The sequence below is a fragment of the Flavobacterium sp. FG139 genome (assembly GCF_057809695.1).
The window spans coordinates 1-230,686 of sequence record NZ_JBMDKL010000003.1 but is presented as its reverse complement, the minus strand read 5'-3'; the positions used below and the strand labels follow the sequence as shown (position 1 = coordinate 230,686).

Genomic DNA, 230,686 nt, shown 5'->3' with positions numbered 1-230,686 from the left:
TAAATTGCTTAGCAATCATTACCAAACGTGTTTTATTATCTTTTCTTTCAAGCATTTTTTTGATGCGAATCACTTGAGTGGAAGTTAGCTTTCGACCGTCTGCTTTCTTGTTAAATTCGATGGTTTTCAATTTGCCAGCAATTACGGCCGGATTTTTACATTGAAACTCGACTTGCTCTTTGCGTGTGGCCCATCTCAGGTTTTCTACTACATCATTGGTTTTGTTGTAATCTAAATGCAAAACCATAGTGCGCTCTGGGTTATCATTTGGTATAAAGAGTTCGGCTACTAATTTGTAAATCAAAAGCGACTTGCTTTTTCTGACACCATTTACCATCATGATGTAACTAAAAACTCTAAAGCCTTCAACCATGCCTCCTTTAAGCTCCGTTCCATCTAGGAAATCTTCAGTATAACTGATAATTCTTCCTTGATTAGAAACAGCATATTTAAATTTTAAAGGATAATCAATCTTAATTTGTCTAAACTCCTCTCCTCTATATAATTTTATCATCTGGGGTTATTTTTAAACTGTCTTTCAAAAGTAATGTTTTTGTCAAAAAATGAAAACGAATATACAAAAAAATTGCAGCAGCGGTTAATCCGGCTAACAATCCAATCCATACACCAACTGCTTTTAAATCAGTATATTTACCTAAGTAATACGATATTGGAAAACCAATTATCCAATAGGCCACAAAAGTAATATACATAGGAATTTTCACATCTTGAAGTCCGCGTAAGGCTCCTAAAACGACCACTTGAATTCCGTCAGAAATTTGAAATACAGCTGCTACTATAAGTAATTTGGCCGCAATAACTACAACTTCTTGATTGTCGATCAACTGATTCGCATCGCCCATATCTAAAAACAACGGTGGCACAATTTGATGAAAAATCACAAACAATAAGGCAAATACAATTTCAATCAGTATGGCTAATAAAAAAATAGAGCGAGCAATAACAACCAACTTCTTATAATCTTGCAAACCCTTTTGATTACTCACTCGAATCATCGAAACAACGCTCAATCCCATGGCAAACATAAACGTCATAGAAGCCAAACTCAGTGCTATTTGATTGGCGGCTTGGCTGGTTTTTCCGATGTTACCGCAAAGCCAAATTCCGGCAGTAAACAAAACCACTTCAAACAACATTTGCAATGCCGAAGGTACGCCTAAATTGACAATTTTAGCAATAGTTTCTTTTTTTATTTCGTCAAAACTAAAATTGTGAAAATACTGTTTCAACTGTTCTTGTTTTGATAAAATAACATGCATAAAAACCACCATGGCAATTCTAGAAATAACGGTTCCTAATGCCGCGCCGAGAATTCCCATTTTAGGAAAAATCCAAACGCCATAAATCAAACAATAATTGATGATTACGTGAACAATATTCGCCATAACAATAGCATACATAGAGTATTTAGTCATAGAAAGACCGTCGGCAAATTGCTTATATCCTTGATAAATTATCAACGGAACCAACGAAAATCCAACCCAATCCAAATAGGGTTTGGCTAAAACAATAACTTCCTCGGGTTGGTGTAGCAATTCCATTAATGGTTTTCCCAAAACAATCAACCCAAAAAGTGTAAATCCGAGAATCACACACAAAAACAATCCGTTATGAAATGCCAATCGAATTTTGCTAGTATCTTTCTCCGCATCGGCTTCACCTACAATGGGTGTTATGGCTGTAGAAAATCCAATTCCAAGTGACAACGCAATAAAGATCATACTGTTACCCAACGAAACTGCGGCTAATTCGGTAGAACCTAATTTACCCACCATAATATTATCTACAATTCCAATCAAGGTGTGACCAAGCATACCCAAAATTACTGGATAAGCCAATTGCATATTGTATCGAAATTCTTTGGTGTATTGGGATAAATTCACGTTACTTTTTTGAATGGGCAAAAATAGGGAATTCAATGGCAAAATTCAATATCAATTGCAAAACTCCATAAATTAAAAGATAATCTCATTTAATTTTTGCTATTGTTATTGCAATTGATTTTTGTAAGTTTCAATATTTGCTTTCACTTTCGGATCCAACTCGGGTTCTTTTATATCGGTTAGTTTTTGCATTGCTTCCCAAATAATTTTGGCAACAATATAACGTGACATTTCTTTATCGTCGGCCGGAATAACATACCAAGGTGCATGAGCTTTAGACGTTTTATTAATAGCCTCTTCATAATACTTCATGTATTCGTCCCAATGCTCGCGCTCTTTCAAATCACCTAACGAAAATTTCCAGTTGTCTTCTGCATTTTCCAATCGGTTCAGCAAGCGTTTTCTTTGCTCCTCTTTGCTTAAATGCATGTAAAATTTCAAGACTATGGTTCCGTTTTGTGCTATATGTTTTTCAAAATGATTGATACTTTCAAATCGATCTTCCCAAAACGCTTCGGTGATGTCTTCTACTTTGTTAATGCCTGGTAAATTTTCAAACAAAATGTATTCGGGATGCACTCTCGTAACCAATACGTTTTCATAATGCGTTCGATTGAATACCGAAAATTTCCCTTTTTCGGGCAACGCCACATAATGACGCCACAAAAAATCGTGTTCCAACTCGTGTGCTGATGGTGTTTTAAAACTTTCAACCACAACGCCTCGCGGATTGAATTCTTTAAAAACTTCCCGAATCAAACTGTCTTTTCCACTGGTATCCATGCCTTGCAAACAAATTAAAAAAGCATATTTGTTGTGGGCATACATCGCGTCTTGCTTTTTGCTCAACTTGCGTTGCACCTTTAATAATTTTTCTTTTTTGGTCTCATCATCAACGTTCAACGCTAATTGAGTAGGAATTTTAGACAATTCGATGCCTTCAACAACTTTAAAATCATCCGGATTAATTGATTTCATAACAAATTCATTTATATGAGTAAAAATAGTATTTTTGAGGAGCTAATCCAGCTATTCGTTGCAATCTTTTCTTTTTTAAAGAAAAAAAGAAAAGGATTTCCACTGCTATCTGGGCTAATACTATAATCTTGACACGCCTTTTCATGGAAAAAATTCAACTTTCACTACTTTTTAAAATTATCGGACTGGGTTCGGCTTCTGGTTTGGTATACCACAACAATACCATTTTAGCCATTGGTGATAACAGTACCTATTTATATGAATACCACATGGACGCTAAGCAATTGGACCGACATCCTTTGACTGAAAATCCGCAAGAAAATGTGGCTAAAATCAGCAAACCCGATTTTGAAGCCCTAACGCAATTCAAAGATAGTATTTACATTTTTGGTTCTGGTTCTACCGAAAAAAGAAACACCATGCTACAAGTAAATGCCACTTCAAAAAAAGTCATTTCTAAAAATGATTTATCCGATTTGTACCTTTCTATGCAATCTTTTGGCGAAATAAAACCCGAAGACTTCAATTTGGAAGGCGCTATTTATAATGGCGAAAGCTGGTTCTTTTTCAATCGTGGCAACGGTAAATCCAACAAAAATGTAATTTTTACTGTAGATGCAAAAAATTTAACTACCGAATTCCGAATCTTATCCAACATCTACAAACTACCTAAAATTAAAGGAATTCGCACCAGTTTTACGGATGGTATTTTGGTTAATGACAAAATCTATTTCTTAGCCACTGCCGAAAATACCGAGTCTACTTATGATGACGGAGAAGTTTTGGGAAGCGTTATTGGCCGAATCGACTTAAAAACCATGAAACTCGATTTTACAGAGAAAATAAGTGATTCACATAAATTTGAAGGACTGACCGTTTTTGAAGAAACAACCGACTCCATCACATTTTTACTCTGTGAAGATGCGGATACCGAAATTTTAGAATCTACTATTTACAAATTAATTTTAAAAAAATAGCTTTAAAATCAATGGGTTACAATAAAAAATAAAAACTTTTTTAAAAACGTCCCAACCTTTTTGATCTAAATGCGCTCTTTACAATAAAGACCTTACTTGTGATAAACGAACAAATACTAATAGCGTGTAGAAAGATGCAGCGAGATGCGCAAAGGCAAGTGTATGAATACATGGCGCCAAAGTTGTATCGCACCTGCAAACGCTATCTAAAAAAAGAAGAAGAAATAGAAGAAGTATTGGCCGATGCATTTTATACCATTTTCACCAAAATGGAACAATTAAAAGAACTTGGTGCTTTTGAAGCTTGGGCTAGAAAAATTACGGTAAATCAATGCCTTCATCAATTGAAACGCAATGTCAATTTCAATATTTATTTGGAAGATACCAAATTACAACTGCAACCTGAGAGTTTGCCAGAAACCCATTTGGAAGAAGAAGATTTACTGAATTTGCTCAATTTTATTCCGGAAGGGTGCAAAACAATTTTTAATCTTTTTGTGATTGAAGGATATGGCCATAAAGAAATAGCCAGCATGCTTCAAATATCAGAAGGAACCTCTAAATCACAGTTGAATGTGGCTAAAACCAAATTGAAAGAATTAGTCAACAATCATTATTATCAAAAAGTACAATAAGTCATGGACAATCAAGATACTTTATTTAACAAAATCAAATCTGCCGCAGAAAACGCAGAAACCAAGGAATTTCCGGGAATGGAAAAAGTTTGGTCGCGCCTCGATGCTAAATTGGATACTAAAATTGAAAACAAGAACAATGCTAAATGGAAAGTATTGTTGGCAGCCGCTGCTGTTGTAGTTGTGCTTTCTATTGGATATCAGTTTTTAAAAACAAATGAAAAAGTTGAAAATCAGCCAAACAACGTAGTAAATTCAAGTCCTGAGAAACAATTAATCACGCCAAAACTTCTTCAAGACACTACCGCAATTGTGAATGCTAATCCGATTATTAAAAAAGACGTCGACAGCATATTATCTAAAACAATAACCAATAATACTGCTGTTGGAGCAACAGACCGTGACGCAGAAATCGTTTATGACAAATTAGAAGAAAACACACCAAGTATTATATCCAACAAGAGTTATAACAATACAGCTTCCGCTAGTAATTCAGGTGCTCTACTAACGGGTAGAAAATTTAATTCCAGAGGTGTTGTACAAGAAGATGCCAATAGAATTGGATATTCGGTAACGGTAAAAGACTTTAAAGAAGCCGATAAAAAACTAGAACCCTTAACGGTAGTTGACGGTGAAGTATACAAAAAAGAACTTTCTAATCTTGATAACGAAGAAGTTGATTCTATCTTAGAACTGCCAAATCCGTTGTACATTATCAACGGCGCATATTACACCGAACAAGAATTATTTGGTCCTAATCCTACCAGTCCGTATTCGCCTTTAAACAAACAAAAAATTGAAACCATTTCCATTATTCAACCCGAAAAAGCAGCAACTATCTATGGCGAAAAAGGCAAGAATGGCGTTGTAATTATTGCGACCAAAGACGGAAAGCCTTTCGAGAAAAAATAATAATTTCTTTACTAACAAATTAAAAAAAAAACATCACAATGAAAAGTATCCAACTTATTTCATTAGCCCTAACTATGCTTATAGGTTACGTGTCATTTGGCCAAGAGAAAACCATCTCGGGTATCGTGAGTGAAGGTCAACAACCTTTGCCAGGAGCTTCAGTTTTAATAAAGAATTCTAAAAAAGGAATTCAAACAGATCTTGATGGCAAGTACCTTCTAAAAGTAAATGCGAAAGACACACTTGTTATTAGTTATGTAGGAATGAAAACACAAGAGATTGTGGTAGGAAACCAAACCACAATTGATGTAAAATTACTTGAAGATATAAAACTCGAAGAAACACTTCCATATACTCCACATCCCAGAAAAAATATAGAACGCGGCACTGTAATCACTAAAGAACAGTTAGAAAAACCGTAGTTACAACAGCATTTCACATTTCGTTTAACCTTAATTTTTAAATTATGAAAAGTATCAAACTTATTTCATCAGCCCTTACTATGCTTATATGTTTCGTAACATTTGGGCAAGAAAAAACCATCACTGGGTTAGTCTCTGATGGTACACTACCGCTTCCTGCTGTTAATGTAGTGATCAAAGGAACTACTAAAAGTACCTTAACCGATATAAACGGAAAATACACCATCCATGCGCAAGTTGGTGCTGTTTTAGTCTTCCAATATGTGGGCTATACTACCAAAATGGAAACCGTCGGAAGTGCTTCTGTAATCGATGTTATTCTACTTCCTGTAGCCAATGTAAAACAAGAATTAGTTACAGTTGGTTCTAGCAAAAAAGAGAACTATATTGTTGATGCAAATTTCAAAAAACGTCCCACATCAGCTCCAACGACGCAAATGGGTTATGTAGCCGATAAGAATACCAACATGCTTGACGAAGTTGTTGTGGTAAGTGCTATGGGAATTAAACGTACCAAAAACTCGGTTACTTCTTCCCAAAAAATAATTAGTAATAAAGAGTTGACTCAATCCGCTAATCCAAGTGTAGTGGGCTCGTTAACCGGAAAAGTTTCTGGTTTACAAATAAATACGGTTAGCAATGGTGTCAATGCTGAAAATCGTATTGTTTTGAGAGGCAACCGATCTATTACAGGTAACAATCAAGCCTTAATTGTAATTGATAATGTAATTTCAGATGCCACTACGCTAGACCAATTACCACCAAATATAGTAGATAATGTAAATGTAATCAAAGGCGCCCAAGGTGCAGCTCTTTATGGCGCTCAAGGCGTAAATGGGGTTATTATTGTTACTACAAAAAAAGGGTATAACAACAAGAGTCAGGTTGAGGAAGAAGAAGAGGAAGTTCAAAATGAAGCAGATGATACAGAGGAAGACAATAACGCTGTAACGGTTCAACCCGTTGCTGAACCAAAAAAAATTGAACCTATAGCACCACAATCAACAAAAATTGAAATTGATCAAGACGAGTATGAAAGTTTTGTAGAAAATCAATTCGAAAGTCCGAAAAGTGCTCCACTTTCAACCTTCTCTATTGATGTTGACAATGCCTCTTATACCAATGTGAGACGCTTCATCAACAACGGGCAAACGGTTCCAAAAGATGCTGTACGGGTTGAAGAAATGGTAAATTTCTTTAAATATACTTACCCACAACCTCAAAACGAACATCCGTTTGGAATCACAACCGAATACAGTAGCTGTCCATGGAATGCTAATCACAAAATGGTTCGCATTGGTTTGCAAGGTAAAAACATTGAGACAAAAGATTTACCGGCTTCCAATTTGGTTTTTTTAATAGATGTTTCAGGCTCAATGAGCGATGCCAATAAATTGCCACTTTTAAAACAATCATTAAAAATATTGGTGGAACAATTTAGAAAAGAAGATAAAATTTCAATGGTGGTATATGCTGGTGCAGCTGGAGTAGTATTGCCATCTACAACTGGCGATAATAAAGAAAAAATCATCAAAGCGCTAGACAAACTAGAGGCTGGTGGCAGCACCGCTGGTGGAGCCGGAATTGAACTGGCATACAAAATAGCTCAAGAAAATTTTATTCAAGGTGGTAATAACCGTGTGATTTTAGCTACTGACGGCGATTTTAATGTGGGTGCTTCCTCGAATACTGATATGCAAACGTTAATTGAAGAGAAAAGAAAATCAGGTGTATTTTTAACCTGTTTGGGTTACGGAATGGGCAATTACAAAGACAGCAAAATGGAAGTTTTAGCCGATAAAGGAAATGGAAATTATGCGTATATCGACAACATGCAAGAAGCCAATCGCTTTTTGGGAAAAGAATTCAAAGGTTCGATGTTTGCCATTGCTAAAGATGTAAAAATTCAAATTGAATTCAATCCAAATCAAGTGCAAGCCTACCGTTTAATTGGGTATGAAAACCGAAAATTACGTCCAGAAGATTTTAAAAATGACGCTATTGATGCTGGTGAATTGGGTAGCGGACACACCGTAACAGCGTTATATGAAATCATTCCTACTGGCGTGAAAACCGATTTATACACCGCGCCATCCGATTTGAAATATACTAAAACGGAACCTTCTCAAACCGTTTTTAAAGACGAATTAGCTACCGTTAAATTCCGTTATAAAAAACCAGACGGCGAAAAAAGTATCGAAATGGTGCAGGTAATTAACAATACCGCAGTAGAGTTTACTGGGGCATCATCTGATTTCAAATTTTGTGCTGCAGTAGCGTGGTTCGGATTGAAATTAAGAGACTCTAAATTAGTGACTAACAAATCATCATTGGATATCATTGCTCTTGCCAAAGAAGGGTTGGCTAATGATTCAGAAGGCTATAGAGCCGAATTCATTCGATTAGTGGAAAACGTAAAATAAATAGTTAGATTAAATTGGTTAATTAAAAAAACCCGATACGTTCTTAGAATGTGTCGGGTTTGGTTGTATTTGCAAAAAAATTATTTCTCTATTTCTCGTAGCGATTCCATTTTTTTATGAGCTAAGAATCCTTTGATGTCTTCAAAATGTTCTTTCACGCGTTTGTTTCCAAACTCAAAAACTTTGGTTGCCAATCCATCCAAGAAATCACGGTCGTGAGACACTAAGATTAAGGTTCCGTCAAAATCGCGCAAGGCATCTTTGATAATGTCTTTGGTTTTCATGTCCAAATGGTTGGAAGGCTCATCTAGAATTAGCAAGTTTACGGGTTCCAACAATAATTTTATCATGGCTAGACGCGTCTTTTCACCACCCGAAAGCACTTTCACTTTCTTTTGGATATCGTCACCTTGGAACATAAAAGCACCCAAAATATTTTTAATTTGTGTACGAACATCGCCAACCGCAATTCTGTCAATAGTTTCAAAAATCGTAGCATTCTCATCCAATTGCGCTGCTTGATTTTGAGCAAAATAACCAATTTGAGCATTGTGACCAACCTCTACAGAACCGCCATTAATTTCGATTTCTTTCATAATGGCTTTAATCATGGTCGATTTTCCTTCTCCATTTTTACCCACAAAGGCTACTTTATCGCCGCGTTCGATTACAATATTAGCCTCTTTAAAAATCAATTTATCACCATACGATTTCTCTAAATCTTTAACAATTACTGGGTATTGTCCCGAACGAACAGATGGTGGGAATTTTAACTTCAAAGCCGAATTATCAATTTCATCCACCTCAATTGGAACAATTTTTTCCAACATTCTAACACGCGATTGTACTTGTTCTGTTTTTGAAAAAGTCCCTCTAAAACGTTCGATAAACGCTTGATTATCGGCTATAAATTTTTGTTGTTCTTCATAGGCTTTTTGCTGATGAATTCTTCGATCTTTTCGCAATTCTAAATAATGAGAATATTTAGCTTTGTAATCGTAAATTCTTCCCATGGTTACTTCAATAGTTCTGTTGGTAATATTGTCTACAAAAGCTCTGTCGTGAGAAATCACCATAACCGCTTTGGCTTGGTTAATCAAGAAATCCTCTAACCATTCAATACTATCCATATCCAAGTGATTGGTTGGCTCATCCAAAAGAATCAAGTCGGGTTTGGTTAAAAGAATTTTGGCTAATTCGATTCGCATTCTCCATCCACCTGAAAATTCTTTGGTTGGTCGATTAAAATCTTCACGATCAAATCCTAATCCTTTCAAAATTTTTTCAACTTCGGCTTCATAATTTACTTCTTCGATCGAATAATATTTTTCAGATAATTCCGAAACTTTTTCAATCAATTTCATGTAATCGTCACTTTCATAATCGGTACGAATAGTCAATTGTTCATTGATGTCGTCGATTTCTTTTTTCATATTCAAAACACCTGCAAAAGCTTTAGAGGTTTCTTCCATTACCGTACAGTTATCTTCTGTCAATAGGTGTTGCGGTAAATAAGCAATTACTGCATCCCCAGGAGCCGAAATCGTACCTCGAGTTGGTTTATTCGCTCCAGCAACTATTTTTAATAATGTAGATTTTCCTGCACCATTTTTACCCATCAAGGCAATTTTATCAGTATCATTAATAGCAAATGTTACTTCACTAAAAAGAGTTGTACCGCCAAACTCTACGGCAATGTCGTTAACTGTAATCATTTATTTATTTTTTGAAAGGTGCAAATATAGCGCAATTGTGGTATTTATCCATTTGAATATTAAGAAAAAAGCCTGTGTTTTTTTATCGATTTATTTACAGGATTACTAATTTTTTAAAGGATGAATAAATCGATACATTTTATACTAAAATTACTTTTCTAAACGTAAAATTAAAGTAATTTCGTAGTATCAAATACTTGATTATGCCATTAATAGACTATAGTTTTTTGAGTAAAATACTACCCAAAGTAAAGTATAAAAAAAGTTATAAGCATGCCAAACTAACGTATATGAATCGCATTCGTTGGGCGGTTTCCTTACTGTATTTCGGAATGGGATTGTGTTTTGCAACATGGGCAAGTAGGATTCCGGCCATAAAAACCGCCTTACAACTTAGTGAGGGACAACTCGGAAGCATTCTTTTTGCAGTTCCTGTGGGGCAATTATTGGCGATGCCGTTTTCGGGCAAACTTGTCACAAAATTTGGCAGCCATAAAGTCTTAGCCATTGCCTTATTTTTTTATGTTTTGGGATTAATTAGTCTTGGTATAGCTACTGAAGGTTGGCAACTCGCTTTAGGATTATTTGCCTATGGTTTGTTCGGAAATTTTTGCAACATTGCCGTCAACACGCAAGGAGTTTATACCGAAGGTTTGTTTAAAAAAACCTTGATGGGATCGTTTCACGGTTCGTGGAGTTTAGCCGGATTTGTGGGTGCTTTGGTAGGATTGATTATGCTTTCCTTCAACATTTCAACCCTGCATCATTTTATCATTATGGCAGTGGTAATTATGGTAATTTTATTCTTAAATTATAAGTTTTTGATTCGTGTAAAATCGAAAAAAGAAGTCACAGAAGAAAAGAAAGGCTTTTCTAAACCCGATTCGGCATTAATTTGGTTAGGCGTTATTGGCTTTTGCTGTATGGCCAGCGAAGGTGTTATGTTTGATTGGAGCGGCGTTTATTTTAAAGAAATTGTAAAAGCACCCGGAGCATTGGTCATTTTAGGATATACTTCTTTTATGGTCATGATGGCTAGCGGTCGATTTGTAGGCGATAAATTGGTACACCGTTATGGCGCTCAAAAAATTCTACAAATTAGTGGTTGCGTGATCTCTATCGGATTGTTTCTGGCAGTAGCTTTTCCTTATATTATTCCGTGTACCCTAGCTTTTATGATGGTTGGAATTGGGGTTTCTAGTGTGGTTCCAACGGTGTATAGTTTGGCAGGAAAAAACACCACTGTACCAACGAGTGTTGCTTTAACCATCGTTTCCAGCGTTAGTTTCCTTGGATTTTTAATGGGGCCGCCTTTGATTGGTTACATTGCTGAATTGACCAACTTGAAATATTCATTCGGACTGATTGGGTTGTTCGGATTCTTTATCTCCATTTTGGTCAGTCGATTGAAGATTGTATAATTTACAACTAAATCTCGACTACTTTTTATCTCTTTTGAAGCTTACAAACTCAATCGAAAAGCTTCAATTACAGGATTTGCTTTTCCAAAATCGACTTCTTGGATGAACAGTTCAACCGCTTTAGCCGTTTGAATACTTGGCAACACATTGGCCTGATTGTTATTGCGAATTACTACCTCTATAGCAACTTCTTCAAGTCTTTCTTTTAAGGTTACGGCTAGGATTTCTTCTCCTGAAAATATTTTTATTAAACCCATTTTTTAGTTGTATTAAATTGTGTGATGAAAAATGTTCCTTTGATTCCTATTCTTCTTCCATTTCGAAGAAAAGTGGCTCAATCATGATTTTATCGGCTAAGACTTCAACTCTTTCTGTAATTTCAGAGGTGAAAAAGATTCGTTGTGTTTTTTCTATACTAGCAGAAAGACGCATGATGGTGGCATCAAATCGGTTTCTAAAAAGCATATCGGCATCATCTACAACAAACATTTTTATGGTATTCATATTGAAACCTGCCGACGAAAACAAAGCGTTTATTCGATTAGGTGTCCCAATTAAAATGTCTAATCCCATTGAAATGACATTTTTATCATAATCAATATCGCCTTTATCATGAACGCCTAAAATACTCAAATCGGTATAAGTTCCGTACTTTAAAAAAAGCTCTTCCATTTGGAGTACTTTTTCTTTACTTTCTACAATAATTAAAGCACGCGTACTTTCACCTACGGTTTTTTCTAAACGTTGAATCACATTTAGGACAATTGTAGTGGTTTTTCCAGTTCCTTTTGGCGATTGAATCACCACATCAGCGCCACTTTTTACAGTAGAAAACGTTTCCTGTTGCATTTCATTGGCTTCGATTAATTCGTTCTCAATGAGTGCTTGTTGCAGGTTAGGGTTTATTTTTTTTAATTGCATTATTTATAGCTGTAAGCTCTAAGCTCTAAGCCCTAAGCGAAATAAGTAAAACAACGTTACTCATGCCTATGACTTAATGCTTAAAGCATTTATTTATTTACTAGCAAACAGTTTTACATCCGTTTCTGAAATTTCGCTTCCACCCAATATAATCAAGCGTTCCACGACGTTTCTTAACTCCCGAATATTTCCAGTCCAATCGTATTCTTGTAATAATTTGATGGCTTCTTTAGAAAAAGATTTTGGTGCATTTCCTTGTTCTTCGGCTATTTTGGATGCAAAATATTCAATGAGCAAAGGTATGTCATCTCTACGGTCATTCAAAGCTGGAACCTTAATTAATATTACTGCCAATCGATGGTACAAATCTTCACGAAAACGTCCTTCTTCTATTTCTTTTTTCAAATCTTTGTTAGTAGCCGCAACCACACGCACATTGACTTTAATATCCTTGTCTGCTCCTACTCTTTGTATCAAATTTTCTTGTAAAGCTCGTAATACTTTTGCTTGAGCGGCCAAACTCATGTCGCCAATTTCATCCAAGAAAATGGTTCCGCCATCGGCTGCTTCAAACTTACCTGCTCGATCTTTAACCGCCGAAGTAAAAGCACCTTTTACGTGACCAAACAATTCACTTTCAATCAATTCGGATGGAATAGCAGCACAGTTCACCTCAATAATTGGGGCATTGGCGCGTTCGCTTTTTTCGTGCAATTGGTGTGCTACTAGTTCTTTTCCAGTTCCGTTCGGACCTGTAATTAAAACGCGTGCATCGGTTTGAGCTACCTTTTCAATCATTTGTTTGATGTGATTGATAGGCTCAGAATTACCAATCATTTCATAATTTTTACTGACTTTTTTCTTCAGAATTTTATTCTCAACTACGAGTTGTTTTTTGTCTAAAGCATTGCGTACCGTGTTTAATAATCGGTTTAAATCGGGTGGTTTTGAAATGTAATCAAAAGCTCCAAGGCGCATAGTGTTTATGGCCGTTTCCATATCACCGTGACCCGATATCATGACAATTGGAATTTCGGGTTTGATTTTTTTAACGGCTTCCAATAGTTCTTCACCGTCCATTTTGGGCATTTTGATGTCGCACAATACCAAATCGTAATCGGTATTTTTGATTTTTTCAAGGCCTTGAGCACCATCTTCCGCTTCTTCTACTTTATAGGTATCATTTTCTTCAGAAAGTATTTTATTCAATACCCTTCTGATGGAAGCTTCGTCTTCTATGATTAATATTTTTGACATTACGTTAATTCGTTATTTGGTTCTTTGGTTATTTGTGATATCGATTAACCGAATACACAAATAACCAAATTAACATTAATATTTAAGCCATTTGTATAATTCTTTCCAAGTTGGTTTCTTACCATACATCAGAATTCCGACACGGTAAATTTTGGACGCGAACCACACTACTCCAAGAAATGTACCAAAAAGAATCAACATGGAAATTACAATTTGCCACCAAGGCACACCAAACGGAATTCGCATCATCATTACAATAGGCGAGGTTAATGGCACCATAGAAAATACGGTAGCTATGGTTCCGTGAGGGTCGTTTATTACGGTAAAAAATCCGATGTAAACACCTAAAATTAAAGGCATAATTATCGGTAATAAAAATTGTTGTGAATCGGTTTCGTTATCAACTGCAGCTCCAATTGAAGCATAAAACGAACTGTATAAAAAGTAGCCTCCAATAAAATAAAAAATAAAGGAAATTAAAATGGTTGCTATAGGCAATTCGTGCAATTCTTTGAGAATGATAGGAATATTTTCGGCAAGTCCGCTTTGTGCAACATTTGCCATTTGCGATTGTGCTCCAGAGGTTGCTCCAACTTGAACCCCAAAAACAGCCGACAAGATAAACATAGCCGATAATCCGAGAATGGACCAAATAAGAAATTGCAATACTCCAGCAAGTGAGGTGCCAATTATTTTCCCCATCATCAGTTGAAAAGGTTTCACAGACGAGATAATCACTTCTATAATGCGTGAGGTTTTTTCTTCAATGACACTTCGCATCACCATATTTCCATACAACACGATAAACATCATGATTAAATAGCCAAATATTCCACCTACAATAGTTTTAACCAAATTCAAACCTTCTAAGGTGGTTTCGCCATTCGGTTTTTTAATTTTTATGGAAACCTTTGCTTTGGCATTATTAATTTTTAAAGTGTCCAAGCCTTTTTGATCAAAATTCTCTTGCGTCATTTTTTTTGCAATCGCATTTTCAACATCACTGATAAACGTAATATTAGGGCTATTCGCAGAAATGTACTGTATCTTCTTTTGCAAGGATGAATTATTGGTGTCTTTAGGAATCACTAAAAGTCCTTCGTAGCTTTCTTTTAGAATACTGTCTTTCAATATTTTCAAATCAACTTTCGAATAATCAACATATTTGTATTCTTCGTCACTTTTGAATTGATTGACAAATCGACCCGTTTCATCGTGAACAGCAATGGTTTTTAAATCGGCTTTCATCGTACTTAAATAGCCTACAAAACAGCCAATTCCGACAAAAAGTAACGGACTCAAAAACGTCATTACAATGAACGACTTATTGCGAACTTTAGCAATAAACTCTCTTTTTATGATTAGTACTAATTTACTCATTATTCGGTTACTGTTTTAATAAAAATATCATTTACACTCGGAATTTTTTCTACAAAATGCGTCACTTGACCACGTTGCAACAGTATATTTAACAATTCGTTTGGAGTAGCTGTTCCGAGATTAATTTCGAGTTTTAATTCGTCGTTTAGCGATTTGAAATCGGTTTGCGTTAATGTAAATTTTTGTGTCAAATCATACATCAAGCCTTCGATGTTATTACTTAAAATTCCAACTTCGTAGCTGTTGGTTCTGAATTGTTTTTTGACATCAATCAACTTTCCTTCAATCAATTTATTCGATTTGTGAATCAATGCAATGTAATCGCACATTTCTTCTACACTTTCCATCCGGTGTGTAGAGAAAATGACAGAAGTCCCTTGACGGTTCAATTCGATGATTTCGTCTTTAATCAAATTGGCATTTACTGGATCAAAACCCGAAAAAGGTTCGTCTAAAATTAGCAATTTAGGTTTATGTAAAACGGTTACCACAAATTGAATTTTCTGTGCCATACCTTTAGAGAGCTCCTGAATTTTTTTATTCCACCACCCTTTAATTTCCAATCGTTCAAACCAATAATCGAGTTGTGCTTTGGCTTCTTGTTTAGACAAACCTTTGAGTTGTGCGAGATACAAACATTGTTCTCCCACTTTCATGGTTTTATACAAGCCGCGCTCTTCAGGCATATATCCAATATAGGCAACATGTTCTGGCTTTAATGGTTCGCCATCCAAGAGGATTTCGCCACTATCGGGCATCGTAATTTGATTGATGATTCGGATTAAAGAGGTTTTTCCAGCACCATTCGGACCTAATAATCCATAAATACTGCCTTGTGGAACTGAAAGAGAAACTTCGTTAAGCGCAGTGTAATCGCCATATTGCTTAACAACTTTGTTTACTTCGAGAATAGTACTCATACATTTTAATAAATTTCAACTTCAAAAATCGACTTCAACTTCAAAAAACAAACTCAATTTCAAAAAAAAATTAATAGTTATTGATTTTTGAAGTTGATTTTTAAGATTGCTATTGAATTGGTAAAAGTACTCAATTAGTCCCAATTAGAAAGGTTTTGTTACAAAAAACCCACCCTTATTTTGACACAAGGATGGGAAAAATTGCTATGAAAAAGAAATTACCTGTTTCCAAGTAATATTCAAATGTAGAAATAATTTTATAATTACGAAAACATATCTTTAACTTTTTCAAAAAAAGATTTATCACTCTTTTCTGGATGCGGAATAAAGTTCTCGTCTGTGAGTGATTTTTCAAAGAATTGTCTTTGTTCTTTCGTCAATGTCTTAGGAGTCCAAACGTTTACATGTACTAGTAAATCGCCACTTCCATAACTATTCAAGCTAGGAATTCCCTTACCTTTTAGACGTAAAATCTTACCCGATTGAATCCCTTCTTCTAATTTGATACGTACTTTTCCATTAACCGCTTCAATTTCTTTAGAAGCTCCTAAAGCCGCTTCGGCAACACTGATGTACAAATCGTAATGGAGGTTTTCTCCTTCGCGTTTAAGAAATTCATGTTCTTGTTCTTCAATAGCTACAATTAAATCACCAGCTATTCCGTTGCCAGGTGCGTCATTTCCTTTTCCAGAAACCTTCAACTGCATACCGTCTACTACTCCTGCTGGAATTTTGATCGATACCGTTTCATCTTCCATAATCATTCCGTAGGCGTCGGCATTGGTCGGTTTGCTTTCAATGGTTTGCCCAGAACCGCCACACACATGACATGTTGCAGCCGTTTGCATTCTACCCAAAATAGTGTTGGTTACTTTCAAAACTTGGCCTTGACCATTACAGGTTGCACATGTTTTGTATTTAACGCCAGGCGCTTGTATTTTGCGTTTAACTTTTACTTTTTTCTCCACACCATTAGCAATTTCTTCTAATGTCAATTTGACTTTGATGCGCAAATTACTTCCTTTTACTCGACGTTGACCGCCGCCATTTCCGCTAAAACCGCCGAAACCGCCACCGCCGCCAAAAGCACTTCCAAAAATATCCCCAAACTGACTGAAGATATCATCCATATTCATGTGTTGGCCACCACCAAAACCACCAGCACCATCAAATGCTTGATGTCCGTATTGATCATATTTGGCTTTCTTATTAGGATCACTTAGTACTTCATACGCTTCGGCACAAGCTTTAAAATTTTCTTCTGCCGCAGCATCACCAGGATTTTTGTCAGGATGAAACTCGATTGCTTTTTTGCGGTAAGCTTTCTTAATTTCTTCTGGTGTAGCATTTTTTGTAATGCCTAATATTTCGTAAAAATCTTTTTTCATTTTATATACGTTACAAATGATTGAATCATTTTGTTGCAGCAAACTATTTCAATGTCGCTACAGCTGATTATTGCCCTATTACCACTTTTGGAAAACGAATGATTTTGTCACCCAATTTGTATCCTTTTTCGATAACATCTACAATTTTTCCTTTCAAATCTTTGGATGGTGCTGGAATTTGTGTGATGGCTTCTGCAAAATCGGCATTAAACGCATCACCACTTCTCACTTCAACTTCTTCTAATCCTTTAGATACCAATGTCGATTTAAGTTTTTCGTGAATTAACTCTACACCTTTTAACAGTACCTCATCTTCTGATTTAGAAATTTGAACCATGGCTCTGTCAAAATCATCCAAAACTGGCAACATGGCTTGTAGCACTTCTTGGTTGGCAGTTCTAAATAATTCGATTCGCTCTTTAGATGTACGTTTTTTATAATTTTCAAATTCAGCAAAAAGACGTAAAAATTTGTCTTTTTCTTTGGCTAAATCTTCTTCTAATTTTTGTTCAACACTTAATTCTTCTGCTGTTTCAACACCTATAGCTGACTCATCAGTATGATTTTCTACTGTTGCCTTTTCATTATCTAGAATTTCTTTATCAGTATTTTCAGTACTCATTGTGTTTTTATTTTTAAATATATTTTTGAGGTTCATTTCGAATTTTATTCGCCATAACGGGTTGCAAAAGTACTGCCATTTCTTTAAAAATGTCAAATTGTCACTTCTTTTTTATGGTAAATGTGCTATGAAATTGAGAATTTAGAATCCCTAAGACTGTATTTAGCCCCGATAGCAGCGGCATCCTTTTTCTTTTTTCTTTAAAAAGAAAAAGATACAGCGAATAGCGGGAAAAAGGTTTAAAAAAATTCTACTGTGATGCTGCTTCTTAAAAATTTAGTATAATTTTAAGACTATAACGATTTAGTTTGTATATATTTGAAATATAAAAGGTTTACAATTGTCCGAAAGGCAAAAAGATATTAATTCATTTATGAAAAAAGCTCCAGCGATAACTGGAGCTTTTTTTATTTTATGAGGTTTTTCAGAGCTTTATCTAAGGTTGGAAATTCGAATTTGAATCCGAGTTCGAGTGCTCTTTTAGGTACAATATTTTTATTATTAAATAACAAAATATGCATTTCGCCTAAAATTAATTTCATTACAAACTGCGGTACATTGGGCAACCACAACGGACGTTTGAGGTATTTTGCAATAGCTTTCGTTTGCTCTTGATTAGTGACCGGATTGGGTGATACGGCATTTACTACACCTTCAATTTGGTTTTGCAACACAAAATAATACAACTGCGCTATATCGGTTAAATGAATCCACGATTGCATTTGTTTTCCAGAGCCAAAGCCAGAACCAACATACATTTTAATAGGTTTTATCATTTCTAAAAGGGCACCACCTTTATTGGAAAAAACGACTCCTGTTCGGAGTTTGGTTACTTTTAGATTCAACAAATGAAATTGGTTGGCACTTTCTTCCCATTTTACTACAACGTGTCCTAAAAAAGAAGTATCGATTTCTTTGGATGCTTCGTTATAAATGGCAGTATCGCTATCGGGATAAATGGCCGTTCCGGATGCCGAAATAAAATGGTGCACTTGATGCGGTGCTTTTTTTAGCAAACTGAATAACAAATTGGCTGATAGCACGCGACTTTCGATTAGCTCCTGTTTATAAGAATTGGTCCAACGTTTAGAAATAGAAGCGCCTGCCAAATGTACAATGGCATCAACACCATCAAGGCAATTTTCGTCGATTTTGCCTTCTTGCGGATTCCAGTAGAAGCCATAATAGTTGGCTTTATTTTGAATTTTTAATGGCGAAGTGGTTAAATAATGAACGGTATGATTGTTTTGCAAAAGCAAATGGGTCAATTCTTGTCCTATTAGTCCGGTTGCGCCTGTAATCAGAACTTTCATCTTCTTTTTTTATTCAAATTTACGAGGAAAAAGTAAAAACGTAACGTTAATTGGTATTGGTTTAACTTTTGTTGAAGATTTTGATTACAAAAAAAATCCCAAGATTACTTGGGACTTTAATACAACTAAAAAAATAAATTATTCTAATTACTGGAAACGCTTCCGCCGGAAGTTTCTTCTTTAGAAATATTTTTGGGAGTTCCAGAGTAATCAATAGAAGACCCGCTACTCGATTTGGCAACTAAATTTACTAAAGGACGAACCTCTGTAGAACTGCCACTAGTAGCTTCAGCAGTTACTTCGTTGGCTAATAGACTTTGGGCGTCAATATGTGAACCACTTGAAGTGGCTGTTCTTAATTTTAATGATTTCCCTGATAAAGTAATGGTACTTCCGCTAGTTGATTCGGCGTTAATACTATCAAATTCTAAGGCTGCTTCTATTTCGCTTCCGCTTGAAGATGAAACTCTAATTTCGGTTGCTGTTGCAGCACTTTTCAGCGTTCCTTTGGTTTTGATATTGGAACCACTTGTGCTTTCTAATCCTTCCACAACTGGCATTGTTACACGCACTGTTTCAGAATCGGCACTATAAATATTTTCATCCGAAGAAATTACTAAGGTTCCGTTTTCCACTTTAGTGGTGATGTGGCTTAACAAATTTTGATCGGCTTCTACTTCTACCGCTACTGTTTCAGATTGTTCGATAACAACTTCGATACCGCGGTTTACCGAAATCTTTGTGAACTTTTCGGTAATGGTTCTCTTTTCGGTTTGTACATTTCCGTTGCCTTTAATTCCGTTGAAAACGTTACTACCGCAGGAAGCAAATAACAATGCTACCATTACTGTTACAATAATTTTTGTACAAAAAACAATTACTTTTACCATGACTATTTTGTTTTAACGATTATACCTTGTTTATTAATAATTAAACTGCCGGGTTTTTCTTTTCCATTGGTCGTTTGGATGACTTCTTTTCCATTTATTTTGACTGAAACCGAATTAATCGAATCATTATCTGGAGTGGCTTGAACATCTTCTAATTGTATTTCTACATCATTGTGTTCGTTTTCATCAGCTGGGCAATTCAAACATTTTACTTGAGTATCACCTACTCTGTAAATATAATCTCCAGAACTGTAATGCAAGTTGAAAAATTCGTCGTTAGAGTCATCAAAATCTCGAACATTTTCATCCATTTTTAACAGGGTTCCTTTTGGCAAATAAAGAAACAATTCTACACGTTGATCTCTAAATTTATTAGCTACTTCAGTCAATAAATAATTATCCAAAATTAATTGATTTCCAACGATTTTGTATCCATATTTAATTTTTTCAGCACGTTTTTTAGCTTCGTCAGCCGATTTTCCAACGGCTAATTTTTCAATTTGTAAATAGGGTTGTTTCGCATCGGTTTTCATAACTTCAATACTCACATTATTAGAGTAAATAATTTCACGATTTTGCTCGTCTTGAGTCAGTCTGAAGTCGTCGTGACGGTAATAATCTTTGGAATAAAAATCGTTGTTTTGAAATTTAACACACAACGTATCTGTTGGTATAATGTTGATGATTTCTTTCTTCACATCTTTAGCTTCAGATGAAATTTGAGTAAACTCATTAATTCCCATAGCGATTAATATTCCAACTGCAATCACCCAAATAGCTAGTAAGGTGTACTTTGCAATAGCTCCAATAGATCTTAAGTTGGTTACCAGCAATTTTAATCCTAAAATTAATAAAAAGAAAAAAGGAATTCCGAAAGCCAACAAGAATAAAATTCCTTGAGCCCAAAGTGGTGTTTCTAACCCTAAAGGCGTTCTAAAATGATTGATCAACGTATTTTGTGGTAAAGAAGAAGAAAATATCGCTACGATAGAAGCTACACAAATTCCAAAAAGTGAAACCGAAGAAAACACTACTATTATAGCTCCAAGAACTTTGGCAAAAGCTCCGAAAATACTGGTAAAAACATCTCCTAAACGGCTTCCAACCGACTCAGCACCCGATTTTACTTTATTTCCTAATTCGTCGTAATTTACGTTTTTGAATTTATCGGATACATTTTCAAATTCTTCACGTACTTTTTTTTCAATATTAGAAATGGTCACTGGTTCGCCTCTCATTTCTAATTTCTCAGAAGTGGTAAGCGCTTCTGGAGTTGCAATCCAAAGGATTAAATACACCACCACTCCAAAACCAAATCCGGCAAAAGCTGTGGCTAAAAAGGCGATTTTAATCCAAGTGGAATCAATTCCGAAATAATATCCTAAACCAGTACAAACTCCAGCAATTGATCCGCGTTCTTTATCGCGATATAACTTTTTTAGTTTTTGTTTAGTATTAAAGTTTGAAGATGTCGATTCTGATGCATCGTCGTCAATTCTATAATCTTCTGGTTGTCCCATTACTGCAACTACTTCGTCAACATCTTTAGTATTGATTACGTGTTTATCGCTTTTTTGTCTTTCTGTAAAAAGTTCGGCAACACGCATTTCAATGTCTTTCATGATTTCGTCTTTTCCAGATGAATTAGAAAGTGAACGTTTTATGGCATCAAAATATCTTGATAACTTTTGGTATGCATCTTCATCTATATGAAAAAATAAACCACCTATATTAATATTTACTGTTTTGTTCATGATTGTTATTTTTGATTAGTTATGATGTTTACAGCGTCAGACAATTCGGTCCATGTGCCGTTTAATTCGTTTAAAAATGTTTTTCCCAGTTCGGTTAACTCATAATATTTTCTTGGCGGACCCGAAGTAGATTCTTCCCAACGGTAATTCAGCAAACCGTCATTTTTTAGTCTTGTCAATAGCGGATAAACGGTTCCTTCTACTACAAGCAATTTAGCGTTTTTTAAGGTGTCTAATATTTCAGAGGTGTAGGCTTCTTTTTCTTTTAAAACAGATAAGATACAGAATTCTAAAACACCTTTACGCATTTGAGCTTTTGTGTTTTCAATGTTCATAATTCGATTTTGATTTTTTAATTAAACTGTTCATTTTTTGATTGTTTTACAGCATTTCAAACAATTTGACTGTGCTGCGATTGTGATTGATGATTATTTTGATGATTGAAACTATTATTTAAAAAAGGGTATAGCTAATGGGTATTTATATGGCTCTCCGTTGGATGCTTTCACTGCGCCGTTAACTATAAGTATGAATTCAAATACTTTTAAAAATCCAAAAATGATGGCAGCAAAAATTGCAATTCCAGCAATTCCTGTTATATCGCCAAGATTAAAATGATGGATGGTAAAATCACCATCGTTAAAGGCGGTTCTAAAAGCTACATTTTTTAAAACTAAATAAATGATTATAGGCACAGCAATAATGCAAAGGATTAAAGAGTACAAAAAAATACTCAACTGAAAATTCAATACTTGTTTGCCATTATAGTCTATAAATTCAGAATCTTTTCTTTTGGAACTCCAAATAACAATTGGAAAAATAAAATTCCCAAATGGAAAAAAGTATTGAGTCAACGCGCTCAAGTGGGTTATTGATGAAATGGTTCTTTCGTTGGATGTGCTCATTGTTTTGATTTTTGATGATTGATAAAATGAAAACTAACAATACTATAGATAGCTTATTAATTTCTTATACAAAGATACAACTAAAAAAAGGTATTATGCATTACAAAGTACTTAAATTTAACTTTATATTAACATTTAGTGTTTTATTAAAATAGCGGCTGTTTTTTGTATATTTACAACAAAATCAATACTTCATGGAATTTACACCTGCCAAATTGAACACTTTTTTATTCTTCAAACTTCCCTCCGCTTTTTGGTGTGGTGTTCGTACAAAATCAATTTCACCCGATAAATGCGAAGCAACCGTAAAGCACCGTTGGTTCAATCAGAATCCTTTTAACTCGATGTATTTTGCGGTTCAAGCGATGGCTGCCGAACTGACCACTGGTGCCTTGGTGATGTATCAAATTAAAAAAAGTAGCAAAAAAATTTCGATGTTAGTAGCCAACAACAAAGGAAATTTTACCAAAAAGGCCAAAGGCAGAATCATTTTTACCTGCAATGATGGACATTTAATAGAACAAGCCATCCAAAAAACAATAGCAACTGGCGAAGGAGAAACGATTTGGTTAAAATCCATTGGTATCGATGAAAAAGGCGACCAAGTTGCTGAAATGGACTTCGAATGGAGCGTTCGATTAAAACAATAATACGATTTATAAATAGGGAACCAAGTTTTTTATAAATTTGGCACACAAATCAAAACACTCATGAAAAAATCAATAATTATAATCGCTTTAGTATTTGTTACTTCTTTATCCTTTTCACAAAAAAAAGAAAAAGTAAAAGGTTCTAAAATTGTGACTACAGAAATAAAAAAAATAGAATCTTTCGAATCCTTAGAAGTGGCTGATAATTTAGAAGTTTTCTTAATCAAAGGCACGCAATGCGGATTAGAAATTGAAGCCGACGATAACCTTCACGATGCTATTGATGCCGTAATTACAGGTTCTACACTAAGACTTTCAACCTTAAAAAGTGCTTTTGGATATAAAAAATTAAGCATTAGAGTTACATATACCGATGATTTTAAATTGGTTGTTACCCGAAATGAAGCTTCTGTTACGGCATTGGCTGAAATAGAATTGGACAACATCACGTTTAAGAGTTATGATTCGTCCAAATTGTTTCTGAACTCAAAATCAAAAAATATTACGCTTTTAATGGATGATAAATCGAAAGCCGAATTGAATTCGAAAGCCGAAAACACTACCATTAGTTTAGTAAAAAACACAACCCTAAAAGCATTGATTACTGCTACAAATCTAACTTTTGATATGTATCAAAAAAGTGAAGCAACTGTAAATGGCGATGTTGAAACTGCCAAATTTCGTTTGGACAACAATGCCAATCTGGCTGCTAAAAGTTTATCGGTTAAAAATGCCGAATTAATTTGTGAAGCTTATACCAATATAAGTATTAATGTAAAAAGTAATTTATCAATTGAAGCTTCTGGTAAATCTGAAATTCAATTGTATGGTGATCAAAAAATTGACTTGAAACGTTTTGTAGACAGTGCTGTTTTAATGAAAAAACCAACAAAATAAAAATATGAACCGAGTTATTCTCGGTTTTTTTATGTGAAAAAAGTATTAAAAAGAAAAAAGCCTCTCAAATAAATGAAAAGACTTTTGTCGGGGTGGCAGGATTCGAACCTGCGGCCTCCTGCTCCCAAAGCAGGCGCGATAACCGGGCTACGCTACACCCCGAAAGCGAGTGCAAATATAAAACTAAAAATTAGTTCTCAAAATCTTTTCTAAGAATAATTCTCATTTATTTGAAAATAGTTTTTTTCTAATTAGTTTCTATATTTTTATTTTAATAAAAACCTACATTTGCACTACTTAAAATAAACAAACAATGTCCGACACAATAGAAAAAGTAAAATGCCTAATAATAGGTTCTGGACCTGCGGGTTATACTGCTGCGATATATGCCTCTAGAGCCAATATGTTCCCAGTTTTATACCAAGGAACGCAACCTGGTGGTCAATTGACAACAACTAATGAAGTAGAAAATTTCCCAGGAAATCCAGAAGGAATTACAGGTCCGCAAATGATGGTAAACCTACAAGAACAAGCCCAACGATTTGGAACGGATGTTCGCGATGGATGGGTAACCAAAGTTGACTTTTCCGGACCAATTCACAAAGTATGGGTTAATGATACTAAAGAAATTCACTGCGAAACGATTATCATTTCTACTGGTGCTTCTGCCAAATATTTAGGATTACCTTCTGAACAACATTATCTAAATATGGGCGGTGGTGTTTCGGCTTGTGCGGTTTGCGACGGATTTTTCTACAGAAATCAAGAAGTGGTTATTGTAGGTGCTGGAGATTCGGCTTGTGAAGAAGCACATTATCTTTCTAAACTGTGTAAAAAAGTAACCATGTTGGTTCGAAGCGAACAATTTAGAGCTTCAAAAATCATGGCAGAACGCGTTCGCAAAACCGAAAACATTGAAATACTATTGAATACCGAAACCGATGAAGTATTGGGAGATGGTCAAGTAGTAACTGCAGTTCGTGTTAAAAATAGAATAAGTGGTGAAACGAAAGAAATTCCGGCCACAGGATTTTTCGTAGCAATTGGTCACAAACCCAACACCGACATTTTTAAAGACTATTTAACACTAGACGAAACAGGCTATATTGTAAATGTTCCTGGAACTTCTAAGACTAATGTTGCAGGAGTTTTTGTAGGTGGTGATGCAGCTGATCATGTATACAGACAAGCGGTAACTGCTGCTGGTACAGGTTGTATGGCGGCTTTGGATGCAGAACGTTATTTAGCTTCTAAAGAGTAAATTGTCATAAAGATTCTAAGCTATAAGTCTTAAACACAGATTTCACAAATTATCACAGAATAGATAAGCTGTTCCGTTTTGGAATGGCTTTTTTTTAATTGAAAAAGCTTGATGAAAAGCTAAACTAGTGTTTATAGTTTATCAAATAGCCCTGATTGAAGCGGTATCTTTTATACCTGTCTGGTTTTTGAAACCTGACAGGTATAAAAATATAGCGTAAAGCAGGAACACGGAAACCAAAAACATCCAAACCATTCGCTCCAAAAACAAAAAACCGAACATTACTGCTCGGTTTTTTCTATATTCAATTTTTGATTAATCATTCATAGAAATCAAAAACTCTTCGTTATTTCTAGTCTTTTTAATTTTATCGTTAATCGTATCCATGGCTTCAACCGGATTCATATCGGCTAGGAATTTACGTAAAATCCACATGCGTTTTAACGTGTTTTCGTCCAACAATAAATCGTCACGACGCGTACTCGACGACGTTAAATCGATAGCAGGGAAAATTCTACGGTTGGCAATTTTACGATCCAACTGCAACTCCATATTACCTGTTCCTTTGAATTCTTCAAAGATTACTTCGTCCATTTTAGAACCAGTTTCGGTTAATGCTGTTGCGATAATACTCAACGAGCCACCGTTCTCTACGTTACGAGCAGCACCGAAGAAACGTTTTGGTTTTTGTAAGGCATTGGCATCTACTCCTCCACTCAATACTTTACCAGACGCTGGTTGAACGGTATTGTAAGCACGAGCCAAACGCGTAATTGAATCTAATAAAATCACCACATCGTGACCACATTCTACCAAACGCTTTGATTTTTCAAGAACGATATTGGCAATTTTAACGTGTTCCATTGGTTCACGGTCAAAAGTGGAAGCAATCACTTCGCCACGCACACTGCGTTGCATATCGGTAACCTCTTCTGGACGCTCGTCAATTAATAAAACAATCAAATACACTTCAGGGTGATTGGCGGCAATGGCATTAGCAATGTCTTTTAACAACATGGTTTTACCTGTTTTGGGTTGCGCCACAATCATACCGCGTTGTCCTTTTCCGATGGGAGAAAACAAATCGATAATTCGTGTAGAAGTACTGGCCTGTTTACCTGCAATATTGAATTTTTCTTGCGGAAAGATTGGAGTCAAATGATCGAAAGATACTCTATCGCGAACCACTTGTGGGTCGTGACCGTTAATTTTCAAGACTTTTACTAATGGAAAAAATTTCTCTCCTTCTTTTGGCGGACGCACGACTCCTTTTACGGTATCACCTGTTTTTAATCCGAACAAACGAATTTGAGATGTCGACAAATAAATATCGTCTGGTGAAGCCAAGTAATTATAATCAGACGAACGCAAAAATCCGTATCCATCGGGCATCATTTCTAAAACACCTTCACTTTCAATGATTCCGTCAAATTCATAATCGGCGTCGCGAAAGTTGGGATTTTTCTTCGCTTTAAAATTGGGATTTTGATTGGGATTTCCGTTTCCATTACCGTTTTGATTCGGATTCTGGTTTTGATTCGGATTTTGATTCTTATGCTTTTGGTTGGGATTCTGATTGTGCTGTTTTACTGTAGCAGTTGCAGCATCATCACTGGAAATCTCAGCAGTTGAATTTACTTCTTTTGGCACTTCATTTTGATTTACCTCTTGTGTTGCTTCTGTTTCTTCTGAAGTTCGTTTTGCCGGCTTAATGAACTTTGGTTTCTTTTGAAACTTCTCATTTTTTTGAGGCGCTTCTTTTATTTCATCTACCGTCGTAATTTCTGCTACCGGTTGTGGTTGCTCCACTGGCGCTTCCGAAAATAAATCTTTAGAATCTTTATTTTTTTTGATTTTTGTTTCAGGTGCAATTCGAGCTCTTTTTATCTTTTCTTCTTTGGGAGCTGTTGTCGATGCTGAACTTTCATTGGAAGTGGCCGCTTGATGCGCCAAAATCTGTTCAATTAAGACTTCTTTTTTTACACCGTTAAATTTTATGGTTTTTGCTAACTTAGCAATTTCCTGAAGCTCAGGCAGCTTCATGCCTTTTAATGCAGAACTATCAAACATAAATGTTTATATATAATTTAATGGATGGAATAACAATACAAAATGTGTAGTGATTTTTTCTTATGGAATCTCCGTGTTTTTGAAGTACTTACGGATTTGTTATGCAATAATACAAATAAATTTCGTTCAAGCAATAGTTTTTTAAAAAAAGAAAATATATTTTTGCTATTCAAAATAACAAAAATGTTACAAAGAATTCAAACCGTTTACTTAACCTTAGTCTTTATTGCAGTAGCAGTGCTTCCTTACCTATTCCCTTTGTGGAAATTGGACGGAAAAGACTTTATGTTTAATCGTGAGATTTTGTATGTTATTTTGTTTGGCTTGAGCACGGCGCTGACCGTGATGAGCATCATTTCATTCAAAAAAAGACAACACCAATTTGTTTTAAACAGATTGAATATGATATTAAATTTAATTTTATTAGGATTATTTGTATATCGTTCGCTAAATCTATCCGGAGGAACTCCTGCAGTTTCTGAGAAGGGTATTGGGATGTTTCTTCCTATCATTTCTATCGTTTTCTTAGTTTTGGCCAACAAAGCTATCAAGAAGGACGAAGATCTCGTAAAATCTGTGGACCGATTGAGGTAAACCTATAAACTTAGTTTATTAGTGCGAAGAAAATCCTGAACGAAAGTTTGGGATTTTTTTGTTAGCAGCTTTTCCAGCTTTTCATTGCAAGTTTTTCACAATACAGCAGGTTTTCTAATGCTTTTACAAAGCTTCCGTGGGTCGCTTTCTAAAACCAAGAAAAACCAAGCAGTTTTGATGAAAAAGCTTTCCATTGCAATCTGGGCTAGAACCCGTATACTGCAATAAAAACTACTTTTTCCCGATTTCGACAATTTCTAAATTCTGAATTTTATCGCCTTCAATTTCAAACCGAAGCATCGTACGCACTTGATGAAAACCATATATTCCGCAAGCACCCGGATTCATGTGCAACAAATTCAAACTTTTATCAAACTGCACCTTTAATATATGGGAATGCCCACAAATGAACAATTTAGGCGGATTTATTCTGATTTCTTCCCGAATTACTTGGTTGTATTTTCCAGGATAACCCCCAATATGGGTAATCCACACGTCAACGCCTTCGCACATAAATCGGTTGTGTAACGGAAACTCCATTCGTGCTTTGTCATCGTCAATATTGCCATAAACCCCTCGAAGTGGTTTTAGTTTTTTTAAAGTATCAGTCACCTTCAAATCACCAATATCACCAGCATGCCAAACTTCATCGGCTTGCTGTACATATTTCAAAATAGTATCGTCAATATGGCTGTGGGTATCGGAAAGGAGGAGGATTTTTTTCAATGTAAAAAGTGACTAAGGTTCTAAGATTCTGAGCAGGTAAAGATAACAAATGAAATTATGAAAACTTTAAACATCCAATTTAAAAACCTTTGTACCTTTGCACCTTTGAATCATAGCACCAAAAAATTGAGATATTTCATCGAATTTGCATACAGAGGAACCCACTATCACGGATGGCAATACCAGCCCAACGCTAGTTCTGTTCAGGAAACCTTGACTAAAGCACTTACAACAATTTTGAAAACCGAAATTGAATTAGTAGGTGCCGGACGAACCGATGCTGGGGTGCATGCCAAGCAAATGTTTGCCCACTTCGATTTGGAAACGTCCATTGATATTCCGTTTTACATTCATAAACTGAATTCATTTTTACCAAAAGATATTGTCATCATTAACATTCATCCAGTTCATGACGAAGCCCATGCCCGATTTGATGCGACCAAACGAACGTACGAATACCATATTCATACTCAAAAAAATGCTTTTAAAAGTGACGATTCGTGGTACTATCACAATACTTTGAATGTGGCGTTGATGAATGAAGCCTGTAACCTCTTATTCAATCACACGGATTTCGAATGTTTCTCTAAAGTAAATACCGATGTAAACACCTTCAATTGCAGTATTTTTGAAGCACATTGGAATCAAAAAAACGACAAATTGGTTTTTACCATTGCTGCCGATCGTTTTTTACGAAATATGGTTCGTGCCATTGTAGGAACGATGATTAATATTGGCTTAGAAAAAATAACGTTAGAAGATTTTACCAAAATTATAGAAAGTAAAGACCGTGGCAAAGCTGGTTTTTCAGTACCTGCACACGGATTGTATTTAACCAAAGTGGAATATTCTTATTTAGAAAATAGATAATAGAACCTAGAAATTAGACCTCTCTTTTATATTTAAAATCTGATATCTAAAATCTAATAGTAGTAAATGAAAGCAAAAGCATTCGACATACGATTATTCAAACGTATATTAAAGTATACCAAACCCTACAAGTTATTATTCTACGGAGTAATTGCTACGGCGGTATTGTTGTCTATTTTTGCTGCACTTCGTCCTTTTTTATTGAAGCAAACGGTAGATAGTTATATCAAACCTAAAGATGAAAACGGATTATTGCTCTATGTTTCTTTAATGGGTATGGTGTTATTGATGGAAGGAATCTCACAATTTTTCTTTGTGTTCTGGGCCAATTTATTAGGGCAAGAGATTATCAAAGACATTCGAACAAAGCTTTTTCAACACATGCTTTCGTTCCGAATGAAGTACTTCGACATTGCTCCAGTTGGTCAATTAGTGACACGTTCGGTTTCGGATATCGAACAAATTGCACGCATCTTCAGTCAAGGATTATTTATGATTATTAGCGATTTGATGAAAATGCTGGTCGTACTCCTTTTTATGTTTTACATGAACTGGAAATTGACTTGGATTGTGGTCGCAGCCATGCCTATATTGGTGTACATTACTCGAATTTTCCAACGCAAAATGCAAGTGGCTTTCGAAGAAGTTCGAACTCAAGTCGCCAATTTAAATACGTTTGTTCAAGAACGTGTAACCGGAATGAAAATCGTACAATTGTTCAACCGTGAAGCTATTGAATACGAAAAGTTTAAAGACATCAATCAGAAGCACAATGTGGCTTGGATCAAAACGATATTATACAACTCGATTTTCTTTCCAATTGCCGATATCATTTCATCGCTTACACTAGGATTTGTGGTGCTTTATGGAGGTTTTCATATTGTTGATGGAGATAAATTTACCACCTTTGGTGATTTGTTTTCCTATACCATGTTCATCGGAATGTTATTCAATCCATTGCGTCAAATTGCCGATAAATTCAACGAAATGCAAATGGGAATGATTGCTGCCAATCGAGTTTTTGATATTATCGATACCGAAGAAGAAGTACAACAAAATGGTACTGTTGTAGCCCAACATTTTGCAGGAAATATTCGTTTTGAAAAGGTTCGTTTCAGTTATATTGCCAATGAAGAAGTACTGAAAGGCATTTCACTGGAAGTAAAATCGGGAGAAACCATAGCTATAGTAGGTTCAACTGGAGCAGGAAAATCAACCATTATCAATTTGCTGAATCGTTTTTATGAGATAGATTCGGGTGCCATTTATATTGACAATCAAAATATAGATGATTTTACTTTAGAAAGTTTGCGAACCCAAATTGCAGTAGTGCTTCAAGATGTGTTTCTTTTTGCTGATACTATTTTAAACAACATCACTTTAAATAATGAAGCTATTTCTCGGGAAGAAGTCATTGCAGCCGCTAAGAAAATTGGCGTTCACAATTTCATCATGAGTTTACCTGAAAACTATGATTATAATGTAAAAGAACGTGGCGTCATGCTATCGTCTGGACAAAGACAATTGATTGCTTTTTTACGTGCCTATGTAAGCAATCCAAGTATTTTAATTTTAGATGAAGCTACTTCTTCTATTGATACCTATTCGGAAGAATTGATTCAACGTGCTACCGAAACCATTACGAAAGATAGAACTTCTATTGTAATTGCCCACCGACTGGCAACCATTGTTACTGCTGACAAAATCATTGTAATGGATAAAGGTCAGATTGTTGAAATGGGTACCCACCAAGAATTGGTTAGCAAAGAAAAAGGTTACTACAAAAATCTTTACGATTCTCAATTTTCAACTGAAATATAATTTTGCTAATTATACAAATTTTTAATAAAAAAATGTCATTTCTTTATCGATTTAAGAATTATTTAAGAATTTATTAAACTTCCTTTAAGCAACAATTAAGTATACCTTAAGCATACCTCGTTTTAACACAACTACATTAGCGACATATCTAATCATGGTTTATGTCATTAAAATCCTTTTCTTTTCTAGTTGCCTTTACCGCTTTTTTTCAAATTACTTTTGCTCAAAAAAAAGACAGTTTAAACCTTGAATTACAATACGTTAAATTCAAAGACAGCTCCAATATTGGCTTTAAAAAACCTCGTACTTGGGACATGTTTAGGTACGTTCCAAACGACATTGCTAGTTTAGGAAAATTTGCCATTCAAAAAGAGAACTTAAAATGGGACGCTCTAGCAGTAGGTTCTACCTTGGCTATTATTCCTTTTGATCAACGAATTACCGAAGAAGCCGATGATTTAGGAGCTGCAGTTGGCATTTGGAATGAAGATGCACACTACAAAAAAATGTTTGGATTGTTATCTATTGTACCGCAAAATATACCTTCTGGAGTTTATTACATTGGAAATGGCGGAACCACTTTACTTTTAAGTGGAATGTTTTGGGGAATCGGAAAAATAGGCAAAAACGATTATAGGGCTTTAAATACTTCTAATGAATTAATCGAAGCACTATTTTCTGTCGGTGTTGTAGACCAAACCATCAAAAGGATATCTGGAAGAGAAAGCCCCAACATGGCCACCAAAGAAAATGGCGCTTGGAATCCATTCCCAAGTTTTAGTGCATTTCAATCGCATACTCCTAATTATGATGCCATGCCATCGGGTCATATGGCGACTTATATAGCAACGGTTACTATTATTGCTACTAATTATCCCGAACTAAAATGGATTAAACCAGTTGGATATTCTATTGGAAGCATCTTAGCCTTTAACATGGTAAGCGGAAAAGTGCATTGGACTTCTGATTATCCAGTAGCCATTTTTATGGGATATGTAATGGGAAAAACCATTGCCAATCGAAGAATCATCAAACAAGACAAAACAGTTGATTTGGGTATTAAAAAGACAACTTTCAAAACCAACTATACCTTCAACCGATTAAACAATATGAACTTAGTTGGTGCAACTATAACTTTTTAAATTATGAAAAAACTAATTTTTCTTTCGACACTTATTTTGTGTTTAACCAATGTAAAAGCACAAAATAAAGCAATCACAACTAGTGGTAACATTTTACAGCTTGCAATTCCAGCGGTGGCATTTGGGTCGACTTTCATTTGGAATGATGACCATACCAAACCAACTTGGCAGTTCATCAAAGCATATGGTACAAGTTTGGTACTCGAACAAACTTTAAAGCACATTGTACTCAAACCCAGACCTGATGGTTCCGATAATTTTTCTTTTCCGTCTGGGCATACCACTAGTGCTTTTACTGGTGCCGCTTTTATTCAAAGACGTTACGGATGGAAATATGGAATTCCTTCATATCTATTGGCTTCCTATGTTGGCTACACCCGAATTCAAGCTAAAAAACACGACGGTTGGGATGTATTGGCTGGTGCTACTATTGGGATTGGCTCCTCTTATTTATTTACCAAACCGTATGCTAAAAAAAACATCGATGTTTCTTTAAACAAAGTTCAAGGCGGTTATATGATTGGTTTTAATTATACTTTTTAGCAAAAAATGCCTCTTTCAATATTCGTAAACTTTTAAAGTGTAAACCTGAAAACTTATAAAGTTTTTTCTAAATTTGCAACTCATTTAATTTAAAAAATTATATGAAAATGACACGAGCCAAAGCGACTGCATTTTTTACAAATAATAAATAAACACGCAAAAAATGAAATACGATATTATTGTTTTAGGAAGTGGTCCAGGCGGTTATGTTACGGCAATCCGTGCTTCACAATTGGGCTTTAAAGTAGCTGTTATTGAAAAAGAAAACTTAGGTGGTATCTGCCTTAACTGGGGATGTATTCCAACGAAAGCACTTTTAAAATCGGCTCAAGTTTTTGATTACCTAAAGCATGCTTCCGATTATGGATTGACGATTAAAGAATACGATAAAGATTTTAACGCTGTTGTAGCACGTTCACGTTCGGTTGCCGACGGAATGAGCAAAGGTGTTCAATTTTTGATGAAGAAAAACAAAATTGACGTTATTGATGGTTTTGGTAAAATAAAACCAGGCAAAAAAGTCGATGTTACTGCAGCAGATGGAAAAGTAACTGAATATTCGGCAGACCATATTATCATTGCTACTGGTGCGCGTTCAAGAGAATTACCGAATCTTCCTCAAGATGGTGTTAAAGTAATCGGATACCGTCAAGCGATGACGTTGCCAACACAACCTAAGAAAATGATTGTAGTAGGTTCGGGAGCTATCGGTGTTGAGTTTGCTCATTTTTATAATGCTATGGGAACTGAAGTTACTATAGTAGAATTCATGCCAAATATTGTCCCTGTTGAAGACGAAGATATCTCTAAACAAATGGAGCGTTCTATGAAAAAAGCAGGTGTTAACATTATGACTAATGCTTCTGTTGAACGAATCGATACTACTGGTGCTGGTGTGAAAGCCTATGTAAAAACAGCAAAAGGTGAAGAAGTTCTTGAAGCTGATATTTTATTATCGGCAGTTGGGATTAAAACCAACATTGAAAATATTGGATTAGAAGAAGTAGGTATTGCTACTGATAGAGATAAAATTTTAGTAAATGCCTTCAACCAAACCAACGTTCCGGGTTATTATGCTATTGGAGATGTAACTCCGGGTCAAGCCTTAGCACACGTAGCTTCTGCAGAAGGAATTAACTGTGTAGAGAAAATTGCTGGATTGCATGTAGAACCAATTGATTACGGTAACGTTCCAGGTTGTACGTATGCTACCCCAGAAATTGCTTCGGTTGGTTTGACTGAAAAACAAGCTAAAGAAAAAGGATACGAATTGAAAATTGGTAAATTTCCATTTTCAGCTTCTGGAAAGGCGAAAGCGGCAGGTGCAGCTGATGGATTTGTAAAAGTAATTTTTGATGCTAAATACGGCGAATGGTTAGGCTGTCATATGATTGGCGCTGGTGTTACTGATATGATTGCTGAAGCAGTTGTAGCGCGTAAACTAGAAACTACAGGGCACGAAATTCTAAAAGCCATTCATCCACACCCAACAATGAGTGAAGCGGTGATGGAAGCTGTTGCGGATGCTTATGGTGAAGTAATTCACTTATAAGTGCGAAGTTAAAAATACAACGTACGAAGTTTATATAGAAAATCCGTTTTGTGAAAGCAAGACGGATTTTTTTATAAATTAAAATTAATCACTTCTTCTTTTTATTAGCCTTTATTAAAATAGGCACCAGATGTTTTTTAATGGCAATGGTATCAGCTCCTTTTAATCCACATTTATATCCAAATTTTTGAAGCATCTCTTTGGCTTCTTTATAGTCGGCACGCGATAAATGTTTGTGCTCAAACATTAAAAATTCGATATTAAAATCGGCAAAAGGTATCATTTTAAGAATTTCATAATCATACCCTTCTGTATCAATATGAACCACGTTTAAATCTTGAATAGCATATTTTTGGATAAGATCATAAAAAGTAATGGCGTTAACTGTATCCTCTATAAATAAATCATTAAAATGAGGTAGACTATGTTGATGCTTCATAACTACTTCTTTATTAAAAGACCCTAGTTGATCATACCAAACTGGAAGATCTGCCAAATCACTTTTTTGAAGTCTGTAGAATGTAAGCTTCCCATTTTCAGTAGCTATAGCACTATTTTCAAAAAACAAATTGTCTTTAAACTCTTTATAGTTAGCTTCCAATGCATCAAAAATATAAGGAACAGGCTCCACTAAAACACCATGCCATCTGTGTTTTTTAATGTAATTATGAATTGGATCACCGCTGATACCGTCGTTAGCTCCTATTTGAACAAATTTTATGTCATTTTTATAAGTAACATAATTGTCTAATATATCAAAATCCCAATAGTATATTCCTTTTATGTAATTATTTAAGCCCATAATCAGCTTATAAAAAAATTTATTTTTAGAAAGAATATGTTTTATTTTTTTTTTCATCTAATTTAAGATTAATTCAATATTGTATTATTTAATATACTAGCATTTTAAGTTTCACTTAAAAACTTCAATAAACATTGCGCGTAATGAATAAGATTTCTAGTTTCCAAACATAATTAAAAAATTAATGCTCTACTAGCTATCTTTCAATTCATTTATACTAATAAACAATTATTTAAAAAAAACAAGTAAAGAAAAAAACTAAAGCCTCTAAAAAGTAACATTTGGTTTAGATTAAGCAATTCAAAATGGATTGCAATTGCCATTTTTATACTAACTATTTGAAAAACCCGTTAGTTATGAGATCAAAAACTAAAACCAATGAAAAACTACTTATTTTTACTTTGCTGTTTCGTCGGAAACATTCTTTTCGCACAGAACAACACCAATACCTCAATTATTGATGACAATACCATTAGTGTGATTGGCGTTGGAACAAAATCTACTTTTCCAAATGCTGCGCACATCACAATTTCAGTTCGTTTTGTTAAACCTGCTCTAAGAGATGCTATGAACGAAACCCAAAAAACATCCAAAGAAGTATTGACTATAATAAAAAAATATGTGGCAGATACTACCGATATTAAAGTTAGTTTAATCTACACCGACAAAGAATCCAAATACGACAATAGTCAAAAGAAAGAGGTATTTGTTGGTTTTGAATCCAATCAAAAAATTATTTTCACGCTCAAAGACATCAAAAGAATGCAAGATTTTACAGAAGAAATTCTGAAAACTAAAATTTATGAAATAGAAAAAGTTTCTTACTTCCATACTGATGCAGCTAATTTTATGAAAGAAGCGCAAGAATTGGCTGTAGCCGATGCTATTCAAACCACCGATCGTTTGGCCAAAGCTGCTCACTTAAAATTAGGGAAAATAACCTATTTAAAATCGACCAACAGTCCGGTAAATGCCATTAATATGTCGGTCAACTCTGGCAACCTACAAACCTTCAATAAAAGCATGGGAGGCGAAGGCGTTTCTGCTAGTGGTCAACTGCTCAATTACACCGCAAACGTCTCTATGAACACAAAAATCGATTAATTGCAACTTCCTCAATCAAAACCGATTGGGGATTTTTTTTATATTTGCTTGTATCGATATAATTAAAATAGAAATGAACAAACCAACCAATGTAAATGAATATATTGCAAACGTACCCAAAGAAGTGCAATTGTTAGTGGAACAAATTCGTAAAACAATACTAGAAAATGCTCTGGAAGCTGAAGAAAGCATCAGTTATGGAATGCCTGCTTACAAGTTGTATAAAAAACCTTTAGTGTATTTTGCAGCTTACGAGAATCATATAGGATTTTACGCTACACCTTCGGGACATGATGCGTTTAGCACCGAACTTTCTCAATACAAACAAGGAAAAGGTTCGGTACAATTTCCTGTAAATGAACCATTACCCATAGAGTTGATAAAAAGAATAGTACTATTCAGAGTAGAAGAAAACAAGAATAAATACGCAAATAAATCCTAATTTAAATCCCTTTCAGCCCATCAATTAAAGCATCAATATCTTCTTTGGTGTTGTAATGGCTGAATGAAATTCTTAGACTTGGCTTTTTCAAATCTTCATCTGCTAGAATTTCTGCTAATACATGCGAAGGTTTTACACTGCCGCTTTGACAAGCACTGCCGCGAGAAACGGCGATACCTTTCATATCCAAATTGAACAAAATCATCGCCGTTTTTTCTTCTGAAAAAGGCAATAATACATTCAATATGTTGTAAAAAGTATCAGCACCATTGACTTTTATTTCTGGGAACTGCTTTTTGAGTTCTGCATCGCAATATTCTTTTAATGCCGAAATCTCGTTTTTCTCAGCATCCAAATGCTCATACGATAGTTCCAATGCCTTAGCCATTCCGGCTACTTGATGTACCGCTTCGGTACCTGCACGAAGTCCTTTTTCTTGTTCACCTCCAAAAACAAATGGCTGCAATACGATTCCTTTTTTGACATAAGCGAAACCAACGCCTTTCGGACCGTGAAACTTGTGCGCACTGGCTACCACAAAATCAACGGGTAGCTCATGCAAATTAAATTGAGTTTTACCAATAGATTGCACCGTATCACAATGAAACAAAGCATGGTGTTGGTGGCAAATTCTACCTGTTTTTTCAATATCCAAAACGGTCCCTATTTCGTTATTAACATGCATTAATGTCACTAAAGTTTTGCTTTCTTTAGAAAGTAAATCTACTAAATGGGTTAAGTCTACAGCGCCCGAAGGAAGGATATTCACAAAATCAACTTCAATCCCGAATTGCTTTTGTAAATGTTTTACGGTATATAAAGTCGCATGATGCTCTACTTTGCTTGTAATAATGCGTTGCACTTGTAAGTCGGTTACAGCACTTTTAAGAATCCAATTGGTCGCTTCAGTGGCATTTGATGTAAAAATAAGTTCTTGCGCAGCACAGCCCAATAACTTGGCAATCATTTTTCGAGAAGTTTCTAAAATGGTTTTTGAACTTCTGCCAAAACTATGCGTTGAAGATGGATTACCAAAATCGTTCTGAAGTACGTGCATCATTTCTGCAATTACTTCTTGGCGAAGAGGAGTAGTAGCTGCGTTATCGAGGTATATTTTTTTCATGTAATTGGAACTTGTTTCAGCTGTTTTTAATGCTGAATTCTAAAATTAGTAGTTATAGAATTGTGGTGCAAAAATACTGAAATATTATTTTACATTTTGTTTAAAATAAACTTCGGTAGCACCCAAACCATATTTTTGATAATTGGCATCTTGGAACGAAATGTTCTCATACCGTTTCAACATAAAATCCAGTTCCGCTTTCAAAACACCTTCACCAACACCATGTATAAAAACAATTTTCGGAATGCGATTTCTGATGGCAAATTCGATGTGCCTTTTGGCCGTTTCTGTTTGAATCGTGAGGATGTCAAAATTGTTCATGCCACGCCAATTTTTGACTAATTTTTCAATGTGCAAATCAAATTCTGGAATGCCTTTTTCAACTTTATCCGACTTAAATTTCGGAATATTCTGTTTTTTCTGAGGTTGAATATCAATACTTTTATGAAGTAAAGTTTCACTTTTTATAATTGACTTTAAATCATTGGTATTGTTTATCTTAATCAATTCGTTGACAAAATATGTCATCACAAATTTATCGGTTGTTTCGATAGTAATTTCATTATTTTTAATCGAAAGCACTACACCATCAACCGCTTCATCAAGCACCGATACCTTATCCCCTATTTCAAATTTTTTCGTTGTCATCTTGGTCGTCTTTTGGTGGAATTTTTGCCGATAATTTCATCATGCCTAACATAAAAATCACGACACAAATTACGGTAACATATACATTTTGTTGCGGCAATTTTTGCTGATAAAAAGCTACAAAAATGGCGATAATCATTATTGGAATTATAAACTTCTTCATTGGTGATATTTTAAAAATCAAAAATAGAAAACTTAAATTAGTTAAACGGATTTTAATTTTTTATTTGTAAAATTGTAGTTCAAAATGCAAAGGAAATGGAAGACTACATGTTGCCTTGTATGTTCAAAAAAATGTTCGGAATTGATTGCGTTGGATGCGGCATGCAACGCTCTTTCAATTTCATACTTCACGGCGAATTCGCGAAAGCCTTTCACATGTTTCCAGCCATATATACTTCTATTCTTTTTGCAGTGTCTTTAGCGCTTTTTATCTTTGACAAAAAACGAAGCCATCACAAATTAGTAATTGTTTTAGCTTTGATTAATGTAACAATTATGCTGGTTTCATATACTTATAAAATGCGATTTATTTTTTAACCCTAAAAAACAACAAATGGAAAATCAAAAATTACCTAATGCAACAGCCGTATTGGTACTCGGAATTTTATCAATCTTAACTTGTATCTGCTATGGAGGCGGATTAATATTTGGTATAATTGCACTGGTATTAGCGGCAAAGGATGTAAAAATATATCGTTTAACACCCGAAAATTTCACCAATTATCAAAGTCTTAATGTTGGCAGGATTTTAGCCATCATCGGACTTGTTTTAAGTATCTTAATGATTGTAATGATAGTTTGGGTCGTAAGCATTGTAGGCATGGATGCTCTTGGAAACGAAGACCTTGCTAGAGAACGTATGCAAGACTATTTCGGTCAATAATCAAGTGCAATAAATTTAAAAAACCGTCTTAAAGTACATTAAGACGGTTTTTTTTATTAGTTATAATTCTTGAAAATTACTTTTCAAATTGTTTTAAAGTGGTTATGATTATCGAAACACAATCCAGCAACTGCTCTTCGTTCATCACCAAAGGCGGTGCAAAACGAATGATATTACCATGAGTCGGTTTAGCCAACAAGCCATTATCTCGCAAAGCCATACAGATGTTCCAAGCGGTATCACTTTCTTCAGTATCATTGATTACAATGGCGTTTAACAGCCCTTTTCCGCGAACTAAAGTAGCAATACTAGAAGTTTTAATATACTCACCGATTTTTTCTCTGAAAATGTTACCCAAACGACGTGCATTTTGAGATAAACTTTCTTCATCAACCACATCTAAGGCCGCAATAGCTACCGCACCAGCAATAGGGTTTCCACCAAAAGTAGAACCATGTTGTCCTGGCTTAATCACATTCATAATATGATCGTTTGCCAAAACTGCCGATACTGGATAAGCACCACCAGACAAGGCTTTCCCTAAAATTAAAATATCTGGAGTCACATAAGACGCTTGTTTTTCACAGGCTTTTTCACAGGTACAATTACCACAAACTGCTAAAATAGAACCCGTTCTTGCAATACCCGTTTGCACCTCATCGGCAATAAACAATACGTTGTTAGCTTCACAAAGGGCTTTTGCTTTCGCTAAATAATCTTCAGCTGGCACATACACGCCTGCTTCACCTTGAATAGGTTCTACAAGAAAACCAGCAATGTTATTAGACGATTTAAGCGCGTTTTCTAAAGCTTCGATGTCGTTGTAAGGAATTTTAATAAATCCTGCCGTATACGGTCCGAAATTCTTTCTGGCGTTTTCATCATTAGAAAACGAAATGATGGTGGTGGTTCTTCCATGGAAATTTCCATCACAAACAATAATTTGTGCTTCATTTTCGTGGATTCCTTTTTTCTCGTAAGCCCATTTTCTACACAATTTCAGAGCCGTTTCTACCGCTTCGGCACCTGTGTTCATAGGCAGTACCTTGTCAAAACCAAAATAATTGGTTACATATTCTTCATAAACACCCAATTTGTCATTGTAAAAAGCACGTGACGTTAACGTAAGTGTTTGGGCTTGTTCGATCATGGCACCTACAATTTTCGGATGACAATGCCCTTGATTTACTGCCGAATATGCCGAAAGAAAATCGTAGTATTTCTTACCTTCAACATCCCAAACATAAACCCCTTCTCCTCTACTCAACACTACCGGTAGTGGATGATAATTGTGAGCTCCATATTTATCTTCTAAAGCGATTGCTTCAGCGGTCCCGACGCTTCGGGACAATTTTTCTAAAACTGACATAATTTTTCTTTTTTACCCAAACTCGTTATGGGCCATTCTAAAATATCAATTCCTTCTTGTGGAGAGAAATCATCCATTATTTTTACAAATGTAAAATTTTAGTTTAAATGTTATGCTTTTTAGATAATTATATTAATTGCCCGATAATTGAAAATACAACAACACGGCTGCCGCAATTGTCATGATGACCAAAGCGGCAAACCCCAATACATTAGAAGTTTTACTGTTGGTAAACTCGCCCATCACACTCTTATTGTTAGAAATATGGAGAATAATTGCAATCAAAACTGGCGCTGTCATTCCGTATAAAATAGCCGTGTAAATCAGTGCTTTTACAGGTGAAATTCCGATGTAGTTTAACGACAATCCTAAAATTAATGAGATGGCCATCACGATATAAAACGCTTTGGCTTCATGAAATTTCTTATCCAAACCTTGTTCCCAACCAAAAGTTTCGGTGATGATGTAAGACAATGAACCACTCAAAACTGGAATCGCTAACAAACCCGTACCAATCACGCCAATAGCAAACAACAAATAAGCAAAATTTCCAGCTAACGGTTTTAAAGCGGCAGCGGCTTGTTCGACAGTATCAATTTGATGGATACCACTTTTGTACAAAACTGTTCCAGTTGTTAAAATGATGAAAAACATCACCACACCCGAAAAAGACATCCCAAAATCAACATCTTGTTTCATATCGTGAATGATTTTCTTGTTCACTATCAGGTGTTTTTTCTTATGACTCATTTCTTCCACTTCCATCGAAGCTTGCCAAAAAAACAAATAAGGCGAAATGGTAGTTCCTAAAATTCCAACCAGTACACTGATAAAGCTTTTATTGAATTCAATGGTTGGAACCACCATGTTTTTAGCAATATCCAACCAATCTTGATGGTACAAAAAAGGCACAATAAGATACACCAAAAGCACGATGCATAGGTATTTTAAAGTTGCTGCAATCTTTTGATACGGCAAATAAACAATTAGAAATAATAATACAATTGTAAACACAACACTAAAATAAGTCGCTTCAATTTTAGGAAAAAGCAAATTACCCACAGCGCCCATACCCGCAATATCGGCACCAATATTCATAACGATAGCTGGAAAACTAAACAACAACATTAGATACAAAACCGGTTTTGGATAATGTTTTTTTAACGCACCTGTTAACCCTTGCGAAGTCACCAAGCCAATTTTAGCACACATTTGTTGAATAACAGCCATTAAAGGAAACGCCACAATTGAAGTCCACAATGTCGATAATCCAAAAGCAGCACCTGCTTGAGAATAAGTTGCAATTCCCGAAGGATCATCGTCACTAGCACCAGTTATCAATCCGGGACCGAGTATTTTCCAAAAACGCACTAGTTTGTTTGGCTTTTTCACTTTTGTATATTTCAGACTAAGTTACAATTAAATTTCAATCGTTATACAGTTAAAATACGCTTCTTTTATCTTTTTTCTTTTCTCTTTTTCTCAAAATCACTCAAACATTTCCAACAACTTATTCACCGTATTCCAATTGCGCATCGTTGCTGTAACGTTCAACTTTTTTTCAATATATTTTTGATCCAAACGCGTTTTGCCGGCACCAACATCGTATTTAATAAAAATTCTGTTGCCATCAATCACCGCTTCGTCTGGTTTGAATTGACTAATTTTCAAATCATTTATCGCAGTGCTTTGTAATTCTTTAGAAATGAAAGCTACATACAATTTCTTTGTATCAACTTCTTTATCCTTTAAAAACGGATTGTTCTGCAAACACAACTCCAAATCGCGTTTGGTAATCACAATCACAGGCACTTCATGTCCGAACGTCTTATAAATCTCCTGTTTGATTTTGAAACCCACACTAAAACCGCTTTCTTCTTCAGTTTCCACAAACACATTACCACTTTGGATATACGTTACCACATTAGTAAACCCTATGGCTTCCAATGTAGTTTTGAGCGCTTCCATTTTAATCATGTTGTGTCCCGAGACGTTGATGCCGCGGAGAAGGGCTAGGTATTTCATACAAATAATTTCTTCAAATATACTAATTTATAACAGACCTGTAAGATTTTAAAAACCATACAGGTCTATGTACTTCATCATTAGTTCTACTAAGTAATAAACCAGTTCAACTTTTTAGTTAACTAGTTGACCTTTTCAATAAACTAGTTTATCAAATCGCTTAACTAGTTCATCATATTAATAATGTAGTTTACCAAATCGCTTAACTAGTTTATCTTTTCAATTAACTAGTTCGTCAAATTAATAAAGTAGTATATCAAATCACTTAACCAGTTCATCATTTCAATTAACTAGTTCATCATTTCAATTAACTTTCGGACAAATAAGTTGTTTGGTTACGTCTGTTCGAGTGTTTTTTATGTAGTGCAACGGAATAAAAAATGTATCGAGAACCGTTTCTAAAGCGACTTTTTCGGTTCTCGATACTATTATCCATCGAAAATCACTCGAACGGTCGAAGAATCACTCTTATAAAAACATTTACCCGATCAATAGATTGAAAACACAAAATCAATAAATTTTTCCTAAACCCAATCCAAAAAACAATTCAATAGTTTATTTTTGCCCCATGGGAAAAAAGAAGACAGACAAAGTTATTTTTGAAAACGTGACCGTGCTTGATGCTGGTGCTAAAGGCGTTTCGGTGGCTAAAGCACCCGAAGGCCAAGTAATATTCATCCCCAATGTGGTTCCGGGTGATGTGGTAGATGTGCAAACGTTAAAAAAGCGCAAATCCTATTACGAAGGAAAAGCCATTACATTTCACTCCTATTCTGAAAACAGAACAACGCCAGAGTGCGAACATTTTGGTGCTTGTGGTGGGTGCAAATGGCAAAACATGAAGTATGAACAACAGTTGTTTTATAAAAATAATGAAGTTTTAAATAACCTAAAACGCATTGGTAAAATCGAATTACCCGAGTTTGAACCCATCTTAGGTTCGGAGAAACAATTCTTTTACCGCAACAAAATGGAATTTGGGTTTTCCGACACACGTTGGTTAACCGACACCCAAATCCAATCGGACGATCAAACTTTAAGCAAAAAACCGGCACTTGGATTCCATATTCCGAGAATGTGGGATAAAATTCTAGACATTGAAAAATGTCATTTGCAAGAAGATCCTTCTAACGCTATTAGAAATAGCATCAAAGAATTCGCTACCGAAAAAGGAATGACCTTCTTCAATGCCCGAAATCACGAAGGGTTGTTACGCACGTTAATGATTCGTACCGCATCGACTGGTGAAATTATGGTGTTGATTCAATTCTTTGAAAACGACAAAGCCAACCGCGAATTGTTGTTGGATTATATTTACGGAAAATTTCCACAAATCACCTCGTTGCAATATGTCATCAACAGCAAAGCCAACGACACCTTATACGACCAAGACATTAAATTATACAAAGGACGTGATTACATTTTGGAAGAAATGGAAGGCTTGCATTTTAGCATCAATGCCAAATCGTTTTACCAAACCAATTCCGATCAAGCATATGAATTGTACAAAATTACTCGTGATTTTGCTGGATTAACAGGTAACGAAGTAGTGTATGATTTGTATACTGGCACCGGAACTATTGCCCAATTCGTTTCTAAAAAAGCTAAAAAAGTCATAGGTGTAGAAGCCGTTCCGGAAGCGATTGCCGATGCGAAAGAAAACGCCAAACGCAATGAAGTTACCAATTGTGAGTTTTATGTTGGTGATATGAAAAACGTGTTCAACGACGAATTCATCAACCAACACGGCAAACCTGATGTCATTATCACCGATCCACCACGCGACGGCATGCACAAAGATGTGGTGGAAATGTTATTAAAAACTGGTGCTCCAAAAATTGTGTACGTAAGTTGTAACTCGGCTACACAAGCACGTGATTTAGCTTTAATGGACGAAAAATACAAAGTGACTCGTGTGCGACCAGTAGATATGTTTCCGCAAACGCATCATGTTGAAAATGTAGTACTTTTGGAATTGAGATAATTGGGAATTATGAAAAAAATACTTTTATTATTGGTGCTTGCCTTCTCATTCTCAGGTTGTGAGAAAGATGATATTTGTGATGCCAGTACACCTACTACGCCACGATTGGTTATTGAATGTTACGACAATGCCAATGCAACGCTTACCTTGAAAAACCTAACCTCATTAAAAGCGATTGCTACTGGAATGGGTACAGAGGGGGTTGCTTTTAATCCTTCACTACCCATTACCGATCCTTCGCGTTATTTATATACTGGAAGTAAGTTGTATTTACCGTTGCGCACCGATGCTACAACCACACAATATGCTTTGACTTTAAATTCGGGTGTAGCAGGAAGTGAAAACACCGACATCATAACCATCAATTACACGCATCACGAAGTTTATGTATCGCGTGCTTGTGGTTTCAAAACCTTATTTGACTTAGATGCTACCACTCCTATCGTTCAAACGGAGCCAGCAACTCCAGATGGCGCTTGGATACAAAACATTACTGTTATAAAACCTAATTTAGAATCTGAAAATGAAGTCCATGTACAAATACGCTTTTAGTCTATTATTGGTCTTGGGTTCGTTTTTAGGACACGCTCAAACTACCAAATCAAAAGATTCTATTGGCACTGCAGTAGCCACGGCAAGTACTGTAAAAAAAGACAGTGTAAAGCCCAAAACAGAACGTTATGGATTGCGATTGGGAATTGATGCCTTTAAATTGAGTCGTACATTCTTTGAAAAAGACTACCGTGGTTTAGAATTAGTAGGCGATTTCAAACTTACTCGAAAACACTATCTAGCAGCCGAACTGGGCAATGAAAACAAAACGGTTCAAGACGACCATTTAAACTTTACTACTAAGGGAACCTATTTAAAAGCAGGTTTTGATTACAATATGTATGAAAATTGGTTGGGGATGCACAACATGCTGTATGTTGGTATGCGTTATGGTATTAGTTCATTCAGTCAGACCTTGAACAGCTACACCGTTTACAATGCACATCCGTATTTTGGAGAAGCAGCCGTAACACCCGAAGGCACTAAATATGAAGGCTTATCAGCACAATGGATTGAGGTTGTAGCCGGAATCAAAGCCGAAGTGCTTAATAATTTGTATGTGGGATTTAGCTTCCGAATTAACAATATAATTTCTAACAAAGTCCCAGATAACTTTGACAACCTCTACATTCCGGGATTTGGAAGAACCTATGGCGGCAATGTAGGCGCTGGATTTAATTATACGATATCGTATTTCTTGCCTTTATATAAATCGACTATCAAACCGAAAGAGAAGAAAAAGAATTAGGAATTACAAATTGAGAATTACGAATTATTTTAAAAAATGAAAGAAAATATCATACAAATTAAGAGTTATGCTTTTGCAGTTAGAATTGTAAAAGTTTATCAGAATTTGTGTGATGAAAAAAAGAGTATATTTTAAGCAAACAGTTACTCCGTTCAGGAACATCAATAGGAGCTAATATTGAAGAAGCTATAGGTGGCCAATCTGAAAAAGATTTTTATGCTAAACCTACCATAGCATACAAAGAAGCCAGAGAAACTCATTATTGGATTAGACTTTTAACCGATACCAATTACTTATCCAAAGAAGAAAACAAAAGTCTTATAAATGATGTAGACGAATTATTAAAAATTATTGGTTCCATTCAAAAAACCTTACGTTCCAAAAATTCATAGTTTATCATTAATAATTATCAATTCGTAATTGTTAATTCTCTATTACTTCACTTCTTTTACGCCTTTTACAAAAAGCCATTTCATAAACAGTTTTTCGCCCTCTCTGGTTCTAACAGCCTGAAATTTTGGTGCTAAAATAGTTCCCACTACAAAAGCCGTCATCGGAATCCAAATGCCTTGCAAATTGGTAAAATAAGACACTGCTACTTGAAGAGGTAAAAAGAAAGCAGCAAAACTTAATAAGTTATAAACGAATGATTTTGTTTTAATTGACATAATTAATTGTATTAAAAATAAAACTGTGACTGCGACTGAAAACTACTCTTCTCTATCGACTTGAAATTTAGTGCGCTTACTGCCTTCATACATTTCGTATTTGACCAAACGCGCCTCCAAACTTCCATTAAATAATTTAATTTTTCGAGAAGGTTTTAGTCCCACAAACTTTAAAGCTTCCAAATTGGCGGTAATAAACCACGCATGAGTTCCGGGGTAATTTTGTTTCATGGTATCGCCCATTTCTCTGTAAAAACGTTCCAAGTCAATATCCAAACGTTCGCCATAAGGCGGATTGAATACCATTTGCAAAGGTCCGTCGGTTTCTTTTTTGGTATCAAAGAAATTTTGTTGCGTTATGGTAATGTATTCGTCAACATTGGCATTCTTTGCATTGTCTTTGGCTTTACTCACAGCACTTGGCGCTTTATCATAGCCTTTTATGGTATAATGAAATTCGCGAGTTCGCTTTAATAAGGCATCAATAATTTGATCAAACAAATCGTTGTCCCAGTCGTTCCATTTTTCGAAAGCAAATTCTTTTCGGTTGATGTTGGCCGGAATGTTGCACGCAATCATAGCCGCTTCAATCAATAAGGTTCCCGAACCACACATTGGGTCTAGAAAGTCTGATTTTCCTTCCCAACCTGAAAGCAATAACATCCCAGCGGCAAGCACTTCATTAATTGGAGCAATATTGGTTGCGGTACGATACCCTCTTTGGTGCAACGAAGCTCCCGAAGTATCTAACGCTACCGAAACTTGGTCGCGGTCAATATGAATGTTGATGCGTAAATCGGGAAATTCTTTATCAATGCTCGGACGAACGCCTGTTTTCTCACGAAATTGATCTACAATCGCATCTTTAGCTTTTTGCGAAACAAATTGGGAATGCTTGAAGTTTTCGGAATGAATAGTAGTATCAATAACAAAAGTTTGATTGGCATTTAAATACGTACTCCAATCGATTCCTTGTATGCCTTTGTAGAGTAAAGCGTCGGTTTTAGCTCGGAAATAGTAAATGGGTTTTAAAATTTTTAAAGCCGTTCGCAACGACAAATTGGCTTTGTACATAAATCCTTTATCGCCTTTAAAACTAACGGCTCTAGTACCTATTTCAACCTCTTGAGCGCCTAATTGTTGGAGTTCTTTGGCTAGTATTTCTTCAAAACCAAAAAAGGTTTTGGCAATCATTTTAAAATTTTCCATTTTTTACTTTCTATCGTAACAATTCCGTCTTGTTACCTTTTAAATTATATAAAACCAGCTTACTCATTAGCCCCGATTGAAGCGGCATCTTGTATGCCTGACAGGTTTCAAAAACCTGTTAGGTATGCAAATAGAGCGAAAAGCGGGAATAGGCATTACTGAAAAAGCCCGAGCCATTCGCTTCTAATTTTGAGAAACATTGGTTTTATCGTGCAAAAATACACTAAATTTGCACGTTACGAATTCATTTGAAAAGATAAATGTCAAAAATTGAAAATTCAAAAACCGAAAACTGGTTTGCCTCTTGGTTTGATACGCCTTATTATCACATTTTATACAAAGACCGAAACTATCGTGAAGCCCAGATTTTTATGGACAATCTGACGCATTATTTGAACTTGCCTGAAAAAGCAAAAGTATTGGATTTGGCTTGTGGCAAAGGCCGTCATTCGATTTATTTGAACCAATTGGGATTTGATGTGATTGGTGCCGATTTATCGGAAAACAGTATTGAAATTGCTTCTAAAAACGCGAATGACACCTTGCATTTTCAAGTGCACGACATGCGCGACTCCTTTGAAGAGAAATTTGACGCCATTTTTAATTTGTTTACCAGTTTTGGGTATTTTGAAAATGATGAAGACAATTTGAAAACGTTAATTGCCATTAAAGAAAGCCTTTCGGATTACGGATTTGCAGTGATTGATTTTATGAATGTGCATCACGTGATTCCGAATTTAGTGCCTGAAGAAACCAAGTCGGTTGACGGCATTGATTTTCATATTAAGCGTTATGTTGCCGACAATCATATCATCAAAGAAATTGATTTTGACGATCAAGACGAACATTTTCATTTTACTGAAAAAGTGCAAGCGCTTACTTTGGAAGATTTTCAAAGCATGATGGAAGAAGCTGGTATTTATTTACTGGATACTTTTGGCGATTATAAATTGAAAAAGTTTCACAAAAATACCAGTGAACGCTTGATTATGATTTTTAAATAAAATGGATTTGGTTATGCGTTAATTTGGTTATTCAACCATTTTACAAATAACCAAATAACCAAATAACCAAATACCCAATTAAATGAACTACATATTACCTTTAGTATCAGTATTACTTGGATTTTCAATTGCTCTTTTTTTTAAACCAAAAGACAAGAAGAATTTAAAGTTATTATTGGCGTTTAGCGGTTCGTTTTTGCTGTCGCTAACTGTGATGCATTTGCTACCCGACGTTTATGAAAGTGGCAATGCCAAAGTTGGGATTTTTATCATGGTTGGGATTTTGTTTCAAATTATCTTGGAATTTTTCTCTAAAGGCGCCGAACACGGTCATGTGCACGGTCACGATAAAATGACACAAATGCCATGGTTGTTGTTCATCAGTTTGTGTGTTCATGCATTATTAGAAGGTTTTCCTGTTGGACATCACCACGATTTAGCCCTCGGAATTGCCATTCACCACTTGCCTATCGCCATTATTTTAACTACTTTTTTCCTTCATGCCGAATTGAATAAAACAGCGTTATTTTTATTCATGCTCACGTTTGCAGTAATGACGCCGTTAGGCACATTGGTCTCGGATAATTTTCCACTATTAAACGACTATTACACCGAAATTACCGCCGTGGTAATTGGTATTTTATTCCACATTTCCTCTACTATTATCTTTGAAAGTAGCGAAGGTCATAAGTTCAATATCGCTAAAATTTCTGTGATTATTTTAGGAATTGTATTGGCTTGTTTTGTCTGAAACATTCAGCTGTAAACAAAAAACTTTGTACCTTAGTGCCTCAGAATTTTAGCACCTAAAAATGAACTTCACCAAAACCACCGAACAGTCGTCCAAATACGAACATTTAGAACAAATGTCGGTTGCCGATTTGTTATTCAACATTAATAAAGAAGACAAAACCGTTCCGCTAGCGGTGGAAAAAGCAGTACCACAAATTGAAGCTCTAGTTTCTAAAGTGGTTGAAAAAATGAAACTGGGCGGACGCCTTTTTTATATTGGCGCTGGTACTTCGGGACGTTTGGGAATTGTAGATGCATCGGAATGTCCGCCAACTTTTGGTGTACCATTTGACATGGTCAACGGAATTATTGCCGGTGGTGACAAAGCCATTCGCAGAGCCGTTGAAAATGCCGAAGACAATACCACTCAAGCGTGGATGGATTTGCAAGAGCAAAACATTGAAGCAAATGATGTGGTAATTGGAATTGCAGCTTCAGGAACGACTCCATATGTCATTTCGGGATTGGAACGATGTAAAGAAAATAATATTGTTACTGGTTGCATTACTTGTAATGATGGAAGTCCGTTAGCCTTAACAGCCGATTATCCAGTAGTAGTAGTCGTTGGACCCGAATTTGTAACTGGAAGCTCAAGAATGAAAGCCGGTACCGCACAGAAATTGGTTTTGAATATGATTTCTACGGCAACCATGATTCAACTTGGAAAAGTGAAAGGCAACAAAATGGTGGACATGCAATTGAGCAACGACAAATTGGTAGATCGTGGTGTAAAAATGATTATGGGAGAAATTCCAGTAGACTATGAAACCGCAAGCGCTTTATTAAAAGAATTTGGCAGTGTTCGAAAAGCTGTAGATAATTGGAAATAACACAAATAAAAAATACTATGAAAAAACTACTTTTACCTTTCATTCTATTGTTTTCAATAGCAGCAACGGCACAAGAAATCACCTTAGAACGCGGAAAATATTATGTAAACGGAAGCCAGATTTCGACTAGAGAAACCAAAAAATTATTGGAAACCAATTACAAAGCCTTGCGCACATTCCAATCGGGATTGAGTAAAGAATCGACTGGTGGGTTTTTAATTGGGTTTGGTGGTGCCTTGGTAATAACCGATTTGGTGGTGGGTTTAGTTTCTGATGTGCATTATCCTACAGTAGCCACTTATGTGGGTGTTGGTTCTTTAATTGCAGCCATTCCTATTATGTCTGGAAAAAATAAAAAAATTAAAGAAGGAATTGATTTATACAACAACGGATTGAAAAATGTGGGAACAAACGACTCCGATTTTGAAGTCAATTTTATTGCCAACCAAAGAGGCTACGGCATCCAAATACGTTTTTAATATGGCAACGAATAAAGAAGTTTTAGCAAAAGGTGTAAAATATTTGTTTGGTGCACTTCCAATGATGTTTATTGGTCCAGTGATTTTTTACAATTCGTTAATGAACAAGCATACCGATTGGCATTATCTTGTTTTGGTGATTGCCTGTCTTATTTGTATCGCTTCGGTTATTCTAGCCTTTATAGGGTTGAATTTAATGGTAAAAGCATTGTTTGATGGAGATAAATAATTCTTATTTAGAAAGTGTAAAAAAGCAATTTCTCTATTATAAAACACTTGGAGAAAAAGCCATCGATCAATTGGAACCCGAACAGTTATTTATAGCTGTTAATGAAGACACCAATTCGATTGCTACCATTATCCAACACATTTCGGGCAACATGTTGTCGCGTTGGACTGATTTTCTAACTTCCGATGGCGAAAAAGAATGGCGCAACCGCGATGGCGAATTCGAAACCACTATCCAAACTAAAGAAGAAGTTCTTGAAAGTTGGAGCAAAGGTTGGGATTGCTTTTTTAATGCCTTAAACTCATTAACACCCGACCAACTCACCACTATTATCTACATTAGAAACGAAGGCCATACGGTGGTAGAAGCCATCAACCGCCAATTGTCACATTATCCTTATCATATTGGGCAAATAGTTTTTTATGCCAAAATGCTCAAAAAAAGTGAATGGAACAGTTTGTCTATTCCTAAAAACAAATCCAATTCGTATAATGCCGATAAATTTGCCAAAGAAAAAAGCATCAAAAATTTTACCGATGACGAATTAAACAAATTGCAATAACAAAAATCAAGCTCAAAAATCAAGCTCAAAAATCAATATCAAATTCAATGTCAAACTATAAATTTCTGTCATTATTCTCAATATTTATAATACTTTCCTCTTGCCAAAAACAAGTAGAATGCCATCCGAAAGAGTTTAAAACCGGAACCTTTGAATTTGTAAAAGAAATTAAAGGCAAAAAACAAACGACCACATTCATTCGTACCGATAAATTGCAAATCGAAACCTATCAAGGTAGAACTGATACCGCTTCGGTGCGTTGGGTTAACGATTACGAATTCATTCTGCAAAAATTACATCCTAGAAATATGGCCGAAGAAAAAGCCATTTCGATGCGTATCATTTCCACTAAAGATAAAACCTACACCTTCGAATATTCGATAGTAGGCGACTCCAAAAAACAAATCGGAACTGTAACAAAAATCAAATAATCTCGTAAAACAACTTTACCAATTATAAATTCATACAAACCATGATGGAATTAATCACCAATCCAAATGCTTGGATAGCCCTTTTAACACTGACGTTTTTAGAAATTATTTTAGGAATCGACAACATCGTTTTCTTATCAATTGTTTCGGGAAAACTTCCTGCAGCAGAACAACCCAAAGCACGCCGCATAGGGTTAACCCTTGCTATGGTATTCCGAATCATCTTGCTTTTCGGAATCACTTGGGTATTGAGCTTGCAAGAAACATTAGTAAGTGTCGATTGGGGATTTTTTGAAGCGCACATCACTGGTCAAAGTTTGATTATTTTTGGTGGTGGTTTGTTTTTGTTGTACAAATCCGTTTCCGAAATTCACCACAAAATGGAAGGTGAAGAAGAAGGAACCAAAGGAAAATCGGCTTCTGGATTGTCTGCAGCTGTAATCCAAATTGCCTTATTGAACATCGTCTTTTCGTTTGATAGTATTTTAACTGCCATTGGAATGATCAGCATGAAAAGTCCGGCCGAAGGTGGTTTTGGTCCCGATGGTGCCATCGCTATTATGATTTTATCCATCGTAATTTCTATCGGAATCATGATGATTTTTGCCGGACCCGTTTCTAAATTCGTTAACGATCACCCAACCATCCAAATATTAGGATTGTCGTTCTTAATTTTAATTGGTGTGATGTTAATTGCCGAAGGTTCGCACTTGGCACACTTCCGTTTTGGCAACGATGTAGAAGTAACCAGCATCCCAAAAGGTTACTTGTATTTCTCCATTTTCTTTTCGCTATTTGTGGAGTTTTTAAACATCAAAATGCGCAAAAACAACAAAGCCGTCAAACTTCATAACAACGAAATAATCGACAAAAAATTAAAAGACGACGACATTACCAATTAGAAGCGAGCGGCTTGGGATCTATCAGTGAAGGTACCCGAGCCCTTTGGGCGAACGGAGCGTAGCTAATTCCTGCTGTACGTTACAATAAAAAATGCCTCAAACAACGAGGCATTTTTTATTTTCGCTCCCATCAGGGCTAGATAGTAAAGGTATTGAATACCGTTTATTGCTATGATAATCCTATTATCTTACCATCGTTATCAATATCAATGCGCTCGGCATTTGGAACAGCAGGTAAACCTGGCATACGCATTACATCACCGAGCAACGGAACGATAAATCCGGCACCACTAGCAATTTCAAACTCACGAACGGTAATATTAAAATTCGTAGGTCTTCCAATTATCTTTTCATTATCCGAAAAACTGGCTGGAGTTTTGGCCATACAAATCTGAAATTCATGAAACCTTAACTCGTTAATCATTTTCAACTGCGACTTCGATTTGGGAGAAAACTCCACGGAATGGGCACCATAAATTTCTTTGGCAATAGTATTTATTTTCTGTTCAATCGAATCTTCCTTTTTATACAAAGGTTTATAATTTGCTTCACCTTTATTGATTTCAGCAACTACTTTTTCAGCCAATTCCGCCGAACCTTTTCCGCCATCTACAAAAGCCGTACTCACAATTGCGGTAACACCTTTTGCCAAACACAAGGCTTTTAGTGTATCATATTCTGCTTGAGTATCCTCTGGAAAAGCATTGATACTCACCACCGGATTGATCCCAAATTTCTGAATGTTTTCAATGTGCTTTTCTAAGTTGCAAAATCCTTTTTCAATGGCAGCAACATTTTCGGTTTTAAAATCTTCTGGACCCAAACCAGCATGATGTTTGATAGCACGAATTGTTGCAACTAAAACTACAGCGTCAGGCTTTAACCCAGATTGTCCACATTTGATGTGAAAGAATTTTTCAGCTCCCAAATCGGCACCAAATCCTGCTTCAGTAACTACATAATCACCAAGTGAAAGTCCCATTTTGGTGGCAATTACGGTATTAGTACCTTGTGCAATACTCGCAAACGGACCGCCGTGTAAAATTGCTGGATTTCCTTCTAACGTTTGGACTAAATTGGGTTTTAAAGCGTCTTTTAATAAAACAGCCATGGCACCTACTACTTTCAAATCGCGTGCAAAAATGGCTTTACCGTCCAACGTTTTTCCAATATAAATATTGCCCAAACGGAATTTCAAATCTTCTAAATCTTTAGACAAACACAAAATCGCCATCACTTCGGAAGCTGGCGTAATATTAAATCCGTCTTCTCTCATTGTTCCATTAGTCTTAGCGCCTACTCCAATGATAATATGACGTAACGAACGGTCGTTCATGTCCATCACACGTTTCCATGCGATAGATTTTGGATCTAAATTCAACGAGTATTTCGGATTTTGAAGATTGTTATCAATCACCGCAGAAAGTAAATTATTCGCTTTTTCAATTGCCGAAAAATCACCAGTAAAATGCAAGTTTATATCTTCCATTGGAACTACTTGTGCATAGCCACCGCCGGCAGCACCACCTTTCAACCCAAAAACAGGTCCGAGTGACGGTTCGCGTAACACACCAATCGCTTTTTTACCAATGTAATTCAGTCCATCGGTTAAGCCAATTGACATGGTAGTTTTACCTTCACCATATTTGGTAGGCGACATGGCCGAAACCAAAATGAGTTTCCCTTTTGGGTTTTCAGATTGTAACGAAAGTGGCAATTTGGCTTTATATTTTCCGTAGTATTCTAAATCGTCTTCTGGAATGTTTATTTTTTCGGCTATTTTACGAATGTGTTGCAAGGTTGCACTTTGAGCAATTTCAATATCGGATGGAAATGTTGACATTTGTATTTTAGTAAAATTTGAAGTAAAATGAGTTGCGTTGTTTGAAAATCAAATAAAAAAAACCTACAAGATTATAAAACCTTGTAGGTTGAAAAATTTATTCTAATGACAAGGTAATTTGTCCGTCGTCATCTAATTCTGTTTGAATGCTATCCGTGACATTATCATCACCCGAAACCTCCATTTCTTCTGGAGCTTCTTCTTCAGGTTCTTCAAAAGGCAACGGCTCTAGAAGATTAACTTGTTTTAATTTATCGGTTGTCAATTGATTTCCAAGGGCTTTAATTCCTTTTATGGTTATGAATTGCTCCATATCAATGGTTTGGCTGTCTTTTTGAACGCCTTTCACTTTGGCAAAAACAATTTCTGCCACAGGACGCCAATCGGTAGAAACAATTTCCAATTGCGATTTATCGTGTTCGGTGATGAAAACTTCTTCTTTATTTTCGTTTTCAACTAAAAAACGTTTGATAAAATAGCGTTCTTTTTCACCATCATAATAAATACACGAAATAGGTTTCTTCGGATTCCATTTTTCCAACACAATCATGTCTTCGTCAAAATGCGTCGTCAATTCGGGTATAATGGTTTTCAATTTCCCAGCTTGATTGATGATTAGTAAACGGTCATTTGGACGGAATTCTCCGAGCAACTCACCTCTTCCATCTACATTCAAACGCTGAACCGTATCATCAAACCAAACTTTTCTTGGGCGCAACGTTGAAATTCCTTTCTCTTTCAATTCGATTTTCTTAATCGGATATTTGGTCACTGTATTGCCACGAGACGCACGACCTTTAATAGCAATATCTGAAAAATCAACATCCCATTTTAGTTTTTTTACACTGCCCACTTGTCGCAACAAAATGGTCACTACTTCGGCTTCTCCATTGGGATTCGCCGAAAAATAAGAGACTTGAGATCCTGGTTTTTCTTGAGTTAAATCGTAAAATTTATCACGTGTCACACCCGAAACATTGAAACGTTTGATGAAAGTGGAACCATTTTTACCATCACGATACATCATATTGTAAATGGTACGCTTGTCATTTTTATCAAAAACCGCAATGTGAATGATGTCTTTGCCTACGAATTTCTTGTCATCGACTTTGGAAATCATCATTTTTCCATCGCGAAGGAAGACAATTACATCATCAATATCAGAACAATCGGCTACGTATTCGTCTTTTTTCAAACCCGTTCCAAAGAAACCTTCTTCTTTGTTTACGTATAATTTTGTATTTCTTAAAACTACTTTGGTAGCTTCAATGTTTTCAAAACTTCTCAATTCCGTTTGACGCTCGCGACCTTTTCCGTATTTTTCTTTTAATTTGGCAAAATAATCAATGGCAAAATCAATCAGATTGTCTAAATGATGTTGCACTTCTTTCATTTCGTCTTCCAATTTGGCAATAAAATCATCTGCTTTATCGGAGTCGAAACGTGTGATACGAATCATCGGAATTTGCGTTAATTTTTGCAAATCGTCGTCTTCAATATCACGAACAAATGATTTTTTGAATGGCTCAAATCGTTTGTACATGTACTCGTAAAGCGATTCTCTATCCGAATACAATTTGAAGTCAATATACATTTCTTCACGAATGAAAATCTTTTCTAATGTCGAGAAATGCCATTTATTTTTGAGTTCTTCCAACTGAATTTCAAGCTCTTGACGCAGCAAATCAACGGTTCTATTGGTTGAAATTTTCAACATATCAGAAACACCGATGAACAGTGGTTTATTATCTTCAATTACACAACCTAAAGGTGCCACAGACGTTTCACAAGCCGTGAAAGCATACAAAGCATCAATAGTTTTATCGGGTGAAACTCCTGGGAATAAATGAATTAGAATCTCAACTTCTGCCGCAGTATTGTCCTCAATTTTCTTGATTTTGATTTTTCCTTTTTCGTTGGCTTTCAAAATACTATCAATCAAAGTCGAAGTATTCGTTGAAAACGGAATTTGAGTAATCACCAAAGTTTGTTTATCCAATTGTGATATTTTGGCACGAACACGAACACGTCCGCCACGCAAACCATCGTTGTAATTGGAAACATCGGCAATTCCAGCTGTTTGAAAATCTGGGTATAAGGTAAACGGTTTTCCTTTTAAAATTTTAATCGAAGCATCGATAAGCTCATTGAAATTGTGAGGCAACACTTTGGTTGATAATCCAACGGCAATTCCTTCAGCACCTTGGGCCAAAAGCAATGGAAACTTTACAGGAAGATTGTTTGGTTCGGCACGACGACCGTCATACGACATTCCCCAATCGGTGATTTTTGGCGAATACAACACTTCCAAAGCAAACTTTGACAAACGTGCTTCAATATATCTCGAAGCCGCAGCGCTATCACCTGTTAGGATATTTCCCCAGTTTCCTTGACAGTCAATCAACAATTCTTTCTGACCAATTTGCACCATGGCATCACCAATACTCGCATCTCCGTGAGGATGATACTGCATCGTGTGTCCCACTACATTGGCCACTTTATTGTAACGACCATCATCCAACTCTTTCAATGAGTGCATGATACGACGTTGCACAGGCTTGAAACCGTCTTCAATAGCAGGCACGGCACGCTCGAGAATTACATACGAAGCATAATCCAAAAACCAATCTTTGTACATTCCTGTAACTTTGGTGATGGTATCTTCTGGATTCTCGTCGTTTTCGTAGAAATGATTCCCAGTAGAAACGATGTCTTCAAAACCTTCATCTACATTTTCATCATTGACGGAATTGTCTAACGCATCGTTCGTTTCTTCTTCGTTAATATTATCTTCTTCGTCTTTCATATTAAAAGTCAAAAGTCAAAAGTCGAAAGTCAAAAGACTTTAATATTGACTATTTATTATTATTCTTTTTGCTCAATAAATACTAGTAGTTTGTGCTATTTTTCTACTAATTCTTTATCCAATTCTACTTTCAAATTGTTGATGATGAACGTTTGTCTGTCGGGTGTATTTTTACCCATATAAAACTCCAATAACGTTTCAATTGATGTCGCTTTATCTAACATTACGGGATCCAATCGAATGCTTTCTCCAATAAAATTCTTGAATTCATCAGGCGAAATCTCTCCCAAACCTTTAAATCGGGTAATTTCTGGTTTTGGTTTTAATTTTTCGATGGCATTGATACGTTCTTCATCGCTGTAGCAATAAATGGTTTCCTTTTTATTTCGTACCCGGAACAAAGGCGTTTGTAAAATATACAAATGTCCTTCTTTAATCATTTCTGGAAAAAATTGGAGGAAAAACGTGATTAATAACAAACGAATGTGCATTCCATCGACATCGGCATCGGTAGCAATTACGATATTATTGTAGCGCAAATCTTCGATGCTTTCTTCAATATCTAAAGCTGCTTGAAGCAAATTGAATTCTTCATTTTCATACACAATTTTTTTGGTCATGCCATACGAATTTAATGGCTTACCACGCAAACTAAAAACCGCTTGTGTATTTACATCACGACTTTTGGTAATGGATCCCGAAGCCGAATCACCCTCGGTTATAAAAAGCGTACTCTCTAAACTTCGAGGATTTTTAGCATCCGTTAAATGCACACGACAATCGCGTAGTTTTTTATTGTGCAAACTTGATTTCTTAGCGCGATCTTTAGCTAGTTTACGAATTCCTGAAAGTTCTTTACGTTCGCGTTCGGCTTGCAAAATCTTGCGCAAAAGCAAATCAGCCACTTCTGGATTTTTATGTAGAAAATTATCTAACTTGGTTGTAATAAAATCATGAATGAATGTACGCACGGTTGGACCATTCGGACCCACATCATTAGAACCTAATTTGGTTTTGGTTTGCGATTCGAAAACAGGTTCTTCCACCTTAATCGAAACCGCAGAAACAATCGATTTACGAATATCGGATGCTTCAAATCCTTTGTTGTAATATTCACGAATGGTTTTTACAACGGCTTCACGAAAGGCATTTAAGTGCGTTCCTCCTTGTGTCGTATTTTGTCCATTTACAAACGAATGGTATTCTTCGGAATATTGCGATTTACTGTGCGTTAACGCAATTTCAATATCATCACCTTCTAGATGAATGATCGGATACTGCATATCTTCCTCCGAAATGGTTTCTTCGAGCAAATCTTTTAATCCGTGCTCCGACAAGTATTTTTCCCCATTGTAATAAATCGTTAAGCCACGATTCAAATAACAATAGTTTTTGAGCATCTTGATGATGTACTCGTTTCGGTATTTGTAATTTTTAAAAATGGCTTCATCTGCAATAAAAGCCACTTTGGTACCTTTACGCTTAGTAGTTTCTTGAACTTCTTCTTCGATTTTCAAGTTTCCTTCCGAGAATTCGGCAGCTTTTTGTTGGTTATCACGAACCGATTCCACACGAAAATAGTTCGACAACGCATTCACCGCTTTGGTACCCACTCCGTTCAAACCCACCGATTTTTTGAATGCTTTGGAATCGTATTTTCCACCCGTATTCATTTTGGAAACTACATCTACAACTTTCCCTAGTGGAATACCACGACCATAATCGCGAACAGTAACGAGTTTGTCTTTAATGGTTACTTCGATTACTTTTCCAGCACCCATTACAAATTCGTCGATACAGTTATCGATTACCTCTTTGAGAAGAATGTAAATTCCATCATCTGGAGAAGAACCGTCACCAAGTTTCCCGATGTACATACCGGGACGCATACGGATATGTTCTTTCCAATCGAGCGAGCGAATATTATCTTCGTTATATTGTGTTTCTTGAGCCATTTTAAAATGTATCGAATTTGCGCTAATATAGTGCATTTAGAGGCATTTTAAAAATGATATTTATCAAAGTTATTAAGAATGTTTTTGACAATTTTAATCAAGAAAATAGAGCATAGAAACTAAAAAAAAGACTTTAAAATCTACTGATAATGACAAAAAATTCCTGAATCAGTAACCGTCCAAAAAGCAGCTTTTTGATTGGCTTTTTTTAGCGCTTCGTTTGCCCAAGAATTGCAGGTGTGAAACAAACTGTATTTGCCTTTAGCTTCATAAAAACTATCATTTTTGCCGTAGGTTGTTGCCGGAATAAACATTGGATTATCATGAACATCATACTGAAAACTATCTTCAATATAAGTGATCAACTTTTGATAATTTTCTTTAGAAATGGCGATTTTAACACAATTCTTATTTTCTGTAATAACACTATAAAATGTAGTATGAATGGCTGTACTTCCTAAGGCAAATGCGGCATTAAAAGCGGTACTAGCTTTCAAATCAGACCATTCGGGCGTGTCGAGATAAAAGCCTTTGTCGCCCCAACCCAAAGCGACAAATTTTGCGGTGGTATCTTTAGCTTGCGTGTGTTCAATTTTGATTTGAGCACTCCAATCTTTGATTTCGTTTTTATATGGCACCACAATATCCGTATGCACCCCATTGGTTTTTATGTAAATGACAACATCTTCAGTCTGATTTTCAGCAGCTGCATTTACCGTTATTCTTGACAACAAAAAAGCAGATACAACATAAACTATTAGAAATGACAAAATACCTAAAACTAGTTTTTTGATGATTCTGAGAGATTTTTTGAGAATTTTCATTTATTGTTCACTATTTTTTTATCGGATACGCTGCTTGATACTCCATACCTTCTAAATGAAGTAATTTTCTAAAATCGGCACGTGTTGGTGATAAGACTATATGTGTGGTATCGCCATCTTGAATCACAACATCACGATGAATTTTTAGTTTATTTTGAATTAAAACCGCATCCCTTTTTGTGCCCAATTGAACCAAATTAACCCCTGAATTATGGAATGTAAGACAACTTACTTTATACGAATTGGATTCTTTTCTATTGAGAATTAGACTTGATTTAAACTCTTTGGCAACCTCATTTTCTGCAAAAGAAAAAAGCGTATCTTGACTTTTAACTTGCCAATAAATGGTATCTTTTTTCACCCAAGCTTTTGATGTTTTACCCGTTTGTTTATCAACAACTTGGTTGTTTTTAAATGAAATTTCTGGAATTGAATCCAAATCTTTTTGAGCCACTTCCATCGTATCAATTTGATTCAAATAGATTGATTTAGGATTGATGGTAATTTGATGAGATTCATCCATTGCAAATGTTCCTAGGTACTTATTTGGAAATGAATTAATGGATGTAACATTTAACGGTTGTGGTTGGTCAAATTGAATAAAACTGTCGGACAAAACGGATTGTTTACAAGAAACCAACAAAACAGCAGTAACAAAAACGAAGATTACTTTTTTCATGGGAAGATTTTTTTTTGGAACAATCCAAATGTTGTGCCAAAAAAAAACCGCAAAATCTCTTTTGCGGCTCATCTGTTTTCTATATTCTTTTCTCTATTTTTCTGAAAACTATACATTAAAACGGAAATGCATCACATCACCATCTTTCACGATATATTCTTTTCCTTCTACACGTAGTTTTCCAGCCTCTTTACATTTAGCTTCTGAACCAAAAGAAGAATAATCCTCAAATGCGATAACCTCAGCACGGATAAAACCTTTTTCAAAATCGGTGTGGATTACGCCAGCTGCTTTAGGAGCCGTATCACCAACGTTAATGGTCCAAGCACGTACTTCTTTTACACCAGCAGTGAAATAGGTTTGCAATTTCAATAATTTGTAGGCGGCACGAATCAAGACTGCCGAACCTGGCTCGGTCAACCCCATATCTTCTAGAAAAACTTGACGTTCTTCATAGCTTTCTAATTCGGTGATATCGGCCTCTGCTCCTACTGAAAGTATGATTACTTCAGCATCTTCATCTTTTACTAATTCGCGTACTTGATCCACATATTTGTTTCCGTTTACTGCCGAACTTTCGTCTACATTACACACATACAAAACTGGTTTGTTGGTAATTAATTGAAAATCTTCTAACAATTCAACTTCGTCTTGATTTTGTGGTTCAACCGTTCTAGCTGATTTGGCTTGCAACAACGTTTCGCGAATTCTATCTAAAAGTGCTTTTTCAACTTGAGCTTCTTTATTCCCAGTTTTGGCAGCACGATTTACTTTTTCTAGGCGTTTTTCAACGGTTTCTAAATCTTTTAATTGCAATTCGATATCAATCGTTTCTTTATCACGAATCGGATTTACATTGCCATCAACGTGTACAATATTATCGTTATCAAAACAACGCAATACATGAATAATAGCATTACATTCTCTGATGTTTGCCAAGAATTGATTCCCTAAACCTTCACCTTTACTGGCACCTTTCACCAAACCTGCAATATCAACAATATCAACGGTTGCCATTTGCACACGCTCTGGCTTCACCAATTCTTCTAGACGAACAATTCGTGGATCAGGCACATTAACTACACCAATATTAGGCTCAATAGTACAAAACGGAAAGTTAGCACTTTGCGCTTTAGCATTGGATAAACAATTAAATAAAGTCGATTTTCCTACGTTTGGTAATCCTACAATTCCTGCTTTCATATCTATTTGATATTTTTTTTATTTTGTGATATGTAACGCAAAAAGCGTTTCATTATACGTTATATTTTTTAAAAGTGTGCAAATATAGTCTAATAAAATCAAGTTACAAAGGCATTAATGTATGAGAAACCTTTTAATGCTCTTCTTCAATAGCATTGATAATTCCTTGCTCTTCGTCGGTGGCAGTTAAACCTGAAATATTCCAATAATCTGAAAGTATGACATTTTTTTTATTGAAAAGTGTTTTGTCTTTAAAAACATCACTTTCACTAAAACTATACTTTTGTTCACTAAAATTAGTGGTTACAAAATAATTTCGAACTTCAATAGTACTCGTTCCTTTTTTATTGATTTTTTCAAAACCGATTTCTTCTTTGGAACTCATTAAATAATAACTTGACCCATCGTTTCGGTAGATGTTTTTAAATAATGATTTATAGATATTCTTAGATCCTACAGCTGTTTTATCTTTTGCATTAGCCACTTTAGAAGGTGAAACCGACGAACTTGCTTCAATAATTATTTTCTTTTTTTTATCGTATAGTATTGTATAATCATCCAATAACCCTTTGGCCTTATCTAAAGGTGTTACAAACATAATATAATAGTCATTGTTAGCAGAATACGATTTAACCACAAAATCATAATCTTTTTTTGCCCGAGATTCCAGAATTGGATTTAAGTATTTAAAATTATAATAATTCTCCATAATATCGTTCAAATTATACCCTAATAAATCATTACTCACATCGGTATCTAACAAACCATAAGAACGATTTTGTTCCACAAGAATATCTGTTTTAAAATTTTTCTCTTTTCCCGAAATCTGAAAATTAATCAATCCGTCATTATAATAAGAATAATTACCGTTGAGTTTAAAAAATTCACGAGCATAGATTTTTAATCGAGCTGGTGTAGAAAGTTTCTTAATAGAATTTTCTACAATACTTTTCAAAATTTTTTGTGGATGCTGTTTGGTGATGATAATTTCATCGAGATTCTGAACATTGCTTTTCAAAACCACCACAGTCACTTTATCTTTGAGCGTTGTGGATCTAATAGTAACGGTTGTATAGGAAGTATGCGTAATCTGAATATTGGAAGTACCACTCAAAACAAAAGTCACAACACCTTGAGCATTACTCAAAAATGATTGCTTTGATTTAAGGATAAAAACAGTAGCATCTTCGATAGGAAGATTGGTTTCTGCATCTTTTAAAACAATAGAAATCTCGGTATTTTGAGCATAACCATTTGATAGTAAAATCAAAAAAAGTAGGGCAAGGACTTTTTTCATACCAATTCAGGTTTTTAACAAAAATATTAAAAAATTGTTAAATAACTACATTTTAATCTACTTTATAAGAAAAAAATAAATCATATATTTGTTAAACTAACGAAACCAATACCAAATTATGAAAAAAATTACACTATTATTATTTTTAATTTCGATTACAACGGCATTTGCTCAAAAGCAAATTTCTGGTAAAGTAAAAGACAATACTGGCGCTCCTTTAATTGGGGTTAATATTGTTGAAAAAGGCACCAACAATGGCGTTTCGACAGATGCAGACGGAAGTTTCAAAATCAAAGTAAAACAAGGTGCTACATTAGTTTTTACTTATGTTGGCTACCAATCGGTCGAAAAAAGCACCGATAATACTACGGTTGATGTAACACTTTCGGATGCGCAATTATTGGATGAAGTTCAAGTTGTTGTGGGCTCTAGAAGTTCCAAACGAACCGTTATCAATTCTACTGTTCCTATTGATGTGATTAATGTGAAGGACGTCACAACTCAAAGTGGAAAAGTTGAAATTAATGAACTGTTGCAGTATGTAGCACCGTCGTTTAATGCGAACAAACAATCAGGTTCTGATGGTGCCGATCACATAGACCCAGCTTCATTAAGAGGAATGGGACCCGATCAAACACTGGTTTTAATCAACGGAAAAAGAAGACATCAATCGTCTTTAATTAACCTTTTTGGAACTAGAGGAAGAGGAAATACAGGTACCGATTTGAATGCAATTCCAGCTTCATCCATCAAAAGAATTGAAATTTTAAGAGACGGTGCTGCAGCACAATATGGTTCTGATGCGATTGCTGGCGTTATCAATATTGTTCTAAATGACAATGTAAATGAGCTAACAGGCGCCGTGAGTTATGGAGCTTATGATACGCATGCTAAGGGTGATTTTTTACCAGGAACTCCGAACACACCTGGCTTCAGATTGGATCAAAATGGCAATGGAAATAGTTATGGAAAAGACAAACGATTTGATGGAAATTCATTGAAAGTAGCAGCAAATTATGGCGTAAAACTTGGAAAAGAAGGCGGATTCATTAATGTAACCACCGAATATTTTTCAAAAGATAAAACGTTACGTCCTGGTTTTGATTTTCGAAAAGGTTTTGGAGAAGCTGAAATTAAAAGCATGAATGTGATGGCCAATATGATGGTTCCTGTGACTAAAAATATCGAATTTTATGCTTTTGGAGGTCGAAACGATCGCAATACCGATGCTTATGCCTTCACTAGAAATGATGGTGAACGAGTAGTTGAATCTATATATCCAGGCGGATATACACCTCGAATCACTTCTAAAATCACAGACAATTCGATTGCTGGTGGTTTTAGAACAAAAACAGACAGCGGTTGGAAAATCGATTTGAGTAACGCTTACGGAATAAACAATTTTGATTACCGTATTAAAGGAACGTTAAACGCCAGTTTGGAAGGTGCATCACCAAGAGAATTTAATGCTGGTGGTTTCAGTTTGAGTCAGAATACAACCAATCTTGATTTTTCAAAAAATTTCAAATCGGTTTTAAATGGATTTAACTTAGCTTTTGGTGCTGAATATCGTATGGAGAAATACAAAATTGGTGCTGGAGAAGTTGGTTCTTATGCTACCTACGATACTAATGGTGTTCCCATTACAGATCCAACAACACAATCGGCTCCTATCGACCCTATTTCTGGCAACCCAAGACCAGGTGGCTCTCAGGGATTTCCAGGTTTTAGTCCTAAAAATGTGGTTAACGAAGGTAGATCGAGTAAATCCTTATATGTGGATACCGAACTGGATGTATCTAAAGAATTTTTAATGAGTGCGGCACTTCGCTATGAGAATTACAGTGATTTTGGAAATACGTTAAATCTAAAATACGCGTATCGTTTGAAACTTACCAATCAAATAAGTTTGAGAGGTTCGATGAGTACCGGATTTAGAGCGCCTTCATTGGCACAAATTTATTTCAATACCAATTTCACGAACTTCAATTCAAGTGGGGCTACCGAAGTCTTGCTTTCTGCAAATGACAGTCCGGTTACCAAAGGATTTGGAATCGACAAATTGAAAGAAGAAAAATCTAACAATGGTTCGGTGGGTATCACTGGAAATTTCAAAAACTTCACGGCTACTATTGATGGATACTTAATTAACGTAAAAGACCGTATCGTACTTACTGGTTATTTTGACGCCACGGCTTTGAATCTAAATGTTGATGCGGCGCAATTCTTCGTAAATGGCGTAAACACCAAAACTATGGGACTTGATTTTGTTTTGGCTTGGAAAAAATCATTTGGCGATAACAAATTCGGAGCTACTTTAGTAGGAAATACCAATCACATGAAAGTTACTAAAGTTAAAAATGGTAATCTAGACCAAGAAACCTTCTTCGGAGCTCGTGAAATTGCCTTTTTAAGAGCATCGGCGCCGAATAGTAAATTTGGTTTAAACCTGAATTACTCTAGAAGCTTTTTTGATGCTGGAATGGCTTTTACCCGATTTAGCAAAGTAGTTTTAGTAGACTATGCAGGAATGGACAACGTATACAACGCAAAAGTTGTAACTGATTTAACCCTTGGATTCAAATTATCCAAACAATTCAAATTGAGTATCGGAAGCAACAATTTGTTTAACATATATCCAACCAAACAAGACGAATCGGGTAATACTGAGGCTGGTGGTTATTGGGACTCTGTTCAAATGGGATTCAGCGGTGCTTATTACTACACCCGATTAGGATTCAAATTCTAAATAAAAAACATTTCATTCTTAAAATCCTGAACGTAATTGTTCAGGATTTTTTGTTAGAATTATGTAAATCATACCCTTTATTATATAACACGCACACCTTATTGTAATTGTAATTTTGACTTATATAAATTTAAATCTAAAAATTATGAAAGCAATTCCAATGACTATAGCATTATTTATAATACCTTTTATAATGCATTCGCAAAATGAAAATGTATTGAAGACTGTTGAAGTTAAAACTACGACCATTAAAGATTCTGAAGGAGAAAAGAAAATTGTAAAAACCGTAGAAACAAAAGAGGTTCAAAAAGTAGCGTTAGGTGAAGAAAAAGCCAACACATTGAACATTCCACTTGTGGATAGTCCTGTAACCGTAGAAACCAAAACCAAAGTAAGTGTTGATGGCGTTGTTCAATCTATCGATGTAGACCGTTCTGCTATTTATACCTTAGAAGGAAAAGAATACAAAGTTGCATTAGGCAAAACCGGATATACTATCAGCAACCCCAAAAGTAAAGATGTAGCGTACTTAAAACGAACTTCCAACAATAATTATATTTATAAAACTAAGAATAAAACCGCTGTCGGCTATTTTGATGCGAATGGGAATCTCATTTTAGAGACGTATGATGAAAAAACAGACCAAGTTATTCTTGAAAAATATAATTTGGTGAAGCCCTAATATATTTTAATTAAAAATCCCGAGCTACTAACTCGGGATTTTTTTTATTCATTATGTAAAAATGATTGTCTATTTAAAAGTGTTTCTTCACTTTCTACGTGGTTATCATCCGGAATACAACAATCTACAGGACATACCGCAGCACATTGTGGTTCTTCGTGAAACCCTTTACATTCCGTACATTTTCCGGGAACTATGTAGTACACATCGTCTGAAATAGGAGTTTGCGCTGCCTCAGCATCAATTTCGGTTCCGTCAGGTAATATTATTTTACCTTTGAGTTTAGTTCCGTCTTTGTACCTCCAATCGTCAGCTCCTTCATAAATTGCAGTGTTCGGACATTCTGGTTCACATGCGCCACAATTAATACATTCGTCGGTGATTATAATTGCCATTGTATCGTATTTTATTAAAAATAAAAAAGAAAAGTTTTCTTCTGATTAAAATTCTATCTTTTCTCTTTATTCTATTTTCTATTATCTTATTTTTGTGCAAAATTACAATCAAAACTATTCATAAACAAGCTACCAATGTTACAAATCGAGAAAAAAAAGTGTTTTATTGAATTAGGTCGTTTTTTGAACCAATTTTCTTCAGAAAAATCGGTTCGGAATGATGCCGTTTTAAACAACGATTTGTACTACGATGATTTTATTCGCTTGATCGAATTGTCACAATCACACAACGGTTGGTTTACACCCGAACAAGTATATCATTCCATTCAATCGTGGGCCAAAGCCCTAACCGAAGAAAATTTAAATCATTGGCTTTCTAAGTATGATTTTTCAAAAGTACATTCCAAAACCGTTGGTTTAATTTTAGCAGGAAACATCCCACTTGTAGGGTTTCACGATTTTTTATCGGTATTAATTTCGGGTCATAAGGCACTGGTTAAAACGTCTTCAAACGACCAACATTTAATCAAATTTTTAGCCAATTATTTGATTTCCATTGATCCAAAAATTAAAAATTATATTTCTTTTACCGATGGAAAATTAGAAAATTTTGACGCCGTAATTGCCACTGGAAGCAACAATACGTCTCGCTATTTTGAATACTATTTCAAGGACAAACCCAGCATCATTCGTAAAAACAGAAACTCAGTTGCTGTTTTAGATGGTACCGAAACCCACGAAGACCTGGTGTTATTAGGAGAAGATATTTTCAGGTATTTCGGATTGGGTTGTCGCAATGTCTCTAAATTTTTTGTTCCAAAAGAATACGATTTTCAACCTTTTTTTAAAGCCATTTACGAATATAAAGACGTTATTTTCTACGAAAAATATTCCAACAATTACGATTACAATAAGGCCGTTTTCCTAATGAGCAATTTTAAATTGTTAGACAACGAATTCTTAACTTTAAAAGAAGATGCAAGCTATGCCTCTCCTATTTCTTCAGTTTTTTACGAATATTATGATCATCTGGAGGATCTTAGAAAGCAGTTGGAAAACGATGCCGAACAAATTCAATGTGTGGTTTCTAAAAATTTAGTGGAACACAGTATTCCGTTTGGAAAAACACAACAACCCGAACTTTGGGATTATGCCGATAACGTTGATACTTTAGAATTTCTATTGTCAATTTGATTGAATTATTCTCTAAAATTATTATAAACTATTACGTTTTCGTTAATAACATAGCCTTATTATTGCCATATTATAATCACTTTTTCAATAGCTATTTCCGAAATTTGCATCTTTAATTTTTGGAAATTAACCATGAAAAAACACAACTACAGCGCAGGTCCTTGCATCTTACCGCAAGAAGTATTCGAAAAATCAGCACAAGCTATTTTAAATTTTAATAATTCCGATTTATCGATTTTAGAAATTTCTCACAGAAGTAAAGATTTCGTTGCCGTTATGGACGAAGCTCGAGCTTTGGTTTTAGAACTTTTAGGCTTAGAGGGAAAAGGGTATCAGGCATTATTTTTAGCTGGTGGTGCGAGTTTAGAATTTCTAATGGTGCCTTATAATTTAATGAAAGTTGACGGTAAAGCTGCCTATCTTGACACTGGAACTTGGGCTAATAATGCCATTAAAGAAGCCAAATCATTCGGTGAAACTACTGTTGTCGCTTCTTCAAAAGAGCAAAATTACAATCACATTCCGAAAGATTATACTATTCCAGCTGAAGCCTCTTATTTTCATTGCACCAGCAACAATACTATTTTTGGAACGCAAATGAAATCATTTCCAAACACTAATATTCCTGTGGTTTGCGACATGAGTTCCGATATCTTTTCCAGAACATTAGATTTTTCAAAATTTGATTTAATCTACGCTGGCGCTCAAAAAAATATGGGTCCGGCCGGTACTACTTTAGTGGTAGTTAAAGAAGAAATTTTAGGAAAATCGGGCCGATCGATTCCGAGTATGTTGGATTATGAAAAACACATCAAGGCAGAAAGTATGTACAATACACCGCCGGTTTTTCCCATTTACGCCTCTCTTTTAACTTTACAATGGTTAAAAAATTTGGGTGGAATTGCAGCAATTGAAAAAATCAACGAAGCCAAAGCTACTTTACTTTACAACGAAATTGACAGAAATCCATTATTCAAAGGAACTGCAGCGGTTGAAGATAGAAGTACAATGAATGCAACATTCTTATTAAACGACGAAAGCCATGCTCCTATTTTTGATAAAATGTGGAAAGAGGCTGGAATTTCTGGATTACCTGGTCATCGTTCTGTAGGTGGTTACCGTGCGTCTATGTACAACGCCCTTCCATTAGAAAGTGTTCAAGTGTTAGTAGAGGTCATGAAAAAATTGGAAGAAGTAGTAAGCTCCCAAAAAGTAGCCACTGTTTAAATAAAATATAATTAAAAAATGAAAGTATTAGCCAACGACGGTATCTCTAAAAGCGGTATTAAAGCTTTAGAAAAAGGTGGTTTTGAAGTAATCACAACAAAAGTTGCTCAAGAACAAGTTGCCAATTTTATAAATTCAAATGATGTTTCGGTACTTTTAGTACGAAGTGCCACTAAAGTTAGAAAAGACATTATCGATGCGTGTCCCGGACTCAAAGTAATTGGTCGTGGCGGTGTTGGAATGGACAATATCGATGTGGAATATGCGCGTGCCAATGGAAAACACGTTATCAATACACCGGCATCTTCTTCAGAAAGTGTGGCCGAATTGGTTTTTGCACACCTATTTACAGGCGTTCGATTTTTACACGATTCCAATAGAAATATGCCGCTTGAAGGCGATACTAATTTTGAAGGTTTGAAAAAAGCCTACGCTAATGGTATCGAACTTCGTGGTAAAACCATCGGAATTATCGGTTTTGGTAGAATTGGTCAAGCAGTCGCTAAAATGGCACTTGGACTTGGAATGAAAGTCATTGCTGCCGATAAATTTGTCAATAATGCAGAAGTAAGAGTGGATTTTTACAACGGACAATTCATCAATGTTGACATCGTTACCGAATCATTGGAAGATGTATTCAAACATTCGGATTTTATTACACTACACGTTCCTGCTCAAAATGGTTACGTAATCGGTAGAGAAGAATTTGCTCAACTGAAAGACGGTGTTGGAATTGTAAACTGTGCTCGTGGTGGCGTAATCGATGAAGTTGCCCTAATTGAAGCTTTGGATAATGACAAAGTATTGTTTGCTGGTTTAGATGTTTTTGAAAACGAACCCACTCCTGAAATTCAAATTTTGATGCACCCAAAAATTTCGTTAACACCACATATTGGTGCAGCAACTTTGGAAGCTCAAGACCGAATCGGAACCGAACTTGCCGAACAGATTATCGGAATTTTGAAAAAATAAAATCTCCATTTTTATAAAAAAAAGTCCAAATCTAACGTGTTTAGGTTTGGACTTTCTCTTTTGTAGAATTACTATGACATTTGATTAGAAACTATTCAAACTTTCCTATCTTTGATAAAACTAAAACTAAAAAACTATGTTTGAACAACTTACACAATTAATAAACCAATTTGGTGGCGATGCTGTAATTAACAATCCAGCAGTACCTAACGAACATAACGATGCTGTTATGGAGCACGCAAGTGGTTCTATTTTAGACAGCTTGAAAAACATTGCTTCACAAGAAGGTGGCATGAGTCAATTAACAAACATGTTGCAAGGAAACGGAAGTATCGACAGTTCCAATCCTGCTGTACAACAAATTACCAATCAATTAACGGGTAGTTTAGGTGAAAAATTCGGATTAAGTGCTGATGCCGCATCAAGTGTCGCAAGTGGATTAATTCCGAATGTATTGGGATCACTTCTCAATGGATCTAATTCTAACGGAACTGGAGGTGGTATTATGGATATGCTTTCAAAATATGGCGGTCAATTGGGTCTCGATCAAAATCAAGATGGCAAAGTTGATGTAAGTGATGCTGTTGCTGCAGTTTCTAGTAAAGGTGGTGGTTTCTTAAGCGGAATTTTTGGAAAATTATTTGGAAAGTAATTTTTGTTAAACACCACCCATAAACAATTCATTTTTAGTAACTTTATGTCCAAATTATAAGATTATGAAAAATTTACTTTTCATCACATTATTTTTGGTACTATTGATGGGTTGTAAGGCACCTAAATCTGGTTCTTTAGCAAATAATACAAGTGTCGCTAAACCATCGGATACCATTAGAATTGCCAATGATTCTCTGGAATATGAAGTCATCATCATTGATGCCGGTTTCAATACATGGCTGAATGCTCAAGCCAAACCTAGAGGATTTTACACGGAAGATTATCTTGAAGGCCGCAATCGAATTTATGTGGCCGAATGGAATAATCGCGCCATGCAACCACAGCGATTCAATCCGAATCTCTATGAAATGCAAATCAATTACAATTATAACATTCACTACGGATATGAAGTGAATTACCTCATTTACAATTATTTCATGTATTTTCAAATGGCCCACAAACAACAACTCTCCGGATTTGTTCCCAGACCTTAATTTGAGTAAATTTGTACCACTTTTGTAATCATGGAAAATTTTAAAGAGCGTTGGAACATTACTTCAAATTGGCAGGTTTTTGTCATTATTTTGGTATTTGCCATTACAGGTTCTACGGCAGCCATGATTTCTAAACCCATATTGCACGCTTTAGGAATCTCCAAAGAAACCCACCACATAGCATTATATGTATTATTATATATTTTAATAATCTTTCCAATCTATCAAATTCTTTTGGTGGGATTTGGCTTCCTTTTTGGCCAATTCAAATTCTTTTGGAAATTTGAAAAAAAAATGCTTCGTGCCCTAAAACTAGGATTCATTGCTGATTTTTTTGAAAAATAAAAAAGGAACAAATACTGCTCCTTTAATTTTATCCGACAAAAAGTATCCTTTATTTAGGCTGATTGATCAAATTGAAGAAATCATTTCGATTTTCTTTTTCATTAAATACACCACCATATTGAATGGTTGAAGTATAACTCGATTCGTCTTTAATACCTCGACTTGATACACACAAATGGGTCGCTTCCATCACAACAATCACATTATCGGTGTCTAAAACGGTTTTCAATTCGTTGAAAATTTGCATAATCAAACGCTCTTGCACTTGCGGACGACGTGAATAATAATCCACAATTCGATTCAATTTAGACAACCCAATCACTTTTCCACTGGAAACATAACCAATATGGGCTTTTCCAACAATGGGCAAAAAATGATGTTCACAGGTTGAGTTGAAACTAATATTGGCTTCAACCAACATTTTGTCGTAGTTGTAACTGTTGTCAAAAACTGATATTTTAGGTTTATTTGCAGGATTTAATCCCGAAAATATTTCTTGAATAAACATTTTTGCCACGCGGTGTGGTGTTCCTTGCAAACTATCATCGGTCATGTCCATACCCATTTCTTCCATAATACTATGAAAATGTTTTTCAATGTTCGCCATTTTTTCCGCATCCGATTTATCAAAAGCGTCGGGTCTCAAAGGGGTTTCGGCAGAGGTCATTTGATGATTATCGCCAATCAATTCGTAAATCTCTTTTTCTACTGTGGTGTTCATGGCTGTTTTTTTTTTAATTATTTTGTTTAACAAAAGTAATTATTAATTAAACAAAAATACTATTTTAACGTATATTTATAATTTACTTACGAATAAATAAAAGCTATAGTTCATTTTTTAATCGATGATTTCTTTGTTTCTTTGTAAAAACGTTTACTATGATTCGAGCTAAAGACATTCATAAATATTACGACCAACTTCACGTATTAAAGGGTGTTGATTTACATATTGAAAAAGGCGAAATTGTGGCTATTGTTGGGGCTTCAGGTGCTGGAAAAACAACGTTATTACAGATATTAGGAACGTTAGATCAACCGTCACAATCTGCAGCTTCGTCACTCTATATTAATGGGGAAGATATTTTAAAAATGAACGACAAAAATCTATCTCGATTTAGAAACTTACACCTCGGATTTATTTTTCAATTTCATCAATTATTACCCGAATTTACTGCTTTAGAAAACGTTTGTATTCCGGCTTTCATCGCAGGAAAAGAAAAAGCAGCAACCGAAGTAGAAGCCAAAAAATTATTAGATTATCTAGGATTATCACACCGAATTGACCACAAACCTAACGAACTTTCGGGCGGCGAACAGCAACGTGTAGCGGTAGCACGTGCCTTAATCAACAAGCCGGCTGTACTATTTGCCGATGAACCTTCGGGAAATTTAGATACGGCTTCTGCAGATAACTTGCACAAATTATTCTTTCAACTTCGAGCAGAATTTGGACAAACTTTTGTAATTGTCACGCACAACGAAGAATTGGCCAACATGGCCGATCGCAAATTAATTATGGTTGACGGATTGATTTCTAAATAATTCCATATGCTACTGATTATTTTATCCTGGATGTACATTCTTTTTACCACAATTAATCTTGGTTTTGGTCTAGATAAAATGATTGGTTTGCACAACAAAAACTTCGCCATTACCTCAATTCTAGGACTCTTTTCTGCAACCGTATTGTGCAGTATTTGGGCTATTTTTGGAAGAATTAATATCGAATTTCATCTTGTACTATTACTTCTAAATGGAGTGCTTTTTTTAAAGTTTAAGTCGGAAATTATTGAAATATACCAATCATTCACACAACAATTCAGGCAATTATCGGTGGGTTTACAGTTGTATTTGTATCTGATTACAATTTTAATTATAGCCCAATGTGCCGCAGTTCCTTATGTCATTGACAACGAAAGCTATTACATTCAAACCATCAAATGGATTAACGAATACGGCTTTGTGAAAGGCTTGGCCAATTTACACATTTTCTTCGGACAAACCAGCGGTTGGCACATTGCACAAAGTGTTTTTAGCTTTTCATTCCTCTACAAAAACTTTAATGACTTAAGCGGATTTTGCTTGTTACTCGCTACAATTTTCTCCATTTTCAAACTCAATTCCTATTTTGATAACGAAAACAAATCCTATTTAATGGTTGGTATGTTGCCGCTATCCAGTGTACTTCTATTTCAATTCATCAGTGCACCATCACCCGATTTACCCGTGTATGTTATGTCGTTTATAGTGTTTTTCTATTTTTTAGAACACTTCAAAGAGGCACCATCGGAAAAGTTCAACACCATTGTTACACTATCACTTTTCATCTTATACATCAAGCCAACGGCCATTGCTTTATTGATCGTGCCAGTGGTATTTCTGATTCAAAATTTCAAAACCTTAAAACCAAAACTATTCCCGAGTTTTGTTTTTTGCCTACTAATTTTAGCCTTATTCATCACCAAAAACTTAATAATCTCAGGCTATCCCTTCTATCCTACTCAATTTTTGAGTTTTAGAACGTATGATTTTGCCGTACCCAAAGAACTTGTGTCGTTCTTTTTTGATGAAACGAAATTGTACGGTTTTTTTCTAACCAAAGCCGAATTTCATTCGTTATCCTATTTTCAAATACTGGTAAAATGGCTAACTATCAATAAAATAAATTCGCTTTTCAACATCGTCAGTGTGCTACTCGTTATAGTATGCCCTTTTTTTATTCGCAAATACTATTCTAAAAAAGCCCTTTGGTATTTGTATGCCATCATGGTCTTTCAATTGTTTATCTTATTGATCACGTCGCCACAATTCCGTTTTTTTATTCATTTCATATTATTTTTCAGTTTTTTCATAATGGCGTGTATTATAAAAAACAAACGCTTATTAACTATTTTACTTTTTGGAAGTTCCTCATTGGTGATTGTGTTGTTGTTTTTTCCTGTAAAATTTTCCATGCTTACGCACAACAAACTCATTATGAATAACAGCCGTTTTACAGCCAATGAAATCATATTTCCTTACCAAAATTCGAAATTAAAAACCAATTTTTACAAAATGAAAATTGGAAATTTAGAATACTATTCGCCCGATGAAAATGCCTATTTTTGGACCAATGGCGATGGCAAGTTACCTTGTGTAAACGCACAACAAATTGAGTATTTTAAAACCTATTTTTACTACGTTCCGCAACTGCGAACCCACAACATTAAAGACGGATTTTATTCTAAAAAGCTTACCTCAAATGACTAATTCCGAACTAAGATCGTTCTTAGATGAAAAAGTAGATTTGTACAACAATCCTAATTTCATCGACAGTGATCCCATCCAAATTCCGCATCAATTTTCAAATAAAGAAGATATTGAAATTGCAGCATTTCTCTCGGCCACAATCGCTTGGGGAAACCGCAAAATGATCATCAACAACGCTCAAAAAATGATGGTCTTGATGGGAAACTCGCCTTACGATTTTGTCATGAATCATCAAGAATACCATTTAGAAAAATTAGAAAATTTTGTCCATCGAACCTTCAACAGCCAAGATTTCACCACTTTTATAAAAGGATTACAAAACATTTACGCCAATCACAACGGATTAGAATCGGTATTTTCCAAAAACATCGAAGAAAACTCCATGCAGAAAAGCATCTCCGAATTCAAAAAAATCTTCTTCGAAATTGACCACCAAAACCGAACTCAAAAACACATTTCCGACCCAATAAACAATTCGGCTGCCAAACGCATCAACATGTTTCTCCGTTGGATGGTGCGCAACGACAACAAAGGCGTAGACTTTGGCCTTTGGAAAAGCATTCCTATGGCAGCACTTTCGTGTCCACTTGACGTGCATTCGGGAAATGTAGCGCGTAAATTAAATTTGCTCACACGAAAACAAAACGATGCCAAAGCCTTATTCGAACTCGATTCCAACCTCAGAAATCTCGATTCAAAAGATCCTGTGAAATATGATTTTGCCCTATTCGGTTTAGGCGTTTTTGAAAAGTTTTAAAAATAACCACAAAGGCACAACGTTTTATTTCTATTAAATTTGATTTTTGAAATTGATTTTTGAAATTGATTTTTGAAATTGATTTTTGAAATTGCAATTGATATTGATTTTTTATGCTATTTTTGTCCAAATCATAACACAACAAAATACACATGCTTATCATTGGAATTGCTGGTGGAACTGGCTCAGGAAAAACTACTGTGGTTCACCAAATTATGAACGAACTTCCCGAAACAGAGGTTGGAATTATCTCGCAAGATTCTTACTACAAACAAAATGTAGGAATGAGTTATGAAGAGAGAAGTAACATCAATTTTGATCATCCACGTGCCATTGACTTCGAACTTTTAGTGCAACATCTGAAAGAGTTGAAAGACGGCAAAACCATCAACCAACCGGTATATTCTTTCGTAACACACAACAGAACCGATGATACCATTTCTACCCATCCAAGAAAAGTAATGATTGTAGAAGGGATTTTAATTCTAACCAATCCCGAACTTCGCGAAATGTTTGATGTAAAAGTATTCGTTCACGCCGACTCCGACGAACGCTTGATTCGACGTTTAAAACGTGACATCGCCGAACGTGGTCGTGACATGGAAGAAGTGTTAAACCGCTACCAAAATACCCTTAAACCAATGCACCAACAGTTCATCGAACCTACCAAAGCATTTGCCGACATCATCATTCCAAACGATAAATACAACACCGTAGCCATCGATGTAGTTCGTGCCGTAATCAACCAACGTATCGCTTAATTCAAGTCTATGAAAAAATGGTATCAAAACCTTACAAACAACTATCCATTTCTTAAATTTTTAGGAAATCGATACACCTTGGTTTTGATATTTTTTGTAGTGTGGATGCTTTTCTTAGACAATCAATCCTTGTGGGATCAACGCTCGTTAAACAAGCAAATTGACGAATTGGAAGACAACAAAGCCTATTATCAAGAAGAAATTGCCAAAGACGAACAAAGCATCAAAAACCTGAAAAATCCGGGACAAACCGAACGATATGCTCGCGAAAAGTATTACATGAAAAAAGACAGCGAGGATATTTACATCATTGATATTGAAGAAGATCGGATTAAAGATAGTTTAGCAGCAGCGAAACAGTAGGCTTCAAGAGTTACGCAATTCCTGCTATCCGCACTACACGGTAGTCGCTTCTATCAGGGCTATTAAGCTAACGCTAAACTAGAATAAAGCAATCCAAAAGAAACTTTTCCTGAAGAATAACAACTGTCTCAGAAATCTCATTTTATATATAGCTAATTTGCAAAAAATCAGCCTATTTTTCGTTTAAACTATTTTTTTAGACTAACTTTGAACTACTAAAAAGCATTAGAATTGTGAGTACAAATAACACCCTATTTTCAGATTTTGAAGCCGTGAGTTCCAAACAATGGAAACAACAAATTCAATACGAACTTAAAGGCGCCGACTATAACGAAACCTTGGTTTGGGAAAGTCCCGAAGGCATTAAAGTAAAGCCATTTTACCACAGCGACGAAACTTCCAATAATGCAGCTCTAAACAGCAATGCATCCAAAAACGCGTTTTCTATTTTGCAAAACATTTTTGTTCACGACATAAAAAAATCGAACGAACGTGCTTTAGATTCCCTTAATCGTGGTGCCGAAAGCATCCGATTTACCCTAGAAAAGGATAGCATTTCGATAGACGATTTAATGCAAAATCTTCCGTTGAAAGAGACGACGTATTATTTTCATTTGCCATTCCTCTCAATCGATTGCGCTACTAAAATAAGTGCCTTTGCTGCCAAACATAAAGCCAAATTCATCTTGCTTATTGACCCAATCGGACAATTAACTAAAGAGGGTAATTGGTTTGAAAGCTTAGAAAAAGATATTGAAAAACTAAATACCATAGCCACAGCATCGGCTATAAATTTTCTCAATATTTCTAGTGGAATTTACCAAAATGCTGGCGCTAACATCGTGCAACAATTAGCCTATACGTTAGCGCATGTAAACGAATATTTCAACCGAATTCCAGCTGTAAAACACCCAATTACTATTGAAGTTGCCGTTGGAACCAACTATTTCTTTGAAATGGCCAAACTGCGTGCCCTGCGCATTTTGTTCCACACTTTGGCTAAAGAATACAACCACAACTTCGATTGCAACATCATTGCAACACCTACTCGAAGAAACAAAACCATCTACGATTATAACGTAAACATGTTGCGCACCACCACCGAATGCATGAGTGCTATTTTGGGTGGCGCTAATGCCGTTGCCAATTTGCCGTATGATGCGTTGTACCATAAAGACAACGAATTTGGAGACCGAATTGCCCGAAACCAGTTGTTAGTTTTAAAACACGAAAGTTATTTTGACAAGGTTAACAACCCAGCCGATGGTGCCTACTACATCGAATCCTTAACCGAACAATTGGCCGAAAAAGCACTGTTGTTATTCAAAGATATTGAGGCAAATGGCGGATTAATCACCCAATTAATTGAAGGAACCATTCAAAGAAAAATAAGCGAAAGCGCTAAAAAAGAACAAGAGTTGTTCGATAACGGAAAAGAAATTTTACTCGGAACCAATAAATATCCAAACAAAAACGACCGTATGAAAAACGATTTGGAATTGTATCCGTTCGTGAAACAAAATCCGCGCAAAACCTTGATTACCCCAATTATTGAAAAACGATTGGCTGAAAAATTAGAACAAGAACGATTAGCAAGTGAATAATAGTTAATTATGAAAAAAATTATTTTACTAATACTTTTATCGGTCACAATTCAATTAAATGCTCAAACCCCATCATGGTCTTGGGCGAAAGCTAGTAATGGAATATACCAAAACTACCCTATTACCTCAACACAAGATAACGATGGTAATAATTATACTTTAGGTATTTTCAATGTTGATGTAACTATTGATAATTCAACTATCAGTGGTCCATATAATAGAGGTTATTTTTTATGTAAACAAGATTCACTAGGAAATTTAATTTGGATAAAAAGTTTTTATGCGAATTTTGGTGGAGTTTTAAATGATCTTAATATAGCATTAGACCCTAACAATAATATTTTTATAGGAGGACAAGCCTCAGGATTTTTAGGTTCAAATTCGGGTATACCTAACAACACATTAATAGTTTTTGACTCAGGTTCGTACAATCTTAGTATTACTAATTATAGTTTATTTTTTGCTAAATTTGATTCAAATGGTGATATACAATGGGCAAAAAGCAATAATTCAACAAGTTCCTCTGTAAAATCAATAAGCTTTGATATAAACAACAATATATACATAGCAGGTGAATTTAAAGGACTTAGCCTTATTTTTGATACTACTGCCTTATCAAATAATGGAGCAACACCGGAATTTGTCGATAATTTTATAGCTAAATACGATTCTTCAGGAAATTTTATTTGGGCTAAAAAATTTGGTGGCACTTCTAATGAATTTCTTGATAATATAAATATAGATACTGATGGGAATTTTATTTTAACAGGTGTTGGTGGCTCTAACTTTTCTGTAACACCTTCAATTAACTTCACTAATAATTCTGGAGAATATGAAATATTTAAAGTTAAAATAAATTCAGATGGAGATTTTTTGTCAATTGATAATTTCGGAACCATACTTAACTACAATATAGAGGGTTTTATAAAAACTACAAAGGAATTAAGTACACTTCAATATGGTTATTTTTCATCTCCAACTAAGAGCTTTGATGATGGAACCATATTAAATAAAATTGGGGAACAAGATGTGTATTTAGTAAAGTATAATTCAAATGGCACTGTAGATTGGGCAAAAAATTTTGGCTTTATGAACTCATATTTTACTATGGACGATATTACAACTGATTCATTGAACAATGTGTACATAGCTGCAGACTTTAGTGGGAGTTATATTCAATTAAACAATTCTTTATATACAAACCATGGATATCTTACCAGTATAATTATAAAATTAGATTCTTATGGTAATATAATTTGGATCAAAAATGCTGATGGAACAGGAACAAATAAACTAAATTTTCCTTCAACGATAAATGCAAACTTAAATGGTGTTTTCATTTCAGGAGTATTTAATAATGAAAATATTTCTTACGACAATTTTAATTTATTCAACATACCAAATACTAATACCTCCTACAATTCATTTTTCGCTTACATTGATCAAAATAATTTAAGTAATAATGAATTTCAAAAAAACAACCTATCAATTTACCCAAACCCTGTAAAAGACCATTTCAACCTTAGTGGGATTGAAAATTTAAATGGTTCTAGTTACACAATAACCGATGCTTCTGGAAGAATAATTAATAACGGCACTATTACAGGCAATTCTAATTTTTCATTTGAAGTAAGCAACTTAAAAACAGGAATCTATTTCTTTACAACAAATAGCGGTTTCTGTCAAAAATTCATAAAAGAATAAGTCTCAAACAGTATGAGAAAAAACATCCAAAATATAACGTTAGAACCTTTAGCTAATACCCAAAAGCCGTCATCATCAGCTAATAGCTTTATGACTGCCGAAAACATCGAACTAAAACCAATTTATTCCAAAGATGACATTCAAGGAATGGAGCATTTAGGATTCGGAGCCGGTTTTGCACCCAACCTTCGCGGTCCTTATGCTACGATGTACGTGCGCCGTCCGTGGACTATTCGCCAATATGCCGGATTTTCAACGGCCGAAGAAAGTAATGCTTTTTACAGAAGAAACCTAGCAGCCGGACAAAAAGGGCTATCCGTGGCATTCGATTTAGCGACACACAGAGGCTACGATTCCGATCACGAACGTGTGGTAGGCGACGTTGGTAAAGCTGGTGTTGCCATCGACTCGGTAGAAGACATGAAAGTCTTATTCGACCAAATTCCACTCGGAGAAATGTCGGTTTCCATGACCATGAACGGTGCAGTATTGCCTATTATGGCATTCTACATCGTAGCTGCCGAAGAACAAGGTGTAGCTCCCGAATTACTTTCTGGAACCATCCAAAACGATATTTTGAAGGAGTTTATGGTACGCAACACCTACATCTACCCACCAACGCCTTCAATGAAAATCATTGCCGATATATTTGAATATACCAGCAAATACATGCCTAAATTCAACTCCATTTCAATTTCAGGCTACCACATGCAAGAAGCAGGTGCCACTGCCGATATCGAATTGGCTTATACCTTAGCCGACGGTTTAGAATACATCCGTACGGGTTTGGCAACCGGAATGAAAATCGATGAGTTTGCGCCTCGACTATCGTTCTTTTGGGCCATTGGTATGAACCATTTTATGGAAATTGCCAAAATGCGTGCAGGACGAATGCTGTGGGCCAAATTACTCAAACAATTCAACCCTAAAGATGAAAAATCGTTAGCCTTGCGTACGCATTGTCAAACCTCAGGTTGGAGTTTAACCGAGCAAGATCCGTTTAATAATGTGGCACGCACTTGTGTAGAAGCTGCCGCGGCTGCCTTTGGCGGAACCCAATCGTTACACACCAATGCCTTAGACGAAGCCATTGCGTTACCCACCGACTTCTCGGCGCGTATTGCCAGAAACACTCAAATCTTTTTACAAGAAGAAACCAAAATCTGCAAAACCGTCGACCCGTGGGCAGGTAGCTATTATGTAGAAACCTTAACCAAAGAAATCGCCGACAAAGCTTGGGCGTTGATTGAAGAAGTCGAATCGTTGGGTGGCATGACCAAAGCTATCGAATCGGGAATCCCGAAATTGCGTATCGAAGAAGCTTCAGCGCGTAAACAAGCGCGTATCGACAGCAGTCAAGATATCATTGTGGGCGTAAACAAATACCGTTTGGAAAAAGAAGATCCCTTACACATTTTAGATGTAGATAACCAAATGGTACGCAAGCAACAGATTGAGCAATTACAACACATCAAAGTCACTCGTGACACCGAAAAAGTAAAAGCGAGTTTGGCAAAATTGACCGATGCGGCTAAAAAAGCTAATGATAATTTACTATCTTTAGCCGTAGAAGCAGCCAGAAACAGAGCTACATTAGGAGAAATTAGTGATGCTCTAGAAGCAGTTTTCGGAAGATATAAAGCACAAATCAGATCCTTCAGCGGCGTGTATAGTAAAGAAATTAAAAACGACGAGAGCTTTGAAAAAGCCAAACAATTAGCCGATACCTTCGCTAAAAAAGAAGGCCGTCGACCACGAATCATGATTGCCAAAATGGGACAAGACGGTCACGACCGTGGTGCCAAAGTAGTCGCCACAGGGTATGCCGACGTAGGGTTTGACGTAGACATTGGTCCGTTGTTCCAAACGCCTGCCGAAGCCGCCAAACAAGCGGTAGAAAATGACGTGCATATTTTGGGTGTTTCCTCGCTAGCTGCCGGACACAAAACCTTAGTACCACAAGTAATCGAAGAACTAAAAAAATACGGTCGCGAAGACATCATGGTCATTGTAGGTGGGGTCATCCCAGCACAAGACTACCAATTCCTTTTTGATGCCGGTGCCGTTGCCGTTTTTGGTCCAGGTACTAAAATTAGTGATGCCGCGATTAGTATTTTGGAGGTTTTGATGGAGGAGTAATAGCATTCTTGTCATTCTAATCTAGTCTTGAAACGAGAGAAGAATCTCACATAGTATTATTAAAACACCAATGGAAATGTTGGTGTTTTTTTATTACATTTGCATAAATCAGATTTTTTATGCCTAATAATCTTAATTTTATAGATTTATTTGCTGGAGCTTCCGGAATGTCTGAAGGGTTTATTAATGCAGGATTTAAACCTATTGCTCACATCGAAATGAATCCCGAAGCGTGTCAAACGATTAAAACACGTTCTGCCTATCATTATTTAAAATCTAAAAACAATCTCGATTTATATTATCAATATATTAAAGGAGAAATTACTCAAAAAGTTTTCTTTAACGAAATTCCAAAAAAAATTATTGACTCAGTTTTAAATATTGAGATTAATGATGATTCCATTTCTGGAATTTTCAAAACCATTAGAAAATCTGAAAATCAAGTAGATTTAATTATTGGCGGACCTCCGTGCCAAGCATACTCATTACTGGGAAGACACCAAGAAAACATTGAAAATGACCCAAGAAATAAATTATACATTCAATACGGTCGTTTCTTAACAGAATTTAAACCAAAAGCTTTTGTCTTTGAAAATGTACCAGGTTTATTGAGTGCTAACAAAGGGCAACACTTTAAAAACCTAAAAGCCTATTTTAGACGCATTGGCTATGAAGTTTATCATGATACTTTAAATGCATCTGATTATGGTGTTGTACAAGCACGAAAACGCATAATTATAGTAGGTTGGAAAAAAGACCAAGACTTTGGTTTTCCAGAATTTGAAAAAATAATTAAAAAATATACTGTTAATGATGCTTTTGCTGATTTACCTGTTTTAAAACCAGGAGAAGGATATAAAAAAGTAAATTACACCCAAAGCAAAAACGACTATTTACAACATTTTGAACTGCGAAATGGGGTTGATTTTGTTACCCAACATATTTCAAGACCGCATAATGATAGAGATTTAGCCATTTATAAAACCGCTATTGATAAATGGGATAAAGGAAAAGAACGCTTAAAATATCCCGACTTACCTGAAGAGCTAAAGTCACACAAAAACCAAAGTTCTTTTATAGACCGATATAAAGTAATCGATGGCACGGGTGTAGCGCACACAGTGGTAGCACACATAGCCAAAGACGGTCACCATTACATACACCCCGACAGCAAACAATGTCGCTCCATATCGGTACGAGAAGCCGCAAGATTACAATCATTTCCCGATGATTTCTATTTTGAAGGTTCACGCTCGGCAGCATTTAAACAAATAGGGAATGCAGTGCCTCCACTAATGGCAAATGCTATTGCTAAAAAAATAAAAACATTACTTAATGGATGATATTTCTACAGTAAAAAAATATTCCTTCGAACCTGGAGCAATGTCGATTATACAGATGGGTGAAGAACTCATCGGACATCCTAGTACCGCAATTAATGAACTTGTTAAAAACGGCTATGATGCTGACGCAACAAATTGTAAGGTTTTCATAAATTATTCTATTGTTAATAACGAATCATTTGCAATAATTTATGACAATGGTTCAGGAATGGATTCAAAAATATTATTTGGAGATTGGCTAAAACCTTCTGTTAGTTCCAAAAGAATTAATAATAAAATTAGTCCTATTTATAAAAGACAAGTTCTTGGTAGCAAAGGAATTGGCCGTCTTGCTTCAATGGCGCTTGGATATAATATTACAGTAATAACAAGAACATCACCTAATGAATCATTTTGCTGGCTAACAATTAATAGAGAACTTTTTAAAGAAGATAAACTACTTTCTCAAATAAAATTTCCGGGAGACCAAATTAATGATTTTACAAAATTATTCTTAGATGATGATTTCATTATTGAAAGGAATTCTAAGAAAAATGAAGAATTAGTTGAATTGATATCAAATAATAATCTTATTGAGTTCAAAAAAGGAACTTTAATAATTGTAGAAAACCTAGATGATTCTGTATTGAAAATCCTTACAGAAGATTTTAATAATTTAGAATTTAATAGTACTACCGATGAACCTTTGAAAGAAACAAGTTTTTACAAATCTTTATCTACTTTAATTACTCCTTTAAAACTAAATTCAGAGATAGAAAAAGAACTGATTAGAAAAAATATTGTTAATAAATCAGAATTAAAAGAGATTGATGTTTTGAATTTCGATTTAGAATTTGGAACAAATCTATTCCCTGAACAATTAAAGCAAGAAGTAGAATGGCAAAAAGTAGTTTCATTTCCTATACAATCTATTTATGATTATAGAGTATATGGAAAAGTAACTAAAGAAGGAAATGTAATAGGAAATTTTTCAAATAAGAGATTAGGTGATCAATCTTATGAGGAAAAGTTTGAAATTTCACATAAGGAGATAATTGAAGAAAAAAAAATAAACAAAAAAAATGAAACTCTTCAATTGTTTGATGATGAATATAAACCTGAAACTGGAGAATACTACTTCGACATAAGAGTTTATGATATCGGTGAGAATGACAACTTAGAAAAATTAGCTATTCTATCAAAAGTAAAGAACGGAAAAGCTTTCAAAAGTGCATTCAAAAACTTTCAAGGTCTTCGAATTTCAAAAAACGGATTTGGGGTTAAACCATATGGTGAAGAAGTCGAAGATTGGATTGGACTTTCTAAAGAGAGGGTTCAAAATCCAACTGAAAATGTAAATACTAACCAAATTCTTGGATATGTGTATTTCAATTCACCAGAAAATGACAATTTAGAGGAGAAAACAAATAGAGAAGGATTTTTAGAGAATGCAGCCTTTATTCAAGTTAAGAACACTTTAAAAATAATTTTTAAAAACCTAGGTAGAAAAAGAGCTAATTTTAGAGTAATTCATGGTATTGGCAGAGTACCTCAAAGTAAACATGACAGACCTAAAACTGAGGAATTTTTAGAAACAATAAATTCTAATGACAATGTAAATTTCATCAGAAGTTATTCCGAAAAATTCATGAAAGAAATTAATACCTCAATGGACAATTTAGAAGAATCATTATCTTTTTCTGAAAGGTTGGCATCATTAGGCAGTGGTCTAGAATTAGTATATCATGAAATGGCTCAACCAATTTCCGGATTAAGAACTACAAAGTCTTCTCTTGAATTCAAAAAAAATAAAATCAACTCGGAAGCTTTAGATAATTTTTTATTTGATATTAATTCGCTAAATCACGCAACGGATATACTCGTAGAACTTAGAAAATCTTTGCAACCAGCAATTGGTAGAACTAGAAAGAAAAACTTTATTCCTCGTGAAACATTTGTAAAAGTTTGTAATTTATATAAATCGGATATTGAAGAATTTAAAATAGAAATAAGTATTGACGAAAGAATTTCAAATTTAGAAATTTTCGATTTAGAATATGCTTTTTGGATTACATTTTTAAATGTAATTAATAATGCTATTTATTGGCTAAAAAAATCTCCAAATGAAAAGAAAATTTCTTTTTTCATGGAAGATGATAGTTTTATTATTTCAAACACTGGCCCTTTTATAAATGAAAATATAATTGAACATATATTTAATTATGGGGTTACAACAAGACAAGAAAAAAACGCGACAGGACTTGGTTTGGCATTCGCTCAAAGTATTCTTTCAAGAAATAATTGGGAAATACATGCAGAAAACAGAAAAACAGGACCAGCATTTATCATTAATAAATCAAAAGATGAATAAGGGGGTAATTATACATTTAGATAACGAAAAAGATAAAGTTTTAAAAGTTTCAAAAAATTATTTTGACCAAAGTGATTTAGGACTTGAATACATTATTTGTGAAAATAAAGAAAGTTTTGAAGAAGAGATTAGAAAAAATAAACCTTACATAAAAGCATTAATTTTTGACCTTTTAAGTAGTGATCCAACAACTGGAGAACTTCATCAAAAAGACGCTGCCTTTATTGAGAACATTCATAATAGTTTTTCTTCTTTTAATATCCCAATATTTGTTTATAGTGGATATCTTCAAGCTCTTGAAGGAGAATATGAAAATAGTGGAACGGTTTATAAAATAGATAAAGATTTAGGGATTGCAGCTGTTCATAATAAAATTGAAAAACTTTATAAATCAGGTTTTATTGATGTTTTTAGTCCAAACGGAAAATTAAACAACTTAATATATACAGATTTACATCTTTCATTTACAAAACAATTTAGCAATAGCTCCCAAATTGAAGCAATAATTGATTCTATAGATATAGATGCAGGAGATAGACAAGAACGAGTTCAAAAAGTGTTTCAAAGAATTGCTATTAGGTCATTAATGTCTGGGTTATTAGCTCCAGAAATAGATTCTAATACTGGTCAGCCAAAAATTGATTTTTTAAATCCTGTTGAACACTATGTACAAAGAATCAGTCCTTATGAGTTTTGGACAGGTGATATATTTATGAAAAATGATAGTAGTAAATATTATATAATTATAACTCCAAGGTGTGATTTTGCTAGTAAAAATTTAGATGATTTCCTTGTTTGTGATTTAGTTATTGGCGATTTTCCTAATAAATTAAATTCAGAGGGAAAAGATAAAATAGGAAAAGCGCTTAATGATAATCCTCTTTATTCAGGATATAATAGATATATTCCTCCATGCCCACTTTTTGAGGGAGGCAAAATAGAATTATCAAAATATAAAATGGTCAATAAAGAAGAGTTGTCAAAAGATTTTAAAAGAATCATATCTCTAAGTGACGAGCTTACAAACGAAATTTTAGGAAAATTTGGAGCATATTTCTTTAGAAGTGGAATAAACCCATGGGACAAAGATGAAACTATTGCACATATAGCATCTAAATAGTTTAAATCATATTTCAAACCAAACCCACCACCCGAAGCCAAACACTTCGGGTATTTTTTTTACAAATACCACATCCCAACAACAAACACCCTATATACTTTTACTTTTTATCACGTGTATTACAACTAATAGAATAAGTAAAACAACTAATACAATAAGTAAAATTACTAGTAACAACTTTACTTTTAGAGTATTTATATGCAAAACAACTACTTACATATGTAAAACTATTTAATTGACCTGAAAAACAACTAGTAACAACTGCAAAACTAGTAGTTGAATAAGTAAAATTAGTAGTTACAACTGCAATATAATTTTTTACAACATCATGATACTTTATATCAATTATATTTAGTATTTTTACAGTAGTAACCACCATAAAAACAACTACCAAATGCTATACTTAAACCTAAAACCCGTACTAGAGGCACGCCAAATAGATAAACCCTACACCTTTTTGGTAAAAATTGGCATTGCGCCACATACCGCCCATAAAATTCTAGCAAACGACACGCACGTCATGCGTTTAGACAACCTCAACCTCATTTGTAAAGCACTCTACTGCCAACCCAACGACCTCTTACTTTTCAAACAAGACGCCAACAGTCCAGTAGACACTACTCATCCTCTAACCAAGCTCATTCCATCGGTAGAAGTCAGCAATTGGCAACACCAACTAAAAACATTACCGCTAGACAAAATAAAACAAATCAGCAAACTGCTTGAACAAACCGAAAATCAAGAATAATATTGATAAAACATTGAACATTAAATGTAGTAAAGCGTTTGTTGTAATGCTATTACACCAAATAATAGTGTTCATCATACTGAAACAATTCTAAATTTAGAATGTTAAAGTGTAATTTAAATTTGTTCATCTAAAAAAATCTTACCAAGTTTGTCTTGTTAAGTAAAGAAATAAAATGAAATTTATCACATGTACTATTTGTTGTATGATGCCGGAGACTTCCGCAGGGTACACTATGGTATAATTTTAAATTTTTAAAATACCATCAATAAAGCCTCTGCAATTGCAGGGGCTTTTTTTTTGTGGAAAACTATTACGAAAAAAATTCGAGTTACTAATTTATGTTAAAGGCAAATAATACTTAAAAAGAAAAAAAATGAAATTAGATTTTATCGCACTAGCCGTTCCGTTTTTTGTATCGTTCATGATCTTAGAATACTACATCAGCATCAAAAAAAACAAGAAAACGCACCAATTCAATGAAAGTATAGCCAATATAAATGTTGGAATATTTGAACGAATTTGCGACTTACTAACTACAGGCTCTTTCTTTTTTATTTTTACTTGGATTAATAAAAACTATGCCCTTTTTACCATCGAAAGCAATTGGGTAACCTGGATAGCCTTATTCTTAGCCACTGATTTAGTTTGGTATTGGTACCATCGTTTAGGCCATGAAGTTAACATTCTTTGGGCAGCTCATATTGTGCACCACCAAAGCGAAGATTTTAACTATACCGCTGCTGCACGTATAACGGTTATACAAGCCATAGCTAGAGGTGTCTTTTGGAGTATTTTGCCCCTAGTTGGATTTCCTCCTCACATGATTGTTATATTACTATTGATTCACGGAACATATCCGTTTTTTACACATACCCAACTTATTGGGAAGCTTGGATGGTTAGAATATATTATTGTTACTCCAACGCACCATGGAGTTCATCACAGCAGCAATACCGAATATTTAGACAAAAACTATGGTGATATGCTTATTATTTGGGATAAAATATTTGGGACTTATGCTGCAGAAACTGTAAAACCTTCCTATGGTTTGACCAAATCACTTGAAAGTCATAGCTTTCTTTGGCAACATTTTCATTATTTCTTAGAATTGTTTATTGCAGTCAAAATGTCCAAAACTATCAAACAAAAAATTGTAGTATTGTTGGGTAGTCCAAACGACCATGATCCAAGAATAAGACCATATTTGGAACGAAAATTATCTCAGAAAGTGACCAATATAACTCTTTCTGAAAAGTTAAAGAAGGCCATTTTAATAAAAACAATCACAACAACAATAGTATTGTTTTTAACAATATTGTTTTCCCATTTTTTACCTCCAATTAGCTTGTATTTGATTACAACTTTCATCATTCTTAGCGTCATTATTACAGGAGCTATGTTAGAACAAAAAAAATGGATTTTTCACTTGGAGTTCATAAGACTTGTAGTTATCTTCCTTGTAATGAATACAATTAGTAATGCCCCATTTTTGATAGATTTTGCTCTAGCTTTAACGGTTTGTATTGTAGCTTTTTACAACTCACTCAACAATAAATACCAACAATTTGTATTTTCAAGTTAAAATTTGAATTTCAAAACAATTATTCCTCAACTTTGTACTACTAAAAAATTAGTATGTTTTCATTTTTCAAAAGAAATAAGAACCAATTGTACACTGATCTACCTCCAGGAAAACGAATTGAAAAAATTGTTAGAGATCACATTGCGCCACCACTTATTGAATTGGGTTTTAATTTGTCCAAAACAGATTTGGAACTAAAAAGAAAAGTAGGTGATTTTGAGCAATCCATTCAATTTCAGAAAAGCAGAAACAACAACACCAATCAAATGGTTCGTTTCAGTTTTAGTTTTTCGGTTTGTTGCAAAAACTATGAAATATGGTATAAGGAAACATTCGGAGAAAAACTGAGTAACACTTATTCTAGTAATTCGATTACTTTTAGTTCAAACTTTAACTACATTCCCAATTGGACGAATACCAAAATGGAAGATTATTGGTATGATTTAGCTGTTGACGATAATTTGAAAATCAGTTCTGACATTATAGAAAAAATTATAAAAGTAGCCCTACCCTATATCGAAAATTTTTCGAATTGGAATAGTGTTTTCGAGGCATTAATGACTAAAGATCAACTAAAAAAAACAGCGCTATTACTCGATTTCTGTGAAATGAGAAACGATACAATTAAAGCCCAAGAAGTATTGCGTTGGTTTGAAAATCATCGGATAAAACCAAACTTGGATTCTGAAATTTTATCTGAAATTCAAAAAAGAATAGAACGTTTGTAACGATTATTCCTTAAACAAATCCTTAACCGAAACGTTGTCTCTTTCGGTAGCAACGGCTTCAAAGTAACTTTTTCGAGTCGCTCCCATTTCTTTAGCAACCCAAACTGAAGGAATCGTTTCTATCTGATTGTTGTAAGCCAAAACCGAAGCATTAAATGTTTTTCTTGCTAAAGCAATATCCTCTTCAACATCCAAAATGGTGCGTTGCAAATGCATCAAACTTTTATTAGATTTAAGTTCGGGATAACTCTCTACCGTCACCAAAACTTTAGAAAGCAACGAACTCAATTCATTCTCTTTCTGAATGCGTTCTTCCGATTGCAAATTAGAAGTACTCGTTTGATTTCTTAAACTCACTATTTTTTCTAAAGTGTTGCCCTCAAACTGCATCGATTGTTGCACCGATGCCACAACATTGGGAAGAATATCATAGCGCTTTTTCAAAACGGCATCCAAACCAGAATACGCATTTTCAACCGCATTTCTTTTTATCACAATGGAGTTGTAACTCACAAAAAAAACAAACGCAACAATGCCTAATAGCAAAACAATAAAAAACATAATAATCTTTTTTTAATCAAGCAAAGGTATGAAAATTGATGAATTAAAAAAGAAATCTATTATTGGAAACACATTTTAAAATATCCAATAAAAAATCGACAACATACCGAATTCAACAATTAAAAATGCTTTTTCTTACAATAATCGCACAATATTAAAATAATTCTTGCGTTATTAAAACAAAAACACTTCGCTTATGTAACATCGATACTTAACAATTAAAAACTATAAATTATGTCAAACGTTAGTATCTTTGAAAAAAAGTGGTTAGACCTTGTATTTGAAGGCAAAAACCAAAAGTATGGCGCCTACCAATTGCGTCGTGAAAGCGCTAAAACAACCCTATTTGCCTTACTTTTTGGAAGTACATTTTTGTTGGGCGGAATATTTCTGTTGAGTTCTTTTAATGTAAAACCAATTGCTGATATAAAAGATCCATTTGATGGTGACATTATTCGGGTTAATACTGTAAATCCGCCCATTAATAAAACGGATGAACCAAAAATCGAAAGACCGAAAACCGAAAATCATGCGGCACCTGAAGTCAAACCAAATGCGCCACTAGAAGTAGCTCCAACACCACAGGCACAAGCAGAAGTGCCAACCAATGCTGAACAACCAAGAACTCCAGTTACCCTAGGCGCACCGGGTATAGGCACACCAGGTACAACGCCAATTAATACCGGTGGCGGTGGAACTTCAACGGAAAACCGACCTTCAAACAACCCAGTAAATTCAAAAGAACTAGACAGACAACCTATGTTTCCTGGCGGTATTAAAAATTTCTATCAATATGTGGGAGACAATTTTGAAAGACAGCAAATTGAAGAAGGTGAAACGGTTAAAGTAATGGTGTCTTTTGTAATCGAAAGAAATGGTACGATGACTGATATCGATGTTGTAGAAAAAACAAATCCTACTGTTGATAAAGAAGCAATACGCGTATTAAAATCATTAAAAATCAAATGGGCTCCAGGATTTAAAGATGGTGAAGCCGTTCGAACTCGCTATACACTTCCTATCACCGTTCAAGGCGAATAATCTATTTATAATTAAAATCGTAGACTTTGGAAACCTGTTACTATTTGTAGCAGGTTTTTTCATTTAAAACAAATGATAAATATTTCTTAATGCTCTAAAAAACTAAAATCTAAAGTCGGAAATCTAAAATCAACATTCGTATCTTTGCGGTTCTAAAATTATGTATGAGCATGGAATCGATTAATGAAAATACTCTTCCCATTGGAAAGCCAAAATGGCTCAAAGTAAAATTACCCATTGGTCAAAAGTACACTGAACTTCGCGGTTTGGTAGACAAATACAAATTAAACACCATTTGTACTTCGGGCAGTTGTCCTAATATGGGTGAATGCTGGGGAGAAGGAACTGCTACATTTATGATTTTAGGAAATACGTGTACGCGTTCTTGCGGTTTTTGTGGTGTAAAAACGGGTCGTCCAGAAAATGTAGATTGGGATGAACCTGAAAAAGTAGCGCGTTCTATAAAAATCATGAACATCAAACATGCCGTAATTACCAGTGTGGATCGAGATGATTTAAAAGATATGGGATCGATCATTTGGTTGGAAACCGTAGAAGCCATTCGACGTATGAATCCAGAAACCACTTTAGAAACTCTAATTCCCGATTTTCAGGGAGTGGAACGCATTATAGACCGTATTGTGGAAGCCAATCCAGAAGTGGTTTCTCACAATATGGAAACCGTTCGCCGATTGACTCGTGAAGTACGTATACAGGCCAAATACGATCGAAGTTTAGCCGTTTTAAAATACTTAAAAGAAAAAGGCATCCGCCGAACTAAATCGGGAATCATGCTCGGACTTGGAGAAACCGAAGAAGAAGTGATCCAAACCATGCAAGATTTACGTGATAACAATGTTGATATTGTAACCATTGGCCAATATTTACAACCTAGTAAAAAACACTTGCCTGTTAAAGAATACATTACACCGGAACAATTTGAAAAATACGAAAAAATTGGTAAAGAAATGGGATTCCGACATGTAGAAAGTGGCGCTTTGGTACGTTCATCCTATCATGCACAAAAACATATTTTATAACCCGAAGATTATTTTAAATTAATTGAAAACAAAAATTGCCATTAACGGTTTTGGTCGCATTGGACGCAATCTTTTTAGATTACTCCTCAAACATCCTTCTATTGAAGTTGTTGCAATAAACGATATTGCCGACAATCGAACCATGGCACATCTCATAAAATACGATAGCATTCATGGCGTGTTACCCTATGCCGTTACTTTTGATGAAAAATCCATTAGTATTGAAGGTAAATCGTATGCTTTTTTTCATGAAAAAGAAATCTCAAATTTAGATTGGTCTGAAATTGATATTGTAGTAGAATCTACTGGAAAATACAAGTCTTTTGAAGACATCAACAAACATATTATAGCTGGTGCTAAAAAAGTAATTCTGTCGGCACCATCGGAAGTTCCAGAAATACAAACGGTTGTTTTAGGAGTTAACGAACACATTCTTGACGGTACTGAAAATATAGTTTCTAACGCGAGTTGTACCACCAACAATGCCGCGCCAATGATGAAAGTAATTAACGATTTGTGTGGTATCGAACAGGCTTACATCACCACGGTTCACTCCTATACTACCGACCAAAGTTTACACGATCAACCGCACAAAGATTTGCGAAGAGCTCGTGGTGCCAGTCAATCTATTGTGCCAACAACCACTGGAGCTGCTAAAGCATTGACCAAAATTTTTCCAGAAATGGAAGGAAAAATTGGTGGATGTGGCATTCGTGTTCCAGTTCCTGATGGTTCATTAACAGACATTACCTTTAATGTGAGTAGAGAAGTTTCTATTGATGAAATTAATGCCGCTTTCAAAAAAGCCTCTCAAACCTACTTAAAAGGAATTTTAGATTATACCGAAGATCCAATTGTTTCTGTAGACATTATTGGCAATACAAACTCCTGTCTTTTTGATGCCCAACTAACTTCTGTTATTGACAAAATGGTTAAGGTTGTAGGTTGGTACGACAATGAAATAGGTTATTCATCGAGAATAATTGACTTAATACTTCATTTTCAAAAATAATTTTGTTATTTTAGACCTACATTTTTTCATTCAACAATGAATATGAGGTACTATTTTGTTTTATTTTTTTTAGTTCCAATACTACTTTTTTCTCAAAAATCAACAACTGAGAAAATTGATAGCACTAATTATTACATAGAATTAGTGAAATTTAATAAAGGACTTAATAATTATAAAAACTGTCTTCACTATTCTCAAATGGCATTGGATTATGCCCACAAAACAAACAATCAAAAATCAATTGCCGATAGTTATTCCAACTTAGGAACTGTGTATCTTGAATTAAAAAAATTCAATGATGCTATTGATGTTTTAATACATAGTATTGCAATTTATACCACTTTACCTTCTTCTTCAGAACAAGCTTTTGCCCATTATAGCTTGGGAATTTGCTATATGGAAAAAAATAATTTCACAATGGCTGAACAAAACTTCAATAAGGCCGGAATTATTTATGACCGCTTAAAATCGCCAAAAGCAATTGAAATGATTAACCTACAAAAAGGTATTGTTTATATTGAGAAAGGTCGTTTGGATTTAGGAATGGCAATTTTAGAAAAAATTATTGCAAAACAAGACAGCTCAGACATTTATAAAACAAAAGCAGAAGCACTGTATCAAGTTGGAAAAATCGAAATTAAAAAAAAACGGTACAACTTAGCCACCAATTATTTGTTAAGAGCGTTAAATGAAAACACAAATAATCTAGAACAGCGCTCCAAAATTACACTTGCTTTAAGTGATTCATTTGAAAAATCCATGAATATGGAGAAAGCACATGATTATTTAAAAGAATATGTAAAACTAAAAGACAGTTTGACTAAAATTACCAATCAAAGAATTGGAATAGAAGACTTTACCTCTTTTAAAAATTCGGAACGATTAAAAACTATCGAACAAATTGATAAAGAAAATAAAACCCAGCAAAAAGCCAATAATTTTGCCAAACTTATCAGCATACTTGCCATAGCTTTGATTTCTATTTTATCGCTTTTGAGTTTGTCATTATACAAAAATAACATCCTCCGAACCCAATCCAATACCTTATTAAAAGAGAAAAATAACGAATTGCAAGTGGCTAAAGAAAATGCTGAAAAAGCCACAAAAGCCAGATCAGAATTCCTTTCAACCGTGAGCCACGAATTGCGAACGCCGCTCAATGCCATTAACGGAATAACCCATTTACTTTTAGAAGAAAATCCAAAACAAAGTCAGCTGAACTACCTAAATTCATTGAAATTTTCTGGAAACTACCTACTCACTTTTATCAATGATATTCTTGAAATTAACCGCATTGAATCTGAAAACATCCCAGTTGAAAGCATCAACTGCAACATAAGAGAACATCTTGCCAATATTCAAACATCATTTAAAGAAATTGCTCAAGAAAACAAGAATACTTTCATTATTGAAGTAGACAATACCATTCCAGAAAATATCATTTGTGATCCTACTAAATTGTCTCAAATATTCATCAATTTGGTCAACAATTCTTTGAAGTTCACCAAAAAAGGACATGTAAAATTAATTGCCAAATTAGAGTCTATTGAAGACCATAAAATTGAGATATTATTTGAAGTTTCCGACAACGGAATTGGTATTCCCGACGATAAACAAGCCGAAATTTTTGACAGTTTCTCTCAAGGTTCTATTGAAATAAATCGAAAATACGGCGGCACTGGACTGGGATTAGCTATTGTAAAAAAACTTACCGAACTTCTTGGAGGCACCATTCAATTGAACAGTAAAGTTGGTCTCGGAACTACTTTTTATTTTACGCTACCTTTTGAAGTGGGTTCTTCTGAAATAGTGAAACAAAAAAATGAAAACTTTGAAAATATTGATATTCAAAATAAAAAAATACTGTTGGTTGAAGACAATAAAATCAATCAAATGATTACCAAGAAGATGCTTGAAAACAGAGGGATTTCATGTAAAATACTTGATAATGGGGAAGATTGTGTTACCGTTATGAAACAAAACAAAGAACGTTTTGATTTGATATTGATGGATGTTCACCTTCCGGGAATAAACGGAACGATAGCGACTCAACAAATTCGCGATTTCAATACTCAAATTCCAATTATTGCATTAACGGCAATTTCGTTAAACGAAAATCGGGAAATGTTGCTTTCGTATGGCATGACCGACGTATTAACCAAACCCTTTGAACCCGAGAATTTCTATAAAATAATTGCACAAAACTTGTTATAAAAAAAGACGCTACTTCTAGCGTCTTTCTTATTTAGTATTGTTTGATAAGCTCTTTGATTAGCAATCTCACAAATGGTTCTGCTTTTTCTGCGGCTTTTAAAACCTCGGCATGGTTCACTTCTTCAATGTTTTCTTCATCACCCATATCGGTAATTACCGACAATCCAAACGTTTCCAATTCCATGTGGCGTGCTACAATAACTTCTGGCACCGTTGACATACCCACACAATCAGCTCCAATATTTTTCACCATTCTGTATTCTGACAACGTCTCAAAAGTTGGTCCTTGTAATCCCATATAAATCCCATCTTGAACGGTAATTCCATTTTCCAAAGCTATTTCTTTAGCCTTTGCTATCATCGCACGGCTGTATGGCTCACTCATGTTAACAAATCGCGGTCCAAAACGCTCGTCATTTTTTCCACGAAGTGGATGTTCGGGCATCATGTTGATATGATCGGTAATTAAAACGATTGACCCTACTTTATAATTTGGATTTACACCACCAGAGGCATTAGACACAACCAATTTAGTAACTCCAAGATATTTCATTACACGTACAGGAAAAGTTACTTGCTTCATATCATATCCTTCATAAAAATGGAAACGCCCTTGCATAGCTACCACTTTTTTACTACCAATAGTTCCAAAAACCAATGCTCCTTTATGTCCTTGAACGGTAGAAACTGGAAAATTTGGAATTTCATTGTAAGGCAACGTAAATTCAACTTGAATATCCTGTGTAAAACTTCCTAAACCTGACCCTAAAATCACCCCATATTCTGGCGTAAATCCCGTTTTTTCTTTGATGTAATTAACCGTTTCTTGTACTTGTTCCCACATAATTTAAAATTGTTTTGTCAAAATTATCTCCATTAGAAAGGAACTTACTTTTTATGGGTAAATAATAAAGTGAGTCCAAATCTTGATCTTTCAACCGCACATAATCCTTTTCGGTAGTGATAATTAACTTTTTGTTTGCTTTGTTTTTTATTTGTTTGATATCGTTTTCTGTAAAATGATGATGATCAGGATAAACCATTTTTTCATTTTTTTCAGCCTGCAAATATGCAAAAAAGGGTTCGGGTTTTGCTATTCCAGCCAAAAGTAATTTATCAAGAGTACTAATTTCTACAACCGATTTACTATCATTTTGAGTATACACCTTATCATCATAATCAATACAACTAAAATAAATAGGCATTTCTAAACCAAGGCTCTTTTTGACATTTTGCTGTGCAATTTCCGATAAATCTTTCGGACATTTTGTGATAATTATCACATCGGCTCTTTTGGCACCATTGCTACTTTCGCGAAGAGTGCCCGTAGGAAGCAACAAATCAGTACAAAACAAATCATCATAAGCCGAAAGCAAAATGTAAAAACCTGCTTTTACTTTTCGGTGTTGAAATGCATCGTCTAATAAAATAACCTCAGGTTGAATAGGTAAAGACAACAATCGTTCAATACCGTTTTTCCGATGGGCATCAACAGCCACTTGAATCGTTGGAAATTTTTGATGCATTTGAAACGGTTCATCTCCCAGAACATCAGCATTTGAAGTTGCATCGGCCAAAACAAACCCCTTCGATTTTCGTTTGTAACCTCTACTCAAAGTAGCAATTTTATAATTTGGCGAAAGCAACCGAATTAAATATTCTATTTGTGGTGTCTTTCCGGTTCCGCCAACACTCAAATTTCCGACAGCAATAACTGGAACGTCAAAAGAATACGATTTTAAAATTCCATTATCATACAAGAAATTTCTAATAGAAGTTATCCATCCATATAAAATGGAAAAAGGAAAAAGTAAATACCTTAAAATAATCATAGTACGAAAGTAACATTTTTTTATCTTTGGATGGAAATAAATTTGAAAAATGAAATTTAGTGTACAACTCTTAATTGCTTTTCTGTGCTGCTTTTCTATGGCTCATGCTCAAGAAAATAAAGATGCTGCAATACTCAAATTTTTATTGAGTAAATACTATCAAAATGAAAAAGTAATCGTCAAAAATCGATTGCAATTCTTGAGCCTTTATTGTAACAAAGCCCCTAATAATGAAGAAACTTTAGAGGTTATCAATAAAAGTCCGTTGTTACAACAAAATGCAACCGAAATCAAAAAACAAATCAACAACCCATCCAACGAAGATTGGTCGAAAGAATACAACGCTATTTTTAACAATCAAAATCAGTATTTAAAAAGCAAAGTCAATGCCTGTCTATCACTAGATGAGTTTCATAAAGTATCTAAACGGTTTAATGACAACAACCAACGACTAATGATTGTGAGCAAACCCATGTATTTTGGCCAAAAATATTGCTTAGTAAAGGTGGCTTTTTATCGAAATATCGAACACAACTCAGGCAGTTATTTTTTGTTTGAAAATATAAACGGTGAATGGATCGTCAAAGAAACGTTGAACGAATGGACCACCTAATTTTTATAGAATAAAATCACATGAAAATAAAAGAAATACTTTCAATTCTAGAAGAAATGGCACCTTTGGCCTATGCCGAAGATTTTGATAATGTGGGACTATTAGTGGGCAATCCAGATAATGAAACCACAGGCGTTTTGGTATGCCACGATGCTCTAGAAAATGTAATTGATGAAGCCATTGCCAAAAATTGCAATTTAGTAGTATGCTTTCATCCTATTCTTTTCTCTGGATTGAAAAAAATTACGGGTAAAAATTATGTAGAACGTTCTGTTTTAAAAGCCATTAAAAGCGACATCGCTATTTATGCCGTTCATACTGCTTTAGACAATCATAAAAATGGAGTCAACAAAATTTTCTGTGATGCATTGGGATTGGTTAAAACCAAAGTTCTAATTCCCAAGACCAACTTCATTCAAAAATTAGTGACGTACACGATACCTGAAAATGTAGAGCAAGTTCGTAAGGCACTGTTTGATGCTGGTGCTGGTAAAATTGGTAATTATGAAGATTGTAGTTTTAATTCACAAGGCATGGGAACCTATATGGGAAATGAAAATAGCAATCCCGAAATTGGCGAACGATTTGAATTTGTTGAAGCACCCGAAATTAAAATAGAAGTAACATTTGAAAAACATTTACAAAGTAAAATCCTAAAAGCGTTGTTTACTAATCATGTTTACGAGGAAATTGCCTACGAAATTTACGATTTACAAAACACCCATCAAAACATCGGTTTGGGAATGATTGGCGAACTCGAAAACCCAATGCCAGAAAGCGAATTTATGGCTTTTGTTAAAGACAAAATGCAATGTGGTGGTATTCGGCACTCTACATTCACAGGAAAAAAGATACACAAGGTTGCCGTATTGGGCGGTTCAGGTAGTTTTGCAATTAAAAATGCGATTCAAGCTGGAGCAGATGTTTTTTTAACCGCCGATTTGAAATACCACAACTTTTATGAGGCTGAAAATCAGTTAGTTTTAGCTGATATCGGACACTTTGAAAGTGAAAGATATACAAAAAATTATATTGTTGATTTTCTTAAAGAAAAAATTACTAATTTTGCACCTAATTTGTCGCAAGACAGAATTGTTTTATCAGAAGAAAATACAAATCCAGTTAAGTACTTATAAAATATGGCTACTACAAAAGAATTGAGCGTTGAAGAAAAATTAAGAGCGCTTTACGATTTACAGATTATCGACACCAGAATTGACGAAATTAGAAATGTAAGAGGCGAATTGCCTTTAGAAGTGGAAGATCTTGAAGATGAAGTAGCTGGTTTGACTACTCGTTTGGAAAAATTACAATCCGATTTAGTACTAATTGAAGACAGCATCAAAGCTAAAAAAGTAGCTATTGAAGATCATTCCTCTGCGATTAAAAAATATACCGAACAACAAAAAGACGTTCGTAACAATAGAGAATTCAATGCGTTAACTAAAGAAGTAGAATTCCAAGAATTGGAAATTCAATTGGCTGAAAAGCAAATTAAAGAAATGAAAGCTTCTATTGAACACAAAAAAGAAGTAATCTCTAATTCTAAAGAGCGTTTAGAACAAAAAACGACACACTTAAAACATAAAAAAGCCGAATTGAACGACATTATGGCTGAAACTCAAAAAGAAGAAAGTTTCTTAATTGAGAAATCTGCCGAGTATGAAGGACAAATCGAAGATCGATTGTTAGCCGCATACAAAAGAATTCGTTCTAGCGTAAGAAATGGTTTGGCTGTTGTATCTATCGAACGTGGTGCTTCTGCTGGTTCATTCTTTACTATTCCGCCTCAAACACAAGTTGAAATCGCTTCTAGAAAAAAAATCATCACCGATGAACATTCAGGAAGAATTTTAGTGGATGCTTCTCTTGCTGAAGAAGAAAGAGAAAAAATGGAAAAATTATTCGCAAAAATGTAATACTCTGAATCCCGATTATGTCGGGATTTTTTTTATGCAAAAAATCATTCAAACTATACTAGCCAAAATTATCGGATTATACATCAACACTTTAAGTTATGTATATCCTCAAAAAGCCTATGCTTTAGCGTACACCTTTTTTAGCAATCCACGAAAAGGAAAACTCAACCCAAGGGAGTTGCCTAAAATCTTACTCAAAGCCGAACAAAAAAAACATTCGTTCAACGAACACACGTTTCACACCTATACTTGGAAAGGAAATGACGAAATTATTTTATTGGTTCACGGTTGGGAAAGCAATGCAGCACGTTGGAAAAAACTAGTCAACCGATTAAAAAAAACAGGTAAAACCATCATTGCAATCGACGGTCCAGCGCACGGATTAAGTAGTGGTAAGGAATTTAATGTTCCAACCTATGCGGAATTCATTGACCAAGCCGTTCAAAAATTCAATCCCAAAATTGTAATCGGACATTCCATTGGCGGTAATGCCCTAGCCTATTTCCAGGCGCATTACAGTCATAGTTTTGAGAAAATGATACTCATTGGAGCGCCATCCGATTTTGACGTAATTCTACATAATTTTGTCAAAATTTTAAGTCTAAACCAGCGAGTACACCAATCCTTAATCGAGTATCCCAAAGCCCGATTTAACATAACCATTCAAGATTTTTCGGCTTCCAAATTCCTAAAAAACACCACCATTGAAGGCATTATCGCACACGATATTGAAGACGATGTAGTGCTTTATGAAGAAGGAACCAAAATTGCTAATTCCTGGAAAACAGCCGAGTTTATTACCACAAAAGGCCTCGGACACAGCATGCACGGCGAATATTTATACCAAAGCATTGCGAGTTTTATAGAAGCGTAATCGCTCGGGACGTATCTACAAACCCTATTCCTGCCATCCGCTAAATCCCAATAAATTGAGATACCGCTGCTGTCAGGGCTAGATAGTAATGGTCTTGAATACAAAATAAAATTCCTAAGAAGCTTCAAAATTCAAAATTCCATGTTGAATGTTCAACATGGAATTTTGAATTTTGAACTAATCAAATCTACTTTCTCTATTTATATATAATAGTAGCTTATTCGTAATTCAAAATTAGTATTTTTGCGCTATGGAAGAAAACCTAACGCGCATCAACAAATTTTTATCCGAAACCGGATTCTGCTCTCGTCGTGAAGCGGATAAACTCATCGAACAAGGTCGAGTAACCATCAACGGTGTCGTTCCTGAAATGGGTACCAAAATTGCACCCAATGATGAAGTGCGGGTTGATGGCAAAATTGTACGCGAAAGCACTAAAAAACGAGTGTATCTGGCCTTTAACAAACCACCCGGAATTGAATGTACCACCAATCTTGACGTGCGTGATAATATTGTAGATTACATCAATTATCCCGAACGTATTTTTCCAATAGGCCGGCTTGATAAAGCCAGTGAAGGACTCATCTTTATGACCAACGATGGTGATATTGTAAACAAAATTCTTCGTGCGCGAAATAATCACGAAAAAGAATATATTGTAACCGTAAACCGACCAATCACCGACCGTTTTATTGAGCGTATGGCCAACGGAATTCCCATCTTAGAAACCGTTACACGAAAATGCAAAGTTGAACAAGTCAGTAAATATGTGTTTAGAATCATTTTAACACAGGGATTAAACCGACAAATCCGTAGAATGTGTGAATACTTAGATTTTGAAGTAACCGCCTTAAAAAGAACCCGAATCATCAACATTTCACTTGATGTTCCATTGGGACGCTACCGCGAATTGACCGATGCCGAAATCAACCAACTCAACCAGCTGATTGAGCCTTCTAGCAAAACTGAAGAAGCGAGTTTACCTAAAGTAACACCCAAAATAGCGCCTACTTTTAGAAAAGATTTTAGAAAACGATAACCTAAAAAAAATCCCGATTGACATCGGGATTTTTCTTTATTTACTTAAGTACATTTTTCGTCTGGAATACAGTTCATAAAACTGATCGTCTTTCAAATCGTCTATAAACAATATACTTTCACCTGTTGACTTCATTTCGGGTCCGAGTGCTTTGTTAACATCTTTAAATTTGCTGAAAGAGAAAACCGGTTGTTTTATAGCATAGCCTTTCAATTGCGGATTGAAAGTAAAATCGGTTACTTTGTTTTTACCCAACATCACTTTGGTCGCATAATTCACATACGGTTCGCCATAAGCTTTAGCAATAAATGGAACCGTTCTAGAAGCACGTGGATTGGCTTCAATGATGTAAACAATATCGTCTTTAATCGCAAATTGAATGTTGATTAAACCAACGGTTTGCAAAGCAAGAGCTATTTTTTTGGTATGATCTTTAATTTGTTGCATTACAAATTCACCCAAATTAAATGGCGGCAAAGTAGCATTAGAATCACCTGAATGAATTCCACACGGTTCTATATGCTCCATAATTCCGATGATGTACACGTTTTCACCATCACAAATGGCATCGGCTTCAGCTTCAATAGCGCCATCCAAATAATGATCCAATAGTAATTTATTTCCTGGAATCGATTTCAATAAATCAATAACATGTTCTTCCAGTTCTTGTTTGTTGATGACAATTTTCATTCCTTGTCCGCCCAAAACATAAGAAGGACGCACCAATAATGGGAAATCTAAAACATCTGCTAAAGCACTCGCTTCATCGGCGCTTTCAGCAATTCCGAACTTCGGAAATGGAATTTTTAAATCGGTTAATAATTCGGAGAAACGACCTCTATCTTCCGCTAAATCCAAAGCATCAAATGAAGTTCCTAATATTTTGATTCCGTATTTAGATAATTTTTCGGCTAATTTCAAAGCGGTTTGTCCACCCAATTGTACAATGACACCTTCGGGTTTCTCATGACGAATGATATCGTAAATATGTTCCCAAAAAACAGGTTCAAAATACAATTTATCAGCGGTATCAAAATCAGTAGAAACCGTTTCTGGATTACAGTTGATCATGATGGTTTCATAACCGGATTCTTTGGCTGCTAAAACTCCGTGAACACACGAATAATCAAACTCAATTCCTTGACCGATTCTATTGGGTCCTGAACCCAAAACCACTACTTTCTTCCTTTCTGTTACCACACTTTCATTGTGTACGTAGCGTTCCCCAGTAGCTGTTTGGATTTCTGCTTCGAATGTCGAGTAATAATAAGGCGTTTGCGCTTTAAATTCGGCGGCACACGTATCCACCAATTTATAAACACGCTTGATGTTCATGTCGTCACGCAATTTATACACCTGACTTTCTAAACAACCCAACATGTGCGCAATTTGTCGGTCGCCATAGCCTTTTTGCTTGGCTTCCAACAACAATTCTTTTGGTAAATTATCTAACTTATAGGTTGAAATTTCTTTTTCTAACGAATACAATTCCTCGTATTGCTTCAAAAACCACATGTCAATTTTGGTAATTTCGTGAATTCTGCTTAACGGAATTCCCATCGCAATAGCATCGTATATTACAAAAACGCGATCCCAACTGGCATATGTTAGTTTTTCAATAATTTGTTCGTAGTTTTTATAGCCTTTTCCGTCTGCTCCTAGCCCATTACGTTTAATTTCAAGCGATTGAGTAGCTTTGTGAAGCGCTTCTTGAAACGAACGGCCAATTCCCATCACTTCACCAACCGATTTCATTTGAAGTCCTAAGGTTCTATCGGCACCTTCAAATTTATCGAAATTCCAACGTGGTATTTTTACGATTACATAATCCAAAGTTGGTTCGAATAACGCCGAAGTCGATTTGGTAATTTGGTTTTGCAGTTCATCTAAGTGATACCCTAAAGCAAGTTTTGACGCAATTTTTGCAATCGGATAACCCGTTGCTTTTGAAGCTAACGCCGAGGAACGAGAAACTCTCGGATTAATTTCAATCGCTACTATATCTTCTTTTTCATCGGGTGAAACGGCAAATTGCACGTTACAACCACCTGCAAAATTACCGATAGAGCGCATCATTAAAATGGCCATATCACGCATTTTTTGGAAAGTCGTATCCGATAAGGTCATCGCTGGAGCCACTGTGATGGAATCTCCGGTATGAATTCCCATTGGATCCATATTTTCGATAGAACAGATGATAACTACGTTGTCGTTTTTATCACGTAAAAGTTCCAATTCGTATTCTTTCCAACCCAATAAAGCTTTATCAATTAAGACTTCATGAATGGGTGACATTTCTAAACCATAGGTTAGTTTTTCGTCAAATTCTTCTTTGCTGTGTACAAAAGCAGCTCCGGTTCCGCCCAACGTAAACGAAGGACGAATCACTAATGGAAAACCAAATTCTTGAGCAATTTCTTTTCCTTTTAAGAACGAAGTTGCCGTTTTGGCTGGTGCTGCAGGAACCCCTATTTTTTCTAATAATTGTTTGAATTGTTCCCGGTCTTCGGTAATGTTAATGGCATTAACATCGACACCAATCATACGCACATTAAAATCTTCCCAAATGCCTTTTTCGTCGGCTTCTAAACACAAATTTAAAGCCGTTTGTCCGCCCATAGTTGGCAACACAGCATCAATTTGTGGATGTTCTTTTAGAATTTGAATGATGGATTTGGTCGTTAATGGCAATAAATAAACGTGATCCGCCATAGATGGATCGGTCATGATGGTTGCTGGATTGGAATTAATTAAGATGACTTCAATTCCTTCTTCACGAATGGATCGTGCTGATTGTGAACCAGCATAATCAAATTCACAGGCTTGCCCGATTACAATTGGACCTGAGCCTATAATTAAAACCGATTTAATGGAGTTGTCTTTTGGCATTGTAGTTAGTGTGTAAGTTGTGTATTATTAGTTGTGTGTTGTTTCTTTCAGTTCAATATTCAAAATTCGTTGTTCATCTGTTCAACATTCATTTTAAAGATTGAATAACGAATATTGAATTTTGAAGTTCTTCCCAATATATTTTCAATTTCTTAATTCCTTGTTCATCTGTTCAACATTCAATTTAAAGATTGAATAACGATTAACGAATGTTGAATTTTTGAAGTTCAGACCTAGCCCTGATTGTAGTGAAAATCCTTTTTAATTTTTCTTTAAAATTAAAAAGATTGTAACGGAAAGCAGGAAATAGCTTCTAAAACTTATCAAATTTTATAAACAGGTTTAAAAAAAAGCCGCTACTAATAAAAGTAACGGCTTGATATTGATTAGAAACTAATCATTATTTTTTGTGTCTTGGTTCGCAAGAAACAGTCAATTTATGTCTTCCTTTAGCTCTACGACGCGCAAGGACTTTTCTTCCATTTGCAGAAGCCATTCTGTCCATAAATCCGTGTTTATTTCTTCTTTTTCTTTTCGATGGTTGAAACGTTCTTTTGCTCATTGCTTTTTATCTTTAAATCGTATAATAATCGTTTTGTAGGTCTTTTTAAAACCGAGTGCAAATATACAAAGGTTTTTATTACTTGCAAGTAGTTTTTTAAAAATATTTTAAAAACCTTTTATTACCTTTGCAACCTAAATTTTTATTATTATGTTTCACAGAAATATCAAGCTTGTCATTGCAGCATTAATCTTGGCTACAGCCGTATGGCAATTTACCGAAAGTAATATAGGAAATGGGATTTTCCTGATTCTTTTGACATTAATTCCAATTTTCTTATATTTTAGAAATGAATTTATATTGTTAGCTTTTTTACAATTGCGTAAGCAAAATTTCCCTGGAGCAAAAGCTTGGCTGGATAAAATCAAAAATCCAGAAACGGCTTTAGTTCAAAAACAACAAGGATATTACAACTACTTAAACGGGATTATGCTTTCGCAAACTAATTTGATTCAAGCAGAAAAATACTTTAAAAAAGCAATCGAATTGGGATTGAATATGGATATGGATTTGGCGGTTGCCAAATTAAATCTTGCTGGTGTTGCTTTATCACGCAGAAGAAAACTAGAAGCTACCAACTTAATTGCTGAAGTTAAAAAGTTAGACAAACAAGGAATGCTTGCCGATCAGATAAAAATGATGAAAGAGCAAATGAAGAAAATCTAAGAAAGTTAGAAGTACGAACTTAAAAGTACAAAATATAAAAAAAGGCTTTAGAGATTATCTAAAGCCTTTTTCATTTAATATCCTGACGTTGGAATTTCAATCAAATATTTCTTTTTAGTGGTGTTGACCAATTTCTTATCCCTCAACCACGGATTGTGAATTTTTAATATCTTATAGTTAATCCCTTGCGCTTTGGCAAAACTAGCTAAATCGGTAATGGTGCTATCTACTTCTATAGTTTTAGTGGGAATATTTTCATACAACTCCTCTTTCGAAACATCAAACCCATACAAATTTGGGTGTTGCATGATTTCTTTCAAAGCTAAAATTCTAAAAACATAACGCGAAGTTTCGTCGGTTAAGGCTAAATCGTAGTAATCATTTACTTTTTGTTCGGTGATTTTGGTATTAACACCATTCATTCCGCCGTTGTAAGAGGCTGCTGCTAAGGTCCAGTTTCCAAATTTTTGCTTGGCGGCTACTAAGTATTTACAAGCCGCTTCGGTAGATTTTTGAAGGTGATACCGCTCGTCGACAATGTCATTAACTTCCATCCCTTTTTCTTTCGCAGTATCGGGCATAAATTGCCATACTCCTTTAGCTCCTGACGCCGAAACTGCATTTAACAAAGCGCTCTCTATCACTGCTAAATATTTAAAATCATCTGGCACGCCGTATTGCTTTAGGATTGGCTCTATAATTGGAAATGCTCTATTAGCACGCTTCATGATTAAAATTGTAGACGAGTGCAAATTGGCATTGACCAATAATTCTCTATCAAAACGCTCTCTTACATCAGCGATATTTAAAGGCGCTTTTTCACCTGCAAAATCAACTACTGAAGGAAAATATTGAGCTGTTCCTTCGTGCAGAAGTTTTTTCTTAGCATCACCTGATAGCGCAAACATAAATAAGCCACTTGCAAAAACAACAATCGAGATTACTCCGAAAACTTGAATCTTTTTCATTTTCAATACTTTTTATTATGCTACAAAACTACAAAAATCGCGCCGAAAAACTATGGTTTATCTTCTAAAATGATTTTTGGCAAATGTTGATTGAACCAACGAAAACGATTCAAAATCATCATGTGTGTACCGCCTTTAACATTGACAAACTCTTTAATGTATTTGACTGGAAAAACTTCATCAGCATCGCCATGAATATGAATAACGTTGGGATCAATCTGGACTCTTTCCCAACAAATTACTTGCTCGATTGCCCAGTCTAAATACTCTTTATTACGCATGTGTAAAAATTGCTCATACAACTTTAATCTTTGCTTCATTACGTCGCCAAAAGCATATTTTACTAGCTTTTCAACATCTTGAAGCAACCCTGTTGGCACTAATTTATACGCTTTTGTTGTCTTGGCAATCTTCATTCTTCGTGGTAATTCTTTATTCGACTTAACGCTAGAAACAATGATTAATTTTCTCAAGTTTAAAAATTGCGCCATTTCCTGAACCAAGATGCCACCAAAAGAAACGCCTACTAAAACGGCATTATCGTGTGTCACTTTTTGAGCCATTCGTTGGGCATAACTTTGCAGCGATTCTTGTTTTTCGGGCATAAACCATTCTAAAAGATGGATTTCAAACGTCTCTTTTGGCAGGTCAATTCGTTCAAAAATAGAAGCACTAGCGGCCAATCCTGGCATAAAATAAACTGAAATCTTACTCATAATTTTAACGTATTTCGATGGCATTATCCATTATTTATTCCGAAATTTGCATAAAATTAATTTATTTATTCCACTTGATTATGAACCCAGCGTTAATTTTAGAAAAAATGGAGATTAAAGACAATACATTTGCTAGACAATTTGAGACTTTAGTTGATGGAAAGTTAGTTTCTCTTGAATATTCTTTCCAAGAAAAGAAAATTTTTCTAACCCGAATCAACGTTCCAGATGGCTTTAACGATGAAGAATTTATAAATGATTTGTTGAAAAACATTATGGAAATCGCTTACGAACGCAAATTAAAAGTCGTTCCGATTTTACCAAAAATTGCTTTATTCTTCAGAAAAAACACAACGTATAGAGATTTATTACCTCCTGGAATAAAGATCTAACACTGAGACAAATAAAAAATCCCAAATTCTTTTTTAATTAGGAATTTGGGATTTTTTATTTATTTTTATGCAATGAATATTGAAGAACTAAACCAAAATATCGTTGCCTTTTTTGAAACTATCGAAAAATATTACGGCTGTAAAACCGAAATTACAGAAGGATTGTTTGCCGATTATGGTGATTTGGATGCCAATTTAACCACCTGGAATTTATCCCAATTTGATTTAATTCGATCAGCTTACAGAACTAATGGCGGTCGCTTTATGTTTGAAGGACAAACCATGTACTACGAAATTTCAGGCGAACGCATAATCGATTTCAAACAACCCGGACGCCATAAATTTGAATTCGTCGAACAATACAGTGAATCTGTTTTTAGAATCACCAAAATCGAATTTCACTCTATTTACTAGGCTTCCACATTTACACCCGAGCCTGCAGAGCGAACTGGCGAAGCAAATTCCATTCGAACACTACCGTCTTCATCGATGCGAGTCAAATTGATTTCGTGTAATGTATTGACCAATTCTGGATTCCACGGTGTTTTTACTTTGACATAATTTTCTGTAAATCCGTGAATGTAACCTTCTTTATTTTCGCTTTCAAAAAGTACCGTTCTATTACTTCCAATTTGACTTTCATAGAAGGCACGACGCTTTTTAACCGATAATCCGCGTAGCATTTTACTTCTTTTAGAACGCACATTCATTGGAACGACATCAGTCATTGCGGCCGCCTCAGTATTGTCTCTTTCAGAATACGTAAAAACATGTAAATAGGAAATATCCAATTCGTTTAAGAAATTATAGGTCTCTAGAAAATGCTCATCCGTTTCACCCGGAAACCCCACAATCACATCCACACCAATACAAGCATGCGGCATTACTTTGCGAATATTTGCCACTCGATCAGTGTAAACTTCACGTTGGTAACGGCGTTTCATTTTACCCAGAATCTCGTTGCTTCCCGATTGTAGTGGGATATGAAAATGTGGTACAAAAGTGCGACTTTGAGAGACAAATTCTATCGTTTCATTTTTTAACAAATTAGGTTCGATGGATGAAATTCGCAAACGTTCGATACCTTCTACACCATCCAAAGCTTTTACCAAATCGAGAAAGGTATGTTCATGTTTTTTATTTCCGAATTCGCCTTTGCCATAATCCCCGATATTAACCCCTGTTAGCACAATTTCTTTGATGCCTTGTTTGGAGATTTCGTACGCATTTTTCAATACATTTTCCAACGCATCACTTCTTGAGATACCACGCGCTAATGGAATGGTACAATACGTACATTTATAATCGCAACCGTCTTGCACTTTGAGGAACGCACGAGTTCTATCGCCTATAGAATAGCTTCCTACATAGAAATCGGCTTCTTCAATTTCGCACGAATGCACTTCGCCCATATCGTTTTTGGACAAATCATTAATATAATCGGTGATTTTAAATTTCTCGGTAGCGCCCAAAACCAAATCAACGCCATCAACAGCCGCTAATTCTTCGGGTTTTAATTGTGCATAACAACCAACTGCAGCAACAAAAGCTTTGTCGTTGAGTTTCATTGCTTTTTTAACAATTTGCTTGAATTGCTTATCGGCATTATCGGTAACCGAACACGTGTTAATGACATAAATATCAGCGATTTCTTCAAAATCTACGCGATCAAAGCCTTCGTTTTGAAAATCTCTAGCAATAGTGGATGTTTCTGAGAAGTTTAGTTTACATCCGAGCGTATAGAACGCCACTTTCTTTTTGTTTTCCATAAATAACCTCAATCAATGAAATCGTTGTCAAAAAATTGAGTGTGCAAAGATAGGAAAATTTGAAAATGTAACAATTTGAAAATGTACTATCTTACAAACTAATTCTCAAATTGTTACATTTTCAAATCAAAACTATTCTTTTCTAAACTTTTTAGTTTCTTCAAATACGTGTTCTAAAATTTTAGCATCTTCTTCCGTAAATGCAACATTACGGCGTGCCATCACAATTTTAGCCGTTTGAAAAGCTTTATTAGTCATATACGTTGTAAATCCGGAAGCACCTCCCCATGAAAAACTGGGTACAAAATTGCGCGGAAAACCAGCACCGAAAATATTGGCTGAAACACCCACAACAGTACCTGTATTAAACATAGTATTGATGCCACACTTACTATGATCGCCCATCATTAATCCGCAGAATTGCAAGCCTGTTTTGGCGAAATTCTCGGTTTCATAGCTCCATAACTTCACTTCTTCGTAGTTGTTTTTCAAATTGGAATTGTTGCTATCAGCACCAATATTACACCATTCACCAAGGACTGAATTTCCTAAAAATCCGTCATGCCCTTTGTTAGAATAGCCAAACAAAACCGAGTTACTCACTTCACCACCAATAACAGAATGTGGTCCAACGGTCGTGGCACCATAGACTTTGGAAGCCAACTTCACGCGACCTGATTCGCACAAAGCAAAGGGTCCACGAATGACCGAACCTTCCATTATTTCGGTATTTTTACCGATGTAAATGGGTCCAGTTGAAGCGTTTAACGTTACAAATTCGAGCCTTGCACCTTCTTCAATAAATATATTTTCGGGTGCCATCACGTTGACTGATTTCGGAATAGCTTCTGAAGTTCTACCTTCCGTAATCAATTCGAAATCTTCTCGTAAAGCGGCGTCATTTTTGGCAAAAATATCCCAAGTATGTTCAACAGTTAGGCAATCTTGACTGTATTCTATAATTTCGTAAGAATCAAAATCCACTTCGTCTTGGGTATCGTTGGTATAAAAAGCAATCACTTCATCACCTTTGAAAATAGCTTGGTTTTTTTCAAGATTTTTCACCATTTCAGACAAAACGTCATTAGGCAAAAAAGAAGCATTAATTAAAATATTAGCTTCCAACTCGACCATTGGGTACTTTTCAGAAAGATATTCTTCCGTCAAGGTAGTAGTGGTATATCCTAAATATTTTTCCCATTTTTCACGAATGGTTAAAATTCCGACACGGATTTCAGCGACAGGTCTTGTAAATGTAAAAGGCAAAAGTGCATTACGGACAGTTCCGTCAAAAAGTATATAGTTCATTGTAAAAGATTCAAAGTTAAAAGCATTTTAGCACTAAGGCATCAAAGTTACAAAAGTTTAGTTCATAAAAAAACCTCCCAAAAAATTGGAAGGTCTTAATAAAATTTGAACACTTAAAACTATTATTTTCCGTGTTTAGCGTATTTAGTTTTGAATTTATCAATACGTCCTGCAGTATCGATAAGTTTAGATTTACCTGTGTAAAATGGGTGAGATGTTCTAGAAATCTCCATTTTGAAAACTGGATATTCAACTCCTTCGTGAGTAATAGTTTCTTTAGTTTCTACTGTAGATTTAGTGATAAAAACATCTTCATTTGACATGTCTTTAAAAGCAACTAATCTGTAATTTTCTGGGTGAATTCCTTGTTTCATTGTGTAAATCTTTTATTTGTTATGAAGTAATTTGTTGCGAAGCTTTTAATATAAAAGGTATCAACTCATTACAACTTTTAATTATTGTTTTTAATTTGAGTGTGCAAAAATACAACTATTTTTTAATTATCAAACCTTTAATGAACTTTTTTTAATTGAATTATATATTCTTCCGTAATAATGGAATTACTATATTTGTAGATTAATTTTAACGTGTAATAAGTATGGAAAACACTACATCTCCAGCTAAATCTGGTTTACTTTATGGAATCCTTTTTGGCGCAATTATGATACTAGAGTTTGTTTTAGGCTATGTAATGGATATTGATCCTACAACAAATAAAGGATATGGTATAGCAATAAATGTATTAAATTATCTTATTTTGCCCTTTGCGTTTATCTTTCTTGGATGCACTAATTACAAAATGAAAATAAACTCTGGCTTCATTTCATTTGGGAATTGCCTAAAAATAGGTGTTTCCATTTGCATAATTGCTGGATTATCTTTCGCCTTATTTTCGGCAGCTTTTAACATGATTCTCCCAGAATATATGGAAGGAATTTACAGAAAAGTTGAAATAATGATGAGTCAGACTAATCCTGAAGTCACTGCCGAACAAGCTAAAATGGGAATTGACATGATGAAAAAATTCTCAAGCCCTGCTTTTGCAATCCCTATTACATTGGTTATGTTTGCCTTTATTGGATTAATCCATTCTTTAATTGTAGGTGCCATTGTAAAAAAAGATCCTAATCAAAGCTTTTAATCTTAATGAATTTATCCATAATTATCCCATTATTAAACGAACAAGAATCGTTACCTGAATTGCATGCTTGGATTCAAAAAGTAATGAACGCTAACAATTATTCGTATGAAGTTATCTTTATTGATGATGGAAGTACCGACAACTCGTGGCAAACGATTGAAGATCTTTCTGTAAAAGACACCAATGTAAAAGGTATTAAATTTTTAAGAAATTTTGGTAAATCGCAAGCACTACATGCCGGTTTTGCTAAGGCTCAAGGTGATGTAATTATCACTATGGATGCTGACTTACAAGACAGTCCAGATGAAATTCCAGAGTTATATACCATGGTTACTACTGGCGGTTTTGATTTGGTTTCGGGTTGGAAAAAGAAGCGTTATGACCATGTTGTGACTAAAAACCTTCCTTCCAAATTATTCAATTGGGCGGCCCGAAAAACATCTGGCGTTTACCTGAATGATTTTAATTGTGGATTGAAAGCTTACAAAAAAGTAGTGATTAAAAACATTGAAGTATCAGGTGAAATGCACCGTTATATTCCAGTTTTAGCAAAAAATGCTGGCTTCAGTAAAATTGGTGAAAAAGTAGTACAACACCAGGCACGAAAATATGGTGAATCTAAATTTGGAATGAACCGTTTCATCAATGGATTCCTTGATTTGATCACCATTTGGTTTTTGTCGCGATACGGCAAACGTCCGATGCATCTTTTTGGTTTGTTAGGCGTAATCATGTTTTTAATTGGTTTTATTTCTACTTTTTTTATTATTGGAATTAAATTATTCAAATTGTTTGCCTTACACGAACCAACCATTTTAGTAGCCCAAAATCCATTATTTTATATCGCCTTAACTTCGATGATTATTGGTTCACAATTGTTTCTTGCCGGGTTTTTAGGCGAAATTATTCTTCGCACCAAAAACAATGAAGAACGGTATAAAATTGCGACTGAAGTAAATTTATAAGAGCCTATTCTGCACTATTTTGCAAATCAAAATACAAGTACAATGCATATCGAACAAAACATTTTAGACAAAGTAAACGAATGGTTAACGCCTACGTTTGACAACGATACACAAGAAGCTATCAAAAAATTAATGACTTCTTCAGTTAAAGAACTGGAAGAAAGTTTTTATAAAAATTTAGAATTCGGAACTGGCGGAATGCGCGGTGTTATGGGTGTTGGCACCAATAGAATCAACAAGTATACACTTGGAAAAAACACACAAGGTTTGTCAGATTATATGAAGAAATCGTTTCCTGGTGAGCAGCTTAAAGTAGCCATCGCCTACGATTGCCGTCACAACAGTAACACCTTGGCAAAAGTTGTTGCTGATGTATTTTCTGCTAATGGAATTCACGTGTATTTGTTTTCAGATATGCGCCCAACTCCCGAATTATCTTTTGCTTTAAAATATTTGAATTGCCATGCCGGAATTGTGTTAACGGCTTCGCACAATCCACCAGAATACAACGGTTACAAAGTATATTGGCAAGATGGTGGGCAATTAGTGCCACCTCAAGATGGCGAGATTATCGAGTTAATTGAGGCCTTGAATTATAGTGCCATCAAATTTGAAACTAACGAAAATTTAATCGAATATATTGACACTGCTATTGATGAAGCTTTTGCAAAATCAACAGTTGAAAATTGTAGTTTTAATACGCCTATTGCGGCAAAAGAAAATTTAAAAATCGTATACACCTCTTTGCACGGAACTTCCATCAAAGCTATTCCGGGTGTTTTAGCAAAAGCAGGTTATACCGATGTGAATATCGTTCCAGAGCAAGAAGTTCCCAATGGTGATTTCCCAACGGTAAAATCTCCAAACCCTGAAGAACCCGAAGCTTTAACTATGGCGTTGGAATTGGCAGATAAAATTGGTGGTGATATTGTTATTGGAACCGACCCAGATTCGGATCGACTGGGTGTTGCCGTTCGCAATACCGATGGCAAAATGATGTTGCTTAATGGCAATCAAACCATGGTTATCATGACAGCTTTCTTATTAGAACAATGGAAACGTGAAGGAAAAATTACAGGTAAAGAGTTTATTGGTTCGACTATAGTGTCTACACCAATGATGTTGGAGCTAGCTTCTGGCTATAATGTTGAATGCAAAGTGGGCTTGACGGGTTTCAAATGGATTGCCAAATTCATCAAAGATTTTCCAGAATTGAAATTCATCGGTGGTGGTGAAGAAAGTTTCGGATTTATGGTTGGCGATGCCGTTCGTGATAAAGATGCCGTTGGAGCTTGCCTATTAGTATGTGAAATTGCTGCTCAAGCCAAAGCTGCTGGCAGTTCATTATATAAAGAACTGTTAAATTTATACGTTGATTTTGGTTTTTATAAAGAACATTTAATTTCGTTAACCAAAAAAGGAATTTCTGGTTTGCAAGAAATCAATCAAATGATGATTGATTTGCGTGATAATCCGGTTTCAGAAATTGATGGTCAACGCGTGGTTTGTATAGAAGATTATGACAATTCAACTTCAAAAAATATGTTTACTGGAGAAATTGAATCCATTTCAATACCGAAATCAAACGTATTGATTTATTATTTAGAAGATGGTTCTAAAATTTGTGCACGACCAAGTGGCACCGAACCAAAAATTAAATTCTACTTCAGCGTTAATGCTCCTTTAGATAAAGCGGAAAACGCTACAGCGGTTGAAAAACAACTAGATCAAAAAATTAAAAATATTATTACTGCAATGCAGTTGAACTAATGGACGATAATATCAAAAAAATACTGCCGTTTGTAAAACCATATAAATCAAACGTGGCATGGAATATCTTTTATAATATTCTATATGCACTTTTTAGCACCTTGTCTTTTGTGGCTTTAATTCCAATGATGGATGTGCTTTTTGATACGGCAAAAAAAGTGACCGAAATACCTGAGTATACTGGCATTATGAACATTGCCAAATTCGGAAAAGAATATCTTTATTATTATATTTCTGAATTGTCTAAAAACAATACGCCACAATATGCTCTAATTTTAGTAGTAGGATTGGTAATTGTAACGTTTCTTTTCAAAAATATTTTTAATTATCTGGCGCAAAACCACTTAATGATTTTGAAAAATGGAGTACTCAAAGATTTGAGAAACACCATGTTCAACAAAATCATCGGATTGCCAATTTCCTATTATTCTGAAAAAAGAAAAGGCGACATCATGGCCAGAATGCTAGGAGATGTTGGTGAAATTCAAAATTCCTTTTTTTCTATTTTAGAATTAATTGTAAAAGAACCTATGACTATACTTTTCACGATAATTATGATGTTTTACATAAGTGTGAAACTAACCATATTCGTTTTTATATTCATTCCAATTTCGGGTTATATCATTTCTAAAATTGGAAAATCGTTAAAGTCAAAATCAGAACGAATTCAATACGAAGGTGGTTATCTTATTTCGGTTGTAGAAGAAACGTTATCCGGACTAAAAGTCGTAAAAAGCTATAACGCCGAAGACAGTTTCAAAAAGAAATTTGGCGATTCAGTTTTAAGATTATTAAACCTTTCTAACAGTATTGGACGAAAAAACAATTTAGCCTCACCGATGAGCGAGTTTATGGGAATTATTGTCATTGCTGTATTACTTTGGTATGGTGGAAATATGGTTTTGGTTGACAAACTCCCAAATGGAAAAGCCATTTTGGAAGGTTCACAATTTCTTGCTTATATGGGATTAGCCTATAACATTTTAACGCCAGCAAAATCCATTTCGAAAGCAACATATGGTGTAAAAAGCGGTATGGCCGCAGCGCAACGTGTTTTTGAAGTATTAGAAGTAGAAAATGCAATAACAGACAAGCCAGATGCTATTGTTAAAACGTCATTTGATCAAAAAATCAGTATTGAAAACATCAATTTCAAATATGAAGACGAATATGTTTTAAAGAATTTTTCTTTGGATGTCCCTAAAGGTAAAACGGTGGCTTTGGTGGGTCAATCAGGTAGTGGAAAAAGTACGATTGCTAATTTATTGACGCGTTTTTACGATGTTCACGAAGGCAGCATCAACATAGATGGAGTCAACATCAAAGACATGACCATGACTTCCTTACGCCATCTGCTTGGTTTGGTCACTCAAGATTCTATTCTTTTTAACGACACCATCAAAAACAATATCTTAATTGGTAAACCTACTGCAAGCGATGAAGAAATCATCGAAGCCCTAAAAGTAGCCAATGCTTACGAATTTGTAAAAGATCTACCAAACGGAATTAACACCAATATTGGTGATGCTGGAAACAAACTTTCGGGCGGTCAAAAACAACGATTGAACATTGCCAGAGCGGTTTTGAAAAATCCACCCATCATGATTTTGGACGAAGCGACGTCTGCTCTGGATACCGAAAGTGAAAAATTTGTACAGGTTGCTTTAGAAAACATGATGCAAAATAGAACTTCTATTGTAATTGCACACCGTCTTTCTACCATCCAAAAAGCAGATAAAATTGTGGTAATGAACAAAGGTCAAATTGTAGAACAAGGCACACACGACGAACTTTTGACTTTGAACGGCAATTATTCTAAATTGGTGATGATGCAAAGTTTCGAATAAATGTATATTCACAATCCCAATATCACGCTTCCCGAAAATTCAGATACGATTGTTTGGAAGTATTTGGACTTGTCGAAATTTTTGGATTTACTGATTTCGAGAAAACTCTTCCTGTCGCGTTCTGATAAATTTGAAGATCAATACGAAGGCACGTTTAGTGAACCTACTTATGAAGAAATCAAAAAATTATCGGTCAATAATCCCGAATTCTTAGCCTTTTACAAATCACATCGTGAAAAAGTAGTAGTAAGCAGTTGGCACATCAACGAATATGAGTCGTTTGCCATGTGGCAAATTTTCACACAAAACAGTGAGGGATTGGCCATTCAATCAACCATCGGACGTTTGCAAAAAGCGTTGGAAGTGGAAAAAGAGTTTAAACAATACATCGGTGAGGTGAACTACATCGATTATAAAAAAGAATACATTCCGTTTGACGATATGTTTTTCCCATTTTTATTCAAACGAAAAAGCTTTCAGTATGAACGCGAAGTTCGAATTCTAGCAGACTTATCCGAACACGAAATCAAAATTAACGACGGATTGAAAATTGATGTCGACATTAATCAATTGATCGAAAAAATTTACATTCATCCCAAATCGGAAAACTGGTATAAAAAGCTGGTCATCGAATTGGTTTCTAAACTCGGATTTGATTTTGAAATTGAAAAATCAGATTTAGAAAGTGATATCTTAATCTAAATAATTGCAATTCAGTAAGTTTTAACATTTAGTTAATACTTTATTAAGTAACTTTACCAAAGTAATCAATTTTATTTAATTTCTATAAAATGGTAAATCTAATTGTAAACATCGTAGTATTAGTAGCTACCACATTAATTAAGATTTTATTTTAAATCTTAAGTGATATTTTAAACTGGTTTATACTCTATTATTTTCAAGTCTTTAGAAAGTAAGTCTAAGTATTGATAATGCACTTTATCGTCTTTATCAAAAGCGCCATTTTTATTGATGTCTTCAATAGTTCTAAAATACAATCTATTTTGGGCTTCAATAATTTTCCAATCGATTAATTCATGCAACTCTTGCGATAATTTCACAAAGTTAGCACCGCTTATATCACTCATATAAAGCGATTTTATATCACTACTATCTACTTTCCCATCTTTATTTGTATCAGAATCGGCAAGCGAATACACCATGAAATGCTTTTTAGTTTTATCGGCAATGGTTTTCAAATAAGTAGCGGTTTCAATTAAAATAGGTTTATCTGTTAAGGCCGTTATGGTGTCCTTTCCTATTTCTTGGAATTTTATGTTTTGCAAATAGCCTGTGATTTCATAATCGTTGTTATTAGAAACGGTAAAACTCTGTTGTGATTCGCCACGAGACGATTCATAAGCCACCGCATTATCTCTACTTCCAATATTTAAATCACCAACAGGATGAATTAAAATAGTAGTTCCAGCAAAATGAATAGGCAAATCAGCCACTTTAATTTGCGAAGGATCAGCTTTAGGTTCTGGTTTTTCTTTGGTTGTAGTGCCGTAAGTCACTTTTGGGGTTTCTTTTTCCTGCTTACAAGCTACTAAAAGCACTATTAAAGAAAGGAAAATATAGTTGGAAAAATTTTTCATCTTTATCAAATTAGAAAATCAAATTTACTGAAAATTCTACAATCTAGCTGTCAATTTTATATTAAAAACACGAGTGGTCATGTAATTTGGAATTCCATATTGACTTTTAGTATAGGCATCACGAACCCAAGTATTGGTAATAGCATTTTGGTTATTAAACAAATTATAAATTTCCAAACCTAATGACAAATCTTTGAATTTTTTCAACCAATGCCCTTCTGGACGTTCGTTATTTTTCTCTGTAAATAAATAGGAGAAACCCACATCGGCACGGCGATAATCGCGCAAACGACTTTGGTACAAATAGGCATCAGCATAAGAAGGCGAACCTCCTGGCAAACCAGTATTATAGGTCAAATTCAGATACAATTTTACATTCGGAATGTTTGGCATGTAATCTTGAAATAAGATTCCGAACCTCAATCGCTGATCGGTAGGACGCGCAATATAACCACGATCATCTTGATTTTCTTCTGTTTTCATGTATCCAAAACTAAACCACGACTCGGTTCCAGGAACAAATTCACCATTCAATCGACAATCAAATCCGTAGGCATACGCAACAGCATCGTTGTTGGCGCGGTACCGAATTCGAACATTATCCAACGTATACGTATTTACATCGGTCATACTTTTGTAATAGGCTTCCGAAACCAGCTTAAACGGTCGGTTCCACATCTTAAAATTATAATCGTTACTCAATACAAAATGTACCGATTTCTGTGCTTTCACATTTGGATTTACGACTCCATATTGATCGCGCAATTCTCTGTAAAATGGCGGTTGGTAATAAAATCCGGTAGAAAATCTAAAAATCATGTCCTTATCCCAATCGGGTTTGAGTGCTATTTGTGCTCTCGGACTAAAAACGGTTTGACTTTTTGCATCTGAAATTCCGATTCCAGAAACCAACCAGTTTTGAGCTCGAACTCCAGCATTCAACCAAAATTGGCTACTTCCTAAATTCGTTTTGGTATTCCATTGGGCAAAACCCGAAATTCGGTTGATGTCAACAAAATTCGTTGCACGAACATTTTGATACGGCACTAAAGGCCCAACATAAGGATTATAGGGTTGATCGTTATGAGGTAAATCAACTCTTGGTGGGTTGATTGAAAACCCAGCTGAATCAATGACTTCCCATTCTACTATTCGATCACGAATACTTTCGTGGGTATATTTTAATCCCCAATCAATTTGAAATTTATTCTTAAAATTATGATTTCCTTTTACTTCAGCATTGAAAATGACCGCATCTAAATCGTTACGAGCATGATTCAATTGCGAACCAATAGCTCGATTATAAGTAACGCCACCGAAAGTCTCTGAGCCAATATTAGAATCCACTTCACCCAAATAATAGGCTGCATCAATATCAAAATGTTCTTCTTCTTGCGTGTGGTATGCTGATGTGATTAACTTATACGTACTGGTTTCGTTAGCAATATAATTGGTTTTAAAAGCCCCAAAATACGTTTGATACTGGTCTTTTTCTTGACCTTCGTAAAATATTTGAAGTGCAATAGGTTCACTCAAAGTTCCGAAATTGGTTTGACGCGTTAACGGTTGGTAGCTGTATTTATTTTGCGAAATATTTCCTAAAAAACTAAACTGCCATTTTTTGGAAGCACTAAAATTGATGTTGGATTGAATATCGGCAAACGATGGTTTGTAATTGGATTGGGTTTCTTGACTGTTAACCAAAAGAGAATTGTTGCGGTACCGAACTCCAGTTATGGCACTCCATTTTTTGTTTTTAGAAACACCTTCTGCGGTTACACTTCCACCAAGCAAACTGGCTTCTAGTGACGCTCTAAAATCTTTAGGCTTCCTATAGGTAATATCTAAAACTGACGACATTTTATCTCCGTATTTAGCTTGAAATCCACCAGCCGAAAAATCGATATTCTGAATCATATCGGTATTGGTAAAACTCAACCCTTCTTGTTGCCCTGAGCGAACTAAAAACGGACGGTAAATTTCGATTTCATTGACATACACCAGGTTTTCGTCGTAGTTTCCACCTCGTGCCGAATATTCACTTCCTTCATTAGCACCACCAATCAAGGTTTTTATAAGATCTTCTACACCACCTGATAATTTAGGAATATTGCGAACTACTTCGGGTTCAATATTTATAATTCCAGTAATTCTTTTTCTCTTGTTTGTGATAATAACTTCACTCAACTGATCGGCTTTATTATTAATCACCGGATTAAACTCTACTGCTTCATTAGGTTTTAAAAGAAACGTTTGCGTAATACTTTTTAAAGCAACGTGTGTGTAAATCAAAACGACTTTCTTATTGGCTGGAATTTCAATCGCATAAAATCCGTTGGTATCTGTTATAACCGATTTACTTTGATAACTTATGTTAACACCTTCCACAGGGTTCTTGTTTTCATCTAACACCAAGCCCGTTACTTTAGCATTTTGTGAAAATGAGATAAGCGTAAACAATAAAAAAAGTACTTGAAAAAATGTATGATTTGTTTTCAAAGGATATTATTTTTTTTGACTTCTAAAAAATTGAGTTTCAAAGATAGTAGAATTTCCAACATTATCGGTTACTACAACCTTCAATTTATTTTGCCCTTCCAAGAGCAATCTATCTTCAAAAGCATGTGTTAATTTCTTTGTTTTTGATTCGTATTCAAACAAAACCCATTGATCATTCAAATACCCATTGTAGGTTTTAATTCCTGAAAAATCATCAGAAATAGTCAATTGAATGCTTTTTTTATCAGTAATCCACTTGCCTTCAATACTTTTAGCAATGCTTATTTTGGGAGCTATTGTATCTTTTGCCAAAGTGAACTGCCCCAATGTTTTTGTTCTACAAGTAAACGTATTCCCTACTAGTTTTGTTGTGAGGTAACTTAATTTATTTCCATTTATAGCCGCAATAAACATCCTTTTTTTGTCTTCTTCTGTCGATTTGGTATCTTCAAATGAAATCGTAAAATTAGTATGTGCTGAAACCACATCTTCATGTAAAAAAAGGATGTTGTTTTTCACATCGAAATTCATATAAAAATCATCATAAAAAGTTCCGGCAGGAAAAAAAACAGTCACGTTGTCTTTCTCAAAATTAGTGTCATTTTTATATTTTACGAGGTACTTTGTAGGCTTGATTTCTTCGTTAATTATAGCTTTTTTAGAAGTGTACTCAATTGGTATATCAATCACTACTTTGTTTTGAAAATAATCAGAAACCACAATACGCTCGGTTGCCAAAAAATTAGGGGTTACATTTAAAATACCATTTTCCACATTTTGATGAATGTTACTCCAAGCATAAGGTTGTTTCATAAATAATTTCTGAACCCTTTGATGCGTTTTTTTATACCTAGGATAATCTATAAAAGCGTTGACATATCGTGCTTCATCGAAAATCATTTGGTCAAATTCGTAGCCAAAAACTGGTTTACCATTAGAAAAAAGTTGTGTTTTATAAACACCATTCGTGTTGTATGAAACGTCATCGGTGTCGGATGCATTGATCCCGAAGCCGATTTTACCCATTGCCAGAACTTTTTCAGACAAATAAGTTCCATCTTTTTGAAGCGACAAACTCAGCAAAACCGGACGTTTCGATTCATTTACCACCGAACTCTCATCTACAGGATACACCAACAAATTGGAAACCGTTGGATTACGAGTATCTTTCAACTCTATTCCGAAAAACAACGGGTTGATAATTTGTTCGGTTTTGTTATCTCGGAATTCAAAATGAAGATGAGGCCCTTCAGAACCACCAGTGTTTCCCGATATAGCAATAACTTCTCCTTTCTTAACAGGCAATTCATTGGGTTTAAAATAGGCTTCAATTTCATAGCTTTTGGCAGCGTATTGCAATTCGATTATTTTATCTTGAATGGTGCCTGTAGCTTTTTGAAGATGTCCGTAAACGGTTGTAAATCCGTTAGGATGGGTGATGTAAATAGCTTTCCCATATCCAGCAGTTGACACTTTAATTCGGGAAACATAACCATCGGCAGCAGCATAAACATTGAGACCTTCTTTCTGATTGGTCTTGAAATCGAAACCAGCATGAAAGTGGTTAGGACGTAATTCCCCAAAATTTCCAGACAACTGCATAGGGATGTCTAAAGGAGGTCTAAAAAAATCTTTGGGATACTGATTTTGTGCAGAAACAAACGTGGCGGATAATAATAGGATTCGTAAAAAATTCATTATGTAAGGTTTTTTGCTAAGATATGAAAAACTTTATAAATATAAAATTACAGTTAATACCAATTATAACTCTCTATTAAACAAAATATTAGATTTAAATAAAAAAATATATACAATTTTTAACTAAAAATATTGCTTTAATAGAATAGGAATTATAAATTTGTAAGATTAAGTAATGAAATTGTCATAGATGAGTGAAATTGCAGAAATAATTGATACTCTTGAAACTAAGATTCAAAAACTGTTTAATAAAATAGACCGTTTAGAACAAAAAAATCAAGCGTTACAACAAGAATTGAAAATTTCTGCGAGCACCTTGCAAAATCAGACGGTAACTATTGACACGTTAAAAAAAGATTTTGACACATTAAAAATGACCAATTCGTTATTGGGCAGTGAAGAATATAAAAGAGATACCAAGCTTAAAATAAATTCATTAATTCGTGAAATTGATTACTGTATAGCACAACTTGCAGATTAAATTATGGATGAAAAGCTTAAAATTAAGATATCAATTGCAGACCGAGTGTATCCATTAACGGTAAACATGTCGCAAGAAGAAGCAATGCGAAGTGCTTCCAAAAAAATTGATGTAATGATTAAGCAATTTGAAGAAAATTATGCAGTTCGAGATAAACAAGATGTATTGGCCATGTGCGCATTACAATTTGCTTCTCAATTGGAACAAAAAAATGTTGAAAATGCTATTGACGGAACCGAATCAATAGAACGATTGACAAAAATTAATAGTTTATTGGATGACTATCTCAACAAATAATAAACAAAAGAAAAAACGTTCTTACAAATAGACTAAAAATACTGCCTACATTAGTTCATTTTTGGTAAACTCAACACTAACAAATTAAAATGAGTAAATCGTCGCCACTATAGTAAGCCCATTCAGTTGGGAAACTTGAACAGCGCGTTAGCTCAAAACTTGTCCTTACGAGTTTATACAAGCAATTAATGTAGGTTTTTTTATATATAAATTTTAACAAACATGAACATAGTAGTACTTATTATCGCCCTTATAGGTGGACTTGCCGGAGGTTTTGCAATAGCCAAAATGCTCGAGAAAAGCAACGTATCCAACCTGATTAAAAACGCCAAGAAAGAAGCTGGATCAATTTTAAAAGACGCCAATTTAGAAGCCGAAAATATCAAAAAAGACAAGCTACTTCAAGCCAAAGAGAAGTTTCTTGAATTGAAATCGGAACATGAAAAAGAAATTTTATCGAAAGATAAAAAAATGGCTGAAGTTGAAAAAAGAATTAGAGATAAAGAATCACAAGTATCAAGTGAATTAGCAAAAGCTAAGAAAGTGAACGATGATTATGAAGCCAAAACTAATGAATATAACTCTAAAATCGAAATGCTTGACAAAAAGCATCAAGAGATAGAAAAAATGCACAAAAGTCAAGTAGAACAATTAGAAGTAATTTCTGGTTTATCTGCTGAAGACGCCAAAGAGCAATTAGTAGAAAGCTTGAAAGCAGAAGCTAAAACTAAAGCGATGGCTCACATTCAAGAAACTATTGAAGAAGCCAAACTTACAGCGGCACAAGAAGCTAAAAAAGTAATTATTAACACCATTCAACGTGTTGGAACTGAAGAAGCGGTAGAAAATTGCGTTTCGGTTTTCAATATTGAATCGGATGATGTTAAAGGTAGAATTATTGGTCGTGAAGGTAGAAATATCCGTGCCCTTGAAGCTGCAACTGGTGTTGAAATTATTGTGGACGACACTCCAGAAGCCATTATTTTATCTTGTTTTGACCCTGTTAGAAGAGAAATCGCTCGTTTATCATTACACAAATTGGTAACTGACGGACGTATTCACCCTGCGCGTATTGAAGAAGTGGTTGCTAAAACAGCCAAACAAATTGACGATGAAATTATAGAGGTAGGAAAACGTACCGTAATTGATTTAGGAATTCACGGATTACATCCAGAATTGATTAAGATTGTAGGTAGAATGAAATACCGCTCGTCTTATGGTCAGAATTTATTGCAACACTCGCGCGAAGTGGCCAAACTTTGTGGTATTATGGCTGCCGAATTGGGATTGAATGTAAAACTAGCCAAACGTGCAGGTTTACTTCACGATATTGGTAAAGTACCCGATGCTGAAAGTGATTTACCTCACGCGCTATTAGGAATGCAATGGGCAGAGAAATATGGTGAAAAAGAGGAAGTTTGCAACGCCATTGGTGCACACCATGACGAGATAGAAATGAAATCGTTAATCTCACCAATTATTCAAGTTTGTGATGCTATTTCTGGAGCTAGACCAGGTGCTCGTCGCCAAGTATTAGATTCGTACATTCAACGTTTAAAAGATTTAGAAGAAATTGCCTTCGGTTTTAATGGCGTTAAGAATGCCTATGCTATTCAAGCAGGACGTGAATTGCGTGTCATTGTAGAAAGCGAAAAAGTAAGTGATGATATGGCCTCTAACCTTTCGTTTGAAATATCTCAAAAAATTCAAACGGAAATGACGTATCCTGGTCAAGTAAAAATTACGGTAATTCGAGAAACTCGTGCGGTTAATATTGCTAAATAATTTTAGCAACAAAATAAAAAAAGGTACGCAATGCGTACCTTTTTTTATACTGTATTCTATACAAAAATAGTTTCAAAATCCTCTTGAGTCATGGGTTTATAGTAGTACTTCTTAACTTCATCTTGATATTCTTTCGACTTATTCAGGTCGGATATATCATTAGAAGAGCTTACTAAATATACCGTAATCTCTTTGGATATAGTTTTTTTTAATTTTTTAAATTCTTCTAAAAATTGCCAACCATCGTATACAGGCATATTGATATCCAAAAGGATTAAATCGGGTACGTTATCTGTTTGTACTTTATCTTTTAATTCATCAATGGCTTCTAAACCATTAAAAAAATATTTGGTTCTGACGTCAATATTGCATTTTGAAAATAACTTTTTTATAATAAAATGATAAACTAAATCATCATCAACAACAAAAATAGTATTAAACTTCTTCATTAAAATTTATTTTAAAAGTGGTTCCGACATTAACTTTACTTTCTACTTGAATGCTTCCTCCCATCGACTCAATCTGATTTTTAGTGATAAAAAGCCCAATACCTCGCGCATCATCATTTTTATGAAATGTTTTATACATTCCGAACAATTTTTCACCGTGTTTTTCTAGATTTATACCTAATCCGTTGTCTTGTATCATAAGAATTACTTTTCCGTTTTCTCTTCTAGATGAGTAACTTATCTCAGGAATACGTTCGGGATGAGAGTATTTTATAGCATTTGTTGTAAAATTTAAAAATAAACTTTCTAAATATGCAGGATTAAACTTAATGGTATCTTTTTCCCCAATCTTATTAACAATGGTCACTTTGTTATCTCTAATCTCTTTACTCAACACTTCAAGCGTATGATTCAGAAATAATCCTAAGTTAAGATCCTCTTTTTTATGAATAATAGTCGTATGGATATCTACTAATTCTTTCAGATGATCGATTGTGTCAGATAAGGCATTTGAAGTTGTTTTCAAGTATCCAAGACATTCCTCTTGATTTAATTCATCATCGGGTTCATCCATCATGTTTAAAAGCATCTTAAAATTGCCTGTATGTGATCGTAAATTATGAGAAACGATATGAGCAAAATTGAGCAATCTATTATTTTGCTCGATGATAATGTCTAGATTATGAAGTAATTCTTGCTCTTTTTCCTTATTAGAAGTTACATCGCTATGCGTACCAATAATTCGCAATGGATTGCCTTTTGCGTCCCTTTCTATTATCTTGCCTCTACTCAATACCCAGCGGTAAGTGCCGTCTTTAGCCAAAACTCTTTTAGTATTTTCAAAAAAAAGCGTTTTATTATCAATGTGAGCCTGAATATTTAATAAATAATCTTCTAAATCATCTGGATGAATTCGTTCGTCCCATTGCGTATTACTAGTAATATTATCCATTTCATCCAATTGAAGAATATCTAATGATTCTTTTGAAAAATAGACTTTACCCGTTTTAACATTATAATCCCATATTCCTTTTTTAGAGGCTTCAAGCGCAAATTGGTATCGGGTTTCAGATTCTTGAACTTTTAATTCTCGATTTTTAACACTAGAAATATTGCTCAAATTACAATAAAAAACAGTGTTTTTATCTGCATCAAGTTCGACACTCCCAACAACTTTAAACCAATGAATTCCTTTGTTTTTTAGTACAACCCTAAATTCACAATCCCAAGGCTGTAGTTTTTTTTTAGAGGATTGCAATGAATCAAAAAATAGATTTTTATCCTCTGGATGCAATCGACTGTTTATGATATCTATGGGATTACTGTGCAATTCAAACTCATTAACTTCAAAAAAAGAAATGACATTCTTATTTATATAAGAGAAATAAAAATTATTTTCTGGTGAAATTGTTAGCTGAAAAATCAAATCGGGTACTTGATTCAAAATTTTCTTATAAAAGCTAACTTTTTCTTCCAACAAATAATTGTTAGAGGTTAAACTTGTTTTCATAATCTATAATAGTTTTGGGGCTATTGACGTTATTTTTCTACAAAATTTACTATGACAATAAAACAAATATATAAATAAAACCGACAAACAACGCATTTTACACGATTAAATGCATAAAATTAATAAAATCTTAATGTTTCTAACAAAATGAACAACCTCAAAAAAATCACTTCCTTGGATGATAATTATTGATTATTTGTGTTAAATGTTTGCGATCTAAATGAACATAAATTTCGGTGGTAGTAATCGATTCATGCCCCAACATAAGTTGAATAGCTCTTAAATCGGCACCATTTTCGAGCAAATGAGTAGCGAAAGAATGTCTAAAAGTATGCGGACTAATGGCTTTTTTCAAATTAATAATTACAGCCAATTCTTTTATTATCGTAAATATCATGGCTCGTGTCAATTGACGACCTCTTCGGTTTAAAAACAAAGTATCTTCATATCCTTTTTGAATGTTCAAATGAACTCGAATCGAATCTTTGTACAAGGAAATGTATTTTTGAGTAACTGGACTAATCGGTACAAAACGTTGTTTATTTCCTTTTCCGGTAATCTTAATAAACCCTTCATCAAAAAATAAATCAGATATTTTTAGAGAAATCAATTCGGACACCCGTAACCCACAACCGTATAAAGTTTCCAGCATCGCTCTGTTGCGTTCGCCTTCAGGTTTTGACAAATCAATTGCTTCAATTAATGTATCAATATCTTGAACTGATAAGGTATCGGGTAATTTACGTCCTAAACGCGGTGCTTCTATCAATTCCATTGGGGAATCAATACGATAATCCTCAAAAATCAAATAGGAAAAAAAACTTTTTAATCCCGATATAATTCGAGCTTGTGAACGCGCATTAACTTCTTTGGATACTGCATAAATAAATTGTTGAATTTGCTCTTCCGAAATGGTAATGGGAGAAACAGCAATAGCATTTTCATCCAAAAAAAGACACAAACGTTCAATATCAAATGAGTAATTATCTATGGTATTTTTGGATAAGCCTCGTTCAATTTTTAAATACGACTGAAAGCTTTTTATATAAGTTGTCCAATTCATCACAACAAAGAAACGAGAAAGAACTGAATAAAAAAAACCGCCTGATTACTCAGACGGCTTAAATATATAACTTTTTATAGTTTTATTACAATTTAAATACAACCCCAACATTAAAAGCGCTATAGGCATTTTTAATAGTTGATGCAGTTGTTTTTGAAACATCAGATAAACCAGTAATACTTTGGTAATCAATTAAAATACTAGTTTGTTTAGAAACTTCGATTTTATAACCAATTCCAACATTTAATCCAATTTGAGTAGTATTTGCCAAATATTTAATATCTGTACTATTATCTTTGGCAGACAAAAGAAATCCAATACTTGGTCCAAAATTTAAATTCCATTTTCGGGTGCTCCCAAAATGCCAATTAGCATTTACTGGGATGGTTAAATAATTCAATTTTTCCTCGACACCATAAAATTGACTGCCCATTGTTTGCAAGTGCAATCCAGAACGGAGACTCCATCGATTAGAAAAAAAGTAATCTCCTCCTACACCAAAGGTGCCTTTAGAAAGTGATGAATTATTGTTAACATTATTACCATAATAATTAGAAGATGAATAACCTACTTGAGGTGCAAGTTCAATAGCTCCTTTTTCTCTGGATTGAGCATTTGAAAAAAGAGCAAGTAATAAAGCGGCAGATAAAAATAATTTTTTCATATAATATTATATTGATTAATTCTCAAATATAAGAAAAATCAGTTAAAAAGCTATTATGGATAAAAAAAACCGCCTGATTACTCAGACGGTTTTGGTATTGAAATCTAAATTAGATTAGAATTTGTATAATGCTCCGAAAGTTGGAGTATTAAAGAAATTGTTGAAAACATTTAAGTTAACATCCATACTTGATGAACCTTTGTCTCCAGATTGGTCAGTTTTAGCAGTACCAAAATTGATAACATTTCCTAAACCGAAAGAAATAGCAACTTTTGGAGTTAAGAAATAGTTCATACCTAAACCAGCACCAATGTTGAAAGTGTTGTTTTTAACTGTAGTACTAACTCCAGTTTTTTCTGTTCCAACGTTAAATCCAAATTCAGTGTAAGTTTTGAATCTCTCACCAACTTCTAAGAAGTAGTATCTTCCAAATGCACCTACGTTGAAGTTGCTTGATTTAGAAGTATTAGTTCCAGCAACAGTAGTTTTTCCTGAACCAATTCCTAACTCTACTCCAACAGCAAATTTATCTGATAAAAAGTAACCAGCTTTTGGATTGAATTCGAATGAATTGATTTTAGTTTCAGTGTTTTTGTCGTTTGAACTAGATGTAGCTAAGTTACCTTCTACAAATACGTCACCTTCTGAAAATCCAAAACCTTTAGATTCTTTTTTGTCTTGAGCGTTAGCAAATCCGAATGCGAATACTGCTGCTACGGTTAAAATAATTTTTTTCATTGTTTTATTTTGTTTAAAATTAATGTGACAAAGTTAAACCTATTATGTTTTTATTCATTTAAAGGGTGTATTTCAGTTATTAACAGAGTTATTAACATCGTAAGGTGCTGAAAATACTGAAAAACAATCAGTTAAATCGATTCTTATCAACAATGCAAAAAAAACAATTTTTCAAAGGTTACAAAATTGACGCTAAAAACACCAAAAACCATTGAATTAATAGGTAAATGGTTACTTTTACCACCTAATGAAAGCGATACATCCTAAGAAAAAACCCTTTAAAAGCTATTAAATCATTAAATAATTTGTTTTTTTCATCAAATCAATAAAGTTTTGTCAAACTATTTCATCATTATGTGTAGTTTTCCTATTTTTACCAAAAGCAATATTTATGAAAATTATCATCATCAACGGACCTAACCTCAATCTTTTAGGGAAACGTGAACCCGAAATATACGGATCCAAAACCTTTGAAGACTATTTTCAAGAGCTAAAACAACACTTTTCGTCATTAAATTTAGAGTATTATCAGAGTAATATTGAAGGCGAATTGATTAGTAAAATTCAAGAAGTGGGTTTTACCTACGATGGAATTGTTTTAAATGCTGCTGCCTACACACACACTTCTATTGGAATTGGCGATGCTATTAAAGCAATAACCACTCCAGTTATCGAAGTACACATTTCCAACACGTTTTCACGTGAAGATTTTAGACACCAATCGTATATTTCTCCCAATGCCAAAGGTGTCATCATTGGCTTCGGATTAAAAAGTTACGAATTAGCGCTTCACTCGTTTTTGTAAACTACTATCCTCTTTTTATATAAACCCCTTTCTTAATTAGACTCCATACCAATGAAAAAAATTACGCTACTCCTATTATTACTTCTTTCGGTTCCAACTTTTGCTCAAATTAAAGGAACGATTACCGACACTAAAGGTAAGCCTATGCCATTTGTGAATATTTATGTAAAAGACACTTACATCAGTACAACATCCAACGACCAAGGTAAGTATGAGTTAAACCTTAAAACTTCGGGAACTTATGTAGTGCTTTACCAATATTTAGGGTATAAAACCGATAAAAAAGTAATCGAAGTCTCTAAAGTAGCTCAAAATGTAGATGTAATTTTGATTGAAGAAGAAATTCAACTAAACGAAGTAGTAATTGACAAAAAGGTAAATCCTGCGATTGAAATTATTAAAAATGCGATTGCCAACCGAAAAGACAATGCGTTAAAAACGGCTAAATACAATGCCGATTTTTATTCTCGAGGTATTTTTAGAGTCAAGAATTTACCGAAAACCATCATGGGTCAAAAACTAGATTTCTTTGATGAAGTAATCGATTCTACGCGAAGCGGCATCCTTTATTTATCAGAAACCGTATCAAAAATATCCTTTCAAAAACCTGATAAAATGAAAGAAGTGATTGTAGCTTCAAAGGTCAGTGGGAATGATAATGGCTTTAGTTTTAACAATGCCGCCGATGTCAATTTTGATTTTTATGAAAACTATCTAGATTTTGATGTAAAGGTAATTTCACCCATAGCTGACAATGCGTTCAATTATTACAAATACAAATTTGACGGCTCTTTTGCCGATGAAAACAATAAAATTATCAATAAAATTAAAGTAACTCCCAAACGAATCACCGAACCAGCCATGGAAGGTTATATCTATATTGTAGACGATTCTTGGGAAATTTATGCCGTTGATTTGTCTATCAAAGGAAATCAGATGCAAAATCCAGCACTCAATACACTAACCTTAAAACAAAGTTTCAGTTACAATAGTAAGAATAAAATTTGGTCTAAAAATACCCAAACCATCGATTTTGAAGCCGGAATGTTTGGCATCAACATTAATGGAAAATTCACTTACGTGTTTTCTAATTTTGAATTTCCAGAAAAATTTGAAAAGAAAACCTTCACCAATGAAGTATTGAAATTTGAAGAAAATGCCAATAAAAAAGAAGATTCATTTTGGAATACCATTCGACCTGTTCCATTAACATTAGAAGAAAGCACCGATTATCTTAAAAAAGATGCTTTACAAACTAAAAAGAAATCAAAGCAATATTTAGATTCTATCGATAACAAAAGAAATAAATTCAAATTTATGGACATCATTTCGGGTTACCGCTATTCGAATTCCTATAAAAAATGGTCCTTAAATTATGATGGTCCAATGATGTCAACCTCATTCAATACGGTTCAAGGTTGGAAAACACAAGTTGGTTTTTCGTATTTCAAACGTGATGATGAAAAAAGAACGTACACCCAAATGGGTACTCGTTTCGACTATGGCTTTTCTGAAAAACAATTGCGTCCGTTAGTTTATTATTCGCACAAGTTCAACAATCTCAACAATGCCATGCTCTCTGTAAATGGCGGTAGCACCGTAAATCAATTTAATTCAAGTAATCCTATTTCAACAGTAGTCAATAGTTTTAGTAGTTTATTCTTCAAAAATAATTTCATGAAATTGTATGAGAAAAACTTTGTCGCTGCCAATTTTGGGCGTGAAGTGGTTAATGGATTGAACATGAATCTGAATTTGGAATACGCCGAACGCAAACCTTTATGGAATACCACCGACCAAAGCACCATCAAAAGCAACGATGTGTATTCGTCTAACAATCCGTTGTTACCTTTTGACGAAATCACTCCAGCTTTTGAAAAGCACAATCTAGTGAAAGGAAATCTTTTGGCTCGCATCAAATTCGGACAACATTATTGGACGCGTCCAGATGGAAAATACAACATCGGAAACGACAATTACCCTACTATTGCTATTGGCTATGAAAAAACTTTTTCAGCAACCGATAAGAAATACGAATACGATTTACTATCGGCACGGATCACTCAAGATTTTTCTATCGGCAATAAAGGCGATATGAAAATCAACCTGAAAGCAGGGAAATTCTTCAATGCAGATAACATTGCTTTTGTTGATTACAAGCATTTTAACGGAAATCAAACCCACGTTAGTGGCGGCGATGGGTATACCAATGTGTTCAACAACCTACCCTATTATTCGTCAAGTACTAACGATAGCTATTTTGAATTTCACATCGAGCACAACGACAAAGGGTATCTGATGAATAAGATTCCGCTATTGAACAAACTGAAATCGCAATTGGTTTTAGGATTTCACGATTTGGCTGTTCCAGGAAGAAATCCGTATCAAGAGTTTACTGTTGGTTTAGATAATTTAGGAATTGGAAAAGCACGATTGTTTAGAATTGATTATGTTCGTTCCTATCAAAATGGTTACCAAGGCGATGCTATTATTTTCGGATTGAAATTCTTAAATGTAATAGAATAAAAAAATAAATTTCAATGAAGAAAATCCCAAGTTCTTACTATAGAATTTGGGATTTTTATTTAATAAATACATCGTATCCAAACCGAATCAATGTACCAATAACTACAATTAAAAAGAAAATTCTAATAAAGCCATTTCCTTTTTTGATGGCCAATTTAGCACCGATGAATCCGCCTAATGCATTACAAACAGCCATTGGTAAAGCAAAAGCCCAAACTATTTTCCCTTTTAAAACAAACAGACAAATCGAGCCAAAGTTGGTGGCTAAGTTTACCATTTTAGCATTGGCAGAGGCATGAAGAAAATCGAAACCCAATACCGTTACAAAACCAAGTACTAAAAAACTGCCCGTACCCGGACCGATAAATCCGTCGTAAAAACCAATAACAACACTCATTATCACAGCCAAAAACACTTGTCGTTGTGGTGATAAGTGCTTTTCTTGATGGCTTCCAAAATCTTTTTTGGCAAAAGTATAGATTGTGATCAGCGTTAAAATCACCAATAAAAAAGGTTTCATAAAATCGTTACTCACTTTCGTTAACAAATTGGAGCCTATAAAAGCCGAACCAAAAGCAAAAACAGACATAATGAAAAGCAACTTCCAATTCATATCTACTTTCTTGAGATACTGACGTGCCGCAAAAGAAGTACCGCTAAAACCGGGAATTTTCAACGAACCGATAATAGACGAAACGGCTAAATTGGGAAGCAAAATCAAAGCTACTGGAGTTTGTATCAATCCGCCACCACCCACGATAGCATCTACAAATCCTGCAAAGAACGAAGCAATACACAATAAAATTAGTATGTAGGTTTCCATATAAAAAAATAAAATCCCAAAACTGTTACAGCATTGGGATTTTTATAGAGATAATCTAATGTCAAAATTAATTAAACACGAACAATATTAGCACCTAAAGCTCTCAATCGTTCGTCAATTCGTTCGTAACCTCTATCAATTTGCTCAATATTTTGAATCGTAGAAGTTCCTTTAGCAGAAAGTGCCGCAATTAACAACGAAATTCCAGCTCTAATATCGGGTGATGACATTGTGGTTGCTTTCAATTGCGATTTAAAATTATGCCCCATAACCACCGCTCTGTGTGGGTCACATAACATAATTTTAGCACCCATATCAATCAACTTATCGACGAAGAACAAACGACTCTCAAACATTTTTTGGTGAATCAATACATCGCCATTGGCTTGGGTAGCTACGACCAATACAATACTTAATAAATCTGGTGTAAATCCTGGCCAAGGTGCATCGGCAATAGTTAAAATAGAACCATCAATGTCGGTTTTAATTTCATAACCCTCTTCGTGCGTTGGAATATAAATGTCATCGCCTCTTCGTTCTAAATTAATTCCTAGTTTTCTAAAGACACTCGGAATCACACCAAGGTTATCCCAAGACACATTTTTGATGGTAATTTCACTTCTAGTCATCGCAGCAAGACCAATCCAAGAACCAATTTCAACCATATCAGGAAGAATTCGGTGCTCACAACCACCAAGAGAATCCACACCTTCAATAGTCAGCAAGTTAGACCCTACACCGCTAATTTTAGCTCCCATAGCATTCAACATCTTACACAGTTGTTGCAAATAAGGCTCACAAGCAGCGTTGTAAATGGTTGTTGTTCCTTCTGCTAATACAGCAGCCATCACAATATTAGCCGTTCCAGTTACCGATGCTTCGTCAAGCAACATATAAGCGCCTTTTAGTTTTCCTTCATTTTCAACGCCATAAAAATGGTCTTCTTTTTCGTAACGGAATTTAGCTCCTAAATTAATAAAACCTTCAAAATGCGTATCCAAACGTCTTCTTCCAATTTTGTCACCTCCAGGTTTCGGAATATAACCACAACCAAAACGTGCTAATAACGGACCAACAATCATAATGGAACCACGTAAACTACCGCCTTCTTTCTTAAATGCTTCTGTTTTTAAGTAATCAACATTTACTTCGTCGGCTTGAAAAGTATAATCGCCTGGACCATTTTTTTGGATTTTAACGCCTAAATTTCCTAATAGTGTAATTAATTTGTTGACATCTATAATATCTGGAATATTAGTAACTCTAACTTTTTCTGATGTTAACAAAGCAGGACATAACACTTGCAATGCTTCATTTTTGGCTCCTTGTGGTGTAACATCACCTTTTAGTCGAATGCCTCCTTCAATTTTAAAAGTTCCCATATAGTTTTTTAAGGTTCTGAGGCTCTAAGGTTCTATGGTTCTAAGCTTATCTACTTAGTACCTTAAAACCTCAGAACCTATATTTATTTTGGATTGTTATTATTATTGTTTTTTACAAAGGGCTTCTTTCCGTTTTGTGGTTTTTTATAGCCTTGAATTTTCATATTTTTTTGCGGCATCAACGTTTTGTTAGATACTTTCTTGTTGGTACGAATCAAATCAGTTGTAGTAGAAAGTTCTTCTTCGCTTCCAGTCAAATTGATTCTTCCTTCAGACAATTCGAATAAATGCTCAAAAATAACCGCATCGGTAACGGTGTCTTTATTCCAACTCAAATACGATTTTTTCATGTGGTTGGCAATCACTTTTACCAAAGCACTCTTCATTTCGCCTTCGTCCCATTTATTAGCTACTTCAATCATGTATTTGATGTTGTTGCCATAAAAACGGTATTTCGGATTTTTCTGCGGATACGCCAATCGCTCGGGTTTCAAATTAATCACTTCACGAGTCGGAATGGGATATGGCGAATCAACATCTAATTTAAAATCGGACATGATAAAAATCTGATCCCACAACTTGTGCTGAAAATCGGGAACATCACGCAAATGCGGATTCAAGCTTCCCATCACCTGAATGATGTATTTCGCCGCTTTGTTGCGCTCGTCTTTGTCAGCAATTGCAACGGCTAAATCAATCAGCTTTTGCAAATGACGACCGTATTCAGGAATGATTAAATGCGAACGTTCGGCGTTGTATTCTAAATTATACACCACATCATTCGCATTCTCTTTGATATATTTTGGTACCATATTAAAATGAAATTATGCCTTCAATTGAGGACACTTCTAAGTATTTTTCAACCACATCATCAGGACTTTCCATAGTAACATTCACTGATACTGAAGTGTATTTTCCTGCTTTTGATTGTTGTGTTTTAATCACTGCACCCATGTTATCGAAAGCATTTTCAACTTCTTCGATTTTTTTAGCATCAGTAGGTACAATAAATTTATAAAGGTATTCTGAGGGCCAAGTTGAAGTATTACTCAATTCTTCTTTCAGGCGAATGTAAAATTCTTCGGTCTTTTTATCCATTCTTCAATTAAAATAAACGCAAATATACGGTTTTGATGTCAGATATTGGATATTCAATATTAGATTTTTTAGTAGCGAATGGTTTGGGCATTTCTACAAACGCAATTCCTGCTATCCGCGCTACAAGGTAGCTTGCTCCTATCAGGGCTAGATTGGTTTTGTCTTTTGTAAAATCTAGAATCTAAACAACTTGCTATTTTAAATAAAAAAGAGTGACCGCAATCACTCCTATCTTTTTAAACCAAAAAACAATTTATCGCAGTACTTCTATCCATCCTCTCATTTCTTCTCCAGTATTTAATGTCACAAAATAAAAATAGGTTCCTGTTGGCAAATCATTTCCTTCCTTATTTTGACCATGCCATTCCTGCTGGTAATTATTTTTTTCATAAACTAACCTACCCCATCGATTAAATATTTGCAAATTAACTACCTCAAAACCAATCAAATCAAGAGCATCATTATAGCCATCATTATTAGGCGAAATAATATTTGGAATGCCACACAAAGTGGTTTGAACATCAATAGATTGAGTTGCAGAACATCCATTTGCATCTGTAATGGTAGCATAATACATTCCTTTTGCTCCGCCAGTAATTTGAATCGGATTTCCAGTAGCAGAGAATCCATTAGGACCGGTCCAATTATAAGAAACGGCAGTAGCATTAAATGAATTCTGAACAGCCGTTGCAGTCAACACAAAATTCAAATTCAAACAAGCCGATTCAATGACAAAATTTGGCAATGGATTTACCAAAACAGTTACAGATGATGAACCAGAAACACAACCATCCTGAACTACGCTAACAGTATATGTTCCACTCATTGAATTTGAAATGGAAGCAATGATTGGATTTTGATCCGTTGACGAAAATCCGTTTGGACCCGTCCAATTGTAAATACTATTTGGAATAAAAGTAGCGTATAAATTTAAAGCATTAGTATCACAAACAATAGGATCTGCAGAAGCTATTGGTAAAGGAGGTATTGATTTTATAGTGATTGTAATAGTAGCTTCGTCAAATGCATTACATTGTCCAACAACTTTATATTTAAAATTATAAATCCCTGAAGGCACATTGGTTGCATTCCAAATATTATTGGTAAGCATTCCACTAGTTGTGAGTTCTTGCCAAGTACCTCCTGTATCGTAACTGCCTAATATCAAAGAAAATAAATCTATAGTAGTTGGATTCCCACAATAGGTAACTGCATTATTTTGACCTGCATTTGGTGTAGTTGAAGACGATGAAATTGTATAATCTAAAGTAAAATCGATACAACTGTTTGGATTTCCTGTGTAGCGTACTCTAACATGATAAATCCCAGCAGCGGTAACTGGATTAAAGTTAGGAAACTGCAACGTGTTTGTAGTACTTAATATTACTGATGGATTGCTATCATTCCACCATTGGTATTGTAAAATTGAGAAATAAGGCACCACTAATGAGCCTGGACTTCCATTACAAAGTCCTTGTGGTGTAATTGCAAAATTAAACGGTCTTGGGACTTCAAAGAGACTATTTAAAATATTCCCGCAGGCATCTTCAACTTGAAAATTATAAGTGGCAGGTTGCAATCCCAAAAAAACATAAGAATTCCCATTATTAACAATAAATGGCAGTCCATTTTTTTGAGTAATTCTGTAAATTAATGGCGGTGTTCCTATGGCGTCAACAAGCGCATCGTAGGTTCCATTATTGCAGGAAAAAGAATAAACATCATTTATTTTGGGTTGCCCTGTAAAATCAAATTCATACAATGTGTTAATGCAAGTATCTAAAGAAAAAAAATCACAAAGCACCCTAAAATGACCCGTAAAAGCAAAATTATAATTAATGGCATTATTAATTAAAGGAATAGCATTAGCAGTGTTAAGCTGCCCTCCATTATAATAGCCTCCAGTACTAGGGTTAAACCATTGATTGGTTACTGGGTTATATTTTTGAAGCCAATAATACTTTGTGTAACCATTATTGCTATTAGATGAATGATGTAAATCAATATTAAAGGAACCACAATTCGGTATAACGTTAATATTAGTAGTTTCTGAATAACCTACAACAGCAATAGTAGTAACCGATGAAGTATTTCCACAATTGTCTATCAAATTAAATGTATAAGATCCTAACGGAACATTATTAAGATGAAAAAAACCACTTGAAATAGTGCTGGATAAATCTTGTGGCAAACTATTTGAATAAGAGGATGGCGCTTGAACTAATACGACAGAGCTTAAATTTAAACCTCCAAATATATTTGCAGTTCCTATGTCACAACCTACTTCTGCATTAGCATATAAAAAACCTGAATTTGGATAAATTGTTATCGTTTGCGTTCGTGAAATTCCACAAAAATCAACCGTAGTAAAATCATAAGTACCTGGAGTAACATTCAATAAATTAAAATTTCCAGATGAATCGGCCGTTAAAACATAAGGTAAAGTATATGGTGTACCAATTGGAGCATTTATTAGAGTGGCACTTTGAGCATAAAAAATAATAATATTAAAATGATTACATCCTAAATCTTGTTGAGCAACTATAGGGATAGTAGAAGAATACACATTAAACCCATTATTATGGTAAATATTACCACAATTATCGACTGCCTGAACATCATAGGTATAGCTCTGATTAGCATAAAGGGGAATAACTTGTGAAATATTATTTCCATTGGCAGATGTTATGGTCTGACTTACCGTGATTGCAGCTGCTCCACCAGGAGGATGAACAACGATTGTAAAGCTAACCGGATATGCAATCACTGAATTTGGCGCACTTCCAATTAATGTATTTATTATAAATGAATTACAATCCAGAATCTCACCAGCCGATACCAGAATCTGTAAATTGGCTTGCGAATGTTGTACCGTAAACGTTTGCACCACTCCTTCACCACAATTATCAAAAACCCGAACTTGGTATTGGCCTGCAACCAATCCAGTAAAAACATTTGAGGTTTGAAGAGGTCTTATAATGGGGCCTTGAAACAGTTCGTATTGAACTGCATTTCCTGTGGTAACATTTACAGTAATTTTGCCGTCATGCCCACAAATTTCATCTTCACCGGTTAATTGATAGGTTAACAACACTACATGATTTGCTATAACCACATCTTGAAAATGATTATTAGTTAAACTTCCCAAAGATTGAATTGCCACAACTCGATAATTTCCAGCTACAAGTCCGGTAAAGGTATTTGTATTCAATACTGCAATTGGTGTAGTAAGATTGGGTAAATGATAAATTTCATAAACAATCGTTGATCCTGCCGTAGTACCAGTAACATTAAAACCTAAAGCCCCATTAGCAGTACAGGTTTCATTTGTTACCGTTACATTTAATGTAAAATTAGACAATTGTCCAAAGGTTATCTGACTAAAAAAAAGGAAAAAGAAAAGTCTTAATGGCTTCAAATAAAGATCAATCATAACATCGTATTTAATGTAAAGATGCAAATTATTACAATTGGTTGCGTTAATTTGAATAAAAAAAGAGTGACCGCAATCACTCTTATTCTTTACAACCAAATGGCTTCTTTAATTTTTATTTTTTCAGCCAATTTCAGAATATCAGCCAATACACCTCGCGCAGTAACCGCTTTTCCAGCACCTGCACCCTGAATTACAATGGGAATTTCGCCATACGATTGAGTATAAATTTCAATTAAATTATCAGCACCCTTTAATTGTCCTAAAGGCGAACTTTTGGGTACCGAAATCAATTTCACTTCGAGTAGTTTTTTGACAATATCAAATTCACCTACATACCTTAGTACATGATTATCTGCCTGTGTGATTTTAGCAATTTGAAACGGTTTGTCAAATAATTTTTTATTGGATTGGTATTGTGATTTGGAATGGGTTTCATTCAATTCGGGCAACAATAACGACGACACTTTAACATCCGATAGTTCAAATTCGTATTCCATTTCACGAGCTAAAATAAGTAATTTCCGAGCGACATCTTGTCCCGATAAATCATCTCTAGAATCGGGTTCGGTATATCCGTTTTTCTCTGCATCGGCCAAAATTTTAGAAAACAGAACTTCTTCTGAAGAAAATCTATTAAAAATATAACTCAATGAGCCCGAGAAAACACCTCTAATTTTAGTAATTTTTTCTCCTGAAAAGTACAAATCATTGATGGTTTGCACCACAGGTAATCCTGCGCCTACATTGGTTTCATACAAAAAAGTCTTGTCGAAACTTTTCAACGTTCGGCGTAATTCTTTATAAAAATCGAAATGTAATGTATTGGCTTTTTTATTGGCTGCTACTATATTAAATCCGTTTTGGATTAACGGAATATAACTGGTAATTATTTCGGAACTAGCCGTGGCATCTACTGCAATAAGGTTTTCTAATTGTTGTTCTTGAACATATTCAATAATATCTTCTACTCTAAAAGGAATGGCCGATTGTGCAAAATTGGCTTCCCACTGATTCTTGGCACCTTCTTTTTCAAAAAAAGCTAAGGTAGAATTAGTTATGATGGGAAATCGCAAATCAATATTTCGCTTTTCTAAAAAGAATTGCTGACTTTCAATAACTTGGTTTAATAAAGTGCTTCCGACATTTCCAATGCCAAAAAGGATAACATTTACTCTAAGCGTTGACATAATTATGTTGTTTTTGTTTGTTAAAAATAGGATCTAAAATTTGGGACAATTGCTCGAATTCGATCAGAAAAGCATCATGACCGTGAATGGAATGAATTTCATGATAAAACACATTTTCTTTAACCGTTCTCAATTGATGGTAACTTTCTCGATTTTCATCAGCAATAAAAAAATAATCGGTATCAACAGAAACAATATGAATGTTGGCTATGATTGCTTTACCGATAGACAAAAAGTCTTTTCTGTTTCGAGTAATATCATTGGTTTTTAGCAAATGATTCATCAACTTGTAAGCTGATAATCGAAAGCGGTTTTTCAATTTGAAGCCATGATTAACCAACCAATTTTCAATTTGAAATACAGACGAATTTTGAAAAACACCACGTTGAAATCGTTGATTGATCGATTGCGGTGTTCGATACAACAACATGGCGTGCAAGCGAGCATCGACAATAGGATCGTCTGAATTGTTTAATATTTGATCTTGAATCAATACGTTGGCAATTACCCAATCGGTCGCTTTCCAGTCGGTCGCAATGGGTATCAAATTTTGAATTCGTTTGGGATATAATGCTGCCATCTCCCAGGCAACTCCTCCACCAAGGCTACCTCCAATTACGGCAAACAAAGTGTCCATTTGAAGATGAAATAATCCTTCCCAAAAAATTCGTGCCATATCCCGAATGGTAAAATCGTGGTAACTCGAAATTAAATTTCCGAAGTTGTTGTCAAATCCATTTCCAGGAATGTTGAATGCAATGACTGTAAAATGGTTTGTATCGATAGTTTTCCCTTCTCCAATCAAATCATTCCACCAACCATGTTCTCCCGAAACATTAGAGTTGCCGGTCAAAGCATGATTGACCACTACAATGGGCGCTTCACCGATGGGCTGCCCAAAAGTTTGATAAAACAACGGAAGGTATGGCTTCTGTTTTCCATTTTCTAAATCAAAATTAAACACGTCTATTTTTTCTAAATTTTTCATAGCATCTTTTTAAAAAAAACTGCCTCCAACCGCGAAATCGGAAGCAGTTTCAAAACAAACAAAAACCTAAACTTATTTTTATTATGCCGCTTCAGTCGACTGATATTCTTTGAATAAAACCACTGAAACTGGTGTATGATTGACCAAATTATCTTGAACGGGACAACGATTTTCTACCGCAATCAACCATGCTTTCAATTGTTCCAAAGTCGCGTTTGAAGTGGGTTTAACAACTACTTCTATCGAATTAAAACCAGCGCGTTCATTGCTCACTTTTCCCTGATATTTATCCAAACTTAGAGTAGCCGACAATTCTACTTGAAGTGATTTTAACACAATTCCTTGTTCTTTAGCAACTAATTTTCCCACGGCATTAATGCATCCGGCATAACCTGCTAAAATATATTCTAACGGACTTGGCCCTTCCAATTCTGGAAACTCTTCATTTTTACTAATACGTACATCAAAGTTCTGCGCTTTCACTACAAACTGATTATTTTCACGAGCGTACCCAAGCACGTTTACAATTTTCTGACTCATTTTTATACTAATTGAGGTGATTTAATGGTTTCAAAAACGGCTTTCAAATCGGCTTTTAAATCTTCAATAGCCTCTAAACCAACTGAAAGACGGATTAAATCTTTGGTCACACCAGTAGCTTCTTGTTGTGCATCAGAAAGTTGTTGATGGGTAGTACTAGCCGGATGAATAATTAATGATTTAGTATCGCCAATGTTGGCTAAAAGCGAAAATAATTTGGTTTCATCCGCTACTTTTTTGGCGGCTTCAAAACCACCTTTCAATCCGAAAGTTACAATACCGCTTTTCCCTTCTGGCAAGTATTTATCGGCTAAAGTTTTATATTTTGAAGAGGCTAATCCCGGATAATTCACCCAAGCCACTTCTTCTTGAGCTTCCAACCATTGGGCTAATGCTAATGCATTTTCGCTGTGTTTTTTAATTCTGATTTCCAACGTTTCCAATCCTTGAATGGTTTGAAAAGCATTAAACGGACTCAATGCCGCACCAAAATCGCGTAATCCTTCAATGCGCACTTTTGCAATAAAAGAGGCTGCACCTAAAGCTTCGTAGTATTTTAATCCGTGATATCCTGCCGAAGGTTCCGTAAATTCAGGAAATTTTCCGTTGCCCCAATCAAAGTTTCCAGCATCGATGATTACACCGCCAAGTGAAGTTCCGTTACCTGTAATGTATTTGGTTAATGAGTGAATTACGATATCCGCTCCGTATTGAATTGGGTTAAGCAAAAAAGGTGTAGCAACGGTATTGTCAACAATAAAAGGCACTTTGAAGGCTTTAGCTTCTTTAGAAATTGCTTCTAAATCAAGAACATCTAGCTTTGGATTTCCTAAACTTTCTACGAAAAAAGTTCTCGTATTTTCTTGTGCAGCATTGGTGAAGTTTTCAGGATTCGATGGATCGACAAAAGTAGTAGTGATGCCCAATCTTGGTAAGGTAACATTCAATAAATTATAAGTGCCTCCATACAAACTGTTGGAAGCAACAATGTGATCGCCTGCTTTTAGTAAAACCAATAATGCTGTGGCAATGGCAGATGTTCCAGAGGCAGTTACTACGGCACCAATACCGCCTTCGAGTTTGGCTAATCGCTGTTCCAAAATGTCGTTGGTTGGGTTGTTCAATCGGGTGTAAATGAATCCGGCTTCTGCCAATCCAAACAAGTTGGCAGCATGTTGTGAATCATTGAAAACATACGAAGAGGTTTGATAAATTGGAACCGCTCTAGTTCCTGCATTTTTAGTTACGTCGTGTCCTGCATGTAAAGCGTTGGTGGCAAATTTTTGTGTACTCATGATTTTTAATTTTAGATTATTAGATATTTAAATTATTTGATTTTTGGATAAAAAAAAGTCCTTTTGGATGGCTTACCAAAAGGACTTTAAGAATATAGATATGAACTACAATTAAGTCTTCCGCTTTTGGTAATAGCATAGAGCGATGCAACACATTACGTGCATCATCATACAAGACATCATCATATTTTTTGCTATTACGTTCATTTTACTTTTTTCTGAATTATTTATGGATTACCAATTGATTTAAATAAAAAAACCTCTGCTATGGCAGAGGTTTAATTGAATATATTTTAAAAATTTAAAATTATGCAATAGTGTTCCTCTGCGGAGATTTCCACATCATACAACACATAATATGCATAGATAAATTCATCTTTATTTCTTTTTTGATGTAGCAAACTTCTAAACTATTTTTGACTTGACCAAATAAATTTTCAAACTTTAACATTTAAAAATACGATTGTGTATATTAATACTACGTATTAAAAATATGAAAAAGAGTTTTTTTAAAATAATCCATTTGATTTTCTATTTTTACCAAAAATGATTCTGATGTCTAAATTACCTCATATATCGACTAGTATTTTTAGCGTAATGTCGCAAATGGCTAACGAACACAAGGCTGTAAATCTTTCGCAAGGATTTCCCAATTTTCCTGTTGATGAACGCTTAAAAGATTTAGTTGCCAGATGGGCAAAAGAAGAAATTCATCAATACTTACCCATGGCTGGTTTTCCTCCTTTGTTAGAAAAAATAGCGGTCCTTACTCAAAATTCTTATGGCAAAAAAGCACATCCGACAACCGATATCTTAATCACTGCTGGAGCTACCGAAGGCATTTTTGCCACCATTCAAGCCTTAGTTCATCCCAATGATGAAGTCCTAATTTTAGACCCAAGTTATGACTGCTACGAAACACCCATTTTGTTGTGCAATGCCATTCCGAAACGCATCCATTTAAACGATGATTTCACACCAAATTGGGAGCTTATTGGTATTACTATGAATTCCAAAACACGAATGATTATCATCAATAATCCGCACAATCCTTCGGGTAGAATTTGGAATGAAAATGACTTTATGCAATTGGAAAAATTATTGGATTTATTTCCAAATGTTATCGTACTTTCAGACGAAGTATACGAGTACATTACTTTCGAAAACAAACATCTTTCCATCCATCAAAGAGAGAAATTAAGTACTAAAAGTGTGATTGTATCCTCGTTTGGAAAATCATTTCACATTACCGGCTGGAAAATTGGCTACTTAATCGCACACGAATCGTTGATGAAGGAAATCAAAAAAGTGCATCAGTTTTTAGTATTTAGTGTAAATAGTGTGGCGCAATATGCCCTAAACGATTACATGGATTTAGTAACTGTTTCTGAACTTGGTGCGTTCTATCAGCAAAAAAGAGATTATTTTAGGAATCTGTTGCAACATACTAAATTTGAACTCCTTCCTTGCGAAGGCTCTTATTTTCAAATTGCTTCTTATGCAGCTATTTCTAACGAAAATGATTTGGATTTTACCCAACGATTGGTGACCGAATATGGCGTAGCAACCATTCCGCTTTCTCCATTTTATATCGACGGAAAGCAAACTCAATGCATCCGCTTTTGTTTTGCTAAAGATGAAAAAACACTTGAAAAAGCAGTCGAAAGATTGGTAAAATTAGTTTAAAAAGATATATTTGCAACACCAATTCGGGATGTAGCGCAGCCTGGTAGCGTACTAGCATGGGGTGCTAGGGGTCGCTGGTTCGAATCCAGTCATCCCGACTAACAAAATTCTCTTTTTGCAATTAGTCAAAAAAATATACCCCAACGATTTTTTTGTAGCAACACCTCAAAAAGAATAACTCACTGAGGTTTTGCATTTATTTTCTTAAATTCAATGTTAATTGTTATGCATGCATACTAATTAATTTAGTACATTTGAAAAACAAAACAAACCAATATGGATTTTTCAGCAAAAATGCTTCGCGACGACGCGTTGAAAGGCAAAACAATTGTAGTAACTGGTGGCGGAAGCGGTTTAGGCAAAGCCATGACCAAATATTTTTTAGAATTGGGTGCTAATGTAGCCATCACTTCCAGAGATTTAGAAAAATTAAAAACAACAGCATCCGAATTAGAAACTGCCACTGGCGGAAAATGTTTGCCTATCCAATGTGATGTGCGTCATTACGAACAAGTTGAAGCTATGCTTGCAGAGGTATTAACGGCTTTTGGAAAAGTAGATGTTTTGTTGAACAATGCTGCTGGAAATTTCATTTCACCAACCGAACGCTTATCTGCGAATGCTTTTGACACTATCATAGACATTGTACTAAAAGGCTCAAAAAATTGCACTTTGGCTTTTGGAAAACATTGGATTGATCAAAAACAAACCAACTGCAACGTTTTGAATATTGTCACTACCTATGCTTGGACTGGTTCGGGATATGTGGTGCCGAGTGCTACAGCCAAAGCAGGCGTATTGGCGATGACGAGAAGTTTAGCGGTCGAATGGGCAAAATATGGTATCCGAATGAACGCCATAGCACCGGGTCCATTTCCAACCAAAGGTGCTTGGGATCGTTTGTTGCCGGGTGACCTAGCCGAAAAATTTGATATGGCCAAAAAAGTACCATTACGTCGCGTAGGTGATCATCAAGAATTAGCCAATTTAGCCGCCTATTTGGTCTCTGACTTCTCTGCTTATATTAATGGTGAAGTAGTAACAATTGATGGTGGTGAGTGGCTTCAAGGTGCTGGACAATTCAATATTTTAGAGAAAATTCCGCAAGAAATGTGGGACATGTTAGAAACAATGATAAAAAATAAAGGTAGTAAATAGTATTTCATCAAACACCTTGTAAAAATAATTTAAGTCAGATTGAAATTATTCTTTCTGACTTTTTTATTTCAATCATTTGAAAATCTATTGTTTACTAAAAACTTTACAACATTGTTAACAAATAACACTTTTATAAACCATAATAAATCGTATTTTTACCACTCAAAATTTGATTAGAATAAATGGGTAAAATCATTGCAATTGCCAACCAAAAAGGTGGTGTCGGAAAAACAACTACTTCTGTAAATTTAGCCGCATCATTGGGTGTTTTAGAGAAAAAAGTTTTATTAATTGATGCCGATCCGCAAGCTAATGCGAGTTCGGGTTTGGGTATTGACGTAGAGAGTGTTGAAATTGGTTCGTATCAAGTATTAGAACACAGCAATACACCCGAAGAAGCTACCGTAAAATCAACTTCTCCTAATGTAGATGTAATTCCAGCTCATATCGACCTTGTGGCCATTGAAATAGAATTGGTAGACAAGGAAAATAGAGAATACATGCTCAAACAAGCATTAGAAAAAATAAAAGACCAATACGATTACATTTTAATCGATTGTGCACCATCACTAGGATTATTAACACTGAATGCTTTAACAGCAGCCGATAGTGTCATTATCCCTATTCAATGTGAATATTTTGCTTTAGAAGGTTTGGGTAAATTGTTAAATACCATCAAAAGTGTTCAAAAAATTCACAATCCAAGTTTAGATATTGAGGGATTACTTTTAACCATGTACGATTCGCGCTTGCGCCTGTCAAATCAAGTGGTAGAAGAAGTTCAAAAACATTTTAATGATATGGTATTCAAAACTATCATCCAACGAAATGTAAAATTAAGTGAAGCACCAAGTTTTGGTGAAAGTATTATTGCCTTTGATGCTACGAGTAAAGGTGCTACCAATTACTTGAGTTTAGCAGAAGAAGTTATCAGAAAAAACAGTAATTAATTTATGACAAAAGCAGTAAAAAAACAGGCTTTAGGACGCGGTTTATCTGCACTTTTAAAAGATCCAGAAAACGATATTCAATCGGTGGATGATAAAAATGCTGATAAAGTAGTTGGTAATATATTGGAAGTTGATATTGAAGCAATTGAAATCAATCCGTTTCAACCAAGAACTAATTTTAACGAAGAAGCCCTTCAAGAATTGGCATCTTCTATTAAAGAACTTGGCGTTATCCAACCCATTACTGTTAGAAAATTAGATTTTAATAAATACCAATTAATTTCGGGTGAACGCCGTTTGCGTGCTTCCAAATTGGTTGGAATGGCTACTATTCCTGCTTACATTCGTATTGCTAACGACAACGAATCGTTGGTAATGGCATTAGTAGAAAACATACAACGCCACGACTTAGACCCAATTGAAATTGCGTTATCGTACCAACGTTTGATTGAAGAAATTCAGTTGACACAAGAACAAATGAGTGAACGTGTTGGAAAAAAACGTTCTACCATAACGAACTACTTGCGTCTTTTAAAATTAGACCCAATTATTCAAACTGGAATTCGAGATGGATTTATCAGTATGGGACATGGTCGTGCTATGATTAACATTGAAGATCAGGACGTTCAAACCGATATTTATCAAAAAATTGTAAGTCAGAATCTATCTGTTCGCGACACTGAAGCTTTGGTTAAAAAGCACCAAGATGGTTTGAAACCAACTGCTGCAAAAGCAAAAAAAGGAAATTCTTTTTCAATTGCAGACGACCAAAAGAAAGCGTTTACCAATTTCTTTGGAGCCAAGGTAGATGTGAGTGTTGCCGGAAATGGCAAAGGAAAAATATCCATTCCTTTTCATTCTGAAGAAGATTTTAATCGCATCATCAAACTTATCAACGGTTAGTGATTAGGTCATTCTACATACTTTTTTTTGTTTTCCTTTTAGGAAATGCTTCTGCGTTTGCTCAAACTCAAATTGAGGAAGGGTTAATTGTTTCGGATACTATAAAAAAATCTGAAATTAATCCTCTAGCTCCAGCAAAAGCGGCTTTTTATTCGGCTGTCTTCCCAGGAATGGGACAAGTTTACAATAAAAAATACTGGAAATTACCGCTTGTATATGGTGCCTTAGGAACTACTATTTATTTTTACATCAGTAACAATAAAAAATACCACCAATATCGAGATGCTTATAAACGTCGATTGGAAGGTTTTACAGACGACAATTATACCTATCTTGACAATTCACGTTTGATTTCGGCTCAAAAGTTTTATCAAAAAAACAGAGATTTATCTGCCCTTTTAACAGGTTTATTTTATGTATTAAATATTGTTGATGCTAATGTTGATGCTCATTTAATGCAATTTAATGTCAATGATAAACTCACCGTGAAACCCGATTTTTATAGAAATGATTTCACTGCCAAACAAGACATTGGACTTTGTGTCACATTGAAATTTTAAAGTTTTCATAAAATTTGTAACAAATACCAATTACTGCAAACTAATCCAATATGAAAATAGCACTTTTAGGATACGGAAAAATGGGAAAAGTAATCGAACGAATTGCTTTGGAACGTGGTCATGAAATTGTGCTAAAAAAATCAAGTTCAAACACCTTTGATGGTTTGCAAAATGCCGATGTCGCTATTGACTTTAGTGTTCCTTCGTCAGCAATAGCTAATATTTCAGAATGTTTAAATACCGGAATTCCAGTTGTTTCAGGAACTACCGGCTGGCTGGATAATTATGATGAAATGGTAGCACTTTGTCAAGCAAAAAATGGTGCCTTTATTTATGGTTCTAATTTCAGCTTGGGTGTGAATTTATTTTTCGAACTGAATAATTATTTGGCAAAAATAATGTCGAAATTTAATCAGTATTCCGTTTCAATGGAAGAAATTCACCATACCCAAAAACTTGATGCTCCCAGCGGAACGGCGATTTCATTGGCTAAAGGCATTATAGAAAATTCTAAATACACCCATTGGACGTTAGAAAATCCGAATGAAAATGACATTCATATCGATGCCCAACGAATAGAAAACGTTCCTGGCACACACAGTGTTTTTTACACTTCTGAAGTAGATACAATAGAAATAAAACATACTGCACACAATCGCGATGGCTTTGCCTTAGGTTCGATAATAGCCGCCGAATGGTTGGTAGGAAAAAAAGGCGTTTTCACGATGCGTGATGTATTAAATTTAAAATAAAAAATTATGACACTATATCAATGGTTTATCTTTTTTCTCGGAGTTCAAATTATTCATTTTTTAGGAACGTGGAAACTATACGAAAAAGCAGGTAGAAAATCTTGGGAAGCTGGAATCCCAATCTACAATGCTATTGTTTTGATGAAAATCATCAACCGACCAACTTGGTGGACGATTTTGTTGTTCATTCCCATCATCAACCTAATTATGTTTCCAGTAATTTGGGTAGAAACGTTGCGTAGTTTTGGCAAAAATTCAAGTTTAGATACTTTTCTGGGCATAGTAACTTGTGGATTGTATATTTATTACATCAATTACACACAAAGCGTTACTTATATTACTGATAGAAGCACGACTGCAGCTACCAAAACTGGCGATACCGTAAGTTCGCTATTGTTTGCCATAATTGTAGCCACATTTGTGCATACATACTTTATTCAGCCTTTTACGATTCCGACGTCGTCGTTAGAAAAATCGTTGTTAATTGGTGATTTCTTATTTGTGAGCAAATACAATTATGGTGCACGAGTTCCGATGACAACCGTAGCAGCACCAATGGTTCACGATACCTTACCAATTATAAAAACCAAATCGTATTTACCATGGCCACAATTACCTTACTTTAGATTTCCTGGATTTGAAAAAATAAAAAACAATGACATTGTAGTATTCAATTGGCCTAAAGACACGTTGTACAATATGTACAAACCTGCCGATAAACGCTACGACAAGCCTATCGACAAAAAAACCAACTATGTAAAACGTTGTGTAGGTATTCCTGGTGATAGCTTGCAAATTAAAAACGGTATTGTTTTTATAAACGGAAAAGAATTAATCTTGCCTGAAAGAGCGAAACCTCAGTATTCTTATAACATAGCCGTTGATGCTAAAGCCGACATTGATTTTGCCTCTCTGTTTCAAGATATGCATGTAACAGATGGAGCTGGGTTTAAAACTGAAAATCGCGATACTCTTTTCGTTCAATCATTAACCAGTGAAAATGTTGCACGATTAAAAACTATATCTGGAATTAAAAGTATTGAAAGAGTAATTAGAAAGGGCCCTGAAGACGGTGTTTTTCCAGATTTTCAAGACGGAAAACCATCAACTACGAACAATTGGAGCTGTGATAACTTTGGCCCAATTTACATTCCGCAAGCTGGAAAAACGGTTGCTATAGATAAAAAAACGCTTCCTTTATACAAATCAATCATCAACGAATATGAAGGCAATGATCTTAAAGTAGTTGGAGATGACATCTTTATTAATAATAAAAAAGCGACTTCTTATACCTTCAAACAAAACTACTATTGGATGATGGGAGACAACCGTCACAACTCATTAGATGCACGTTACTTTGGATACACTCCAGAAGACCATATTGTTGGTAAACCTATTTTCATATGGATGAGTTGGGACTCAAACGGTAAAGGCATTATGAATAAAATTCGTTGGGAACGTTTGTTTACAACCGTTAGTGGTGAAGGGCAACCACAATCGTACTTTAAATACTTCTTGTTTTTATTAGCAATTTATTTTGTTGGGGATTACTTATGGAAAAAACGCAAAACGACTAAAGAATAGCTTATCTTAAATGAATTTACTTTTATACCCTACTTATTTTCCTTCGATAAGCCATTATATTGCTATGGCTCAGGCGGAAACAATTACCTTGGAAGTAGAAGATAATTTCCAAAAACAAACCAATCGCAACCGAATGTACATCTACAGTCCGAATGGGATTCAATTGCTCAATGTACCAGTAAAGCACAGCAATAAAATTCACCAAAAGACGAAAGATGTTAAAATTGAAAATGATTTTGGGTGGCAAAAACAACACTTCAAATCATTGGATGCAGCCTATAGAAGTTCACCTTTCTTCGAATATTTTGAAGACGACATCATGCCCATCTTCGAAAAGAAATATGAATTCTTAATGGATTTGAATTTGGATACTATGAATCTAGTAAGCAAGTGTTTGAGAATGCCTTTAGAATTTAAAGAAACAACCGAATACTTTCATGTTGTAGCCGATTTTAATGATTTCAGAAATTTGGCCAATGGAAAAAAAGATTCTACAATCATTGCCCCTTACACACAAGTTTTTGAAGAAAAACATGGGTTTTTAAACAACCTAAGTACGCTCGATTTACTTTTTAATGAAGGCCGATACGCCTTAGATTACTTGAAAAAACAATCGTTATAACTATTCAATCATCAATCGAGTTAAGATGGGATAATGATCGGAATTTTTAAATTGTGGGAAGTTCTGAAAACTTTTAACTTTCATCTTTTTATCGGCAAAAATATAGTCAATGCGAGCAGGATAATACTTAAAGTTGTAAGTTTGTCCAAAGCCTTTTCCAGCTTCTTCAAAACAATCGTTCAAGTTTCCTTTAATACTTCGGTATACGTATGAAAAGGCACTGTTATTCATGTCGCCACAAATAATCATCGGATAACGACACTCTTTTTTGTGTTTCATCAATATTTCAGCTTGCTTTTGTTGTTGTTTAAAAGCCGTACTAATGCGTTTGACCACCAATTGCGATTTTTGCTTGCTAATTGAGTCAACATTGTCTTGCATTTCATTGACATCAGGTGAAATTTTAATCGACTGTAAGTGCATATTATATACTCGAATGGTATCTTTTCCCTTACGAATATCGGCATAGACAATCAAATTATCTGATTCTGGAAACTCGATATTTCCTTGATCAACAATGGGATATTTAGAAAAAATGGCTTGACCCGTTTTAATATTTTTCCCTTGCATAAAGATAAATTTGTGTTTGTAAACACGCAAATCTACTTTGGCTGTTTCCGAATATTCTTGAATACACAAAATATCTGGATTTTGCTCGTTTATGAACTCTTTGATGTCGTCTCCAACATTTTCACGTGGAATCCATTGGAATAGATTAAACAAACGAACGTTGTAACTCATTACAATAAAATCTTTTTCTTCTAGAGGTTGTTCGTTGGATGAAAATTTGTAAAATTTATTGATGAAGGTAATCCCTAAAATCAAAACTATACCCGACAATATCATTTGACGTTTCAATTGGAACATCCAATACAGAAAAAACAATCCGTTTAAAATTAAAAATAAAGGTAATATTAATGTCAACACCGATAAAAAAGGAAAGAAATTCGGGGCAAGAAATGGTAAAACATACGCAAGAAAAGTCAATACAGTAAGTACTATATTGAAAAAAAACATTACTTTATTGAACCATGATAGTTTTTTCATTTTCTTTTTGCCACTAAGACACACCAAATCATTAAGGTATTTTTCTTTATTCTTTTCTCTATTATCTTTTCTCTTCTTTACTGACTATTTTCCTGCTTTAAACAGAAACTCTTTTTCTTCAGCAGTCAAACTATCATAACCTGACTGACTGATTTTATCTAAAATTTCATCGATTTGTTGTTGCAATTTATCTTTTACAACAATTTTACTCTGACTTTTAACCACTGGTTTCTTTGGATTAACATGCACTTTTTTAAAAGGTGTTGCTTTTTTAGGTTGAAACAAATTAACAAAAAAATCCAATATTGTGGTTATTGCATTACTTAAATCGGTTCCATTGACTAACAATTTAATGTAAATAAATCCGAATAAAGCGCCTGCTAAATGCGCAATGTGACCACCTGTATTGTTCATTGGCAACTGAATCAAATCAACAAACAACAAGAAAAATGCAACTTGCCATAGGGGCAATTTCCAAACCCCAAAAAGGCGCACCTCCATAAAAGGCTGATAGGTAACTGTAGCTATCAAGATGGTCATTATAGCACCTGAAGCACCTACCAAATTAGCATTGACGTCAACTAAAGACGGTAAAAAAGTATACCCAACAAGATACACGACACCCGAAAAAATTCCTCCTAAAATATAAGAACCCAGCAACTGCTTTTGTGTAAAAAAGGTAGTAAACAGCCTACCTACACAATACAACATCAACATATTCATAACCACATGAATGATTCCGCTGTGAAAAAAAGCATAGGTTATTACCGACCAAGGTTTCCAAAACAAATCCACCCCATTAGAAGATAAGCCAACATAATCCAAATAATCAATTTGAACAGAAAATAGCTTTAAAAATGCAAAAACCACTTCTGGAACTACGAACAAAAGTAAATTCCAAAAGATAAGACGGATAGCTATTCCTCCTATTTTATACTGTAATTTTAAATCTTCAAATACGGTCATTTTAATTCCAACGGTTGTGTTTAAATTTTCTATTTCGCCAAATAATCATTAAAACAAATCCTGTCAAAGCACCTCCAACATGAGCAAAATGAGCAACTCCACCTCCAAATATGGAAAAACCAGTAACACCAGAGAAAAAATCCATAGCTACTAAAGCAGGAACAAAATATTTAGCTTTAATTGGAAATGGAATAAGAAACAGCATCAATTCTGCATTTGGCAACATGAATGCAAAAGCTGTCAACAATCCATAAATAGCGCCAGAGGCTCCAACCATTGTTGAATTAACCTGAATGGCTGTTTGAAATAAAGTATTAAAGCTTTCTTTATTTAATAAAACTTCCTTATTTGATTTTTGCAAAATAGGTCGTATACCGTTTTCGAATAACTCAGGGCTAAAATAATTATCATGTATCATTTCAATATTTAAAATCTGATGTAAATCTGTAGATGATAAATTCATATTAGACACTAAATTCAAAGCCTCATGTATTTGATAATAATTAATTGCTATCTGTAAAGCAGCAGCTCCAATACCTGATAAAAAATAAAACAACAAAAACCGTTTTGGTCCCCAAAAATGTTCTAATGGGCTTCCAAAAACATACAAACCATACATATTAAATAAAATATGTGTGAAATTTGGCAATGGAGCATGCATGAACATATGCGTAATGGGTTGCCAAAATTTAAATTTATCTGATTCTGGATAATGAAGTGAAAATAATTCGTAGGCCAAACCATTATGTAGTATCTGCGATCCAATAAAAAAGATAGCATTAATTATTATAAGTTGCTTAACAACTGGTGTGATTCGCATCATAGGGCAAATTTTTTATCTATATCATCCACGCGCATGGTGATAAACGTTGGTTTTTGGAAAGGTGAGACTGTAGGCTCTTTGCAAGCAAACAAGTTGTTCACCAAGTTTTCTTGTTCTTTTTCGGTTAAATACATTCCGGTTTTTACAGCCAAACTTTTAGCCATCGACTTGGCAATGGTGTCATTCTGACTGAAACTGCTGTCGGGAATTCCGTCTTCTAAATCACTTATCAATTGCTCCAAAACAATAGAAACTTCACTTTCTGAGGTATTGACAGGGATTCCAGAAATATGCACCGCATCCGATTCAAAAGCCTCAAAAATAAAACCGGTATTTTCTAACGAAGGTTGCAATTCGGCAATCAATTTCATTTCATTGTTCGAAAAATGCAATTGCAACGGAAAAAGTAATTGCTGACTCGACGCCTGATGCACCGTCATATTGGTTAAAAATTGTTCGTATAAAACACGTTGGTGCGCTCTACTCTGATCAATAATGACCATACCCGATTTTATCGGACTTACTATGTATTTTTTATGAATCTGATAGGTGCGATTAATAGTTTGCTCTTCCTCCTTTTCATCAAATAACGAAGCCGTTACTTCTTCATTTTCAAAAGCAAATGCCTCCACTTCAACCGTATCTTGCTTCAATCCAACATACAAACTTTCCCAACTCTGAGCCGTTTCGGTTTTTCTGTGCGACGAAGTTCCGCCTGAATAAGATTTTACCGGTTTTTCTTCCGCAAATGGGTTGTAGGTTCTATCAACTTGAACGGTGGGATATTCTGCCGATTTATTTTGATATTCATAGGGCGTATCCAAATTAGGATCTCTATCAAAATCTAAAGCTGGAGCCACATTAAACTGCCCTAAACTGTGCTTGATAGCCGAACGTAAAATAGCATATAAGGCATGCTCATCGTCAAATTTAATTTCGGTTTTCGTAGGATGAATATTGATATCTATGGTATTCGGTGGTACTTGTAGATAGATGAAATAACTCGGTTGGGCACCATTGGGCAACAAGCCATCATAAGCGTTCATTACGGCATGATGCAAATAGCCACTTTTAATATATCGATCGTTCACAAAGAAAAACTGCTCACCACGATTTTTCTTGGCAAACTCTGGTTTCCCTACAAATCCTTGAATACTCAAAATATCGGTTTCTTCTTGAACGGGAACTAACTTTTCATTGGTTTTTCCCGAAAAAACATTGACGATACGTTGTCTGAAATTGGAATTCGGCAAATTAAACATTTCGCTTCCGTTGTGGTACATCGTAAAATAAATATTAGGATGCGCCAAAGCCACACGTTGAAATTCATCAATTACATGACGCAATTCTACCGTTTCCGATTTCAAGAAATTACGACGTGCTGGAATGTTATAAAACAAGTTTTTCACCGCAAAGGAAGTTCCTTTGGGCAACACCGCTGGCTCTTGAGTAACAAACTTACTACCTTCAATAACAATATGATTTCCTAATTCGTCTTGATCTTGCTTGGTTTTCATTTCTACATGCGCAATAGCAGCAATTGAAGCTAAGGCTTCACCACGAAACCCTTTGGTATGCAATGAAAATAAATCTTCAGCCTGACGAATTTTGGAAGTCGCATGTCGTTCAAAACACAAACGCGCATCGGTCACACTCATCCCAACGCCATTATCAATTACTTGAACCAACGCTTTTCCGGCATCTTTAACAATTAATTTGATATCGGTTGCTTTCGCATCAACGGCATTTTCTAGAAGTTCTTTCACCACCGAAGCTGGTCGTTGCACGACTTCTCCAGCGGCTATTTGATTGGCTACGTGATCGGGAAGTAATTGAATTATACTTGACATTATTGTTTTTGTGTTCGATGTTCTATCTATAGTCTTTCACGCCTTCGCATAAAAACCAAAGTTAGCAAAATTAAGGAAAAACTACGGCTTATTATAGTTAACAAGATACTAAAAAAAGAAAACCTATTCGATGACGAATAGGCTCTGTATTTTGAAGTTTTAAACTATTATTTACTTTCAGATAGTCTTCTTAATTCAGCCATTTTAATAGCTGCAATAGCCGCTTCAGTTCCTTTATTTCCGTGAACGCCACCACTTCTGTCAATCGACTGTTGTTCGTTATTATCCGTTAACAAACAAAAAATTACAGGAACATCGGTTTGTACGTTCAAGTCTTTTATTCCTTGTGTTACGCCTTCGCAAACAAATTCGAAGTGCATGGTTTCTCCTTTAATGACACAACCAATGGTGATCACCACATCCACTTGCTGGGTAACAATCATGCGTTGTGCGCCATAAACCAATTCGAAACTGCCGGGAACATTCCAGCGAATAATATTTTCTTGAACGGCACCACAATCTAAAAGTGCCTCAAGAGTACCTTTGTATAAACCCTCTGTGATGTGATCGTTCCATTCTGAAACAACAATCCCAAACCGAAAGTTCTTCGCGTTAGGGATTGTGTTTTTATCGTAATTGGATAAATTTTTATTAGCTGTAGCCATAATTAATTAAGAATCGTGAATTACGAATTATGATACTCAGTCGTAATTCATAATTTGAAATTCGTAATTGATTTATTGTGCTAATCCAATCAAAGCATCAATATTTTGAGCTTCTGGAGTGGCATCGTATTTATCTTTAATCTCCGTAAAATATTTTAAAGCATCTGCTTTGTTACCTAAAGCTAAAGCCGTTTGACCTGCTTTGAATAAGTATCTTGGCGACGTAAACTCATTAGTAGATTGATGCGCTGCTTTTTCATACATTTCTAATGCTTTTTTAGCATCATTCTTTTGTGAATAAGCATCTCCAATGGCACCTGTAGCAATCGCACCTAAGAAGGCATCTTTAGAAGAAAATTGCTCTAAATATTTAATAGCATCATCGTATTTTTTCAAATTCAAAGAAGCAATTCCTGCATAGTAATTAGCAATATTTCCAGAATCTGTTCCTGAATATTGGCTCGCAATTTCTGGAGCACCTTGTTTTCCTTCAGCACCTTTCAATACTAAAGTATACAAAGAATCTTGTTTTTTAGCATCGGTGGCATCAGTTGCTAACTGAAAGTTATTTTGAGTTACAAACAAATCCGTTGTAGCATCTTCTTCTTTAGGTTCAACGATAAATTTTTGGTACGCCAAATATCCGATAGTCACTAAAGCAGCAGCAGCAATAACACCTAAAATATATTTTTGATTTCTAGCTACCCATTCTTCCGTTTTAGAAGCCGTTTCGTCTAAAGCATCAAATGCTTTTGCTGTTGCGCTATCTTTTGCATCAACATCTGGAGTATCTTCGATGAAATTAGTATCTACTTTTTCTTCTTTTTCTTTTGGAGCTTTGTAACCTCTTTTATTATAAGTTGCCATTTAAATTTAATTTAGTGTGCGCAAAAATAAAATTTTTATTCATATTTAAAAGCGATTTTTATCGATATTTTTCAATAATTTGCACCCTCTTAAAAAAAGCCGATTGAAATTCGCTCTTTTTGTACTATCAGCAAGCCATTACAAATGTTTTTAAAAAAAATTTCTTTATTCAATTATAAAAATATTTCGGAAGCCAATTACGATTTTGATGCCAAAATCAATTGTTTTGTTGGAAAAAACGGGATTGGAAAAACCAATGTGCTTGATGCTATCTATCATTTAGCCTACGGAAAAAGTTATTTCAATCCGCTTGCCGTTCAAAATATTAAACACGGTGAAGAGTTTTTTGTAATTGATGGTGAATTTGAAAAAGCCAACAGAAACGAACAAATTGTAAGCAGTTTCAAAAAAGGCCAAAAGAAAATCTTGAAACGCAATGGCAAACCGTATGAAAAATTTTCAGACCACATCGGATTTATCCCTTTAGTCATTATTTCTCCGGCAGACAACGACTTGATTATTGAAGGCAGTGAAACGCGAAGAAAATTCATCGATAGTGTAATTTCACAATTGGATTCGGCCTATTTACAAGAATTAATTCAGTATCAAAAAATCATCAGCCAACGCAATGCGCTACTAAAATATTTTGCCTTAAATCATGTTTTTGAAACCGATACCTTAGCCATTTACAACGAACAATTGAACAGTTTAGGACAACGTATTTTTGAAAAAAGAAAGCAATTTATCGATGCCTTTCTCCCAATTTTCAACAAACACCATCAAGCCATTACAGGCTCGGCTGAAGCAGTACAATTGGTATACGAAAGTCATTTGTTCGAAAACGACACCATCACTTTATTGGAACAAAATTTAGCGAAAGATCGCGCTTTACAATACACTTCGGTCGGAATTCACAAAGACGATTTATCATTCCAAATTGACCATTATCCTATTAAGAAGTTTGGTTCGCAAGGGCAACAAAAATCATTTTTAATCGCCTTGAAATTAGCCCAATTTGAATTTGTAAAAAAACAATCGGGCGAAAAGCCCATTCTCCTTTTTGATGACATTTTTGACAAACTCGATGAAAGTCGTGTGAGCAAAATAGTAGAAATGGTCAATCAAGAGGAATTCGGACAATTATTCATCTCAGACACCCATCCAGAACGCACCGAAAATATTGTAAAAACGACACATCAGAGTTATAAAATTTTTAGTTTGTAACAATTGTTATACTATCACTATATTTACTCTTTTATTTTTGATGAAATTTAAAATCGAATAAATCATGAAATCGAAAATTGTCTTTTTACTTTTTACTGCATTCTTATTGATGAATTGCAAAGACAAAACAGGAACTAATGCTGAAAACGCTAAATCTACATCCGAAAGTTTAGCTCCGAATGCTTTTTCAGAAAAACTCAAGGCAACCTCTGAAGCCCAATTAATCGATGTTAGAACACCAGAAGAATTCAATTCGAAACACCTTGATAATGCACAAAATATTGACTACAATGGTTCGGATTTTGACACTGAAATTGCCAAATTAGACAAAAACAAACCTACTTTCGTGTACTGTTTGAGTGGCGGCAGAAGCAGTTCGGCTGTAGCTAAAATGCAAGAAATGGGATTCACCGAATTGTACAATTTAGAAGGCGGTATGATGAAATGGAATGCCTTAGGCTTGGGCGGAAAGAAAGTAGCTCAAGGCGGAATGACAATGGTAGAATTTCAAAAATTATTGCAAACTGACAAAAAGGTTTTAGTCGATTTTAATGCCAAATGGTGTGGCCCATGCCAACGAATGGCTCCTTTTATCGAAAAAATGAAAGAGGAATTGAAAGACAAAGTTACTATCATTTCGATTGATGTAGACGAAAACGAAGCGCTTGCAGACGCCTTAAAAATTGACGGATTGCCTACCCTACTATTGTATGACAAACAAAAAAGTGTGTGGAAAAACGAAGGATTTTTATCCGAAGAAGATTTAAGAAAAAAATTATAAAACGAATTTGAAATGATTACAAAAGAAGCGTTACAATTTTTAGAAGATTTAATTGCCAACAACACTACCGAATGGATGCATGCTAATAAAAAAAGGTATGACAACTACAAAAAAGACTATCATAATTTTATTGCTTCTCTGTTGGCAGAAATGAAACCACTAGACCGATCGTTAGAACCTTTGGAAGTTAAAAATTGTACCTTCCGAATCAATCGTGATATACGTTTTTCTAAAGACAAATCGCCCTATAAAACCAATATGGGTGTTTGGATGTCGCAAGACAAAAACCGTAAAAATGCGCCAGGATATTACATTCATTTTGAAAAAGGAAACTGCTTCATTGCTGGTGGCGTTTGGTGTCCAGAACCTGCTGAATTGAAAAAAATTCGAAAAGAAATTGAATTTTTCTACGACGATTTAGAGGCAATTGTTACCGACAAAAACTTCAAAAAAGAGTTTCACGAATTGTCTCGTGAAGAAGGAAACGTCTTGAAAAAAGCACCTAAAGATTTTGATCCCAATCATCCTGCCATCGAATTTTTAAAATTAAAAAGCTTTACCGCTTCTCATAAAATTGATGAAAAAGATTTTAGTAAAGAAGATTTCAGTAAAAAAATAGCGCAACAATTAATTGCCTTAAAACCACTGAATGACTTTTTGAGTCGTGCATTAGAAACCGAAGAATAGTACAATTACGAATTAAAAATTACGAATTAAGAATAAAAATCCTAGCGAACTTTGCGAATAACTTTGCGACTTTGCCGTTAAACAAACAAAAATGCAAATTCAATCTAATTTTTCACTAAAAAAATACAACACCTTTGGTATTGAAGCCAAAGCCAAACAATTCGTGGCTGTTAACTCAATTTCCGAATTAAAATCGGTTTTAGAACAACACCAAAACGAGCCAAAATTCATCTTAGGTGGCGGAAGCAATATGCTGTTAACACAAGACATCGACGCACTAGTTATTCATGTCGATTTGAAAGGAAAAACCATCCTTAAAGAAGATGAAGATTTTGTTTGGGTTGAAAGTCAGGCTGGTGAAGTGTGGCACGAATTCGTGTTGTGGACCATCGATCAAAATTTTGGCGGATTAGAAAACATGTCACTCATTCCGGGTAATGTGGGCACCACTCCGGTGCAAAATATTGGTGCCTACGGAACTGAAATCAAAGACACTTTTGTTTCGTGCGAAGCGATGAACATTCAAACGCAAGAAATGAAAACCTTTTCTAAAGAAGAGTGTAATTTTGGCTATCGAGAAAGTGTTTTTAAACACGAAGCCAAATACCAATACATCATTACATCGGTAGTTTTTAAATTGACCAAACGCAACCACAAAATCAACACTTCGTATGGCGACATTACTAAAGAATTGGAGAAACAAAATGTGAGTATACCAACTTTAAAAGACGTTTCTAGTGCTGTGATTGCCATTCGTCAAAGTAAATTACCCGATCCTAAAGAACTCGGAAACAGCGGAAGTTTCTTTAAAAATCCAGTGATTTCTAAAACCCAATTTGAGAAAGTACAACAAAATTTCCCAGAAGTAAAATTCTTTGAAGTATCGCCAACCGAAGTTAAAGTTCCTGCAGGTTGGCTCATCGAACATGCCGGATTGAAAGGCTATCGCAAAGACGATGCTGGTGTACATAAAAACCAAGCCCTAGTGTTAGTGAATTATGGTAATGCTACGGGTCAAGAGATTTTGGCGTTATCACGTTACGTTCAAAAAACGGTTTTTGATAAATACGGCATTGCGATTGAAGCAGAAGTGAATGTGATTTAATGTCAAATAAATTTCTAGTAAGAATTCAAATTTTAAAATTCAAATTTTAAAATGGAATTCCGTACTTTTGCACTCGTTTTATAAAAAGACACAAAAGCCATTATGTTACTAATCATTTTTTGTTTGTTTATTGCTGTTGTTGTGGTCCAATTCCTCTATTATATAGTGTTTTTTGGAAAATTCTCGTTTGCAAAACCACAAGTATCCACACCTAAAAGAGTTCCTATTTCGGTGATTGTTTGTGCTAAAAACGAAGAAGAAAACGTCAAAAACTTTGTGCCCTTATTAGCCGAACAAAATTATCCCGATTACGAAATTGTCTTAATTGACGATGCTTCTAGCGACGAAACCTTGGAAGTTTTTGAAGCCTTTGAAAAACAATACTCCAACGTTAAATTAGTCAAAGTAGAGAATATTGAAGCCTTTTGGGGTAACAAAAAATTTGCGCTAACCTTAGGAATCAAAGCCGCCAGAAACGAATACTTGTTATTTACTGATGCCGATTGCTATCCTAAAACAACCGAATGGATTAAAGAAATGAGTGCCCAATTCACCAAAGAAAAAACCATCGTTTTAGGGTATGGCGCTTACGAAAGAATCAAAGGGTCGTTTCTCAATAAAATCATTCGTTTTGAAACCTTACTTACCGCAACACAATATTTTTCCTGGGCCAAATTAGGAAAACCCTATATGGGTGTAGGTCGCAATATGGCCTACAAACGTGAAGAGTTTTTCAAAACAAACGGTTTTATCGAACACATGAAAATACGTTCTGGCGACGATGATTTGTTCATCAACCAAGCGGCTAATGCGAAAAATACCACCATTTGTTACAGCCCAGAAAGTTTTACGTATTCGAAGCCAAAAACGTCTTTCAAAGAATGGTTTGCCCAAAAAAGAAGACACGTTGCTACGGCAAAACACTACAAATCGTTTGATCGTAGCCAATTGGCACTTTTCTACGGCACGCAATTGTTATTTTTTATCTTACCTATAATCCTGTTGGCTTTTCAATTTCAATGGATTGCGGTAGTCAGTTTAATCGGATTTCGCTACTTAATAGCTTGGTTATCACTCGGATTTGCAGCCGGAAAATTAAAAGAAAAAGACGTGATGTATTGGTTTCCGTTCATCGAAATAATCCTTATCTTCACACAGTTGAATGTTTTCATCACCAACACATTCTCAAAACCGGTACATTGGAAATAAATTCTCATATAGAAAAAGCTAAAAAAGGCGACCAAATCGCGTTTACCTACCTACTCGACCATTACTGGAACGAAGTGTATGGCTTTATGCTCAAACGTACCGAAAACGAAACCGATGCCGAAGACATCACCATCGAAACCTTCTCAAAAGCCTTCGATAAATTAGCGACTTACAACCCCGAATTTCAATTCAATACGTGGCTCATTGCCATCGCCAAAAACGTGCACATCGATTTGCTTCGAAAGAAAAAATCGACACTTTTTGTAGAAATCACCGACGAAGAAGACCAGCAAGCCTACAATATTGCCGATACCTCACCGTCTGCTGAAGACGAACTCATCACGGAACAAAATTTATCGCAATTACTCCAATTCATCAAAGAATTGAAACCGCATTACCAAGAAGTCATTCAGTTGCGCTATTTTCAAGAAATGAGTTACCAAGAAATCGCCGAACAACTCGAAGAACCTTTGAGTAACGTTAAAATCAAGCTGTTGCGCGCCAAAAAATTATTGGCAGAAATCATTCAAACCAAACGATAAATTAGCAACGAATGGCTCGGGAACTCTGGGTTTCCGTGTTCCTGCTGTCCACTGTATCCCGAAGTATCGGGATGCCGCTTCCATCAGGGTTAGTTGGCAAACTATTGGAACAAAAATAAAATTCCAAAACCCATTCGTTTATCTAAAACAATTCAATAAATTTGCGCCTTATTTCAAAAATCTTGGAAAAAGAAATTGTAGTCATTATCGGCGGACCAGGTACCGGAAAAACAACCATCATAGACGGATTAACCGCTAAAGGATATTGTTGTTATCCCGAGATTTCACGTGAAGTTACCATGGAAGCCAAAAAACAAGGCATCGAACAACTTTTCCTTGAAAAACCATTACTGTTTAGCGAATTACTACTCGAAGGCAGAAAAAAACAATTCCACAATGCCTTGACAGAACCTCACGAAGTTGTTTTCTTAGATCGCGGCATTCCCGATGTTTTGGCTTACATGCATTATATTGGTGATAGTTACCCTGCTTTTTTCGACCAAGCGTGTCGCGACCACATCTATACCAAAATTTTCATTCTTCCGCCTTGGGAAGAAATTTATGTGAGCGATGACGAACGTTACGAAAACTACGAACAAGCCAAACTTATTTACAGTCATCTTACTGAAACCTATCAAAAATACGGCTATAATTTAATAGAAGTCCCGAAAGGAACCGTTGAAGAACGAATACTTTTTATCTTAAACCAATTATAATTTATTGTTTTTAGTACTTTTACGAAATATTGGTAATTTGCAACTCCTAATTCGTAATGGTTAACTAATGTCTACGCCACTAGAAATACTTCAAAAATACTGGAACCACGATGCGTTTAGAACACCGCAAGAAGAAATTATTGCGTCCGTTTTAGCCGGAAAAGACACGTTCGGATTGATGCCTACTGGTGGCGGAAAATCGATTACCTTTCAAGTACCAGCCATGATGCTGGAAGGAATTTGTTTGGTTGTATCTCCACTTGTCGCTTTAATGAAAGACCAAGTACAAAACTTGCAAAACAAAGGCATCAAAGCCATTGCACTAACTGGTGGTATTTCATCCGATGAGATGATTGACTTGCTAGACAACTGCCAATATGGAAACTACAAATTTTTATACCTTTCGCCCGAACGATTGCAAAACGATTGGGTTTTAGAACGCATCAAGAATCTTCCCATCAATTTAATTGCCATCGACGAAGCGCATTGTGTATCGCAATGGGGCCACGATTTTAGACCCTCCTATTTAAAGATATCCAAACTCAAAGAATTCTTTCCTAAAGTAGCTTTTTTGGCATTAACCGCTTCGGCTACAAAACGAGTGCAAGACGATATCATCGTACAATTACAACTCGAAAATCCGGCGGTATTTACCAAATCGTTTGCCAGAGATAATTTGGCGTACATGGTTTTTAATGTTGAAGATAAATTACATTTGATAGAACAAATTCTGAAAAAGAATCCGGAACCTTCTATTATATATGTAACCAACCGAAAAGCGTGTTCTGAAACCGTTAAACAAATAGAAGCTTTAGGATTTTCAGCAACATTTTATCACGGTGGTTTATCTTCCAAAGAAAAAGAAAAACACATGAAATTGTGGATGGAAGAACAAGTGCAAACGATAGTTGCCACCAATGCCTTCGGAATGGGAATTGACAAAGCCAATGTCAAAACAGTAATTCATTTGCACATTCCGCCCAATCTTGAAAACTATTATCAAGAAGCCGGTCGCGCCGGTCGAAATGGAGCGAAAGCATTTGCTGTTTTACTCACCAATCCGTCGGATGTGATTCACGTAGAAGCACAATTTTTAAACATTTTACCTGATAAAGTCTTTTTGAATTTAGTTTTCGTCAAATTGTGCAATTATTTCCAAATTGCTTATGGTGAAGGAATTAACGAGAAATTTAGTTTCAACATCAATCAGTTTTGTACGAAATACGGTTTTTCCGTTTTAAAAGTGTACAATGCTTTGCAATTTTTAGACAACCAAGGTATTGTTAGTTTATCACAAGAATTCACCGAAAAAATTACGCTTCAATTCTTAATTCCATCCAAAGAAGTGATTCGGTATATGAGTTTGAATCCGCAAGACGAAGAAGTAATACTAACTATTCTCCGCACCAATCCTGGAGTTTATGAAACACAATCAACCATCAATAGTGCGTTGATTGCTAAAAAATCGAATACTACTGAAAATCAAGTGTTGGCCATGCTCCACAAACTTCATGAAAAAGGAATTATCCAATTACATGCAAAAAACAACGATGCTTCTATTACCTTTAATGAAGTTCGCGAAGATGAAAGAACTATCAGCCGGGTCGCTAAATATTTGGAAGCTCAAAACCAACTCAAAACCCAACAATTGCAATCGGTTTTACAGTATATAAAAGACGACACAAAATGTAAGAGTCAATTGCTTTTACAGTATTTTGGCGAGACCAAAACAACCGAATGTGGCATTTGCTCCTACTGCATTACCAAAAACAGGACAAAAATTGATACTACATCGTTGAACGATACCATAATTGGTTTGTTGAAAATTCAGGAATTAAACTCGAGAGATATTCAAAAGTTGACCAAATATCCAAAAGACGATGTTATCTTTGCACTTCAAAATTTATTGGAAAACGATACCATAATCGTAAAACCAAACAATTTATATTCGCTAAAAAACTAACATTACATTAATTAGATTGCTTCGTGCCTCGCAATGACTATGGAAAAATTAAGAATCGTATTTATGGGAACGCCCGAATTTGCAGTAGGTATTTTGGATACCATAATCAAAAATAACTATGAAGTTGTAGGCGTCATTACTGCTGCAGACAAACCAGCCGGTCGCGGACAAAAATTAAAATATTCAGCAGTAAAAGAATATGCTTTGGCAAACAATTTACACTTGTTGCAACCCACCAATTTAAAAGATGAAACTTTTTTAGCCGAATTACAAAGCTTAGATGCCAATTTACAGGTTGTTGTTGCTTTCAGAATGTTACCTGAAGTAGTTTGGAAAATGCCTAAACTGGGTACTTTTAATTTGCACGCTTCGCTCTTGCCAAATTACCGTGGCGCAGCACCAATCAACTGGGCTATCATTAATGGTGAAACGAAAACAGGCGTGACTACATTTTTCATAGACGATAAAATTGATACTGGCGCAATGATTTTGAGTAAGGAAACACCCATTGCATCTAATGAAAGCGCTGGGGAGCTGCATGACAGATTGATGTTAATTGGTAGTGAAGCCGTTGTTGAAACGTTGCATTTGATTGCCAATAATACTGTCTCGACTACCATTCAAGAAGATTCTGACGATATTAAAACAGCCTACAAACTCAATAAAGAGAATTGTAAAATCGATTTTTCAAAATCGGGATTAGAAATTTATAATTTAATACGAGGATTATCACCCTACCCAAGTGCTTGGTGTTTCATTAAAGACGGAGATCAAGAATGGAATGTAAAAATATATGAAGTAAAATTAACTTCAGAATCACATACTCATCCTGTTGGAACACTGTTGGCTACAAAAAAAGAAATGAAAATTGCGGTAAACAATGGCTTCTTGGAATTGATTAGTTTGCAATTCCCAGGAAAAAAAAGAATGGCAACTTCAGAATTGTTAAACGGAATGGCATTTTCTATGAATGCAAAAGCCTTGTAAGGCATTGAAATCATTGAAAAAAAGACAACACAGACCACCAAAACACTGCTTTTATTAACAAACAACCCGAGTTATTAACAAAATTAGTAAAAAACTCGTCAATCCCTTGTGTAATCTGTTATTTCTACTAAATTTGTTATGATTAACAAAAATGTTTAACCAACAATTAATAACTATTATTATGAACAAATCAGAATTAATCGATGCTATTGCTGCAGACGCAGGAATTACAAAAGCAGCTGCTAAATTAGCTTTAGAATCATTTTTAGGAAACGTAGGATCAACTTTGAAAAAAGGTGGAAGAGTTTCTTTAGTAGGTTTCGGATCATGGTCAGTTTCTAAAAGAGCTGCTAGAGACGGAAGAAATCCACAAACTGGAAAAACTATCAAGATTGCTGCTAAAAATGTAGTAAAATTTAAAGCTGGAGCAGAATTAGAAGGTTCTGTAAACTAATCTAGTTTATTTTGATATAGAAAACCATCAGTTGAACTGGTGGTTTTTTTTTGCTATAAAATTTGGATTTAAAACTTTTATTTGTACTTTTAGTTAAAATTGATTGCTAAATGATATCTGAAAAACTTGAAAAAGGACAACTTCTAATAGCAGAACCCTCTATAATAGGCGACTTATCGTTTAATAGATCTGTTATATTGTTGGCCGATCATAACGAAGAAGGTTCTGTTGGATTCATTCTGAACAAACCACTTGAATACACTATAAACGATTTGATTCCAGACATCGAAGCTTCTTTTAAAATCTACAATGGAGGACCAGTTGAACAAGACAATCTATATTTTATTCATACCATTCCAGATTTAATACCAAACAGTATCGAGATTTCAAATGGTATCTTTTGGGGAGGCGACTTTGAATTGACCAAAAGCCTTATTAACGAAGGTAAAATAAACAAAGAAGATGTCAGGTTTTTCTTGGGATATACTGGATGGAGCGCCAATCAATTAGAAAGTGAATTGCAATCCAATTCTTGGATAATTGCTATGAACAACTACAAATCTTCTATTTTAGGAAAATCATCTTCTCAATTTTGGAAGGAAAAAATTATTGAATTGGGTGGTGAATACCTAATTTGGTCTAATGCACCTGAGAATCCAATTTTAAATTAGCGTATTAATTTGCGAAATTAATTCTTTAGCCAAATCGGTTTTAAATTCTTTTTTACGATATTTTGTTATCGATTGAATTCCAACAATGATGTTAGTAATAAATAATTCATCTGCTTTTTGCAAATCAAATGGCGAAATTACTGCTTCAACAACCTCTAGAGATTCCATTTTTTGAGTGAGACGCAGTACTTGCTTTCTCATAATTCCATTTTGACATCCTTCGTCAATGGAAGGAGTTACTAATTTAGATCCGATAAGCATAAAAATATTTCCATTCAACGCTTCTACAACATTCTTTTCGTTATTTACCAAGAGGCAATTTTGCAACTCATTCTCCTGAGCAAAAATACTACCTGTTATATGAAGCATCTTATTGGTTGTTTTAATGGTAGAAAGTAGCTGTTTGGAAACAAAAAAATCTTTATACAAATCAACTTCATAAGCAGCATCTGAAAAAACATAAGATGCATTTTCAATGGAAGAAACCTGAATTAAAAAAGAAACTGTTCGGGTATTGGGCAGATAAAAACCTCCATCATTTCTAAAAACAGTAAAACGTACTCTAGCCGAATTGCTGCAATTGTTAGCTGTAACCGTATTTAAAATTTGTTCTTCAATATATTCTAAGGTAAAGTTATTCGGAATTTGCATTCTAACTATTCGCATGGCCGCCATCAACCTAAAGTAATGATCTTCAAAGAATAAAACTTTACCGTTCACAATTTTTAGCGTTTCAAAAACACTATCACCATATAAAAAGGCACGATTACTATTAGATAAATTGGCATCTGAAGAAAGTATTGTTCCGTTATAATTAATCATAAAAAAATCCCGATTTAGTCGGGACAAATATAACTCTTAAAAATGATTTTTATACAGAACCAATCACATGTTTCAAATCAGAAACTTGATTTTCCCACAATTGTTTAGATTCATCTAATTCTTGTTCCTCAGAAAAATCAACCACCATTAACGAAACATCTTTAGTGATTTCGTCTTCTAGAATACGCAACTCAAAATAGTATTCTGTGTCTTTTTTATCCTCATCAACCCATTTGAATTTTACTTTTTCTCCTGTTTTCTTGGAGGCCAAACGAGCATTTTCTTCCATATCATCCCATTCAAAAGAAAAAAATTCACCTCTAGAATTTACTTTATCAGCAAACCATTCTTGTAATCCTGATGGAGTTGAAATGTATTGATACAACAACTGAGGTGATGAATTAATAGGAAATTCTATTTCGTAACGTACTTTTGAAGACATAATCTAATTTTTGCGAAATATATAATTTTTATTTAAAAAAAGGGATAAGAAAAAAAATATTTTTTTTTCAAATTTATATTTGCAAGGTGTTTTATTAGTATTATATTTGCACCCGCATTCAAGGATGTGTACCGATAAAATGGCGAGGTAGCTCAGTCGGTTAGAGCGCAGGATTCATAACCCTGAGGTCGGGAGTTCAAATCTCCCTCTCGCTACAAGAAAAATAAAGTCTCAAGCAAGCTACGTTTGAGACTTTTTTATTAAAACTAAATCTGCAAAAATAGTATCGTTAAAAAAACTGCTACTTTTTCTTAAATCAATATAAATCAGCCATCTTTAGTTTCAAATAATTTTACTAAATAAATTATTTTTTTGTAGTACTTTTCTTTTTTATATTGTTTTTTTATGCTTTTTATCGATTTTATATGCTTTTTATCGATAAAAAACTTTTTTATTAGAATCCGCCTTTCTACATTTGTCGTGTCAAATCAATAAAACTGAATTATCAAATTGATGATTCGTAAAAACGAAATCATAAACTAAACCCTAATAGTTATGAAACCAAATTTACTTAAATCAATATCAATACTACTTTTGATATTAAACGTAAACTTCCTTCAAGCCCAATGTACGGGTTGTAATGTTACCATCACGGTGCCAAACAGTTCAACTTTTAGCTTAACAGCCGGACAGACAATTTGTATCGTTGGTACTGGTGCATTTACTGGAAGATTAAACAACTTCAACGGAAACACTTTGTGTATTGGAACAGGAGTGAATTACAATCCGTCAGTGGCTCCAAATTACAACGGTAACTGGACCATCATAAATAATGGTACTTTCACCAATACAACAAACTTGAATTTTAATTCGGGTGTGAATTTTACTAATGCTGCAACAGGTAGTATAACATTACCAGCCATAACGATAAACAGTGGTGTTAGTTTTGTTAATAACGGAACGTTAACAACAAGTGGTGTAACAGTTAACAGTGGTGGTAGTGTAACACTAGGCGGTACATCTACTATTAATGGCCCTTTAAACAATAACGGAAGTGTTATTGTTTCTGGTGTTATTACTGCAAGTCAAATAACCAACAATTCAGGTGCAACAGTAATTGGAGGACCTGGAACAAATTGTAATAGTATTAGATCTACAGGAAGTTTTACTAATAATGGTGTTTTTGGAAATACTGGTACAGGCTTATATGTAGGAAATGTAGGTGGAACCATTAATAGCCCAGCAACATCTGCTGGAACTGTAGCTCCAACCACACAACCAACTAACTTAAATTTATCTATTTCTGGTACAACCGTATCTGGAAATTTCACACAAACCTCAACCTACTCAGACGGATATTTAGTATTAAGAGCATTAAGTACAGGCGCAGCTCCTGCTGTTACAAACCCAACAAATTTTGCTTCTGTAGTAGTTGGACAAACAATTGGAGCATGGACCATCGTAGCCATTAATAATACCCAAACTAGCACTTCTTTTAGTGATAATATCGGAACCAATTGTACCAATGCTTATTATAGAATATACAGTTTTAAAACGGCTGGAACATCTCTTTGTAGAGTATACAATACAAGCTCTGTTTTAACATCAAATTTAACGTTAGTTCCCACTGTAACGGCTGTTTCTCCAACGACAAATAGCAGTATATGTAACGGAACAAATGTCTTATTAAATGCAACTTCCACAGGAAACAATATCAACTGGTATACTGTTGCCAGCGGTGGTACTGCTATTGGCACATCGGCTTCTGGAGTTGATTTCTCTGTAGCTCCTTCTGCCACTACAACCTATTATGCTGAGGCAGTGACATCTACTGGTTGCGTTAGCATCACAAGAACCGCAACAGCTACCATTACGGTAACAAACATAAGCCCATCAATTGAGTTTACTCAAGGAGCAAACGACCATACAGCCACAATTTCTGGATGTGGAACTGTAGGCGGAGGCACCCAAAATGATATGGATATTTTTTCTGGAGATCCAGGTGCAGGATCAACCTATCAATGGCAATTCAGCGATGATAATATCACTTGGACAGATGCAGCAGGCCCAACTAGCACCACAGCACAATTTGTTTTAGATCCATTGTATACTACAATTGAATCAACTGCTGGAGTTCACTATATAAGATTAAAAATAACCTATGCTGGCTGTACAGGATATAGTAATATTAATACATTAACAGTAACAAGTAATTCCAATCTTACTTCTGGGACTATAAATTCTAACCAATCTTTTTGTGGTTCTAGTGGAGACCCTTTAGCTTTTACTGTAACCGCTCCAACAGGAGGTAATGGAACCTATTCATATTTATGGCAATCTTCAACAGACAATGTTAATTTTACAACAATTAGTGGTGCTACATCTGCAACTTACAACGCACCTGTAATCAGCCAAACGACTTATTATCGCAGAATTGTTGTCTCTGGTGGTTGCAGTAAAATTAGCAATACAATAACCGTTTCTATAATAGCTCAACCAACAATCACTCCTTCAGCAAGCGCAACAAGCGTATGTTTTAGTAGTTCAGCTCAAACAACACCATTAACTTATAGTGCAACTACAAGTTCACCAAACACTTATAGTATTTCATGGAATGCTTCACCTGCTAACAGCTTTGTTACTGTTACTAATGCTGCATTAGTTGCTGGTTCAATAACTATAAATATTCCTGCTAATACAGCGGCTGGAACTTATACTGGAAATTTATCCGTAAGAAATGCAAGCGGATGTGTAAGTAGCACTAGTGTGCCTTTTACAGTAACTGTAATTGCAATTCCTACAATCACGGGAACAACTCCAGGAACTACAAATGGTCCGGGTACCGTAACTCTTGGAGCAACTGCATCTGCTGGAACAATCTCTTGGTATGCAGCAGCTAGTGGTGGTTCTGCTTTAGCCACAGGAACATCATTTACAACTCCTGTGATCTCAGCTACAACAACCTATTATGTAGAAACCGTTAACAATGGTTGTACTTCTAGCCCAAGAGTAGCCGTTGTAGCAACCTATACAAACAATCCTGAAATTAATGTTCGTGGAAATGCAATATCAATTGTAAGCGGCGATGTAACCCCTTCATTATCTGATTGGACGGACTTTGGTGGGACCGATGTTAACATAGGTACTTTAACTAGAACATTTACCATCTATAATACTGGTATAAATAATTTAACACTTTCAAATCCAACTATTTCCGGAACTAATGCCGCCGATTTTACAGTAACTACTTTTCCAAGTTTAACAGTTAGTGGCGGAAGTTCAACTACTTTTGTAGTAACGTTTAACCCAAGTGCTACAGGAACAAGAACAGCAACGATTTCAATAGTTAACAATGACAGTAATGAAAATCCATATACATATGCAATCGCTGGAACTGGTATCATTGATATTGACAGCGACGGAATTGATGCAAGTATAGATATAGACAACGATAATGATGGAATTATAGATACCATAGAATGTGCTGCTTGTGTAAGCGACCCATTCGTAAATGGTAGTTTTGAATCACCAGTTATCCCATTCAATGGTGGATGGAACACAACATTACCACAAACTTCATTCACAGGATGGCAGACAACTGCAACCGATGGAATGATTGAATTATGGCCAACAGGTGGAAATGGTGGAAATGCAGCACAAGGAACTCAATTTGCCGAATTAAACGCAAACCAAGCTTCTACTTTATACCAGTCGTTTTGTTTAAATGGATCGTCAGGAACCATCACTTGGTCTATTAAACACCGAGGAAGATCTGGAACAGACCAAGCTTTCGTTCGATTTGGTTCAACTTTAGCCAATGCATTAGCTTCTGCTCCAATTGCAACAATGGTCGATGGAAATACAACATGGGGAACCTATTCTGGAACGTATACAATTCCAGTGGGACAAACACAAATCGTTTTAGCTTTCCAATCAGGATTTACTTCTACTGGCGACCAAACCATTGGAAATTTTATCGATGATGTTCAAATCTCAATCGTCCAAGGATGTATTGATACTGATGGTGATGGCGTAGCTAACGTAGATGATTTAGATTCTGATAACGACGGAATTCCAGATATTGAAGAAGCTAATTTTAAAGGATTCGCTAACAATACCTCAACCATGTACAACGGTACTTGGGCTGATGCAAATGGTAACGGAATGAATGATAGTATTGACACAATGATAGCTGGAAGTACTTATACTATTCCTGACACAGACGGTGATGGAATTGCAAACTATTTAGATTTAGACAGTGATAATGACTCTTTATTTGATGTTGATGAAGCTGGTTTATTAAATGGTGATGGCGATATTAATGATGATGGAAAAGGTGATGGAGCAGATGCAGACGGTGACGGTATATTAAACCTATACGACAACGCGGCTATCTTTGGAACAACCTACAGAGCTAATGCCCTAGATACAGATGCTAATGGGGTTTCAGATTACCTACAATTAGATTCAAATTCAGACGGAACAAAAGACATTCAAACCAGTTTGTACGGATCTTTAGATGCCAATAATGATGGTAAAATAGACGGCTCTACCGATGCAGACAGAGATGGAATTGTAGATACATTTGATACAAACACTGCTGCAATTGGTTCGCCTAGAAATTTGAACAGAAAATTGGAACTTGATTTTGATGGAAGAAACGATTATGGTCAAGAAAATGTTCAAATCTTAGATAATCTATCTGGTGCTTCTTTGATGGCATGGGTTGATTTAAACAGTGCGTTTTCAACAGACGGTGTAATTATCGGTCAAAATAAATTTCAAATTAGAGTTACAAGTGCTAGAAATATTGAGGCTGTGGTTAACTCAACAACTCTTACATACAGTACAGTAGCCTTAAATACTTCTCAATGGTATCATGTAGGTGCTGTTTATGGTGGAGGTACTTTAAAATTGTTTTTGAATGGTACTATGGTAGCCAGTGTAGCTGCTTCTGGAAACATTATTTCTGACGGTTCTAAATTAACCATCGGAAAAGATCCAAGTACTAATACTAAATATTTCAAAGGAAAATTAGATGAACTAAGAGTTTTCAACGTAGCTCTTGCCGATGCTTACTTCCAAAGAATGGTATACCAAGAAATTCAAAATGTAAGTAGCCAAACTAGAGGAAAAATAGTTCCTGTAGATGTAGGTGTTCCTTTTACAAATGTATTAAGATGTTTCAGTATGGATGGTTACAAAGATGATATTATAGACGACATTACAACTGCAGCTATTGATGTAACAGGAATGAAAATTTACAACAACAAAAACATCTATGTACAACAAGCTCCAATGCCTTTCGTAACCGAAAGAGCTGGTAACTTTGCTACAGCTGTAAACAGTCCAACAAACGAAGTAAGAGGTTTAGACATTATGGATCAGGATTGGTCAATTGTTCAAGTAAAACATGACATTACCGAAACTACTAACAACGTAGATTTAGGAATGATTGTAGATGCAGGTGTAACGGTTACCATGAACAACGATACTAAAATCCAAAACGATTGGTATTTATTGTTGAACGGAAAAATAGACCTACAAGGTAAATCACAACTATTACAAACGGTAAGTAGCACATTAGATGCAACTAGTGCAGGTTCTATCGAAAGAGATCAACAAGGAACTAAAAACATTTATAACTATAATTATTGGGCATCTCCTGTGGGAGCTATAAACGCAACTACCAATAATAATTCATTTACGGTAGCTGGAGTTATGAAAGATGGTACTTCTGGAACACCTCAAAACATCACTTGGACCAGTGGTGTAAACGGAAGTCCAACAAGCCCTATCACTTTAAGCAGCTATTGGATTTTTAAATTTCAAAACTTAAGCAATAGCTATGCAAACTGGGCTAGTGTTGGACAAAATGGCACACTAAATGTAGCACAAGGATTTACATTAAAAGGAAGCGGAACTGCTGCTGCAAATCAAAATTATACTTTTGTTGGAAAACCTAACAATGGTACCATTACCACAACAGTAGCTGCCGGTAACCTAAACTTAACTGGAAACCCTTATCCTTCTGCTTTAGACTCTGCTAACTTTATCATTGCTAACACTGCAACCACAACAGGAACATTATATTTCTGGGAACATGCTAGCTCTAATAATACGCACAATTTAGTAAACTACCAAGGTGGATATTCTGTTAGAAACTTAGTAGGTGGAACGGGTCCTACGGCTCCAGCCGGAATTAACGGTGTAGGAACAAGTTCAAAAATTCCAGGACGATACGTACCAGTAGGACAAGGATTCTTTATGGTGGGTTCTGCAACTGGTGGTAACATTACGTTTAATAACAATCAAAGGTTGTTCATTAAAGAAGATAATGCAGCTTCAACATACATGTTCAAAAACTCAAACACTAATATTGTTGCCAACACCAATACGGAAGACCCAATTACGTCAGATACGTTTAAAAGAGTTCGTTTAGGATTGACTTCAAAAGACAATTACCACAGACAAATTCTATTAGGATTTATGGAGCAGTATGCGACTAGTGCTGTAGAAAGTGGATACGATGCACCAAGCATTGACAATCAGCTAAATGACATGTACTTTATGAATAATGGTGCAAAATTAAATATTGAAGGTGAAGGTTATTTTGATATAAACAACGTATACCCTATCGGAATCAAAACGAATGTATTGGGAGAAGTAAAAATTATGGTCGATGCAACCGAAAACATGAACAGCAATCAACGTCTTTTCATATTAGATAATACCGACGGTCAATACCACGATATCACTAATAATCCTTACATTGTTGAATTGCCTCAAGGGTTAACAGAAAACCGTTTTACACTAACCTTCAAAGACAATCATGCTTTATTGAGCAACGATGCAGTTGATTTAAATACTGGAATAACGATAGCTTATGCTAACGCAAGCAATATATTAAATATAAAAAATAATGTGGTAGACGCCACGGTAGAAAAAGTGACACTTTTCAATTTGCTGGGACAATCTGTAGGAACGTTTGATGTAAAAGATCAAAACCAACAAAACATCCAATTGCCTATCAAAGACTTGAGTTCTGGAACTTACATTGTAAAAGTAAAAACAGACAAAGGTGAAACTACAAGAAAAATTGTTTTTAATTAGGGTTTAAACAATTGGTTTGACAACCAAAAAAGCCACGCAGTTTTGCGTGGCTTTTTTAATTTTATAAAATAAACCTTATTTTATTAGTGAGATCAATTCCGAAAGATCAACTTGAGTTTGTGCGCCCGAAACAATGTTTTTCAAGGTATACATTCCATTCGTAATTTCTTTTACAACAAAGGGAATCGCTCTTCTTTCCGCATGTTTAAATTGCTTATCAACTTTAGCAGCATCAGGATACAATTCGGCTTTTATATTTTGGTTTCGCAACTGCTGAATGGCTTGCATCGCCTCAAAAGCTTGGCTTTCGCCAAAATTCAAAAACATCACTTTAGTAGCAGTTGTCACCGTTTCTGGAAACAAATTCAATTCTTCCAAAACCAAATAAATGCGATCCAATCCAAACGAAATTCCAACACCACTCATGTTTTTCAATCCGAAAATTCCAGTCAAATCATCATATCGTCCGCCACCACCAATGCTTCCCATGGCTACTCCTTCGGGTGCCGAAACTTCAAAAATAGCTCCGGTATAATAGTTTAATCCACGCGCCAACGTTACATCCAAATCCAAAATGGCTTTTTGCAATCCAAGTTTGGTCACATTGTCACAAATGAATCGCAGCTCTGCAATACCTTTCATACCTTCTTCCGATGAAGACAACAACGCCGAAAGCTTTTCCATTTTTTCATGAATCGTTCCTGTAAAATGGAACAATGGTTGCACTTTTACCAAGGCGTCTTCCGAAATGCCTTTCTCTAGCATTTCTTTTTTAACGCCGTCCTCACCTATCTTATCAAGTTTGTCCAAGGCAACTGTAAAATCAATCAATTTATCGGAAGCGCCAATAACCTCAGCAATTCCAGACAATATCTTTCTATTGTTGATTTTGATCGTAACGCCGTTCAAGCCCAACGCTGCAAAAACCGAGTCGTACAATTGCACCAACTCTACTTCTTGCCACAACGAAGTCGAACCCACTACATCGGCATCACATTGATAAAACTCTCTAAAACGTCCTTTTTGCGGACGATCGGCACGCCAAACGGGTTGAATTTGGTACCGCTTAAACGGAAACTCAATTTCGTTTTGGTGCTGTACTACGTATCTCGCAAACGGAACGGTTAAGTCGTAGCGAAGTGCTTTTTCAGAGATTTTAGTAGTTAGTTTTTTATAATTCAAATCTAACAATTCTTCCGTAGAAACCTTATCCAAATAATCACCCGAATTCAATATCTTAAAAATCAATCGGTCGCCTTCTTCGCCATATTTTCCCATTAACGTATCCGAATTTTCAAAACTTGGGGTTTCTATGGGTTGGTAACCAAAGTTCTCAAAATGAGTTCGCATGATCGCCGTAATATAGTTACGTTTAGAAACTTCAACTGGAGAGAAATCGCGTGTGCCTTTGGGAATACTGGGTTTAGATGCCATTATTTTTTAATTATAAATTATCAATTATCAATTGTGAATTATCAATTGACGGTGCAAATATCATACTTTTTAAAATAATTAATAATTCTTATACCACAAACTTGTAACAAAAACCGTAATTTCGTGTCAAATAGCAATTATGAATGCAGTTTTCAGAGAAAATATAAAGATTGCCATGGGCTCCATTCGCGCACAATTGCTGCGAACCATACTGACCATTGTCATTATTGCTATCGGAATTACTGCTTTGGTAGGAATTCTTACGGTTGTAGCCGCTATTGACCATACCTTGAATTCCAAATTTGCTTCGATGGGATCGAATACCTTTAGCATCAACCAATACGAATTCAAAACCCGAAACGATGGTGGTGGCGAAATCGAAAAAATCAATCCGATTATTTCCTATCCCGAAGCCAAAGCCTACAAAGAAAAATACGATTATCCATTCACCCATACATCCGTTTCATTTACAGCAACCGGAACCGCCGAAGTAAAATATGAAAACGAAAAAACCGATCCAGAAATTGCTGTTTTGGGTGTTGACGACAATTTCACCAACAATAGCGGTTTCGAAGTGGTACAAGGACGGAATTTCAATGGTTTTGACATTTCCAACAATGCCTATATGTGTGTGTTGGGAAGTGATTTTGTCACCAAAGGACTTCTAAAAGATGTGAACCCAATTGATAAAATCATTTCCATTCGTGGCGCCAAATTTAAAGTCATAGGTGTTTTAAAAGAAAAAGGATCCACGTTTGGGAACAATCAAGACATGCGTGTTTTAATTCCGATTCAAGTGGCGCGTTCTTTATTTTCGGCACCTAGCATTAATTATACGATTAGTACTATGGTCGACAAAAAAGAATTATTGCAAGCGGCTGTTGATGATGCTACACTAACCATGCGAAAAATAAGAAGGCTAAACCCGGTAGAAGAAAGCAATTTTGGGATTTCTAGAAGTGACGATTTGGTCAATAGAATTGCCGAAATGACAGGCGTTCTTAGTTTGTCGGCTTGGGTGATTGGTATCATTACTATTTTGGGTTCTTCGATTGCTTTGATGAACATTATGATTGTTTCTGTTACCGAAAGAACCCGAGAAATTGGTGTCCGAAAATCACTCGGAGCCAAACGCGGTACCATTGCGTGGCAATTTTTCATGGAAACCTTACTAATTGGACAAATTGGTGGTTTTGTTGGAATTATCTTCGGAATATTAGTCGGATTTCTAATGGCTTCCTTAATGGAATTTGGATTTGTAATTCCGTGGGGCGCCATCATGGCTGCGGTAATTACCAGCTTTATTGTAGCCTTAGTTTCTGGATTGTATCCAGCGATTAAAGCATCTAAATTAGACCCTATTGAAGCGTTGCGTTACGAGTAGAATTTCAATATTCGTTATTCAAAATAGAATATTCAACATTTTTTAAACCATAGAATTCAGAAGTGAATTATATTTCACAAGAAATCATACGATCATTACCATAAATATCTTTCTTCAAAACAATTTCTTTGAAACCTAGTTCTTCTAGCAACAAAAAGGTTTCTTTCCCTAAATACTGATTGATTTCAAAATATAATCGTCCGTTTTCGGTTAGATTTTTCTTGGCTAATTGTGCAATTTTTCGATAAAAAAGCAACGCATCATTGTCTTCTACAAACAACGCCAAATGCGGTTCGTAAGCTAAAACATTCGGTTTAATTTCAGCTTTTTCTAGATTTCGAACATACGGAGGATTGGAAACTATAAGATCAAATTGTTCATTTAAATCATGAGTTTCTAGAATATTTTTAAACATAAAATTTACTGCTACAGCATTGATTTCAGCATTCTTTTTTGCAGTATTTAAAGCTTTTTCAGAAACATCAATAGCCGACACACTTGCAGTTGAAAGATTTTTAGCCAATGCAACCGCAATACAACCACTTCCTGTTCCGATATCCAAAATTTTCAACTTCGTATTTTGTATTTCGTACTTTGTACTTTCCAAAATCCATTCAACCAATTCCTCTGTTTCTGGTCTCGGAATTAACGTATTTTCATTCACTAAAAAAGGCAAACCATAAAACTCGGTTTCACCTAATATATATTGTATCGGCTTTTCCTTTTTAAGTTCGGCTAAAACACTTTCCCAACGCAGCAACTGCAAAGCATCCATCTCCATTTCGGGATTCAAAGCCAAATCGATGCGCTTTTTATGATGAAAGGACTCCAATATAATGTAAAAGAAACTCTCGATTTCCTTTTCATCATATAAAGATAAAAGTTCCTGTAGAAAAGTGGTTTTGTACGTTTTAAGAAGCATTAGCAATTATTCATTTTCAATTATCAATTCTTTAATCATCCAAACTGGACAACTGGTATGGCCCGTTCCTCCTAATGGTTCAGTAAGGTATTCAAATCCCACTTTTTTATACAGTTTTTGAGCATTGAGCATCTCAGGAAGCGTTTCTAAATAGCATTTTTCGTAACCAAATTCGCTGGCTTTTTGCAAACATTTCTGTATCATTTCAAATCCAATTCCTTGACCACGAGCTTCTTCTAAAAAATACATTTTCTGTAATTCGCATATATTATCCTCCGAATTATCCAACTGACTTACTCCTGCACCACCAATAATGCGACCATTTTCTTCAACTACAAAATAAATAGCTTTGGGTTTATTATAGGTTTCAAACATAAAATCCAATTGCGGATCGGCAAAAGCTGTCCCTGTTTTAGGATAACCATCATTAACAAAAACCTGTCGAATGACATTGGCAATTTGATCGTTATCGTGGAGTTGGATTGGTCTAATAATCATTTCTAACATTTCAAAATTCAGTATTCTATGTTTGGATATTCAAAATTCGAAAAATCAAATACTTTTGAATTATAAAATAACTTCACAAAAATAGTACTTTTACATCGTGAAAACACATCAAAAATACATTAAACGCTGCATCGAATTAGCAAAAAACGGATTGGGAACTACCTATCCTAATCCGCTTGTAGGCAGTGTTATTGTATACAATGATGAAATTATAGGCGAAGGTTGGCACCGAAAAGCTGGCGAATCCCATGCCGAAGTCAACGCCATACATGCTGTAAAAAACAAATCACTACTTTCAAAAGCCACTATTTACGTGAGTCTAGAACCGTGTAGTCATTTCGGGAAAACGCCTCCTTGTTGTGATTTAATTATAGCTCATTCTATTCCGAATGTCGTCATTGGCACCATTGATCCTTTTGCCAAAGTAGCCGGTAATGGCATCAAAAAACTCATTGAAGCTGGTAAGAATGTTACCGTTGGAATTCTCGAAGACGAATGCAACGAACTCAACAAACGCTTTTTTACGTTTCACAATAAAAAACGACCTTATATTATTTTAAAATGGGCTGAAAGTCAGGATGGATTTATAGCACCTATTTCTAAAGACAACCAAGAACCTGTTTGGATTACCAATCCCTTTTCTCGGCAATTGGTTCACAAATGGCGCAGTGAAGAACCGGCTATTTTAGTGGGAACCAATACAGTTTTGTCCGACAACCCAAAATTAGACACCCGAGATTGGAGCGGTACAAATCCGGTGCGCATCATATTAGATAAAAGTGGTAAAATCTCAAACAATTACCATGTGAAAGATCAAAAAAGCAAAACAATTGTACTAACTGAACAAGAAAATTTAACCTCAACTGAAAATTTAATCTACGAAAATTGTATCTTTGATAATCGACTGGTTTATTCAATCTGCACTATTTTATACAAAAACAATGTACAATCAGTGCTCATTGAAGGCGGAAGTCAAACATTGCAATCGTTTATTGAAGCAAATCTTTGGGATGAAGCACGCATATTTAAAGGAGATAATCTTTTTAAATCGGGTGTAAAATCTCCAAAAATTAGTGGCAAAAAAACGGATAAACAAATTATTTTAAAGGATGAACTTTTAATTTTTTTCAATCATGATTGACACTATAATTTTTGATTTTGGCGATATCTTTATTAATTTAGAAAAAGAAGCTCAAGTAGAAGCTTTTAAAAAACTAGGTTTACCTGGCCCAAACCAAGAACTTATTGAAATGAATGATTTGTTTGAAAAAGGAAAAGTATCCGAATTAGAATTCATCACTTGTTTTCACAAATTCATTCCAAATGCCGGTATCGAAGAAATTAGAACCGCTTGGAATACCATTATTGGTGAATTTCCTTTGTATCGATTGGAATTTTTACAAATGCTTTCTAGCAGATACAAATTATTTTTGTTGACCAATACCGACGAGATCCACATCAGTCGATTCGAACATAAAGTAGGAATGTCATTTTACACCGACTTCTACCGATGCTTTGAAAAGGTTTATTATTCCTATGAAATGGGCATGCGCAAACCCGATCCGAGCATTTACAGCTATATTGTTAACAAACACGATTTATCTCCAAAACGCACCTTATTTGTAGATGATAAAAAAATCAATACTGATGCCGCAGCCAGTATTGGAATTCATGTGTGGAATTTGCAAGTAGGCCAAGAAGATGTCGTCGATTTATTCGAACAAAAACATTTACCACTTTAATATCTACTTATATTTCGTACTTCAAACTTTGAACGACACCTACAAAACCATTGCTTTTCCTTCGGAAGAAATTTTATTTAAAGAAAAGAACAGTAAGTTTTTTGGCTATGCCTATCCAGTAACTAGCGAAGAGGAAATCAAATCACATTTAGAAACTTTACGCAAACTGCATTATGGCGCGGTTCATTTCTGCTATGCCTTTCAAATAGGAACCGACAAAATTCAGTTTAGAGCCAATGATGATGGCGAACCAAGCAATACTGCCGGAGCACCAATTTACGGACAAATTCAATCATTTGGCGTAACTAATATATTGGTGGTAGTAGTTCGTTTTTTTGGCGGAACGAAATTAGGTGTTGGCGGATTAATTTCGGCCTACCGAACTGCGGCACAAATGGCTTTGGACGCTTCAGAAATTATTGAGAAAACAATCGACATACATTATATACTATCTTTTGATTACAAAAACATGAATAAAGTAATGCGAGTCATCAAAGAAAAAAACCTCGAAATCATATCCCAAAACATGAACGAAAGTTGCAAAATTGAAATCGCAACACGAAAAAAAAATGCCGAAATGGTATTCGACATTTTTAATTCTTTGTACGAAATTGAGATACAATTAAACCACTAATTTTATTCAGAAATTATCTCCAAAATATACGACGGTGGCACAATAGGTTTTCCATTTTTTGTATCAACAAAAACCAATATAAAATGAGCAGTTGTTAATAACTCTTCATTTTCATTACGAATTTCGCAATCAAATTCAATCTTCACACCGCTGTATTTTCGCAACTTCGTATGAATCGTCAATAAGTCGTCATACCGAGCGGGTTTTTTATAATTCAAATGCATGGATACAATGGGCAATGCAATACCACTTTCTTCCAACGCTTTATACGAAACCCCTTTGTTTCTTAGCCATTCCACTCTTCCTATCTCAAAATAAGGCACATAACTTCCGTGATAAACCACACCCATTTGATCGGTCTCACCATACCTAACTCTAACTGCTACTTTGTGTTCGTTCATCTATTCTTTTTGCTTTTTATCTAATTTAAAACTATTCATTACAACAAAATTTTTAAAAAATCAATACCTTATAATTTTTTTTTAAAGAAATTTGTTCACATATTTGTTAACCCAAAAAACACGAAGGAAAATCCCTTTTTCTTTTGTAAGAGAACCTTTAAATTAATTAGTAATTTTAACAAGAATATGAACAAAACTGCGCAATCGGTATGGGAAAACTGTCTGTCCTTCATAAAGGACAATATTCAAGAGCAAGCCTATAAAACTTGGTTTGAACCAATTAAGTCAGTTGAACTATCTGATAACGCATTGTACATTCAAGTTCCAAGCAAATTCTTTTACGAATGGCTTGAGGAACACTATGTAAAATTACTAAAAGTTGCCTTAACCAAAGAACTTGGAAAAAATGCAAAGTTACTCTATAAAATTAAAATGGAAAACACTTATGGCAACAAACAACCGTTTACAGAACAATTGCCGAGTGCACACCGCAGTCCTATAAAATCACAAGAAGTTGACGCTCCTTTTAAAAACCTAAATCCGGAACTTAAAAATCCCTTTGTGATTCCCGGCATTAGAAACTTAAAAATTGAGTCGCAACTCAATCCAAACTACAGTTTTGATAATTTCTTAGAAGGCGACTCTAATAGATTAGCGCGTTCTGCAGGTATGGCTGTAGCCAATAAACCTGGCGGTACATCGTTTAACCCACTGTTAATTTTTGGTGGCGTTGGATTAGGAAAAACACATTTAGCGCATGCTATAGGTGTTGAAATCAAAGATAAATATCCCGAAAAAACCGTGCTGTACATTTCTGCTGAAGTGTTCACACAACAATATATAGACTCCGTTAAGAAAAATAATCGTAACGATTTTATTCACTTCTATCAATTGATAGACGTATTGATTATTGACGATGTTCAATTCTTATCTGGAAAATCGGGCACACAAGATGTTTTCTTTCATATTTTCAATTATTTACATCAAAACGGAAAACAAGTAATTCTTACTTCAGACAAAGCTCCTGTTGACATGCAAGACATTGAACAACGTTTATTGTCGCGCTTCAAATGGGGATTATCTGCCGAATTACACCAACCCGATTACGAAACTAGAGTTTCTATTTTGAATAATATTTTATACCGTGACGGCGTTGAAATGCCCAACGAAATTGTAGAATATGTGGCTCAAAACATAAAATCAAATGTTCGTGAACTAGAAGGCGCCATCATTTCTTTGATTGCACAATCGTCTTTCAACAAAAAAGAGGTAACGCTTGAATTAGCCAAAAGCATTGTAGAAAAATTTGTTAAAAATGTAAAACGTGAAATATCCATCGACTACATTCAGAAAGTGGTTTCCGATTATTTCCAATTAGACATTGACACCCTACAGTCTAAAACTAGAAAACGTCACGTAGTGCAAGCCCGACAATTAGCCATGTTTTTTGCTAAAAAGTTTACCAAAGCATCATTAGCAAATATTGGATCTCAAATTGGAGATAGAGACCACGCAACGGTTTTACACGCTTGCAAAACAGTAGATAACTTGGTTTCAACAGACAAGCAATTCAAAAAATTTGTTGAAGATATTCACAAAAAATTATCATTATAATTATCGGTATTTGTTACTTTTGCATTTTAAAGTAAGAAACGAAACCGAATAAGTATGCCCGTTAAAATTTTAATGGTTTGTTTAGGTAATATCTGTCGATCTCCTTTGGCAGAAGGTATCTTAGCATCCAAACTTCCTAAAGATAAATTCGTTGTGGATTCAGCTGGAACTGGACATTGGCATGTTGGAAAACATCCTGACGAACGATCTATTGCTACCGCAAAGAAAAACGGACTAGATATTAGCACTCAAAGAGGGCAACTTTTTACACCAAAACACTTTGAAGATTTTGATTACATTTATGTAATGGATCATTCCAATTATGATGATGTTTTATTTTTAGCTAAAACAGAAACACATAAAAAGAAAGTAAAAATGATTCTGGAAGAGCTTTTTCCGGGTGAAAATGTTGATGTTCCAGACCCATATTATGGTTTGCAAAACGGATTTGATATGGTATATGAAATGCTAGACGAAGCCACGGATATTTTAGCCGCAAAATTAATCGAGAAACACGCTTAATGACATCAGAAAACACCAAAGGAAAATTATATTTAATCCCGATAACCCTTGGAGAGAGCAATCCGCATGATGTTTTACCTCAAACGGTTCAAAGAGCTATTGAATTAATAGACTGCTATATTGTTGAAAACGAAAAAACAGCTCGCAAATTCATCAAAAGTATTTACCCTGAAAAGGTACAGGCTACATTACAACTAAGCACCTTAAACAAACACACCGAAGTTTCTGAGCACAATGATATGATTAAACCATGTCTGCAAGGAATTAATGTTGGATTGATGAGCGAAGCTGGCTGTCCTGGTGTAGCCGATCCTGGTGCCGTTATTGTAAAATTAGCCCATGAAAAAGGTATTCAAGTAATACCATTAGTAGGCCCTTCTTCCATTTTACTTGCCATGATGGGATCGGGTATGAATGGGCAAAGTTTTGCTTTTAATGGCTACTTGCCTATTGACAAATCAGATAAAAAATCGGCTTTAAAAAATTTCGAGAAGCTATCGTACGACAAAGACCAATCGCAAATATTTATTGAAACGCCTTATCGCAATAATAAATTGTTAGAAGACATATTACAAACCTTGCAACCCAACACGCATTTGTGTATTGCAGCCGATATAACCCTTCCAACAGAATACATCAAAACGCTTCGAGTAGCGGATTGGAAAAAGACTAAAATAGATTTACACAATCGTCCAACGATTTTTATTGTGCATAAATTGCATTAGACAAAAAAACCATCCAATTATGGATGGTTTTTTATTTAGCATTGTTAGACTTATTTCACTTTAGCAGTACTATCTGCTTTAATGTTGTGTGTTTCATAACCACCGAATTGTTTTAAATAACTCTTCACTGTAGTTCCGTAACCATCTTTACATTTTTTTCTACCGTTAGATTCCAAATATTTTCTAACAGAACCAGCGCCGCCTAAATGAGCGGCAGCCAGTATTCCAGACTCGGTTATCCTTACACCATCAATTGTTTTACCTCGATACTCTTTAATCACATCTTGCAATTTAGATTTATTAATTTTTATCAAAGCGACAAAGGCTTTTTCTTGCAACTCAGGGCTATTTAAAAACTCTGAATTGTTTTTAATTCCAATAAATCGCAACGCCGAAGTACCAAACTGGTATTTACCCATATATCCTAATGAGTTCACCAAATGGTATTTACCTTGAGATTCTTTAAAAGCTATAGCTTCTTTAAATCCAACAAAATGTTTTCCGAGAAAAGGTAACGATTGATTGATGTAGTCTGAAGGTTTTTCTGAAGGAAATTGATATAACAACTCCTCATTTTCGCTTACATGAAACCATTTTTGATTTAAAGTATCTAAGGGTTTAAAAGCTGAGCTAATAAATCCTACTATCAGAACGATTCCTATGTAAAACGACCATCTTTTTATCATAAATTGTAATTTCCAAGCGCTGTCACCATCTTGATATTGACGGTGCAAATATACAACTTATTTTTAAATAAAATTGAAAATCAGGTACTTATGATTTTTAAAAGTACAAATAGTAGAATTTTACTCCTCCTAAACCATTGATTTCAAAGGTAGGAGCCGGAATTTTTATCGAATTAAAAACAGAGAAAAAAGTCTTCAAAAAGTGTGATTTTGTCTTAATTTTAGTCAAATCGGCATCCAAACTCAGGTAAAATTGTCGTGATCTTTGGGTTTCTGGATACAAAAAAAGAGCATTAGTTTCACTTCTTCCAGTAATCATTCCGTTAGCTCCATAACCCAACGCAACATTGAGCCATTTTGGGAGTTTAGATTCTTTAAAAAACGAATATAAATTAGCCGAAAGCCAATAGGTTTGTCCGTTGTAATCTTTTAGCACTTGTTGACCGAAAGAACTACCCAATACATTAGGCCGAACGGCAGCATAAGATGTCGTATGAAACGAAAACTTCGGAACTATTCGTTGCTCGTTCCAACACAATTCTTGAGAAACATACAAAGCCGTTCCGGTAGCATTAGCGGCCATATCACCCCAAGAAAATCCCCATTCCGACGAAAATCCATCAAAAACCTCAACCGTGGTCATAAAAGCCAAACCAATGGTGGCTCCATAAACCAACTGACTTTTTTTAGAACAACCGCTCCATTGCAATGCCTCAGCTCCAAAACGCCCTAAATGATAGGAAGAAAATAAATGTCCAGCTTTATCCATTTGAAGCCATTCATCATTGTCATTTACGGCATGTAGCGTTGAGTGAGGATAATCGGCATACCACAATTGGTTCAAACCGATCAAAGCTCCAGAAGCTAAAACAGTTTCAGAAATCACAACCCCATTTCGTCTTGATACATGTAAACTATCCGAGGGTTGAAAAAAAACAACATTATGTTGTGAAAATCCAAAATAGAATTGGAGCATCAAAAGGAAAATCAGTATTACGTTTGATTTTCTCAATGTTTATCTTTTCGTTCCAGTACCATTCAACCAATCAGCATATTTCTTAGCGTTCACTTGGTGTTGCGCATAAGTAGCTGCAAATTCATGATATCCAAATCGGTCTACACTGGCACAGAAATATAAATAATCATGCCTCTCTGGATTCAAAACGGCATCAATGGCACTAATATCGGGTTGTGCTATCGGACCTGGAGGTAATCCTAAATTTACATAGGTATTGTAAGGTGAATTTATAGTTAAATCGCCATACAAAACACGCTTAATCACTTGATTAAAATCGTTATCTCTTAATTTAAGAGCATAAATCACCGTTGGATCACCTTGCAACGGCATTCCTTGTTTCAATCGGTTTAAATAGGCACCAGCAACTCTTGGGCGCTCATCCGATTTAACCGTTTCTTTATGCACAATAGAAGCTAATGTGATCACTTGCTCTGGCGTCATTCCTAGCTTTTCTGCTTTTGCCAAACGGTCTTTGTTCCAGAATTTTTTATATTCTTCCAACATTTTATCTCGGAATTTCTCGGCCGAAGTATTCCAATAAAACTCATAGGAGTTCGGAATAAAAATAGACAACACATTTTCTTTGGTCAATCCGTTTTTCTTCAAAAAAACACTGTCTCTAAAAGCCGTAATCAACTGCAATGAATCCGGTTCTATTTCTGCACCAATGCGTTGTGCTACATTCTCCAATCGTTCTTGATTGTTGAAGGCAATTTTAACTGGTACGTTGCGTCGTAACGAAGCTATTAGGGCAAAATTTCCCATGCCTTTTTTTAACAAAAAACGACCTGGCTTTACGTTTTTATTATACGAACGTAGGCTTGCCATCAAATCAAATCCGCTTAAATTTTCTACAAAAGGCGACACTATTTTTTGAACATCTTCATAGTTGGAGCCTGTCGGAATTTCAACATACAATTCTGTTTTAGAAAACTTGGTATTGCTGGTAAAAAACTTTACATATACAATAATTGAGGCTACCAAAAATAGTCCAGCGCCTACTAAAAGAAGTGTTTTTAATTTCTTATTCAAAATAAAATAATTTAATGCTTAGGGTTTAATAACTGAAAGACAGCCTCATCTTGAAAAGAATTATTACTATAATTCCAATCTTTTTTGATGCCAATTCTCTGGAATCCAAAAGTAGCAAAAAGGTTTAAACTAGACTCATTATCCACACCTATATTTGCAAAAAGTTGGTGTACTTGCAATTGATTAAATGAAAAATCAATCAACAACTGCAAGGCTTCCTTGCCAAATCCTTGGTTTCGTTCCTGTTGATTTTGAATCACAATTCCGATGCCTGCCCGCTTGTTTCTTGGATCAAAGTCAAACAAATCAATCAATCCAATGGCGGTATCTGAATCATTTTTACAAATAGCCAGTCGCAATTGTTTGGCCTCATAAATATCTTGGTGCGCATTTTCTAAATACTGCCGAATCAGAAATTTACTGTAAGGCGTTTGCGTATTGCTCACTTCCCAAATTGCTTCGTCATTTTCTATAGCATAGACAAACTCTAAATCTTCGGGTTCCAAGGCACGCAAATAAATATTTTTTCCTTTTAAAGTCATCTTTTCAATTACGAAGTTAATAGCGCTACTTCAATCACTCCTTCAAATACAAATGTGGCTGGCCCTTCTAAAAAAACATTTTTATAACCGTTAAAAGCCTTCTCAAAAGAAACTTTCAAAGCGCCACCTTCAACGTCTAAATCAATACTCGTAGCCTTTGTTTTTCCAATGGCATTCATGGCAATTGCCGTTGCCGTGGCACCAGTTCCACACGAAAGTGTTTCGTCTTCTACACCGCGTTCATAGGTTCGCAAGCGAAAATGATTTTCTGATAATTGACTTACAAAATTCACATTGCTGCCTGCATTTCCATACAAATCAGAATATCGAATCGCAGCACCTTGATTTTTAACATCATAATTATCGATGTCATTAACCAAAGTCACATGATGCGGTGAACCCGTATTTAAAAAAACATATTCTTCTTCTATTTGAACAGCATCAACATCTTTCATTTGCAAAGAAACAATTCCGTTTTCCAGAACCGTAGCATGATGCAAACCATCGGTAGCTATAAACGTGGCTGAATCGGCAATAACGTGTAAACTTTTGGCGAAAGCCACCAAACATCGACCACCATTACCACACATTGAACTTTCATTTCCATCCGAATTGTAATACACCATTCTAAAATCGGTTTCAGCATCATTTTCCAACAAAATCAATCCATCCGCTCCAATTCCGAATCGGCGGTCGCACAACTTTTCAATAAGTTGAACATTATTTTTTGGAAAAAATCCGTGTCGATTATCAATCATCACAAAATCATTTCCTGTTCCTTGATATTTATAAAATTTGATTTGCATTGTAGTACCTATATAAGTACAAAGTTACAAATATTAATGAGAAGTTAAAGTGTGTTAAACGAGCGTTAAACCATTTTACAAAAAATAATAAATTTATAATTTTGAGGTTAAATGATTTAAATAGTATACAAATTATGAAACGATTATCTAGTTTATTTTTGGTGTCTTTGTTCAGTGGGGCAGTGACACTTGGTGCTTACAAATTATTTATTGAAAAAAGCAATGGAGGAAATTCCATCGTAACAGAAGCTCCTTCCTATTATGGGAAAACTGTGGGTATGGGTGCCGAGAATATTGATTTTACTACTGCTGCCGACAAATCGGTACATACTGTAGTTCACGTAAAAAATGTTTCGGTAAGAACCGTTTACAATCCGATTATGGAATTTTTCTATGGTTCTCGTGGCGGTGGACAACAACAAGAACAAATTGGAACGGGTTCTGGGGTTATCATTTCTGAAGACGGCTATATTGTTACTAATAATCACGTTATTAAAGATGCTTCAGATTTGGAAGTGACCTTAAACAACAAAAAAGTGTATAAAGCCAAACTCATTGGAACCGACTCCAAAATGGACATTGCCTTACTTAAAATCGAAGCTGATGAGAAGTTACCGTATACTACCTTTGCCGATTCCGATCAAGTTAAAGTAGGCGAATGGGTTTTGGCCGTTGGAAATCCTTACAATTTAACGTCAACGGTAACCGCTGGAATTGTATCGGCTAAAGCTAGAAATTTAGATACAAACGGCATCCAATCCTTTATTCAAACTGATGCGGCAGTAAATCCAGGGAATTCGGGTGGTGCCTTAGTAAACACTCGTGGTGAATTAATTGGAATTAATACGATGATTTCCTCTCCAACGGGAAGTTATACGGGTTATTCGTTTGCAATTCCATCCAATATTACTCGTAAAATTATTGAAGATATCATGGAATTTGGAAATGTACAACGCGGCGTTTTGGGTGTAGTAGGAAGCGAATTAAACGGACCCACTTCTAAAGAATTAGGCATTAAAGAAACCCAAGGGTATTATATTTCTAAAGTGATTAAAAATTCGGGTGCCGAAAAAGCAGGTTTGAGAAAAGGCGATGTTATTGTAAAATTAGACAATCAAGCTATTGCCACTTTTCCTGAATTAAATGGGTATATCAGCACGAAACGACCGAATGACAAAATTCAAGTGACCGTAATTCGTGATGGTAGAAACCAAGTAATTCCAGTTACTTTGGTAAAAAACGATCTTATAAATACAGACTTCAAAGGTTTAGAATTGGAAAACATTGATGCTACTGACAAGAAAAAGTTCAAAATTGATTATGGGGTAAAAATTAAAGAAGTCAATAACGATCGATTAAAACCCTATGAAAACCAGTTGAGCGGAAACATCATATTAACCATAGATGGTGTTAAAGCAACCGATGTTGAATCGGTTTCAAAATTAGCGAACGATAAAGACGAAAATCAAAGTGTTAATATTGAAATGATTAACAAAATGGGGCAAATCATCCGAATCATCATCTAAATAATTTTATAATAAGGTTAGAGAACCATCTTACACGAGTAAGATGGTTTTTTTTGTAAAAAAAATTCGAAATTATTTTACGAAAACGTTATAGTTGATTACTTTTGCACCGAATTAAAAAATACTTTTAAAAATTACAACTTTTAGAAGCGACACAAACAACACAAAACAAACTTATTCTTTTCCAATGAACAACAACGCATTATACGAAAAAGAACTTTCTTTTCAAGCAGACCGCAGAAAAGCAGCTGTCGAATTTATCAAAATTATCAGTGATTTATGGTACGACAAATCCATCGAACTTATTTTCTTTAGAAATCAATTAATCGATCGAAATGTAAGCGACATTATTAACTTACATGAATACGCTGGCGAATTTGTACAAAAGCCTATCAATGTTTTTGATACCGTAGAAATTGCCAATGCCATTATGAATTTAGATTTACCGCCATCGCGATTGGATATTGGTAAATTAACCTACGAATACCATTTAGAAGACAACAAATACCACGATGCTAAAGCATTTGTAATTGACAAATTAAGAGGCGCCAAAAACTCTCAAGAAATTATGCCAAAAGACGTGGTACTTTATGGTTTTGGCAGAATTGGTAGACTTTTAGCCCGTGAAATGATGAGTAAAATTGGAAAAGGGCAACAACTCCGATTGCGTGCTATTGTTACTCGCGACAGAAACGATGCCCAATCGTTAGAAAAAAGAGCTTCATTATTGCGCTATGATTCGGTTCACGGCGACTTTGAGGGTTCTGTTACTGCCGACCCTGAAAACAATGCTTTAATAATTAACGGAACTACCGTTCATATCATTACAGCCAATTCCCCTGAAGAAATTGATTACACTAAATACGGTATCGAAGAAGCCTTAGTTATTGACAATACTGGTGCTTTTACTACAGAGGAAGCATTAAAACGTCATTTAACCTCTAACGGAGTGGATAAAGTGTTATTAACGGCACCTGGCAAAGGAGTTCCAAATATTGTATACGGAGTAAATCACAACGAATACAATCCAGATGACGTAAACATTTTTTCGGCAGCCTCTTGCACTACCAATGCTATTACCCCAGTTTTAAAAGCTATTGAAGACACCTTGGGTGTGGTAAAAGGCCATTTAGAAACTATTCACGCGTATACTAACGATCAAAATTTGGTAGACAATATGCACAAAAAATACCGTCGTGGTAGAGCAGCTGCCTTGAATATGGTTATCACCGAAACAGGTGCAGGAAGTGCCGTTGCCAAAGCATTACCTAGTTTAGCAGGTAAATTAACTTCCAATGCTATTCGGGTTCCAGTGCCAAATGGTTCTTTAGTGGTTTTGAATTTAGAAGTCGGTAAAGAAACTTCAATTAATGATGTAAACAACATCATGAGACATTATGCTTTGGAAGGAGAATTGGTAGAACAAATTAAGTATTCACTTAACAACGAATTGGTTTCTTCAGACATAGTAGGTACTTCAGCACCATCGATATTCGACAGTAATGCCACTATCGTTTCTGCTGACGGAAAAAATATAGTGTTGTATGTATGGTACGATAACGAATACGGTTACAGTCATCAGGTAATTCGATTGGCTAAATACATCGCTAAAGTGAGACGTTATACGTATTATTAATAGAAATTAATTCGAATTTTAAGTCCGTTTTGCTCATTTATACTGAGCAAAACGGACTTTTTTAGTTAAGATTTGATTAATAAGTTACAAAAATGTAAATTCTTTTAAAAAAAATTATATTTTAGCGCCATCAATAGTAATCCCGATCTACTAAATGAAAAAAATAATAACGCTAATGCTTCTAATAGCATTCCAATTTGCTAGCGCGCAGATTACGAGTTCAGCTACTGTAAATAACAAAGTGACTACCTACAAAAATGGGTATAACGGAATGGAGTACATCGTTACTTCCAAAAAAGAAACAGTTATCGTGAGTACGTTCAACTCTAAATTGAACATCAAATCAGAAATTGCTGAGAAAATCTACAATTATTACAATCAAAATAAAGACAATTCTTATCAAGATGGGGATACCATTACCATTCATGGCAACGATGCTAAAGTGACTGGAAGATTTGTGGTAACCAAAAAAGGTAAACTAATAGCCGTGGAATTCTACTATGAAAAGGTAGAATGGAATTCGGGACTTACGGAACTATACAAAAAAAATATTGGTTAGTATTAAACGACCAACTTCACAAAAGCGCTAAGGTTTTCTTAGCGCTTTTTTTTATTTCTATCACTATTACATTTATCAGCATTGTTAAATGTAAGAATTATACATAACTATAAAACTTTTTAATGCATTACATCGATTTTATTTGTTGTTTAAACAGACAAGTGCTAGTTTTATAATCCCAAACAAAAGCAGTATAAAGTAATTTAACATTTAGATATTTTCCCCAAATCTATCTATAAATCTTAACCTACGACTATGAGAAAAATGATTTTCATTTTGCTAATAAGCTCCTATTTTTCCTATTCGCAAAGTATCCAAAAAGTGGAACCTTACCAGTATGGAAAAAATGGTATGGAATATATTGTGAAGAGTAGTACTGGCAAAATGGTTGTAGTTAGCACATTTAACTCGAGACCTACCATAATTGAAGAAGTAGCTGAAAAAATGTATATCTATTTTAGAGATAAAACCCCTAACGATGGCGATAAAATTACACTTTTGACTAAAAATGCTATTGTTAAAGGAACCTGTTATATTAAAACTAAAGATCATTTAACTTCTGTCGAATTCTACTATGAATCTGTCGAGTGGGATAATGGAATTACCGAAGTCTACCACAATCCTGATGTGCCTGTGACAAGTGCTATAGCAGATAGTGATGAATAGAACCAAATATAGATAAATAAAAAACGCTCCATTTTCATGGAGCGTTTTACTTTGCAAAAATATATTACTAACCAATTAGGCATTACCTGCGGCAGCAATTAAGTTCAATGCCGAACCTGCTTTAAACCATCCAATTTGACTATCATTATAAGTATGATTTGCCAAAATATTTTCTACAGAACCATCTGCATGAGTGATTTCAATAGTTAATGGTTTTCCTGGAGCAAAACTCGTCAAGTCAACAAAGTTGAAAGTATCGTTTTCTTGAATTTTATCATAATCGGCTTCGTTAGCAAAAGTCAAAGCTAACATTCCTTGTTTTTTCAAGTTTGTTTCGTGGATACGAGCAAATGATTTTACTAAAACCGCTTTCACTCCTAAGAAACGTGGTTCCATAGCAGCATGTTCACGTGAAGAACCTTCACCATAATTTTGATCCCCAACTACAATACTTGGAACTCCAGCCGCTTTATAGGCTCTTGCAACAGCAGGAACAGCAGCATACTCTCCAGTTAATTGATTTTTAACTTTATTAGCTTCTTGATTGTAGGCATTTACAGCACCAATCAACATATTATTAGAGATATTATCCAAATGACCACGGAAACGCAACCATGGACCTGCCATTGAAATGTGATCGGTAGTACATTTTCCAAAAGCTTTAATCAACAATTTAGCGTCTGTAATATTGTTACCATCCCAAGCATCAAATGGAGCTAGCAATTGCAATCTATCCGAAGTTTCACTTACTAATATTTGAACACCACTTCCATCAGCTGCTGGAGCTTGAAAACCATTATCGTCAACTGCAAAACCTCTTTTTGGTAATTCATCACCATTTGGAGGAAGTAATTTAACTGCTTCACCATTATCGTTTAATAATGTATCTGTAATTGGGTTGAACGATAAATCTCCTGAAATAGCCAAAGCAGCAACCATTTCTGGCGATGTTACAAAAGCATGGGTATTTGGATTTCCGTCAGCACGTTTAGAAAAATTTCTGTTGAACGAGTGCACAATAGTGTTTTTCTCACCTTTGTCTGCTCCTGCTCTATCCCACTGCCCAATACATGGTCCACAAGCATTGGTAAATACTTTAGTTCCCATTTTTTCAAACGTAGCAATGATTCCATCTCTTTCGATGGTATATCTAATTTGTTCAGAACCTGGATTGATTCCGAATTCAGCTTTTGGAGAAATTCCGTGAGCAACCGCTTGTTCTACAATAGATGCAGCACGTGCCATATCTTCGTAAGATGAGTTGGTACATGAACCGATTAATCCCCATTCCACTTTCAATGGCCAACCATTTTTAGCCGCTTCTTCTTTCATTTTAGAAACAGGTGTTCCTCTATCTGGAGTAAAAGGTCCGTTAATATATGGCTCTAATTCTGATAGATTAATTTCGATAACTTGATCAAAATATTTTTCTGGATCAGCATACACTGCAGCATCACCTGTTAAATAATCGGCAACTTTATCGGCAGCATCCACTACGTCTTGACGACCTGTTGAAGTCAAATAGCGTCTCATTGAATCATCATATCCAAAAGTTGAAGTAGTAGCACCAATTTCGGCACCCATATTACAAATCGTTCCTTTACCAGTACACGACATATTAGTAGCACCTTCGCCAAAATATTCTACAATAGCACCAGTTCCGCCTTTTACAGTAAGAATATCAGCTACTTTTAGAATAACGTCTTTTGGAGCGGTCCAACCGTTTAATTTTCCGGTCAATTTCACACCGATAAGTTTTGGAAATTTCAACTCCCAAGACATACCCGACATTACATCAACAGCATCAGCTCCACCTACACCAATAGCTAGCATCCCTAATCCACCTGCATTTACAGTATGTGAATCGGTACCAATCATCATTCCACCTGGGAATGCATAATTTTCTAAAACAATTTGGTGGATAATTCCTGATCCTGGTTTCCAAAATCCAATTCCGTATTTGTTAGACACAGATGAAAGGAAATCGAAAACTTCTTTTGATTGCGAGTTCGCTACAGCTAAATCGGTAGTAGCACCCACTTTTGCTTGAATTAAGTGATCACAGTGAACGGTAGTTGGAACCGCTACGGTTTTCTTTCCTGCATGCATGAACTGTAATAATGCCATTTGAGCTGTTGCATCTTGACATGCTACCCTATCTGGAGCAAAATCAACATAATCTTTTCCTCTTGAAAAAGCTTGAGAAGGCATTCCTTCCCATAAATGTGAATATAAAATCTTTTCTGAAAGTGTTAAAGGTCGACCAACAAACTCACGTGCTTTGTCTACACGTTCTGCCATAGTTCCGTACACTTTTTTAATCATTTCAATATCGAAAGCCATAATAAAAATAGGTTTTTTTGTTTGCATTGCAAATTTACGAAATCGATGTTCCATTAAAAAATTTTTAATCAAATATCTTTATTGAAAGAAATAATTTGCGAAAACAAGAATTTCACTACATGATTTTTATTAAAATCGTATTTTTAAGAAGAAATAGTAAATATTAGTTAATATTTAATGGAATTAGTGGTATTCCTTGTTTAAAAAAGACACAATCTAACGGATTACAATAGGCCTTTTCCTGTGATGGCATAGTGACAATACAACAAAAGATAGGTCAGCAAGATACAGGCTAGAATAAGCAACACTTTTTTAAACCAAGAATTATAAAAAGTAACTTGTTTTAAAAGATGTAAAATACCAATAAGAATAGCAGACAATACACTAACTACCAACAAGATGATTCCTATTAGTACTAGAATTGCAGAATTTGTAAAACCACTTAAAAAAAACATATCGGTTGTTACAACAACTTATCAATAATCATTTCTTCGGTAATACCTTCAGCGTCGGCTTTGTAATTTTTTATGATTCTGTGACGTAAAATTCCAGTAGCCACTGCTTTTACATCTTCAATGTCGGGTGAAAATTTGCCGTTAAAAGCGGCATTGGCTTTAGCTGCCAAAATTAAGTTTTGCGAAGCTCTAGGCCCAGCACCCCAATCTAAATAATTATTAACATAATCAGTAGACAACGCACTTTTAGGACGCGTTTTTCCAACCAAAGTCACGGCGTATTCAATCACATTATCAGCAACAGGTATACGGCGAATTAAATGTTGAAAATCGATAATTTCTTGTCCTGAAAACAAAGCGTTTATAGTTGGTTTTGCGTCGGATGTAGTGCTTTTTACAACTTCAACTTCTTCAGCAAAAGTGGGATAATCTAGTTTTATCGCAAACATAAAACGGTCCAATTGTGCTTCAGGTAATGGATACGTTCCTTCTTGTTCAATTGGATTTTGAGTTGCTAAAACAAAATAAGGCAAATCGAGTTTGTAATTTTGCCCAGCAATAGTTACCGCGCGTTCTTGCATGGCTTCTAGCAAAGCGGCTTGCGTTTTTGGCGGTGTTCTGTTAATCTCATCGGCGAGAATAATATTGGAAAATATAGGTCCTTTTATAAATTTGAAATGACGACTTTCATCTAAAATTTCACTTCCTAAAATATCAGACGGCATCAAATCGGGTGTAAACTGAATGCGTTTAAAATCCAACCCTAAAGCTTGTGCAATCGTATTTACCATTAACGTTTTTGCCAATCCTGGAACACCTACCAATAAGGCATGCCCACCAGAAAAAATGCTAAGTAAAATTTGATCTACGACATCATCTTGACCAATAATTATTTTAGAGATTTCTTTCTTTAATTCGGTTCTTTTTTGAACAAGGTTTTGAATAGCTGTTACGTCTGACATTTTGGTTCGCTAGATTGTTAGATTAATAGATTGTTATGATGTAACAAAAGGTTTGTTTAAATATTTTCGTAATTACAAAACTATTTTTTCAACCAATTATTAGTAAAGGTACAATCTTTATACTCCCCATTAATTTTGATATACGTCTCTTTTATCTTCTTTTCTGACCATTTTGCAATGGCTTCAATCTGTTTTTCTTTAAGAGCCAATTCTTTAATTTTGGTATAATCTTTACTAAAATCGGCGATATGATCTTCAATTTTGTTGGTAACCATTATAATTTTATAACGTTTTCCTGCTTTTGGATCTTCGTCTAAAATCACATTAGATATCGTACCACTTTTCATATTAGAAACTTGACCGTACAATTCAGGATCCATTTTAGTCAATTCAAAATGAGTATCTTGAGTTTTAGGATTAATTAAAGTCCCACCATTAGCACGTGTCTCTTTTTCGTCCGACATGGTTCTTGCTGCTTCAGCAAAAGTAATTTCCTTATCTTGAATACGTTTTTTAATCAATTCAATTTTATCTTTAGCTTCTTTAAGGGCATCTGGAGTTACTTTTGGCGTCATTAATATGTGACGCAATTCTAAATCTTGCCCTTTAATTTTTTCCAAATAAATGATATGAAATCCGAATTCAGTTTCAAAAGGTTCTGAGATTTCACCTTCTTGAAGCGAATACGCCACATCTTTAAATTCTTTTACAAAAGGTGTTTTTTTATTTATTTTATAAAAACCACCACTTGACCTAGACCCAGGATCTTCTGTATACAAAACGGCTTTAGTAGTAAAACTAGCGCCTTCTTGAACTTGTTTTTTAATTTCTTTCAAACGATCAATAACTGCTTGTTTTTCCGCAGCAGAAACTTTTGGTGTTACAACAATTTGAGCAATTTCCAATTCGGCTCCTAACAATGGACGTTCTGATTCTGGTATTTTTTTAAAGAAATTTCTGGTTTCTTCAGGTGTAATCTCAATTGGATCAATGATTTTCTTTTGCATTTCTGAAGCCAATTTTTGTTGCTTCAAGATTTCAAAAAGTTCAGTTTTAAATTCGTCTTCATTATTTTTCTTGAAATACTTCACTACAGCATCCATTGATTTCAATTGCTCAACCATATAGTCAATTTGTTGATTCATTTTTTCCTTAACTTCTTCGTCTTTTACCACGATAGAATCTTGAATGGCTTGGTGCGCATACAATTTATCTTCTAAAATCTTACCCAACATTTGGCATCTAGTGATGTCTTTGGTTGACGAACCAGAACTTTCAATTTCTAGAAAGGCTTTATCGATATCAGAATCAAGAACAATATAATCTCCAACCGTGGCAATAATCCCATCAACACGTTGTCTTTTTGATTGCTGAACAGCTTTTTTCTCGGGCTCTTTATCTTTTATAATCTCTTGTGAAAAACCGTAAAACCCAATTAAAAAAAGGAAAATACTCAATACACGTTTATTGTTCAATACATTCATCATTATTCGATTGTTATTTTTTAATTTGATTTTTTACTTTTTCGAAAACGTCTTTATTTAAGTTGACCGTAAACTCTTTTTTAAGTTCATCTACCCAGTTTTGTTCTAAATATTGTTGGTAATCATTTACTAATTTACCTTTACATTCATCAATATTTTTAACTCCGGCAGGAATTACTTTTGTGACTTTAGTAACAAAATAATAGTCGCCTTTATTAGTGATTTCTGAAACGCCAACTTCCATTTTGGTATCTTTTGGAAGCGCTTCTGCACCTTCTTCATAGATACCTTCATACACCATAACATTAAGTGTTTCTTTAGTATTGAATTTATCTTTTATAACTTTTGCCTCTTGATTTTTTTTCACCATTGCCAATACTTTCTTCATCACATCCAACTTGGTTGACGAATATACTTCAGTAGCCACTCTAGTTTTCCACTGATAGTTATTTTTGTGACTCTCATAAAATGCGTTCAAACCAATAGTATCGGTTTTAGAACGTTGCCAAATTTCTTTATCCATTAAGTCAAACAAAAGCAATCCGTCACGGTATTCATCCATAACCGCTGAAAACTCGGGAAACTCATTTTCTAAGTTATCATTATTATATTGGTTGCGTTGCTCATCAGCAAAATTTTCAAACAACTTCTCAGTCAATTTATCAAGTGGTTTGATAGCGATACCCGATTTTTGTTGGGTAACAATATAACTCAAGAAAGCATCTCCTGTTATAGCTTTAGTTCCTATGTTAAATAAGGTCCCTGCATATTTTTTGGTATCTGTTGGCGCTTCCCATTTCCCTTCATAAAAACTATCCGTCACCAATTTAGCTATGGCACTATACAGTTTAGCATCTCTTTTAACAGGATATTTTTTTCTTAATTTCTCGGTTAATGAATTGGTAATTAATCGAGAACGATCATCTTTACTGATTTTATTTTCCAACTCTACTCTACTCTCATCATACGATTTTATTGGAAATTTATCAATTAACCTAACGATATGCCATCCAAATTGAGTTTCAAATGGTTTAGATATTGGGTTCTCTTTGGTTAATGAAAAAGCTTGGTTTTCAAATTCCTCAGAACTTAATTGCCCCGATCCAAAACGATTTAAAACGCCTCCTTTGGTGGCTGATGATTTATCTTCTGAAAATTGTTTGGCTAATTCTTCAAACTTTTCGCCTTGTTGTAATTTTTTGTAAACATCTTCAATAGTCGCTTTAGCCACATCGGAAACATCCATATCATTTTTTTGTTTTAACAACATAATGTGCGCTACAGAAACATCGCCCCTATTATCTCTTATGTCATTAACCTTAATTAAATGGTATCCGAAACGTGTTCTAACTGGCATCGATATACTTCCAACTGGAGTATTAAACGTACCATTTTCGAAAGCATATACCATTCTAAAACTGGTAAAATACCCTAAATTACCTTTATTTTCTTTAGCTGATGGATCTTGAGAAACTTCTTGAGCTACTTTACCAAAATCTTCACCTTTTACAATTCTATCACGAATTGCAATTGTTTTCTTGTAAGCTGCTAAAGTATCAGCAGGCGCAGCATTTTCATCCAACAAAATAAGTATATGAGAAGCATTAACTTCTTTTAAAAGTCGTTTATACCCTTCATCTACAAGTTCTTTAGTAACCTTAGAATCAGTGGTGTAATTTTTTGCTAATTGTGTTCTATACGTTTTAAGCTCACTTTGGTATTGCGATCCATTCTGAAGTCCTAGTTTGTTGGCTTTATTTACTTTTAACTTATACCCCACAAACAACTCTAGATATTGATTCAAATCTTTTTGAGATTCGTCTTTTACTAAGTCTAAATTTTTATTATATACTCTAATAAATTCGTCAGTATAATACGGTTTACCATCTATTGTAAATAAAATTTCTTTGGTACTACTTTGTGCAATAACGGCATGAGCAACACACAGCAACAATCCTAAAAACAAATGTTTCAACTTCATATTTATTTCTTAATAAGTTAGATCAAATTTAATAGCTATCACAACTATATATATTGTGAGTAACAATCAACAAAAGTAACAAATCGATGATATTAAACAAGCATCACTTATACTATTAACAAAAATTTATTAACACAAATCGAATTGAACCAAACTCAAAAGCAAACTAACAGTGGTTATTTATTTAATAAATACTATTTTTGCAGACCATTACAAAAATTATGAGCTTTTTACAAGAAATATTACGTCGAAGAACGTTCGGAATTATATCGCATCCCGATGCTGGTAAAACCACTTTAACAGAAAAATTATTGCTTTTTGGAGGCGCCATTCAAGAAGCTGGAGCCGTTAAAAATAATAAGATTAAAAAAGGAGCTACGAGTGACTTTATGGAAATTGAACGCCAAAGAGGAATTTCGGTGGCAACCTCGGTTTTGGCTTTTATCTACAAAGACAAAAAAATCAATATTCTGGATACTCCCGGACACAAAGATTTTGCAGAAGATACTTTTAGAACCCTAACGGCTGTTGACAGTGTTATTGTAGTAATTGACGTTGCCAAAGGAGTTGAGGAACAAACCGAGAAATTAGTATCGGTGTGTAGAATGAGAAAAATTCCGATTATTGTTTTCATCAACAAATTAGACCGTGAAGGAAAAGACGCCTTCGACTTAATGGATGAAGTAGAACAAAAACTAGGATTGCAAGTAACGCCTTTGAGTTTTCCAATCGGAATGGGTTATGATTTCCAAGGGATATACAACATTTGGGAGAAGAACATCAATCTTTTTAGCGGTGACAGCAGAAAAAACATTGAAGACACCATTGCTATTTCCGACCTAATGAGTCCAGATTTAGAAAAACTGATAGGCCAAAAACCTGCTGACAAACTTCGTGAAGAGCTAGAATTGATTCAAGAAGTCTATCCAGCATTTGACAGAGAACAATACTTAGAAGGAAACTTACAACCGGTATTTTTTGGTTCGGCATTGAATAATTTTGGAGTTAGAGAATTATTAGATTGTTTTATAGAAATAGCGCCATCCCCAAAACCAAAAGAATCGGATACCCGATTAGTTAATCCCGAAGAAGAAAAACTATCTGGTTTTGTATTTAAGATTCATGCCAATATGGATCCAAAACACCGAGATCGATTGGCGTTTATAAAAATTGTTTCGGGTACTTTTGAACGAAATAAACCCTATACTCATGTTCGATTAAACAAAGTATTGAAGTTCTCAAGTCCGAATGCCTTTTTTGCTGAAAAGAAAGAAATAGTAGACATCTCTTATCCTGGTGATATTGTTGGACTTCACGACACAGGAAATTTTAAAATTGGCGATACCTTAACCGAAGGTGAAATCATGAACTTCAGAGGTATTCCAAGTTTTTCACCAGAGCATTTTAGATACATTAACAATGCCGATCCTATGAAAGCGAAACAACTTGACAAAGGAGTGGATCAGTTAATGGATGAAGGAGTGGCACAGTTGTTTACCCTAGAAATGAACAATAGAAAAGTAATTGGGACGGTTGGTGCGCTACAATACGAAGTGATTCAATACCGATTAGAACATGAATATGGAGCTAAATGTACTTACGAAAACTTCCCAGTGCACAAAGCATGTTGGGTAAAACCCGATAATAATAAAAGTGAGGAGTTTAAAGAATTCAAAAGAGTCAAACAAAAATTTTTAGCACACGATAAATACGGTCAATTAGTATTTTTAGCAGATTCTGATTTCACTATACAAATGACACAAAGTAAGTATCCAAGTGTTAAATTATTTTTTACATCAGAATTTGAATAATTTTTAATTAAACTATCACGTTTTAGGGACTTTAACAGATTATTTTTTCCTTAATATCGTAAAATTATTATTTTTATTCAAAAAATGATTTTATATTTGCAAACTGAAATACAATTGTTATTATGAAGAATTTTATAAAATTTTCCTTGTTTTCATTTTTTTTAATGTCGGACTTTATGATGTTCGCACAACCCGGTGATCAAGACAACAACGGTGGCGGAGGTTTGGAAGGAACTGACCCTGCTCCTGCTCCAATAAATAGCAAGTTAATCATCTTAGCAGCTGTTGGTTTATTTTTTGCCTTTTATAAAATAAAAAATAGCATCAAAAAAGCATAACTCTTTTAAATATAATAAAAAAAGCCACTCAATGAGTGGCTTTTTTATTTTCATACCTAAAACAAAAGTTTTAAAACATTAAATCCTATTTAATTCCATCATACCTATTTCAACCAGTAAGCAAGACCTATGCTTAAATTGGTTTACTAAATACAAGAAAGATTTATTTACTTAATAAAAAACCCTCCTCAAGTATTTGAGGAGGGTTTAATGTATTTAGCTTTATTTAAAACTATCTTTTAATCACACGTAGTGTTTTAGTGTTTTCACCTTGAGTTACAATTACATTGTAAACACCAGATGGATAGTTAGTTCCTACTTCTAATGTTTGAACATCAGTAGTACTCACTTCTCTATTTTCAACTAATTTACCTAACATGTCATAAACCTTAACTTGTAGAACTTCTTCGCTGCTAGTTTTAACATCTAACTTGAAGTTATCCGCAAATGGGTTTGGAAGAGCCATTGCTTCAAATACTTTCATTCCTTGAGGTAAAGCAGTAACATCAACTATTGTTTTAGCATTTAAAGCTGCTGGTGTAGTTAATGTACATGATTTTCCGTAAGGTCCAAAAGTACCACCAATTTGAACAGCAACCTGAACAGTATAAGTAGTAGAACCTACTAATCCCGGAACAGTATTCAATTGGAATGAACGCAATGAACTATCAAAAGTATAGCTATAGCTTAAACTACTATTTGTAATTAAGAATCTATAAGCTGTAGCATTAGTCACAATGTTTGCATAAACCATTTCCGTTACGCTTGTTGCTGTATAATCACATTGTGATGCTTGCAACTGGCTTGTTGGGAATAATGGAGTAGTAACAGTACAAGATTGACCATATGGTAAGTAAGTACCGTCAGTATTTCTAACAGCTACTTCTATTTTATATGGAGTACTAAATTGAACATTGCTTAACAAACTAAATCTAAACTCTCTTAAAGGTCTATCAATAATTTGAACATCCGTTTGATTCAATAAGTTAGTAGCTTTAAATCTATAACCTGTTGAGAACGGAACAATATCAGCATAAACAACATCAGTCATCAAAGCAACTGTAGCGCCACATTGAGTACTAGAAATTTTAGTAGTTGTAGCTGGAGTTCTTACTGAACATGGACTTCCATAATAGCTTGCCCATACATTGTTTAAACGAACAGCAACTTCTACTTGATATTGAGTATCAAAAGCATAAGATGTCAATTGAGTTATTTTCAATGCACGTAATAGTGTATCTAAATATTGAACATCTGCTGGATTAGTACTAGGTACTCCGTTGATCATTTTAGTAACTTTCCAACGGTATCCTTGTGCATTCGAAACAATATTACTTAATATAGAATCATCTATATTAGTCAATGTTACACCACAATTAACTAAAGAAGAACAAGTTGCACTAATTGTAATTGGAGTTGAAGATGCTTGCGCACTTACACATCCTGTTACAGTATTAGTAATTACAACTCTATAAACTCCTACTACACCAGATGTGAAACTAGCCACATTACCTGGATTAGTAGCTCCTGCTGGAACAGTCCATACATAAGAGTAAGAACCTGCAGTTCCCGGAACAGCCGTTATTGTAGTAGTCGTATTAGGACAAATAACAGCACTTCCTAAACTAACCGTTACAGTTGGTAATGGATTAACCGTTACTGTTACTACATTACTTGTTGAAGAAGAACAAACACCACTTGTTACAACTGCTTGATAATACGTAGTAGCAGTTAAGTTTCCAGTACTCAATGAAGCTGACGTAGCTCCTGAAACATTAGTCCAAGGACCAGTTGCAGCTGAAGCTTGTTGCCATTGAATAGTACCTACATTTCCAGTTAATGAAAGTGTAGTACCAAAACCTGTACACAATTGTGAAGCAGCTGCTGATGCAGTACCTCCACTTGAAGCTGGATTAACATTTACTGTAGCAGTTGCTGTACGAATACATCCACTTGCATTTGTAGCTGTAGCGGTATAAGTAGTTGTAGCTGATGGTCTAGCATAAACACTAGTAACAGCTGTACCTGTATAAGCAATTGTACCTGCAGCATCTGTATATAAACCTGATGAAGGAGTAAATACAACTGAACCAACTGGTTTACAAATTACAGAACGTGTTCTTGATGTTGAATCTGATGTACAAGTACCATTCACTGAAATAAATCTTACTGAAGTTTGACTAGCATTATACCATGTAACAGGAGAAGGACCATACGCTAATACTGTAGCACCAGTTGAATCCATAATTGTTACATAATCACCTGCTAATGAAGAAACAAAAGTATATACTGTATTACTAGAAGTATTAACGACTGAATACTCTCCGGCATAACCTACAGTTGTAATTGAATTTGCTGTTGTCCCATCGCAAGTAGTTGGTGTAAAGGCAGTACCAGGATACTGACCATTGCCAATTTCAGTACAAGCTGTTGGAGACGGTATTGGGTTGCTTTGAGCAACAGCCAACATTACCGGAAGACCAACACTACATACAGTACTAGTAGCTGGAGAAACTACAAACGCAGAAGGTAATTCATTAACTGTTACTGTATGAGTAACTGTATTAGCACAACCAGCGGCATTTGAACCCGTTAATGTATATGTGGTAGTAGCTGTAGGATTAAATGTATATCCAGAAGCTGCAGAACCACTTACTCCTGTTGAAGGAGACCAAGTATAGGTATCATAATCACCTAATGTAGAGGTAACAGTTACTGGTGTTGTAGTTGACAATCCATTACAAACTGAACTTGAAGCACTACTAATTGATAAAGCAGGTGGAGCTGTAACTGTAGCTGTAACCGCAGTTCTAGCAGAAGAACAACCAGTAGATATTCCCCAATTATAGAAGAAATAATAAAAACCAGATAAAGTACCATCTGTTAATGTACATGCCGATCCAATATTATATGGATAAGCAGTTACTGGCAATGAAGCAGTCCCAGAATCTCTGAAACAAGAAGCAACAGAAACAGATTGATAGATAGTATAGCTTCCAGGAGCAATATTCCAATTTAAAGGCACAGTTACACCGGTACTACTAGCACCTGTAAAAGTATAATTTGTTGTATAAATTGGTGTTCCAGAAGTTGCAGAACCCGCATACAATACAATTGTATTTGTTCCTGATCCTTGAGGATACATAACAACTGAATTCAAATTAAAAGCAGTATTTGCAGTAAAATAAATTCCTCCCGTTGTGTTAGTACCCTCTGCTCCATTAGTTGACGGTTTACCTCCAGAAAAGGAAGAACCACCAACATTAGCCGCAACATAATAATCAGTAGTTGTTGCAATAGTTGGCGTAGTAAATGATGTACCTGTTCCTAGTGGAGAACCACCTGTAGCGGCAGCATACCAACTTAAGGTGTTACCTACAGAACCTGTAGCTCCTAATACAACAGTACCTGTACCACAACGAGTACCAGGAGTAGTAGATGTCACTGCTGGTGCATCAACACCAATAGTTACAGGATTAGTATCTGCATATGCACCACCATTTACACAAGTTACTCTTAAGTAATATGTTTCAGAAGCTGATAATACCGGCGTAGTATAGGTTGTACTTGTTGCACCACTTATAGCTCCTGCCGTATTATACCATTGGAATGAAATACCTGTAACTCCAGTTGAATAACCATTAGCGGTTAATGTAGCAGTTCCCGTATAACATACATTAGCAACAGATGATGATATTGTACCCGCTACTGGAGTTCCAGAACAAGCTGGCGGAACCAATACGGTAAAAGTATAATCTTCTACTTCTCTTCTTCCTCCTGTTGCTGGACATGCGCTTGTAGGGTTAGAATTATTATAATCCATCATTATACGCATTCTTGTATTACCCGGTATTGCAGTTACTGGAACAGCAAAACTTCCTGAGAATGCAGAAATATAACCTGTAGTATTTGCTACTCTTTCAGTTGTTTCAAAAACAGCGTTTTGATTCCAGTCAACCCAAATAGCAACACCAACTGTTGGTCCTGCTAAAGTAGTTGTAAAACTTACAGACTGACCTTGTAATTGCGAAGCACTTTGTGCTATAAAGCTACCATAACCTCCTGGTGAGAAACCAGAAGCTGTGTTATTAATATTGGTAACACCACCTGAAGTAGTAAATGCATCAAAATAGGAAGCAGTACTAGTTGATGCTGGTATAGTACAATAATTAGAAATTGTTAATTGAGCACCGGTTGATGTAACTGAACAAGTTCCATTAGAAGTAACGATACATCTGTAGAAATTAGCTGTACTTGCAGCAGTTGCTGTAGTCGTTACAACAGATAATGTAGAAGAAGTAGCTCCTGTATAAGTAACTGTAGCAGGTGTTAAATCAACAACATTGGAATATGGACCCGCTAATGTTGTAGCACTTTGCCATTGGTAAGTTGGTGTTGTAGCATTACTAACAACACTAAAAGTAGCAGTTCCACCTCCTATAACAGATGCAGCAACTGGTGCAGTAGTAATTGTTGGATTATTAATAATCAACTGTGCACCAGATGAAGAGGCATTAGAACATGGTGCAGCACCATAGGCTAAAGCTCTATAATAGTAGGTTCCAGAGGCTGGAGTTGAAGCTGTAGTAGTCACTCCTAATGAACCTGTATACGCATTACCAGTATAACTAGTACCCGTATAAGTAGCACCAACTGGAGTTCCGTTGGCTACATTATTCCATGAGGAATTATCTGTAGAATACTGCCATTGAACACCAGAGTAGTTACCAGTCAAAGCAGCACCAAAAGTAGCAGAACCACCTGTATAACAAACAGTCTGATTGGATGGAGAACTTGCAAAACTTGCACTTTGATTAATAGTTAATAAAGCAGTGTTAGAAGTTGCTGTATTAGCAGGACCAACAACATCAACTTTATATGTCCAACTATTATTAGCTGTAGTAAGACCTGATAAAGATAAAGTACCCAAAGTCGTAGTGTCATATGTAACACCTCCAAATGTTCCATCAGTTATTGCATTAAATCCTAAACCTTGGTTTTCATACCAAACATAAGAATTTACAGTACCAGAAGGAACTACGGTAAAGGTAGCGGTACCCGAACCTGTTTCACATAAAGACACATCTGCTGGATCTCCTGTAATACCAGTATCTCCAACATTTAAAGTTGCTGGGTTTGAATCTACAGCGCCACAAGGGCTAGTTCCAGAAACTGTACAATAATATTGATAACCATTTAAGGTAGCAGGAGTACCAGTAATTGTTAAAGTACTACTTGTAGCACCTCCATAGACACCTCCATTGGTTATAAGAGTAAATGGACCATTAGAAAAAGTAGGAGCATCATAAGGAGATTCATACCATTGGTAGGATAAACCTGTTCCTGTTGCAGTAACTGAGAACGAAGCATTATTACCAGTAAGAACTGTTTGAACAGCAGTACTCGTCGAAATCGATACTGGTTTATTTATTGTAATTACTTTTGTTACAGAAGTATAACAAGTAGGAGTAGTTCCAGCAGATGCAGTATAGGTAATGGTTACCGTACCCTCAGCCAATGGAGTCACTAATCCACTGCCATCAACAGTAGCAATAGAAATATCTGAAGAACTCCATGTCCCACCAGGGTAAGAGTTATTCAATTGAATATTATCAGAAGTATCATCTAAATTCAAACAAGTTGGTGAACTTGCTGGCGCACCTACAGTAGGCACAATAGTAATTGCAGACAATGTAGGATTATTTGTTACTGCTAAAGTAGTAGCACTTGTACCTATGTTGTTTACACCATTAACTGTAATATAGCCAGCAGTTACCCCTAATGGTGCTACAGCTGTGATTTGTGTATTACTTACAACGGTAAATGAAGTTGCATCAACACCATTAAACTTAACGGCTGTTGCCCCAGTAAATGCAGCACCATTAATCGTAATAGTTGAACCTGCTTGCGAACAAACTGCTGCAGGAGTAAAACTAGTAATTGCTGTTGGGATAGTCTCTACAATTACCTCATCGATAGCTTGATTACAAGTACCAGAACCATAGTTTGAGTTAGAAACAAAAGCTAACTTAATAGTTTGACCTGCATAAGCCGTTAAATCAATAATATTTGATTGCCATCCCGTAGTTGCATTTGTAGTTGCAAAAGTAGAATTTGAAGAACTGTGAGCATACAAAGCGGTATAGGCAGCACCGTTTACACTAATAAACACTTGCAATGGATACGGATCTGTACCTGTAGCCCCAGTTGTTCCTTTATACCCACCAGTACCTAAGAAATAGTTGTATTTAAATCTTTTCGGAGCTGCATCCAATGTGAATGAAGGCGTAAAAAGATTATAGGTGTTATAAGTTGTAACTGCATTAAATACATTTAAAAAAGCAAAACGAGTTGAAGCTGCAGGACCTGCAACACCATACGTAGCATCAGCTGTAGTTACTCCCCATTGGTAAGCAGCACCTGTTCCTGCTGATACACCCCAGCACCCTAAAGAAGTACTAGTTGCATCAAACGTTTCAGTAAAAGGAAACGAACTTACAGCATTACAAGGCGTTGTAAAAGTTGTAGCCGATGTCCAAGCACTATAATCACTACCACCACAAAATGTTCTAACATATACACTATAAGTAGTTTGAGCTGATAATCCAGTTACCGTAGCGGTAGCCGTAGGAGCTGTAACCGTTCCGTTTGCCGTTAAACCTGAAGCACCACTTCCGGCAACACCTGAAGCTCTCACTTCATATTGGTATGATGCTGGAGTTCCTGATACTGGAGCAGTCCATGAAATAGTTGCACCTGAAGTAGTAACTGCTGATGCAGTTACTGCAGTTGGTATAAAGCAACTCGGTGTTGGAGTTATAGAAACGTTGTCTAAATAAGTATCATAACCACCATTTCCTTGGAATAAGAATCCAACATAAACAATAGGTTGGTTTCCAGCAGCAAGTGGCAATGTAACCGTTTTGCCTGACCAACCTGTTGTAGCATTGTATCGTAAAAATTGTGATCCAACACTAGTCCAAGTAGATCCGTCAGTTGAATATTGAACTGTTACACCTTCTGTAAGGTATGATGTAGCTCCTCCATTATTGCTTTGGTACCATTGGAAATTAACATCAATACTTGATGAACCAGTTGTAATAAATGGAGCTGAAACCAAACGCGTTTGAGTACTATTACTATAAGAATTGTACATTACTTGATTAGTACCTTCTTGTGGTGTAGGCGCTGGTGTACCAGTTCCTGTAGTTGGGAATGTAAATCCTAACGAACCCGAGACAAACTGTTGTGACCAACAAGATGGCATAGTTGCAGCATTAAACCCTTGAACAACATTTAAACTTAAAGGAGCACAAGGCGTTGTAAAAGTACTAGATCCAGCCCAACCTGATAAATCAACAGCCGAACAATTAGAACGTACCCAAAAATAATAAGGAGTGTTTGATGTTAAACCTGTTAATGCAACTGTAGTAACACCAGCTGAAGTGCTACCCGTTGGAGTAGTCAAAGCTGTTGGAGCAGTATTGGATGTAGAAACATAATAATCATATCCATTTGTCGGAGCATTAGTTGGAGCTGTCCAACTGATACTTGCTCCATTAGAAGTAAGCGAGGAATAGGTTAAAACTGTCGGAGCAACACACGATGGTGTTAATTTAACAGAAAAGTCATCAAACCCTAAATACCATGGCGAACTTGTACTAGTATAGGCATTTACTCCAAAATAATACACCCCTGAAGAAGAAGGTGTAAAAGACCGAGTAACTAGAGTATAAGAGGTACCTCCTAGTGTAGTGGTAGCACCAACTACATAAGACGAACCTAAAGCAGTTGCTCCAGTTGAACTTTGTATACCATTTACATAAACATTACCATTCCAGCCGGAAGTCAAATCACCAACAAAGTAAAAACTAAAATCGTAAGAAGTTCCTGCAGTTAATTGAAATGGCGGAGTCCATAAATAATCTGGTGTTGCACCATAATATATAGTCATATAATTAGATGCACTTCTTGGATCGTTATAAGTATTGGATGCAGCATTGGAAGACGTCCAAGTACTTGACCCTGTCTGTTGAGCCCAACATGAAGGCAGGATAGCAGCACCGATAGAACCCATCGAATCAAAATTTTCTGTCCATGGAAAAGTAGAATTCGCTGAACTTGGTGTAAGAGTTATACTATTTGACGCAGTAGTATTTCCACTACACGTTACATTACAATAATAAGTATTGGCAGCTGTCAACGCTGGTGTTGTATAGGTTGCTGATGTTGCTCCAGATATTAACCCAGCTGAGTTATACCATTGGTAAGTTACACCAGAACCAGCAGTGGTATTCTGTAAAGATAAAAAAACTGCTCCATTGTAGCAAGGTGTTGTTGTACTAGCCACAGTATTACCTGGAGCAGGAGTACCTGAACAAGGAGGCAATGTATAATTAAATGCAGTAACTGGTCTTCTATAATTAGTAGATGTTAAAGTAGCACTTAGCGCTGTTGTTCCATTCCAATATTTAGTAGTATTGCTATTTGTGGTGCTAATACAAGTACTACCATATTCATAATCCCAAGTAATAGAAGTTGTTTGGGCTGTAGTTTGTGTATATTCTACATAAACAGCTAAATTGTTGGTTCCACCAGAATAAGCAAATGCAGAACTAAATGTAAATTGTTTAAACCCTGCGGTTGAGCCAACTTCAGTAACTCCAGTACCACTATACACTAAAGTGGCTGACGCAATTTCTGTAGCCCATGTGGGTGAAGTTGCTCCAAAATCGGTAGCTGTAGTTTGCTTCAAATAAACATTGAATGTAGTAGTACCAGTTAAGGAACCTGATGCGGCAATTCTTCTAAAAAAAATACTAGTTAAATTACTACCCGCAACAGTGGTTAATTGAGAAGCAGGTATAATGTACGCTGTTCTGTTCTTACTGTTTGCAGTAGTATTGCTATTCATAGGTCCATAGGTATTACTTCCTATCCCTACAGAACAAGTAGGAACTGTATAGCCTTGAGCATAAGCAGTACCACTTTGAAGTAGAAACACGAAGAACACAAATAAAGCTAGAATCCACGACGTTCGCATTTTACCACTAGAATTGGGCGCATTCCCAACCACATCGGGCTCTTGCGAGCTGAATTTCGAAATTTTTCGATAATTCAGAGAATTGTAGTTATTCATCATAAATTTAAAAAATTGGGTTAATTAATGTGTTAAAGTATAAATTATTTTAATAAGTCGTTAACATAAAATTCACAAAAACGACATAAAGGGTAAAAAAATCGATAAAATACATCCCAAACCATTCAATACACTATATAATAACACAATGATTATATTATAAGTGCTATTTTATGTAGGAAAGAGCGTATAACAGGCAATAAGACAATTATAATTTGAACCTGTTGATTCATCACAACAGATACTATTTTAAAACACTTAGAAACAAATCTAAAATGCTACCACAAAACCAACGCTATTTTTTACAAAAATAAAACCAAGAATAGACCTATTCCAACTATTTTTCCTCATCACCTCAGAACCTTTGCACCTTTGCACCTCTGCTCCTTTGTAACTTTGTCCCTCAGCACCTTAAAAACAACACCAAATAAAAAAAACCATGTACGGAATAAACTCGCACATGGTTTTGTATTTTATTTTTTCTAACCTACTAGAAAATCAATTTCTTAGTAACCGATTTACCATCCGTAGAAGTAATAGTAACTAGAAGAACTTGTTGTGAAGATGATAAAGTAGCAACCACTAAATCAGTAGCATTCACTTTATTTTTGGAGTACAACAAACTGCCGCGTACATCATATATTTTAACATCTTCCATAGTAGCTACACCACTATTGATATGAATAACATCATTTTGTTTGTACACTACTACAGTGGTACCATCAAGCTGTTGAGCACTTGTTGACAAAGCAGTGCTAGTAAAGCGCAATACAAAACGAGTATCAAATACTCCAGAAGCACTTGTAAAAGTATAATTACTGTCTTTTAAATCGTGAATTACATTCAACAATAAATCTTCAATGTATACTTTTTGAGTATCAAATAATCCGTCAAAATTAGAAAGTTTGATCTCATAAGAACCAGCAGTGGTTACCTTAAATCCTAAGGGTATAATATCATTTTCGTTAAATGGCAATCCTCTACCTTGAATGCTTAAATTCTTTGGAGCTAACCTAGAGTACAATAAAACCGAACTTCCTCCATCAACTAACTCACCGTCATAGCCACTATCAAAAGCGTTAGTAGCACCAGCAGCATACCCAATCATAGTTTGTTTATAACCTCCTTGATTGTTAAACAATTCAAGCCAAACTCTACTTCTATCGGAACTAGTAATCGCCGAAGGTTGATTTTTGTAAAATTGATTATTGTTACCAGCAACACGCATAGAGTTGTTAAAAACAGCATTACCATTGGCAAGCCCTTTAATAAAGAAACTTTGTCCAGAGGCAATTTTACCTGTCGGAACTGCACTGTTAGTACCTAAAGCACCTGTAGTTCCTGTTCCTCCCATATAATTATAAACCGCATAATCACTATTAGAATAATTATTAGCCGCTACAGGAGTATTGTGTGTCCATAAGTATATTGTTTTATCTACAATACCAGTACCTGAACCACCTACACCATTGTAATCAAAGAATAAATTAATATTCAAAGCACTTGGATAAGGGTTACCAATAATGTTCACATCGCCTGTACCTACAACTATTGGAGTAGAAATTACACCATTGTTAGGCACTCCATAAAATTGTCCATTAAATACAGCAGGTACCGTTGGACTAAAGTTATTAGGCCCACGAATAATATAACCTTTACCAGCATCCATTAATGTATTAGAGTTAACATTCACCCAACTATTAGAAGCTGGACTAAACGTATAATACTTATCCGCCAAAGTTAGTGGCGATAAAGCCACTAAGGTTTGAGGTGCTACCGGTGAAGACCAATAGGTGTAATCAAATCGTGTAATGGGTGTGGTATTACGTTTATAGGTAATATTTCCAGTATTTACTGCACTATTATTAACCTGAACTAAACTGGCATTATTTTCAAACGTCAACGTTCCTCCTGAAGTATTAACATCATTTTGAGAAATCAATGAATCTCCAGATAGAAACGTAATATCGCCACTAGATATAAATACAGAACAAGCATTTAAATTACCCGGTGACACAGCATTTCCTGAATCATAATCAGCATCAAAAATAGCTGTTACCGTATTGCTTGGCGTACCATTACTCCAGGTAGCACCATCCCATGTAGAAGAATTATAGGTGATTTTCACCACATTTGAATAAGAAGAACAAATGCCATTAGTTACCACTGCACGATAATAACGATCGGCAGTAATAGCTCCCATTTGAGCCGAAGTCAAAGTAGCCGAAGCACTTGAAGCTATGGCATTTGGAGTAGTAAATGCTAAATCAGTTGCCCATTGCCATCCAGTTACCGTACCAGTTGTTCCAGTCAAAGTAAGATTAGCAGGAGCACCATAACAAACAAATTGATTACTTGAGGCAGTTCCTGGAACCAACGGTGTAACGTTGATTGTGACAGTTGAAGTGGCATTACAAACTGGCGATGGTGTACTCGCACTTGCCGTGAAAACAGTATTTGAACTTGGCAAAGCATAAACCGTATTACTACCAGTTCCTGCAATATATTGTGTTGTAGCTGCTAAATCGGTATAAAGACCCGGAACAGCAGTGCCAATGGATACAGGAGCAGATTGTGTATTCCAAGTAATGGCTGAGTTTGCACTTCCTGTAACGCTAAAGTTATCAATAGCCCAAACATATCCCCAACTAGCTTGATACGTAAAACGTACTTGTAAACCAGTCAAACCTACATAAGTATTCAAATTATAAATAGCATTAGAAAAAGCAGTTGGAGTACCTATAGAACCTGTAGTAGAACTATTGCCCCACGTTTGAAGGGTAACCCAAGCAGAGGTAGATGGATTGTATATCTCAACGGTAGCACTACCATTAATCCAAGGCTTGTAATAATGATAAAAGCTTAAAGAAGCATTAGTGTACCCAACCAAGCTAAACGTTGGAGAAGTCAAAGTCACAAATGTATTACTTCCAGAACCTTGTGCATCTGAATTAGATAAGTAAAATTGCGAACTATCATTACTAACTACAGAAGAAATTCCAGAAGTACCTCCAGGATTGTAACCACTGTTTCTAATAGTCCAAGCCGGTGCAGTATTTGCACCACCTGTTGATGTATTTGTTGTAGCCCAACCGGGAGCTCCCGAATTAAAATTTTCTGTTAAAATACCTACCCCAGAAACAATACCGCCAGTAGCACTAATTAAAGTTGCTGGTCCAGTTTGACAAACTGTTGCCGTCGCAGGAGTAATTGTAATTGGCGTTGGCAAAGGGTTTGCATTATAGGTAAATGTAACCGTACGTGTAGCATAAGGAGGATACGTTTGATTTACAGTTAAAGTGTAGGTAATTGTTGTATTAGAGTTAAAAGTATAGCCTGCAGCTGAAGTTCCTGTCACACCAATACTTGGCGACCAAGAAAAGAGATCATAATTACCTATGGTAGCAGGGGTTATTTGCACCAGAGGAGAATTGGTACTAGCACATTGTGTACTTGAACTAATATTTAAAGCCAAAGCGGGTGGTGGTGTAACAACTCTAAAAGTATAATCTTCTGCTTCGCCTGCTCCTGAGAAAGAACAAGCTGCTGGACTTGTTGCTAGATAATCTAAAACAATTCTCATACGGTAGTCTCCTAAAGCCTGACCTCCTGGAACAGTAAAACTTCCCGTACAGGTAGTGACATAAGCAGCGGTGTTAAATACACGTTCACCTACTGCAAAAGCCCCATCATTATTCCAATCTATATAAATCGCAACTCCAACTGTAGGACCTACAATACCAGTATTAAAATTAACGGTAGCTCCAGCAGATTGAGAAACAAGTTGAGAAATATAACTTCCATAGCCACCAGTTGAGAAACCAGTTGGATTTGAAATATTAGCAATTCCACCTGAAGTACTAAAATTACTAAAATAGGAAGTTGTACTTGCAGTAGATGGAATACAATAAATAGGTTGGTATAAAGTGGTAAAGGTTTGCATAGCAGTCCAATCACTAAAATCACTTTCTGTTGGATTACATTTTGATCGTACCCATACATAATAAGTAGTACTACCCGTAAGTCCAGTAAGATTTAAAACTGTGGTACCCACAGCAAGAAAACCCGTTGGTGCTTGGGTATAACTTGGAGCAGAAGGAGCAATTGTTGAGGCTACAATTCCAGTTCCAGTTCCAGCAACGGTACAGGTAAAAATTGTACCTGGTGTATTTGAAGCCGCACCATATAGTGTAAAGTTTGTAGTACCAACCGTTTTAATTTGATATTGAGCACCAACTGTCATTGCAGTTGCAGCCACATCTGGGTTTGTAGTTAAATAGTAAGCGTATCCTCCAATTGGCGCTGGCGCTGGCGCTGTCCATGTGACCGTTGCCGAAGACCCTGTAATACTAGAGACCGTTACAGCTGTCGGATTAACACATCCCGGTGCTGTCAATTCAATATTATCTAGAAATAAACGACCGTTATTTTTAGCGGAATAAGCTTTAAAACCAAAATAGTACACCCCTGTTGAAGATGGGGTAAAACTAACATAATTAACAATTGGAGATGCTTTGATATTATTATGATCGGCTAAAAGAACCCCAGCTGTCATGGCAGCATCGGTTGGGGAAGTACCATATTTTACTAACATCTTATTAGTAATAGTTGCGTTCTCTGTAGAACCACCATACATATAGTCTAATTTATAGGTTGTACCTGCAGTCAAATTAATACCTGTTGTAAAAAACCAAACATTGGCATCATCGGTACCTCCAGTTCCTGTTGTGGCATCATAAACCAAATGTTCATCATAGAATCCACCAGTATTACTAGGAGTAGTAGCATAACTTGTTTTCCAAACATTTAAAGGCCCTACACCAACATTTTGAATCGAGTGACAGGTAGGAATCGCTGGAATAGCGCTAGGCCAAGTAGGATCAAACTCATCAAAATACATGAAGTAATTTGTATTGGTAGGAGTACAAAGCGTAGAAAATGTTTTGACAACAGACCAAGAACTTGTGTCTGAAACGCTACACTTGGAACGAACGTAAACATAGTAAAGCGTACCTCCAGCTAAACTACCTAAAGGTGTAGTTAGTACACCAGCTCCAACACTTCCCGTTGGAACTGTACCACTAGTTGGAACAGTCGCAGAGGTAGTTATATAGTATTCATACCCTGACCCTGGTGCAGGCGAAGCAGCAGTCCATGTTAGAGTTGCTGCGTTATATGTTAAATTACTAATTGTTAAACCAGAAGGTGCAAAGCAAGTTACTGGTGTCCAACGAAACAACCTATTAGAAGTAGCAAGTATTCTACCACCACTTGTACCTCTAGTAACTACTGTTTGATTATTTGCAGTACCTAATGGCATAATAGCTGGTAAAGCTGGCCAATCAGCAGAAGTAGAATAATTTAAATTTTTATAATCTGTATTATTAATGCCTCTCAAACCTATTTGCCCTTGTCTTACAGTAGTACTAGGATTGAAAGTATTGTAATGCATTTCGATAACATTGGTCGTTTCATACAACCACAATTGGAATATCATAACGGTTCCACCATCAGTAGCACTAGCTGTCGAACCATTAGAACGTTCAACCACCCATTCTACTTTTAATATTCTTGAGCCTGGTGAACCTGATACCACATATCCAATATTTTTAACTCCTGTAGCTGCAATCATGTCTAAGTCCCAACCATAAACTGACATGGCACCAGAGTAGGTATCAAGACTTGAAATAGGAGTATAATTATTTATTGCTGGTGCCGAGCCTAACGTTGCAAAACCATTAGTGGAAACGTATAATTTTGCTGCACTTGCATTTGTAAAAGTAACACCTCCAAAATTAAAATCGAAAGGAAGAGTAAAATTATATACCGCATCATCAACATTTCCTGAGATAGGGGAAATTACCGTTTTACCTGTTAAAGGGAATGTAGAACTTGTTGCCAATTGATTTAATTGGTAATTAACAACAGATTGCCCATTTGACATATTTAGACTAAACAATGCCAATAACAAAAGAACAAATCCAAAAGAACAGTTATTGAATAATCGAGTACTTAATTTTTTTAGTAATAATGTTATCATAGCGATTTTTATATAGTTGGGTATAATAAATACGAAACGCATTTAGCGGATAAATTTACATTATTTTTTTGTAAAATTTTAATATAAAGTTTCAACATCGGTATAAATCGACAAAAAGTATATTTAATCGATAAAAAACGTAACTTTTTAACGATTTTACTTCATTTTTTATAAGAATAACACTGCTAAAAAATAGAATAGGTTACGTTAGACTAAACAAATGTAAAAAAATTAGTTTTTTCTCTTAAAGTTGGGATAACTATTTATAAACAATTGAGTTTGATAACTATAAAAAAACCTCCCGAAGGAGGTTTTAATGAGGTAACTAACCGTATTATATATAAAAACTTAACTTATTAGGCTACGGCGCTTTCTTGACTAATTACTTTTTTTACAAAAGTTCTGTAAAGCACTTTATTAGGAGCAATTCCTGAAGAAATAATTTGTTTCTTTTTAGAAGCAAAAGTAGTAGAAGTACTTGTACCTGCTTCTTGAACATTTTGAGTTTGTTTAGAACCCATAAACCAATTTACAAAATCAACATCCGAATCGTAAGCAACTGCTGTAGTAAGCGTATTAACAACAACTGGAGTTACTGGTTCAGAAACAACAACTGCTTTGTTTTGTCCAAACATTCCAACACTAGAAAGTAAAAATAAAACAAATAAAATTACTAAGCTTTTTCTGTTTTCAGAGAAGAAAGAAGTTGAAGTATTTTGAGCAGTGTGGTTCATATCAGTGGTTTAATTTTCTGATACAAATCTACAGTGGCACTTAGCCGAAATAAAATATTTTCGATGAATAACACCAATACTCGTTTAAGAAACAGGCTCGTGTATTTAATCCTAAAAAAGAGCATTTCATCCGTACACAAATAACATAAAGCACTGATAAAAGGGAAAATAAAAAGAAAACCTGCCGTAAATTATACTAATTAAGACCCATAAAACGCCTCAAAATACTATAATTATTCATTGGATTTAAAAAACAAGAAACCTCCCGAGGTGAACAACACAAGGGAGGTGTATCGTATAGTAATAGTAGATAACTTAATTTACATATTTCTTAGTCACCGTAACACCGTCTTGAGAGGTTATGGCAATCAATAATACTTGATTGGTAGCTCCCAAAGGTATTTCAGCAGTAGTGGCATTAATGGCGTTGTTCTCAAAAAGCAATCTACCTCTTACATCATAGACTTTAATTTCTTTCATCACTATGGTGCCCGAATCAACACGCAAGTTCTGATTAGGTTTATACAACACAATTCTATCTTCAGTAAAAGAACTCGATTGAGTAGTCAAAGCACTATTTTGATAAACCAATACAAAACGATTGTTATACGTACCTGATGCCGATTGGAAAACATACGGAGATTGTTTCAAATCATGGTATATATTGAATTGTGTATCTTTTAAATATATTTCTTGATTTTCGAACAACCCATCATAATTACTCAAACGAATAGTATAGGTTCCAGAGGCATCTGTATAAAAACCTAAAGCAACTTCATCATGCACATCAAAAGGCAAAGAACGTCCTTGAATAGCAAGTGTAGTAGTAGCATCACTTAATGAGTATAAAGCAACTGGGGTTCCCGAATTGAAATAAGCACCATCTATTCCTCTATCAACACCCATAGTGGCACCCGCAGCATAACCAATTAAGGTTTGTTTGTACGCGCCTAAATCGTTAGTGATATCCAACCAAATACGGTGCTTTTCAAAGGTCAACGTATTGGATACCGAACTCATTTTAAAAAATTGAGTGTTATTTCCAACGAGCCTCATACTGTTTTTAAAGGTAGCAATACCATTGGAAAGCCCTTTAATAAAAAAGGATTGCCCTGAAGCAATTTTTCCATTAGGAACACTGGTGTTAACTCCTGTTGAAGATGCTGCACTAGTGCCGATACCTCCTAAATAATTATAAACTGCATAATCATTATTAGAATACACATTTCCTGTAACTGCTGTATTGTGTGTCCACAAATAAATGGTGGCGTCTACAATCCCAGCATTTAGCGGATCAGACAAAAACAAATCGGCACTCAAAGCACTTGGATACGGATTACCAATCAAATTAAGGGTACTTGCAGAAACTACTATAGGTGTAGTGATGATACCATTATTAGGCAATCCCGTAAAAACACCGTTAAAAACAGTAGTAGTCACAGGGTCATAAGTATTAGGAGCTCTAATAATATAACCTTTACCCAAATCCATAACCGCAGTTGGCGACATACTGATCCAATTAGGAATGGTTGGGTCAAATTTTAAATATTTATCCGAAAGGGTTAATGGCGAAAAAGCCGTAAACGTTTGAGGAAAAACAGGCGTTGCCCAATAGGTATAATCAAACTTTCGCATCGGTGTAGAATTCCTCTTATAAACGATGTTACCCGTATTAACCGAATTATTTATTTGTACCAAACTAGAATTATTCTCAAAAGTCAGAGATCCTCCTGCAACAAACAAATCATTGGTGATTACTAAAGAGTGATTTGCATTAAACACTACCGCACCCGAATTGATGCGAACTGAACAAGCATATAAGTCACCAGTAGAAGTATAATTTCCAGCAATAATAGCCCTAACATTGGCATTAGGAACACCATTACTCCAAGCAGAACCATTCCAAGTAGTTACAGGATACGATATAGAAACAACATTAGTATACAATTGATTACAGCCACCATTTTTTATTACAGCTCTAAAATAGCGCACCGTGGTGATGCTTCCCATTTGAGCGGCAGTGAGCGTATTGGTGGTATTAGCCACAGATACCAATCCGGCAGTAAAGGCAGCATCATCTGCATATTCCCAACGTAATATTGTACCCACATTACCAACCAATGTCAAGTCGGTGGCAACACCTCCATTACAAATAATCTGGTCACTAGATACCACTCCTGCTATTGTATTAGGGATAACAGTAAGCACACTGGTTGCCGATCGTGAACATCCATTAGTTCCTGTTATAGTAGCAGTATACGTAATATTAGATTGTGGTTTAGAATAAACAACGCCTAGTGCAGTTCCTGTATAAGGAACGGTTGCAGCGGCATCAGTATACAAATCGGTAGCTGGAGTCCATGTCATAGCAGTGGCTAACATTCCAGAAATAGAAACATTATCTATAGCCCAAGCATAACCCCAAAGGGAACTAAAATTAAAACGAATTTTAAAATTAACATTACCCAAATAAGGATCTAATAAAACCGTATCGTTTGCAAAAGCATTGGATGCGCCTTTGGCGGTATTGTAACTTTTTATGGTGGTCCAATTCGTACCACCGTCTGTAGATACTTCTACCAATACAACGTCATTAGTAACATATCTTAAATATTGATAATAACTTAGCGTTGCCGTGGTATAGCCCACCAAGCTTATATTAGGAGAAGTTAAAGTAGTTCGAGTTAATATACCAGGAGTGCCACTTTGCGAATCGGAATTGGCCAAGTAAAATTGCGAAGCGTCATTACTATTAAAAATAACATCCCATCCGAAACTATTTACATAGTGATACGCATTGGGACGTAAAGTCCATTGAGAAGCATTGGTATCACCTCCTACTGAGGTATTGGCAACTGTCCAACCATTGGTGGCTGCATTGAAATTCTCAGTGAAAATAGGCACTGTAACACCCGAACCAATCCCACCATTTAAGGGTTGAATGTTTCCTTGACAAACAGTAGCCGTAGCTGGAGTAATAACAACTGCCGGAGGTGCCGGAGTAACAGCCACCGTATAAGTAACCACATTACCACACAAACCACCAGAAGTTTGATTGGCAGTTAAAGTATATACTGTGGTAACCGTAGGATTAAAAGTAAAACCTGTAGCAAACGTTCCTGAAACTCCAGTAGATGGAGACCAAACCAAAGTATTATAAGACGAATATCCTGAAACAGTAACTACCGAAGTCGAAGAACCATTACAGATAGAACTAGAACTAGAACTCAAACTTAAAGTAGGAGGCGTTACAATTGTGGCGGTAACAGGAACTCTTCCCGAAAGACATTCTGTTGTAAATTTCCAATTATACAATCCTAAATAGTAACTATTATCCGTAGTGTTTCCGTTAATTGTGGCTACAGAAGTAGCATAAGGATAAAACACATCTGTGGTATTCATTCGAACACCTGCAGCTGGCATCACTCCAAAATACAGACTGTAATTTCCAGGTTGCAATAAATAATTAATAGGAATAACTTGTGCTGTGGTTCCTCCAGAAACACTTGTAGTAAATGGAAAAGCGGTAATCAATACATTAGCAGAATTTCTCAAAATCAATTGTCCCGATTGCCCCGAAGTCATCGGATAAATATCGACAGACAATAACGACGTGTTTGAAATTACACTAAAATTAACACTCGATTGAAAATTTTGAAGACCAATGATTCCACCTTGAGCAACAGGACTAACAGGACCTAATTTTGCCACAGCTCCAAATGATTTTGCTTCGGCATAATACGTAGTTGTACTAGCAATGGAAGGAGTTGTATACGAATTCCCAGTAGATAAAATCGTGGAGCTAGTACTATCGGCATACCAATTGACATCCGCTCCAGCACTAGGCACTGCTGTTAAAGTAACGGTACCAGTTCCACAACGGGTTACCGAAGCAGAACTCGTTAGCGTTGGAACATTACATTCCGTATTAAAATCTTCTAATAAAGACCAAACACTTTTATCCGTAGCACCACAATTACCTCGTACCCAAACATAGTAATAGGTACTAGACACTAATCCATTGATAACAATACTAGTAACACCAGCACCAACAGTTCCAGTAGCAACAGTTGCCGTCGTTGGAGGCGTACTTGATGTAGATAGATAATATTCATATCCGTTAGCAGGCGCAGGCGATGCTGCAGTCCAATTTAGCGTGACTGAAGAGGAGGTAATAGCAGATGCCGCAACATCACTAGGTTCAAAACAACTCGGCGAGATGGTAACACTAATATCATCTAAAACAATATACGATTGATTGGCTATACTATACCCTTGAAATCCTATGTTATAAACTCCAGAAGTAACAGGTACAAAATCTACGGTCTCTATTTGAAAATTAGCATTGTTTATATTTGGCAAATCCAATAAAGTTTGATTCATACTTGCAGAGGCAGGAGCTGTACCCAATCGCACTTTTAAATTCTCTGTAGTACTAGAAGTATTTCCAGTGTTGTATCTAAAAAATAATCGATACGTAACGCCACCTGTTAAATTTAATCCCGGTGTAAAAATCCAATCATTCATCGCTTGAGCAGAATTTTTACTCATAAACAAAGACATCGGAGCCGATGAAAAATTAATACTCTGTGTTTCCCATTTTATACCATCACCATTAAGATCTTCTCTAGTATAACAGGTAGGTAAAACTCCCGATGAAAAGCTATCAAAATTTTGCAAATACGGAATGGTATAATACCCACAACTTGTAGTAACCGTAATGGTATTACTATTTTGCAAACAACTGGGCACACTCGTATAAGCACGTAAACGATAATAATAGGTAGTAGCGGGCAGCAAACCAGCAATGGTAATTGAAGTCGCGGTACTCGCAACACTCAAATTGTTATATCCTGGTAATAAAGCCGTAAAAGTACTGTTAGTGGAAACATCCAAATAATAACCTGATGCTCCAGCAACGGCATTCCAATTAGCTGTAAAATCATTTCCTCCAACTACAGTAGCAGCGGTAGCGGTAGTAAGTTTATAACACGTACTTGCACTTGTTGTCAAAACTGATGACAAGTTATAATAGGGTGCTCCAGCACATTTATCATTATAAGGAATTACCCAATAATAATAGGTAGTGGCTGGTGTTAATCCTGTTTGTAAAAATGTGGTTGCACTGCTAATACTAACAGACGTATAGGTTCCAGAAATTACCGTGTTCACCGGATAATAGGTTCTGTTTATCACGTTGGCTGCTGTGGGCGGCGTATTTACGGTACTTCGTAACACCAAATAATTAGTGGGTGCTGGCACGGCTGCGGTAAAACTATTAGTACTAAATACGGTGTCTGGCGTAGGAGATACGGTACCTCCTACTACTAAATTAGTGGGTTGAGCAGTAGGAGTTGCACAAGCCGCAGCAGGAGTATATTTAAAATTCAAACCGTCATTTGGATAAGCCGATGGAGATGTTGGCAACGTTCCAGAACCGGTAAGTAAGGTATTGGTAAAATTAAACCAAGTCAATGCTGCTGCTAAAGACCTGTTGTTAATATTTCCTTGAGCTGCATTATTGTTAGGACCCCTCAACCCTACTTCAACAGTAATAGTAGTTCCAGTAGGCTGACACAATCCATAAGAAAAGTCAATCGTATTTAAGGTTTCATTCAATCGAATTTGAAAATTAAAATCTCCTGCTACAGCTACACCACCACTTTTTCGATTCACACCAGTCCATTGAACCACAAAAGTTCTGTTGGGAGCAGTACCAACAACATCATATTGTATCGGAAAACCATTAGAAATTAAGTTAGTTCCCAAAGCAGAAATCGATCCTGTATAATTAAGCCCATTGCTAATCGGATTGTACAAAGTAGCGACAGGTTGAGTGGCACCAAAAGTGATAAACCCATTTGGATCAATATAACAAGTCGTATAGGAAATGCCATCATAGACAAAAGAAAAAGGTAGGGTCGCTTGAAAAGCAGCTCCTGCAGTATGATCATCCCATGGTGCAGCATAAGCAACAGATGGTATCCCTGTTAACGGAACATAAGTAGACATTACTTGTGAAAAAGTGTAGGCATTAACCTGAGCGTTGGTCTTGCTTATCATTCCGAAAAGCAAAAACAAAACAATACAAATAAATCTATTCAAACCTCTTTTCTTTCTATTCAGCATTAGTATTGATAGGGCATAAACGTTTATAACATTTTTTTAACCTGATAAACTCCTAATCAACGGATTAGGCACATTATTTTATTTCAACTTATAAAAGTATTCTTTTTTACAAGGTCATAAGTAACCAAATCAAACTATTCGACAACAAGTAATTATTATCGACAAAATACATCATTCTATCAGAAAGTTCATAAAAAAGCCCTTTCTCTCGAAAGGGTTTCTTCATCAATAATTCGTAATTGACTATCAATTAACTTACAAAAATACTCATAACAAAAAAAGAGGCTCCTTCAACAGAAAGAACCTCTTTTTCAATACTATATAAAATTTTATTTGTTAATTCACCACTTTTCGAACGGCTCTATACCCTTCTGTAGTCACCACTTCAACCAATAACACTTGGTTGGTCGTTCCTACATTGATTCGAGTCTCGTTAGCATTGATGTCTTTTTTCTCCACAAGCAATCTACCTCTGATGTCAAAAATTCTAACACTCGACATGGTAGCCGTACTGGTATTCACCACCACATCATGATTCGATTGACGAATGACATTGATGCTGTTAGCACTAAAGGTATTGGTATTGTTGCTCAACAAGTTTTGGTACACCAACTCAAAGCGAGTATCAAACGTTCCAGCCGCCGAAGTAAATACAAACGGTGTGCTGGTAATATCATGATAACTTCCATCGGTATTGTCTTTAATATAAATCGTTTGTGCACCTGCAGTAAACAAGCCATCCACATGATCAATAGCAAAAGTATAAGTACCTGCTGTAGTTACTTTAAAGTTCAAAGGTACCACATCACTAGCATCAAAAGGTACTGGACGTCCTTGAATTACATATTCTTGAGCACCCAATTTAGTATTCAATGCAACAGCTCCATCGTTAAAGTAAGCACTATCATAATCATCCGCTCCTAAAGTAGCATTGGTGAAATACCCAACAACAGCTTGTGAAAACTCAACACCTGTTCCAGTCAAATTCAACCAAATACGGTGTGCCTCATTGGTAGTCGTGGCAGCAGCGGTAGTTTTGAAAAACTGATTGGCATTATTCACAATACGTTGGCTGTTGTTAAACACCAACGAACTAGCGCCCGATTTTGCCTGTACAATAAAACCTTGACCCGTTTGAATTACACCATTCGGACTAGTAGCATACGCTTCTCCATCGGTAGTAAAGGTTTGTGAAGCAGTATTCCAAGTACAATACGATGGATTCGCAGCGTTATTGGTTTTTCTCCAAAAATACAAGGTTGGTTCTATGTTAGAAGCATTATCAGTAGCAAATTGTGAAATACTAATTGGGGATGGATATGGATTACCCACAGCATTATACGAATGCGTCGCATCTATATAACTCAATCCAATAGTTTGAGTACCATTATTCGGAACTCCTGTAAAACTTCCAGCCCAAACAGCAGCTGCTGTAGGATGGTTGAACGGAAGACGAATTAAATATCCGGTACCTGTAGCAAAATTAGTAGTAGAAGGAGAAGCAACCGAATTGTATAAATTCGTACTCGTGTCATAGGTATAAAAACGAATGGTCGGACTTATAGAGGTTAGCGGTGAAAAGGCCAATAATCCTTGAGACGCAACTGGCGAAGACCACATAGTGTAATCAAAACGGATTAACGGATTGGTATTGCGTTTCACAATAATGTTTCCTGTATTTACAGCGCTAGCATCCGCTTGATATAAATTGGCATTGTTATTCAAGGTTAAACTTCCTGAAGAAACCGTAACCGAACCATTTAAATGTAGATTATAACCCGAAGCCACACTCACAACAGCGCTATTCGTAACTGTAATAGAACAAGCGTCCAAATCAGCTCCTGTTACCATATAGTTACCAGTAAAAATAGCACCTTTAGTACTGGTTGGAGTTCCATTACTCCAAGCAGTTCCATTCCATGTAGTAGACTCAATAGTAACCGTTGACGAAGTGCCAATAACTACAGGACAACCAAAATTGGAAACCGAAAGCAAATTGAACACTTGAGTTGCCGTAGCACCAGTTACCGAAATGGTAGCAGTACCACCTGTTAAAGTAGCTGTAGCACTAGAACCTCCATTTAAATCATAGGTTATTACCGCTCCTGAAGTTCCGGTTACTGTAAAAGTCACTGTACTTCCTGAACACAAGGCAGGTCCATTATTGGATGCTATACTAGCTGTTGGTAATGGATTTACCGTCATGGTTACCGTATTTGATGTTGCTGGTGAACCAGTCAAACAAGGAGTAGCATTAGACGTTAATACTGCTGTTACTAAATCACCATTAGCTAAAGTAGTCGAAGTATACGTGGCACTATTGGTTCCAACGTTAGCACCATT

Annotated in this window: 196 protein-coding genes, 3 tRNA genes and 1 pseudogene (1 of these 200 cut by a window edge); 110 read left to right on the top strand and 90 right to left on the bottom strand. The window is 35.2% G+C overall.

Annotated elements, in window-relative coordinates; genetic code table 11:
• From ACODSI_RS03950 to ACODSI_RS03940, 3 genes are all read right to left on the bottom strand, one after another.
• Positions 1-514, bottom strand: partial view of an NUMOD4 domain-containing protein gene (locus ACODSI_RS03950; protein ID WP_488915546.1) — the 5' portion only. The gene continues 65 nt to the left of window position 1, outside the view; 514 of the gene's 579 nt are visible here — the first part of the coding sequence; its start codon is at positions 512-514; the stop codon falls past the left edge of the window.
• Positions 498-1,904, bottom strand: coding sequence for an MATE family efflux transporter (locus ACODSI_RS03945; RefSeq protein WP_488915545.1), 1,407 nt, complete (start codon positions 1,902-1,904; stop codon positions 498-500). The genes ACODSI_RS03950 and ACODSI_RS03945 overlap by 17 nt, the downstream gene beginning before the upstream one ends.
• A gap of 105 nt (positions 1,905-2,009) precedes the next feature.
• Positions 2,010-2,882, bottom strand: a complete 873-nt coding sequence (locus ACODSI_RS03940; RefSeq protein WP_488915544.1) for a PPK2 family polyphosphate kinase — start codon at positions 2,880-2,882, stop codon at positions 2,010-2,012.
• Between the two features lie 143 nt (positions 2,883-3,025).
• Between ACODSI_RS03940 and ACODSI_RS03935 the strand changes: the two genes are divergently transcribed.
• From ACODSI_RS03935 to ACODSI_RS03915, 5 genes are all read left to right on the top strand, one after another.
• Entirely contained in the window at positions 3,026-3,859 is an 834-nt protein-coding gene (locus ACODSI_RS03935; RefSeq protein WP_488915543.1) for a DUF6929 family protein, read from the top strand.
• 134 nt (positions 3,860-3,993) lie between these two features.
• Positions 3,994-4,494, top strand: a complete 501-nt coding sequence (locus ACODSI_RS03930) for an RNA polymerase sigma factor (RefSeq protein WP_488915542.1) — start codon at positions 3,994-3,996, stop codon at positions 4,492-4,494.
• A gap of 3 nt (positions 4,495-4,497) precedes the next feature.
• Positions 4,498-5,406 carry a hypothetical protein gene (locus ACODSI_RS03925; RefSeq protein ID WP_488915541.1) on the top strand — a complete coding sequence of 303 codons (909 nt, stop codon included), beginning with the start codon at positions 4,498-4,500 and terminating at the stop codon, positions 5,404-5,406.
• Between the two features lie 74 nt (positions 5,407-5,480).
• Positions 5,481-5,828 (top strand): carboxypeptidase-like regulatory domain-containing protein, encoded by a 348-nt coding sequence (locus ACODSI_RS03920; protein WP_488915540.1) that lies wholly within the window; start codon positions 5,481-5,483, stop codon positions 5,826-5,828.
• Between the two features lie 44 nt (positions 5,829-5,872).
• Positions 5,873-8,251 carry a vWA domain-containing protein gene (locus tag ACODSI_RS03915; protein WP_488915539.1) on the top strand — a complete coding sequence of 793 codons (2,379 nt, stop codon included), beginning with the start codon at positions 5,873-5,875 and terminating at the stop codon, positions 8,249-8,251.
• A gap of 80 nt (positions 8,252-8,331) precedes the next feature.
• On the opposite strand, the gene ACODSI_RS03910 is transcribed toward ACODSI_RS03915, so the two are convergent.
• Positions 8,332-9,966 carry an ABC-F family ATP-binding cassette domain-containing protein gene (locus ACODSI_RS03910; protein WP_488915538.1) on the bottom strand — a complete coding sequence of 545 codons (1,635 nt, stop codon included), beginning with the start codon at positions 9,964-9,966 and terminating at the stop codon, positions 8,332-8,334.
• A gap of 203 nt (positions 9,967-10,169) precedes the next feature.
• On the opposite strand from ACODSI_RS03910, the gene ACODSI_RS03905 reads away from it, so the two are divergent.
• On the top strand, positions 10,170-11,387 hold the full coding sequence (locus ACODSI_RS03905) for an MFS transporter (RefSeq protein ID WP_488915537.1): 1,218 nt from the start codon (positions 10,170-10,172) through the stop codon (positions 11,385-11,387).
• 41 nt (positions 11,388-11,428) lie between these two features.
• Here ACODSI_RS03905 and ACODSI_RS03900 read toward each other — a convergent pair whose 3' ends face one another.
• The 12 genes from ACODSI_RS03900 to ACODSI_RS03845 form a co-directional block, all read right to left on the bottom strand.
• On the bottom strand, positions 11,429-11,644 hold the full coding sequence (locus ACODSI_RS03900; RefSeq protein ID WP_488915536.1) for a DUF2007 domain-containing protein: 216 nt from the start codon (positions 11,642-11,644) through the stop codon (positions 11,429-11,431).
• A 46-nt stretch (positions 11,645-11,690) separates the two neighbouring features.
• Positions 11,691-12,308, bottom strand: coding sequence for a DEAD/DEAH box helicase (locus tag ACODSI_RS03895; RefSeq protein WP_488915535.1), 618 nt, complete (start codon positions 12,306-12,308; stop codon positions 11,691-11,693).
• A gap of 93 nt (positions 12,309-12,401) precedes the next feature.
• Positions 12,402-13,565, bottom strand: coding sequence for a sigma-54-dependent transcriptional regulator (locus tag ACODSI_RS03890; protein ID WP_488915534.1), 1,164 nt, complete (start codon positions 13,563-13,565; stop codon positions 12,402-12,404).
• Positions 13,566-13,640: 75 nt separating this feature from the next.
• On the bottom strand, positions 13,641-14,945 hold the full coding sequence (locus tag ACODSI_RS03885) for an ABC transporter permease (RefSeq protein ID WP_488915533.1): 1,305 nt from the start codon (positions 14,943-14,945) through the stop codon (positions 13,641-13,643).
• Positions 14,945-15,865 carry an ABC transporter ATP-binding protein gene (locus ACODSI_RS03880; protein WP_488915532.1) on the bottom strand — a complete coding sequence of 307 codons (921 nt, stop codon included), beginning with the start codon at positions 15,863-15,865 and terminating at the stop codon, positions 14,945-14,947. The genes ACODSI_RS03885 and ACODSI_RS03880 overlap by 1 nt, the downstream gene beginning before the upstream one ends.
• 263 nt (positions 15,866-16,128) lie before the next feature.
• Entirely contained in the window at positions 16,129-17,253 is a 1,125-nt protein-coding gene (dnaJ, locus tag ACODSI_RS03875) for a molecular chaperone DnaJ (protein ID WP_488915531.1), read from the bottom strand.
• A gap of 67 nt (positions 17,254-17,320) precedes the next feature.
• Positions 17,321-17,911, bottom strand: a complete 591-nt coding sequence (locus tag ACODSI_RS03870; RefSeq protein WP_488915530.1) for a nucleotide exchange factor GrpE — start codon at positions 17,909-17,911, stop codon at positions 17,321-17,323.
• 371 nt (positions 17,912-18,282) lie between these two features.
• The gene (locus tag ACODSI_RS03865; protein ID WP_488915529.1) at positions 18,283-19,188 is read right to left on the bottom strand and encodes a TIGR01777 family oxidoreductase; all 906 of its coding nucleotides are present in this window, start codon (positions 19,186-19,188) and stop codon (positions 18,283-18,285) included.
• A gap of 143 nt (positions 19,189-19,331) precedes the next feature.
• Positions 19,332-20,078: a head GIN domain-containing protein gene (locus ACODSI_RS03860; protein ID WP_488915528.1), complete on the bottom strand. Its 747-nt coding sequence runs from the start codon at positions 20,076-20,078 to the stop codon at positions 19,332-19,334.
• Positions 20,079-20,080: 2 nt separating this feature from the next.
• Positions 20,081-21,832: a PspC domain-containing protein gene (locus tag ACODSI_RS03855; RefSeq protein ID WP_488915527.1), complete on the bottom strand. Its 1,752-nt coding sequence runs from the start codon at positions 21,830-21,832 to the stop codon at positions 20,081-20,083.
• Positions 21,833-21,837: 5 nt separating this feature from the next.
• The gene (locus ACODSI_RS03850; RefSeq protein ID WP_035126226.1) at positions 21,838-22,167 is read right to left on the bottom strand and encodes a PadR family transcriptional regulator; all 330 of its coding nucleotides are present in this window, start codon (positions 22,165-22,167) and stop codon (positions 21,838-21,840) included.
• Positions 22,168-22,281: 114 nt separating this feature from the next.
• Positions 22,282-22,737 (bottom strand): DUF4870 domain-containing protein, encoded by a 456-nt coding sequence (locus ACODSI_RS03845; protein ID WP_488915526.1) that lies wholly within the window; start codon positions 22,735-22,737, stop codon positions 22,282-22,284.
• A gap of 194 nt (positions 22,738-22,931) precedes the next feature.
• On the opposite strand from ACODSI_RS03845, the gene ACODSI_RS03840 reads away from it, so the two are divergent.
• Positions 22,932-23,387 carry a DUF4442 domain-containing protein gene (locus ACODSI_RS03840; protein ID WP_488915525.1) on the top strand — a complete coding sequence of 152 codons (456 nt, stop codon included), beginning with the start codon at positions 22,932-22,934 and terminating at the stop codon, positions 23,385-23,387.
• 60 nt (positions 23,388-23,447) lie between these two features.
• The gene (locus tag ACODSI_RS03835) at positions 23,448-24,284 is read left to right on the top strand and encodes a GIN domain-containing protein (RefSeq protein WP_488915524.1); all 837 of its coding nucleotides are present in this window, start codon (positions 23,448-23,450) and stop codon (positions 24,282-24,284) included.
• Between the two features lie 87 nt (positions 24,285-24,371).
• Here the strand turns inward: ACODSI_RS03835 and ACODSI_RS03830 are convergent.
• Positions 24,372-24,446 (bottom strand) — tRNA-Pro (locus tag ACODSI_RS03830).
• A 151-nt stretch (positions 24,447-24,597) separates the two neighbouring features.
• Here ACODSI_RS03830 and trxB point away from each other — a divergent pair.
• Positions 24,598-25,545 carry a thioredoxin-disulfide reductase gene (gene trxB, locus ACODSI_RS03825; protein ID WP_488915523.1) on the top strand — a complete coding sequence of 316 codons (948 nt, stop codon included), beginning with the start codon at positions 24,598-24,600 and terminating at the stop codon, positions 25,543-25,545.
• 315 nt (positions 25,546-25,860) lie between these two features.
• Here trxB and rho read toward each other — a convergent pair whose 3' ends face one another.
• Positions 25,861-27,615: a transcription termination factor Rho gene (gene rho / locus ACODSI_RS03820; RefSeq protein WP_488915522.1), complete on the bottom strand. Its 1,755-nt coding sequence runs from the start codon at positions 27,613-27,615 to the stop codon at positions 25,861-25,863.
• A gap of 183 nt (positions 27,616-27,798) precedes the next feature.
• Between rho and ACODSI_RS03815 the strand changes: the two genes are divergently transcribed.
• Positions 27,799-28,209 (top strand): DUF4293 domain-containing protein, encoded by a 411-nt coding sequence (locus tag ACODSI_RS03815; RefSeq protein WP_488915521.1) that lies wholly within the window; start codon positions 27,799-27,801, stop codon positions 28,207-28,209.
• A 231-nt stretch (positions 28,210-28,440) separates the two neighbouring features.
• Here ACODSI_RS03815 and ACODSI_RS03810 read toward each other — a convergent pair whose 3' ends face one another.
• Positions 28,441-28,935 (bottom strand): metallophosphoesterase family protein, encoded by a 495-nt coding sequence (locus ACODSI_RS03810; protein ID WP_488915520.1) that lies wholly within the window; start codon positions 28,933-28,935, stop codon positions 28,441-28,443.
• A gap of 126 nt (positions 28,936-29,061) precedes the next feature.
• Here ACODSI_RS03810 and truA point away from each other — a divergent pair, with 126 nt between their 5' ends.
• The 5 genes from truA (at position 29,062) to lpdA (ending at position 34,863) form a co-directional block, all read left to right on the top strand.
• A complete protein-coding gene (gene truA / locus ACODSI_RS03805; RefSeq protein ID WP_488915622.1) occupies positions 29,062-29,805 on the top strand; it encodes a tRNA pseudouridine(38-40) synthase TruA in 744 nt (247 codons plus the stop codon).
• A 66-nt stretch (positions 29,806-29,871) separates the two neighbouring features.
• Positions 29,872-31,626 carry an ABC transporter ATP-binding protein gene (locus ACODSI_RS03800; RefSeq protein ID WP_488915519.1) on the top strand — a complete coding sequence of 585 codons (1,755 nt, stop codon included), beginning with the start codon at positions 29,872-29,874 and terminating at the stop codon, positions 31,624-31,626.
• A 161-nt stretch (positions 31,627-31,787) separates the two neighbouring features.
• Complete coding sequence (locus ACODSI_RS03795) at positions 31,788-32,768, top strand: phosphatase PAP2 family protein (RefSeq protein WP_488915518.1); 981 nt, start codon at positions 31,788-31,790, stop codon at positions 32,766-32,768.
• Between the two features lie 3 nt (positions 32,769-32,771).
• The gene (locus ACODSI_RS03790; protein WP_488915517.1) at positions 32,772-33,311 is read left to right on the top strand and encodes a phosphatase PAP2 family protein; all 540 of its coding nucleotides are present in this window, start codon (positions 32,772-32,774) and stop codon (positions 33,309-33,311) included.
• A 163-nt stretch (positions 33,312-33,474) separates the two neighbouring features.
• Entirely contained in the window at positions 33,475-34,863 is a 1,389-nt protein-coding gene (lpdA, locus tag ACODSI_RS03785) for a dihydrolipoyl dehydrogenase (protein ID WP_488915516.1), read from the top strand.
• Positions 34,864-34,951: 88 nt separating this feature from the next.
• Here lpdA and ACODSI_RS03780 read toward each other — a convergent pair whose 3' ends face one another.
• Complete coding sequence (locus tag ACODSI_RS03780) at positions 34,952-35,722, bottom strand: FkbM family methyltransferase (protein ID WP_488915515.1); 771 nt, start codon at positions 35,720-35,722, stop codon at positions 34,952-34,954.
• A gap of 321 nt (positions 35,723-36,043) precedes the next feature.
• On the opposite strand from ACODSI_RS03780, the gene ACODSI_RS03775 reads away from it, so the two are divergent.
• Both ACODSI_RS03775 and ACODSI_RS03770 read left to right on the top strand, forming a co-directional pair.
• Positions 36,044-36,769: an SIMPL domain-containing protein gene (locus ACODSI_RS03775; protein ID WP_488915514.1), complete on the top strand. Its 726-nt coding sequence runs from the start codon at positions 36,044-36,046 to the stop codon at positions 36,767-36,769.
• 73 nt (positions 36,770-36,842) lie between these two features.
• Positions 36,843-37,211 (top strand): iron chaperone, encoded by a 369-nt coding sequence (locus tag ACODSI_RS03770; RefSeq protein ID WP_488915513.1) that lies wholly within the window; start codon positions 36,843-36,845, stop codon positions 37,209-37,211.
• 1 nt (position 37,212) lies between these two features.
• Here the strand turns inward: ACODSI_RS03770 and ACODSI_RS03765 are convergent, their stop codons facing one another.
• From ACODSI_RS03765 to ACODSI_RS03755, 3 genes are all read right to left on the bottom strand, one after another.
• Positions 37,213-38,334 carry a cysteine desulfurase family protein gene (locus ACODSI_RS03765; protein WP_488915512.1) on the bottom strand — a complete coding sequence of 374 codons (1,122 nt, stop codon included), beginning with the start codon at positions 38,332-38,334 and terminating at the stop codon, positions 37,213-37,215.
• Positions 38,335-38,418: 84 nt separating this feature from the next.
• On the bottom strand, positions 38,419-38,982 hold the full coding sequence (locus ACODSI_RS03760) for a DUF8465 domain-containing protein (protein ID WP_488915511.1): 564 nt from the start codon (positions 38,980-38,982) through the stop codon (positions 38,419-38,421).
• Positions 38,963-39,145 (bottom strand): hypothetical protein, encoded by a 183-nt coding sequence (locus tag ACODSI_RS03755; RefSeq protein WP_488915510.1) that lies wholly within the window; start codon positions 39,143-39,145, stop codon positions 38,963-38,965. The genes ACODSI_RS03760 and ACODSI_RS03755 overlap by 20 nt, the downstream gene beginning before the upstream one ends.
• A gap of 95 nt (positions 39,146-39,240) precedes the next feature.
• Here ACODSI_RS03755 and ACODSI_RS03750 point away from each other — a divergent pair, with 95 nt between their 5' ends.
• Positions 39,241-39,522, top strand: coding sequence for a DUF2752 domain-containing protein (locus ACODSI_RS03750; protein ID WP_488915509.1), 282 nt, complete (start codon positions 39,241-39,243; stop codon positions 39,520-39,522).
• 16 nt (positions 39,523-39,538) lie between these two features.
• Positions 39,539-39,868 carry a CCC motif membrane protein gene (locus ACODSI_RS03745; RefSeq protein WP_488915508.1) on the top strand — a complete coding sequence of 110 codons (330 nt, stop codon included), beginning with the start codon at positions 39,539-39,541 and terminating at the stop codon, positions 39,866-39,868.
• A gap of 76 nt (positions 39,869-39,944) precedes the next feature.
• Here ACODSI_RS03745 and rocD read toward each other — a convergent pair whose 3' ends face one another.
• The 3 genes from rocD to ACODSI_RS03730 all read right to left on the bottom strand — a co-directional run bounded on the left by rocD (position 39,945) and on the right by ACODSI_RS03730 (position 43,262).
• Positions 39,945-41,237 carry an ornithine--oxo-acid transaminase gene (gene rocD, locus ACODSI_RS03740; RefSeq protein WP_488915507.1) on the bottom strand — a complete coding sequence of 431 codons (1,293 nt, stop codon included), beginning with the start codon at positions 41,235-41,237 and terminating at the stop codon, positions 39,945-39,947.
• A gap of 132 nt (positions 41,238-41,369) precedes the next feature.
• Positions 41,370-42,629 carry an NRAMP family divalent metal transporter gene (locus tag ACODSI_RS03735; RefSeq protein ID WP_488915506.1) on the bottom strand — a complete coding sequence of 420 codons (1,260 nt, stop codon included), beginning with the start codon at positions 42,627-42,629 and terminating at the stop codon, positions 41,370-41,372.
• 96 nt (positions 42,630-42,725) lie between these two features.
• On the bottom strand, positions 42,726-43,262 hold the full coding sequence (locus ACODSI_RS03730; RefSeq protein ID WP_488915505.1) for a DUF1697 domain-containing protein: 537 nt from the start codon (positions 43,260-43,262) through the stop codon (positions 42,726-42,728).
• Positions 43,263-43,830: 568 nt separating this feature from the next.
• On the opposite strand from ACODSI_RS03730, the gene rlmD reads away from it, so the two are divergent.
• From rlmD to ACODSI_RS03710, 4 genes and pseudogenes are all read left to right on the top strand, one after another.
• Positions 43,831-45,246 carry a 23S rRNA (uracil(1939)-C(5))-methyltransferase RlmD gene (gene rlmD / locus ACODSI_RS03725; RefSeq protein WP_488915504.1) on the top strand — a complete coding sequence of 472 codons (1,416 nt, stop codon included), beginning with the start codon at positions 43,831-43,833 and terminating at the stop codon, positions 45,244-45,246.
• 9 nt (positions 45,247-45,255) lie between these two features.
• A complete protein-coding gene (locus ACODSI_RS03720) occupies positions 45,256-45,798 on the top strand; it encodes a DUF6452 family protein (protein ID WP_488915503.1) in 543 nt (180 codons plus the stop codon).
• A complete protein-coding gene (locus ACODSI_RS03715) occupies positions 45,770-46,546 on the top strand; it encodes a DUF6048 family protein (RefSeq protein ID WP_488915502.1) in 777 nt (258 codons plus the stop codon). Before ACODSI_RS03720 ends, ACODSI_RS03715 begins: the two co-directional genes overlap by 29 nt.
• Before the next feature lie 36 nt (positions 46,547-46,582).
• Positions 46,583-46,938, top strand: a pseudogene (locus ACODSI_RS03710) (four helix bundle protein).
• 42 nt (positions 46,939-46,980) lie between these two features.
• Here the strand turns inward: ACODSI_RS03710 and ACODSI_RS03705 are convergent.
• Together ACODSI_RS03705 and ACODSI_RS03700 are read right to left on the bottom strand one after the other, a co-directional pair.
• Positions 46,981-47,214 (bottom strand): hypothetical protein, encoded by a 234-nt coding sequence (locus ACODSI_RS03705; RefSeq protein WP_488915501.1) that lies wholly within the window; start codon positions 47,212-47,214, stop codon positions 46,981-46,983.
• Between the two features lie 42 nt (positions 47,215-47,256).
• On the bottom strand, positions 47,257-48,423 hold the full coding sequence (locus ACODSI_RS03700) for a THUMP domain-containing class I SAM-dependent RNA methyltransferase (RefSeq protein ID WP_488915500.1): 1,167 nt from the start codon (positions 48,421-48,423) through the stop codon (positions 47,257-47,259).
• Positions 48,424-48,683: 260 nt separating this feature from the next.
• Between ACODSI_RS03700 and ACODSI_RS03695 the strand changes: the two genes are divergently transcribed.
• The 8 genes from ACODSI_RS03695 (at position 48,684) to ACODSI_RS03660 (ending at position 53,652) form a co-directional block, all read left to right on the top strand.
• Positions 48,684-49,427 carry a class I SAM-dependent methyltransferase gene (locus ACODSI_RS03695; protein WP_488915499.1) on the top strand — a complete coding sequence of 248 codons (744 nt, stop codon included), beginning with the start codon at positions 48,684-48,686 and terminating at the stop codon, positions 49,425-49,427.
• Positions 49,428-49,509: 82 nt separating this feature from the next.
• Positions 49,510-50,178, top strand: coding sequence for a ZIP family metal transporter (locus ACODSI_RS03690; RefSeq protein ID WP_488915498.1), 669 nt, complete (start codon positions 49,510-49,512; stop codon positions 50,176-50,178).
• Positions 50,179-50,239: 61 nt separating this feature from the next.
• A complete protein-coding gene (gene murQ, locus ACODSI_RS03685) occupies positions 50,240-51,049 on the top strand; it encodes an N-acetylmuramic acid 6-phosphate etherase (protein WP_488915497.1) in 810 nt (269 codons plus the stop codon).
• A gap of 17 nt (positions 51,050-51,066) precedes the next feature.
• Positions 51,067-51,528, top strand: a complete 462-nt coding sequence (locus ACODSI_RS03680; protein WP_488915496.1) for a hypothetical protein — start codon at positions 51,067-51,069, stop codon at positions 51,526-51,528.
• A 1-nt stretch (position 51,529) separates the two neighbouring features.
• Positions 51,530-51,757 carry a DUF6095 family protein gene (locus tag ACODSI_RS03675; protein WP_488915495.1) on the top strand — a complete coding sequence of 76 codons (228 nt, stop codon included), beginning with the start codon at positions 51,530-51,532 and terminating at the stop codon, positions 51,755-51,757.
• A complete protein-coding gene (locus ACODSI_RS03670; RefSeq protein WP_488915494.1) occupies positions 51,744-52,319 on the top strand; it encodes a DUF1572 family protein in 576 nt (191 codons plus the stop codon). Before ACODSI_RS03675 ends, ACODSI_RS03670 begins: the two co-directional genes overlap by 14 nt.
• Positions 52,320-52,366: 47 nt before the next feature.
• Positions 52,367-52,750 (top strand): DNA topoisomerase IV, encoded by a 384-nt coding sequence (locus ACODSI_RS03665; protein ID WP_488915493.1) that lies wholly within the window; start codon positions 52,367-52,369, stop codon positions 52,748-52,750.
• Between the two features lie 41 nt (positions 52,751-52,791).
• The gene (locus tag ACODSI_RS03660) at positions 52,792-53,652 is read left to right on the top strand and encodes a TerC family protein (RefSeq protein WP_488915492.1); all 861 of its coding nucleotides are present in this window, start codon (positions 52,792-52,794) and stop codon (positions 53,650-53,652) included.
• Between the two features lie 169 nt (positions 53,653-53,821).
• Here the strand turns inward: ACODSI_RS03660 and ACODSI_RS03655 are convergent, their stop codons facing one another.
• The 7 genes from ACODSI_RS03655 to ACODSI_RS03625 form a co-directional block, all read right to left on the bottom strand.
• Entirely contained in the window at positions 53,822-55,495 is a 1,674-nt protein-coding gene (locus tag ACODSI_RS03655) for a formate--tetrahydrofolate ligase (protein ID WP_488915491.1), read from the bottom strand.
• A gap of 97 nt (positions 55,496-55,592) precedes the next feature.
• Complete coding sequence (locus ACODSI_RS03650; protein WP_488915490.1) at positions 55,593-58,301, bottom strand: DNA gyrase/topoisomerase IV subunit A; 2,709 nt, start codon at positions 58,299-58,301, stop codon at positions 55,593-55,595.
• 95 nt (positions 58,302-58,396) lie between these two features.
• Complete coding sequence (locus ACODSI_RS03645) at positions 58,397-60,256, bottom strand: DNA topoisomerase IV subunit B (RefSeq protein ID WP_488915621.1); 1,860 nt, start codon at positions 60,254-60,256, stop codon at positions 58,397-58,399.
• Positions 60,257-60,396: 140 nt separating this feature from the next.
• Entirely contained in the window at positions 60,397-61,080 is a 684-nt protein-coding gene (locus ACODSI_RS03640; RefSeq protein WP_488915489.1) for a TIGR02117 family protein, read from the bottom strand.
• 10 nt (positions 61,081-61,090) lie between these two features.
• Entirely contained in the window at positions 61,091-61,759 is a 669-nt protein-coding gene (locus ACODSI_RS03635; protein ID WP_488915488.1) for a hypothetical protein, read from the bottom strand.
• 108 nt (positions 61,760-61,867) lie between these two features.
• Positions 61,868-62,962: a redox-regulated ATPase YchF gene (gene ychF, locus ACODSI_RS03630; RefSeq protein WP_488915487.1), complete on the bottom strand. Its 1,095-nt coding sequence runs from the start codon at positions 62,960-62,962 to the stop codon at positions 61,868-61,870.
• Positions 62,963-63,095: 133 nt separating this feature from the next.
• Positions 63,096-64,259: a hypothetical protein gene (locus tag ACODSI_RS03625; RefSeq protein ID WP_488915486.1), complete on the bottom strand. Its 1,164-nt coding sequence runs from the start codon at positions 64,257-64,259 to the stop codon at positions 63,096-63,098.
• Positions 64,260-64,377: 118 nt separating this feature from the next.
• Between ACODSI_RS03625 and ACODSI_RS03620 the strand changes: the two genes are divergently transcribed.
• On the top strand, positions 64,378-67,008 hold the full coding sequence (locus ACODSI_RS03620) for a TonB-dependent receptor (protein WP_488915485.1): 2,631 nt from the start codon (positions 64,378-64,380) through the stop codon (positions 67,006-67,008).
• A gap of 145 nt (positions 67,009-67,153) precedes the next feature.
• Entirely contained in the window at positions 67,154-67,690 is a 537-nt protein-coding gene (locus tag ACODSI_RS03615) for a hypothetical protein (protein ID WP_488915484.1), read from the top strand.
• A gap of 44 nt (positions 67,691-67,734) precedes the next feature.
• On the opposite strand, the gene ACODSI_RS03610 is transcribed toward ACODSI_RS03615, so the two are convergent.
• Positions 67,735-68,085, bottom strand: a complete 351-nt coding sequence (locus ACODSI_RS03610; protein WP_488915483.1) for a 4Fe-4S dicluster domain-containing protein — start codon at positions 68,083-68,085, stop codon at positions 67,735-67,737.
• 135 nt (positions 68,086-68,220) lie between these two features.
• On the opposite strand from ACODSI_RS03610, the gene ACODSI_RS03605 reads away from it, so the two are divergent.
• The 6 genes from ACODSI_RS03605 (at position 68,221) to ACODSI_RS03580 (ending at position 72,971) form a co-directional block, all read left to right on the top strand.
• Positions 68,221-69,279 (top strand): acyl-CoA reductase, encoded by a 1,059-nt coding sequence (locus tag ACODSI_RS03605; protein ID WP_488915482.1) that lies wholly within the window; start codon positions 68,221-68,223, stop codon positions 69,277-69,279.
• A 132-nt stretch (positions 69,280-69,411) separates the two neighbouring features.
• A complete protein-coding gene (gene serC, locus ACODSI_RS03600) occupies positions 69,412-70,506 on the top strand; it encodes a 3-phosphoserine/phosphohydroxythreonine transaminase (RefSeq protein ID WP_488915481.1) in 1,095 nt (364 codons plus the stop codon).
• Between the two features lie 18 nt (positions 70,507-70,524).
• Positions 70,525-71,478, top strand: a complete 954-nt coding sequence (locus tag ACODSI_RS03595; protein WP_488915480.1) for a D-2-hydroxyacid dehydrogenase — start codon at positions 70,525-70,527, stop codon at positions 71,476-71,478.
• Positions 71,479-71,614: 136 nt separating this feature from the next.
• Complete coding sequence (locus ACODSI_RS03590; protein WP_488915479.1) at positions 71,615-72,130, top strand: DUF937 domain-containing protein; 516 nt, start codon at positions 71,615-71,617, stop codon at positions 72,128-72,130.
• 64 nt (positions 72,131-72,194) lie between these two features.
• A complete protein-coding gene (locus ACODSI_RS03585) occupies positions 72,195-72,626 on the top strand; it encodes a DUF6146 family protein (RefSeq protein WP_488915478.1) in 432 nt (143 codons plus the stop codon).
• A 30-nt stretch (positions 72,627-72,656) separates the two neighbouring features.
• A complete protein-coding gene (locus ACODSI_RS03580) occupies positions 72,657-72,971 on the top strand; it encodes a DUF6787 family protein (RefSeq protein ID WP_488915477.1) in 315 nt (104 codons plus the stop codon).
• 49 nt (positions 72,972-73,020) lie between these two features.
• On the opposite strand, the gene folE is transcribed toward ACODSI_RS03580, so the two are convergent.
• Positions 73,021-73,692 carry a GTP cyclohydrolase I FolE gene (folE, locus tag ACODSI_RS03575; protein ID WP_488915476.1) on the bottom strand — a complete coding sequence of 224 codons (672 nt, stop codon included), beginning with the start codon at positions 73,690-73,692 and terminating at the stop codon, positions 73,021-73,023.
• A 158-nt stretch (positions 73,693-73,850) separates the two neighbouring features.
• Here folE and ACODSI_RS03570 point away from each other — a divergent pair, with 158 nt between their 5' ends.
• The 14 genes from ACODSI_RS03570 (at position 73,851) to ACODSI_RS03505 (ending at position 91,422) form a co-directional block, all read left to right on the top strand.
• Positions 73,851-74,513 (top strand): ABC transporter ATP-binding protein, encoded by a 663-nt coding sequence (locus ACODSI_RS03570; RefSeq protein ID WP_488915475.1) that lies wholly within the window; start codon positions 73,851-73,853, stop codon positions 74,511-74,513.
• A gap of 6 nt (positions 74,514-74,519) precedes the next feature.
• Entirely contained in the window at positions 74,520-76,220 is a 1,701-nt protein-coding gene (locus tag ACODSI_RS03565) for an LIC_10190 family membrane protein (RefSeq protein WP_488915474.1), read from the top strand.
• Positions 76,213-76,977 (top strand): TIGR02757 family protein, encoded by a 765-nt coding sequence (locus ACODSI_RS03560; RefSeq protein WP_488915473.1) that lies wholly within the window; start codon positions 76,213-76,215, stop codon positions 76,975-76,977. Before ACODSI_RS03565 ends, ACODSI_RS03560 begins: the two co-directional genes overlap by 8 nt.
• A 152-nt stretch (positions 76,978-77,129) precedes the next feature.
• A complete protein-coding gene (gene udk / locus ACODSI_RS03555; protein ID WP_488915472.1) occupies positions 77,130-77,738 on the top strand; it encodes a uridine kinase in 609 nt (202 codons plus the stop codon).
• Positions 77,739-77,747: 9 nt separating this feature from the next.
• Positions 77,748-78,101, top strand: a complete 354-nt coding sequence (locus ACODSI_RS03550; RefSeq protein WP_488915471.1) for an FtsB family cell division protein — start codon at positions 77,748-77,750, stop codon at positions 78,099-78,101.
• 233 nt (positions 78,102-78,334) lie between these two features.
• A complete protein-coding gene (locus ACODSI_RS03545; protein WP_488915470.1) occupies positions 78,335-79,705 on the top strand; it encodes a methylmalonyl-CoA mutase subunit beta in 1,371 nt (456 codons plus the stop codon).
• A 9-nt stretch (positions 79,706-79,714) separates the two neighbouring features.
• Entirely contained in the window at positions 79,715-81,409 is a 1,695-nt protein-coding gene (locus ACODSI_RS03540) for a T9SS type A sorting domain-containing protein (RefSeq protein WP_488915469.1), read from the top strand.
• Positions 81,410-81,421: 12 nt separating this feature from the next.
• Positions 81,422-83,548: a methylmalonyl-CoA mutase gene (scpA, locus tag ACODSI_RS03535; protein ID WP_488915468.1), complete on the top strand. Its 2,127-nt coding sequence runs from the start codon at positions 81,422-81,424 to the stop codon at positions 83,546-83,548.
• Positions 83,549-83,667: 119 nt separating this feature from the next.
• Entirely contained in the window at positions 83,668-84,891 is a 1,224-nt protein-coding gene (locus tag ACODSI_RS03530) for a DNA cytosine methyltransferase (protein WP_488915467.1), read from the top strand.
• Positions 84,884-87,241 (top strand): ATP-binding protein, encoded by a 2,358-nt coding sequence (locus ACODSI_RS03525; protein WP_488915466.1) that lies wholly within the window; start codon positions 84,884-84,886, stop codon positions 87,239-87,241. The genes ACODSI_RS03530 and ACODSI_RS03525 overlap by 8 nt, the downstream gene beginning before the upstream one ends.
• Positions 87,183-88,361: a hypothetical protein gene (locus ACODSI_RS03520; RefSeq protein ID WP_488915465.1), complete on the top strand. Its 1,179-nt coding sequence runs from the start codon at positions 87,183-87,185 to the stop codon at positions 88,359-88,361. Before ACODSI_RS03525 ends, ACODSI_RS03520 begins: the two co-directional genes overlap by 59 nt.
• A 394-nt stretch (positions 88,362-88,755) precedes the next feature.
• The gene (locus tag ACODSI_RS03515) at positions 88,756-89,109 is read left to right on the top strand and encodes a helix-turn-helix domain-containing protein (protein ID WP_488915464.1); all 354 of its coding nucleotides are present in this window, start codon (positions 88,756-88,758) and stop codon (positions 89,107-89,109) included.
• A gap of 376 nt (positions 89,110-89,485) precedes the next feature.
• The gene (locus ACODSI_RS03510) at positions 89,486-90,694 is read left to right on the top strand and encodes a sterol desaturase family protein (RefSeq protein ID WP_488915463.1); all 1,209 of its coding nucleotides are present in this window, start codon (positions 89,486-89,488) and stop codon (positions 90,692-90,694) included.
• 53 nt (positions 90,695-90,747) lie between these two features.
• Positions 90,748-91,422, top strand: coding sequence for a DUF4304 domain-containing protein (locus ACODSI_RS03505; RefSeq protein WP_488915462.1), 675 nt, complete (start codon positions 90,748-90,750; stop codon positions 91,420-91,422).
• Between the two features lie 3 nt (positions 91,423-91,425).
• Here the strand turns inward: ACODSI_RS03505 and ACODSI_RS03500 are convergent, their stop codons facing one another.
• Positions 91,426-91,983 (bottom strand): LemA family protein, encoded by a 558-nt coding sequence (locus ACODSI_RS03500; RefSeq protein ID WP_488915461.1) that lies wholly within the window; start codon positions 91,981-91,983, stop codon positions 91,426-91,428.
• Positions 91,984-92,217: 234 nt separating this feature from the next.
• On the opposite strand from ACODSI_RS03500, the gene ACODSI_RS03495 reads away from it, so the two are divergent.
• The 4 genes from ACODSI_RS03495 to ACODSI_RS03480 all read left to right on the top strand — a co-directional run bounded on the left by ACODSI_RS03495 (position 92,218) and on the right by ACODSI_RS03480 (position 97,290).
• On the top strand, positions 92,218-93,024 hold the full coding sequence (locus tag ACODSI_RS03495) for an energy transducer TonB (RefSeq protein WP_488915460.1): 807 nt from the start codon (positions 92,218-92,220) through the stop codon (positions 93,022-93,024).
• 170 nt (positions 93,025-93,194) lie between these two features.
• Positions 93,195-94,064 carry a lipoyl synthase gene (lipA, locus tag ACODSI_RS03490; protein WP_488915459.1) on the top strand — a complete coding sequence of 290 codons (870 nt, stop codon included), beginning with the start codon at positions 93,195-93,197 and terminating at the stop codon, positions 94,062-94,064.
• A gap of 22 nt (positions 94,065-94,086) precedes the next feature.
• A complete protein-coding gene (gene gap / locus ACODSI_RS03485; RefSeq protein ID WP_488915458.1) occupies positions 94,087-95,076 on the top strand; it encodes a type I glyceraldehyde-3-phosphate dehydrogenase in 990 nt (329 codons plus the stop codon).
• A 42-nt stretch (positions 95,077-95,118) separates the two neighbouring features.
• Positions 95,119-97,290 (top strand): tetratricopeptide repeat-containing hybrid sensor histidine kinase/response regulator, encoded by a 2,172-nt coding sequence (locus tag ACODSI_RS03480; protein WP_488915457.1) that lies wholly within the window; start codon positions 95,119-95,121, stop codon positions 97,288-97,290.
• 31 nt (positions 97,291-97,321) lie between these two features.
• Here ACODSI_RS03480 and ACODSI_RS03475 read toward each other — a convergent pair whose 3' ends face one another.
• Complete coding sequence (locus ACODSI_RS03475) at positions 97,322-98,134, bottom strand: purine-nucleoside phosphorylase (RefSeq protein WP_488915456.1); 813 nt, start codon at positions 98,132-98,134, stop codon at positions 97,322-97,324.
• The gene (gene lpxK, locus ACODSI_RS03470) at positions 98,106-99,122 is read right to left on the bottom strand and encodes a tetraacyldisaccharide 4'-kinase (RefSeq protein WP_488915455.1); all 1,017 of its coding nucleotides are present in this window, start codon (positions 99,120-99,122) and stop codon (positions 98,106-98,108) included. The genes ACODSI_RS03475 and lpxK overlap by 29 nt, the downstream gene beginning before the upstream one ends.
• 49 nt (positions 99,123-99,171) lie before the next feature.
• On the opposite strand from lpxK, the gene ACODSI_RS03465 reads away from it, so the two are divergent.
• From ACODSI_RS03465 to rluF, 5 genes are all read left to right on the top strand, one after another.
• Complete coding sequence (locus tag ACODSI_RS03465; RefSeq protein ID WP_488915454.1) at positions 99,172-99,735, top strand: hypothetical protein; 564 nt, start codon at positions 99,172-99,174, stop codon at positions 99,733-99,735.
• 20 nt (positions 99,736-99,755) lie between these two features.
• Complete coding sequence (locus ACODSI_RS03460) at positions 99,756-100,871, top strand: Nif3-like dinuclear metal center hexameric protein (RefSeq protein ID WP_488915453.1); 1,116 nt, start codon at positions 99,756-99,758, stop codon at positions 100,869-100,871.
• 3 nt (positions 100,872-100,874) lie between these two features.
• Entirely contained in the window at positions 100,875-101,654 is a 780-nt protein-coding gene (locus tag ACODSI_RS03455) for a zinc ribbon domain-containing protein (protein WP_488915452.1), read from the top strand.
• 34 nt (positions 101,655-101,688) lie between these two features.
• Entirely contained in the window at positions 101,689-102,528 is an 840-nt protein-coding gene (locus ACODSI_RS03450; protein ID WP_488915451.1) for an alpha/beta hydrolase, read from the top strand.
• Between the two features lie 250 nt (positions 102,529-102,778).
• Positions 102,779-103,567: a 23S rRNA pseudouridine(2604) synthase RluF gene (gene rluF, locus ACODSI_RS03445; RefSeq protein ID WP_488915450.1), complete on the top strand. Its 789-nt coding sequence runs from the start codon at positions 102,779-102,781 to the stop codon at positions 103,565-103,567.
• 36 nt (positions 103,568-103,603) lie between these two features.
• On the opposite strand, the gene carB is transcribed toward rluF, so the two are convergent.
• Together carB and rpmH are read right to left on the bottom strand one after the other, a co-directional pair.
• Positions 103,604-106,456 carry a carbamoyl-phosphate synthase large subunit gene (gene carB / locus ACODSI_RS03440; RefSeq protein WP_488915449.1) on the bottom strand — a complete coding sequence of 951 codons (2,853 nt, stop codon included), beginning with the start codon at positions 106,454-106,456 and terminating at the stop codon, positions 103,604-103,606.
• A gap of 400 nt (positions 106,457-106,856) precedes the next feature.
• Positions 106,857-107,018: a 50S ribosomal protein L34 gene (gene rpmH / locus ACODSI_RS03435; RefSeq protein WP_007136275.1), complete on the bottom strand. Its 162-nt coding sequence runs from the start codon at positions 107,016-107,018 to the stop codon at positions 106,857-106,859.
• A gap of 150 nt (positions 107,019-107,168) precedes the next feature.
• Here rpmH and ACODSI_RS03430 point away from each other — a divergent pair, with 150 nt between their 5' ends.
• Positions 107,169-107,684 carry a DUF2892 domain-containing protein gene (locus tag ACODSI_RS03430; RefSeq protein ID WP_488915448.1) on the top strand — a complete coding sequence of 172 codons (516 nt, stop codon included), beginning with the start codon at positions 107,169-107,171 and terminating at the stop codon, positions 107,682-107,684.
• 74 nt (positions 107,685-107,758) lie between these two features.
• Here ACODSI_RS03430 and ACODSI_RS03425 read toward each other — a convergent pair whose 3' ends face one another.
• A complete protein-coding gene (locus tag ACODSI_RS03425) occupies positions 107,759-108,652 on the bottom strand; it encodes a lytic transglycosylase domain-containing protein (protein WP_488915447.1) in 894 nt (297 codons plus the stop codon).
• Positions 108,653-108,702: 50 nt separating this feature from the next.
• Entirely contained in the window at positions 108,703-109,368 is a 666-nt protein-coding gene (locus ACODSI_RS03420; protein WP_488915446.1) for an alpha/beta fold hydrolase, read from the bottom strand.
• 107 nt (positions 109,369-109,475) lie between these two features.
• Here ACODSI_RS03420 and ACODSI_RS03415 point away from each other — a divergent pair, with 107 nt between their 5' ends.
• Both ACODSI_RS03415 and ACODSI_RS03410 read left to right on the top strand, forming a co-directional pair.
• Positions 109,476-109,760: a GNAT family N-acetyltransferase gene (locus ACODSI_RS03415; protein WP_488915620.1), complete on the top strand. Its 285-nt coding sequence runs from the start codon at positions 109,476-109,478 to the stop codon at positions 109,758-109,760.
• Positions 109,761-109,832: 72 nt separating this feature from the next.
• The gene (locus ACODSI_RS03410) at positions 109,833-110,174 is read left to right on the top strand and encodes a hypothetical protein (RefSeq protein ID WP_488915445.1); all 342 of its coding nucleotides are present in this window, start codon (positions 109,833-109,835) and stop codon (positions 110,172-110,174) included.
• Here ACODSI_RS03410 and mtaB read toward each other — a convergent pair.
• The 3 genes from mtaB to ACODSI_RS03395 form a co-directional block, all read right to left on the bottom strand.
• Positions 110,171-111,529 carry a tRNA (N(6)-L-threonylcarbamoyladenosine(37)-C(2))-methylthiotransferase MtaB gene (gene mtaB / locus ACODSI_RS03405; RefSeq protein ID WP_488915444.1) on the bottom strand — a complete coding sequence of 453 codons (1,359 nt, stop codon included), beginning with the start codon at positions 111,527-111,529 and terminating at the stop codon, positions 110,171-110,173. The two genes, ACODSI_RS03410 and mtaB, sit on opposite strands and share 4 nt — an antisense overlap.
• Positions 111,530-111,661: 132 nt before the next feature.
• Positions 111,662-112,837 carry a GlmU family protein gene (locus ACODSI_RS03400; protein WP_488915443.1) on the bottom strand — a complete coding sequence of 392 codons (1,176 nt, stop codon included), beginning with the start codon at positions 112,835-112,837 and terminating at the stop codon, positions 111,662-111,664.
• 122 nt (positions 112,838-112,959) lie between these two features.
• The gene (locus ACODSI_RS03395; protein ID WP_422720818.1) at positions 112,960-113,211 is read right to left on the bottom strand and encodes a type B 50S ribosomal protein L31; all 252 of its coding nucleotides are present in this window, start codon (positions 113,209-113,211) and stop codon (positions 112,960-112,962) included.
• Between the two features lie 224 nt (positions 113,212-113,435).
• Between ACODSI_RS03395 and ACODSI_RS03390 the strand changes: the two genes are divergently transcribed.
• The 5 genes from ACODSI_RS03390 to ACODSI_RS03370 are packed head-to-tail and all read left to right on the top strand — an operon-like array spanning position 113,436 to position 119,262.
• Positions 113,436-113,978, top strand: coding sequence for a DUF4199 domain-containing protein (locus ACODSI_RS03390; RefSeq protein ID WP_488915442.1), 543 nt, complete (start codon positions 113,436-113,438; stop codon positions 113,976-113,978).
• 5 nt (positions 113,979-113,983) lie between these two features.
• A complete protein-coding gene (locus tag ACODSI_RS03385; protein WP_488915441.1) occupies positions 113,984-114,943 on the top strand; it encodes a glycosyltransferase family 2 protein in 960 nt (319 codons plus the stop codon).
• Between the two features lie 42 nt (positions 114,944-114,985).
• Entirely contained in the window at positions 114,986-116,713 is a 1,728-nt protein-coding gene (locus ACODSI_RS03380) for a phospho-sugar mutase (protein ID WP_488915440.1), read from the top strand.
• On the top strand, positions 116,713-118,560 hold the full coding sequence (locus ACODSI_RS03375; RefSeq protein ID WP_488915439.1) for an ABC transporter ATP-binding protein: 1,848 nt from the start codon (positions 116,713-116,715) through the stop codon (positions 118,558-118,560). The genes ACODSI_RS03380 and ACODSI_RS03375 overlap by 1 nt, the downstream gene beginning before the upstream one ends.
• The gene (locus tag ACODSI_RS03370) at positions 118,561-119,262 is read left to right on the top strand and encodes a hypothetical protein (RefSeq protein ID WP_488915438.1); all 702 of its coding nucleotides are present in this window, start codon (positions 118,561-118,563) and stop codon (positions 119,260-119,262) included.
• Between the two features lie 170 nt (positions 119,263-119,432).
• Here the strand turns inward: ACODSI_RS03370 and ACODSI_RS03365 are convergent, their stop codons facing one another.
• Genes ACODSI_RS03365 through ACODSI_RS03355 form a run of 3 tightly spaced genes read right to left on the bottom strand, consistent with a single transcriptional unit; the run spans position 119,433 to position 124,355 of the window.
• Positions 119,433-120,158 carry a hypothetical protein gene (locus ACODSI_RS03365; RefSeq protein ID WP_488915437.1) on the bottom strand — a complete coding sequence of 242 codons (726 nt, stop codon included), beginning with the start codon at positions 120,156-120,158 and terminating at the stop codon, positions 119,433-119,435.
• A 36-nt stretch (positions 120,159-120,194) separates the two neighbouring features.
• Positions 120,195-122,657, bottom strand: a complete 2,463-nt coding sequence (locus tag ACODSI_RS03360) for a TonB-dependent receptor (RefSeq protein ID WP_488915436.1) — start codon at positions 122,655-122,657, stop codon at positions 120,195-120,197.
• A gap of 6 nt (positions 122,658-122,663) precedes the next feature.
• Positions 122,664-124,355 carry a M23 family metallopeptidase gene (locus tag ACODSI_RS03355; protein ID WP_488915435.1) on the bottom strand — a complete coding sequence of 564 codons (1,692 nt, stop codon included), beginning with the start codon at positions 124,353-124,355 and terminating at the stop codon, positions 122,664-122,666.
• Between the two features lie 190 nt (positions 124,356-124,545).
• Here ACODSI_RS03355 and ACODSI_RS03350 point away from each other — a divergent pair, with 190 nt between their 5' ends.
• From ACODSI_RS03350 to rny, 3 genes are all read left to right on the top strand, one after another.
• Positions 124,546-124,836: a hypothetical protein gene (locus tag ACODSI_RS03350; RefSeq protein ID WP_488915434.1), complete on the top strand. Its 291-nt coding sequence runs from the start codon at positions 124,546-124,548 to the stop codon at positions 124,834-124,836.
• 3 nt (positions 124,837-124,839) lie between these two features.
• Positions 124,840-125,133, top strand: coding sequence for a cell division protein ZapA (locus ACODSI_RS03345; RefSeq protein WP_488915433.1), 294 nt, complete (start codon positions 124,840-124,842; stop codon positions 125,131-125,133).
• Between the two features lie 222 nt (positions 125,134-125,355).
• Positions 125,356-126,918: a ribonuclease Y gene (rny, locus tag ACODSI_RS03340; RefSeq protein WP_488915432.1), complete on the top strand. Its 1,563-nt coding sequence runs from the start codon at positions 125,356-125,358 to the stop codon at positions 126,916-126,918.
• Positions 126,919-126,974: 56 nt separating this feature from the next.
• On the opposite strand, the gene ACODSI_RS03335 is transcribed toward rny, so the two are convergent.
• The 5 genes from ACODSI_RS03335 to ACODSI_RS03315 all read right to left on the bottom strand — a co-directional run bounded on the left by ACODSI_RS03335 (position 126,975) and on the right by ACODSI_RS03315 (position 131,342).
• Positions 126,975-127,367: a response regulator gene (locus ACODSI_RS03335; protein ID WP_488915431.1), complete on the bottom strand. Its 393-nt coding sequence runs from the start codon at positions 127,365-127,367 to the stop codon at positions 126,975-126,977.
• Positions 127,354-128,877, bottom strand: coding sequence for a PAS domain-containing sensor histidine kinase (locus ACODSI_RS03330; protein WP_488915430.1), 1,524 nt, complete (start codon positions 128,875-128,877; stop codon positions 127,354-127,356). Before ACODSI_RS03330 ends, ACODSI_RS03335 begins: the two co-directional genes overlap by 14 nt.
• 166 nt (positions 128,878-129,043) lie before the next feature.
• Positions 129,044-129,940: a site-specific tyrosine recombinase XerD gene (gene xerD, locus ACODSI_RS03325; RefSeq protein WP_488915429.1), complete on the bottom strand. Its 897-nt coding sequence runs from the start codon at positions 129,938-129,940 to the stop codon at positions 129,044-129,046.
• An 85-nt stretch (positions 129,941-130,025) separates the two neighbouring features.
• The gene (locus ACODSI_RS03320; RefSeq protein WP_488915428.1) at positions 130,026-130,604 is read right to left on the bottom strand and encodes an outer membrane beta-barrel protein; all 579 of its coding nucleotides are present in this window, start codon (positions 130,602-130,604) and stop codon (positions 130,026-130,028) included.
• Positions 130,605-130,718: 114 nt separating this feature from the next.
• Positions 130,719-131,342, bottom strand: coding sequence for an outer membrane beta-barrel protein (locus ACODSI_RS03315; RefSeq protein ID WP_488915427.1), 624 nt, complete (start codon positions 131,340-131,342; stop codon positions 130,719-130,721).
• A gap of 391 nt (positions 131,343-131,733) precedes the next feature.
• Between ACODSI_RS03315 and aroQ the strand changes: the two genes are divergently transcribed.
• Both aroQ and ACODSI_RS03305 read left to right on the top strand, forming a co-directional pair.
• The gene (aroQ, locus tag ACODSI_RS03310) at positions 131,734-132,147 is read left to right on the top strand and encodes a type II 3-dehydroquinate dehydratase (protein WP_488915426.1); all 414 of its coding nucleotides are present in this window, start codon (positions 131,734-131,736) and stop codon (positions 132,145-132,147) included.
• 51 nt (positions 132,148-132,198) lie between these two features.
• Complete coding sequence (locus tag ACODSI_RS03305; protein WP_488915425.1) at positions 132,199-134,673, top strand: DUF5686 and carboxypeptidase regulatory-like domain-containing protein; 2,475 nt, start codon at positions 132,199-132,201, stop codon at positions 134,671-134,673.
• Positions 134,674-134,728: 55 nt separating this feature from the next.
• On the opposite strand, the gene ACODSI_RS03300 is transcribed toward ACODSI_RS03305, so the two are convergent.
• From ACODSI_RS03300 to ACODSI_RS03260, 9 genes are all read right to left on the bottom strand, one after another.
• Entirely contained in the window at positions 134,729-135,496 is a 768-nt protein-coding gene (locus tag ACODSI_RS03300) for a sulfite exporter TauE/SafE family protein (RefSeq protein ID WP_488915424.1), read from the bottom strand.
• A gap of 71 nt (positions 135,497-135,567) precedes the next feature.
• Positions 135,568-136,878 (bottom strand): UDP-N-acetylglucosamine 1-carboxyvinyltransferase, encoded by a 1,311-nt coding sequence (gene murA, locus ACODSI_RS03295; protein ID WP_488915423.1) that lies wholly within the window; start codon positions 136,876-136,878, stop codon positions 135,568-135,570.
• 83 nt (positions 136,879-136,961) lie between these two features.
• Positions 136,962-137,690 (bottom strand): DUF4290 domain-containing protein, encoded by a 729-nt coding sequence (locus ACODSI_RS03290; protein WP_488915422.1) that lies wholly within the window; start codon positions 137,688-137,690, stop codon positions 136,962-136,964.
• Position 137,691: 1 nt separating this feature from the next.
• Positions 137,692-137,976 (bottom strand): DUF493 family protein, encoded by a 285-nt coding sequence (locus ACODSI_RS03285; RefSeq protein ID WP_488915421.1) that lies wholly within the window; start codon positions 137,974-137,976, stop codon positions 137,692-137,694.
• Between the two features lie 253 nt (positions 137,977-138,229).
• Positions 138,230-141,409 (bottom strand): T9SS type B sorting domain-containing protein, encoded by a 3,180-nt coding sequence (locus tag ACODSI_RS03280; RefSeq protein ID WP_488915420.1) that lies wholly within the window; start codon positions 141,407-141,409, stop codon positions 138,230-138,232.
• Positions 141,410-141,498: 89 nt separating this feature from the next.
• Positions 141,499-142,599, bottom strand: coding sequence for a homoserine dehydrogenase family protein (locus ACODSI_RS03275; RefSeq protein WP_488915419.1), 1,101 nt, complete (start codon positions 142,597-142,599; stop codon positions 141,499-141,501).
• On the bottom strand, positions 142,586-143,587 hold the full coding sequence (locus tag ACODSI_RS03270; protein WP_488915418.1) for an alpha/beta fold hydrolase: 1,002 nt from the start codon (positions 143,585-143,587) through the stop codon (positions 142,586-142,588). Before ACODSI_RS03270 ends, ACODSI_RS03275 begins: the two co-directional genes overlap by 14 nt.
• Positions 143,588-143,668: 81 nt before the next feature.
• Entirely contained in the window at positions 143,669-144,127 is a 459-nt protein-coding gene (locus ACODSI_RS03265) for an OsmC family protein (protein ID WP_488915417.1), read from the bottom strand.
• A gap of 2 nt (positions 144,128-144,129) precedes the next feature.
• The gene (locus tag ACODSI_RS03260; protein WP_488915416.1) at positions 144,130-145,422 is read right to left on the bottom strand and encodes an O-acetylhomoserine aminocarboxypropyltransferase/cysteine synthase family protein; all 1,293 of its coding nucleotides are present in this window, start codon (positions 145,420-145,422) and stop codon (positions 144,130-144,132) included.
• Between the two features lie 555 nt (positions 145,423-145,977).
• On the opposite strand from ACODSI_RS03260, the gene ACODSI_RS03255 reads away from it, so the two are divergent.
• From ACODSI_RS03255 to ACODSI_RS03215, 9 genes are all read left to right on the top strand, one after another.
• Positions 145,978-147,108, top strand: coding sequence for a methionine aminotransferase (locus tag ACODSI_RS03255; protein ID WP_488915415.1), 1,131 nt, complete (start codon positions 145,978-145,980; stop codon positions 147,106-147,108).
• Positions 147,109-147,132: 24 nt separating this feature from the next.
• A tRNA-Pro gene (locus tag ACODSI_RS03250) sits at positions 147,133-147,206 on the top strand.
• Positions 147,207-147,384: 178 nt separating this feature from the next.
• Positions 147,385-148,266, top strand: coding sequence for an SDR family oxidoreductase (locus tag ACODSI_RS03245; RefSeq protein ID WP_488915414.1), 882 nt, complete (start codon positions 147,385-147,387; stop codon positions 148,264-148,266).
• 182 nt (positions 148,267-148,448) lie between these two features.
• Complete coding sequence (locus ACODSI_RS03240; protein ID WP_488915413.1) at positions 148,449-149,216, top strand: ParA family protein; 768 nt, start codon at positions 148,449-148,451, stop codon at positions 149,214-149,216.
• A gap of 3 nt (positions 149,217-149,219) precedes the next feature.
• Positions 149,220-150,119: a ParB/RepB/Spo0J family partition protein gene (locus ACODSI_RS03235; RefSeq protein ID WP_488915412.1), complete on the top strand. Its 900-nt coding sequence runs from the start codon at positions 149,220-149,222 to the stop codon at positions 150,117-150,119.
• Positions 150,119-150,679: a DUF5683 domain-containing protein gene (locus tag ACODSI_RS03230; protein WP_488915411.1), complete on the top strand. Its 561-nt coding sequence runs from the start codon at positions 150,119-150,121 to the stop codon at positions 150,677-150,679. The genes ACODSI_RS03235 and ACODSI_RS03230 overlap by 1 nt, the downstream gene beginning before the upstream one ends.
• A gap of 50 nt (positions 150,680-150,729) precedes the next feature.
• Positions 150,730-151,431: a 4-hydroxy-tetrahydrodipicolinate reductase gene (gene dapB, locus ACODSI_RS03225; protein ID WP_488915410.1), complete on the top strand. Its 702-nt coding sequence runs from the start codon at positions 150,730-150,732 to the stop codon at positions 151,429-151,431.
• 6 nt (positions 151,432-151,437) lie between these two features.
• On the top strand, positions 151,438-153,015 hold the full coding sequence (gene lepB, locus ACODSI_RS03220) for a signal peptidase I (RefSeq protein WP_488915409.1): 1,578 nt from the start codon (positions 151,438-151,440) through the stop codon (positions 153,013-153,015).
• A 10-nt stretch (positions 153,016-153,025) separates the two neighbouring features.
• Positions 153,026-153,637 (top strand): WbqC family protein, encoded by a 612-nt coding sequence (locus tag ACODSI_RS03215; RefSeq protein ID WP_488915408.1) that lies wholly within the window; start codon positions 153,026-153,028, stop codon positions 153,635-153,637.
• On the opposite strand, the gene ACODSI_RS03210 is transcribed toward ACODSI_RS03215, so the two are convergent.
• The 6 genes from ACODSI_RS03210 to ACODSI_RS03185 form a co-directional block, all read right to left on the bottom strand.
• On the bottom strand, positions 153,638-154,684 hold the full coding sequence (locus ACODSI_RS03210; protein ID WP_488915407.1) for an endonuclease/exonuclease/phosphatase family protein: 1,047 nt from the start codon (positions 154,682-154,684) through the stop codon (positions 153,638-153,640).
• Positions 154,685-154,768: 84 nt separating this feature from the next.
• Positions 154,769-155,650 carry a rhomboid family intramembrane serine protease gene (locus ACODSI_RS03205; RefSeq protein WP_488915406.1) on the bottom strand — a complete coding sequence of 294 codons (882 nt, stop codon included), beginning with the start codon at positions 155,648-155,650 and terminating at the stop codon, positions 154,769-154,771.
• Between the two features lies 1 nt (position 155,651).
• The gene (locus ACODSI_RS03200; RefSeq protein ID WP_488915405.1) at positions 155,652-156,473 is read right to left on the bottom strand and encodes a rhomboid family intramembrane serine protease; all 822 of its coding nucleotides are present in this window, start codon (positions 156,471-156,473) and stop codon (positions 155,652-155,654) included.
• Positions 156,470-158,323, bottom strand: a complete 1,854-nt coding sequence (mutL, locus tag ACODSI_RS03195; RefSeq protein WP_488915404.1) for a DNA mismatch repair endonuclease MutL — start codon at positions 158,321-158,323, stop codon at positions 156,470-156,472. Before mutL ends, ACODSI_RS03200 begins: the two co-directional genes overlap by 4 nt.
• 167 nt (positions 158,324-158,490) lie before the next feature.
• Positions 158,491-158,988, bottom strand: a complete 498-nt coding sequence (ribH, locus tag ACODSI_RS03190) for a 6,7-dimethyl-8-ribityllumazine synthase (RefSeq protein ID WP_488915403.1) — start codon at positions 158,986-158,988, stop codon at positions 158,491-158,493.
• Positions 158,989-159,060: 72 nt separating this feature from the next.
• Positions 159,061-159,855 carry a tetratricopeptide repeat protein gene (locus ACODSI_RS03185; RefSeq protein ID WP_488915402.1) on the bottom strand — a complete coding sequence of 265 codons (795 nt, stop codon included), beginning with the start codon at positions 159,853-159,855 and terminating at the stop codon, positions 159,061-159,063.
• A 144-nt stretch (positions 159,856-159,999) separates the two neighbouring features.
• On the opposite strand from ACODSI_RS03185, the gene recF reads away from it, so the two are divergent.
• The 11 genes from recF to ACODSI_RS03130 all read left to right on the top strand — a co-directional run bounded on the left by recF (position 160,000) and on the right by ACODSI_RS03130 (position 170,194).
• Complete coding sequence (gene recF / locus ACODSI_RS03180) at positions 160,000-161,079, top strand: DNA replication/repair protein RecF (RefSeq protein WP_488915401.1); 1,080 nt, start codon at positions 160,000-160,002, stop codon at positions 161,077-161,079.
• Positions 161,080-161,143: 64 nt separating this feature from the next.
• Complete coding sequence (locus ACODSI_RS03175; protein ID WP_488915400.1) at positions 161,144-161,860, top strand: thioredoxin domain-containing protein; 717 nt, start codon at positions 161,144-161,146, stop codon at positions 161,858-161,860.
• A gap of 12 nt (positions 161,861-161,872) precedes the next feature.
• The gene (locus ACODSI_RS03170) at positions 161,873-162,547 is read left to right on the top strand and encodes a DUF2461 domain-containing protein (protein ID WP_488915399.1); all 675 of its coding nucleotides are present in this window, start codon (positions 161,873-161,875) and stop codon (positions 162,545-162,547) included.
• Positions 162,548-162,638: 91 nt separating this feature from the next.
• Complete coding sequence (gene murB, locus ACODSI_RS03165; RefSeq protein ID WP_488915398.1) at positions 162,639-163,652, top strand: UDP-N-acetylmuramate dehydrogenase; 1,014 nt, start codon at positions 162,639-162,641, stop codon at positions 163,650-163,652.
• A gap of 102 nt (positions 163,653-163,754) precedes the next feature.
• A complete protein-coding gene (locus ACODSI_RS03160) occupies positions 163,755-164,861 on the top strand; it encodes a glycosyltransferase (RefSeq protein ID WP_488915397.1) in 1,107 nt (368 codons plus the stop codon).
• Positions 164,852-165,403, top strand: a complete 552-nt coding sequence (locus tag ACODSI_RS03155) for an RNA polymerase sigma factor (protein ID WP_488915396.1) — start codon at positions 164,852-164,854, stop codon at positions 165,401-165,403. Before ACODSI_RS03160 ends, ACODSI_RS03155 begins: the two co-directional genes overlap by 10 nt.
• Before the next feature lie 182 nt (positions 165,404-165,585).
• Positions 165,586-166,119 (top strand): AAA family ATPase, encoded by a 534-nt coding sequence (locus ACODSI_RS03150; RefSeq protein WP_488915395.1) that lies wholly within the window; start codon positions 165,586-165,588, stop codon positions 166,117-166,119.
• Between the two features lie 67 nt (positions 166,120-166,186).
• Complete coding sequence (locus ACODSI_RS03145; protein ID WP_488915394.1) at positions 166,187-168,082, top strand: RecQ family ATP-dependent DNA helicase; 1,896 nt, start codon at positions 166,187-166,189, stop codon at positions 168,080-168,082.
• Positions 168,083-168,121: 39 nt separating this feature from the next.
• Positions 168,122-169,069 carry a methionyl-tRNA formyltransferase gene (gene fmt / locus ACODSI_RS03140; RefSeq protein ID WP_488915393.1) on the top strand — a complete coding sequence of 316 codons (948 nt, stop codon included), beginning with the start codon at positions 168,122-168,124 and terminating at the stop codon, positions 169,067-169,069.
• Positions 169,070-169,250: 181 nt separating this feature from the next.
• Complete coding sequence (locus tag ACODSI_RS03135) at positions 169,251-169,523, top strand: HU family DNA-binding protein (protein ID WP_422720776.1); 273 nt, start codon at positions 169,251-169,253, stop codon at positions 169,521-169,523.
• A gap of 110 nt (positions 169,524-169,633) precedes the next feature.
• The gene (locus ACODSI_RS03130; RefSeq protein WP_488915392.1) at positions 169,634-170,194 is read left to right on the top strand and encodes a YqgE/AlgH family protein; all 561 of its coding nucleotides are present in this window, start codon (positions 169,634-169,636) and stop codon (positions 170,192-170,194) included.
• Here the strand turns inward: ACODSI_RS03130 and ACODSI_RS03125 are convergent.
• A complete protein-coding gene (locus ACODSI_RS03125) occupies positions 170,186-171,016 on the bottom strand; it encodes an aminotransferase class IV (protein ID WP_488915391.1) in 831 nt (276 codons plus the stop codon). The two genes, ACODSI_RS03130 and ACODSI_RS03125, sit on opposite strands and share 9 nt — an antisense overlap.
• A gap of 49 nt (positions 171,017-171,065) precedes the next feature.
• Entirely contained in the window at positions 171,066-171,458 is a 393-nt protein-coding gene (locus tag ACODSI_RS03120; protein ID WP_488915390.1) for an START-like domain-containing protein, read from the bottom strand.
• Positions 171,459-171,599: 141 nt separating this feature from the next.
• Here ACODSI_RS03120 and ACODSI_RS03115 point away from each other — a divergent pair.
• Positions 171,600-171,673: transfer RNA gene (locus ACODSI_RS03115), tRNA-Met, on the top strand.
• A 340-nt stretch (positions 171,674-172,013) separates the two neighbouring features.
• Positions 172,014-178,571, top strand: a complete 6,558-nt coding sequence (locus ACODSI_RS03110) for a DUF8693 domain-containing protein (protein WP_488915389.1) — start codon at positions 172,014-172,016, stop codon at positions 178,569-178,571.
• Positions 178,572-178,646: 75 nt separating this feature from the next.
• On the opposite strand, the gene hisS is transcribed toward ACODSI_RS03110, so the two are convergent.
• The gene (hisS, locus tag ACODSI_RS03105; RefSeq protein WP_488915388.1) at positions 178,647-180,005 is read right to left on the bottom strand and encodes a histidine--tRNA ligase; all 1,359 of its coding nucleotides are present in this window, start codon (positions 180,003-180,005) and stop codon (positions 178,647-178,649) included.
• Between the two features lie 139 nt (positions 180,006-180,144).
• Between hisS and ACODSI_RS03100 the strand changes: the two genes are divergently transcribed.
• Positions 180,145-181,389 carry an ABC transporter permease gene (locus ACODSI_RS03100; RefSeq protein ID WP_488915387.1) on the top strand — a complete coding sequence of 415 codons (1,245 nt, stop codon included), beginning with the start codon at positions 180,145-180,147 and terminating at the stop codon, positions 181,387-181,389.
• A 67-nt stretch (positions 181,390-181,456) separates the two neighbouring features.
• Here ACODSI_RS03100 and prmC read toward each other — a convergent pair whose 3' ends face one another.
• Positions 181,457-182,311, bottom strand: coding sequence for a peptide chain release factor N(5)-glutamine methyltransferase (gene prmC, locus ACODSI_RS03095; protein WP_488915386.1), 855 nt, complete (start codon positions 182,309-182,311; stop codon positions 181,457-181,459).
• Between the two features lie 6 nt (positions 182,312-182,317).
• Complete coding sequence (locus ACODSI_RS03090) at positions 182,318-182,818, bottom strand: GNAT family N-acetyltransferase (RefSeq protein WP_488915385.1); 501 nt, start codon at positions 182,816-182,818, stop codon at positions 182,318-182,320.
• A 97-nt stretch (positions 182,819-182,915) separates the two neighbouring features.
• Here ACODSI_RS03090 and ribD point away from each other — a divergent pair, with 97 nt between their 5' ends.
• The 3 genes from ribD to ACODSI_RS03075 are packed head-to-tail and all read left to right on the top strand — an operon-like array spanning position 182,916 to position 185,194.
• Entirely contained in the window at positions 182,916-183,959 is a 1,044-nt protein-coding gene (gene ribD / locus ACODSI_RS03085) for a bifunctional diaminohydroxyphosphoribosylaminopyrimidine deaminase/5-amino-6-(5-phosphoribosylamino)uracil reductase RibD (RefSeq protein WP_488915384.1), read from the top strand.
• Entirely contained in the window at positions 183,952-184,560 is a 609-nt protein-coding gene (locus ACODSI_RS03080) for an HAD family hydrolase (protein ID WP_488915383.1), read from the top strand. The genes ribD and ACODSI_RS03080 overlap by 8 nt, the downstream gene beginning before the upstream one ends.
• A 28-nt stretch (positions 184,561-184,588) precedes the next feature.
• Positions 184,589-185,194: an IMPACT family protein gene (locus ACODSI_RS03075; RefSeq protein WP_488915382.1), complete on the top strand. Its 606-nt coding sequence runs from the start codon at positions 184,589-184,591 to the stop codon at positions 185,192-185,194.
• A gap of 2 nt (positions 185,195-185,196) precedes the next feature.
• Here the strand turns inward: ACODSI_RS03075 and ACODSI_RS03070 are convergent, their stop codons facing one another.
• Entirely contained in the window at positions 185,197-185,595 is a 399-nt protein-coding gene (locus ACODSI_RS03070; RefSeq protein ID WP_488915381.1) for an acyl-CoA thioesterase, read from the bottom strand.
• A gap of 186 nt (positions 185,596-185,781) precedes the next feature.
• On the opposite strand from ACODSI_RS03070, the gene dnaA reads away from it, so the two are divergent.
• The 3 genes from dnaA to ACODSI_RS03055 are packed head-to-tail and all read left to right on the top strand — an operon-like array spanning position 185,782 to position 188,456.
• Entirely contained in the window at positions 185,782-187,209 is a 1,428-nt protein-coding gene (gene dnaA, locus ACODSI_RS03065) for a chromosomal replication initiator protein DnaA (protein ID WP_488915380.1), read from the top strand.
• A gap of 54 nt (positions 187,210-187,263) precedes the next feature.
• A complete protein-coding gene (locus ACODSI_RS03060; RefSeq protein WP_488915379.1) occupies positions 187,264-187,731 on the top strand; it encodes a low molecular weight protein-tyrosine-phosphatase in 468 nt (155 codons plus the stop codon).
• Positions 187,731-188,456, top strand: coding sequence for an SAM-dependent methyltransferase (locus ACODSI_RS03055; RefSeq protein ID WP_488915378.1), 726 nt, complete (start codon positions 187,731-187,733; stop codon positions 188,454-188,456). The genes ACODSI_RS03060 and ACODSI_RS03055 overlap by 1 nt, the downstream gene beginning before the upstream one ends.
• Positions 188,457-188,506: 50 nt before the next feature.
• On the opposite strand, the gene ACODSI_RS03050 is transcribed toward ACODSI_RS03055, so the two are convergent.
• The 5 genes from ACODSI_RS03050 to dapF form a co-directional block, all read right to left on the bottom strand.
• A complete protein-coding gene (locus tag ACODSI_RS03050; RefSeq protein WP_488915377.1) occupies positions 188,507-189,142 on the bottom strand; it encodes a peptidoglycan-binding protein LysM in 636 nt (211 codons plus the stop codon).
• 97 nt (positions 189,143-189,239) lie between these two features.
• Complete coding sequence (locus ACODSI_RS03045; RefSeq protein WP_488915619.1) at positions 189,240-190,118, bottom strand: DUF2279 domain-containing protein; 879 nt, start codon at positions 190,116-190,118, stop codon at positions 189,240-189,242.
• A gap of 39 nt (positions 190,119-190,157) precedes the next feature.
• Positions 190,158-191,192, bottom strand: a complete 1,035-nt coding sequence (gene mltG / locus ACODSI_RS03040; protein ID WP_488915376.1) for an endolytic transglycosylase MltG — start codon at positions 191,190-191,192, stop codon at positions 190,158-190,160.
• Positions 191,193-191,203: 11 nt separating this feature from the next.
• The gene (locus ACODSI_RS03035; protein ID WP_488915375.1) at positions 191,204-191,734 is read right to left on the bottom strand and encodes a GNAT family N-acetyltransferase; all 531 of its coding nucleotides are present in this window, start codon (positions 191,732-191,734) and stop codon (positions 191,204-191,206) included.
• 8 nt (positions 191,735-191,742) lie between these two features.
• Positions 191,743-192,540 carry a diaminopimelate epimerase gene (gene dapF, locus ACODSI_RS03030; RefSeq protein WP_488915374.1) on the bottom strand — a complete coding sequence of 266 codons (798 nt, stop codon included), beginning with the start codon at positions 192,538-192,540 and terminating at the stop codon, positions 191,743-191,745.
• Between the two features lie 134 nt (positions 192,541-192,674).
• On the opposite strand from dapF, the gene ACODSI_RS03025 reads away from it, so the two are divergent.
• From ACODSI_RS03025 to ACODSI_RS03010, 4 genes are all read left to right on the top strand, one after another.
• Positions 192,675-194,066: a S1C family serine protease gene (locus ACODSI_RS03025; RefSeq protein WP_488915373.1), complete on the top strand. Its 1,392-nt coding sequence runs from the start codon at positions 192,675-192,677 to the stop codon at positions 194,064-194,066.
• Between the two features lie 187 nt (positions 194,067-194,253).
• A complete protein-coding gene (locus tag ACODSI_RS03020) occupies positions 194,254-195,702 on the top strand; it encodes a glyceraldehyde-3-phosphate dehydrogenase (protein WP_488915372.1) in 1,449 nt (482 codons plus the stop codon).
• A 154-nt stretch (positions 195,703-195,856) separates the two neighbouring features.
• On the top strand, positions 195,857-196,261 hold the full coding sequence (locus ACODSI_RS03015; RefSeq protein ID WP_488915371.1) for a hypothetical protein: 405 nt from the start codon (positions 195,857-195,859) through the stop codon (positions 196,259-196,261).
• A 255-nt stretch (positions 196,262-196,516) separates the two neighbouring features.
• Positions 196,517-196,927, top strand: a complete 411-nt coding sequence (locus ACODSI_RS03010; RefSeq protein WP_488915370.1) for a hypothetical protein — start codon at positions 196,517-196,519, stop codon at positions 196,925-196,927.
• Positions 196,928-197,002: 75 nt separating this feature from the next.
• Here the strand turns inward: ACODSI_RS03010 and ACODSI_RS03005 are convergent, their stop codons facing one another.
• From ACODSI_RS03005 to ACODSI_RS02990, 4 genes are all read right to left on the bottom strand, one after another.
• Positions 197,003-199,270 carry an aconitate hydratase gene (locus tag ACODSI_RS03005; RefSeq protein WP_488915618.1) on the bottom strand — a complete coding sequence of 756 codons (2,268 nt, stop codon included), beginning with the start codon at positions 199,268-199,270 and terminating at the stop codon, positions 197,003-197,005.
• A 463-nt stretch (positions 199,271-199,733) separates the two neighbouring features.
• Complete coding sequence (locus tag ACODSI_RS03000) at positions 199,734-200,687, bottom strand: AAA family ATPase (protein WP_488915369.1); 954 nt, start codon at positions 200,685-200,687, stop codon at positions 199,734-199,736.
• An 80-nt stretch (positions 200,688-200,767) separates the two neighbouring features.
• Positions 200,768-202,171, bottom strand: coding sequence for a peptidylprolyl isomerase (locus tag ACODSI_RS02995; RefSeq protein WP_488915617.1), 1,404 nt, complete (start codon positions 202,169-202,171; stop codon positions 200,768-200,770).
• A gap of 13 nt (positions 202,172-202,184) precedes the next feature.
• Entirely contained in the window at positions 202,185-204,152 is a 1,968-nt protein-coding gene (locus ACODSI_RS02990) for a peptidylprolyl isomerase (protein ID WP_488915368.1), read from the bottom strand.
• Positions 204,153-204,373: 221 nt separating this feature from the next.
• Here ACODSI_RS02990 and ACODSI_RS02985 point away from each other — a divergent pair, with 221 nt between their 5' ends.
• Positions 204,374-205,963, top strand: coding sequence for a peptide chain release factor 3 (locus tag ACODSI_RS02985; RefSeq protein ID WP_488915367.1), 1,590 nt, complete (start codon positions 204,374-204,376; stop codon positions 205,961-205,963).
• A gap of 176 nt (positions 205,964-206,139) precedes the next feature.
• Positions 206,140-206,301: a hypothetical protein gene (locus ACODSI_RS02980; protein ID WP_488915366.1), complete on the top strand. Its 162-nt coding sequence runs from the start codon at positions 206,140-206,142 to the stop codon at positions 206,299-206,301.
• A 232-nt stretch (positions 206,302-206,533) separates the two neighbouring features.
• Here ACODSI_RS02980 and ACODSI_RS02975 read toward each other — a convergent pair whose 3' ends face one another.
• The 5 genes from ACODSI_RS02975 to ACODSI_RS02955 form a co-directional block, all read right to left on the bottom strand.
• On the bottom strand, positions 206,534-215,443 hold the full coding sequence (locus ACODSI_RS02975; RefSeq protein WP_488915365.1) for a DUF8696 domain-containing protein: 8,910 nt from the start codon (positions 215,441-215,443) through the stop codon (positions 206,534-206,536).
• 487 nt (positions 215,444-215,930) lie between these two features.
• Positions 215,931-221,384, bottom strand: coding sequence for a DUF8693 domain-containing protein (locus ACODSI_RS02970; protein WP_488915364.1), 5,454 nt, complete (start codon positions 221,382-221,384; stop codon positions 215,931-215,933).
• Positions 221,385-221,836: 452 nt separating this feature from the next.
• Complete coding sequence (locus tag ACODSI_RS02965; protein WP_488915363.1) at positions 221,837-222,214, bottom strand: hypothetical protein; 378 nt, start codon at positions 222,212-222,214, stop codon at positions 221,837-221,839.
• Between the two features lie 315 nt (positions 222,215-222,529).
• The gene (locus ACODSI_RS02960; protein ID WP_488915362.1) at positions 222,530-228,319 is read right to left on the bottom strand and encodes a DUF8693 domain-containing protein; all 5,790 of its coding nucleotides are present in this window, start codon (positions 228,317-228,319) and stop codon (positions 222,530-222,532) included.
• Positions 228,320-228,679: 360 nt separating this feature from the next.
• Positions 228,680-230,686 (bottom strand): DUF8693 domain-containing protein (locus tag ACODSI_RS02955; RefSeq protein ID WP_488915361.1); only part of this gene is annotated, 2,007 nt, incomplete at its 5' end.

Coding starts and splice junctions, on each gene's coding strand:
- ACODSI_RS03940 (WP_488915544.1), bottom strand. CDS start 2,882: ATGAAATCAATTAATCCGGATGATTTTAAAGTTGTTGAAGGCATCGAA.
- ACODSI_RS03935 (WP_488915543.1), top strand. CDS start 3,026: ATGGAAAAAATTCAACTTTCACTACTTTTTAAAATTATCGGACTGGGT.
- ACODSI_RS03930 (WP_488915542.1), top strand. CDS start 3,994: ATGCAGCGAGATGCGCAAAGGCAAGTGTATGAATACATGGCGCCAAAG.
- ACODSI_RS03925 (WP_488915541.1), top strand. CDS start 4,498: ATGGACAATCAAGATACTTTATTTAACAAAATCAAATCTGCCGCAGAA.
- ACODSI_RS03920 (WP_488915540.1), top strand. CDS start 5,481: ATGCTTATAGGTTACGTGTCATTTGGCCAAGAGAAAACCATCTCGGGT.
- ACODSI_RS03915 (WP_488915539.1), top strand. CDS start 5,873: ATGAAAAGTATCAAACTTATTTCATCAGCCCTTACTATGCTTATATGT.
- ACODSI_RS03910 (WP_488915538.1), bottom strand. CDS start 9,966: ATGATTACAGTTAACGACATTGCCGTAGAGTTTGGCGGTACAACTCTT.
- ACODSI_RS03905 (WP_488915537.1), top strand. CDS start 10,170: ATGCCATTAATAGACTATAGTTTTTTGAGTAAAATACTACCCAAAGTA.
- ACODSI_RS03900 (WP_488915536.1), bottom strand. CDS start 11,644: ATGGGTTTAATAAAAATATTTTCAGGAGAAGAAATCCTAGCCGTAACC.
- ACODSI_RS03895 (WP_488915535.1), bottom strand. CDS start 12,308: ATGCAATTAAAAAAAATAAACCCTAACCTGCAACAAGCACTCATTGAG.
- ACODSI_RS03890 (WP_488915534.1), bottom strand. CDS start 13,565: ATGTCAAAAATATTAATCATAGAAGACGAAGCTTCCATCAGAAGGGTA.
- ACODSI_RS03885 (WP_488915533.1), bottom strand. CDS start 14,945: ATGAGTAAATTAGTACTAATCATAAAAAGAGAGTTTATTGCTAAAGTT.
- ACODSI_RS03880 (WP_488915532.1), bottom strand. CDS start 15,865: ATGAGTACTATTCTCGAAGTAAACAAAGTTGTTAAGCAATATGGCGAT.
- dnaJ (WP_488915531.1), bottom strand. CDS start 17,253: ATGAAAAAAGATTTTTACGAAATATTAGGCATTACAAAAAATGCTACA.
- ACODSI_RS03870 (WP_488915530.1), bottom strand. CDS start 17,911: ATGAACCTCAAAAATATATTTAAAAATAAAAACACAATGAGTACTGAA.
- ACODSI_RS03865 (WP_488915529.1), bottom strand. CDS start 19,188: ATGAAAGTTCTGATTACAGGCGCAACCGGACTAATAGGACAAGAATTG.
- ACODSI_RS03860 (WP_488915528.1), bottom strand. CDS start 20,078: ATGGTAAAAGTAATTGTTTTTTGTACAAAAATTATTGTAACAGTAATG.
- ACODSI_RS03855 (WP_488915527.1), bottom strand. CDS start 21,832: ATGAACAAAACAGTAAATATTAATATAGGTGGTTTATTTTTTCATATA.
- ACODSI_RS03850 (WP_035126226.1), bottom strand. CDS start 22,167: ATGAACATTGAAAACACAAAAGCTCAAATGCGTAAAGGTGTTTTAGAA.
- ACODSI_RS03845 (WP_488915526.1), bottom strand. CDS start 22,737: ATGAGCACATCCAACGAAAGAACCATTTCATCAATAACCCACTTGAGC.
- ACODSI_RS03840 (WP_488915525.1), top strand. CDS start 22,932: ATGGAATTTACACCTGCCAAATTGAACACTTTTTTATTCTTCAAACTT.
- ACODSI_RS03835 (WP_488915524.1), top strand. CDS start 23,448: ATGAAAAAATCAATAATTATAATCGCTTTAGTATTTGTTACTTCTTTA.
- trxB (WP_488915523.1), top strand. CDS start 24,598: ATGTCCGACACAATAGAAAAAGTAAAATGCCTAATAATAGGTTCTGGA.
- rho (WP_488915522.1), bottom strand. CDS start 27,615: ATGTTTGATAGTTCTGCATTAAAAGGCATGAAGCTGCCTGAGCTTCAG.
- ACODSI_RS03815 (WP_488915521.1), top strand. CDS start 27,799: ATGTTACAAAGAATTCAAACCGTTTACTTAACCTTAGTCTTTATTGCA.
- ACODSI_RS03800 (WP_488915519.1), top strand. CDS start 29,872: ATGAAAGCAAAAGCATTCGACATACGATTATTCAAACGTATATTAAAG.
- ACODSI_RS03795 (WP_488915518.1), top strand. CDS start 31,788: ATGTCATTAAAATCCTTTTCTTTTCTAGTTGCCTTTACCGCTTTTTTT.
- ACODSI_RS03790 (WP_488915517.1), top strand. CDS start 32,772: ATGAAAAAACTAATTTTTCTTTCGACACTTATTTTGTGTTTAACCAAT.
- lpdA (WP_488915516.1), top strand. CDS start 33,475: ATGAAATACGATATTATTGTTTTAGGAAGTGGTCCAGGCGGTTATGTT.
- ACODSI_RS03780 (WP_488915515.1), bottom strand. CDS start 35,722: ATGAAAAAAAAAATAAAACATATTCTTTCTAAAAATAAATTTTTTTAT.
- ACODSI_RS03775 (WP_488915514.1), top strand. CDS start 36,044: ATGAAAAACTACTTATTTTTACTTTGCTGTTTCGTCGGAAACATTCTT.
- ACODSI_RS03770 (WP_488915513.1), top strand. CDS start 36,843: ATGAACAAACCAACCAATGTAAATGAATATATTGCAAACGTACCCAAA.
- ACODSI_RS03765 (WP_488915512.1), bottom strand. CDS start 38,334: ATGAAAAAAATATACCTCGATAACGCAGCTACTACTCCTCTTCGCCAA.
- ACODSI_RS03760 (WP_488915511.1), bottom strand. CDS start 38,982: ATGACAACGAAAAAATTTGAAATAGGGGATAAGGTATCGGTGCTTGAT.
- ACODSI_RS03755 (WP_488915510.1), bottom strand. CDS start 39,145: ATGAAGAAGTTTATAATTCCAATAATGATTATCGCCATTTTTGTAGCT.
- ACODSI_RS03750 (WP_488915509.1), top strand. CDS start 39,241: ATGGAAGACTACATGTTGCCTTGTATGTTCAAAAAAATGTTCGGAATT.
- ACODSI_RS03745 (WP_488915508.1), top strand. CDS start 39,539: ATGGAAAATCAAAAATTACCTAATGCAACAGCCGTATTGGTACTCGGA.
- rocD (WP_488915507.1), bottom strand. CDS start 41,237: ATGTCAGTTTTAGAAAAATTGTCCCGAAGCGTCGGGACCGCTGAAGCA.
- ACODSI_RS03730 (WP_488915505.1), bottom strand. CDS start 43,262: ATGAAATACCTAGCCCTTCTCCGCGGCATCAACGTCTCGGGACACAAC.
- rlmD (WP_488915504.1), top strand. CDS start 43,831: ATGGGAAAAAAGAAGACAGACAAAGTTATTTTTGAAAACGTGACCGTG.
- ACODSI_RS03720 (WP_488915503.1), top strand. CDS start 45,256: ATGAAAAAAATACTTTTATTATTGGTGCTTGCCTTCTCATTCTCAGGT.
- ACODSI_RS03715 (WP_488915502.1), top strand. CDS start 45,770: ATGAAGTCCATGTACAAATACGCTTTTAGTCTATTATTGGTCTTGGGT.
- ACODSI_RS03705 (WP_488915501.1), bottom strand. CDS start 47,214: ATGTCAATTAAAACAAAATCATTCGTTTATAACTTATTAAGTTTTGCT.
- ACODSI_RS03700 (WP_488915500.1), bottom strand. CDS start 48,423: ATGGAAAATTTTAAAATGATTGCCAAAACCTTTTTTGGTTTTGAAGAA.
- ACODSI_RS03695 (WP_488915499.1), top strand. CDS start 48,684: ATGTCAAAAATTGAAAATTCAAAAACCGAAAACTGGTTTGCCTCTTGG.
- ACODSI_RS03690 (WP_488915498.1), top strand. CDS start 49,510: ATGAACTACATATTACCTTTAGTATCAGTATTACTTGGATTTTCAATT.
- murQ (WP_488915497.1), top strand. CDS start 50,240: ATGAACTTCACCAAAACCACCGAACAGTCGTCCAAATACGAACATTTA.
- ACODSI_RS03680 (WP_488915496.1), top strand. CDS start 51,067: ATGAAAAAACTACTTTTACCTTTCATTCTATTGTTTTCAATAGCAGCA.
- ACODSI_RS03675 (WP_488915495.1), top strand. CDS start 51,530: ATGGCAACGAATAAAGAAGTTTTAGCAAAAGGTGTAAAATATTTGTTT.
- ACODSI_RS03670 (WP_488915494.1), top strand. CDS start 51,744: ATGGAGATAAATAATTCTTATTTAGAAAGTGTAAAAAAGCAATTTCTC.
- ACODSI_RS03665 (WP_488915493.1), top strand. CDS start 52,367: ATGTCAAACTATAAATTTCTGTCATTATTCTCAATATTTATAATACTT.
- ACODSI_RS03660 (WP_488915492.1), top strand. CDS start 52,792: ATGATGGAATTAATCACCAATCCAAATGCTTGGATAGCCCTTTTAACA.
- ACODSI_RS03655 (WP_488915491.1), bottom strand. CDS start 55,495: ATGTCAACATTTCCATCCGATATTGAAATTGCTCAAAGTGCAACCTTG.
- ACODSI_RS03650 (WP_488915490.1), bottom strand. CDS start 58,301: ATGAAAGACGAAGAAGATAATATTAACGAAGAAGAAACGAACGATGCG.
- ACODSI_RS03645 (WP_488915621.1), bottom strand. CDS start 60,256: ATGGCTCAAGAAACACAATATAACGAAGATAATATTCGCTCGCTCGAT.
- ACODSI_RS03640 (WP_488915489.1), bottom strand. CDS start 61,080: ATGAAAATTCTCAAAAAATCTCTCAGAATCATCAAAAAACTAGTTTTA.
- ACODSI_RS03635 (WP_488915488.1), bottom strand. CDS start 61,759: ATGAAAAAAGTAATCTTCGTTTTTGTTACTGCTGTTTTGTTGGTTTCT.
- ychF (WP_488915487.1), bottom strand. CDS start 62,962: ATGAAAGCAGGAATTGTAGGATTACCAAACGTAGGAAAATCGACTTTA.
- ACODSI_RS03625 (WP_488915486.1), bottom strand. CDS start 64,259: ATGAAAAAAGTCCTTGCCCTACTTTTTTTGATTTTACTATCAAATGGT.
- ACODSI_RS03620 (WP_488915485.1), top strand. CDS start 64,378: ATGAAAAAAATTACACTATTATTATTTTTAATTTCGATTACAACGGCA.
- ACODSI_RS03615 (WP_488915484.1), top strand. CDS start 67,154: ATGAAAGCAATTCCAATGACTATAGCATTATTTATAATACCTTTTATA.
- ACODSI_RS03610 (WP_488915483.1), bottom strand. CDS start 68,085: ATGGCAATTATAATCACCGACGAATGTATTAATTGTGGCGCATGTGAA.
- ACODSI_RS03605 (WP_488915482.1), top strand. CDS start 68,221: ATGTTACAAATCGAGAAAAAAAAGTGTTTTATTGAATTAGGTCGTTTT.
- serC (WP_488915481.1), top strand. CDS start 69,412: ATGAAAAAACACAACTACAGCGCAGGTCCTTGCATCTTACCGCAAGAA.
- ACODSI_RS03595 (WP_488915480.1), top strand. CDS start 70,525: ATGAAAGTATTAGCCAACGACGGTATCTCTAAAAGCGGTATTAAAGCT.
- ACODSI_RS03590 (WP_488915479.1), top strand. CDS start 71,615: ATGTTTGAACAACTTACACAATTAATAAACCAATTTGGTGGCGATGCT.
- ACODSI_RS03585 (WP_488915478.1), top strand. CDS start 72,195: ATGAAAAATTTACTTTTCATCACATTATTTTTGGTACTATTGATGGGT.
- ACODSI_RS03580 (WP_488915477.1), top strand. CDS start 72,657: ATGGAAAATTTTAAAGAGCGTTGGAACATTACTTCAAATTGGCAGGTT.
- folE (WP_488915476.1), bottom strand. CDS start 73,692: ATGAACACCACAGTAGAAAAAGAGATTTACGAATTGATTGGCGATAAT.
- ACODSI_RS03570 (WP_488915475.1), top strand. CDS start 73,851: ATGATTCGAGCTAAAGACATTCATAAATATTACGACCAACTTCACGTA.
- ACODSI_RS03565 (WP_488915474.1), top strand. CDS start 74,520: ATGCTACTGATTATTTTATCCTGGATGTACATTCTTTTTACCACAATT.
- ACODSI_RS03560 (WP_488915473.1), top strand. CDS start 76,213: ATGACTAATTCCGAACTAAGATCGTTCTTAGATGAAAAAGTAGATTTG.
- udk (WP_488915472.1), top strand. CDS start 77,130: ATGCTTATCATTGGAATTGCTGGTGGAACTGGCTCAGGAAAAACTACT.
- ACODSI_RS03550 (WP_488915471.1), top strand. CDS start 77,748: ATGAAAAAATGGTATCAAAACCTTACAAACAACTATCCATTTCTTAAA.
- ACODSI_RS03540 (WP_488915469.1), top strand. CDS start 79,715: ATGAAAAAAATTATTTTACTAATACTTTTATCGGTCACAATTCAATTA.
- scpA (WP_488915468.1), top strand. CDS start 81,422: ATGAGAAAAAACATCCAAAATATAACGTTAGAACCTTTAGCTAATACC.
- ACODSI_RS03530 (WP_488915467.1), top strand. CDS start 83,668: ATGCCTAATAATCTTAATTTTATAGATTTATTTGCTGGAGCTTCCGGA.
- ACODSI_RS03525 (WP_488915466.1), top strand. CDS start 84,884: ATGGATGATATTTCTACAGTAAAAAAATATTCCTTCGAACCTGGAGCA.
- ACODSI_RS03520 (WP_488915465.1), top strand. CDS start 87,183: ATGCAGAAAACAGAAAAACAGGACCAGCATTTATCATTAATAAATCAA.
- ACODSI_RS03515 (WP_488915464.1), top strand. CDS start 88,756: ATGCTATACTTAAACCTAAAACCCGTACTAGAGGCACGCCAAATAGAT.
- ACODSI_RS03510 (WP_488915463.1), top strand. CDS start 89,486: ATGAAATTAGATTTTATCGCACTAGCCGTTCCGTTTTTTGTATCGTTC.
- ACODSI_RS03505 (WP_488915462.1), top strand. CDS start 90,748: ATGTTTTCATTTTTCAAAAGAAATAAGAACCAATTGTACACTGATCTA.
- ACODSI_RS03500 (WP_488915461.1), bottom strand. CDS start 91,983: ATGTTTTTTATTGTTTTGCTATTAGGCATTGTTGCGTTTGTTTTTTTT.
- ACODSI_RS03495 (WP_488915460.1), top strand. CDS start 92,218: ATGTCAAACGTTAGTATCTTTGAAAAAAAGTGGTTAGACCTTGTATTT.
- lipA (WP_488915459.1), top strand. CDS start 93,195: ATGGAATCGATTAATGAAAATACTCTTCCCATTGGAAAGCCAAAATGG.
- ACODSI_RS03480 (WP_488915457.1), top strand. CDS start 95,119: ATGAGGTACTATTTTGTTTTATTTTTTTTAGTTCCAATACTACTTTTT.
- ACODSI_RS03475 (WP_488915456.1), bottom strand. CDS start 98,134: ATGTGGGAACAAGTACAAGAAACGGTTAATTACATCAAAGAAAAAACG.
- lpxK (WP_488915455.1), bottom strand. CDS start 99,122: ATGATTATTTTAAGGTATTTACTTTTTCCTTTTTCCATTTTATATGGA.
- ACODSI_RS03465 (WP_488915454.1), top strand. CDS start 99,172: ATGAAATTTAGTGTACAACTCTTAATTGCTTTTCTGTGCTGCTTTTCT.
- ACODSI_RS03460 (WP_488915453.1), top strand. CDS start 99,756: ATGAAAATAAAAGAAATACTTTCAATTCTAGAAGAAATGGCACCTTTG.
- ACODSI_RS03455 (WP_488915452.1), top strand. CDS start 100,875: ATGGCTACTACAAAAGAATTGAGCGTTGAAGAAAAATTAAGAGCGCTT.
- ACODSI_RS03450 (WP_488915451.1), top strand. CDS start 101,689: ATGCAAAAAATCATTCAAACTATACTAGCCAAAATTATCGGATTATAC.
- rluF (WP_488915450.1), top strand. CDS start 102,779: ATGGAAGAAAACCTAACGCGCATCAACAAATTTTTATCCGAAACCGGA.
- carB (WP_488915449.1), bottom strand. CDS start 106,456: ATGCCAAAAGACAACTCCATTAAATCGGTTTTAATTATAGGCTCAGGT.
- rpmH (WP_007136275.1), bottom strand. CDS start 107,018: ATGAGCAAAAGAACGTTTCAACCATCGAAAAGAAAAAGAAGAAATAAA.
- ACODSI_RS03430 (WP_488915448.1), top strand. CDS start 107,169: ATGTTTCACAGAAATATCAAGCTTGTCATTGCAGCATTAATCTTGGCT.
- ACODSI_RS03425 (WP_488915447.1), bottom strand. CDS start 108,652: ATGAAAAAGATTCAAGTTTTCGGAGTAATCTCGATTGTTGTTTTTGCA.
- ACODSI_RS03420 (WP_488915446.1), bottom strand. CDS start 109,368: ATGAGTAAGATTTCAGTTTATTTTATGCCAGGATTGGCCGCTAGTGCT.
- ACODSI_RS03415 (WP_488915620.1), top strand. CDS start 109,476: ATGGAGATTAAAGACAATACATTTGCTAGACAATTTGAGACTTTAGTT.
- ACODSI_RS03410 (WP_488915445.1), top strand. CDS start 109,833: ATGAATATTGAAGAACTAAACCAAAATATCGTTGCCTTTTTTGAAACT.
- mtaB (WP_488915444.1), bottom strand. CDS start 111,529: ATGGAAAACAAAAAGAAAGTGGCGTTCTATACGCTCGGATGTAAACTA.
- ACODSI_RS03400 (WP_488915443.1), bottom strand. CDS start 112,837: ATGAACTATATACTTTTTGACGGAACTGTCCGTAATGCACTTTTGCCT.
- ACODSI_RS03395 (WP_422720818.1), bottom strand. CDS start 113,211: ATGAAACAAGGAATTCACCCAGAAAATTACAGATTAGTTGCTTTTAAA.
- ACODSI_RS03390 (WP_488915442.1), top strand. CDS start 113,436: ATGGAAAACACTACATCTCCAGCTAAATCTGGTTTACTTTATGGAATC.
- ACODSI_RS03385 (WP_488915441.1), top strand. CDS start 113,984: ATGAATTTATCCATAATTATCCCATTATTAAACGAACAAGAATCGTTA.
- ACODSI_RS03380 (WP_488915440.1), top strand. CDS start 114,986: ATGCATATCGAACAAAACATTTTAGACAAAGTAAACGAATGGTTAACG.
- ACODSI_RS03375 (WP_488915439.1), top strand. CDS start 116,713: ATGGACGATAATATCAAAAAAATACTGCCGTTTGTAAAACCATATAAA.
- ACODSI_RS03370 (WP_488915438.1), top strand. CDS start 118,561: ATGTATATTCACAATCCCAATATCACGCTTCCCGAAAATTCAGATACG.
- ACODSI_RS03365 (WP_488915437.1), bottom strand. CDS start 120,158: ATGAAAAATTTTTCCAACTATATTTTCCTTTCTTTAATAGTGCTTTTA.
- ACODSI_RS03355 (WP_488915435.1), bottom strand. CDS start 124,355: ATGAATTTTTTACGAATCCTATTATTATCCGCCACGTTTGTTTCTGCA.
- ACODSI_RS03350 (WP_488915434.1), top strand. CDS start 124,546: ATGAGTGAAATTGCAGAAATAATTGATACTCTTGAAACTAAGATTCAA.
- ACODSI_RS03345 (WP_488915433.1), top strand. CDS start 124,840: ATGGATGAAAAGCTTAAAATTAAGATATCAATTGCAGACCGAGTGTAT.
- rny (WP_488915432.1), top strand. CDS start 125,356: ATGAACATAGTAGTACTTATTATCGCCCTTATAGGTGGACTTGCCGGA.
- ACODSI_RS03335 (WP_488915431.1), bottom strand. CDS start 127,367: ATGAAGAAGTTTAATACTATTTTTGTTGTTGATGATGATTTAGTTTAT.
- ACODSI_RS03330 (WP_488915430.1), bottom strand. CDS start 128,877: ATGAAAACAAGTTTAACCTCTAACAATTATTTGTTGGAAGAAAAAGTT.
- xerD (WP_488915429.1), bottom strand. CDS start 129,940: ATGAATTGGACAACTTATATAAAAAGCTTTCAGTCGTATTTAAAAATT.
- ACODSI_RS03320 (WP_488915428.1), bottom strand. CDS start 130,604: ATGAAAAAATTATTTTTATCTGCCGCTTTATTACTTGCTCTTTTTTCA.
- ACODSI_RS03315 (WP_488915427.1), bottom strand. CDS start 131,342: ATGAAAAAAATTATTTTAACCGTAGCAGCAGTATTCGCATTCGGATTT.
- aroQ (WP_488915426.1), top strand. CDS start 131,734: ATGAAAATTATCATCATCAACGGACCTAACCTCAATCTTTTAGGGAAA.
- ACODSI_RS03305 (WP_488915425.1), top strand. CDS start 132,199: ATGAAAAAAATTACGCTACTCCTATTATTACTTCTTTCGGTTCCAACT.
- ACODSI_RS03300 (WP_488915424.1), bottom strand. CDS start 135,496: ATGGAAACCTACATACTAATTTTATTGTGTATTGCTTCGTTCTTTGCA.
- murA (WP_488915423.1), bottom strand. CDS start 136,878: ATGGGAACTTTTAAAATTGAAGGAGGCATTCGACTAAAAGGTGATGTT.
- ACODSI_RS03290 (WP_488915422.1), bottom strand. CDS start 137,690: ATGGTACCAAAATATATCAAAGAGAATGCGAATGATGTGGTGTATAAT.
- ACODSI_RS03285 (WP_488915421.1), bottom strand. CDS start 137,976: ATGGATAAAAAGACCGAAGAATTTTACATTCGCCTGAAAGAAGAATTG.
- ACODSI_RS03280 (WP_488915420.1), bottom strand. CDS start 141,409: ATGATTGATCTTTATTTGAAGCCATTAAGACTTTTCTTTTTCCTTTTT.
- ACODSI_RS03275 (WP_488915419.1), bottom strand. CDS start 142,599: ATGTCAACGCTTAGAGTAAATGTTATCCTTTTTGGCATTGGAAATGTC.
- ACODSI_RS03270 (WP_488915418.1), bottom strand. CDS start 143,587: ATGAAAAATTTAGAAAAAATAGACGTGTTTAATTTTGATTTAGAAAAT.
- ACODSI_RS03265 (WP_488915417.1), bottom strand. CDS start 144,127: ATGAGTCAGAAAATTGTAAACGTGCTTGGGTACGCTCGTGAAAATAAT.
- ACODSI_RS03260 (WP_488915416.1), bottom strand. CDS start 145,422: ATGAGTACACAAAAATTTGCCACCAACGCTTTACATGCAGGACACGAC.
- ACODSI_RS03255 (WP_488915415.1), top strand. CDS start 145,978: ATGTCTAAATTACCTCATATATCGACTAGTATTTTTAGCGTAATGTCG.
- ACODSI_RS03245 (WP_488915414.1), top strand. CDS start 147,385: ATGGATTTTTCAGCAAAAATGCTTCGCGACGACGCGTTGAAAGGCAAA.
- ACODSI_RS03240 (WP_488915413.1), top strand. CDS start 148,449: ATGGGTAAAATCATTGCAATTGCCAACCAAAAAGGTGGTGTCGGAAAA.
- ACODSI_RS03235 (WP_488915412.1), top strand. CDS start 149,220: ATGACAAAAGCAGTAAAAAAACAGGCTTTAGGACGCGGTTTATCTGCA.
- dapB (WP_488915410.1), top strand. CDS start 150,730: ATGAAAATAGCACTTTTAGGATACGGAAAAATGGGAAAAGTAATCGAA.
- lepB (WP_488915409.1), top strand. CDS start 151,438: ATGACACTATATCAATGGTTTATCTTTTTTCTCGGAGTTCAAATTATT.
- ACODSI_RS03215 (WP_488915408.1), top strand. CDS start 153,026: ATGAATTTACTTTTATACCCTACTTATTTTCCTTCGATAAGCCATTAT.
- ACODSI_RS03210 (WP_488915407.1), bottom strand. CDS start 154,684: ATGAAAAAACTATCATGGTTCAATAAAGTAATGTTTTTTTTCAATATA.
- ACODSI_RS03205 (WP_488915406.1), bottom strand. CDS start 155,650: ATGACCGTATTTGAAGATTTAAAATTACAGTATAAAATAGGAGGAATA.
- ACODSI_RS03200 (WP_488915405.1), bottom strand. CDS start 156,473: ATGATGCGAATCACACCAGTTGTTAAGCAACTTATAATAATTAATGCT.
- mutL (WP_488915404.1), bottom strand. CDS start 158,323: ATGTCAAGTATAATTCAATTACTTCCCGATCACGTAGCCAATCAAATA.
- ribH (WP_488915403.1), bottom strand. CDS start 158,988: ATGGCTACAGCTAATAAAAATTTATCCAATTACGATAAAAACACAATC.
- ACODSI_RS03185 (WP_488915402.1), bottom strand. CDS start 159,855: ATGGCAACTTATAATAAAAGAGGTTACAAAGCTCCAAAAGAAAAAGAA.
- recF (WP_488915401.1), top strand. CDS start 160,000: ATGTTTTTAAAAAAAATTTCTTTATTCAATTATAAAAATATTTCGGAA.
- ACODSI_RS03175 (WP_488915400.1), top strand. CDS start 161,144: ATGAAATCGAAAATTGTCTTTTTACTTTTTACTGCATTCTTATTGATG.
- ACODSI_RS03170 (WP_488915399.1), top strand. CDS start 161,873: ATGATTACAAAAGAAGCGTTACAATTTTTAGAAGATTTAATTGCCAAC.
- murB (WP_488915398.1), top strand. CDS start 162,639: ATGCAAATTCAATCTAATTTTTCACTAAAAAAATACAACACCTTTGGT.
- ACODSI_RS03160 (WP_488915397.1), top strand. CDS start 163,755: ATGTTACTAATCATTTTTTGTTTGTTTATTGCTGTTGTTGTGGTCCAA.
- ACODSI_RS03145 (WP_488915394.1), top strand. CDS start 166,187: ATGTCTACGCCACTAGAAATACTTCAAAAATACTGGAACCACGATGCG.
- fmt (WP_488915393.1), top strand. CDS start 168,122: ATGGAAAAATTAAGAATCGTATTTATGGGAACGCCCGAATTTGCAGTA.
- ACODSI_RS03135 (WP_422720776.1), top strand. CDS start 169,251: ATGAACAAATCAGAATTAATCGATGCTATTGCTGCAGACGCAGGAATT.
- ACODSI_RS03130 (WP_488915392.1), top strand. CDS start 169,634: ATGATATCTGAAAAACTTGAAAAAGGACAACTTCTAATAGCAGAACCC.
- ACODSI_RS03125 (WP_488915391.1), bottom strand. CDS start 171,016: ATGATTAATTATAACGGAACAATACTTTCTTCAGATGCCAATTTATCT.
- ACODSI_RS03120 (WP_488915390.1), bottom strand. CDS start 171,458: ATGTCTTCAAAAGTACGTTACGAAATAGAATTTCCTATTAATTCATCA.
- ACODSI_RS03110 (WP_488915389.1), top strand. CDS start 172,014: ATGAAACCAAATTTACTTAAATCAATATCAATACTACTTTTGATATTA.
- hisS (WP_488915388.1), bottom strand. CDS start 180,005: ATGGCATCTAAACCCAGTATTCCCAAAGGCACACGCGATTTCTCTCCA.
- ACODSI_RS03100 (WP_488915387.1), top strand. CDS start 180,145: ATGAATGCAGTTTTCAGAGAAAATATAAAGATTGCCATGGGCTCCATT.
- prmC (WP_488915386.1), bottom strand. CDS start 182,311: ATGCTTCTTAAAACGTACAAAACCACTTTTCTACAGGAACTTTTATCT.
- ACODSI_RS03090 (WP_488915385.1), bottom strand. CDS start 182,818: ATGTTAGAAATGATTATTAGACCAATCCAACTCCACGATAACGATCAA.
- ACODSI_RS03080 (WP_488915383.1), top strand. CDS start 183,952: ATGATTGACACTATAATTTTTGATTTTGGCGATATCTTTATTAATTTA.
- ACODSI_RS03070 (WP_488915381.1), bottom strand. CDS start 185,595: ATGAACGAACACAAAGTAGCAGTTAGAGTTAGGTATGGTGAGACCGAT.
- dnaA (WP_488915380.1), top strand. CDS start 185,782: ATGAACAAAACTGCGCAATCGGTATGGGAAAACTGTCTGTCCTTCATA.
- ACODSI_RS03060 (WP_488915379.1), top strand. CDS start 187,264: ATGCCCGTTAAAATTTTAATGGTTTGTTTAGGTAATATCTGTCGATCT.
- ACODSI_RS03055 (WP_488915378.1), top strand. CDS start 187,731: ATGACATCAGAAAACACCAAAGGAAAATTATATTTAATCCCGATAACC.
- ACODSI_RS03050 (WP_488915377.1), bottom strand. CDS start 189,142: ATGATAAAAAGATGGTCGTTTTACATAGGAATCGTTCTGATAGTAGGA.
- ACODSI_RS03045 (WP_488915619.1), bottom strand. CDS start 190,118: ATGCTCCAATTCTATTTTGGATTTTCACAACATAATGTTGTTTTTTTT.
- ACODSI_RS03035 (WP_488915375.1), bottom strand. CDS start 191,734: ATGACTTTAAAAGGAAAAAATATTTATTTGCGTGCCTTGGAACCCGAA.
- dapF (WP_488915374.1), bottom strand. CDS start 192,540: ATGCAAATCAAATTTTATAAATATCAAGGAACAGGAAATGATTTTGTG.
- ACODSI_RS03025 (WP_488915373.1), top strand. CDS start 192,675: ATGAAACGATTATCTAGTTTATTTTTGGTGTCTTTGTTCAGTGGGGCA.
- ACODSI_RS03020 (WP_488915372.1), top strand. CDS start 194,254: ATGAACAACAACGCATTATACGAAAAAGAACTTTCTTTTCAAGCAGAC.
- ACODSI_RS03015 (WP_488915371.1), top strand. CDS start 195,857: ATGAAAAAAATAATAACGCTAATGCTTCTAATAGCATTCCAATTTGCT.
- ACODSI_RS03010 (WP_488915370.1), top strand. CDS start 196,517: ATGAGAAAAATGATTTTCATTTTGCTAATAAGCTCCTATTTTTCCTAT.
- ACODSI_RS03005 (WP_488915618.1), bottom strand. CDS start 199,270: ATGGCTTTCGATATTGAAATGATTAAAAAAGTGTACGGAACTATGGCA.
- ACODSI_RS03000 (WP_488915369.1), bottom strand. CDS start 200,687: ATGTCAGACGTAACAGCTATTCAAAACCTTGTTCAAAAAAGAACCGAA.
- ACODSI_RS02995 (WP_488915617.1), bottom strand. CDS start 202,171: ATGAATGTATTGAACAATAAACGTGTATTGAGTATTTTCCTTTTTTTA.
- ACODSI_RS02990 (WP_488915368.1), bottom strand. CDS start 204,152: ATGAAGTTGAAACATTTGTTTTTAGGATTGTTGCTGTGTGTTGCTCAT.
- ACODSI_RS02985 (WP_488915367.1), top strand. CDS start 204,374: ATGAGCTTTTTACAAGAAATATTACGTCGAAGAACGTTCGGAATTATA.
- ACODSI_RS02980 (WP_488915366.1), top strand. CDS start 206,140: ATGATGTTCGCACAACCCGGTGATCAAGACAACAACGGTGGCGGAGGT.
- ACODSI_RS02975 (WP_488915365.1), bottom strand. CDS start 215,443: ATGATGAATAACTACAATTCTCTGAATTATCGAAAAATTTCGAAATTC.
- ACODSI_RS02970 (WP_488915364.1), bottom strand. CDS start 221,384: ATGTCAAATGGGCAATCTGTTGTTAATTACCAATTAAATCAATTGGCA.
- ACODSI_RS02965 (WP_488915363.1), bottom strand. CDS start 222,214: ATGAACCACACTGCTCAAAATACTTCAACTTCTTTCTTCTCTGAAAAC.